Consider the following 224,726-nt stretch of genomic DNA (forward strand, 5'->3'; position numbering starts at 1 on the left):
ACACGCTACGGTGGACCGGCCGACGCGTTCGGCGACTCTCCGCGCGCGTGCGCGCGGCGGCCCGAAGGGCTGAGCACGGCCGCGGTCCCGCCACCGGGTGCGGCGCCCCGAAGGTGAACGAGCCATCAGTACGACGAGGTGGGGGCACGGCAACGCCATGGCACAGGGCACGGTCCAGGTGACGCACACCGGCACATCCCGGTGGCGGCGCCGCACGGGTGAGTACGCATCGCTGGCCGCGGCCCTGGAGGCCGCGGCGGACGGCGACGTCCTCACCGTCGCCCCGGGCACCTACCGCGAGAACCTCGTCGTCCAGCGGCCGGTGACCCTGCGCGGTCCCGAGGGCTCCCCCGGCGCGGTGCGCATCGCGCCCCTGGACGGTGTCCCGTTGACCGTGCGCGCCTCCGCGGTGGTGCAGGACCTGCATGTGGAGGGCCAGGACCCGACCGCGCCCGCGCTGCTGGTGGAGGAGGGCACACCGGAGCTGCGGGACGTGCGGATCGTGACCCGGTCCGCCTCCGGACTGGAGGTGCGCGGCGGTGCCCGGCCCACGGTGCGACGGTGCACGGTGGACAATCCGGCCGGGATCGGCATCGCCGTGCTCGGCCTGGCCGGCGGGGTGTTCGAGGAGTGCGAGGTCGTGGCCGCCGGGCAGTCGGGGGTCGCGGTCCGCGACGGCGCCCGCCCCCGGTTCGAACGCTGCCGGATCCACCACACCTCGGGCCCCGGACTCGCCGTGACCGGCGACAACTCCGCGCTGGAGGCGGTGGGCTGCGAGGTCTACGAGGTCCGCGGCAGCGGCGTGCAGGTCAGCGGGCGCGCCTCCGCGCACCTCACCGACTGCGAGGTGCACCGCACCACCGCCGACGGCGTCACCCTCGACACGGACGCCGTGCTCACCCTCGCCGACTGCCGGCTGCACGACATCCCGGAGAACGCGGTGGACCTCAGGTCGCGCTCCGTGCTGACGCTGACCCGCACCACCGTGCACCGCTTCGGGCGCAACGGCCTGTCGGTGTGGGACCCGGGCACCCGCGTGGACGCCAACCAGTGCGAGATCGCCGACAGTACGGGCGACTACCCGGCCGTATGGGTCAGCGACGGGGCGACCGCGGTCCTGGACTCCTGCCGGGTGCACGACGTGCCGGACGCGCTGTTCGTCCTGGACCGCGGCTCCCGCGCGGACGTCGTCGACAGCGACCTGTCCCAGGTGCGCAACACCGCGGTGTCGGTGAGCGACGGCGCCACCGCGCAGCTCGACGACTGCCGGATCAAGGAGGCGGCCACCGGTGCCTGGTTCCGCGACCACGGCAGCGGCGGCACCCTGAACAACTGCACCGTGGACGCCACCCAGACCGGTGTGATCGTCACCAAGGGCGCCGACCCCACCATCGAGCGCTGCACCGTCGTCTCCCCCGCCGAGGCCGGTTTCTACGTCTCCGCCGGGGGCCGGGGCAGTTTCCACGGCTGCCGGGTGACGGGCAGCGGCGGCTACGGCTTCCATGTGATCGACGGCTGCCGTACGACACTGAAGAAGTGCCGTACGGAACGCTGCGCGCGCGGCGGGTACGAGTTCGCGGACGGCGGGGACCCGGCGGCCGGGGCGGGACCGGTGGTCGAGGACTGCACCAGCGACGAGAGCGCCGGCGTACGCCCGCCCGCGTCCGCGCCCAGGGAGACGGCCGTGCAGACGGCGGACACCTCGTCCGGGCTGCTCGGCGTGATCCCCGGGCAGCGGAGCACCGAGCCTCAGCCCCTGCCGTCCGAGCCGCGGCCCGAGCAGCCCGTGCGCACCGCGAAGGACGTGCTCGGCGCGCTGGACGCGCTGGTGGGCCTGGACAGCGTCAAACGCGAGGTGCGCGCCCTCACCGACATGATCGAGGTGGGCCGGCGGCGGCAGCAGGCCGGTCTGAAGGCCGCCTCCGTCAAACGCCATCTCGTCTTCACCGGCTCCCCCGGCACCGGCAAGACGACGGTCGCCCGCCTGTACGGCGAGATCCTCGCCTCGCTCGGGGTGCTGGAGAAGGGCCACCTGGTGGAGGTGTCCCGCGTCGATCTGGTCGGCGAGCACATCGGCTCCACCGCGATCCGCACCCAGGAGGCGTTCGAACGGGCGCGCGGCGGAGTGCTGTTCATCGACGAGGCGTACGCCCTCTCCCCCGAGGACGCCGGACGCGACTTCGGCAAGGAGGCCATCGACACCCTGGTGAAGCTGATGGAGGACCATCGCGACGCGGTCGTCGTGATCGTCGCCGGGTACACGGCGGAGATGGAGCGCTTCCTGTCGGTCAACCCGGGCGTGGCCTCGCGTTTCTCGCGCACCATCACCTTCGGCGACTACGGCCCCGGGGAGCTGCTGCGGATCGTGGAGCAGCAGGCCGAGGAGCACGAGTACCGGCTCGCGGAGGGGACGGCCGAGGCGCTGCTGAAGTACTTCACGGAGCTTCCCCGGGGCGCGGCGTTCGGCAACGGCCGCACCGCGCGCCAGACGTTCGAGGCGATGGTGGAGCGCCATGCCGGCCGGGTGGCGCAGCTCGACGATCCGGACACCGACGATCTGACGCTGCTCTACGCCGAGGATCTGCCCGAACTGCCCTGAGGCCCGGTGGCGTCCGGGGGCGGTGCCTCGCTCCCGGGTCCGGTGTCCGGAGGCGCGGAGCCCGGATCGGCGGCGTCGCCGGGCGCGGGACGCGGCGCGGGCAGGTCCGGGCGCAGCCGGGCCAGGAGCCGTCGCCGTTCCTCGGCGAAGGCCGGGTCGGCCTGGTAGTCGGAGTGGCCCAGGATCGGGGCGGGCAGCGGGTGCCGTGCCGTACGGCCGTGGACCAGCGGGTCCTTGAGCGGGGCGCGGTCGACGTCCGGTCCGGCGTCGTCGCGCGGCAGCAGGACGGGTCCGCCGATGGGGTCGGTGAGCCGGTACAGGTTGCGCCAGCAGGCGACGTCGCGGTGCAGTCCGGTGAGGGCGTCGGGGCCGAAGTGGGCCGGGAACCAGCGGCCGTACAGGCGGGTCAGCGGGGAGCCGTAGGTGAGCAGGGCGACCCGGGCGCGGACCGCGGGGGTGAGCTGCCAGGCCGCGGCGGCGGCCAGCACGCTGCCCTGCGAGTGCCCGGAGAGGACCAGCCGTCCGCCCGTGGCCCGGGTCCAGGTCGCCATGCGCCAGGTGAGGTCGGGCACGGCGCGCTCGGCGTAGCACGGCGGGGCGAAGGGGTGGGCGGCGCGCGGCCAGAAGGTGCCGACGTCCCAGAGGATGCCGATGGTGCGCCGGGCCGAGGCGTCCTTGTAGGCACGGCGGCCCCAGGTGACGAAGAGGACGAAGCCGAGTCCGACGAGCCAGGAGCCCAGTGCCTGCGCGGTCTGGGCGGCGCCCTGGACGGCGGGGTGGGCTCCGCCGGCGGCCTGGACGGGCGTGCGGCCGGTGCCGAGGGCGCCGACGAGTGCGGCGGTGCCGAGGGCCAGGGTGGCCGCGGAGACGACACCGACGACGAGGGGCCCTTCGTCGGTGAGGGTGGCCATCGCGCGGGTGCGCGCGATCCGGCGGGTGCGCTCGCGGTCGGCGGGCCGGCCTGCGAAGTCGCCGAGCACGCGGGCGCGTTCCGTGCGGGCCAGTCGCCAGGTGCGTGCGGTGAGGCGTCCGGCGAGCGCCAGCAGCAGAAGGAGCACCACAGGGATGACGGACGCCTGCCAGGTGAGCAGGACCGGCGGGCCGGGCAGCCGTCCGCCGGTGCCGTCCAGCCAGTCGGCCACCCGCTGGGCGACGCCGCCGGACATCACTCCGCCGAGCGCGCAGGCCAGCATCGCGACCGCGGGTCCGCCCTGTCCGTGCAGCGCGGCCCCGGGTCCGGGCGGGGTGTCGGTGGGGCTGTGGCCCGCGGGGCGGCTGCGGTGCAGTGTGCGGGCGGTGGCGGCCAGGGCGACGACCAGGAGGCCCTGGGTCAGGGAGAGCGCGCCGAAGGAGGCGTCGCCCGGCAGTCTGCCGGTGGATGTCCAGGACGGGCGCGACCAGCCGGCGTAGAGGACGGCGAGCAGGAGCAGCAGGAGCGCGCCGAGCGGCAGCCGGCGGGCGAGGCGGCGGTCCAGGCGCCGGTCCGGCCGGTGTTCGCTGCGGCCCCGGCGGCAGACGACGGCCACCGCGGCGGCGCCGGTGGTGAGCAGGGCGGCGTGCAGGAGCCAGCCGAGGACGTCCAGGGCGGCGGGGCCGCCGGGCCGCCGGTCGAAGTGCGCGGCCGGGGTGGCGACCGCCGCGGCGACGGTGAGCAGTCCGGCGGCGGTGTGGGCGGCGCGCAGCCGGGCCACCAGGCGGCGGCCGTACCAGAAGCCGGGGCGGGCCAGGGCGCCGCCGCCGGGTTCCCCGGGTCCGTCGCCCGGGGTCGGCGGCTGCTGGGACTCGTAGGCGCTCCAGGTGCGGTGGGAGAGGTAGCACAGCAGGCCGGTGAGGGCGGCGGGGACCAGGGCGGCCAGGGCGAGGCGGCGGCCCGGCTGGCTCCACCAGCCGCCCGACGCGGGTGCCAGGAAGCCCAGCCAGGAGTGGCGCGAGGTGCACGCGCGCGTGCCCGCGCACTGCCAGGCGGCCAGGTCGAGCGCGACCTCGCAGGCGGCGGCGACGAGCAGCACGGTGAGGGTCAGTCCGGCGAGACGGACCAGGAGGCCGTACAGGCGTACGGTGCGCGGGCGCCGGTGGGCGGCGGGGCGCATCCAGTGGGCGAGGTTGACGACCATGAACGGCAGCAGCAACAGCCACAGGGCGCGGCTGCCGTCGCCGGAGGTGAGGTTGCACCAGACGTACGCCTCGGGCACCGGCCGGCCGTCGTGGGCCCGGGGCCGGGTCTCGGCGTCGGCGTCGGCGGCGCGCCGGTAGACGGCCGCGGTGTCGTCGCCGGTGACGCGGACCGTGCGTCCGTCGTCGAGCATCTGCTCGGGTGTGGTGCCGCCGACGCCGTGGACGAGGAGTTCCAGGGCGGGCGGGGCCGGGCCGGCGGCCGGGCCGCCGGGCGTGTCCGCCGGGTCCGGGCGGGTGCCGTCCGGTGCGTCGCCGGGCGCCGGGCGCCGTCGTGTCCGCTCCATCGCCGCACCTCCCCCGTGACGCGCCGTGGTCCTCGCCGGTCCCCACCAGGATCTCGGTCAGCGGCCCGTGGCACAGCCCCTGTCACGGAATCTCCCCGATCCGGGTGACATGCGGGCCGCGGCCGCCGGGCGCGGTGATCCCGGCGTACGCGCTGCGGACGGGCGATGGCACCGGGGCGGGCGGCCCGTGCGAGGATGGGACGCCCGCACCCGGGGGCGGGTCGGGCCTCCTGGTCGGACCGGGTGGGCCGGGGCGGCCGTACGGGCCCGAGGCGAAAGGAACCGGAGCACACGTGAGCGAGAATCAGAACCTCCTCGCGGAGCAGCGGCGCGCTCTGATCCTCGACGAGGTCCGGCGGCGCGGCGGGGTCCGGGTCAACGAACTGACCCGCAAGCTCGGCGTGTCGGACATGACCGTACGGCGTGATCTGGACGCGCTGGCCCGTCAGGGCGTGCTGGAGAAGGTGCACGGCGGCGCGGTGCCGGTCGTGGAGGCCAGTACGCACGAGCCGGGTTTCGAGGCCAAGTCGGGGCTGGAGCTGACGGCCAAGGAGGACATCGCGCGGGCCGCGGCGCGGCTGGTCCCGCCGGGCTCTGCGATCGCCCTGTCGGGCGGTACGACGACGTACGCCCTGGCGCATCATCTGGTGGACGTGCCGGATCTGACGGTGGTCACCAACTCGGTGCGGGTGGCGGACGTGTTCCACACGGCGCAGCGCACCTCGGGCCCGCGGCAGGGGGCGGCGACCGTGGTGCTGACCGGCGGGGTGCGCACGCCGTCCGACTCGCTGGTGGGGCCGGTGGCCGACCAGGCGATCGCGGCGCTCCACTTCGACATGCTGTTCCTCGGGGTGCACGGGATATCGGCGGAGGCCGGTCTTTCGACGCCGAACCTCGCGGAGGCGGAGACCAACCGGCGCCTGGTGCAGTCGGCGCGGCGGGTCGTGGTGGTCGCCGACCACACCAAGTGGGGTGTGGTGGGGCTGAGTTCGTTCGCGACGCTGGAGCAGGTGGACACGCTGGTGACGGACGCCGGGCTGCCGCCCGGGGCACGCGCCGAGATCGCGGAGCACCTGCGGCTGGTCGTGGCGGGCGAGCCCCCGCAGGAGCCCGCCCAGGAGCCCGCGGGGTCCGCGGAGCCCGCGGAGGAGCCCGCCGGCTGAGTTCCGGTCCGGGCGCCCGTGGCGGCGTCAGCGCGGCCAGGCGCCCGTCGTGAGGAAGGTGTCGAGGGTCGCGGTGTACGGCGTGTGGTCCAGGCCCTGTTCCGCCAGCCAGGTGTCCGAGTAGTACTTGTCGAGGTAGCGGTCGCCGGGGTCGCACAGCAGGGTGACCACACTGCCCCGGCGGCCCTGTTCGCGCATCTCGGCGACGATCTTCAGGGCGCTCCACAGACCGGTGCCGGTCGAGCCGCCCGCCTTGCGTCCGATGACCCGCTCCAGGGCGCGTACGGAGGCGACGGCCGCGGCGTCGGGGACCTTCATCATCCGGTCGATGGCGCACGGCACGAAGCTCGGTTCCATCCGGGGGCGGCCGATGCCCTCGATGCGTGAGCCGCGCTCGCAGACCACGTCCGCGTCCCCGGTGGTCCAGCCCTCGAAGAAACAGGAGTTGTCGGGGTCGGCGACGCAGATACGGGTGTCGTACTGCATGTAGTGCACGTAGCGCGCGAGGGTCGCGGAGGTGCCGCCGGTGCCCGCGGTGGCGACGATCCACGCCGGTTCGGGGAACCGCTCCAGCTCCAGCTGGCGGAAGATGGATTCGGCGATGTTGTTGTTGCCCCGCCAGTCCGTGGCCCGCTCGGCGTAGGTGAACTGGTCCATGTAGTGGCCGCCGGTGTCCACCGCGAGCCGGGCGGACGCCTCGTACATGGTGCGCGGGTCGTCCACGAAGTGGCACCGGCCGCCGTGGAACTCGATCAGGCGGCACTTCTCGGCGCTCGTCGTGCGCGGCATCACCGCGATGAAGGGGACGCCGATCAGTTTGGCGAAGTACGCCTCGGAGACGGCCGTCGATCCGCTGGACGCCTCGATGACCGGGCGGTCCGGGCGGATCCAGCCGTTGCACAGGCCGTAGAGGAACAGGGAGCGCGCCAGGCGGTGCTTGAGGCTGCCGGTCGGGTGGGTCGACTCGTCCTTGAGATAGAGGTCGACGCCCCACTCCTCGGGCAGCGGGAAGCGGAGCAGATGGGTGTCGGCCGAGCGGTTGGCGTCCGCCTGGACCTTGCGTACGGCTTCTTTGAGCCAGTCCCGGTAGCCGGGGTCACTGCGGTCGACGTCCTGGGTCTCGCCGGTCCGGCGCTGCTCGGTGGTGCTCACGGCGGGACTCCTCACACTGGGCCGCGACGGCGTGTCGCACGGCCGGACGCTCTCGATGATAGACACCTTCGTCACGCTTCTCACCTGCATAAACGCCACTTTGGGAGGCTCAAAGGCAGCCCTGGGGCGCGGCACGCCAGAGCGCGTCGGCGGCGCATGGCGGGCATGTCCGGGGGCGTGTTCGCGCCAGTGCTCCGGGCGCGGTCCGTCCGGTGTCCCGCGCGCACTGGTGCCCGCTGCCGAAGCGGGGCAGACTGCACCGCGCGGGACGAACAGCCCGCCGGGGCGCACCGGGCCCCGGACGAACCGCGCCGGTCCGCGACCCGGTGGTCCTCAGGGTCCGGCGCGTGCGAGGGGGCGGTCAGGGATGGCGGAGCCGGAGTTCACGGCCACGGGCGTGCGGATCGCCAGGCGACTGCGCTCGCTCACCCGGGCCGGGCGGGTCCGGATCAGCGACGGCCGGCTGGAGCTGCTCACCAGCTACGGCAGCGAGATCGACAGCGCGCCGATCCGGGCGGTGCGCGCCTCCCGGCCCTGGCTGGCGCCGGAGGACCGGGCACTCGCCGACCTCAACGGCCACCGGTACGTGCTCACGCTCGGTACGGGCGACGCCGTGCCCGGGGAGCCGGGACCGCCCGCCGCGCACCGGTTCATCGAGGCCGTGCGCAGAGCGGCGGGGGCGGCCGGAGCTGCGGGGGCGGCGGGAACGGCGGGGCGGGACGGCTGAGCGTCACGGCCCGGCCCGGGGACCGCTCGAAACTGGCGCGAACTTGCGCTCCCGAACCCCTTGCGTCACGCTGGTCTCACGTCACTCTGGGTTTACCGGCGATAACGCTGCGAACCAGCCCGCCGGCCACGACAGCAGGCGGCAGTGTCACGCAGGCGCCCTGCTGCATCCGAAACGTCGTGTTCTTCCGGACCTCAACGTCGGGGAGTCGCAGCCGTGATCAGTCACCCAAGCAGGCACTGCACGGTGGAGCTCCAAGCCCTGCCGTCGCGGATCGGCCAGGTCCGCAGAATCGTATCGGCGCACTTGCGCTACTGGCATCTGGACCCTCTGATAGACCGGGCCGCGCTCGGTGTGACGGAGCTGTTGACCAACGTCCACCAGCACGCCCGGCCCGACAAGTCGTGCACCGTCGAGCTGGAGTTGCTGCTCGACCGGCTCACCGTCTCCGTACGCGATCACGATCCGCGTCTTCCGTCGGCGGAGGACATGGGCGCGATCGCGCCGCTGGCCACCGAGGGCCGGGGGCTGGCGATGGTGGCCGCGATGAGCGAGAGCTGGGGTGCGCGCCCGGACGGCGAACAGGGCAAGGTGGTCTGGTTCACCCTGCCCACGGCGGCCGCACCGGTCACGGCACCCGCGCGGGTGCCACGGCTGGCGGGCGGGGAGCAGCCCGTGCGCCGGTTCACCGAGGTCGAGCCCGTGCTCGACGGCGCGCGCCCCGCGCACGCTCCCGCTCGGTCCGCCGTTCCCGGCTGACCGGGCGGTGACGGCGGCGACCTCGTGACCGTGCCGGAGACGGCGTCCGGTCGCGTGACCTGCCCCGCCGCCCCGCCGGTCCCCCAGCACTCTGGGACCGGCGGGGCGTGGGCACGCCGGACGGCGCGATGCCGGGTGTCGATGCCGGTGTCGGTGGCGGTGTCGGTGTCGGTACCCGCGCCGGTGCGGCGGGGCGTCCGGCGGGTACGGGCCGGGTGGTCACCGGGCCCGGTACGGTCGCGCGAGTACGTCGGCCCCGGGCGCCGCCGTCGAGTTCACACCCGGCCGGAGGGCGGCCGTCCACAGGACGACCGCGCGCGGCGGGCCCGCACCCCCGGGGCGATGACAGCCGTGCCGGTCAGCGGGTCCCGGCCTTGTCGAGGCGGCCGAAGTGCTCCTCCAGCACGGACATCCGGCGCCAGTACTCCTCCTCGTCGATCTCGCCGGAGGCGAAGCGGCGGCCGAGCACGCCCAGCGGCGAGTCGCCCGCGGGCCGGGCGGCCGGCCCGCGCCACGATCCGGCCACCGGTCCGCGCCAGGGCCCGATCCGGCCGCCGAGCCCCGTCCGGCGCAGGACGGTGACCACGCCGACGATCACGGCCGCCCAGATCAGCGGGAAGAGAAGGATCCACGGTCCGGGCCCGCCGCCCCAGTTCGCCATGGCCTGCATATGGGTCTGCATCTGAGTTCATCTCCTTCGGAGGTTCTCCCGTACTGCCTCGACCCTGCCCCCGGAAGGGCCCCGGGTCGTCGTACGCCCAGCGGCAGTGCGCGTACCTCGCGGGGAGTACGGAACGGGGTACGGCGCGAACGCGGGCCGTGTGCACCTGGATCTACCTGGACCTACCTGAGTCCACCTGGATGTACCTGGATGTACCTAGTGGTACATACCCCTCGCGCGCGGGGACCCACACCCCCGGTGAGGCCACTGGGATCCGTCTTGATCTTGGTTTTGTAACTACTAGTATGTACAGTGGCCGCATGAGCACAGAGGAGCGACTGATCCGGTCCACGCGTGAGCTGCTGTGGGAGCGCGGATACGTCGGCACCAGCCCGCGGGCGATCCTGGAACGCGCGGGGGCCGGACAGGGAAGCATGTACCACCATTTCAAGGGCAAGCCCGACCTCGCGCTGGCGGCGATCAGGCGCACCGCGGAGGAACTGCGCGCCGAGGTGGAGGCGGTGCTGACCGGGCCGGGGACGCCGTACGAGCGCATCGAGGGCTATCTGCGGCGCGAGCGGGACGTGCTGCGCGGCTGCCCGGTGGGGCGGCTGACGATGGACCCGGACATCGTCGCCAGCGACGCGTTGCGCGCACCGGTCGACGAGACGCTGGACGCCATCAGGGAACGGCTCGCCGGGATCGTCGAGGAGGGCAAGGAGCAGGGGGAGTTCCCGGCCTCGCTCGACGGGGAGGAGATCGCCGCGGCGATCCTCGCGACCGTGCAGGGCGGATACGTCCTGGCCCGCGCCTCCGGCTCCCCCGGCGCCTTCGACGCGGGGGTCCGCGGACTCCTCGCTCTGCTCGCCCCGCACCGCCCCGCCGAGACGGTCTGAGGAAGGACCTGCACATGCACGCGATGCAGTACGAGATGACCTTGCCCGCCGACTACGGCATGGATGTCATCCGGGACCGGGTGGCTCGGCTCGGGCATCTGCTCGACGACTGGGGCGGGCTCGGCCTCAAGGCGTATCTGATGCGCGAACGCGGCGTGGACGGCTCGCCGGTCAACCAGTACGGGCCGTTCTATCTGTGGCACACCGTCGAGGGGATGAACTCCTTCCTGTTCGGCGGTCCCTTCCAGGGGCTGGTCGGCGACTTCGGCAGGCCGGTGGTGCGGCAGTGGACGGGGCTGGCGTACGAGGAGGGCCGGACCGCGGACACGGCGGCGGCCTTCGCGGTGCGGCGGCGCACGCCGGTGCCCGAGGGGGTGGAACTGGCCGAGTTCGCCGAGGAGACGGTGGACGGGACGCGGCGGCTGGCGGACCAGGACGGAGTGGTCCTCGCAGCGGCCGGGGTGGACACGAGCCGCTGGGAACTGGTGCGCTTCTCCCTCTGGTCGCACCGCGAGGCAGCCCTGTCCGCCGTATCTGGCGAGTCCGGCGGCGACGGCGAGGTGTTCCAGGTCCTGCACCTGTCCCAGCCCGGACGCAAGACACTGGTGCCCGGACGGCAGTGGTGACCGCCGGCCGCACCGCCATCCGCACCGTGCTCGGTGACATCCCACCGGACGGGCTCGGGGTGACCGACGCACACGACCACCTCTTCCTGCGCAGTCCCCTGCTGGCCGGGCAGGAGCTGGACGACGTAGCGGCCGCGCGGGCCGAACTGGGCGCGTTCCGCGCGGCGGGCGGGGAGGCCGTCGTGCAGTGGACGCCGTACGGGATGGGGCGCCGGGCCGCCGAACTGCCGGGTGTCTCCCGGGCGGCGGGCGTGCACGTGGTGTGCGCGACGGGACTGCACCAGGCCGGTCACTACGCCGAGGAGACACTCGCCGCTCTGCGCGGCCGCCTCGCCGAGGTCTTCGTCGCCGAACTGACCGAGGGCATCGGCACCTCGGGCGTCCGGGCCGGTCTCGTCAAGGTCGCCGGGGGCTTCCACGCCCTGGACGCGCACGCCCGCTGGACGATGACCGCCGCGGCCGAGGCCCATCACGCCACGGGCGCGCCGGTCGCCGTCCACCTGGAGCAGGGCACGGCCGCGCCGGACGTCCTGGACCTGCTCTGCGGAACGCTGGAGGTGCCGCCCCACCGGGTGATCCTGGGACACCCCAACCGGTTCCCCGACCCGGTCCTGCACCAGCAGGCGGCGCGCACCGGCTGCTGGCTCGCCTTCGACGGCCCCTCCCGCGCCCAGCACGCCACCGACTGGCACATGCCCGAGGCCGTGCGGGCGCTGGCCGACGCGGGATTCGGCGGACAATTGCTGCTCGGCGGCGACACCGTGACCGCGGGGGCCCGGTCGGTGAACGGCGGTCCCGGGATGCCGTATCTGCTGCGCCGGGTACGTCCGCGTCTGGCGGCCGGTCTCGGCGAGGAGCTGACGGACCGCGTCCTGCGGGAGAACCCCGCCAGGGCGTTCGCCGTCGAGTGGGCCTGACCGCGGGCCCTGCCCAGCACAGCACAGCACAGCCCGACAGAGGCAGCACGACAGAGCGCGCACGACAGAGCACAGGGGGAACACCAGGACACGAGAGGAGTCCCGGCCCCCACGGGGACCACCTGGGAATCCGCCGGGACGAGGGCATCGTCCACGTGGCGATCGCCCTGCGCGCGGGCCGGAGCGACGGGCGCAAGCGGGCGCTGTACGCGCGCATCGCCGCACTCGCCCACGCGTACGCCGGTGCGGAGCCCCGCAACGTCTTCGTCACCCTCACCGAGAACGGCCCGGCCGACTGGTCACCGGGCCATGGTGAGGCGCAGTATCTCGACTCCTGACCGGGTACCGAGGGTGCCGTCGGCCGGTCAGGTGAGGGCCCCGAGCGGGTCGTCCAGGACCGGCTGCCAGGCGAGTTCGGCCGCGCCGACCAGGCTGTTGTGGCTCAGCGTGCAGGGCAGGATGGGCACGCCGCCGCTCTGCCCCCACAGGCTGCGGTCCGCGACGACCGCGCGCAGCCGGCCGGGATCGGCGTCGAGCAGGGCGCGGTGCAGCCCGCCGAGGATGATCCGGTCCGGGTTGAGGATGTTCACCAGGCCCGCGAGGCCGAGGCCGAGCCGGTCGATGAGCGCCTCGGTGGCGGCGCGGACGGCCGGGTCGCCGTAGCGGCCGCGGATCAGGTCCTCGGCCTGCTTCAGCAGGGACACCTCGGGGCCGGGCGCGCGGCCCGCGGCGGTGAGGAAGGCCAGCGGGTCGGCCTCCACGTCCAGACAGCCCCGGCCGCCGCAGTGGCAGGGCCGGCCCTCGGGGTTGACCGTGAGATGGCCGACCTCCAGCGCCAGCCCCGAACTGCCGGTGTGCAGCCGCCCGTCCAGGACCAGCGCGCCGCCCACGCCCCGGTGTCCGGTGGCCACGCACAGCAGGTCACGGGCGCCGCGTCCGGCGCCGTGCCGGTGCTCGGCGAGCGCGGCGAGGTTGACGTCGTTCGCGGCGAAGGCCGGTTCGGTGATCCCGGCCGCGCGCACGCACTCGGCGAAGATCCGCCGCACGGGCGCCCCCGCGGGCCAGGCGAGGTGCAGCGGGTTGAGGGCCAGGCCGTCCGGTTCGGCGACGGCGGAGGGTACGGCGAGACCGGCGCCGACGCAGCGGCGCCCGGTGCTGCGCAGCAGTTCGGCGCCCGCCTCCACGACCGAGCCGAGCACCTTGGCCGGGTCGGCGTCGACGGTCTCGCAGCCCGGCGCGGTCGCCACGATCCGGCCGCCGAGACCGACCAGGGCGGCGCGGAAGCCGTCGGCGTGCACCTGGGCGGCCAGGGCGACGGGACCGTCCTCGGCGACCGCGAGCCGGTGCGAGGGACGGCCCTGCGATCCGGCCGCCGCGCCCGGCCGCGCGTCCACCCTGATCAGGCCCAGCGCCTCCAGTTCGGCGGCCACCGCGCCCGCGGTCGCGCGGGTCACGCCGAGTTCGGCGGTGAGCACGGCGCGGGTGGGGGCGCGTCCGGTGTGCACCAGCTCCAGCGCGGGTCCGAGCGCGCCGCGCCCCCGGTCAAGCCGCGTCCTCGACGTGGTCCCTTCCCCCGCCGCCCGGGGGTCCGCCTTGCCGCTCATGAGGGCGAGTCTCCCATGATCCGTGCGGGCGGCGGCCTGCCGCCCGCACGGGCCCCGGCCAGGCGTCCGGGCGGGCCCCGGCCTACCGCCCGCTCACCCGGAGGGTGATGTTCAGCCGCCCGTCCAGGCCCAACTCGGGCGGCGCGGTGCCCGGGTGGACCCGCGGTACGCCGTGGTACGCGAGCCGGGCCGGGCCGCCGAAGACGAACAGGTCGCCGCTGCGCAGCTCCACGTCCGTGTACGGGCGGGCGCGGGTGGCGGTGTTGCCGAAGCGGAACACACAGGTGTCGCCGAGGCTCAGGGACACGACCGGCGCGGCGGAGTGCTCGTCGCTGTCGCGGTGCATGCCCATACGGGCCTCGGCGTCGTAGAAGTTGATGAGCGCGATGTCGTACGCGGCCCCGGCGGCGGCCTCCGCGCCGAGCGCCCGGGTCACCGCGTCCCGGCCCAGTGCGCCCAGCCAGTCCGGGAACGGTTTGACGGGGGCGCCGTCGCCGTCGACGGCGGTGGGGGCGTAGCCGTACGGGTACCAGTGCAGGCCGAGGCAGACCTGCCGGGCGGTCATGGCGTGGCCGCCGGGGGTGCGCACGGTGCGCAGCCCGGCCGGCGGGCGGGCCCACTCCCGGCAGGCGGTGAGCAGGTCGCGCTGGCGGGCCGCGTCCAGCCAGTCCGGTATGTGCACGGCGCCCGGCGCGATCTCTCTGCGGGAGCGCGGGAACAGCTCGGCGTCCATGGTCCCATCCTGCCTCCGGCGAAGGTGCGCAGCGGAGCGGGCGGGTCCCGGCGCCGCGGGGCGGCCGGACCGGACGGCGATTTGACGGCAGGGCCTAGCCTGGACGGACGATGAACGACCGTATGACGACGCCCTGGGGCGAGCTGACGCTGGCCCGCCACCCCGAGGACCCCCGCGACCGGCTGCGTGCCTGGGACGCCTCCGACGAGTATCTGCTGCGGCACCTCGCCGAGCGGACGCCCGGCCCGTCCGGGACGGTGGTGGTGCTCGGTGACCGGTGGGGCGCGCTGGCCACGGCGCTGGCGGCGCACCGGCCGGTACAGATCACCGACTCGTTCCTCGGGCAGGAGGCGACCCGCCGCAATCTCGCCCGCAACGGTGTGGAGACGGGTGCGGTCCGGCTGCTGACCACCCAGGACGCGCCGCCCGAGCGGATCGACGTCCTGCTGGTGCGGGTGCCCAAGAGCCTCGCCCTGCTGGAGGACCAGCTGCTGCGGCTGGCACCCGCGGTGCACGCGGACACGGTCGTCGTCGGCACCGGCATGGTCAAGGAGATCCACACCTCGACGCTGGCGCTGTTCGAACGGGTCCTCGGCCCCACCCGGACCTCGCTGGCCGAGCGCAAGGCGCGGCTGATCCTGTGCACCCCGGACCCGGCCCTGGAGCGGCCCGCGAACCCGTGGCCGTACGCGTACGCGCTGCCGGAGGGGACGGGCGCGGTGGCGGGGCGGCGGGTCGTCAACCACGCGGGGGTGTTCTGCGCGGACCGGCTGGACATCGGCACCCGCTTCCTCCTGGAGCACCTGCCGGACGGGCGGGGCGCCCAGCGGGTGGTGGACCTCGGCTGCGGCAACGGGGTGGTGGGGACGGCGCTGGCGCTGGCGAACCCGCAGGCGGAGGTGCTGTTCACGGACGAGTCGTTCCAGGCGGTGGCCTCGGCGGAGGCGACGTACCGGGCGAACGGCGTGCCGGGGCACGCCGAGTTCCGGGTCGGGGACGGCCTGGACGGGGTGCCGTCGGGCAGCGTGGACCTGGTGCTGAACAATCCGCCGTTCCACTCGCACCAGGCGACGACGGACGCGACGGCGTGGCGGATGTTCACCGGGGCGCGGCGTGCGCTGCGCCCCGGTGGTGCGCTGTGGGTGGTCGGCAACCGGCACCTGGGCTACCACGTGAAGCTGCGCCGCCTGTTCGGGAACTGCCGGCTGGTGGCCGGCAGCCCGAAGTTCGTGGTGCTGTCCGCCGTCAGGCGGTAGGCGCGGCGGCGGGGGCGCCGATCACGCGGATGAGCCGTTCCACCTCCTGTGCCATCGCCTCGCGGCCGACGCCGAGGTACTTGCGGGAGTCGACCGCCTCGGGGTGCGCGGTGAGGTGGGCGCGGATCGCGTCGGTCATGGCGATGTTCAGGGCGGTGCCGACGTTGACCTTGGCGAGGCCCCCGGCGACGGCCGCCGTCAGTTCGGCGTCGGGCACGCCGGAGGAGCCGTGCAGGACGAGCGGCACGTCCAGCGCGTCGGCCAGCCGCCCGACGAGGTCGTGGTCGAGGGCGGCGGTGCGCTCGGTCATGGCGTGCGAGTTGCCGATGGCCACGGCCAGGGCGTCCACCCCGGAGTCGGCGACGAAGGCATGCGCCTCGCCGGGGTCGGTGCGGGCGCCGGGCGCGTGGGCGTCCAGCGGCGGCTTGCCGTCCTTGCCGCCGACCTGGCCCAGCTCGGCCTCGATCCACAGGCCCCGGGCGTGCGCCCATTCGGCGGCGGCCCGGGTGGCGGCGAGGTTCTCCGCGTAGGGCAGCCGGGCGGCGTCGTACATCACGGAGCTGAAGCCCGCGTCGGCCGCCTGCCGCAGCAGGTCGTCGCTCTGCACATGGTCGAGGTGCAGCGCGACGGGTACGGCGGCCTGTTCGGCGGCGGCGGTGGCGGCGCGGGCGAGCGGCAGCAGCCGCCCGTGGCGGAACCTGACCGCGTTCTCGCTGACCTGGAGGAGGACGGGTGCGCCGGCCGCCTCGGCGCCGGCGACGACGGCCTCGATGTGTTCCAGGGTGATGACGTTGAAGGCGACGACGGCGGAGCGCGCGGCGGCGGCGCTGCCGACCAGCTCACCGGTGGCTGCAAGCGGCACGGCCTGTTCCTTTCGGGGGCGGAGCGGGGGTGGGCCGACCGGTCCGACCCGGTCTGACCTGTTCTGAAGCGGTCGGATCCGGTCGGACCGGAGCGGATGACGAGGCCGGGCCGGATCGCGTGCGGTCGGCCGGATCGGGTGCGGTCAGGCCGGGTCCGGGGCGAGGATCACCGAGCGGGTGAGGTGGCGCGGCTGGTCGGGGTCGAGGCCGCGGGAGGCGGCGACGGCGACCGCGAGGCGCTGGGCGCGGACGAGTTCGGCCAGCGGGTCGAGGGTGCCCTGGATCCACAGCGCGCCGGTGCCGGCCACCTGCTCGGCGAGCCCCTCGGGCGCCTCGTCGAGCGCCCAGGTGGCGGTGCCCGCCGTGGTGACGCTGATCGGGCCGTGGCGGTACTCCATCGCCGGGTACGCCTCGGTCCAGGACAGGGACGCCTCGCGCATCTTGAGGCCCGCCTCGTTGGCGAGGCCCACGCTCCAGCCGCGGCCGAGGAAGGTGAACTGCGTGCAGTCGACGAGTCCTTCGGGCAGCGGCTCGGCGAGCGCGGTGCGGGCGTCGGCGACGACGGCCTCGGTGTGCAGGCCGAAGTGGGCGCGCAGCAGGGTGAGCGCGGTGGTGGCGAACCGGGTCTGCACGACGGAGCGTTCGTCGGCGTAGTCGAGGACGACGACGTCGTCGGCGGCCGTCATCACCGGCGTGGCGGGGTCCGCGGTGATGGCCGTGGTGCGGGTGGTGCCCTTCGACCGGGCCAGCAGGTCGAGCACCTCGGTGGTGGTGCCGGACCGGGTCAGGGCGATGACGCGGTCGTAGGACCGGCCGTGCGGGAACTCGGACGCGGCGAAGGCGTCGGTCTCGCCCTGGCCGGCGCCCTCGCGCAGCGCGGCGGCGGACTGCGCCATGAAGTACGAGGTGCCGCAGCCGACGATCGCGACCCGCTCCCCCGGCGCGGGCAGCGCCCCGCCGTGTCCCGCGGCGTCGGCCGCCGCTCGGGTCCAGCACTCCGGCTGGCTGGTCAGCTCGTCCTCGACATGGCTCATGGCACACCCTCCCGGGGTCATCTGATTGTTCTTGCAAGATACAGCGCAGTTTCGAGCACAATCAAGCATTTGCCGCTGCGCGAAGTGCGCTAGGGTCACGGAGGACGCAGGAGCAGGAACGGAGGCCGCCGATGTCGCGGGACGCCCGCTGGAAGGCGCTGCTGGAGCTGCTCGTGGAGCGCGGCCGGCTGGAGGTCGAGGAGGCGGCGTCCCGGCTGGAGGTGTCGGCCGCGACCATCCGGCGCGACTTCGACCAGCTCGCCGAGCAGCAGATGCTGGTGCGCACCCGGGGCGGCGCCGTCGTGCACGGTGTCTCCTACGAGCTGCCGCTGCGCTACAAGACGGCCCGCCGCGCCTCGGAGAAGCAGCGGATCGCCCAGGCGGTGGCCGCCCTGGTCGCACCCGGCGAGGCGGTCGGCCTGACCGGCGGCACCACGACCACCGAAGTGGCCCGCGCGCTCGCCGTCCGCGGTGACCTGGGCTCGGGCACGCCCGCCCTGACCGTGGTGACCAACGCGCTCAACATCGCCAACGAGCTGGCCGTACGGCCCCAGTTCAAGATCGTGGTCACCGGCGGGGTCGCACGGCCGCAGTCGTACGAGCTGATCGGGCCGCTGGCGGACGGGGTGCTCGGGCAGATCACCCTGGACGTGGCGGTCCTCGGAGTGGTCGCCTTCGACGTCGCGCACGGCGCGGCGGCCCACGACGAGGCGGAGGCCGCCATCAACCGCCTGCTGTGCGAGCGCGCCGAACGCGTCGTCGTCGCGGCGGACTCCAGCAAGCTGGGCCGTCGCGCCTTCGCCCGGATCTGCCCGGCGGAGTCGGTGGACACCCTGGTCACGGACGCGGCGGTGGACGGGGAGACGGTGCGCTGGTTCGAGGAGGCCGGGGTCCGGGTCCTCACGGTCTGAACGGCCCGCCCCGACCGGGACGGTCCACCGGCGGCCCGCGGCCTCCGGGACGACTCCCCTGCCGCCCGCGGCCTGCTGGAAGGCGGCGGCGCCCCGGGGGTCCTGGCCGCCGCGGGGACACGCCGCCTCAGGTGCGCAGGAAGCCCACACCACGGCCGTCGTTGCAGCCCACGGGGACCGGCCGGTCCTCCCCGAGGCCGCCCTGATCGGCCTTGAGCGCGACGCTCATGAGGGACAGGAGGAGATCGACGTCGGCCGAGGCGTCGAGACGGATGGTGACCCAGGAGGAGCCCGGCACCACGCGGACGGCGGCGAAGCGCCTGAGGTCGCGCGAGAGCCGCCGTATGGCCCGGTCGGTCAGCTTGAGGTCGACGTCGCGGTCGGAGTGGAAGTGGGCGATCTCCCCGTGCGCCGAGCTGAGTGCCTGCCCGGTGCCACAGCTCGGTGCCGCTTCCATCAGGTCGGGCCAGGTGGCCAGTTGGGCGAGTGCACGCGTGGCGAGCGTCATGGCCCCATCATGACGCGCTCACCGCACGGCAACCGGTGCGTGAGCAAGCCTTAACCGATCCGTGTCCGAAACCGTCCGGGCTTCACCCGTTCGGCTGAGGTACGGCGAATGGCGCACCGATGGCGTACTGATCGCCGCCCCGGCGTACCACCCTTGTCCCAGGGGGACGCCCGTCCCCCGCCCCGTCGCGAAGGAGTGGTGGACGCATGGAGGACAGCCGGGTGGAGCAGGCGGACCACACCGCGGTGCGGGTCGCCCTGTGGCGGGCGCTGCATCTGCGGGCCGATCCACCGCCGTACGTCTTCGAGGACGAGGTGGGTCTGCGGCTGGCGGCGCCCGGCGACGACTGGCCGCGCCGCCCCGACATGGACCCCGAGGGGACGCGGACCTTCCGGGCGGGCGTCGTGGCCCGCGCCCGCTTCGTCGAGGACCTGGTGACGGCCGAGGCCGCCCGGGGCGTCACGCAGTACGTCGTCCTGGGCGCCGGACTGGACACCTTCGCGCAGCGCCGCCCCGAGGAGGTCGCCGCCGGGCTGCGGGTGTTCGAGGTGGACCGGCCCGGACCGCAGGCGTGGAAGCGGCAGCGCCTGGCGGACCTCGGGCTGGGCGTCCCGGAGGGCCTGCGGCTGGTGCCCGTGGACTTCGAGACGGGCGGATCCTGGTGGAAGGAGCTGGTCGCGGCGGGCTTCGACGCGGGGCGCCCGGCGGTGGTGGCCTGCACCGGCGTGAGCATGTACCTCACCCTGGAGGCGATCACCGCCACCCTGCGCCAGGTGGCGGCGCTCGCGCCCGGTTCCACGCTGGCCATGACGTTCATGCAGCCCGCCGAGCTCCTGGAACCGCGCACGCGCGCCCTGCTGGAGAACACGACGCGCATGGCGCGGGCGTCCGGGACACCGTTCCTCAGCTTCTTCTCCCCGCGCGAGATGCTGGACCTCGCCCGCGAGGCGGGGTTCACGGAGGTCCGCCATGTGTCCGCGGAGGACCTGGCGCGGCGCTACTTCGACGGGCGCGCGGACGGGCTGCGGCCCGAACCGGCGGAGGAACTGCTGGTCGCCTCGGTCTGAGGACGGCCGGGTCCCCTCGCGCGGGAGCCTCCGGCCGCCCGTGGAGGCACACTGGCAGTGAGCCCGTCGGTCTGGCACGAGGGGGTGTCGGCAATGGCACGTCGTGCGGGAATGTGGCTGTGGCGCTGGCAGCGCAATCCGCTCAGGCGGACCAGCGATGTCGTCGAGACGTGGATCCTGGCCGCCGCCTGGGTCCTCGCCGTGGTGGGCGCCCTGGTGGCCGGGCTGCTGACGGCGGGCGTGATGCAGCAGAACGCGCAGCGTGCCCGTGCGCAGAGCCACCCGGTGTCCGCCGTCCTCACCGAGGGCGGGTCCCGCAGCGCCGCCCGGCCGGCCGGAGGCGCGCTGGTGTGGGGGACGGTCCACTGGACCGATCCGGACGGCTCGGTCCACACGGGCCGCACCCGGGTGCCGTCCGGTGTGGCCGCCGGATCCCACCTCACCGTCTGGACGAACGGCCGCGGCGCCCTGACCTCCCCGCCCGCCTCCGCCGCCGACACCGCCTTCCAGGCGGTCCTGGGCGGCCTGTGGGCCGGCACGGCCACCGTGGGGCTCGTCGTCGGCGGCGCCAAGCTCGCGCAGAACCGGCTCGACCACCGCCGCGACGCCCAGTGGGCCGAGGAGTGGGCCCGGATGGACGCCCGCTGGGGCCGTATGACGGGCTGACGGGCGACGGGCGACGGCAAGGCTCCCGCCGCAGCCGCCGTCAACAGCCTGACCTGCGGAGAATCCGGCCATGACGGCCATGAAGCGCGCGCCCCACCCCCTTGCCCCGTTCCCGGCGCCCTTCTAGCCTGGTTTTGTGCCGCTGATAAACAAAGTCCGTCCGCACAACGTCGTGCCGGACCGCCCGCTCGTCCGCCTCCGGATCGCCCTCACCGCCTTCTTCGCCCTCGACGGCTTCGTCTTCGCCGGCTGGGTGGTGCGCATCCCGGCCATCAAGGAGCAGACGCACTCCTCCACCGGAGCCCTCGGGCTCGCGCTCCTCGGGGTCTCCGCCGGAGCCGTCGTCACGATGACCCTCACCGGCCGGCTGTGCCGCCGCTACGGGAGCCACCTGGTCACGGTCGTGTGCGCGGTGCTGCTCTCGCTCAGCGTGGCCCTGCCGCCGCTCACCCACTCCGCCCTCGCGCTGGGCGCCGTCCTGCTGGTGTTCGGCGCCGCCTACGGCGGCATCAACGTCGCCTTCAACAGCGCGGCCGTCGACCTGGTGGCCGCGCTGCGGCGTCCGATCATGCCGACCTTCCACGCCGCCTTCAGCCTCGGCGGCATGGTGGGGGCGGGCCTCGGCGGGCTCGTCGCCGGGCTCCTGTCCCCCACCCGCCATCTGCTGGCGCTCACCGTGACCGGTCTGCTCGTCACGGCCGTCGCCGGACGGACGCTCCTGCGGCTGGACTCCCCCGTGCCCGCGGACGCCCGGCGGGCCCGCCCGGACCGCCGCGACGGGCACCGGCAGGGCGCCCGCACCCGCGGGGTCGTCCTGGTCCTCGGGCTCATCGCCCTGTGCACGGCCTACGGCGAGGGGGCCATGGCCGACTGGGGCGCGCTGCACTTCGCCCAGGACCTGCACGCCTCGCCCGGTGTCGCGGCGGTGGGCTACTCGTGCTTCGCGCTCGCGATGACCGTGGGACGGCTGTCCGGCACCACGCTGCTCGAACGGCTCGGCCGCACCCGTGTCATCGTGGGCGGCGGCTGCGTCGCCGCGGCCGGCATGCTCCTCGGCTGCCTCGCGCCCGCCGTGTGGGTGGCCCTGCTCGGCTTCGCCGTGACCGGCCTGGGGCTCGCCAACCTCTTCCCCGTCGCCGTAGAGCGAGCGGGCACGCTGGCCGGTCCGGACGGCGTCGCGACCGCCTCCACACTCGGGTACGGCGGCATGCTCATGGGACCCCCGGCCATCGGGTTCATGGCCGACTGGCTGTCCCTGCGAGCCGCGCTGGCCAGCGTCGCCGTACTGGCCGCCGTCGCCGCCGCGATCGGGTTCGCGACGCGACGGACGGCGTACGAGTGAACGGCGCTCAGGAGGCTGCTTCCGGGCCCCCCGCCTCCCCCTGCGCCTTCGCCCCGTCCCCCGCGGCCTCGGCCTTCCCGGCGTCCTCGTAGACCTTGGCGTCGGACGGCGCGGGGCGCTCGACCCGGCACACCAGGGCGTCGTTCTCGACGTCGGCGACGATGGTGTCACCGGGGTCGGCCGAGTCGCTCAGCAGCAGGGAGGCGATGCGGTTGTCCAGCTCGGCCTGGAGGGTGCGGCGCAGCGGACGGGCGCCGAACTCGGGCTGGTGGCCGTGGGCGACCAGCAGCTTCTTCGCCGCCTCGGTGACCTCCAGCTCCATGCCCTGGGCGCGGACCCGGCGGCGGCTGTTGTCCAGCAGCAGGTCGACGATCTGGTTCAGCTCCGCCTCGCCCAGGCCGTGGAAGATGATGATGTCGTCGATGCGGTTGAGGAACTCGGGCAGGAACCTGCCGCGCAGGTCCTCCATCAGCTGGTCCTTGATGGCGGCGACGTCGCCGTGGTGCGCGAGGATCCGCTGGGCGCCGATGTTCGAGGTCATGATGACCACGGTGTTGCGGAAGTCGACGGTGCGGCCCTGCGCGTCGGTGAGCCGTCCGTCGTCGAGGACCTGGAGCAGGGTGTTGAAGACGTCCGGGTGGGCCTTCTCGACCTCGTCGAAGAGCAGCACGCTGTAGGGCTGGCGGCGGACCTTCTCGGTGAGCTGGCCCGCCTCCTCGTGGCCGACATAGCCGGGCGGGGCCCCGACGAGCCGGGAGACGGTGTGCTTCTCCTGGAACTCGCTCATGTCGAAGCGGACCATGCGGTTCTCGTCGCCGAACAGCAGCTCGGCGAGCGCCTTGGCCAGTTCGGTCTTGCCGACGCCGGTCGGTCCGAGGAAGAGGAACGAGCCGACGGGCCGGTTGGGGTCGCCCATGCCGGCCCGGCTGCGGCGCACCGCCTGGGCGACGGCGGTGACGGCCTCGTCCTGCCCGACGACGCGCGAGTGCAGGGCGTCCTCCAGCTTCAGCAGCCGTTCCTTCTCGCTCTCGGTGAGCTGGGAGACGGGGATGCCGGTGCGCCGGGACAGGACGTCGGCGATGTCGGCGACGGTCACCTCCAGCACGCCCTCGCGCCGCTCGGCGAGCCCCTCCAGCTCGGTCTCCACGTCGGTGATGCGGTCCTTCAGCTCGGAGGCGCGCTCGAAGTCCTCCGCGGCCACGGCCTGGTCCTTCTCGCGGCGCAGCTTGGCCAGCCGGTCCTCGCGCTCGGCGACCTCGGTGGACCGGCCCATCGAGCGCAGCCGCACCCGCGCGCCGGCCTGGTCGAGCAGGTCGATGGCCTTGTCGGGCAGGAACCGGTCGGTGACGTACCGGTCGGACAGCTCGGCGGCGGCGGCCAGCGCGTCGTCGCTGTAGCGGACCTGGTGGTGGGCCTCGTAGGAGTCGCGCAGGCCCTCCAGGATCTGCACGGTCTCCTCGACGCTGGGCTCGGGCACCATGACCGGCTGGAAGCGGCGCTCCAGGGCGGCGTCCTTCTCGACGTACTTGCGGTACTCGGTGAGGGTGGTGGCGCCGACGACATGCAGCTCACCGCGGGCGAGGGCCGGTTTGAGGATGTTCCCGGCGTCCATCGAGCCCTCGCCGGTGGCGCCCGCGCCGACCACGGTGTGCAGTTCGTCCAGGAACAGGATCGTCGACTCGGAGGCCGCCTTGACCTCGTCGATGACGTTCTTCAGCCGCTCCTCGAACTGGCCCCGGTACTGGGCGCCGGCGACGAGTCCGGTCAGGTCGAGGGCGACGACGCGCTTGTTCTCCAGGGTCTTGGGCACGTCCCCGGCGATGATCCGCTGGGCCAGTCCCTCCACGATCGCGGTCTTGCCGACGCCCGGTTCGCCGATCAGCACGGGGTTGTTCTTCGAGCGGCGGGAGAGGATCTCCACGGTCTGCTCGATCTCCTCCGCCCGGCCCACCACCGGGTCCAGCTTCCCGGCGCGGGCCTCCTCGGTCAGGTCGCGGCCGTACTGGTCGAGGGTCGGCGTGTCGCTCGGCGGCTCGGCGCCGCCGGGCCCGGCCTCGGAGCGGGCGACGCTCTCCGCGCCGCGGCGCAGCTGCTCGGTGTCGATGCCGTGGGCGCCCAGGATCTTGGTCGGTGCCGCGCCCGGGGTGTCCAGCAGGGCGCCGAGGATGTGCTCCGGGCCGATGTAGGAGACACCGGCCGCCCGGGAGTGCTCGTAGGCGCGCAGCAGCACCCGCTTGGCGGCCGGGGTCAGGCCCGGCTCGGCCGAGGGGGTGCCGCTCTCGGCGGGCAGCGCCCGCGCAAGGTCGGCGGCGAGCCGGTCGGGGTCGGCGCCCGCCTGGGCGAGCAGGCCGCGGGCGGGTTCCACCTGGGTGCAGGCCCACAGCAGGTGCTCGGTGTCCAGGTCGGAGCTGCCGTCCTCGGCCGCCTTGCCGGTGGCGCGGTTGATCAGGTCCTGGGCGGACTCGGTGAGCAGCCGTCCGATCGGCACCCGCTGCACCTGGGGCGGCGAGGCGCCCGGGGTCATGCCGAAGAAGCGGTTGAGGATCTCGGAGAACGGGTCCGGGCCGCCGAACGAGGCACCGAAGGGAGACATCGTCATGATCGCCGTCCGCAGCGTGGGGAAATGAGACCCTTCAAGACCAACCCACCATTCGGCCCACCGCAACGCGGCATACGCCGACCCAGTGCCGTAGCGGGGTGCCGAGGGGCCGCCGCGCCCCGCCGCGGGCGGCGGCCGCACCGGGACTCCTGCCGCCCGCACGGTCCCGGGCGGTCCCGGGCGGTCGCCAGGAGCGCACGCCGTGCGGCACACTTCCCGCCATGAAGACCGCCGAGTATCTCGACGCGCTGGACCGCGAGGGCCGGCTGCTGGCCGCCGCCGCCGAGGAGGCCGGGACCGGGGCCGCGGTGCCGACGTGTCCGGACTGGCGGGTGCGGGACCTGCTGCTGCACACCGGGGCGGTGCACCGGTGGGCCGCCGCTCTCGTCGCGGACGCGCACACCGCGCCGCGCCCCCCGGTCGATCCTCCGCCCGGTCTCGACGGCGCCGCGCTGGTGGAGTGGTACCGCGACAGCCACCGCGGCCTCGTGGCGGTGCTGTCCGACGCGCCGGAGGACGTGGAGTGCTGGACGTTCCACCCGGCGCCCCTGGCGGTGCCGTCCGCACTGGCCTTCTGGACCCGGCGGCAGGCGCACGAGACGGCGGTGCACCGCTTCGACGCCGAGGCGGCGCGCGGCAAAGTGCCGTCCCCGGTCGGCGCGGAGTTCGCCGTCGACGGCATCGACGAGCTGCTGCGCGGTTTCCACGCCGGTTCCCGGAGCCGGGTCCGTTCGCCCCGGCCGCGCGTGCTGCGGGTGCGTGCCACGGATCCGGCCGGGTCCGGTGCGGACACCGCGGTGTGGACCGTACGGCTGTCGGAGGGACCGCCGGTCACCGAGCCGGGCGGCGGCGCGGACGCCGAGGCCGAACTCTCCGGGCCCGCGGACCAGTTGTACCTGGCGCTGTGGAACCGGGTGGCCGTGCCGCGGGTGACGGGCGATCCCGCGCTGGCGGCGCTGTGGCGGGAGACCTCGGGGATCGGCTGAGCAGCGGGGCCGGGCGGACGCGGACCGGACCGGGCGGCCCGGCTCAGCCCAGCCAGCCCGGCCGGACCAGTCCCGACTCGTAGGCGAGGACGACGAGTTGGGCGCGGTCGCGGGCGCCGAGCTTCACCATGGCGCGGCTGACGTGGGTCTTGGCGGTGAGCGGGCTGACCACCAGGCGGCGGGCGATCTCCTCGTTGGACAGGCCGATGCCGACCAGGGCCATCACCTCGCGCTCGCGGTCGGTGAGCCGGGCCAGGGCGTCGGCGGCGGCCGGTTCCTTGGAGCGGGCGGCGAACTCGGCGATGAGGCGGCGGGTGACGCCCGGGGACAGCAGGGCGTCACCGTCGACCACCGCCCGTACCGCGCGCAGCAGTTCCTCGGGTTCGGTGTCCTTGACGAGGAAGCCCGAGGCGCCCGAGCGGATCGCCTCGAAGACGTACTCGTCCAGCTCGAAGGTGGTGAGCATGACCACCTTGACGTCCCCGAGTTCCGGGGCCGCGGTGATGCGGCGGGTCGCCGCCAGGCCGTCCAGGACGGGCATGCGGATGTCCATCAGGACGACGTCGGGGCGGGCGTCCCGCGCCAGGCGCAGGGCCTCCTCGCCGTCGGCGGCCTCCCCGGCGACCTCGATGTCCGGCTGGGCGTCGAGCAGCGCCCGGAAACCGGCCCGCACCAGCGACTGGTCGTCGGCGAGCAGTACGCGGATCACCGGTCGTCCTCCTCCGTGGTCGTCAGGGGCAGTTCGGCCAGCACCCGCCAGCCGCCGCCGGGGCGGGGCCCCGCCTCGATGGTGCCACCGAGCGCGGCGGCCCGCTCACGCATCCCGGCCAGCCCGTTGCCGCTGCCGCCCGCCGCCGCGCCGGTCGCCGGTCCGTCGTCGTCGACGCGCAGCCGCAGGGTGCCGCCGCCGTGGGCGAGGCGCACGCGCGCGTGCCGGGAGCCGCTGTGCCGTACGACGTTGGTCAGGGCCTCCTGGACGATCCGGAAGGCGGCGAGAGCGGTGCCGGGCGGCAGCGGGGGCGGGGTGCCCTCGATCTCGACCGTGAGCCCGGCGCGCGCCGCCTGGTCGGCGAGTTCGGGCAGCCGGTCGAGGCCGGGTGCGGGCGCGCGCGGCGCGTCCCCCGGGGTGCGCAGTGTGCCGAGCACCTGGCGGACCTCGCCCAGCGCCTCCTTGCTGGCGGCCTTGATGGTGGTGAGCGCGGTGCGGGCCTGCTCCGGGTCGGTGTCCAGCAGGGCGAGGCCGACGCCCGCCTGGACGTTGATGACGGAGATGCTGTGGGCGAGCACGTCGTGCAGTTCGCGGGCGATGCGCAGCCGTTCCTCGTCGGCGCGGCGCCGGGCGGCCTGGGCGCGTTCCGCGCGTTCGCGCGCCCACTGCTCGTGCCGGACGCGGGCCAGTTCGGAGACGGCGACGACGGCCACCACCCAGGTGGCGACGACCAGTTGCTGTCCCCAGCCGGAGGCGGAGTCGCCGGGCGGCGGCAGCCACCGGTAGAGCCAGAGCGCGATCAGCGCGTGCCCGGCCCACAGCAGTCCCACGGAGGTCCAGGCGGCCCGGCGCCGCCCGGCGACGACGGCGCTGAAGCAGCCGACGGCGACGGTCAGGAACACGGGACCGTAGGGGTATCCGGCGGCGAGGTAGGCCAGGGTGACCGCAGCGGTGGCGTACACGACGAACGCGGGCCGCCGGGTGCGCCACAGCAGCAGCCCGGCCGCCACCACCAGCAGGGCGTACGCGTACGCGTCCAGTGCCTCGCGGTGGCTCTGCCCGCGGGCCGAGAAGCGGGTCCCGGCGAGGACGACGGCCGTGACGAGCGCGGTGGAGGGCCACGGCCAGTGGGTCCCGGGCCGCTCCCGGCCGTCGGCACCGCGCTCTCCGGCGGGACCGTGCCGCCGTCCCCACGGCGGACCGCCCCCGCGTACGCGCTGCTCTTCCATGCCGGTCACGCTAGACGTCGCGGGCCCCCGAGCACGTCACCCCGGCGAGGTGATCACCCGTACTCCCGGGGAAGTACGCCGGTGTCCGAGGCCCGCACCCGCGCTCAGGAACCGTCCGTCTCCCGGGTGTCGGCCGCGTGCTCCGGCTCGGCGCCGGTGTCGGTCTCGGCGGGGGTCGGCGCGGCCGGCTGGCGCCGGTCCATCATGCTCAGGGCGCGCTGGGCCAGGGGGTGGTTGCGGACCAGCTCGCCCAGGGTCGTGGAGCCCTGGGTGATGTCCTTGAACGCCTTCCAGGCCGGGCGGAAGCCGGTCAGGGCGGCGTGGAAGAGGCCGGGGCGGCGCTCGAAGACCGCCAGCATCCGCTTGCCGACGGCCATCTCGACCCCGAGTCCGGCCTTGATGGCGAAGGCGTAGTTCAGGGCCTGGCGGCGCGCGTCCACCGCGTCGTGCGCCTCGGCGATCCGCACCGCCCACTCGCCCGCGAGCCGCCCGGACCTGAGCGCGAAGGAGATGCCCTCGCGCGTCCACGGCTCCAGCATGCCCGCCGCGTCGCCGCAGACCAGCACCCGCCCGCGCGAGAGCGGCGAGTCGTCGGCGCGGCAGCGGGTCAGATGTCCGGAGGAGATGCTCGGCTCGAAACCGGCCAGTCCCAGCCGGGCGACGAAGTCCTCCAGGTACCGCTTGGTCGCGGCGCCCTCGCCGCGCGCCGAGATCACACCGACGGTGAGCGTGTCGCCCTTGGGGAAGACCCAGCCGTAACTGCCGGGCATCGGGCCCCAGTCGATGAGGACCCGGCCGCGCCAGTCGTCGGCGACGGTCTCGGGCACCGGGATCTCCGCCTCCAGGCCCAGGTCGACCTGGTCGAGCTTGACCCCGACATGGGCGCCTATGCGGCTGGCGCTGCCGTCGGCGCCGACCACCGCGCGGGCGAGCACGGTCTCGCCGCCCTGGAGCACCACGGCGACCGTCCGCCGGTCCGGCACGGCCGAGCCGTGCTGCTCCACCCGGGTCACGGTGGCGCCGGTGCGCAGCTCGGCGCCCGCCTTCTGCGCGTGCTCGACGAGCTGCTGGTCGAACTCAGGCCGGTTGATCAGCCCGAACAGCATCTGCCGGGAGCGCCGGGTGCGGGTGAAGCGGCCGTTGTGGGAGAACGTCACGGCGTGCACCCGGTCCTGGAACGGCAGGTCGAACCCGGGCGGCAGCGAGTCGCGCGAGGGACCGATGATCCCGCCGCCGCAGGTTTTGTACCGGGGCAGGTCGGCCTTCTCCAGCAACAGGACGCGCCGCCCCGCGACCGCCGCCGCGTAGGCGGCCGAGGCCCCCGCGGGTCCCGCGCCCACCACGACGACGTCCCACACCTGCTGTACGTCGTCCGCCGAAGAGTTCTCGCTGCTCACGATGGTCTACCGCTCCACATCAACCGACTGCCTCCCCCGGCTCTCGGCTCCGCCCGAGCAGGGGCACCCCATCTGTCCCCCGCATCCTACGGCCGCTTTCCCCCAGGTCCGCTGTGGGAGGATCGGCAGCGGACACGTCCGCCCACTCGGACGCGCCCGCACCGACACGATCATCGAAGACACAGAAGTGCTCACAGAGCGCCCCAGAGGTGCTCACGAGTGCAACGTCGCACCCACAAGGAGCGTGCCCATGTCGTCGCATCCGGTCGCCGAGACCGTCGCCTCCCTGCTGCCCGGGGCCAGGGCGGAACTGGCCGAACTGGTGGCCTTCAAGTCGGTGGCGGACTTCGACCAGTATCCGAGGAGCGAGAGCGAGGGCGCGGCGAACTGGATCGCCGACGCGCTGCGCGCCGAGGGCTTCACGGACGTGGCGCTGCTCGACACCCCGGACGGCACCCAGTCGGTGTACGGCTACCTGCCCGGCCCCGAGGGCGCGAGGACAGTGCTGCTGTACGCCCACTACGACGTGCAGCCGCCGCTGGACGAGGCCGCCTGGACCACGCCCCCCTTCGAGCTGACCGACCGTAACGGCCGCTGGTACGGGCGCGGCGCGGCCGACTGCAAGGGCGGGGTGATCATGCACCTGCTCGCGCTGCGCGCCCTGAAGGCGAACGGCGGCATACCGGTCAACGTCAAGGTGATCGCGGAGGGTTCGGAGGAGCAGGGCACCGGCGGCCTGGAGCGCTACGCCGAGGAGCACCCCGAGCTGCTGGCGGCCGACACCATCGTGATCGGTGACACCGGCAACTTCCGCGTCGGCCTGCCGACCGTGACCAGCACGCTGCGCGGGATGACCCTGGTCCGCGTGCAGGTGGACACCCTGGAGGGCAATCTGCACTCCGGCCAGTTCGGCGGTGCCGCGCCCGACGCGCTCGCCGCGCTGATCCGCGTCCTGGACTCGCTGCGCGCCGAGGACGGTTCGACGACCGTCGACGGTCTCGCCGCCGACGCGGTGTGGGACGGACTGGCGTACGAGGACGAGCAGTTCCGCAAGGACGCCAAGGTGCTGGACGGGGTGGAGCTGATCGGTTCGGGCGCGGTCGCCGACCGTGTCTGGGCCCGCCCGGCCGTCACCGTCCTCGGCATCGACTGCCCGCCCGTCGTCGGCGCCACGCCGTCCGTGCAGGCCGGTGCCCGCGCGCTGGTGAGCCTGCGGGTGCCGCCGGGCGTCGACGCCGCCAAGGCCACCGAGCTGCTCCAGGCCCACCTGGAGGCGCACACCCCGTGGGGCGCCCGGGTGCGCACCGAGCAGATCGGCCAGGGCCAGCCCTTCCGCGCCGACACCACGAGCCCGGCGTACCAGGCGATGGCCGACGCCATGGCCGTCGCCTACCCCGGCGAGGAGCTCCAGTACGCCGGACAGGGCGGCTCGATCCCGCTGTGCAACACCCTGGCCGCGCTCTACCCGCAGGCCGAGATCCTGCTCATCGGCCTGAGCGAGCCCGAGGCGCAGATCCACGCGGTGAACGAGAGCGTCTCGCCCGAGGAGCTGGAGCGGCTGTCGGTCGCCGAGGCGCTGTTCCTGCGCAACTACGCGGGCTGACCCGCACGCACGCCGGGCGGGCCGGTCCGCGCCCGCTCTGCCCGCGGCAGAGAGCCCTCGCCCCTCGGCGGGGGCTTCTCTACGGTCGGGGCATGGACGTAGTGGAGATCCTTCCCCGGCTGCACCTGCTCCGCTTCCCCGTGGGGCAGGCCTACCTGTGGCGCGACGACGACGGGCTGACCCTGGTCGACTCCGGGCCCAAGGGCGCGGGCGCGGCGATCACCGGGGCGATCAGGTCCCTGGGGCACGATCCCGCGGAGCTGCGGCGGATCGTGCTCACCCATTTCCACGAGGACCACGCGGGCGGGGCGGGCGAACTGGCCCGGTCCTGCGGGGCGCAGGTGCTCGCCCACCGCCTCGACGCCCCGTACGTCAGGGGCGAGGCGGCCCCTCCCCCGCCGCGCCACGAGGACGGGGAGCAGGCCCTGCACGCGGCGGCCCTCGCACAGCTCCCCGAGGGCGATCCGGTCCGCCCCCGGCGGCTCACCGAGCTGTCCGACGGCGACGTCCTCGGCTTCGGCGGCGGCGCCCGCGTCGTGCACGCCCCGGGCCACACCGACGGCAGCATCGGTGTCCATCTTCCCCGGTACGGCGTCCTGTTCACCGGGGACACGATCGCCGTCTCCCCGGTCGACGGCTCCGTCGTCCTCGGCGTCTTCAACCTCGACCGCGCCCGCACCCTCGCCGCCTTCCGGCAACTGGCCGCCCTCGACCCGCAGGTGGCCTGCTTCGGCCACGGCGCCCCGCTGACCGAGCGGGCCGGCGAGACACTGCGCCGAGCAGCGGCGGGGTACGCACCGCCCGCGTGACGCGGGCGGTCGGGGCCGGGCATCCCCGTACACGTTCACGTGTGCGGGACCGGCCTTCCGGTCCCGGCTCCGAGATCGTGCGCCCGGCGTCCAGGGGCGGGGCCCGGACAGCCGGCGTACGGCGACAACCGGCAGAGGGTTCACCGGTGCCCAGGGCACCCGCCCACAGGCCCATGTGCCACGTACTGTCCACCGCCACCCGCCCACGGCCCTCTCCGGGCGCCCCGGGCACCCGGACCGCCCATGGGCCGCCCCCGGAGGGATCCCGGTGGGGAGGGCGGCTCAGCCCACCGGTACGCCCGCCTCCAGATAGACCGCCGCGCCGCGTTCGCGGGCGCGCAGCGCCCACCGCAGGCGTTCGTGGCGGACCGGCGGGAGCAGGGTGGCGGCCTCCCGTTCGGTGACGAAGCGGCAGCCGCGCAGTTCGGGGCCGGGCAGCAGCAGCCGGGCGGCCTCGGCGGAGTCGAGGCGGCCGCCGTCGAAGAGCAGGCGCAGCCCGCCGAAGCCGGGGGGCGCGGGGCGTTCCCAGTCCACGACGAGCAGCCGGGGCGGCTCCTCCAGCCGTATGCCGGTCTCCTCGGCGACCTCGCGCATCCCGGCGCGCGCGGGGGCCTCGCCGGGTTCGACGATGCCGCCGGGGAACTCCCAGCCGGGCTTGTAGGTGGGGTCGACGAGCAGCACCCGGTCCCGCTCGTCGAAGAGCAGCACACCGGAGGCGACGGTCTCGGCGGTGGGCTCGGGGGTCTGCACGATGTCGCAGGGGGGTGCGGCGCCGGTGCCGACCGCCTCGGCGACCCGGACGGCCGTCTCGTACGGGGTGAGCGCGCTGTTGTCGACGAGGTGCGCGTCGGCGGTGAGCCAGGAGGCCAGGGCGGCGCGGTAGGGCTCGATGTGGTCGTCGGCCCACTGGTGGGTCCGCAGGTCGCCGTCGGGGAGGCCGGACGGGACGTCGCGGTGTGCTATCCGCTCACGCAGGATCGTTTCGGCCGGGGCGAGGAGCAGATGCCGTACGCCGATGCGGCGGGCGGCGAGGCCGCCGAAGATCTCGTCGCGGTGGTCCTGGCGGAGCAGGGTCATCGGCACCACCAGGGTGCCGCCCAGTTCGGCGAGCATCGCGGCGGCGGTGTCGATCACCAGCCGCCGCCAGATCGGCAGGTCCTGGAGGTCACCGGCCCCGGCGAGGTGCTTGGGCGGCAGGAGGTGCTGGGCGAGCAGGCCGCCGATGACCTCGGGATCGAAGAGCGTGCTGTTCGGGATCAGATCGATCAGTTCCCGTGCGGTGGCGGACTTGCCCGCACCGAACGTGCCGTTGATCCAGACGACGGTCACTGGTCCCCCTCTTCTGTTGGCCCCCTGTGGCTTGCCCGCTCCACCCTGCCACGGAAACCAGGCCCAGTTGAGGACGACACGGAGCGGCGCCGCACCCCGCCGCGCGAAGGGGTGCGGCGCCGCTGCGGTGCGGGCCGCCCGGTGGGGGCGCCCGGTGGGGGCGCCCGGGGCGGCCCGGCCGGTCCGCCTCAGTCGTTCTGCCCCAGGACGTCCTTGTCGACCGGCAGGCCGTCCTGGCCGACGAGATGGTCCACGGCGCCCACGGTGTCCTTCACCCCCAGTTCACCGAGCGCGTCCCGGTCGGCGGCGTGCGAGGGGGAGACGGCGGCCACCACGAAGCCGGTGGCGAGGGAGGCGAGGGCGAGCATGCTGCGCTTCTTCATGCCTGCTCAACGGCGGACGGCGGCTTTGGTCACGCGGTCGGGGGCCGGGGTCGTGACGGCCCATCGAACAACCGTTGAACAAGCGTGGCGTTCCCTTCCGACAGACTCCGACACGTCCTACCGTAAACGCACACGATGACGCGGACATGAAGTCATCCCATCCCTGGGAGTTCGGAGGAACGTTGACGATGCGTCTGCCGCACACGCGCACCTCCCGTCGAAGAGTCGTCGGAGTACTGACGGCATCACTGCTCGCCCTCGGAACCGCGGTCCCCTCGGCCGCCGCGGCCCGGGACCAGGACCGGCAGCAGCCCGAGCGGACCGCCACGTCCGCCCTGCCCGGCGGACTCGCCCTCACCCCGCCGATGGGATTCAACAACTGGAACTCCACCCACTGCGGACCGGAGTTCGACGAGTCCATGGTCAAGGGCATCGCCGACCTCTTCGTGGCGAAGGGCCTGAAGGCCGCCGGCTACCAGTACGTCAATCTGGACGACTGCTGGGCCCTCCCCGCCCGCGACGCGGACGACAAGCTCGTCCCGGACCCGGTCCGCTTCCCGCACGGCATCGGGGCCGTCGCGGACTATGTGCACGCCAAGGGCCTCAAACTGGGCCTGTACACCAGCGCGGGTACCAAGACATGCAGCAGCACCGGCTTCCCGGGTGCGCTCGGACACGAGTACAGCGACGCCCGGCAGTTCGCCGAGTGGGGCATCGACTACCTCAAGTACGACAACTGCAACAACCAGGGCGTGGACGCCCGGCAGCGCTACACGACGATGCGCGACGCCCTGAGGGAGGCCACCGCCGCGACCGAGCGGCCCATCGTCTACAGCATCTGCGAATGGGGCGACAACAAGCCGTGGGAGTGGGCCGCAGGCTTGGGCCAGCTCTGGCGCACCACCCACGACATCCAGGACAAGTGGTCCTCGATGCTGGCGATCCTCAAGCAGAACCTGCCGCTGGCCCCGTACGCCGGACCCGGCCACTGGAACGACCCCGACATGCTGGAGGTCGGCAACGGCGGTATGACGGACACCGAGTACCGCACCCACTTCTCGATGTGGTCGGTGATGGCCGCCCCGCTCCTCATCGGCACCGACCTGCGCAAGGCGTCCCCCGCCACCCTCGGCGTCCTGACCAACGCGGACGTCATCGCCGTCGACCAGGACCCGCTGGGCAAGCAGGGAACCGTCGTCTCCTCCGCGGACGGGCGCTGGGTCGTCGCCAAGCAGATGAAGGACGGCAGCCGCGCGGTCGCCCTGTTCAACGAGACGAACACCCCTCAGCGCATCGCCACCACCGCGCACGCCGTCGGCCTCCCGGACGCCGACGGCTACACCCTGCGTGACCTGTGGCAGCACCGGAACTACAACACCGCGGGCACCGTCGCGGCGACGGTGCCGGCCCACGGCACCGTACTGGTCCGGATCTCCGCCGACCGGCGCTGGAGCGCCAACCCGCCCGCCGCCGAACTCTCCGCCGACGCGCCGCTGGCCGTCGCCGGCCGTCCGGCCGCGCTCACCAGCACGGTGACCGACCTGGGCCGCACCGCGGCCCAGCACCTGTCCGTGTCCCTGACCGGACCGGAGGGCTGGCAGGTGAGCGCCCGCTCGGCCACCTACGTCCGTACCCTGCGCGCCGGGGGCGCGCACCACACCCGGTGGACCGTCACCGCGCCGCCGGGCACCCCCACCGGGACGTACGGGCTGACGCTGACCGCGAGCTACCGCTCCGCCACCGGGGTCCGCGCCTCCGGCACGCTGACGGTCCCGGCGTCGGTGGTGGTCCCGCCGCCGTCCGGGACGTCCTCCCTCGGTGATCTGCCGTGGATGTCCGCCACCAACGGCTACGGACCGGTGGAGCGCAACACCAGCAACGGGGAGAGCGCCGCGGGCGACGGCCGTCCGCTCACCATCGGCGGGGTGGTCTACGCCAAGGGTCTGGGCACCCACGCGCCGAGCGAGATCGCGTACTACACCGGAAAGGCGTGCACGAAGGTCACCGCGGACGTCGGCGTCGACGACGAGAAGGGCGCCAAGGGCACTGTCTCCTTCGAGATCTGGGCGGACGGCACCGAGGCCGCCTCGACCGGTGTCCTCACCAATGCCATGCCCGCCCAGCGGGTGACGGCCGACGTCACCGGTGCCCAGGTGGTCCGGCTGGTCGTCACCAACGGCGGCGACAACACCGACTCCGACCACGGCGACTGGGCGGACGCGCGGCTGACCTGCTGAGCCGGGCCGCCGGGTCCGGCGGGTCCGGCACGAGGAGCGGTGCGGGAAGGGGGGCGGGCCGGTCGGCCCGCCCCCCTTCCGGCTGCCGCGCCCGGCCGCTCAGACCCCGGCCCCCGCCGGATCCGTACGCGCCGTGAGGGCCGCCGCCGCGGCGCCCACCAGACCGGCGTCGGTGCCCATCTGGGCCGGGACGACCGTCAGTTGCCGGACGAAGGAGAGCGTGGCGTAGTCGGTCAGCGCCCTGCGCAGCGGGCCGAACAGCACCTCGCCCGCCTTGCCCACACCGCCGCCGACGACCGCGATGTCGATCTCGACCAGGGTCGCCGTCGCCGCGATGCCCGCGGCCAGGGCGCGTGCGGCGCGCTCGAAGGAGGCCACGGCCACCGGGTCGCCCGCGCGCGCGGCGGCGGCCACGGCGGCGGCCGTGGTGTCGCCGTCGGGCCCCGGCCGCCAGCCGTTCTCCACCGCCCGGCGGGCGATGTTCGGACCGCTGGCGATCCGCTCCACGCAGCCGCGCGAACCGCACGGGCACAGGTCGCCGTCCAGATCGACACTGATGTGACCGATGTGGCCCGCGTTGCCCGTGGGTCCCGGGTGCAGTCGGCCGCCGAGGACCAGACCGCCGCCCACGCCCGTGGAGACCACCATGCACAGCGCGTTGTCGTGGCCGCGGGCCGCGCCCTGCCAGTGCTCGGCCGCCGTGATGGCCACACCGTCGCCGATCAGCTGCACGGGCAGCCCCCCGGCCGCGGCCCGTGCGCGCTCCACCAGTGGATAGCCGCGCCAGCCCGGCACGTTGACCGGACTGACCGTACCGGCGGAGGCGTCCACCGGGCCCGCGCTGCCGATGCCCAGCGCGGTGGCCCGGCCCCACAGCGCGGACGCGCTCAGCTCGCCGAGCACGTCCTCCACGGCCCGCATGACGGTCTCACCGTCCTCCTTCGCGGGCGTGGCGCGCTGCGCGCGCACCAGGATGCTGCCGTGGCCGTCCACCAGCGCTCCGGCGATCTTGGTGCCGCCGATGTCGAGCGCGGCCACGAGGTCGGTGTGCATCAGTGTCAGATCTCCCCGTCAACCATGTAAGGACCTAAGTGGTGAGCGCAGCCCGGCCTCGCGGCGGGAGCGCTGACCGAGTATGCGATGGACAGTCTCTCGTGCGTATGACAACGTTGTCCAGGCTCTATGCTCGACGCCACATCCTCATACGCACCCAGGGACCCGCGCAGAGCCCCTGCGGACGACAAGGAACAGGACGCCGCATCGTGCCAGAGACCGCCCGCCGAGAAGACCGCCCCGCCGACCGTGCTCCGGACCGCGCGTCCGGGACACGGTACGGCAACCGTCCGACCATGAAGGACGTGGCGGCGCGGGCCGGCGTGGGCCTCAAGACCGTCTCCCGCGTGGTGAACGGCGAGCCCGGTGTCACCGCCGACACCGAGCGGCGGGTGCAGGAGGCCATCGAGGCGCTCGGCTTCCGCCGCAACGACAGCGCCCGGGTGCTGCGCAAGGGGCGCACGGCGAGCATCGGACTCGTCCTGGAGGACCTCGCCGACCCGTTCTACGGTCCGCTCAGCCGCGCGGTGGAGGAAGTGGCCCGCGCGCACGGCGCGCTGCTCATCAACGGCTCCAGCGCCGAGGACCCGGACCGCGAGCAGGAGCTGGCGCTGGCGCTGTGCGCGCGGCGGGTGGACGGGCTGGTCATCATCCCGGCCGGCGACGACCACCGGTATCTGGAACCGGAGATCAAGGCGGGTGTCGCCACCGTGTTCGTGGACCGTCCGGCCGGACGGATCGACGCCGACGTGGTCCTCTCGGACAACTTCGGCGGTGCCCGCGACGGCGTCGCCCACCTGATCGCCCACGGGCACCGCAGGATCGGCTTCATCGGCGACATGCCGCGCATCCACACGGCGATCGAGCGGCTGCGCGGCTACCGGGCGGCGATGGAGGACGCGGGCATAGCCGTGGAGGACTCCTGGATGTCGCTGGGCGTCACCGACCCGGAGCGGGTGCGGCGGGCCGCCGAGGAGATGCTGTCGGGTCCGGCCCCGGTCACCGCGGTCTTCACCGGCAACAACCGGGTGACGGTCACCGTGATCCGGGTCCTGGCCGGGCTGCCCCGGCCGGTCGCCCTGGTCGGCTTCGACGACCTCGAACTGGCCGATCTGCTCCAGCCGGGTGTCACCGTCGTGGCCCAGGACGCCGCCGCGCTCGGCCGCACCGCCGCCGAACGGCTCTTCCGGCAGCTCGACGGCACCCATCTGTCCCCCGAGCGGATCGAACTGCCGACCAGGCTCGTCCAGCGCGGCTCGGGCGAGGTGCCGCCGTCGGCCTGACATGACGGCGCCGGGGTGCCCCTCCCGCGCGGGAGGGGCACCCCGGGCCCGGCCGCTACTGGGCGGACGCCGTGAGGTCGCCGCGCCGGGGCGCGGCGAAGCCCTCCAGGTCGGCGCGGGTCAGTCCGGTGAGCCGGGCGACCTCGGCGATGTCGAGGGCGCCGCAGTCCAGGCCGCGCAGCAGATAGCCGCTGAGCGCCTTGGCGGTGGCGGGCTCGTCCATCACATCGCCGCCGGCCCGGTTGGCGTAGCGGGCGAGGCGGGCCGCCGCCTGCTCGAAGCCCTCGCGGTAGAAGGCGAACACGGCCGCGTACCGGGTGGGGATGTGCGCCGGGTGCATGTCCCAGCCCTGGTAGTAGGCGCGGGCCAGGGCGCGGCGGGTGAGCCCGTAGTGCAGGCGCCAGGCGTCGTGGACCTTCTCGGTCGGGCCGACCGGCAGGACGTTGGTGGAGCCGTCCGAGACGCGGACGCCGGTCCCGGCCGCGGCGACCTGCATGACGGCCTTGGCGTGGTCGGCGGCCGGGTGGTCGCTGGCCTGGTAGGCGGCGGAGACGCCGAGACAGGCGCTGTAGTCGAAGGTGCCGTAGTGCAGGCCGGTGGCGCGGCCCTCGGCGGCCTGGATCATCCGGGCGACGGCGGCGGTGCCGTCGGCGGCGAGGATGGACTGGCTGGTCTCGATCTGGATCTCGAAGCCGATCCGGCCGGGTTCGAGGCCGTGGGCCTTCTCGAAGGCCTCCAGCAGCCGCGCCATGGCGGTGACCTGCTCGGGATAGGTCACCTTCGGCAGGGTCAGCACGAGTCCGCCGGGCAGGCCGCCGGCCCGCATCAGTCCGCTGAGGAAGACGTCGAGGGTGCGGATGCCGCGGTCGCGGACGGGTGCCTCCATGCACTTCATCCGGATGCCCATGTACGGCGCGGCGGTGCCCTGCTCGTACGCCTCGGCGACCAGCCGGGCCGCGCGGGCGGCGGCCTCGTCCTCCTCGGCGTCGGGGCGGGGGCCGTAGCCGTCCTCGAAGTCGATGCGGAGGTCCTCGATCGGTTCGCGTTCCAGCTTGGCGCGGACCCGGGAGTAGACGGGTTCCGCGAGGTCGTCGGCCAGGCCCAGGACCGCGGCGAAGGAGGCGGCGTCCGGGGCGTGTTCGTCCAGGGCCGCCAGCGCCCGGTCGCCCCAGGAGCGGAGGGTGTCGGCGGCGAAGGCGTCGCCGGGGACGTAGACGGTGTGGACCGGCTGGCGGGTGCCGGGGTCGCCCGGGTAGCGGCGCTCCAGCTCGGCGTCGACCGGGGCGAGGGAGGCGCTGATCTCCTCGCTGACGGCGCCCGCGAGGCTCGTCGCCACCGTCTCCTGCTGGCCCTGACCCATTCCACACCCTCCTGTTTTCCGTTGTACGGAATCAATAATCCGCACTACGAAGTTATCTGTGGACGTTCCCGCCGGTCAACACCTGTCCGCGGCCTGACCCCCGGCCGGCCCCGGACGGGCCGCGGACGCCGAGGCCCCCGTGACCGGTGCGGTCACGGGGGCCTGGCGCGGGGCGGCCCCGCCGAGGGGCCCGGCGGATCAGCCCTTGCGGGTCTTGATCTCCTCGGTGAGCTGCGGGACGACCTCGAACAGGTCGCCGACGACGCCGTAGTCGACCAGGTCGAAGATCGGGGCCTCGGGGTCCTTGTTGACCGCGACGATGGTCTTCGACGTCTGCATGCCGGCGCGGTGCTGGATCGCGCCGGAGATGCCGTTGGCGATGTACAGCTGCGGCGACACGGACTTGCCGGTCTGGCCGACCTGGTTGGTGTGCGGGTACCAGCCCGCGTCCACCGCGGCGCGCGAGGCGCCCACGGCCGCGCCGAGGGAGTCGGCGAGGGCCTCGATGATGCCGAAGTTCTCCGCGCCGTTCACCCCGCGGCCGCCGGAGACGACGATGGCGGCCTCGGTCAGCTCCGGGCGGCCCGTCGACTCGCGCGGCGTGCGGGCGGTGACCTTGGTGCCGGTGGCCTTCTCGGAGAAGGTGACGTCCAGGGCCTCGACGGTACCGGCGGCCGGGGCGGCCTCCACGGCGGCGCTGTTCGGCTTGACCGTGATGACCGGGATGCCCTTGGAGACACGGGACTTGGTGGTGTACGAGGCGGCGAACACCGACTGGGTGGCCACCGGGCCCTCGTCACCGGCCTCCAGGTCGACGGCGTCGGTGATGATGCCCGAACCGGTGCGCAGCGCCAGGCGGGCGGCGATCTCCTTGCCCTCGGCGGAGGACGGGACCAGCACGGCGGCCGGGGAGACCGCGGCGACGGCGGCCTGGAGCGCGTCGACCTTGGGGACGACCAGGTAGTCGGCGTACTCGGCGGCGTCGTGGGTGAGGACCTTGACCGCGCCGTGCTCGGCGAGGGCGGCGGCGGTGTCGGCGGCGCCGTTGCCCAGCGCGACGGCGACGGGCTCGCCGACGCGGCGGGCCAGGGTCAGCAGCTCGAGGGTGGGCTTGCGGACGGCACCGTCCACGTGGTCGACGTAGACGAGGACTTCAGCCATGGGACTTCTTCTCTCCTGCTTGCGAAGGGTGCGGGACGACGGGGCGGATACGGGCTCAGATGAACTTCTGGCCCGCGAGGAAGGCGGCGAGCTGCTTGCCGCCCTCGCCCTCGTCCTTGACGATCGTGCCCGCCGTACGCGCCGGACGCTCCGCCGCCGACTCCACCACGGTGTAGGCGCTCTCCAGACCGACCTCGTCGGCCTCGATGTCCAGGTCCGACAGGTCCCAGGACTCCACCGGCTTCTTCTTCGCCGCCATGATGCCCTTGAACGACGGGTAGCGCGCCTCGCCCGACTGGTCCGTCACCGAGACCACGGCGGGCAGCGACGCCGCCAGCTGCTCCGAGGCGGTGTCGCCGTCGCGGCGGCCCTTGACCGTGCCGTCCTCGACGGAGACCTCCGACAGCAGCGTCACCTGCGGCACGCCCAGACGCTCGGCCAGCAGCGCGGGGACGACGCCCATGGTGCCGTCGGTGGAGGCCATGCCGGAGATCACCAGGTCGTAACCGGCCTTCTCGACGGCCTTGGCCAGCACCAGCGAGGTGCCGATCGCGTCGGTGCCGTGCAGGTCGTCGTCCTCGACGTGGATCGCCTTGTCCGCGCCCATCGACAGCGCCTTGCGCAGCGCGTCCTTGGCGTCCTCCGGACCCACCGTCAGGACGGTGACCTCGACGTCGTCGTCGGAGTTCTCGGAGATCTGTAGCGCCTGCTCGACCGCGTACTCGTCCAGTTCGGAGAGCAGACCGTCCACGTCGTCACGGTCGACGGTCAGGTCATCGGCGAAGTGCCGGTCGCCAGTGGCGTCGGGCACGTACTTCACAGTGACAACGATCCTCAAGCTCACGCCGGCTCTCCTACTGCATCGTCATTTCCGGGCTGCCTTCTTGCAGGCAGCATAGGCGCCTGAAGCGGCCGATCCCGTTCGGGGCGACCCCGCGCTCCGACCGAAATATTACTCGCCAGTACACCCAGTTCCTGCCCGCTGAGCAAGCGCTTTGAACTGTGACCTTCGCAACGCAGCGTAACCGGAACTCGACCGTTCCGCAGGGGCCTGCGCGGCGCCCGGCTCCGGGTCAGTCGCGCAGGGCGTTGAAGCGGCCCTGGTGGTAGAGGAGAGGGCGGCCGGGGCCCGTGTGGTCGCCGAGGACCAGTTCCGCGACGACGATGCGGTGGTCGCCCGCCGGGACCCGCGCGACCACCCGGCAGACCAGCCGGGCGAGCACGCCGTCCAGCAGCGGCACGCCCTCGGGGCCGTCGTGCCAGGAGGTGGGCGCCGCGAACCGGTCGGCCCCGCTGCGCGCGAAAGTGGCGGCCAGTTCCTCCTGGTGCTCGCCCAGCAGATGGACGCCGAGGTGTCCGGTCCGGGAGAGCGCGGGCCAGCTGGAGGCGCCGGTCCCGATGCCGAAGGAGAGCAGCGGCGGCTCGGCGGAGACGGACGCCAGGGAGGTCGCGGTGAAGCCCACCGGGCCGTGGTCGCCGCGCGCCGTGATCACCGCGACACCCGCGGCGTGCCGCCGGAAGACGGAGCGCAGCAGGCCGGGAGAGGCCGGTTCGAAGGCGGCGGAGGCCGAGGAGCCGGAAGCGGCGGAGGAGGCGGAGAGGTCGGACGGGGCCGTCATGGAGTTGTCCTTCTGCTGGTGGGACGCGCGGGGACCGTGGCTGCTCAACAGCCCGGACAGCGCGCGCTCGCGGCGCCGGCGGACGGCGCCGCTCCCGGACGTGCCCGCCCGGAGAGAAGGAGTTCCCTGGACATACGGTCAGATTGACGAGAGGTGACGGGCGCAGTCAAGTGGGTCCCGGCACATGGGACATGTCTCACGGTCACGGGCCGCCGCCTCACAGCACCTCCCCCAGGGCCGCGACGACGTCGGCCGTACGCGGCTGCCCGGCGGCGCGCCGCACGACGCGTCCGTCCGCGTCCAGGACGAGCACGGTGGGCGTCCTGCGGACGTCCAGCGCGCGGACGAGTCCGAGGCGAGCCTCGGCGTCGATCTCGACGTGGGCGACGCCGGGGACCATGCGCGCCACCTCGCCGAGCACCCTGCGGGTCGCCCGGCAGGGCGCGCAGAAGGCGGTCGAGAACTGCACCAGGGTGGCGCGTTCGCCCAGCGGCTCGCCCAACTCGGCCGCGTCCAGCCGTCCGTCCGCCTCGCCTGTGCGCACCCGTCGTCTCCCGTCCCGCGTTCCGCCGATCGCGCCGGGCCGCTCCGTGCCGCCCGCCCGGCTCTGCCGGGTGCAGCGCGTACGGGCCGCCGAAGATTCCCGTGCGGGGTCCCGGCCGTCCGCGGGGCGGTCCGGCGGCCGGGCGGACGTGACGAGGATCTCGCCGGGGACGGGCACGCGGGCTGGCTCCCCGGCCGTTCTTGGGGCACGATCTGCGACGAGCCGTAAACCTACGGCTGCGTAACTTCCGCCGGGAGTCCCTGGCAGACAGAAGGGTCCGCCCCGCCCATGGCCGAGTTCGTCTACCGTCCCGTGATCGGTTTCGCCCGCACGATGTTCAAGGTGTGGGACCTCAAGATCGACTGCCGGGGCTCGGAGAACATCCCGCGCCAGGGCGGCGCCGTGCTGGTGAGCAATCACATCAGCTATCTGGACTTCATCTTCAACGGTCTCGCCGCGCTGCCGCAGAAGCGCCTGGTGCGGTTCATGGCGAAGGAGTCGGTGTTCCGGCACCGGATCTCCGGTCCGCTGATGCGCGGTATGAAGCACATCCCGGTGGACCGCGCCCAGGGCGAGGCGGCCTACGAGCACGCCCTGGACTCGCTGCGCTCCGGCGAGGTGATCGGCGTGTTCCCGGAGGCCACCATCTCGGAGTCCTTCACCCTCAAGAGCTTCAAGTCGGGTGCCGCCCGGCTGGCGCAGGAGGCCGGGGTGCCGCTGATCCCGATGGCCGTCTGGGGCACGCAGCGCCTGTGGACCAAGGGGCACCCGCGCAACTTCCGGCGCAGCCACACCCCGGTCACGGTCCGGGTGGGCGAGGCCGTCGAGGCGCCGCGCGACCAGTACGCGGGAGCGATCACGCGGCGGCTGCGCGAGCGTGTGCAGGAGCTGCTGGAGGCCGCCCAGCGCGCCTACCCGGTGCGCCCGAAGGGCCCGGAGGACACCTGGTGGATGCCCGCGCACCTGGGCGGCACGGCTCCCACGCCGGAGCAGCTGCGGACGGCCGGGGCGCTCTGAGAGCGCCTGTCCGTCTGTCCCCGTCCCGCGAACTGCCGTAATCTGAGGACCGGTTCACATGCATTCGCCATCCGGTCCGGGCGGACGGCCGCGCCGGGACGGATGCCGGGACGGGGGTTCCATGGCCACGATCTGTCTCATGTTCGGTCTGTTCGCCGCGATCGCCGCGTGGCTGGTCGTGGTGATCCTGCGCCGCCGCAGCAGCACCACGCACAACGCGGACGGTCTTCTCATCGAGCAGGCCAGCCGGGTCCAGGCGCAGCGGGACCGCAGCGCGTACTCCACTCTGTCGATGCACAACACCATGCCGACCATGAGCGACCAGTTCCGCCGCCCCTGAGGCTCAGGCCGCGGACTCCGGTTCCCGTACGGTGACGCGGGCACCCGGGCCGGACTTCTCCAGCAGTTCGGCGAGTTCGCCGGCCGCCCGCACCACGTCGGCGACGGGCATCGGCGCCAGGCTCTCCAGCAGGAAGAGGCCCGAGACGGTGCGCTCGGTGAGCCGGGTGCGCGGGCCCTGGCGCCAGTTCCAGCGGCGGCAGGTGACACCGGCCCCGTCGCACCACACGACCTCGCCGGGCTCGGGGTGCTCGACGGTCTCCTCTCCCCCGGCCACGGTCACGAAGTCCTCCTCGCCCTGGGCGCGCACCAGGCGCATACCACCCTGGATCAGGTCCAGGTCCTCGCCGCCGACCGGGATCAGGTGGGCGACGCTGATGGCGTTGTAGAGGTCGACCAGGGCGTTGATGCGGGGCAGACCGGCGCCGGAGAGGGCGCGCCTGGCCAGGGCCTCGGCGGAGTTGCGGGTGCGCGACGGCTTGGCGCCGAAGGCGGTGTAGGTCTCGCGCCAGGCCGCCATGTGCGGGTCCTCGTGCGGGGCGCGGCCGTCCAGGCGGGCGGCCAGCCGGCGGGCCGCGTCGTCCAGAAGCGCCGAACCGGCCTCGGTGCTGGGGCCGTTCACGAGGCCGTGCGCCTCGACGGCCACATGGGTGAAGCCGGGCGCGAGCGCGCGCACCTCGTCGGACACGGTGAGGGTGAGCGTCATGGTCCGTCCGTCTCGCGGGTCAGAGGTGGGTGGGGAGCGCCGCGGCCAGCGCCGACCGGTCGGGGGCGGCCTTCAGGGCGGCGAGCACCCCCGGGTGTGGTTCAGCGTACAGTACCGGGTAGTCCATCTCATTCGACTTCGAGTCGGGCGCGAAGGCCAGCCGCTCGCCGCCGAGGGAGAACTGCGCGTCGACGCCCGGCTTGTTGCCGCGCGGGTCCTGGCGGTGCCAGGCGCCGTTGAACCGTACGGCGACCAGCCCGTGCAGGACGTGACCGCCGCCGTCGTCCCAGGTCAGCCGCTGGTAGCAGAGGGCGGCGGGAATGTCCTCGGCGCGCAGCAGGGCGGCCAGGGCGTGGGCCTTGGCGTGGCAGATGCCGGTGCGCTGCCGCAGCACGTCGGAGGCCCGCCAGGTGACGCGCGGATCCTGGGAGTCCTGCGAGTGCGGAATGGTGTCACGCACGAACTCGTACGCGGACCGCGCATAGGCATACGAGTCCGCCACCCCCTCGGCCAGCCGGGCCGCGGTCTCGCGGACCACCGGGTGTTCATGGTCGATCGCCTCGTCGGCGGCGAGATAGGCGGACAGGTCGGGGGTGTGCTGGGTCAGCTCCATGCCCGCAGAGCATAGGAATGCGATCACTCGACAGTCAATGACTTTACGAATGATCGCATAACTATGCAGAGTCTGAGCGGTCCTGACCGCCCCTGGTCAGCCGCGCGCCATCTCTTCCTTCAACGCGGCGAGGAACGCGTCCACGTCGTCCTCCGTGGTGTCGAACGAGCACATCCAGCGCACGACACCCTCGGTCTCGTCCCAGAAGTAGAAACGGAACCTCTTCTGGAGCCGCTCGCTCACGTCGTGGGGCAGCTTGGCGAAGACGCCGTTGGCCTGCACCGGGTAGAGGACCTCCACGCCGTGCACCGCGCGCACGCCCTCCGCGAGCCGCTGGGCCATCTCGTTGGCGTGCCGGGCGTTGCGCAGCCACAGGTCCTTGGCGAGCAGGGCCTCCAGCTGCACCGAGACGAAGCGCATCTTCGAAGCGAGCTGCATGCTCATCTTGCGGATGTGCTTCATCCGGCGCACGGCGTCCTGGTTGAGGACGACGACCGCCTCACCGAACATGGCGCCGTTCTTCGTCCCGCCGAGCGAGAGGATGTCGACGCCGACCGCGTTGGTGAAGGTCCGCATCGGGACGTCCAGGGAGGCGGCGGCGTTGGCTATCCGGGAGCCGTCCAGGTGCACGGTCATGCCGTGGGCGTGGGCGTGCTCGCAGATCGCGCGGATCTCCCCGGGCGTGTAGAGCGTGCCCAGCTCCGTGCTCTGGGTGATCGAGACGACCTGCGGCATCGCGCGGTGCTCGTCCTCCCAGCCGTACGCCTGCCGGTCGATCAGCTCGGGGGTGAGCTTGCCGTCCGGGGTGGGCACGGTGAGCAGCTTGAGGCCGCCCATGCGCTCGGGGGCGCCGCCCTCGTCGACGTGGATGTGCGCGCTGTCCGCGCAGATCACCGCGCCCCAGCGGTCGGTGACCGCCTGGAGCGCGACGACGTTGGCGCCGGTCCCGTTGAAGACGGGGAACGCCTCGGCTCCGGCGCCGAAGTGGCCGCGCACGACGCGCTGGAGGTTCTCGGTGTAGTCGTCCTCGCCGTAGGCGACCTGGTGGCCGCCGTTGGCCAGGGCCAGGGCGGCGAGCACCTCCGGGTGCACCCCGGCGTAGTTGTCGCTGGCGAAGCCGCGGACCTCCGGGTCGTGGTGGCGGCGCGCGTCGGTCTTGGCAGGGTTCACGGCTGCTCGGTCAGCCACAGACGTTTTCCGTTCACTTCCGCGGCGGGCCTGCTCCAGACGTCGGTGATGGCCTCGGCCAGGTCCTTGACGTCCGTGAAGCCCGCGAACTTCGCGTTGGGCCGCTCGGCGCGCATCGCGTCGTGCACCAACGCCTTCACCACCAGGATCGCAGCCGCCGAGGTGGGCCCTTCGGCGCCCTCCGCCTTCCCCGCCTTGCGGAAGTAGTCGGCCATGGCCAGCGTCCACGCCTCGGCGGCGGCCTTGGCGGCGGAGTACGCGGCGTTGCCCGCCGTGGGCCTGCTGGCACCGGCGGCGCTGATCAGCAGGTAGCGGCCGCGGTCGCTGCGCTGGAGCGCCTCGTGGAAGGCCAGGGAGGTGTGCTGCACCGTCTTGACGAGCAGCAGCTCCAGGAAGTCCCAGTCGTCCAGGCTGGTCTTGGTGAAGGTCTCGCTGCCGCGCCAGCCGCCGACGAGGTGGACCAGGCCGTCGACGCGGCCGAAGTCCTTCTCGACGTGCGCGGCCCACTCCCGGGTGGACCGCAGGTCGAGCAGGTCGACCGTGTCGCCGGTGACGCTGGCCCCGCCGGAGGCGTAGCGCGCGGCGTCCACGGCCTCGGAGAGCCGCTCGGGGTCGTTGTCCGCCCCGACGACGGTGGCGCCCGCCTCGGCGAGCCTGAGCAGCGCCGCCCGGCCGGCGGGTCCGCCCGCACCGGCCACCGCGATCACCGCACCGCTGAGAGCCCCGTTGCCCGCCATCTTCTTCGCCTCCGTAGCAGCAGTGTTCTGGACGCGGTCGCTCACGCGGCGACCTGCTCGGCGCCGTCCGCCGTGATGCCCTTGGTGGAGGCGATCACATTCTTCAGCTTCTTGGACAGTGCCTCGTAGAACATGCTGAGCGGAAACTCGTCCGGAAGCACGTCATCGACGAGCTTGCGCGGCGGCAGGCTCAGGTCGAGGGCGTCGGGGCCCTTGGCCCACTTGGAGCCGGGGTGCGGGGCGAGGTAGCGGGAGACCAGCTCGTACCCGGCGAACCAGTGCACCAGCTTCGGGCGGTCTATGCCGTCGCGGTAGAGCGTCTCGATCTCGGCGCACAGCTGGTTGGTGACCTGCGGGGCGCGCTCCCAGTCGATGGCGAGCTTGTTGTCGGTCCAGCGGACCACGTCGTGCCGGTGCAGGTAGGCGAAGAGCAGCTGGCCGCCGAGGCCGTCGTAGTTGCGGACGCGCTCGCCGGTGACCGGGAAGCGGAACATCCGGTCGAAGAGCACCGCGTACTGCACGTCGCGGGCCTGGCCGATGCCGTCCTGCTCCAGCTTCACGGCCTCCTTGAAGGCGGTGAGGTCGCAGCGCAGCTCCTCCAGGCCGTACATCCAGAACGGCTGGCGCTGCTTGATCATGAACGGGTCGAAGGGCAGGTCGCCGTGGCTGTGGGTGCGGTCGTGGACCATGTCCCACAGGACGAACGCCTCCTCGCAGCGCTTCTGGTCGTGGACCATGGCGGCGATGTCCTCGGGCAGCCGCAGGCCCAGCAGGTCCACGGCGGCGGCGGTCACGCGGCGGAAGCGGGCGGCCTCCCGGTCGCAGAAGATGCCACCCCAGGAGAATCGTTCCGGCGCCTCGCGCACGGCGATCGTCTCGGGGAAGAGCACGGCGGAGTTGGTGTCGTAGCCCGCGGTGAAGTCCTCGAACGTGATGCCGCAGAAGAGCGGGTTGTCGTACCGGGTGCGCTCCAGCTCGGCCAGCCAGTCCGGCCAGACCATGCGCAGCACGACCGCCTCCAGATTGCGGTCCGGGTTGCCGTTCTGCGTGTACATCGCGAAGACGACGAGGTGCTGGAGTCCGTCCACGCGGTGCGCGGCCGGCTGGAAGGCCAGCAGCGAGTCGAGGAAGTCGGGCACCTCGAAGCCGCCGTCGGCCCAGCGGCGCAGATCGGCGACGAGCGCCCGGTGGTAGTCGGCGTCGTGCGGCAGCAGTCCGGACAGCTCCGTCACGGCGTCGCACACACGCGCCACGGCCGCCTCGGCGTCCTCGCGCGCGGGCGCGCCCTCGGCCTCGAAGTCGATCGATCCGTCCTTCGACTGCCATGGCCGGATCTGCTCCACGGCATCCTTGAGCACGGGCCACGCCGGGTGCTCGATCACCCTGCTCGCCGGAGGAACATGCCCCTCCGGACCCACCTGCACAAGAATTTCCGTCATGACCCACCCTCCACGGGAGAAGCTCGCGTAAGAAGACCGTATACATATGAGCTTTCTTCCAGCAAGGGCACCCTCCGAAAATTATCCTGCGGGCGCACATTCTCACCGCCTATTTTCCTGCCCGACACCCGTATGGCGGCTACTTCCCGTAGGCCGATCGAGTGATGCCACCCCCGGTCGGCGGTACGGCGATTTCCCGCCACGCACGGGCGGTGGTCCCGCCGGGCCTCTCCCCGGTCAACGCGGCCGGGACGCGCCCACGCCCGGGTGACCCGCACCGAGGGGTACGGCCCCGGCGCCGCCCGGCCGTCACCCCACTGCTCCGTGTACGCAGGGGTTCAACCCGACTCCGGACCGTTAGGCTGCGGCACTGCCGCGTGGACGACGAGGTCCCTGAGGTCCGCGGGCGAGCCGAGCCGCCGTCGACGGAAGCGAGTTGAACCTTGAACTTCCTTACCATCGGTCACCGCGGGATCATGGGTGTGGAGCCCGAGAACACCCTCCGTTCGTTCGTCGCCGCCCAGCAGGCCGGCCTCGACGCCATCGAACTCGATCTGCACCTGAGCAAGGACGGCGCCCTCGTCGTCATGCACGACGCCGACGTGGACCGCACCACGGACGGCAGCGGTCCGATCGCCGACAAGACCCTGGCCGAACTGCGCGCGCTGGACGCGGGCCGCGGCGAGCGGATCCCGCTGTTCGAGGAGGTGCTCGACGCCGTTCGGGCGCCGTTGCAGGCCGAGATCAAGGACGCGGCGGCGGCGAAGGCGCTCGCGGAGGTGATGCGCCGCCGCGACCTGGTCGCCCGGGTCGAGGTGCTGTCCTTCCACGACGAGGCCCTCCGCGAGATCACCCGGCTGGTCCCCGGCGTCCGCACCGCGCTGGTCGCCGACCACTACGGCACCGAGGTCGTCGAACGCTCGGTCGCGGCCGGCGCGGGCACCCTCGTGCTGAACATCCGCAGGCTCACCCTGGAGGTCGTCGAGCACGCCCGCGCGGCCGACCTGCGGATCATCGGCTGGGTGGTGAACACCACCGACCACCTCCGCCTGGTCCGCGCCCTGGAGCTGGACGGCGCGACCACCGACTTCCCGGAGATCAAGCGCACCGGCCGCTTCACCGCATAGCGCGCCCGCTACCCGAGCGGCTTGACCAGCAGCTCGAAGCGGAGGTCGTCGCGCTGCGGCACCCCGAAGCGCTCGTCGCCGTACGGGAAGGGGCTCATCCGTCCCGTACGGCGGTAGCCGCGCCGCTCGTACCAGGCGATCAGGTCCTCGCGCACCGAGATCACCGTCATGTGCATCTCCGTGACGCCCCACACCTCGCGGACCTGCCGCTCCGCCTCCGCGATGATCAGCTTGCCGAGGCCCGCGCCCTGGAGGGCCGGACTGACCGCGAACATGCCGAAGTAGGCGTGGTCTCCGCGGTGCTCCAGCTGGCAGCAGGCGACCATGCGGCCGTCCCGCTCCACCGTCAGCAGCCTGCTGTCGGGCGACTCGATCACGTCCAGCACGCCCTGGGGGTCGGTGCGCTGCCCGTGCAGGATGTCGGCCTCGGTGGTCCACCCGGCCCGGCTGGCGTCGCCCCGGTACGCCGACTCGATCAGTGCCACCAGGGCCTCGACGTCGGCGTCGGTGGCGTCGCGGAAGACCGGTGCGGTGGCGGCGGTGTCCATGGAGGGGCCTCTCGGGATCTCGGGCGCGGTGGGGCAGCACCGAGGGTATCTCTGTGGCTAGGGTGCGCCGCATGGTGCATGTACTCAGCAGCCGGGTACTGATCCGGCCCACGGACCCCGAGCGTTCCCGCGTCTTCTACGGCGAGCGGCTGGGCCTCGCCGTCCACCGTGAGTTCGGTACCGGCCCCGAGCGCGGCACCGTGTACTTCCTCGGGGGCGGCTTCCTGGAACTGTCGGGGCGCTCCGACGTGCCGCCGTCCACCGCCGTGCGGCTGTGGCTCCAGGTCGAGGACCTGGCCGCCGCCCACGCCGAACTGCGGGCGGCGGGGGTGGAGATCGTCCGGCCGCCGGTGCGCGAGCCGTGGGGGCTGATCGAGATGTGGATCGCCGATCCGGACGGCGTGCCCGTCGTGCTCGTCGAGGTCCCCGCCGAGCACCCGCTGCGCTACCGGCCGGGCATCTGAGCCGGACACCCGCCCCGGTGCCCCGCGGCGCCCCAGGCCGTCCCCGGCCGTCCCCGGCCGTACGGCTCCCGCTGGCCACCGTCGGTGACCGGGGATAGCGTTCTGGTGGTGGGGGCGAGCCTTCCCGGAGGAGTGCCATGGAGTTCGACAAGCCGGTGATCGGCGGCCCCTGCTGGGCGGAGCTGGGGACCAGCGATCTGGAGGCGGCCAAGCGGTTCTACGGCGAGGTGTTCGGCTGGCACTGCGCCGCGCCGGACCCCCGGCCCGAGCTGCGGGGCTACACCGTCGCGCGCCTGGGGGACGCGGCGGTGGCCGGGATCGGCCCGCTGTTCCGGCCCACCCAGCCGGTCGCCTGGAACGTCTCGTTCGCCGTCGCCGACGACGACGCGGCCACGAACCGGGTGGCGGACGCCGGGGGCACGGTGATCCGGGGCCCGATGGACATCTTCGACGAGGGCCGCCGCACGGTGGCCCTCGACCCGTCCGGCGCCGCCTTCCAGCTCTGGCAGGCCAAGGAGTTCGCCGGTGCCGGAGTGTTCAACCGGCCCGGCGCGCTGGGCTGGGTCGAGCTGGCGACCCGGGACGTCAAGCGGGCCCGGGACTTCTACACCGGTGTGTTCGGCTGGAGCGTCAACGCCTCGGAGTGGTACACGCAGTGGGGCATGCACGGCATGGACTTCGGCGGGGTGACCGCGCTGCACGAGCGCTTCCCCTCCGATGTGCCGCCGCAGTGGCTGCCCTACTTCGCGGCCGAGGACGTCGACGCCACCGCCGAGGTCGCGGCCCGCGCGGGTGCCCGCCTCCTCCAGGAGCCGGTCTCGGTCCCGCACGGGCCCCGCATGGCCGTCCTGTGCGACCCGCAGGGCGCGGCCCTCGGCGTCTACCAGACCGAGGACGGGACCGACGAGGAGACCGGGACCGGGACCGCCTCCGGGGGCTGAGGCGGCGGCAGGCCGCGCACGGCCGGGGCGGTCGCGGGGGCAGCCGGGCGACCGGGGCTGCCGGGCGACCGGGGCTGCCGGGTGCGGGAACGGGTGGGGGGCGGAAGCCGGTGCGGCGGTGTGCGGCGGGCTCAGAAGCGGGCGGCGCCGGGGCGGCCCTCCAGGCGGGTGAGGAGTTCGCACAACAGTGCGGCCAGATCGCCGCGGCCTGCGGTGTCCAGCCCGGCGAGCACGGTCCTCTCGTAGGCCAGCTGGTCCGGCAGCAGGCCGTCCACCAGGTCCCGGCCGGCCTCCGTGAGGCGCAGATGGGCGACGCGGCGGTCACGGGTGTCGCCGCGCCGCTCGACCAGGCCGCGTTCGGTGAGCTGTTTGAGCCGCTTGGTCACGGCCGCCCCCGAGGAGAAGGTCTCGCGGGCCAGCTCGCTCGGGGTCAGTTCGTGGCCGGTCCGGCGCAGCGCGCCCAGCAGGTCGAACTCGGGGCGGCTCAGCCCCGCCCGGCGCAGGGGGGCGTCCTCCGCCTGCTGGAGGAGCGCGGAGCAGCGGTTGATACGGCCGATGATCTCCATCGGGGCCGTGTCCAGCTCGGGGTGGACGGTCCGCCACTGCCGGACGACACCGGCCACGGTGTCGTCTCGGGCGGGTTCGGCAGCGGCGCCAGCGGCGGCTGCCGCGTCCGCCGCTGGAGCGGCAGCCTGATCGGCGGGCGGGACGGCCGGTGGCCCGGCGGACGGCTCCGGGTGCTCCTGCGGCGCCGGGTGCCGCTCCGGCACCGGTGGGTCCGTCCGCCCGGTGGGATCCGCCGGTCCGATGGAGTCCGTCCGTCCGGTGGAGTCCGGGTGCTCCCGGCCGTGGGGCGTGTCCCCGGCCCCCGTCGCCGTGGGTACCGGTCGTCCGTTGCTCGCCGTCATGGCCGTGCGTCCTCCGTCGTCCTGCCCGTGCTCGTCACCGGGGCGTGCAGCCCCAGGCGTCGTACCGTCGCGGCGAGCGTACGGTGTGCGGACTGCTCGGTGAGCACGACCCGCTCCTGGGGCAGCGCGCGCTGCCACCACTCCCCGGCCGCGGCGTCGGCGGTGGCGCGCAGTTCGACCAGCGCGGCGGCCAGGGACCGGCGGGCGGACTCCAGGGCCGCCCGGTCGGGCCGCGATTCGGCGAGCAGGCGCGCGGCCCGCTCACGGGCCCGGTCCACGGCGGTCAGCGCGTCTCCGATCCGGTCCCCCGCCCGGCGGTTGGTGACGGCGACGGCGGCCACGAAGCCGACCAGGGCGCCGACGACGGTGTCCACGGCCCGCTCGGTCATCAGCTCCCCCGCCGGACGCTGTCCGGCGAACTCGGTGACGAGCAGCGCCATGGGGGTCACGCAGATGCTGCCGAGCCAGTAGTTGCGGCCCATCAGCGCCTCGGCGCCGAAGTTGAGGGCCACGCAGACCAGGACGAGGGCCAGGCCGCCCGTGTGGGCGAGCGGGACGAGCGCGGCGAAGACGAGGACGCCGACGAGGTTGCCGACGACCCGCTGCACCCCGCGGCTCCAGGTGAGCGTGACATTGGCCTGGTAGAGGGAGGCGGCGGTGACCAGCGCCCAGTAGGGGCGGCCGATGCCCAGGGCCAGGGAGGCGTATCCGGCGAGCGCGCAGCCGAGCGCGGTCCGCGCGGCGATGGGGGCGAGCGGGCCGAGCCGGCTCCACCAGGGGAGGTGGGGGGCGCCGGCCTCGGCCTGGACACCGAGGAGTTCGTCGGTGGCCGCCGCCGTCTCACCGGCCTGCGGGACCGTACCGCGGCCGCACAGCTCGCGCGCCCAGGTCCGCAGCCGCTCCGGGTCGGCGTCGGCGGGCGCGGCGAGGGCGACCTCGGCCCGGATGACGAGCCGGGCGAGATCCCGCCGGGAGGCGGCCCGCGCCCCGGTGACCGGCAGCGCCTGCCAGGCGGTCTGCACGGCGGCGGCCGCCGCGGCGCGCAGGCGGGCGTGGCCGTCCCCGGTGCCGCGGGTGGCGGCGTACGCGGCGGCGGCGTTCAGCGCCTGCGCGGTGGCCCGGCGCTCCGGGCCGTGCGGGCGCAGCAGGCCGGGCGCCATGCAGACCAGCCAGGCCCAGGCCGCGGCGGCGAGGGCGAGCGCCAGATGGGCGGGGACCTGGCCGAGGGTCTGCGGGGCGAACAGGGACGCGGAGCTGATGAAGGTCAGGACCACATTGCCGGGCGGGCCCACCCGGGTCGCGTCGCACAGGGCCTTCTGCGCGGCGGCCATGAGCGCGCCGACCGCGACCAGGACGACGGGGTCGCGGGTGAGCGACGCGGTGACCAGGGAGAGGGCGAGGCCGCCGACCATGCCGAGCACCACCCAGGCCAGCACCCGGGCGCGGGCGGCGTAGGGGCGGTTGTGGGCGTACAGGGCGCACAGCGATCCGGCCATGGTGTACATGGCCAGGTCGAGCCGGCCGAGCGCGAGCAGCGTGAGATTCGGCGGCGCGACGGAGACGACCGAGCTGAGTGCAGGTTTGAACCAGATGTCGGACGGACGGCCGAGCCGCAGCACGCCGGTGAGCGGGAGCCGCCGGGCGCTCCGGCCCGGGACGGTGGCCGAAGCCGGGGCTGGGGCTGGGGCGGTGGGGGCGGGCGCGGGGGTGCGGTTCGGGTCGGGGGAAGGGTTCGCACTGCTCATGGAGACAATATTAACAGGTGTTTTACCTGTAAAGCATATGACGGGAGGATCGCTCATCCGGCGTGCGCGCTCCCGGACACGCTCCCCCCGTACCTCCTTGCGCTCGTGTGCGCACCGTGTGCCCCGGGCATCGCTTGACCGAGCGGAAGGCCGCCGAACCGCGGTCCGGACCTTCGAGGGGGAGGTGGGCGGGTGCACGCACCGGCTTCGCCCGGCTGGCTGCTGGTCGCGCTGTGCGCGGCGACCGGCGCCTACTGTCTGCTGCGCATGCGCAGCCCCGACCAGGAGCAGCGCCGCTCGGCCGGCGGTGAGGCGGTGATGGGCTTCGGCATGGCCGCCATGGCCGTGCCCGCCGCGGTGTTCACCCCGCCCGCCTGGGCATGGCCGGTCTACGCGGCGGTCTTCGGCGTCGCGGCGCTGCGCGCCCTGTGGGCGGCGCGGACCGGCCCGCAGCACCATCTGCACCACCTGGTGGGGACGTCCGCGATGGTCTACATGTCGCTGGCCATGGCCGCCGCCCCCCAGGGGCACCACCACGCCCACGGCAGCTCCGGCGTCCCCCTCCTCACCGGCGCCCTGCTGCTGTACTTCGCCGGATACGTCCTGCTCGGCGGCGCCCGTCTGGTCCCGGCCGTGGCGGGCCCCCAGGGCACGGGCATACGCACGGGCCCCGGAGCCGTCACCGGCGCAGGCACCGGCCACGGCTCCGGGGCGCCCGGCGGCCCGGGGTGGGGCGACCGTCCCGAACTGGCGCGCGCCTGCCGCCTGTCGATGGGGATGGCGATGGTGGCGATGCTGCTGACGATGTGAGACCGGGGCGCGGAGCACCGACCTGGCGATGTGCGGCCGGGGCGTGGGCACCGGCCGTCCGGCTCCGTGGCCTGCGTCACTTTGCCGCGTGAGCCGCCCCCTGAGCGGCCGCCCGCTCAATAGGGTGCTCGCATGATGGTCCCCGCGGTCCTGTTGCTGATCGGCGCGCTGTTCGCCGTCGCCGCGCCCCGGCTCCTCGCCCGAGCCGACTGGCCGGACCGGGAACCGGTGGTCGCCCTGTGGGTCTGGCAGTGCGTGGTGGCCGCCGTCCTGCTGTGCTGCGCGCTGTCGATGACGCTCAGCGCCGCCGCGGCGTGGCAGCAGGTGCGCGGTCATGTGTTCGCCACGGCGCCCAGCGCGGTGGTGGAGGCGTACGCGCTGGGCGCGGCCGGTGCCTGGGCGCCGACGACCGCGGTGGCCCTCGCCTGCGGTGGGGTGTGGAGCGCCGCGATGCTGGTCCGCGAGATCGTACGGGCCCGGACACGGCGCCGTCACCGGCGGGCCGAACTGCTCGTCCGCGCACCGCTGCTGCCCGGCGAGCAGAGCGGAACGGGCCGGCTCGTCGTCCTGGAGGGCGAGCGGCCGGAGGCCTGGTGGCTGCCCGGCGCGTCACCCCGCCTGGTCGTCACGACCGCCGCGCTGCGCCGTCTGAAGGGGCGGCAGCTGGACGCCGTGCTCGCTCATGAGCAGGGTCATGCGCGGGCCCGTCACGACTGGCTGCTGCACTGTTCGGCGGCGCTGGCGGACGGCTTTCCGCAGGTACCGGTGTTCGCCGCGTTCCGGGACGAGATGCACCGCCTGGTGGAACTCGCCGCCGACGACATGGCCTCGCGCCGCTTCGGCCGGCTGACCACTGCTCTGGCCCTGGTCGAGCTCAACGAGGACCGGGGCGTCTTCGGCCCCTGTCCCGCCCCGCGGGGCCAGGTGCCCCAGCGGGTGCACCGGCTGCTCACTCCGCCGGACCGGCTCACCGCCGCCCACCGGCTGCGCCTGACGGCCGTGGCGGCGCTGGTGCCGGTGGTTCCGGTCCTGGTGACCCTGGTACCGGGGCTGCGTGCCTTGAGCTGACGCCCGCGCGACCAGCGCCCTGCGCCCGCGCCCGGCCCCCACACCCCCAACGGGTCCTACTACACGCAGTACCAGGCGCCCTGCGCCCGCGCCCGGCCCCCACCCTGCCACCGGCCCTGCCGCGCGCGGACTTGCGGCGCATCGGGCGGCCCGGTGTTTCACCGGCCGCCGGGCGGCCAGTATCGCGTCATGCGTCCCACCCCCACCCCCTCCCCTGCCCCCTCGCCACGCTCCCCGCGCCCCCCGCACCCGTCCCGCCGTCCCCCGGCCCGGCGGGCCGCGGCCGTGCGCCTCGCGGCCGTGCTGGGCCTGTGCGGCGCGGTACCGGCGGTGCTGGTCGCCCTGCGGTGGCGGCCCCTGACCGCGTTCGACGGCGCCGTGGCCCGTGCCGCACACCGCCGGGCGGTCGCCGAGCCCGGGATCACCCGCGCCTGCCGCGTCCTCACCGACTGGGTGTGGGACCCGCTCACCCTGCGCCTGCTGTGCGCGGTGGTCGCGGTGTGGCTCGTACGGCGGGCCGCCGCCTGGCGGACGGCGGCGTGGCTGGTGGGCACCTGCGCGCTGGGCACCCTGCTGCAACAGGGCCTGAAGGCGGCCCTGGGCCGGGACCGGCCGGTCTGGCCCGATCCGGTGGACTCCGCCGCGTACACGTCCTTCCCGTCGGGCCACGTGATGACCGCGACCGTGGTCTGCGGGCTGTTCCTCCGGCTGCTTCACCAGTACGGCGCCGGGCGCGGGCCGTGGAGCGCCGCCGTGGCCCTGGCCGTGCTCTCGGTGGCGGGGGTCGGCCTGACGCGCGTCTGGCTGGGCGTCCACTGGCCCTCGGACGTCCTCGGCGGCTGGCTGCTCGGCGCCGCCGTGGTCGCGGCGGCCTGCGCCGTCCCCAACAGGTTTCCCGCGCGCGGGGATTGAGCGAGGATCACCCTCATGACCACTGTGCTGTTCGACTTCTCCGGGACCCTCTTCCGCGCCGAGTCCGCCGAGTCCTGGCTGCGCGCGGTGCTGGCGGAGTCCCGTCAGACCCTCGGCGAGCGGGAGTTGGCCGAGGCCGTCCGCGGCCTGGAGGAGGCGGGCGCGCTGCCGGGCGGCCCGCCGCCCGTCCGGGTCCCGGCGGAACTGGCCGGGCTGTGGGGTGTCAGGGACCGCAGCGCCGCCCAGCACCGGGCCGCCTACACCGCCATGTCCCGCCTGGTGCCCCTGCCCGACCCCGCGCTGCACGACGCCCTGTACGAACGGCACATGACACCGGCCGCCTGGGCTCCGTACCCGGACGCGCGCGAGGTGCTGCGCACCCTGCGCGAGCGCGGCATCGGGGTGGGCGTGGTGAGCAACATCGGCTGGGACCTGCGCCCGGTGTTCCGCGCGCACGGCCTGGACGCCTACATCGGCACGTACGTCCTGTCGTACGAGCACGGCGTCCAGAAGCCGGATCCACGGCTGTTCGCCACGGCCTGCGCCGCGCTCGGCGCGCGGCCGCGGGACGTGCTGATGGTGGGCGACAGCCGCGAGGCCGACGGCGGCGCCGCGGCGCTGGGCTGCGCGGTGCACTTCGTGGACCACCTGCCCGTCGCGGAGCGCCCGGACGCGCTGCTCCCGGTGCTCGGCCTGGTGCCCCGCCGCGCCCCGGCCGATCCGGCCGCCCCGGCGCACGACCGGACGGACTGAGCACGCCGGGGCGGCCGGATCAGGCCGTGCGCGGCAGAGGTGCGGGCCGCGGGCGCACGGGGGCGGCGGCCGGGGCCGGGCCGCCGTACAGGGCCGCCCGCAGGGGCGGGGCGAGGATGCGCCGTACGGCGGCGGCGTCCAGGGCGGCGACGGGTCCCAGCGGGTTCAGATAGCGGGTGAAGATCAGGCCGCCGAGCACCGCCACCGCCGCCGTGGCCCGCTCGGTGGCGTACCGGCCGCCGAGGTGCGCGGCGATCCGGCCGAGCACCTCGCGCTCCAGGAACTCCCGGAACACCCGCATGACGTCCTCGTCGCGCATCGCCACCGGTTCCAGGGCCGCGAATCCGGCGGCGCCGCCCTCGTCCGGTTCCTCCCAGAGCGCCGTCACGGCGTCGACGAGCCGTTCCGCCAGGTGCGCCGGATCGCCCTCCAGGGCGCGGGCGACGGCGGTCGAGCGGCCGCAGTCGATATTCATCGCCTCACCGAACAGGCCCTGCTTCGAACCGAAGTGGTAGCCGATGAGGGCGACGTCGACGTCCGCCGCGGCGGCGACGGCGCGCAGCGTCGTGCCCTGGTAGCCGCGGGCGAGGAAGAGGGCGCGCGCCTCCTCGGCGATCCGGGTCCTGGTGGCGGGCCGGCCGCGCGGGCGGCCACGGGTTTTATTCATCAGCGTTGAATATCGGCCCGCCCGGACGGCACTGTCAAGGCGTCCGGACGCCCTTCGAGCGGCCCGGCGCCCGTCACCCTCACTCACCGAGATCGCTCACCGAGGAGATCCCCATGCGTATCGCCGTCTTCGGAGCCGGCGGCCCCACCGGCCGCGAACTGCTCGCCCAGGCCCTCGCCGCCGGGCACGAGGTCACCGCGGTGACCCGCAGGCCGCGGGCCGTCGCCGCCCGCGAGGGGCTGACCGTGACCGCGGCGGACGCCCGGGACGCGGAGGCCGTCGCCGACGTGGTCGCCGGTCAGGACGCGGTCCTCTCCGCGCTGGGCGTCCCGCCCGGAAAGGGTCCCGTCACCCTCTACTCGACGGCGGCCCGCCATCTGACCGCCGCCGTGGAACGGCACGGGGTCGGACGGCTGCTGGTCGTCAGTTCCAGCGTCCTGGATCCCGGCTGGCGGCCGAGCGGGGCGTTCTTCTTCAACAACGTCCTCGATCCGTACGTCAACCGGGTGATCGCCCGCGCCGCGCACGAGGACATGCGGCGGATGGAGGAGGTGGTGCGCGCGAGCCGCACGGACTGGACGATCGTGCGCCCCTCGGGTCTGTTCGACCATCCCGGGCCCACGCCGTACCTGCTCGCCGAGGACAGTGCGGACGGTGTCTTCACGGCCCGCTCCGACCTGGCCGCGAGCATGCTCGCCCAGGTGTCCGAGGACCGGTTCTCGCGCCGCGCCATGGGGGTGGCGACCACGCGGGTGCGGCCGAGCGTGCCCCGCATGATCTGGCGCGAGATCCGGAAGAACGCCGGTGCCGGGCGGCCGGAGGAGCGGGCCCCGGAAAGTAGCCCCAGGTAACCAATGGGGCGAAGGTGTGCCCGTCTCGGACGATCCCCCGCGTCGCCCGAGACGGGCGGCAGCCCGACCGCACCCCGGGAAGGGGGCGGCGTGCTGGCGTTGAGTATAGTTGGCTGGCAGCCAGTCAACGCAGGAGTTACAGGATGTCCCCGCGCAGCGCCTCGGTCAATGAAGAGTTGCGACGGCGTTCCCGGGAACGGCTCCTCCAGGCGGCCGTGGAACTGGTGGGCGAGCGCGGCTACGACGCGACGACGCTCGGGGACATCGCCGACCGCGCGGGTTCCGCACGCGGTCTGGTCTCGTACTACTTCCCCGGCAAGCGGCAGCTGGTCCAGTCCGCGGTGCACCGCCTGATGCACCGCACACTGGAGGAGGCACTGGAGCGCGAGCCGCGCACCGAGGACGGCGCGGAGCGGATGGCGCGGGCCATCGACGCGATCCTGGGCCTGGCCCGCGACCGGCCCGTCCTCATGCGCCACCACATGGCGGGGATCCTCCAGGCCGAGGGCTTCGTGCAGTGCCCCGAGCAGCAGCGCCTGTCGCACCTGCTGCGGGACACCGTGCTCCGGCACGGCTCGGCGAACGCCGACACCGACTACCCGATGCTGCGCGCACTGCTGATGGGCGCGGTCTACGCGGCGCTGGTGCCCGGCGCGCCCATGCCCGTGCCGCTGCTGCGCGCGGAGCTGTTCGAGCGGTACCGGCTCGACCGGGGCCTCGGTCTGCCCCCGGACGCCTGTGCGACCGGCGGCCCCTGCGGCACGGACGTCTCCCGCTTCTTCGCCACCGGACGGCCCCCGGCGGAGCGGCCGGGGCCGCACCCGGATCAGCCGGAGCCGTACCCGGAAAGGCCGGAGCCCTTCCCGGACCGTCCGGAGTGAGACCGCGCGGACGGCCCGGCTCCGGGCGCCCGGAGCGGCTCCGCAGCGCGCGGAGAGCGCTCAGGCCGAGGTGAGGCGGGCGTCCTGGCGGGCGGCGGCGTCGAGCAGGGTGTCGAGCAGGCCGGGGAACAGGTGGTCGAGGTCGTCGCGGCGCAGGCCGTTCATCTTGGCCGTGCCGCGGTAGATCTGCCGGATGACGCCCGCCTCACGCAGCACCCGGAAGTGGTGCGTGGTGGTCGACTTGGTGACGGGCAGGTCGAAGTGCGAACAGGACAGCTCCTCTCCCTCGGCGGCGAGTTTCCGCACGACCTGTAGCCGCAGGGGCTCGGACAGCGCGTGCAGCACGCCCTCCAGACGGATCTCCGCCCGCTCGGGATGCGGAAGGTCGCGGCTGCCGGCGGCGGGAACGGGGGCGGTGGCGGTCACGTGCGGCTCCACTTCGTACGGGCTGTCCATCCTACGATGCACGTCGTAGTTTGACAGTCGCCGTACTACGAGCGTTACCGTACAAGCCTGCCCCTGTCCCGCGACGAATGGAGTCCGCCGTGAGCGCGCTCTTCGAGCCCTTCACCCTGCGCGAAGTGACGATCCCCAACCGGGTCTGGATGCCTCCGATGTGCCAGTACTCGGCCGCGCCCGAGGGCCCGGCGACCGGCGTGCCGAACGACTGGCACTTCGCCCACTACGCGGCGCGCGCGGCCGGCGGCACGGGACTGATCGTCGTCGAGGCCACCGCCGTCTCGCCCGAGGGCCGGATCTCCCCCTACGACCTCGGCATCTGGAACGACGCCCAGGTCGAGGCGTTCCGCCGGATCACCGGCTTCCTGCGCGACCAGGGCACCGTACCGGCGATCCAGCTCGCGCACAGCGGGCGCAAGGCGTCGACCGAGCGGCCGTGGAAGGGCGGGGCGCCGCTCGGGCCCGAGGCGCACGGCTGGCAGCCGGTCGCGCCCAGCCCGGTGCCCTTCGCCGAAGGGCACCCGGTCCCGGACGAGCTGAGCGTCGGGCAGATCCAGGAGATCGTCGGCCAGTTCGCCGCGGCGGCACGCCGGGCCCTGGCCGCCGGTTTCGAGATCGCCGAGCTGCACGGCGCCCACGGCTACCTGATCCACGAGTTCCTGTCGCCGCACTCCAACCACCGCACCGACGCCTACGGCGGCTCGTACGAGAACCGGGTGCGCTTCGCGCTGGAGGTCGTCGACGCGGTGCGGGCGGTGTGGCCCGAGGACAAGCCGCTGTTCTTCCGCATCTCCGCGACCGACTGGCTGGAGGAGAGCGGCTGGACGGCCGACGAGACGGTCCGCCTCGCCGCCGAGCTGCACGCCCACGGCATCGATCTGCTGGACGTCTCCACCGGCGGCAACGCCTCCGCCGCCCGTATCCCGGTCGGCCCCGGCTACCAGGTGCCGTTCGCGGCCCGGGTGAAGGCCGGGACGCCGATGCCGGTGGCCGCGGTCGGCCTGATCACCGAGGTGGAGCAGGCGGAGAAGATCGTCGCCAACGGCGAGGCGGACGCGGTGCTCCTCGGCCGCGAGCTGCTGCGCAGCCCGTCCTGGGCCCGGCAGGCGGCCCGCGAGCTGGCCGCCCCGGTGCATGTGCCGGACCAGTACCACCGGTCCGTCTGAACGATGGCGCGAGCGGGCCGCCGGGGACTGTCCCGGCGGCCCGCTCGCCGTCCGCGGAGCAGGGCGCGTGGCACACCGCGGGGCACGGCGCGTGGTCAGACGGCCCCGGCCGGCAGCAGGCGGCGCACCGTGTCCTCCAGCCGGGGCAGCGCCCGCTGGCCCGCGAGGGCCAGGGCGATGGCGGCGGCGACCCCGGCCCAGGCGGCCGGGCCCAGCGGGGTGCAGCCGAAGAGATGGCTGACGCCCGGCGTCTGCACCACGGCGACGAGGGCGGCGGCCGAGCCGACGGACGTGAGCCGCACCAGCGGACTGTCCCGGCGGTCCAGCAGGGTCTGGGCGAGCTGGGTACCGACCACCCCGCACAGGGCCATCGTGCCGGAACGGCGGGCGGTGCCCGGGGTGAACCGCCCGATCAGCCAGGCGGTGAGCGCGCCCAGGCAGGTCGTCAGCGCACGGTGGCGGATCTGCCGGACGAGCGGTCCCCCGAGCACCCCGCCGGCCGCGTCCTCGGGCGAGGCGGCCCGCGCCGCCCCGGCGTCGCCCTTCGGGGTCACCGCCACCGCCATCGCCGGGAACAGGTCGGTGAACAGGTTCACCATGAGCATCTGCCGGGTGGACAGGGGCGCACGGCCCGACACCAGCGTGCCGAGGATGCCGAAGCCGACCTCGCCCGCGTTCCCGCCGATCAGGATGGCGATGGCGTCGGCGACGCTGTGCCACAGGGCCCTGCCCTCGCCGATCGCGTGGATCAGGACGGTGAGGTCGTCGGCGGTGAGGACGATGTCGGCGGCGTTGCGCGCGGCGGCCGAGCCCCGGGCGTTGATGCCCACCCCGATGTCGGCGGCCCGGATCGCCGCCGCGTCGTTGGCGCCGTCGCCCACCATGCCCACCACCCGGCCGGCGTCCCGCAGCGCCTCCACCACCTGGAGCTTCTGCTCCGGCGCCACCCGGGCCACCACGCCCGCGTCGCGCAGCATCCGGGCGCGGGCGGAGCGGTCGGCGGCGGCCAGTTCGTCGCCGGTGACCACGACCGTGTCCTGCGGCCAGCCCAGTTCGGTGGCGATGGCGCGGGCGGTCTGCGGATGGTCCCCGGTGAGCATGACCGGGCGTACGCCCTCTTCGTACAGGCCGCTCACCAGGGCGGTGGAGGTCTCGCGCGGCACGTCCGACAGCGCGAGCAGACCGGTGAACTCCAGGTCGCCCGGCGGCCGTTCCAGTACGTCCGTCTCCTGCTCGTCCTCGGCGAGGCGCCGCTGGGCGACCGCGAGCACCCGCAGTCCGTCTCCGGCCAGCGACTGCGCCGCGCCGAAGGCGTGCGCGGGCAGCCCCGCGCAGGCGGGCAGGACCGTCTCCGGGGCGCCCTTGACGACGAGCGTGCGCGGGCCGTCCCCGGTCCGGCCGACGGCCGCCGCGTAGCCGCGCCCGGCCTCGAAGTCGAGCCCTTCGAGCTGGTTCCAGTCCGGGTCGGGTCCGGCCGCGTCGAGGACCGCCTCGTCGGTGGCGTGCACCGGCCGTCCCGAGCCGCCGTTGCCGCGCGGGCAGGCACGGGCCGCCGCGCGCACCGTGGCGGCGCAGGCCGCGTCGCCCACCGGGTGGATCCCGCCGTCCGCGTCACCGACGCGCACCAGCCGCAGGCGGTTCTCGGTGAGCGTGCCCGTCTTGTCGAAGCAGAGGGTGTCCATCCGGCCGAGCGCCTCCAGGGTGCGCGGGGTGCGCACCAGCACGCCGTACCGGCTGAGCCGACGGGCCGCGGCGAGCTGCGCGACGGTGGCCACCAGCGGCAGCCCCTCGGGGACGGCGGCCACGGCCACGGCCACACCGCCGCTGACCGCTTCCCGCACCGGGGTGCCGCGCAGCAGCGCGAGACCGGTCACCGCGGCTCCGCCGGTCAGCGTCAACGGCAGCGCCTCGCGGGTGAGTTCCTGGAGCCGGGCCTGCACACCGGCCGCGGGCGGGGTGCGGGCGGCGAGGTGCACGGCGCGGGCGGCCTCGGTGCGCTCACCGGTGTCCACCACCACCGCGCGGGCCTGGCCCGCCACCACCGTCGTGCCCTCGAAGACCATGCAGAACCGGTCGGAGACGACGGCGTGCGGGGTCGGCGCGAGCTGCTTCTGCACCGGCAGCGACTCACCGGTCAGCGCGGACTCGTCGACCTCCAGGCCCTCTTCCCACAGCAGCCGGGCGTCGGCGGGCACCACGTCGTCCGCCATGAGTTCGATGACGTCGCCCGGCCGCAGCTTGCCCGCCTCGACGGTGCGGGTACCCCCGGCCGGTGCCTCGGCGGGCGGCGGCGCGAGCCGTGCCTTGCGCTTCTGGTCGGCGAGCAGCCCCGACAGGGCCCGTTCGGCGCGCAGCCGCTGGACGCCGCCGACCAGGGCGTTCAGGTCGAGGGCGCCGACGACCAGCAGCGCGTCCATCACAGAGCCGAGGATGGCGGAGGCCGCCGAGCCGACCGCGAGGACGGGGGTGAGCGGGTCGCGCAGCTCGCCGCGTACGGCCCGGCCCAGTGCGAACGTCCAGCGGGCCGGGGCGAGCGCGGGATGCCGTACGGCGCCGCCCGCCGCCCGGCGCACCCCGCCGACGGCCCGTGCCAGCGGGCCCGGTTCGTCCCGCTCCTCGTGCTCCAGCCGCTCCCTGGCCTCGTCCGAGCCCAGTTCGTGCCAGTGCACGCGCGCGCGTGGATGCGGGGCGCGGGCGAACGCCACGCCGAGGGCGGCCCGGGTCCCGGAGAACAGGGCGGCGGCGGCGCTCAGGTCGACCGGCGCGTGCCGCAGACCGGGCAGCACGGACAGCCGCCCCCTGCGGCGGCGCGACTCGCCGACGGCGACGAGGAGACCGGACAGCGCGGCGCCGGAGCGGGCCAGGGTCTGCGCCCGGCGGCCCACCGTGCGCGCGACGGGGACCGCGCTCAGCAGCCGCCAGACGTCGCACAGCCCGTGCAGGGCCAGTACGTCGGCGCCCCAGACGACGGCACCGCCGTGGTCGGTGAGGGCCACGGCGACATCGCTGCCGCCGAGACCGGCCAGGACGTCCTGGTCGTCGGCGGACGCGGCACGGGCGACCGTGACCACCACGCCCGCGTCCTCCTCGGCGCGCAGCCCGTACACCACGTCGTCCAGGGGCCGCCGGGCGTCCACCACCTGGTCCGCGAGCGGGGTGACGTCCTCCAGGGCCGGATCGTCCATGACGATCACCCGGAGTCCGGCGCGGCGGGCGGCGTCCAGCACGGGTTCGGCCCAGGGGTCGGCGTCGCCCCGCGCGGTGCGCAGCGCGCTCGGGTGCAGGACGACGGTGCCCGCCATCTCCAGCGTCCGCAGCCGCTCCGGGTCGCGGACCAGGACACCGGTCCTGGCCAGCGCCGTGCCGAGCACGGCGTGGAAGGCGGCGGGGCCGTACCGCGCGGCCTTGGGGGAACCGGCGAGGAGCGCCTCGGCGGCCTCGGCGCCGTCGTGCTTGACCAGCAGGGTCACGGCCGCGCCCACCAGGCTGCCCGCCGAGGCGTGCCGGGCGTACTCCTGGGCGGGCGACTCCCGCAGCGGGGGGCGGGACGCCGGGTCGAGGGCGGCACCGGCCCGGCCGGGCGAGCACAGCTCGTCGTGCACCGTGTCGAAGGCGGCGGCGCGTGCCACGGTCTCGGTGAGCTGGCAGGCGCGCAGCGCGCCGTCGAGCAGCAGCGCGGTGGGCGTCTGTCCGGCCCCGTGGACGGCGGCGTTCGCGCAGGCCAGCACGAAGTCCGTGCGGGCGGGGCCCAGCCGGGCCCGCAGCCAGGCGCGCGCCCGGGGGTTCTCCCGCAGCAGCGTCACCGCGGCGGTCGCCAGGCGGGGCGAGGGCGGCAGCCGCAGTACGGAGGCGGTGACACCGGCCGCGATGCCGAGCGCGTCGGCGGCCAGTGTCGCGGTGGCGGCCCGTACCCCGGCGGGGTCGGCCGGGTGCGCCGGTTCCTCGGGGTCGCCGCCCTGGAGGACCAGTCCGTGCCGGGCGGCGAGATCGGCCGCCCGGTCCACGACCCGTTGGGCCGCCTCGTCCTCCGTCACGGTGACGACCAGCCGCGCCAGTCCCTGGTCCCAGTACGCGAAGAGCACGTCGGGCCGCTCGGCGAGGGCGGCGGCCACCCGGCGCGCCAGGTGCTCCCTGCCACCCGCCCGGCGCACCTGTTCGGGGTCGGCGGCGCGCAGCGCCAGATGGGCGCGTGCGCCGGAGCGCCAGTGGTCGCGTGCGCCGGGCAGCGCGTTGCGGGCGACGCGCACGACCCGTGCCGCCGAGTCCGCGCCGCGCACGCCCGCGCGCGCGGTTCCGGCCAGTGCCCCGGCGGCCGCGCCGATCGCCGGGGCGGCCGCCCGTGCGGACGCCTGGGCCAGCAGAGCGGGTGCCTTCGGCAGCAGCCGTACGACGGCCGAGGGAGCCGTGAGCAGAGCGAGCATCGTGTGCCTTCGCGCCGTCAGAGGGTGGTGCGGCCGGGCCGCGCCGTCGGACCGAGCCGGCCGGCGGAGGCGGCCTTCCCCTTGGCCTGCTTGCCCGCGGCGGCTTCGGCGGGGGTGGCCTTCGTGGCCTTCGTGGCTCTGGCACTCCTGGCGGCTTCAACCGCCTCGACCGCCTTGACAGCTTTGGCTGCCTTGACCGCCTTCGCTGTCTTGGCGGCCTTCGCTGTCTTGGCGGCCTTCGGGGACCTGACGGCCGCGGGCTCCGCCGCCGGGGCCCCGGAGGCCGTCGCCTTGCGGGCGGCGGTGGTCGCCCTGCGCGTGGCCGTGTTGCCCGCCGAGGACTTGCTCGCGGCGGGCCGGGCCGCGCCCGCCCGGCCGGAGGCGGTGCGGCCCGTGGCAGCCGTGGCCTTCGCGGACTTGGGCGCGGTGGTCTTCGCCGCGGGTGCCTCGGCGGCCGGTGTCGTGGCCGCGGTCGTCCCGGCCTTCACCGTCCTGGCGGCGGGCGTCCCGCTCGCCGGTTTCCCGGCCTTGGCCGCGGGCTTCCCGGCTCCGGTCGCGGGCGCTTCGCCCACCTTCTTGGCGGCCTTCCCGGCGGCAGTCGTCCTGGCGGCGGTCGTCTTGGCCGCGGTCGTCTTGGCCGCGGTCGTCCTGGCCGCGGCTGCCCGGCCGGTGCTCACATTGACGGCGGACGCCGCCGTGGCCGATGCCTTGGCGGTCGTGCTCTTCGCCAGCGCGGACCTGCTCGGACCCCGGCCCCCGGAGACCTCCGGCCGCCCCGAGGACGAGGGGGGCCGGTCGTCGGGGTGCTGCCTGCGCGGTGTGCGGCGGGCCGTGGCGCGGGCGGCCCGCGTGCCGGACGACCCGGCGGCGGCGCGCCGCGCGCCCTTCGCGTGGTCCCCGGCGGTGCCGGCCTGTCCGGTGTGCTCCGGCCGGGGCCGGGTGAGCCAGGCGACCGCGGCACCGGTGACCGCCACCGGCCACTCCACCACCCCGGCGACGCCGAGCACTCCGGCTCCCGTGTAGACCGCGAGCCGCCGTCCCTTCGGCGACACGGCGCCGATCCTGCGCAGCGTGCCCTGCGCGGCCCTGCCCAGGGTCCCGGCGCCGGGCACCTTGCCCAGCAACGAGGTGGCGCCGTGCACGGGCAGCATGAGGACCGACGACTTCTGCTCAGCCATGACTCTCCTCGCCCGCGTGAGATCGCGTCCGTGCCCGCCGGGTGCCCGCGACCGTGCCGGTACCCGCCCTACCCAGGGAACTCCAGGGCCCGCGCACGCGCCACCGGGACCGGGCCACAGGGGTCCTCGGGAAGTCACGGGGGTCCTCAGGAGGGCGACCGGCGGCGAAGAACAGAAGACGGTGCCGGAGGGAGGAAGCGGAGCGGGGGTCACCGCCCGGTGCCGCCCAGCACCTCCTCGGTCAGTTCCCGCTGCCGTCGCGTGTAGGCGGCGCGCAGTTCCGCACCCGGCCAGTGGGCGGGCAGCAGCGCGGCGGGCAGGACGGGATCGTCCAGCAGATGCCGTACGACGGCCGCCAGGGCGGTGAAGCGGTCGGCCGGGCGGTCCGCTTCCGCCACATGGGCGAGCAGCGCGCGGGCGGTGGCCGCCCAGGCGTCGAGCGGCCACAGACCGGCGGCCAGGCCGCGGGCGTCCTCCTCTGGCCGGGCGGTGAAGCGCCGGACCACGCCGTCGAGGGCGCCGGGCCAGGGGCGGCGCAGGTTGGCGGGCCGCAGCCATACGCCCTCGCGCAGTTCGGCGAGGCGGAGGGCGGTCAGCCGGGCACGGAGTTCGGCGCGTTCGGCCGGTCCGCGGCCGGTCGCGGTCACGACGGCCGTCTCCCATGTGCCGTCCCAGGAGCGGGTCAGCGGATGCACGGCCGCGTCCTGGCGCCGCTGGCGTTCCAGCAGCCGGTCGCTGAGACCGTGCACGCCGTCCGCGCGCCGCAGATCACCGGCGGCCACCATGCGGCTGAGCGCGGCGCGCAGAGTCGATCCGCCGACGCCGAAGGGTTCGACGGCCCGCACGAGGTCCTTCACCGGCAGCTCGGGCGGGTGGGTGCCCAGCAGGAGGCTCAGGACGACGGACCGCGCGGAGAGCGGACGCAGGTCGAGCGGGGCGGGCTCCTGGGAGGCGTTCATGGTCACGTACTGTACGGACCGTTCATGTTGCACTATTGCTGCGACTGAACAGATAGTGCAACACTGCGTCATGGCCTCGACACTCGCACACGCATCGAACGCCCGGACGACGCCGCCGACACCCCCGGCATTCCCGATAGATCCGACAGCGCCGACACCCCCGGCCTCCGGCCCGTACGCGACCCACGACGTGACGAACCAGCCCCCTCCCCTGACCCCCTACGACGCGTCGGACGACGTGGCGCTGCTGGAGGGGCTGCACCGGGAGGGCGCCGGATGGGCCGAGGAGGACGTGCGGCGGCTCGGGGCGCGGGCCGGAAGCGACCAGGCGCAGGAGTGGGCGGAGCTCGCCAACCGCCAGGAGCCGGAGCTGCGCACCCACGACCGCTACGGGCACCGGGTCGACGAGGTCGACTTCCACCCGGCCTGGCACCAGCTGATCGGGACCGCGGTCGCCGAGGGCCTGGCGGGCGCGCCCTGGGCGGACGACCGGCCCGGCGCCCATGTGGCGCGCACGGCGGGCGGGCTGGTGTGGGGGCACACCGACGCCGGACACGGCTGCCCGACGTCGATGACGTACGCGGCCGTACCCGCCCTGCGGGCCCAGCCCGAACTGGCCGCGGTCTACGAACCGCTGCTGACCGGCCGGGTCTACGAGCCGGGCCTGCGGGCACCGGCCGGCAAGGCGGGTCTGCTGGCCGGGATGGGCATGACCGAGAAGCAGGGCGGCTCGGACGTGCGTACGAACACGACGACGGCCGCACCGACCGCCGAGCCCGGCGTGTACACGCTGCGCGGGCACAAGTGGTTCACCTCGGCTCCCATGTGCGACCTCTTCCTGGTGCTCGCGCAGGCGCCGGGCGGTCTGACCTGCTTCCTGGTGCCGCGCGTCCTGCCGGACGGCACCCGCAACGCCTTCCGGATCCAGCGGCTCAAGGACAAGCTGGGCAACCGGTCCAACGCCTCGTGCGAACCGGAGTTCGACGGGACGGTGGCCTGGGCGGTCGGCCCCGAGGGGCGGGGCGTCCGGACGATCATCGAGATGGTCAACTGCACCCGTCTGGACTGCGTGATGATGTCGGCGGCCCTGATGCGCAAGACCCTCGTGGAGGCCGGTCACCACACCCGGCACCGCAGGGCCTTCGGCGCGCTGCTCGCCGATCAGCCGCTGATGCGCAATGTGCTGGCCGACCTGGCGCTGGAGTCGGAGGCCGCGACGACGCTCACGCTGCGGCTCGCGGGCGCCGCGGACCGTGCGGTGCGGGGCGGCCCGCGGGCTGCGGAGGAGGCCGCGTTCCGGCGCATCGCCACCGCCGTCGGCAAGTACTGGGTCACCAAGCGGGGCCCGGCCTTCACCGCGGAGGCCCTGGAGTGCCTCGGCGGCAACGGCTACGTCGAGGAGTCCGGCATGCCCCGGCACTACCGGGAGGCGCCGCTGCTCTCGATCTGGGAGGGCTCCGGCAACGTCAACGCGCTCGACGTGCTGCGGGCCCTGGAGCGCGAGCCCGGCGCCGCCGAGGCGCTCTTCGCCGAACTCGCCCTCGCGCGCGGCGCCGACACCCGGCTGGACGCGGCCGTGACCCGGCTCCGGCAGGGGCTGGGCCAGGCGTCCCCGGTGGGCGCGCGCCGGCTGGTGGAGCTGATGGCGCTGACCCTCCAGGCGTCCCTGCTGGTCCGGCACGCCCCGTCCGCGGTGGCCGACGCGTTCTGCGCCACGCGGCTGGGCGGGGACTGGGGCCACTCCTTCGGCACGCTGCCGGACACCGCCGGCCTCGGCGCGATCCTGGGACGGGCGCTGCCGGGCTTCGGGTGAGCCACTGACGGCGGTGCCGCAGTCGCGTGCCGGGCGACTCCGGCACCGCCGCGGCGCGCGCCTGCACCCCGCCCCCCGCCGCACCGGCCCGCCCGCCTCGCCCCGTGGCCGACCAGGCCGGTGTGACCTGGGGTGACGTCGCCGCGAAGGTGACTGTCAGTGGTGGGGTGCAGACTGGCCGGTGCCTGGGACGACGGCGTTTTGGGCCGATGTGTCGCGGAGGTGACCGGCATGACCGAGGTACTGCTCGCGGTGGGCACCCGCAAGGGTCTGTTCATCGGGCGGCGGCGGGGCGGCGTCTGGGAGTTCGGCGACCGCCCCCACTTCAACGCGCAGGCGGTGTACGCGGTCGCCGTCGACACCAGGAGCGCGGTCCCGCGGCTGCTGGCCGCCGGGGACAGCGCGCACTGGGGGCCGTCCGTCTTCCACTCCGACGACCTGGGCCGGGGCTGGACCGAGCCGGCCCGGCCCGCGGTGCGGTTCCCCCGGGACACCGGCGCGTCGCTGGAGCGGGTGTGGCAGCTGCACCCGGCCGCCGCGGAACCGGACGTGGTGTACGCGGGCACGGAACCGGCCGCGCTGTACCGCTCCGAGGACCGCGGCGAGAGCTTCGCGCTGGTCCGGCCGCTGTGGGAGCATCCCACCCGCTCCCGCTGGGTGCCCGGCGGCGGCGGTGAGGGCCTGCACACCGTGGTCACGGACCGGCGCGACCCGAAGGCCGTCACGGTCGCCGTCTCCACCGCCGGGGTGTTCCGCACGGCCGACGGCGGGGCGAGCTGGGCGCCGGCCAACTCCGGGGTGTCCGCCGTGTTCCTGCCGGACCCCGATCCCGAGTTCGGCCAGTGCGTCCACAAGGTCGCCCAGGACCCGGCCGACCCGGACCGGCTCTACCTCCAGAACCACTGGGGCGTGTACCGCAGCGACGACGGCGGCGGCCACTGGACGGACATCGGCGAGGGCCTGCCCTCCACCTTCGGCTTCGCGGCGGCCGCCCACCCGCGCCGCGGCGGCACGGCGTACGTGTTCCCGATCAACGCGGACGCGGACCGGGTGCCCGCCGGACACCGCTGCCGGGTGTTCCGTACGGCGGACGCCGGGCGGAGCTGGGAGCCGCTCTCGGCCGGGCTGCCGCAGCAGGACCACTACGGGACCGTGCTGCGCGACGCGCTGTGCACCGACGACGCCGACCCGGCGGGCGTGTACTTCGGCAACCGCAACGGCGAGGTGTACGCCTCGGCCGACGACGGCGACAGCTGGACGCAACTGGCCTCGCACCTGCCGGACGTGCTGTGCGTCCGCGCGGCGGTGATCGGCTGAGGCGCGGGGGCGGGGCGGGACGAGCGGGACGAGGAACGGGGGTGCGTGGTGCGGGCTCTGTCCGAAGGTGCGGGGGTCCTGTCCCCCGATGCTGCTGACGTGCCGGAGGTGTCTGACTACCCTGCGGGCATGCGCCTATGGGTGACGCCCCGTCAACGCCTCCTTCTGGACACCCTGATCGCGCTCGCGCTGCTGGGGGCCACTCTGGGCTTCGCCGTCGGGTACCGGCCGGCGGGCTGGCCGCCCTTCGACGCCCGCGCGATCGCCCTGACCTCGGCCGTCCATCTGCCGCTCGCGGTGCGCCGGGTGGCTCCGTGGCCGGTGCTGTGCGCCACCTGCGCCGGTCTCGTGCTGTACACGGCGCTCGGCTACCAGCCGTCCGTCAACGTGTGGTCGCCGATGCTGGCGTTCTTCACGATCGCCTCGGCTCAGCCGACCCGCCGCACCGCGCTCTCGGCGGTACCGGTCGTCGCGGTCTGGGTGTACAACGCGCTGGCCTCCCACGCGATGTCCCCCCTGGTGGCCGTGGCGCAGACGCTGGTGGTGCTGCTGCTCGCCTGGGGCTTCGGCATGAACCTGCGCCGACTGGAGAAGCAGAACACCGAGCTGGACCGGCTGACCGCGCGGCTGCGCGCCGAGGAGGGGGCCCGCGCCCGGCACGCGGTGACGGAGGAGCGGCTACGCATCGCCCGCGAACTGCACGACGTGGTCGCCCACCATCTGTCGGTCGTCTCGGTGCAGAGCGGTCTGGCCCGGTACGTCTTCGACACGGACACCGCCAGGGCACGCGCCGCGCTGTGCGTCATCGAGGACACCGCGCGCGAGACGCTGGAGGAGATGCGCGGCCTGCTCCAGGTGCTGCGGGTCGGCCCGGACGGCACCGAGGCCGTGTCCGGGCCGCCCACCGGACCCGACGCGGGCCTCGCCCGGCTGGGCGAGCTGACCGCCCGGACGGCCGCGGCGGGCCTCGTCGTGGAGACCGAGGTCACCGGCACGCCCCGGCCACTCGCTCCGGGAGCCGACCTGTGCGCCTACCGCATCGTCCAGGAGGCCCTGACCAACACGCTCAAGCACGCCGGCGCCCACGCCCGGGTCCGGATATCGCTGGCCTACGAGGCCCAGTTGCTGTCCGTCACGGTGTCCGACGACGGAGGGGACCGGACGCCCGACCCGTCGGCCACGACCGGGGACGACGGCCCGGTCCCGGTCGGTGCCGCCGGACGCGGCGCGGCGGGAACCGCGGGAGCCGACGGCCGTGCGGCCGGTGGGCGCAGGGGACCGGCGGGGCGCGCCGCGCGAGCCGGTCGGCGCAGCCCGGAAACCGCCCGCACCGCGGGGAACACAGCGGGGAGCACCGCGGCGGGCGGGGCGGAGGAGGTCACGGTCAAGGGGACCGGGCACGGGGTGCTCGGCATGCACGAGCGGGTGCGGCTCTACGGCGGGAGTTTCCGCGCCGGACCCGGCCCCGGGGAGGGTTTCGAGGTGGCGTTCACCCTGCCGGTTCCGTACCGCCCGGAGCGGGACGACGGCCCGGACACGGTGCCGTCCCCGCGGGCCGCCGGGCCGGAACGCGTCGGGCAGGCAGGACAGGGCGGACAGGCAGGAGGAAGTGGCGGCGACCGCGCCTGTGCCCGGCGCCGCTGACCTGACCGCCTGCCCTCGGGGGCCGGGCGCGGCGGCCGCGGACGAGCGCGGCGGGACACGGGCGCGTACCGGCCCGGCCCGCCCCGGATCGGGGCGGGCCCCTGACTCAGCAACGGCTCACGGACGGCCCGGCGACGGCTCAGGAACGGCGGCCCCGGTTCAGGGCAGTCGCCAGTCCACCGGCTGCGCGCCCTGCTGCACCAGCAGGTCGTTGGCCCGGCTGAACGGGCGCGAGCCGAAGAACCCCCGGTCCGCCGACTTCGGCGAGGGATGGGCGGACTCGATCGCCGGAAGGTCCCCGAGCAGCGGTCGCAGATTGCGCGCGTCGCGGCCCCAAAGGAGCGACACCAGCGGCTTGCCCCGGGCCGCCAGTGCCCGGATGGCCTGCTCGGTGACCTCTTCCCAGCCCTTGTCCCGGTGCGCGGCGGGTTTGCGCGGCGCGGTCGTCAGCGCCCGGTTGAGCAGCAGCACGCCCTGCCGGGTCCACGGCGTGAGGTCCCCGTTGGACGGCCTGGGCAGGCCCAGGTCGGTGTGCAGTTCCCGGAAGATGTTCTCCAGGCTGCCCGGCAGCGAGCGCACCTCGGGCGAGACCGCGAAGCTCAGCCCGATGGCCATGCCCGGTGTGGGATAGGGGTCCTGGCCGACGATCAGGACGCGGACGTCGTCGAACGGCTGCTGGAAGGCCCGCAGGACGTTCGCTCCGGCGGGCAGATAGGTCCGGCCGGCCGCTATCTCCGCCCGGAGGAAGTTCCCCATGGAGGCGATGCGTTCGGCCGCGGGGTCGAGGGCCTTCGCCCAGCCCGCTTCGACGAGTTCATGCAACGGTCGTGGTGCCACGGCGCGTCACTCTACTGGTACGCGCCGGTGCCCCGCACCGGGACCTCCTGCGGTGCGCGGCCTGCGGCGCTACCCTTCCGTCTCGTCCGTCCCGTCGACATCCGGCGGGGTCCGCGTACGCCCGCCGGGGCCGTGCGGACCCCCGGTGGAGGAGGCACGCCCGATGCGCCCAGTGGTCAGGCCGCGCTGCCCGGTCCGTCCCGTCCGGAGGCGGCGGTGACGGCCCGGGAGGACACCGGCGCGGCCGGCTTCCTCGCCGTGGACTCCGGCGGCTCCGGTCTCCGGGTCACCGTGGGGGTGCCCGGTCGCGGGCCGCTGGCGCAGCGCGAGTCCCGGGAACCCGTGCGCACCGGCGCCGGGGGGATCGATCCCGGGCATCTGCTGGCCCAGCTCACCCCGCTCGCGCGGGACCTGGCGGCAGAGGCCGGACTCGGGCGGCTGGAGACGGCCGTCGTGGGGGCGGCCGGGTTCGCCACGCTGGGGGACGCGCTGCGCGCCGAACTGCCCGGCGCGTTCGCCCGGGACTTCGGCGCGCGCAGGGTCGCGCTCGCGGCCGACGCGGTCACCGCGTACGTCGGCGCGCTGGGGCCGCGGCCCGGTGCCGTCGTCGCCGCCGGTACCGGACTGATCGCGGTCGGGACCGACCTGGGCGGCTGGCGCCGAGCCGACGGCTGGGGCCATCTGCTGGGCGACTGCGGCAGCGGGGCGTGGATCGGCCGGGCCGGTCTCGAGGCCGCGCTGCGCGCCCACGACGGACGGGACGGCGGCTCGGCCGCCCTGCTTGCCCGCGCCGAGGAGAAGTTCGGTCCGCTGCCCCAGTTGCCCGGCCTGCTCTATCCGCGCACCGACCGCGCCGCCGTCCTGGCCTCGTTCGCTCCCGAGGTGGCCGCCTGCGCCCCGGACGATCCGGTCGCGGCCGGGGTGCTGCGGGCGGCGGCACGGCACATGGCCGAGTCGGCCGCCGCGGTCTGCCCGGCCTCGGGTGCCCCGTCGATCGCGCTCACCGGCGGTCTGTTCAAGATGGGCGAACCCCTCCTCGGGCCGCTGGACGAGGAGTTGGCCGCGCGGCTGCCGCACGCGCGACGCGTGGTCGCGGACGGGGATCCGCTGCACGGCGCGGTGCGGATCGCGACCGATCTGGCTCGGGGCACGCTCGCCCTCCCGGCGGACGGGACGATGCTGTACGTCCCTTGAGGACCGCCCCTGAAGCCGGGAACCGATCACCCCGAACCAGCACATGTCCGCCTTGTGCCGGACAAGTACCCGTACGTCCTGGGCGAGTTGTCGTGTCCCGTCCGATTGCACACATCGATCAATTCCGATCGGCTTGTCACTCAAGCGACAAAACCGGACGGAAACCGCTCACCCGCCCCCTCCCCGAACAGGGGGAGCCCGAAAGCCAGTAACATGCGGCGCCATGAGCTCCCCCACTGGGCCCGCGTCCGGCCTGCCTGTACGAATGCCGCGCCCCCGCCAGCCCGGACGGCACCGCCGACCCGAACCGCTGGCGGCTCCCGAGGGCGCGCCCGCGCTCGTCCTCGCGGTGCCGGGCACGCCCGGTGCCGCCACGCGCAGCCTCGCCGAGGAGGTCGTGAGCATCGCCCGCTCCGAGCTTCCCGGCCTGGACGCCCTGATCGGGTTCCTCGACGGGGACGACGGGGAGTTCCCGACGGTCCAGTCCGTGCTCGCGCGCGCGGCCGACGAGCGGACGGCCCGCTACGAGCAGGCGCTCGCCGCCGGTGGGGAGGCCGCCGAGCCCGACGGTCCGGTCGCGGTCGTCGTGCCGCTGCTCGCCGGTCCGGACAACGCGCTGCTGCGGCGGCTGCGCCAGGCCGTCATGGAGAGCCGGGTCGCCGCCGAGCTGACCGACGTGCTCGGCCCGCACCCGCTGCTCGCCGAGGCCCTGCACGTGCGGCTGTCCGAGGCGGGTCTGGCCCGCGCCGACCGTGCCCGGCTGTTCACCGTGGCGACGGCCGCCGACGGCATCATCCTCGCGTCGGTCGGCGGCGAGGAGGCCGTGCAGGCGGCCGGGATCACCGGCATGCTGCTCGCGGCACGGCTCGCCGTGCCGGTGATGGCCGCCGCCCTCGACCAGGAGGGTTCGATCGCGGGCGTCGCCGAGCAGCTGCGTTCCTCCGGCTCCCAGCAGCTCGCGCTGGCGCCGTACCTGGTCGGCCCGGAGATCGACGCCGAGCTGGTCGAGGCCGCCGCCAAGGAGGCCGACTGTCCCGCCGCCGAGGCGCTCGGCGCGTACCCGGCGATCGGCAAGCTCGCCCTGGCCAAGTACACGACGGCGCTGGGCATCGCCCCGCAGCAGGCGCAGGGCACCCCGGTCCGCTGACGTACGCGCCGGCGCACGCCGGTCGTACGACCGCCGCGCACGGGTGCGTGCGCCTGCCGCGGAGGCTGCCGCACGACTGCCGCGGAGGGCCCGCCCCCGGATGTCCGGGAGCGGGCCCTCCGCCGTGTCGCCGCAGGCCCGGGGCGGTGCCGCGGGCGAGTGGTACGAGCGGGTGGTGCGGTCAGCCGAGAACCACGCAGGACGCGGCCGCGACCTTGATGGCACCGGCCCGTTCCGGGCGGCCGGTGAGCGGATCCACGGCGAACCAGGTGACGTCCCCGGAGCGCTCATTGGCGACATACAGGTAACCGTCGGCCCAGGTGAGGGCACGGGGCCAGTGGCCGCCGCACGGGACGGTGCCGACCGGTTCGAGCCGCTCGCCGTCCGCCTCGACGGCGAACACCGACAGGACGTCCTCGCCGCGTGTGGCGGTCCACACGAACCGGCCGTCGGGGGAGACCACGATGCCCGACGGGTAGGCATCGCCCGCGGGGGCGGCGGGCAGCACCGGGGTCTCCGCCAGCGGTTTGAGCGAGCCCGTCTCCGCGTCCCACCGGCAGGCGGTGACGGTCGGGGTCAGCTCGTTGACGACGTAGGCGTGCCGGCCGTCCGGATGGAAGGCCAGGTGGCGGGGGCCGGAGCCGGGGCGGAGCGCGATCTCGCGGTGCAGGGCGAGGCCCCCGTCCGCCAGGGTGCACACCCGCACCGAGTCCGTGCCGAGGTCGACGCTGACGGCCCACCGGCCGCTCGGGTCGGGCTGCACCTGATGGGCGTGCGGGCCGCGCTGGCGGCGCTCGTGCGGTCCGGAACCGGTGTGCGCCAGCACGTCGGACACGCTCGGGGCGAGGCGCCCGTCCGCGCGCACCGGTACGGCGCTGACGCTGCCCGAGTCGTAGTTGGCCGTCAGGACGTGCCCGTCGGCCAGGCTGAGGTGGGTGGGGCCGCTGCCGTCGACGCGGACCGGCGGGCCGAGGAGTTCGACCGTCTCACCCTTCACCCGGTACGCGGCCACCGCGCCCTCGGTGGTCTCGCTGACCGCGTAGAGCGTGCCGCCGTCCGCCGACAGCGCGAGGTAGGAGGGGTCCAGCACGCCGTCCACGCTGCTCAGCGGGGTCAGCGCGCCGCCCTCGGTGACGGCCGCGGTGACCACGCCGGGGCCTCCCGCCGCCGTGAACGACCCGATGAACGCCCGCTGCCGCCTGCCGCCCTCGTCTGCCACCGCTGTCCCCTCTCCGTCGACCCGTTCGGGGTGACGGTAGCAGCCGATCAAGAACGGTCTAGACCATGGTGGCGACGAGTATTCCGATGGCGCCGCGCCCCTGTCCTGACGCGCGTCGCGCGTGCCGGTCGTGCACCGGAGGCGCGAGGGGCGCGCGCAGGTGCGGGAGCGTGCGACGGCGCGGCGCGCCCGTCCCCGGGGCGGTTCGCGTCATCGGGCGCCGACCAGCGGCGAACCGGTGGGCGCGCGCAGCGGGGCGGCCAGTTCGGCGAGGGCCCGCTCCAGTCCGTGCAGGTGGGCGAGCGCGGGTGCTTCCGCGGCCGGGTGGGCGGTGCCGGGGGCGGTGAGGGACGTACCGCCGCCGTCGGTGAGCGCCTCGACGGCGGCCTCCACCCGCCAGCAGGCGGCGGCCAGCCGCGCGTCGTGCGAGGCCACGGGATCGGCGGCCACGGCGACCAGGCCGCGGATCTCGCGGGCGCAGTCGTCCAGCAGGGCGAGCACCCGGCGGGCCCGGAGCTTGCGGCCGAGCATCGGGTTCAGCGGGTGGACGAGCGGGGCGACGGAGAGCCGGACCCGGCCCAGCAGGTGTTCCAGTTCGGCCACCCGGGGCGCCGGGTCGGCGTCCGTGGCGCCCGCGAGCCGGGCGGCGGCCTCGGCGGTGCAGGTGTGCACACAGCGCAGGGCGCGCTGGATCCAGGCGCCGGTGACGGCGTGGGTGCTGACCGGCAGCACGAACAGCACGGCGAGCCAGGCGCCGAGCGCGCCGACCGCCGTCTCCCCCAGCCGCAGGGAGAGCAGCCCGGGGGTGAGGACGCCGAGCAGGCCGTAGAGCGAGGTGGCGAGGAGGGTGACCCAGAGCATCATCCAGGTGTAGGACACGGCGGCGGTGTAGAAGATGCCGAAGACGCTGACGGCGACGAGCGCGGCGGTGGGCAGCGCGGCTCCGTGCAGCGGGGCGACGAGGAAGGCGCACAGGCCGATGCCGAGCACCGTGCCGAGGACCCGGCGGAAGCCGCGGACCAGCGTCTCGCCACGTGAGGCGGTGTTCACGAAAACCCACCAGGTGGCGCCGACCGCCCAGTACCAGCGCTGCCCGGACACCAGCTGGCCGACGACGAGCGCGAATCCGGCGCCGGCGGTCGCCTGGACCGCCTGCCGGGTGGTCACCCGGGCGAGGCCGGTGCCGTCCGGGGGCAGCGGCGGGGCGGCCGGGGAGCTGCGGCGCTCGTAGCACCACAGCCCGAAGCGCACCGCGGCGGCGGTGAGCACGGACAGCACGAGGGCGGCGGACAGCTCGGGCAGCTGCCCGGTCGTGGCGTGCAGGAACTGGGCCACGAAGAAGGTCATGAACGCGAAGACACCCAGGCTGTGGCCGCGCGGCCCCCAGCGGCGCGCGTAGACGCCGGCGCCGACGAGGAGGAGGAAGGTGAGGTCCCGGGCCACCGGGACGCCGTGCAGCGCCGCCGCGGCGGCCAGGACGGGCACGCCGACGACGGGCAGCAGCGCGGTGGTGACCGCCTGGCCGCGGACCGTGGGGTCGGTGACGGTGAACAGGGCGAGCAGCGCGGCGAGCCCGCCGGTCACGGCACCGTGCAGGGAATGTCCGGCCAGCCCGCACACGGCGGTCGCCAGGCCGATCCCGAGGACGGCACGGGACGCGAACCGCAGCCGCACGCGCCCGGGATCCGGAGCCGCGAACACCCTCTTGAGCACTGATGACCGCCCCCTCGGCAGACGTGTGGACCCGGCGCACGAACCGCCCGCCGGGACCGGCATGAAAAAGGCGCCGCGGAGATCCGCAGCGCCATCGACCCGTCCATCAGAGCATCCCCGGGGGCTCTGGCTCAAGTGGCTCCGGAATGACTGGGCCATTGGCACAGCAGGGGCTCGGACAACAGCGCTGGCAGCAGGCCAATGGACGGGCGTGCCTGGCTCACCGGCCTGGGGCGGGAGTGGGCCATTGGTACAGTCAGGCCGAACGACGCCTTCCCGAGGAGACCGGCGCCGCCATGGCCGTGGACGAACTCGACACCCGCATCCTGCGGCTGCTCCTGGAGCAGCCGCGCACCAGCGTGCGCGAGTACGCGCGCGTCCTCGGCATCGCCCGGGGCACGCTCCAGGCCCGGCTGGACCGCCTGGAACGCGACGGTGTGATCACCGGGACGGGTCCGTCCCTCTCCCCCGCCGCGCTCGGCCACCCGGTGCTGGCGTTCGTGCACATCGAGGTCACCCAGGGGCACCTGGACGACGTGGGGGACGCGCTGGCCGGGGTGCCGGAGATCGTGGAGGCGTTCTCCATCACCGGCGGCGGCGATCTGCTCACCCGGGTCGTGGCGCGCGACAACGCCCACCTGGAGGACGTGATCCAGAAGCTGATCAGCCTGCCGGGTGTGGTCCGCACCCGTACCGAGGTGGCCCTGCGCGAGCGCGTCCCGCACCGGCTGCTCCCGTTGGTGGAGTCGATCGGGCGTACGTCCGGCAAGTGAACCGGGCACCTGCCCGCGGCCCTGGAACGGGATCGGGGCCGGGCTCTGGACCCAGACCTGGACCGGGCCTTGGGCCTGGCCCGGGACCTGAACCGGGACTTCGGGAGGCTAGGAGCTGCGGCGCGGCCGGCCCCGCTTGGCGCCCCTGGCTCCGCCCTGGGCGCCCTTGGCGCCGCGCGCGCCGCCGGTGCGGCCGGAGCCGCCTCGGCTCTGGGCCGTCCTGCCGGTGCCGCCCGCGCCCTTGCCCGCCGACCTGCCCGGGGCCTTGCCGGAGCCCTTGCCGGAGGCGGCCTTGCGGCCGGTCCCCGTGTCCTGCGCGCGTCCGGTCCCGGCCTGCGCCTCGGGCCGGGCGCGGCCGCGGGTGCTGTTGGCCGTCCGGCCGCGCACGATCCCGATGAAGTCGTCGACCAGGTCGGTGGTCGCCTCCTCGGGCCACACCAGCGCGACACCCGACTGCGGGGCGTCGGCGACGGTCCGGTAGGTCAGGTCCCTGCGGTGGTGCAGCCGGGCCAGCGACTGCGGCACGATCAGCACGCCCACCCCCGCCGCGACCAGTTCCACGGCGTCCTCGGTGGTCGCGGGGCGCTCGAAGGCGGGCTCGCCGGGGGGCCGCTCCCAGCCGAGGACGTCGTCCTGGGGGTGCAGGACGACCTCGTCGGCGAGGTCGGCGAGGGACACCTCGTCCGCCGCCGTCACCAGGTGGTCCTTGGGGACGACGACCACCGTGGTCTCGGTGTAGAGGGGGATCGCGCTGAAGACCGTATGGTCCACGGGCAGGCGTACGACGCCCGCGTCCGCGCGGCCCTCGCCGAGCACCGCGGGCGCGTCGGCGGCCGGTACCTGGACGAGGGCGAGGGGGACGTCGGGCAGGCGCTCGTTCCAGATCCGCACCCACTTGGCGGGCGTCACCCCGGGGACGTACGCGAGCCGGAACGTGGGGGATGTCTCCGAGCCTGTCACCCGGCCAGGTTACCCGGCCGGGTCACCCGGCGTGGTCGGGACCCGGCCCCGCCGGTGGATAGTCTGGACACCATGAAGTCGCACCAGAGCACCCAGACGATGAAGCCCGCCACCGCGGCGAAGAAGCTGGGTGTGTACCTGCCCGCCACGCCCGCCGAGTTCCAGGAGGGCGTCGTCTCGCGCGCCGAGCTGGAGCAGCTCCAGACCGACCCGCCCGAGTGGCTGCGCGAGCTGCGGCGCGACGGCCCGCACCCCCGTCCGGTGGTCGCGGCCAGGCTGGGTGTCTCCATCGCGGGCCTGGCGCGCGGCGGGATCACCGAGGCGCTCACCACCGAGCAGATCGAGGCCCTGAGGCAGGAGGGGCCCGAGTGGCTGGAGAAGGAGCGCGCCACGCAGGCCGAGGTCCGCAAGGAGGCGGCGCGGCTGAAGAAGCGGAACGCCGAGCGGGCCGGGGAGGGTGACTCCCCGGACGCCTGACGCGGGGGCGGCCCGGCCGCCTCGGTACGTCGCACAGATGGTTCGTCCCACGCTTCCGCGCGCTCCCGTGCGCCCCCCGTGCACAGCGGAGGGCGGACGGCGCACACGTTGAACTGGGCAGGACATGGTTCGAGCGCCAAGCCCTGAAAGACCGCCCCATTTTTGTGTGCCGACTGAGGCAGGTGGTATTCGATGAGCGGTGCGTCAACCGGTGCCCTATCCACGACCGACCGATCCGACCGGTCCTGGACCGTGGGTACTGCGCCGGGCATATTCCCTTTCTTGAGCCACGGTATCGCCTTGTTCCGCCGTCCGCTGGCTTTTCTCAACTCTCTGCCACGGCGCGGGGACATCGTCCGGATCCGGTTGGGCCCGGTGCCCGCCTGGATCGTGTGCCATCCGGAGCTGGTCCACCGGATGCTCGTGGACACCCGGACGTTCGACAAGGGCGGCTCCCAGTACGACCGGCTCCGGACCCTGATGGGGGACGGCCTGGTCACCAGCCGCCAGGAGACCCACCGCAGACAGCGGCGGCGGCTGCAACCGCGGTTCCACGCCACGCGCGTGGCCGCGTACACGGACCTGATGGGCACCGAGACTGCGGCGCTGTGCGACACCTGGCGGCCGGGACAGCACGTCGACGTGAGCGCGGCGACGATGGCCCTGACGACCCGTGTCACCAGCCGGGTCCTGCTCTCGGACACCCTCGACGAGGCCGCGGCCGCCGAGCTGAGGGAGTGTCTGTCCACGGTGGTGCGCGGGCTGTTCGTCCGTACGGTGGTGCCGCTGGACGCGCCCTTCCGGGTGCCCCTGCCCGCGAACCGCCGTTACCGGGACGCCCTCGAACGCCTGCACGGCCTGATCGACGCGGCCGTCGCACGGCGGCGGGCACAGGCTCCACGGGACGATCTGCTGGGCACCCTGCTGGCCGCCGAGCGCGGGCAGGACGGGCCCGCGATCACCGGGCAGGAGGTGCACGACCATCTCATCACCCTGCTGCTCACCGGTGTGGAGACCACCGCTCTCCTGCTGGCCTCCCTCTTCAGCCTGCTGGCCCGGCATCCGGAGGCCGAGCGCCGGGTGCACGAGGAGGTCGACACGGTGCTGGGCGGACGCGCGCCGACCGCCGCCGAACTGCCGCTGCTGGTGCACACCGGCAATGCCGTGACCGAGACGCTGCGGCACTCCCCGCCCGGCTGGCTGTTCACCCGGGTCACCACCGAGGAGACCGAGCTGGGCGGCTGCCGGATCCCCCGGGGCGCCACCGTCCTCTACAGCCCGTATCTGCTGCACCACGATCCCGTGTCGTTCCCCGAGCCGGAGCGGTTCCTGCCGGACCGCTGGCTGCCGGAGCGGGCGGCGGCCGTGCCGCACGGCGCGATGCTGCCGTTCGCGGCGGGCAACCGCAAGTGCATCGGCGACACGCTCGCGGTGGCGGAGGCCACGGTGGCTCTCGCGACGATCGCCGGACGGCTGCGGCTGCGCCATCCGCCGGGGCCGGTGGCGCCCGTGTGTCCGGCCGTGACGCTGGGCCCCCGGTCGCTGGTGATGACCTGCGAGCCGCGGCCGGTCCGCACGAGCCCGGCCCGGCCGGGCGCGCCGCAGCCGGGCGCGGGCCGGATCTGCCCGGCGGCCTCCGGCTCGGCGCCGCTCACACCGGCGCCGCTCGCAGCGGCCTCCGCCGAACCGACGTCCCCCGAACCGGCACCGCCCGGACCGGGCGGGGCCGCGCCGCGCCCGGCCCGCCGGCAGGACCACTCCGACCCGAAGGGCAGGTGACCGAGGTGGCGACGCGGCAAGAGGAACGCGTACCACGACAGGCAGTCCCGGCCGCCGAGGCGCTCTCCGACCCGGCCGCCTCGCTCAACGATCTGATCGACGCCCGCCTCCACATGCCCTACCCCTTCCGCAGCAACCGCCATGAGGCCGAGGCGGTGGCGGCCACGGACGACTGGCTGGACGACCGCGGTCTGACCGCCGACCCGGACGTCGCGGACATGATCGTCCGGACCCGGCCGGCCCAGCTCGCCTCGTACACCACCCCGGACGTCGACGCGGACATCCTGCGGATCGTCGCCCTCCAGATCGCCTACCAGTTCGTCTTCGACGACCGGGCGGAGGAGATCGGTGAGCAGGGACCGGACCGGCTGCTGCCCATGCTGTGCGAGAGCGTCGCGATCCTGCGCGACGGCAGGCCGCCGACGACGCTTCTCGGGGCGGCGCTCTGCGACCTCCACCGGCAGGTCCGGCGGCGCTGCACCCCCGCCCAGGCGGCGCGCTGGGCCTGGTACGGCCAGGAGTACGTGCACGGGCTGATGTACGAGGCGGTGGCCCAGCACGGATCCGCCGCGCCGCGCCTCGGGGTGTGCACGTCGATCCGGTCGCTGACGGCGGGGGTGCAGCCGTTCTACCCCTTGTGCGAGGCCGCCCAGACCGGCGAACTGGCCCCGGGCGAACTCCACCACCCGCTGATGCGGCGGCTGACGGCGCTGTCCTCCGACGCCGCGGTGTGGATACCGGACCTCTACTCGGCGGTGAAGGAGCAGCGTGCCGGCGGACTGATCAATCTGGCCCTCGGCTACCAGCGGGCCCACGACTGCTCGCTGCCGGAGGCGGTGACGTCGGCCATCGGCCGGATCAACGGCACCATCCATGAGTTCGAACGGCTCCGCGCGGAACTGGCCCCTGAGCTCAGCTCCGCCGGTGCCGGCTATGTGGACGGCATGACCGGCTGGATCCGCGGCTGCTACCACTGGTCCCGGACGGTGCCGCGGTACGCGGACTCCGCCCAGGCCCCCACCCGGTAGCGCGACATCCGAGGCGCCGGCGCGCTACCCATCAGGAAGGAGTGCCAAACCTCCGGGCAGGACGATTCACCCTTCCTTGCCTCTTCCATGCCCCATTCGGCCGTCCGGGGACCACGCGGGCGTACGCTCTGGCTTCCTCGGACGGCCGAAGCACAGGAAGCGGTAGGGCACATGGCAGATGAGCCGTGGCAGTCGCACACCGGACACCGGCCCTTGCTGGAACGGCAGCGGGAACTGCGGGTGCTGGACGACGCGCTGGCCTCCCTGGCCGCGTCCGCCGAGGGGTCCCTGCGCGGCGGCGGGCTGCTGGCCTTCACCGGTCCCGCCGGGCTGGGGAAGACGACGCTCATGGCGCAGTTGCGCGCGCGGGCCCTGGCCCAGGGCTGCACGGTCCTGTCGGCCCGGGGCGGCGAGAACGAGCAGGAGCTGGCCTTCCACGTGGTCCGGCAACTGGTGCAGCCCCCGCTGGCGGCGATGCCCGAGGCCGAGCGCCGCGAGTTCCTGGGCAGTTGGTACGACATCGTCGCCACCGCGCTCGGTCTGGAGGCGTCCGACAGCGCCCGGGTGCCGGATCCGGCCGGGGTGCGTGACGGTCTCGACTGGGTGATGACACGTCTCACCGTGGCGCGGGCGCCGGTCGTGCTGCTCCTGGACGACGCGCACTGGTCCGACGCGGAGTCGCTGAGCTGGCTCGCCTCCTTCGCGCCCCGCATCGAGAACCTTCCCCTGCTGATCGTCGTCGCCTACCGTCCCGGCGAACTGCCGCCCGAGGCCACCGCCTTCCGTGCCCTGGTCGAGCACCACGAGAACCGTCCGCACGCGCTGCGGCCGCTCTCCGCCACGGGCGTGGCCCGGATCATCCGGGAACACGTGGGCGAGTCGGCCGAGGACGCGTTCTGCGAGGAGTGCTGCGCGGTCACCGAGGGCCGCCCCTTCGAGGCGGTGGAGCTGGCGATCCAGCTCGCCGAACGGCAGGTGCGCGGGACCGGGGCCGATCTGCCGGTGATGCGCGACGTGGCCTCCGCGATCAAGGGGCCCGGTCTGCTGGACCGCCTGCGCCGGCTCGGCCCCGGTACCGTCATGTTCGCCTCGGCCGCCGCCGTGCTGGGCACCTCCGTGCCGCCGGACCTGGCCGCCGCCGTCGCCGTGGTCGGGGTGGAGCAGGCCGCGCAGGAGACGGCGAAGCTGCGCGCCGCCAGGATCCTCACCGACAGTCCCGGCACCGGCGGCAATCTGGAGTTCACGCATCCGCTGATCGCCACCGCGATCTACCGGTCCATCCCGCCCGGCCTGCGGGTGGGTCTGCACAACGCCGCCGCCGAGGCCGTCCGCGCCGCCGGGCTCGGCCCCACGGCCGCCGCACGGCATCTGCTGGAAGTGCCGTGCGAGGCCAGGCCCGAGGCCGTGGCCTGTCTGCGGGAGGCCGCCCGCGAGTATCTGCGGGCCGGGGCTCCGGAGGCCGCCCGGCGGGCGCTGGCCAGGGCCCTCCAGGAGCCGCCGCCGCCCGAGGACCGGGCCGCGCTGCTGCACGAACTGGCCTGCTCGACCTTCCTCATCGAACCCGCGGCCACCGTCACCCATCTGCGGCAGGCCCTCACCGAACCCGGTCTCTCCCCCGGGCTGCGCGCCTCCATCGTCTACCGGCTGACGCAGGCGCTGGCGCACACCGACCGGATGGCGGAGGCCGCGAGCGTGGCCGCCGAGGAGGCGCACAAGGCCACCGATCCGCGGACCCGGCTGCGCATGCAGGCCGACCACTTCGTGTGGAGCGCCTTCCGCACCGACGAACCCGACTCACCGGCCCGCTCCCGCAAACTCGCCCGCCTGGCCGAACGGCTGACCGGCCGCACCCTGGAGGAGCGCTACATCCTGGGGCTGCGCGCCTGGGACGCCATGGTGCGCGGCGAGGCGCGGCAGACGGTCCTCGACCATGCCGAGCGTGCGCTGCGCGGCGGGATGAGCTGGACCGACGAGAACCGCGGCTTCGAGGTGCCCGCCTCGGTCGCCCTGCTGTTCATGTACTGCGACCAGCCCCGGCGGGCCGAGGAACTGTTCGGCCGGGGCATCGCCGAGTGCAACGCCAAGGGCTGGCGCGGCTCCCATCTGGCCCTGGGCGAGACACTGCTCGGCTACATCCACTACCACCGCGGCGGCCTGGCCGAGGCGGAGAACCACGTCCGCGAGGGGCTGCGGATCGCCGACCGGGTGGAGGGCGCGGTTCCGGCGCAGTGGTTCGCGATCGGTGTGCTCATCCAGACGCTGCTGGCCCGGGGCCGGATCGCGGAGGCCCGGCAGGTCGCCGACGACCACGCCTTCGGCAAGACCGTCCCGAACGCGGTGATCTACCCCGACCCGCGCACCGTGTACGCCGAACTGCTGCTGGCGGAGGGCCGCCACGCGGAGGCGGCACGGCTGCTGTCCGCCGTCGGCGACCGGCAGGACTCCCGGGCCTGGCGCAATCCCGCGTGGTGCCCCTGGCAGCTCGACCTGGCGACGGCGCTGGCCCCGGTCGCACCGGAGCGCGCCGTCTGCCTGGCCGGGGAGGCGGTCCAGCGGGCGCGGGCCTTCGGCGCGGCCTCGGCCACCGGGCAGGCGCTGCGCACGATGGCCGAGGTCACCGGCGGCCCGGCGGCGCTGGAGCTGCACGCCGAGGCGGTCTGCCTGCTGGAGGGATCCCCGGCCGGGTACGAACTGGCCCGCGCGCTGGTCGGGCACGGAGCCGCCCTGGCGCGCAACGGCCGGCTCGCGGACGCGGCCGACCGGCTCTACCGGGGCCTGGAGACCGCGGTCCACTGCGGGGCCGAGCCTCTTGCCGTACGGGCCAGGGCGGAGCTGTCGGCGGCCGGACTGCGCCCGCTGCCGCTGCGGTACGCGCAGACCGACACGCTCACCGCACAGGAACGCAGGGCCGCCGAACAGGCCGCGCAGGGGCATCCGGTGGCGGTGGTCGCCAAGGAACTGCGGCTCACCGAGCAGGGGGTGCGCCAGCTCCTCTCCTCCGTGTACCGCAAGGTGGGCACCGACGCCGCGGGGCTCGCCGCCACGCTGGCGACCTATCCCCGCCCCTGCCCGTGACCTCCTCGCTCTCCTTCCCGGGCCCCGGCCTGTCGCCTACGCGGCCCGGGTGCCGCCCGGACCGCGGTCGTGGTGGATCGGACCTCCGGAGCCGGTCAGCGGGGCGCCCGTCCCGCCGCGCCGGGCGGCGACGATCTCCGCCGCGATCGACAGGGCCGTCTCCTCCGGGGTACGGGCGCCGAGGTCCAGGCCGATCGGGGACCGCAGCCGGTCCAGCTCCTCCTCGCTCACGCCCGCCTCGCGCAGCCGGCGCCTGCGGTCCTCGTGGGTCCGGCGCGAGCCCATGGCGCCGACGAAGGCGACCGGCATCCGCAGGGCGACCGTCAGCAGGGGGATGTCGAACTTGGCGTCATGGGTGAGCACACACAGCACCGTGCGCGGGTCGGCCGGGGTGTCCCGCAGATAGCGGTGCGGCCAGTCCACGACGATGTCGTCGGCCTCCGGGAAGCGGCCCCGGGTGGCGAAGACGGGCCGGGCGTCGCACACCGTCACGTGGTAGCCGAGGAACTTGCCCGCCCTGACCAGTGCCGCCGCGAAGTCGACCGCCCCGAAGACGATCATGCGCGGCGGCGGCACGGTCACCTCGACGAGCAGGGTCAGTCCGCCGGGGCAGTGCGAGCCGTCCTCGGACAGCTCCACGGTCCCCGTGCGGCCGGCCTCCAGCAGCGCCCCGGCCTCGGCCACCGCGGTGCGGGCCGCCTCCGGATGGTCACCGAACCCGCCGTCCTGCGCGCCCTCACCGGTGCCGTCCGCCCGGACCAGGACCGTGGCGCCGAGCAGCCGGTCCGGGCCGCGGACGATCCGGGCGAGGGCCACCGGCTCGTCCCGGACGGCGGCCGCCAGCGCCGCCCCGAGCACCGTGCGCACGGGCGCCCGCACGCCGACCGGGGTGATCATCATGCCGATGGTCCCGCCACAGGTCAGGCCGACCGCGAAGGCGTCCTCGTCGCTGTAGCCGAACTCCTGAAGGACGGTGGTGCCGTCCTGGAGGGCCTGTCGGCACAGGTCGTAGACCGCTCCTTCCACACAGCCGCCGGAGACCGAGCCGATGACGGTGCCCTCGCTGTCGACGGCGAGGGCCGCGCCCGGACCGCGCGGCGCGCTGCCGCCGACGGTGACCACGGTGGCCACGGCGTAGGCCCGGCCCTCCTCGGTCCAGCGGTGCAGCTCCTCGGCGATGTCAAGCATGCGGCTCCCTCGCGGCTGCCTCCAGGACGCGGTCGGGGCGGACGGGCAGGTCGCGGTGGCGGACACCGGTGGCGTGCCACACCGCGTTGGCGATCGCCGCGGCGGCTCCGACGATGCCCACCTCACCGATGCCCTTGATGCCGACCGGGTCGTCCGGGTCCGGGTCGTCGACCCAGTCGGCCTCGATGGACGGGGGGACGTCGGCGTGCGACGTGACGTGGTAACCGGCGAGGTCGGGGCCGTAGAGGCCGCCGTCGGCCCGGTCGCGGGCCGCCGCCTCGTGCAGTGCCATGGAGATGCCCCAGATCATGCCGCCGACGAGCTGGTTGCGGGCGGTGAGCGGGTTGACGATGCGGCCCGCCGCGAAGATGCCGAGCATCCGGCGCACCCGTACCTCGCCGGTGGCGACGTCCACGGCGACCTCGGCGAACTGGGCGCCGAAGGAGTGCCGTTCCTTGCCGGTCAGGGCCCGCACGGCCGCAGTGGTGTCGGACCGTACGGTGATGCCCTCCGGCGGGATGTCGGCGCCCAGCGCCAGCCGCTCGCGCAGCTCCCGGGCCGCGGCCGTGACCGCCCAGGACCAGGAGCGGGTGCCCATGGAACCGCCGGAGATCATCGCCGGTCCGAAGTCGCTGTCCCCGATGCGCACCCGGACCCGGTCCGTCGTGGTCTCCAGGGCGTCGGCGGCGACCAGGAGCAGCGCGGTGCGCGCGCCGGTGCCGACGTCGGCGGCGGCGATCCGCACGGTGAAGGTGCCGTCCGCCTCGGCCGTGACGACCGCGGTGGACGGTCCGGCGTTGGAGGGGAAGGACGCGGCGGCCGTGCCGGTGCCGAGCAGCCAGCGTCCCTCGCGGCGCACGCCGGGGCGCGGGTCGCGGTCGGCCCAGCCGAACCTGCGGGCGCCCTCGCGGAAGCAGGCGGCCAGATTGCGGCTGCTGAAGGGCAATCCGGAGACCGGGCCCCGCTCCGGTTCGTTGCGCAGGCGCAGCTCGATCGGGTCCAGGCCGCACTTCTCGGCGAGTTCGTCGAGCGCCGACTCCAGGGCGAAGGAGCCCGGGGCCTCCCCCGGTGCGCGCATGAACGTCGGGGTCGGCACGTCCAGCCGGACGACGCGGTGGACGGTGTGGTGGGCGTCGGCGTCGTACATCACCCGGGAGGGGGCGGCGCACGACTCGACGAACTCGTGGACGGTGGAGGTCTGGCTGAGCGAGAGGTGCTCCAGCGCGCGCAGGCGGCCGTCCGTGTCCGCGCCGAGCCTGATCCGCTGCGCGGTGGGGCTGCGGTAGCCGGTCAGCGAGAACATCTGGCGGCGTGTCATGACGACGCGCACGGGGCGGTGCAGGACGGTCGCGCCCATCACGGCGGCCACCTGGTGGGCGCGCACACCCTTGCTGCCGAAGCCGCCGCCGACGTGCTCGGAGCGCACGCGCACGGCGGACGGGTCGAGCGAGAAGAGGTTGGCCAGCTCGCCGACGACCCAGGTGGCGCCCTGGTTGGAGTCGACGAGTTCGAGCCGTCCGCCGTCCCACAGGGCGGTCGCCGCGTGCGGCTCCATCATGCTGTGGTGCTCTTCGGGGGTGGTGTACTCCTCGTCGAGGGTGACGGCGGAGGCGGCGAGCTCGGCCGCCAGGTCGCCCTTCTCCGTCACCGCCGGCATATGGCCCTGGAGCTCGTACGCGTCGGTGCGGTCGGCACAGAAGTCGACGTCGTGCGGCTCCTGCTCGTAGTGCACGACGAGGGATTCGGCCGCTTCCCTGGCCTGTTCGGAGGTCTCGGCGACCACCATCGCCACCGGCCAGCCCAGATGCGCCACCCGGTCGTCCTGGAAGAGGGCGCAGGTGGGGTCCGGGGGAACGCCCAGCAGTCCGATGTAGTCGGTGTCCAGGCGTGGCGCGTTCTCGTGGTGGAGGACGGTGAGCACGCCGGGCATGGCGAGCACGGGTGCGGTGTCGAGGGACCGGATGCGGCCGCGGGCCACTGTGGAGAGCACCAGCCAGCCGTGGGCGAGGTCGGCGAAGGGGATCTCACCGGCGTAGCGGGCGGCTCCGGTGACCTTGTCGAGGCCCTCCACGCGGGTGTGCGCGGTCCCGACGGCGCCCTTCCTGGTCGTACGTGTTCCGGTGGCGGTGGTCATCGGGACATCTCCTCGGCGAGTTCGGTCAGCACGGCCACCGTCAGGTTGCGCAGGAGGGCCACCTTGTAGCCGTTGTGCGGCAGCGGGCTCGCGGCGGCCAGTTCGGCTTCCGCCGCGGCGGCGAAGCCGGCGGCGTCGGCCGGGGCACCGGTCAGCAGCCGCTCGGCGGTGCGGGCCCGCCAGGGGCGGGACGCGACCGCGCCGAGGGCGAGGCGCGCCTCGTGCACCACGCCGTCCCGGACGTCGAGGGCGGCGGCCACGGAGCCGAGGGCGAAGGCGTAGGAGGCACGCTCGCGGACCTTGCGGTAGCGCGAGCGGGCCGCGACGGGCGCGGGCGGCAGGACGACGCCGGTGATCAGCGCGCCCGGCGGCAGGGCGGTCTCCCGGTGCGGGGTGTCGCCCACGGGGAGGTAGAGGTCGGTGATCGGCAGGGAGCCCGCTCCGTCGGCGGTCTCGTAGGAGACGACGGCGTCGAAGGCGGTCAGGGCCACACCCATGTCGGAGGGGTGGACGGCCACGCAGTGCTCGGAGGCGCCCAGGATCGCGTGGTTGTGGTGCTCCCCCTCGATCGCGGGGCAGCCGCTGCCGGGGACGCGCTTGTTGCACGGCCGGGTGACATCGGTGAAGTACCCGCAGCGGGTGCGCTGGAGGAGGTTGCCGCCGACGGTCGCCATGTTGCGCAGCTGCCCCGAGGCACCGGCCAGTACCGCCTGGGTCAGCGCCGGGTAGCGGCGGCGCACGTCCGGGTGGGCGGCGAGGTCGCTGTTGGTGACGGTGGCGCCGATGCGCAGACCGCCGTCGTCGGTGGGCTCGATGCCGTCGAGCGGCAGCTCGCGCACGTCGACGAGGCGGGCGGGCCGCTCGACGCCGGTCTTCATCAGGTCGACGAGGTTGGTGCCGCCGCCGAGGAAACGGGCGTCCGGGTCGGCGCCCAGCAGGGCGACGGCACCGGCGACGTCATGGGCCCGTTCGTAGCCGAACTCCCTCATGCCACAGCCTCCTTGCTCGGTGCGGTCTGTGTGCTCGGGGTGCTCGGTGCGCTCTCCACGGCGGACGCGCCGCCGGGCCGCACGGTCGACGCGGCGCGCTCGACCGCCTGGACGATCGACGCGTAGGCGCCGCAGCGGCACAGGTTGCCGCTCATCCGCTCCCTGATCTCGTCGGCGGTCAGCGGGGGCGGCCCGGCCTCGGGGCGCACATCGTCGGTGACCGCGCTCGGCCAGCCCGCCGCGTGCTCCTCGATCACGGCGACGGCCGAACAGATCTGGCCAGGTGTGCAGTAGCCGCACTGGAAGCCGTCGAGATCGAGGAAGGACTGCTGCACGGGATGCAGCCGGTCGCCCTCGGCGACGCCCTCGATGGTGGTGATCTCACGCCCTTCGGCCGCGACCGCCAGTTGCAGGCAGGAGACGGCCCGGCGGCCGTCGAGCAGGACGGTGCAGGCACCGCACTGTCCCTGGTCGCAGCCCTTTTTGGTGCCGGTCAGATCAAGCCGCTCGCGCAGGGCGTCGAGCAGGGTGGTGCGGTGGTCGACGGACAGCGCGTGCTTCTCGCCGTTGATGTTCAAGGTGATCGGGCTGTGCGTCGACGAGGTGGCTGGGTCCATGATCAGCTTCTTTCGCATATGCGGCGGAAACACGTCGAGATGTCGGCCTGACAGACGATGAATCAGGAAAAGTGGCGTCGGGGACGAGGACTCCGGGGATCGGAACAGGGCACCGTGCGTGGCGGAAAAGCACTGCCCACCGCTAGAGTGGACACGAAGCGGACAGTTGTCCGTTATTCGAGAAACTACCGGACAGTTGTCCGCTTAGCAAGGCCGGGTTCGGCGGCGTACCCGAAAGGAGGACGAGTGCAGCAGAAGAAGCACACGCCTCAGCGCTCGGACGCACAACGCAATCGCGAGACCATCCTGGAAGTGGCGGTGGCCGAGCTGACCCGTTGCGCCGACACCCCGCTCAGCGTGATCGCCAGGAAGGCCGGCGTCGGCCAGGGCACGTTCTACCGCAACTTCCCCAACCGCGAGGCGCTGGTCCTGGAGATCTACCGTCACGAGATGCAGCAGGTCTCCGACAGCGCGACCGAGCTGCTGGAGTGCCGCTCCCCGGACCAGGCGCTGCGCGAGTGGATGGACCGGCTCGTCCGGTTCGCCATGACCAAGGCCGGTCTCGCGGACGCGATCCGCCAGGCCACCGCCGCCCCCGGCAGCCCGGCGAAGCCGGGGCACACCCCGCTGGCCTCCGCCGCCGACCTCCTGCTGCGCGCCGCCGAGGAGGCCGGTGCCATCCGGCCCGGCGTCAGCTCCGACGACTTCGTCCTCGCCATCGCCGGGATCTGGCAGCTCGATCCGCACGGCGACTGGCAGTCCCGCGCGAGCCGTCTGCTCGACCTCGTCATGGACGGCCTGCGGGTGGGAGCGCCCGGCCGCGGCTGAGCCCCTCCCCCGTCCGGCCTCCGGGCCTTCCGCATGCCCGCCGCGCGTGCCTCCCCGTGCCCTCGGCGCGCACCTCCCGGTGTCCACCGCTCATGCCTCCCCGTGCCCTTCGCGTGTCCCTCATTTCGTGCCGAGGGGTCCTGGTGCCCCGTGCGTAAACACAAGTGACGCTGCCACGACAGCGACACCGCGGACAGGTCGCCGCCGGCAGCGCCCGAGGACCAAGGAGCAGGGGACGACATGAGATTCCTGGACCGTGAACGCGCGGCCCTCACCAAACTGCTGCCGGGGCTCGACGACAGCCTGCGGGCCGTGCCGTTGATGACCCTGGAGCGGCCCGGCGGCCCCGGGATCGGGCTCTTCCGGGACAGCGGCGGCCCGGGGCTGCTGGCCCCGGCGTCCCTCCAGGGCCGGGGCGCCTGCGCACTCGACGCCGTACGGGTGCAGCGCGCCCTGGGCAGCCGTTCGCCCTCGCTCGCCGTCGCGACGACCATGCACCACTTCTCGATGGCCACCCTGGTGGGGCTCAGCAACTCCGGCGAGGGTCTGGAATGGATGCTCGTCCAGGCCGTCGCCACGGAGAACCAGCTGATGGCCTCGGGCTTCGCCGAGGGGCGCAGCGGCGCCGGCATCCTGTCGCCGTCGATGTCCGCCACCCCGACGCCCGAGGGGCTGCGGATCACCGGGGTGAAGCGCCCGTGCAGCCTGGCCCGTTCCATGGACCTGCTCACCGCGAGCGTGCTCGTGCCCCGGGAGGACGGCGCCGGCCAGGAACTGGCCGTGGCCCTGGTCCCCGCGGCGAGCGAGGGCCTGAGCGTCAGCGGCTTCTGGTCCAGCGGCTTCCTGGCCGGGGCCGAGAGCGACCAGGTGACCCTGGACGGGGTGCTGGTGCCGCCCGACCTCATGGTGCGCACCGCGTGTCCGCCCGGCGCCCGGCTGGACGAGGTGCAGACGATCGGCCTGGTCTGGTTCGAGCTGCTGATGACCGGCAGCTACCTGGGTGCGGCGAGCGCCCTGGTGGAGCGCGTGCTGCTGAACGACCGGGTGCCCGAGAGCGAGCGGGTCGCGCTGCTGGTCGCCGCCGAGAGCGCCGCCGCCTCCGTCGAGGGCCTCGCCCGGCGGGTGGACGAGAGCACCCCCGACGAGTCCACGCTCGCCGAGTCGCTCTTCGTCCGCTACGGCGTGCAGGACGCGCTGTCCCGGATCGTGCCGCGCGCGGTCGAACTGCTCGGCGGCCTGAACTTCATGACCTCCGACGAGGTCGGCTACCTCGCCGCCTGTGCCAACGGCCTGGCCCTGCACCCGCCGTCCCGTTCGCGGATGACCGGTCCGCTGGCCGCCTATCTGGCCGACGCGCCGTTGACCGTGGCCTGAACGTCACAGCACACCAGCGACACAGCTACACCAGCGATACAGCGCCCCAGCACCCCAGCACCCCAGCATTCCGACATCCCGGCACCGCGGCACCACGCCGCCGCCGCATCACCTCACCCGCACCCTGCTCCGCCCCGGCCGCACCGCCCGGCACGCCCGCGTGCCCGCGCGCCCGCCGCATCGAGCCCTCCCTGCCGACCAGCGCCGTCCCGTCTCCGACCGAGGGGATCTTCCGCATGCCTCATCTGCCCCCGCCACCGCCGCGCCGACGCCCGGTGCTCCTGCTCACCGGAGGCTCCGGTGTCCTGGGCCGGGCACTGATCGAGGAGCTTTCGTCCGACTTCCGGATCATCTGCCTGCGTCATCGCACTCCCGTGGACGACCCCAGGGTCGAGGAGATCCCCGCCGATCTGCTGGAACCCGGCCTCGGTCTGTCCCGGGCGCAGTTCACACGGCTCGCCGCCGACGTGGACCTCGTCGTGCACTCCGCGGCGGCCACCAACTGGAAGGCGGAGCCCGCGGCGATCTGGCGGGCCAACCTCGACGGCACCGCCACCATGCTCGCCCTGGCCGCCCGCGCGCAGGCGCCGTTCCATCACATCAGCACCGCCTTCGTGGCCAACCCGCTGGCTGCCGAGGAGCAGCGGCGCTTCCCCGGCGCGGCCGCCTATCTGGCCTCCAAGACCGCGGCGGAGCAGGCGGTGCGCGAGGCGCCGGTGCCGGGGACGATCCTGCGCCCCTCGGTGGTGATGGGCGACTCCGTCACCGGCCGGATCGCCGGGGCCCAGGGGCTGACCCGGGCGCTGGGCGCCATCGTGAAGGGCCAGGTCCCGGTGCTGCCGGGCGAGCCGGGGGCGCGTATCGACATGGTGCCCCAGGACGTCGTCGCACGCGCCGTGGGCGCGCTGCTGCGCGGCGGCGTCACCGAGGGCGAGTACTGGCTGACGGCGGGCGCGCAGGCGCTGCTCCAGAGCGAAGTGGTCGACATCTGCCTGGAGTTCGCGGACCGCTACGGCCCGCGCCCGCACCCGCCGCGCCTGATCCCGCTGGAGTCGGTGCACCGGCTGCTGCTCCCGCTGATCGAGGGCCCGTCCTTCCCCGAGTCGCTGCGCCGCCGCTTCCACACCTACGCCGAACTGCTGCTGGTCTTCCAGCGCGCGCTGCCCTTCGACTCCTCCCTCGGTGCCCCGCAGTGCGGTGCGGCCGTCGCCAAGGACGAGCTGCGCCGGGCGCTGTTCAGCAATCTGGAGGCGTGGGCGGCCGGGTCCGCCGGTCCGCGGCGGCAGCGCCGGACGCGTCCGGCGCTCCAGGGCTCCGCCGCACCCAGGGAACTGGCGTCATGACGGCCCTCCCGGCAACCGAGACGGCGCCCCGCCGGAGCGCGGACGCCCCGGAACCGAACACCCCGGAACCGGACGCCGCGCAACCGGAATCCCCGGAGCCGGATTCCCCGAAGTCGGCCTCCTCTGAGCCGGCCTCCTCGGTGGGCGACGCACACCCGGCAGCCGACGCGCACACCGCGCGCCTGTACCGCGAGCACCTGTCCGCGGGCCGGGCGGTGCTCGGCGAGGTGCTGGGCGGGATGGTGGAGACCAGGTCCGAAGGCGCCTGGGTGCACACCTCCGACGGCCGCGGCTACCTCGACTTCGGCGGGTACGGCGTCTTCATCCTCGGCCACCGGCACCCTGCCGTGACCGCCGCCGTGCACCGGCAGATCGACGCCCATCCGCTGGCCACCCGGGTGTTCCTGGAGCCGGTCGCGGCTCGGGCCGCCGCGGCACTGGCCGCGCACACGCCGGCCGGCCTCGACCGGGTGCACTTCGTCAACTCCGGCGCGGAGGCCACCGAGGCCGGGCTGAAACTGGCCCGCGCGCACGGCCGTACCGCCCTGGTCAGCACCGTGGGCGGCTATCACGGCAAGACCCTCGGCGCGCTCAGCGCGACGGCCAATCCGACGTACCAGGATCCGTTCCGGCCGCTGCTGCCCGACAGCGCGGCGGTGCCGTACGGGGACCCGGAGGCACTGGCGGAGGTGCTCGCCCAGGTCGGGGAGCGGGCCTGTGTCATCGTCGAGCCGGTGCAGGGCGAGGGCGGGGTGCGGATCCCGCCGCCCGGCTATCTGGCGGACGTGGGGCGGCTGTGCCGTACGCACGGCGCCTTCCTGATCGTCGACGAGATCCAGACGGGTCTGGGCCGGCTGGGCTCCTGGTGGGGCCTGGACACCGAACACGTGCGCCCCGATGTGCTGCTCGTCGGCAAGGGGCTGAGCGGAGGCGTGGTGCCGGTCGCCGCGATGGTGGCCACCGACGACGCCTACGCCCCCTTCTCCCGCGATCCCTATCTGCACACCTCCACCTTCGCCGCCTCCCCGCTCGCCTGCGCGGCGGCACTGGCCGCGGTGGAGGCCATGGAGCAGGAGGACGTGCCCGGCCGCGCCCGGACCCTCGGATTCCGGCTGCTGCACGGGGTGCGCACCGCCTGTACGCCGTACACCGGCGGGCTCGTGCGGGAGGTGCGCGGGCGCGGGCTGCTGATCGGTCTGGAGTTCGGCGCCGAGCAGGCCGTGGGCGAGATGATCCTCGAACTGGTCGGCCGCGGCGTCCTGGTGAACCACTCCCTCAACGCGGGCCGGGTCCTGCGCCTGACCCCGCCCGCCGTCGTCACCGACGACGAGCTGCGGCTCTTCCTCACCGCCCTGGCCGAGGCGCTGCACGCCGTGGCGGCCCGGGTCGGCTGACTGGCCGCGCCACCCCTCGTCCTTCCAGGCCCCCGGCCCCCGGCCCCGCCGCTTTCTCCTGTTTCCCGTGTCCCCGTGTCCCCACTTCCCTGATTCCCTGATTCCCCATTTCCCTGATTCCCGACTCCGTGCCCGACGCCGGCCGAACGGCCGAGCCGTCCCACGACTGCGGAAAGGTGCTTCTCATGCGTCAAGTGACCGTACGGGTGAACGCCCAGGACGTGCGTCCCGAGGCCGCCTACGAGCGGATCCGCGACTTCGGCCGCTATCCGGACGTCACCGAGACCGTGCGCGAGGTGGTGGTGCATCCGCCCGGTGCCGACGGCACGGTGGTGTCGGACTGGACCGTCCGGTTCCGCAACGGCCTGATGCGCTGGTCGGAACGCGACTCGTTCCATCCCGAGCGTCTGACGCTCGGCTTCACGCAGTTGCGCGGGGACTTCGAGGTGTTCGAGGGCACCTGGCGGTGCGCACCGGCCGGGGACGGCACCGTCGTGACCTTCGACGCGGCGTTCGACCTGGGCATCCCGACCCTGGCCGAGCTGCTGGACCCGGTCGCGGAGTCCACCTTGCGCACCAACATCGAACTGATCCTCGCCGGGCTGCTCGGCCCCGTCAGCGCGGCGCCCGCCGCCGCCCCGGCCCGGACGGCGGCCCCCGCCCGTGGCTGAACTCGCCCTGGCCCCGCGCAGAACCGGCCCGCCGCGCACCGCGGACTGGGATCCCCTGCGCGACGAACCCGGCCCCGACGCGCTCCGCTGCCTGGGCCTCTACACCAGACTGGCGGCGGGCGTCACGGTGGTCACCGCGCTGGACGCCGGTGGCCGGCCCGCCGGGCTGACGGTCTCGGCCCTGACCTCGGTGTCGGCCCGTCCCCCGCTGCTGCTGGCCTGCCTGCGCGGCGGCTCGCAGACACTGACCGCCGTACGGCAGCACGGTGCCTTTGCCGTCAGCTTCCTGACGGAGCGGCAGCGCTCCGTCGCCGAGCGGTTCGCCGATCCCGCCCTGTCCCCCGCCGCGCGCTTCCGGGGCGTCCCGGTGCGGCACGTGCTCGGCGTGCCGGTCGTCTCCGACGCGCTCGCCTGGGCGGTGTGCGTCGTCGAGGACGTACGCCGCTACGGCGACCACGACGCGGTCGTCGGCCGGGTCCGGGCGGTCGAGGCCGGCGAGGGCCGGCCGCTGCTCTGGCACGGCCGGGCCTTCCACACCCTCACCCCGCTCCCACCACAGACCGAGGGAAGTTGACCGTTCTCCCTCCCCAGGACGCCCGGCCACCAGCCCCAACGGCCGGGCGTCCGCGCATCCGCTCACCGACAGGACCGTTCAAGGAGGTCGTATGTCCCTGCCCCCCGTTCCCGGATCCCCTCCCCCGCCTTCCCCCCGCCCCCGGGCCGTCCCTCCGTTCCCCGGACCTCCGCCCCCCGGAGTCAACGCCGACGACGCCCGGACCGAAGTGACCCGAGCGCCCGAGCGGCTCTCCGGCAACGCCACGGCCGGGGGCCACATGGTCGCCGGCACTTTCGACACCGAGGCCGCCACCGACGACTGGGGCCGCCCGCCGGATCCGCGGCGCCCCTGCCCCGTCGTCCTGGTGCACGGCACGCTGGGCGACCGGCAGTACGTGTGGCGGGAGGCGGCACCGGCGCTCAAGGCCGCCGGACACCGCGTCTTCCGGCTCAACTACGGCGAGCTGCCCACCCTGCCGCGGCTGTACGGACTCGGCGACATCCGGCTCTCCGCGCGGGAGCTGGCCGCGTTCGTCGACCGGGTCCTCGCCGACACCGGCGCCGACAAGGTCGACCTGGTCGGGCACTCCCAGGGCGGGATGATCCCGCACTACTACCTGAAGTTCCTCGGCGGCGCGGACAAGGTGCGCCGGGTCGTCGGCATCGCGCCCAGCAGCCACGGGGTCACCGTGGAGGGCCTGACGGCCCTGGTCCGGCAGGCGATCGGGGTGCGGGACATCGTCGAGGAGGAGCTGCTGTTCCGGGTCAGCCCGGCCTTCGTCCAGCTGCTGCACGACTCGGAGTTCGTGCGGGAGCTGACCTCGACCGGCGACACGGTGCCCGGGGTGCGGTACACCGTGATCTGGTCCACGCGCGACGAGGTGGTCCAGCCGCCCACCTCCCAGCGGCTCACACCGAGCGAGCCGGGCCACGAGGTCACCAACCTGTGCCTCCAGGAACTGTCCCCGGACAGCCGGACGACGCACATGGCCATGCCGTACGACCCCGTCGTGCTGCGCGAGACGATGCGGGCCCTGGACGGCTGACCGGGTCCGCGCACAAGGAGGTGGGGTGAGTCCCTTCTCGGGACTCACCCCACCTCCTTGTGCGCGGCGGATCAGTACGCGGTGCACCGGCCCTTCTCGCCGTTCCAGAAGCAGACCTGGCCGACCACGTCGAAGCCGGCGACCCCGTTCGGGTCGATCTTGTCGAAGCGCGGCACCGGGATCTGGAGGCCGTTGATGCCGTCGCCGGTGAGCGGGCCGCTGGTCACGGTGCGCTCCGGCACCGGACTGCCCTTCTTCAGCTCGCCGTTGAAGTAGAGACTGCCCTCCTCACCGGTGTTCCAGGCACCGGTTCCGGTGCCCTCGACGGAGAACGTCGGCACCGGCAGGGCGCCGAAGCGGCCCGTGCCGAGGACATGGAAGACGATGTCGGTCAGCTCGGGCGCGGCGCCGTCGGGCGAGCGGCAGTCGCGGTAGCCGATGTACCCGGTCACCTGCGCCTGTCGGCTGAGCACACCGAGCGGCGGGCTGAAGTCCACCTCGGCGTCCAGGCGGCAGACGAGGTCGGGCACGGGTCCGGGTGCGGCCGCCGCCGGGGTGGCCGCGGCCGCCGGGGCGAGCAGGCCGGCGCAGGCCAGCAGGACGGCGGACAGCAGCGCCCCGCGCGGCCGGGACCGGCGGCGTACGGGGGACGCGGCGCCGGGGGCGGTGCTGCGGGTGTTCCTCATGAGCGGGTTCCTCTCGGATGTGCCGGGGGTGTGCTGGGGTGCCGGGGGTGCGCGAGGGTCAGGCGGTGACGGTTCCCGAGCGCAGGACCTCGCTCGCCGCACCGAGGTGGCGCGAGAGGTCCCGGTAGGACTCCAGGACGCCGGTCTCGGTGTAGGCGACGCCGCGCTCGGCGCAGAACTCCTTGACGAGGGGGCGGGCGTGCCGGAGCGCGGAGCGCGGCATGCCGGGGAACAGGTGGTGTTCGATCTGGTAGTTGAGGCCGCCGTAGAAGAAGTCGCCGATCAGACCGGTGGGCAGGGTGCGGGAGGTGAGCACCTGGCGTTCCAGCCAGCTCCACTCGCCGCCCGTGCGGGTGGGCAGTCCCTTGTGGTTGACGGCGAAGCCCAGCCCCAGCAGATAGCCCAGCAGAACCTGGTGCACGGCGAGGAACAGCAGCGCGCCCTGCCACGGCAGCAGCCAGAACAGCTCGCCGAAGAACAGCACCGCGTGCAGCGCCATCAGACCGCCCTCCAGCCAGGGCCTGCGCACCGCGCGCCGGCGCAGCGCGATCACGCCGGCGATGCGCAGCACGACGGACTCAAGACCGAGCAGCGGGAAGAAGAGGTAGCGCTGGTTGGCGGCGAGGAAGCGGGCGAACCCGGTGCGCTGCCGGGCCTGTTCAGGGGCGAAGATGGCCACCCGGCGCAGGATGTCCGGGTCCAGCTCCAGGTGGTTGGGGTGGTTGTGGTGCCGGTTGTGGTGCTGGACCCACCAGCCGAAGCAGACACCGAGCATGAGGTTGCCGTGGATCAGGCCGAGGGCCCGGATCGTCTTCTGGGAGCGGCTGATCTGCCGGTGCCCCGCGTCGTGCAGCAGGAAGGCGAGCTGTTCGTGCCAGACGGCCAGCCAGAGCGCGGCGAGGACCACCTGCCACCAGCTGCCGTCGCCCAGGACGAGCGCGGCCCAGCCGACGGCGTTCATCAGCCACACCGTGGTGATGGCGGCGGCGTACTGCCTCTTGCGGGGGTGCATCAGTCCGGCCGCGGTGACGCGCCGGGTCAGTTCGCGGAAGTCCTCCTCCGCGGCGCCCGGTTCACGCGGCGCGGAGTCGACTGCCGGGATGTCGGTCATGGGGGTGCCACCAGCCTTTTCGTTCACGGTGCGGTTCGGGGTGCGGGGCGCCTCACGGCGCGAGCCCCATGTCGGCGAGCCGGGCGCGCTGGGTGTTCTCGGCCCACTGGGCGGCGGTCAGCATCCGCTCCTCGGCGGTGGTGTCGGCGAGCCTGCGGCCCGGCCACACCTCGTAGTCACCGGCGAGGTCGCGGTGCTCCTCCAGGCCCTGCTGGTAGAGCTGTTCGCGGCGCAGGGTCAGCTCGCGCACGGGCAGCCGGGACCACAGTTCGGCACCGCGCGCGATGAGCGCGCCGATCCGCTCGCGCTCCTCGGGGCGCTGTTCCAGGTGGCGCCGGACGATGGTGGTGCCGACCGACAGATGGCGGATCTCGTCGATGCCGGCGGCCCGTTCGATCTGGGCGGCGGCCGGGTCGAAGGGCCACCACTTGCGTTCGCTGAGTTCGGCGGTGGGCGCGAGCACTCCCTCGACCAGCACGGTCAGGGTGATGACGCCGCCGATGTAGTCCCGCTGCTCACGCAGGACGTCGAGGCCGAACTCCTCCAGCGGCGTGAGCACGGCGTCCCGGTCGGCTCCCGCCAGTTCCTCCATGGTGCTCTCCAGGTCGGCCTGTTCGACGCCGAGTTCGAGGAGGTGGCCGCGGAAGGCGTAGGCGTGGCGGGCCTCGTCCATCAGCTGGGTGGTGTAGAAGTCCATGCCGCTGAGGTCGGGGGCTTGTGCGACCAGGTAGGAGATGGCGCGGGCCGCCTTCTCCTCCGCCATGGAGCGGAAGGCCAGTTCCTGCATCACGGCCCGGCGCAGCGGTCCTTCGCTCAGCATGTGCCCGGGGACGGTGACGTCCGGGGTCCGGCCCATCGGGTCGCCCGCGAGGGTGCCCTCGGGCACGGCGCGGAACCAGTAGCCGAGGTCGCAGCCCTCCGGTGTCAGGTCGGTGTGCAGCGCGCCGTCGAGCAGGCTCGGGGCGCGGTGCCGGTCGGCCTCCGCGGGGATCTCGGTGGTGCGGGCCGGGCCGTGGGCGACGGTGGTGGTCATCTCTGCCTTTCTGTTCGCGCTGTTCACGCTGTTCACGCCGGTCGGCGTCGCGGATTCGGGTCTGTTCGTACGGGGCTGCCGTGCGGGTTCGGGTCCGACCCGCACGGGCCGTACGCGTCGTGCAGGCCGTGCGGCGGGGGTCATACGGCCTTGGTCAGCCGCATCAGCCGCCATACGGCGCCGGGGGTGACCCCGCGCTGGAAGGCCAGGTACTCGGGCTCGATGTGCTGCGGGCGCCACTTGAGCTTGAAGGACTCCTGGGTGGCCGCCGGGTAGACGGCCCGTCCCTTGGCCGCGATGAGTTCCACGCAGCGCCGCAGCGCGCCGCTGGTCGGTCCGAACGCGCACGCGTCCGGGCGGAGCTGGACGAACGGGGTGAAGCCCAGGTGGAGCCAGCCGCACTCCTCGTCCTGGAAGCGGCGCAGCGCGGTGGCGAAGACCAGCTCGACCGTGCCGGGCGGCGCGTCCGGGAGCCGCCGGGTCAGGTCGTAGAGCCAGCCGGCGCGTGCGCCGAAGACGGGTGAGTACGACACGTAGGCAACCGTCCGTCCGGCGTGCCGGGCGGTGAACAGCCGTCGGTGGGGCGCGCCGGGGCCGCCGCGCTCGCCGATCAGGAAGTCCAGCTCCTTGACGTGCCGGCCCTTGTCGCGCAGCCAGGCCCGGTCGACGGCGTCGAGGGCCGCGCGGATCTCCGGATCGGCCCGCTCCTCGGCGGTCACCTCGGTGACGGTGACGCCCTCGCGCCGCGCCCGGTTGACCATGTTGCGCACCTTGACCATGCGCTGTCCGCCCAGGCCGTAGCCGTCGAGGTGGATGCTGAAGGAGGCGCCGAACTGGTTGACGGTGAAGCCGTGGCGGGCGTGGAGTTCGGCGGCCGGGCGCGCGAGCTGGACGGCGGTGACCCGGCGGCCCTCGCTCTCGGCCCGTGCCAGCAGCGCGGTGAGCAGCCGGTCCTGGTCGCCGGTGGCGCAGACCGGCCCGCCCAGCGGGAACAGGTGCCGCCGACCGCCCTCCCGGTAGGGGACGAAGCCGTCGACGCCGTCGGTGCGGAAGCGGCGGTTGCCCGCGTTCAGGGCGAGGAAGGCGCTGCTGTGCCCGGCGTGGCGGCCCAGCATGGCGTACGCCTCGTCGTCGGTGAGGGCGTCGGCGCCGCGGGGTGCCGCCGGGGGTCCCTGCGACGGCTGGCGGGCCTGCCGGGTGCTCATCGGGTGGCCGCCTGGTGCCAGGGCACGGAGGCGAAGTCGCGCAGCGCGGACTGGACCGAGGGGTGCGGGAGGGGCTCGAAGGAGACGGTGAAGGACTTGACGAAGTTGCCGAACAGGGCGCGGTCGCCGAAGAGATGGATCGGCAGGACGAGCAGCGCCCACTCCCAGCCGTGGACCAGCACCCAGGCGCCGAGGACGGCACCCTGGACGCTGAGGCTGTGCATGCTGTTGTACAGCACGTAGTAGACGCGGGAGATGCGCCGGTCGGGGCTGCGGTGGTACGCGACGGCACCGGGCAGATAGCCGATCAGGTCGACGTAGAGGAAGAGCACGGCGGCGGCCCACCAGCGGACCTCGGCGAGGTGCGCGAGGAAGAACCCGGCGGCGACGAGCAGCCCGAACAGGTACTCCAGGCGCAGCAGCCGGTAGGTGGTCGGAGTCTGGCAGAGGTTGTGGCCGTCCATCGCGCTCACCGCCCCGCGGCGGGCCGGGCGGCGGTCACCAGGAGCATGCTCTGCTTCTCCAGGCCGGGGTGGGCGGCGAGGTGGGGGGCGAAGCGCTCGACGGCGTACGGCAGGGCGAGCAGATCGGCCACCTCGGCGTCCCAGCCGCGCTCGCCGAACCAGTGCTCGGCGTCGGCGAGGTGCCACACCCAGGGGGTGCCCGAGCCGGAGAGGGCTTCGAGCCAGGGGCGGACGAAGGGCGAGTCGGCGGCGTCGGCGTTCAGGCACTCGGCGCCGAGCGTGCTGCCGGGCGCCGACAGGTCGCCCACGGCGGCGACGAGGCGGTCCACCGCCTCGGGCGCCAGGTAGAACAGGAGCCCCTCGCACAGCCAGGCGGTGGGCCGGCCCGGGTCGAACCCGGCGCCGAGCAGGGCCCCGGACCAGTCGGCGAGGAGGTCGGCGGCGACCGGGACACGGCGGGCGACGGCCGGCGGGTGCCCGGCCAGGATGCGTTCCTTGAAGGCGTGCACGGCCGGCAGGTCGACCTCGAAGAGGTCGATCCCGGCGGGCCAGTCCAGCCGGTGGGCGCGGGTGTCGAGCCCGGCGCCCAGCAGCACCACTTGCGGGCAGCCGTTGCGGGCGGCGGCCAGCAGGTGGTCGTCGAAGAACCGGGTCCGCACGGCCAGCCAGTCGGGCAGCACCTGCTGGAGCGGACCGCTGCCGGGCGGGGTGCCGGCCTCGCGGGAGCGGGTCAGGAACTCGGCGGCCAGCGGGTCGTCGAAGAGCGCGTCGGCGCGGGCGGACTCCTGGGCCCGCATCCGTACGGTCCACAGGGCCGTTCCCGAGACACCGTCCAGCGCGGCGGACGCCGGGTCCGTCTCGTGGTGGATGTCGTCGTGCGGCAGGAACATGGGCATCGGTCGGGATTCCTTCGTCGGAGGTGTCGGAGACGGCGCGCACGCCGGGCGGCGGAGCGCGGCCGGGTGCGGAGCGGAAACAGGTGAGGAGCGGAAGCAGGGTGCGGAACGGAAGAGGTGGGGAGCGGAGCCGGACGGGACCGGGCGGGGCCGCGGGGCGGCGGACCCGGTGCGGTGTACGCGTCGACACATCGACACGGGGCCGCGTGGTGTACGAGGTCAGCGCGGGGCGCGGCGCCGGTCGAGGAACAGGGCCGCGGCGCCCAGGGCCATCAGCGCGCGGGAGGGAGCCCAGGGGCGCTGCCCGCCCATGGAGGAAGGGGTGTACGGCTCGTTGACCTGGAGCGCGAAGCGGCGGTTGGCGGCGTCGGCGAGCACCCCGCGCCACTGCTCGGGCCCGGAGGTCACCGCGGTGAGCAGGTCCATGGTGTTGCGGGCGACCTGGTCGAGGGAGAAGTACTCGCGCAGCAGGGCGACGATGATGCCGCGCACCTCGGACTTGAAGACCTCGGCGAGGGCGATGTCCGGCGCCAGGCAGCGCACCGATCCTTCGAGGTTGGCGAAGGACTTGCCGAGCAGCGAGATGGCCGGCGCGGAGCCGATGCCCCGCCGGGTGGCCTTCTCCAGCACGGTGGTCAGCGACACTCCGAAGTTGATGTCCTCCAGGGAGGCCGTGGCGACCTTGGGTACCAGCGCGGCCATGTCGGAGGCGAAGGCGGGCAGGTTGGACCAGGCCGTGACGCGGCCCATGTCGGCCCAGGCCCAGGCCAGGCCGTGGCCGTCGTTCTGGGCGATGGACATGAGCAGCGGCAGCAGGCGCAGGCTGGTGCGCCGGTCGAGCCGGCCGACCATGCCCCAGTCGATGAGGGTGGCCGGGCCGCCCGGCTGGGCGAAGACGTTGCCCGCGTGCGGGTCGGCGTGGAACATCCGGTCGACGAAGTAGCCCCGGTACATGAAGCGGAGCAGGTCCTTGCCGATGTCCATGCGTTCCCGGTCGCTGAAGGCGCCCCGGTCCGCGTGGCGTACGGAGGTGCCGGGAGCGAGCGACTGCACCAGCACCTTGGGGGTGGCGTGCACCACGCGGGGTACGGCGAGATTGGGGTAGCGGCGGATGTGCTCCCGGGCCTCGTCCATGTTGCGGGCCTCGCCGGTGAAGTCCAGCTCGGGCTCCATGGCGTCGAAGATGGAGTCGAGCATCGCCTCGACGTCGATGACCTCGTTGAAGCGGGGTGCGGTGCGGGCCAGGATGCGGGACGCCTTGCGCATCAGGGCCATGTCGGCGCGGACGGTGTCGCGGATCCCGGGACGCTGGACCTTGACCACGGCGGGCCGTCCGCCGGGCAGTTGCACGCGGTACACCTGGGCCAGTGAGGCGGCGCCGAGCGGACGGGTGGTGTCGACGTCGTCGAAGCAGAGCTTCCAGTCCGGCCCCAGTTCCTCCCGGAGGACGGGTTCGAAGACGGAGAACGGCTGGACGTCGACCTGGTCGTGGAGGTTCTGAAGTTCCGCGATCATGGCGGGCGGCACCATGTCGGGCCGGGTGGACAGGATCTGCCCGAGTTTGACGTAGAACGGGCCGAGGCTCTCCAGCGCCCGGCGGACCGCTCGTGCGCGGCGGGCGCCCTCTCCCGCCGAGGGGGCGTCCTGCGACGGGGAGCCCCGGCCGAACTGCTTCCTGGTCCGGGCCAGTTGGCCGACCTCGTCGGTGACCAGGCTTCCCAGCACCTTCACCACCAGCCGGAGCCGGCTGCCGAGCGGGGCACTCATGTGCCACTTCCTCCTGATGTCGCGTGTCTGCGTGTCCGCGTGACGGGGTGAGTCCGCAGGGCACGCCGGATCGCATGTGCCGCATGTGTCACGTGCGCCGCATGTGTCACATGCACGGTTGTGCCACGTGCACGGTTGTGCACGGTTGTGCCGTTTGCGCCGCATGCTGCGCACGGCGCCGCATGTCCGCGTGCCACCGTCCCGCGATGTCCCGGCCGGTCCGCCTTACGGTGTCCCGGCTGGTCCGTCCTTCGGTGTCCTGACCGGTCCGCCCGGGGGCTCCGAGCGGACCGGCGGGCCCGGGGAACGGCCACCGGGCGGGGCCTCGCGGAGCGGCGGAAGAGCCGCCCCGCCCGGTGGTGGACGCCGTTTGGTGCCGGTGGCGCGGGTGGGCGCCGGTGGCCGCGGGTGCGGTGCGGGCTCAGGTGGCCTTGCGGGCGACGGGCGTGGTCGCTCCGGCGAGGGGGCCGGCCACCTTCTGCACACTCTCCAGGACGCTTGCCAGATTGGCGACGAGCTCGGTGAGCTGGGAGAGCTGGCCGGGCAGCGCGGCCAGCCCCTCCGCCATGCCCGCGGCACCGGACACGGCGGAGGCCGCACCGCCCGCGACCTGGCCGAGCGCGCTGAGCGGATTGCCGGCGCCGGTGAGGGCGCCGAGGGGGTTGACCGCGCCCGCCGCGCCGGTCAGGGCCGCCAGCGGGTTCGCGGCCGCCGCCGGGCCGAGCGCCGCCAGCGGGTTGCCCGCGGCGCCGGTCAGCGCGGCCAGCGGATGGGGGGTGCCGCCGGTCGCGGCGTTGGCGGCCTGGGCCAGCGCCGCGACGGGATTGGCGACACCGCCGAGCGCGGACAGCGCGCTGACCGTCCGGAGCACGTCGCCGGGCAGCCCGCTCAGCGCCTGGTACGGGTTGACCGGGCCGAACCAGTCGCGGCAGTCCCGGTCGTCGTCCTTCCGGTCGAGGATCTCGTCGAAGGCCTTCTTCGTGCTGTCGGCGATGTCGCCGATCAGATCCTTGATGGTGTCCTGCGTGTTGTTCTTCCCCACGGTCACTTCCCTTTCACTCGCCTCCCGGACCGGAAGATCTACCTCTCACGATCCGGGGGTGCTTCTTTCCGACATCCAGGATTTCTCTCCTGGAATCCGAACGGACGCTTCGCGCACATTCCGCGAATTGTTCACAAGGAATTCATGAACATGGCCGTCTCGCCTTTCATGGTCCGGTACGCCCGGCGCACGCCGATTTCCCGATTCAGGCCGCCGCACCGTCCAACGCGCGAGCGCACACCAGACGCAACCGGGCCCGCCCACGGGTGAAAGCACCCTCCGCCGCCTTGACGGAGATCTGGTGCATACGCGCGAATTCCAGCGTGGAGATGCCCTGGGCGCGGGCGAGCACCACCTGGCGCTCCCGGCCGCGCAGCAGATCCGCCTGGCGCAGGAGCCAGCGTCCGAAGTCCTGGTCGCACACGCCTTCGTCCGGCAGTTCGGGGGTGCGCGCATCGGCCGCGCGCCGCAGCAGCCGACGACGTCTTTCCTGCTCACGATAGTGATCAACACACAGACGCAGGGCGACCGAAGTCAGGAACGGCCCGATCCGCTCGCGGTCCAGGTTGCCGTGCGCGGCGGCCCGGAGCATCGCCTCCTGCACACAGTCCTCGGCGTCCTGGGCATTCGGCAGCCGACGGCGCACCAGGCGCATCAGCCGTTCGCGGTGGCCGGCGATGACATCCCAGAAGAATTCCCGCTGGAACTCTTTTGCGCGATTTAACTCTTCAGAACAGTCCACGAAATCCCTCCGCCCGTCACCCCGGAAAGTGTCCTTCCCGGAACATCAGCAAACGGGCGATCTGGACGTCCACTCATCTGCGTGAAGGTCGCAAGACGCGCGGTACCCCGGGTTCCGCTTCGTGCTAGCCTGCGGCGGGGAAAGAAGACGGGGGGCCGTTTTCCAAAAAGTTAATCAAACGGTGAATCAACTCAGAAAAAACGTATCGCTGGGCGCGGAAACGTATCAGCGCTGGGGAAAGCCTGACGGAATCCCGGGGCGGCTTTGCGGCGGCCCGCGCCCCCTGTGTCCCGCGCCCGCCCCGGCCCCGCGCCCGCGCCGCCCGCGCGCGCTCGGCTGGCGCGCTCGCGCCGCGCCGGGCAGCGTTGAGGTGAGGCCCGCGGACTCCGGGGCCGCCCGCAGCAGGACAGCGACGTTCGAGTGAGGTGGCCATGCAGCCCTCTGGACCGCGACCTCGGGTGGTCGTCGGTGTCGACGGTTCGCCGTCGTCCTACGCGGCGCTGTGCTGGGCCGTGCGGTACGCGGAACTGGTGGACGGCGTCGTGGAGGCCATCCACGCCTGGGACACCCCGTCGGACGCGGGCTGGACCGGACCCGCGATCGACCCGACGTTCGACCTGGAGCAGGCCAAGGACCGCTTCGCCGAGGCGCTCCGCGCCGTCTTCGCCGACGGACGGCCGGACGGGATGCGCGAGTACCTCGTCGAGGGCAACCCGTCGGAGGTCCTCGTCCGCGCCTCGCAGGGCGCGGAGATCCTGGTCGTGGGCAGCCGCGGCCGCGGCGGCTTCGCGCGCGCGATGCTGGGCTCGGTCAGCCAGCGCTGCGCCCAGCACGCGGCCTGCCCGGTGGTGACCGTACGGCAGGAGAAGGACCCGGCACACTGAGAGCGCGCCAGGCAGCCCCGGGCCAGGACGTCTCAGGCCGGACGTCTCTGGCCGGAGGTCTCAGGCCAGGAAGCTCAACCGGACCTGGCGGTTCGGGTTGTCGACGTTGGTGTCGACCAGGCAGACCGACTGCCAGGTGCCCAGTTCCAGGCGGCCGCCGACGACCGGCAGGGTGGCGTGCGGCGGGACGAGGGCGGGCAGGACGTGGTCGCGGCCGTGGCCGGGGCTGCCGTGGCGGTGCTGCCAGCGGTTGTCGGCGGGCAGCAGGGTGTGCAGGGCCGCCAGCAGGTCGTCGTCGCTGCCCGCGCCGGTCTCGATGACGGCGATACCGGCGGTGGCGTGCGGCACGAACAGGTTGAGCAGACCGTCACGGCCGTCGGAGGTCTCCCGCAGGAACTCCTCGCAGTCACGGGTGAGGTCCACGACCCGCTCCCGCGAGCCGGAGGCGACGTTCAGCACTCGGGTGGTGAAGGCATGTGACATGCGCCCATCCTCCTCGATCCCGGGGAAGATCCGTGCCCGCGGCGCGGTTGCTCCTGGCGTGGACAGCACTCGTGAGGCCGACGTGGTCGTCGTCGGGGCCGGTCAGGCGGGCCTGGCCGCCGCCCATCATCTGCGGCGCGGCGGCTTCGCGCCGGACAGCGGATTCGTGGTGCTCGACCACTCCCCCGGCCCCGGCGGCGCCTGGCAGTTCCGCTGGCCGTCGCTGACGTACGGCAAGGTGCACGGCATGCACGCGCTGCCGGGCATGGAACTGACCGGCGCCGACCCCGCCCGCCCCTCCTCGGAGGTCATCGGCGCGTACTTCGCCGAGTACGAGCACGTGTTCGACCTGCGGGTACGGCGACCGGTGGACGTCCGCGCCGTGCGCGAGGGCGAGGGCGGGCGGCTGCTGGTGGAGACCTCGCGGGGCGACTGGTCGGCACGGGCGCTGATCAACGCGACCGGCACCTGGGACCGGCCCTTCTGGCCGCGCTACCCGGGGCAGGAGACCTTCCGCGGACGGCAGTTGCACACCGCGCAGTACGCCGGGCCCGAGGAGTTCGCCGGACAGCGGGTGATCGTGGTCGGCGGCGGCGCGTCCGGGACCCAGCACCTGCTGGAACTGGCGCCGTACGCGGCAGCCACCACCTGGGTGACACGCCGTCCGCCGGTCTTCCGCGAGGGGCCCTTCGACGAGGACGCGGGCCGCGCCGCGGTCGCGCTCGTCGAGGAACGGGTCCGGCAGGGCCTGCCGCCCAGGAGCGTCGTCTCGGTGACGGGTCTCCCGCTGAACGACGCCGTACGGCAGGGACTGCGCGACGGCGTCCTGGACCGCCGGCCCATGTTCGCCCGGATCACCCCCGAGGGAGTGGAGTGGCCGGACGGGCAGCGGCTGGCGGCGGACGTCATCCTGTGGGCGACGGGCTTCCGGGCCGCGCTCGACCATCTGGCGCCGCTGCGGCTGCGCGGGGCGGGCGGCGGCATCCGCCTCGACGGGACGCGGGTCGCCGCCGATCCCCGCGTCCATCTCGTCGGCTACGGTCCCTCGGCGAGCACCGTGGGCGCCAACCGGGCCGGACGCGCCGCCGTCCGCGACATCCGGCGACTGCTGGCCGGGGATCCGGCCGTCGCCGCCTGAGGTCTCCGGACGCCGTCCCCGGTCACTTCGGCGCCGGCTGCGGGCTGTGGGTGCCCTGCTCCGGCTGCCCCTGCTGCTGCCGCTGCCCGGTGCGCTGCCGCGCGAGGCTCTGTCGACGGGCGTTGAACTCGTCCACGTTGCGCTGGTGCTGGGTGTAGTCCGCGGTGAAACGGGTGTCGCCCGGCTTGACGGTGACGAAGTACAGCCAGTCGCCCGGTGTCGGGTTGTACACCGCGCGCAGCGCGTCCTCGCCCGGGCTGTCGATGGGGGTCGGCGGCAGCCCCATCCGCTGGTAGGAGTTGTACGGGCTGTCGATCCGCGTGTCCTCGGCGGTGGTGCGCACGGTGGTGCGGCCCAGGCCGTAGGTGAGGGTGGAGTCCATCTGGAGGGGCATGCCCTGTTCCAGCCGGTTGAAGATCACCCGGGCCACCTTGCCCATGTCGGCCTTGGTGGCGGACTCCGCCTGGACGATGCTCGCGATGGTGACCGCCTGGTGGAGGTTCATCGTGGTGCGCTGCGGGCCCGCGCCCGGCGGCGCCGCGGTGAACTTCTTGGCCGCGGCGCCGATCATCGCGGAGAGCAGCGACCGCGGGGTCGAGCGGTCGTCGATCCGGTAGGTCGCCGGGAACAGATAGCCCTCGGGGTTGCCCTCGGCCACCTCCGGAAGCGCGAGGCCGCCCTGGGCGGCCGTCTGCCGGGTGCTGCCGGACGGCAGGGCGAGCGCCCGGTCGACGGCGGCGTACACCTGGGCGGCCCGCCAGCCCTCCGGGATCACCAGCGCGTGCGGGCGCACCGGTCCGTCCTCGCGCAGGGTCAGCAGCGGCACCGCCACGGCGGTGCCCGCCAGGACGGCCCCGGACACGACGAGGGCCAGCCGTCCCCGGCGCGTCAGCGTGACGGTCTTCCGTGACGGAGTGTTCGTCTGCATGCGGGAACGGTAACGCTCCGGAGTTCACAAACCCGGCATATCTTCAGTTTGTCGGCTCAGGTCGGGGTGTCACAGCGTCGACTCAGGTCGGGTGTCACGTCGTGGGTTGCAGGCGGGCGTCACGGCGGACCAGTGCCGCATAACGCCCGTCCTGTTCCAGCAGTTCCTCGTGCGTACCGCGTTCGGCCACGCGGCCGGAGTCGAGGACGAGGATCTGGTCCGCGTCACGGACGGTGGAGAGGCGGTGGGCGATGGTGAGCGTGGTCCGGTCGGCCGACAGCGCGTCGATGGCTTCCTGGACGGCCGCCTCGGTACGGGTGTCCAGCGCGCTGGTGGCCTCGTCGAGGATGAGCACCGGAGGGTCGCGCAGGATGGTCCGGGCGATGGCCAGGCGCTGTTTCTCGCCGCCGGAGAAGCGGTGGCCGCGCTCGCCGACGACGGTGTCGTAGCCGTCGGGCAGGGCCGCGATGTGGTCGTGGATCTGGGCCGCCTCCGCCGCCGCGCGCAGCTCCTCGTCGGTGGCGTCGGGTTTGGCGAAGCGCAGGTTGTCCGCGACGGAGGCGTGGAAGAGGTACGTCTCCTGGGAGACCACGCCCACCGCGCGGGCGAGCGTGTCGAAGTCCAGGTCGCGTACGTCGACGCCGTCCAGGGTGACGCGCCCCGCGCTCACGTCGTACAGCCGGGGAACCAGGTAGCCCAGCGTGGACTTGCCCGCGCCCGTGGGGCCGACGACCGCGAGGCTGCTGCCCGCCGGGACCGTGACGTCGATGCCGTCGAGGATCGGGGTGCCCTGGCCGTCGTAGCGGAAGGTCACGTCCTCGAAACGGACCTCGCCCTTGACCTGGCCGAGGCGGACCGGGCGCTCGCGCTCGGTGATGTCGATCGGCAGGTCGAGATACTCGAAGATGCGCTGGAACAGGGCGAGCGAGGTCTGTATCTGCACTCCGGTCGACAGCAGACTCACGGTCGGCCGGAACAGGCCCTGTTGCAGCGAGACGAAGGCGACGATCGTGCCGATGGAGACCTCGGGGCCGTCGAACCTGAGGGCCATGCCCGCGGTCCAGTAGATGATGGCCGGCATGGCGGCCATGACGATGGTGATGACGGCCATGCGCCACCGTCCGGCCATGTTGGACCTGACCTCAAGGTCGACCAGGCCCTCGGACTCCTCGGCGAAGGACCTGGTCAGCGAGTCGGAACGGCCCATGGTGCGGCCGAGCAGGATCCCGCTGACGGACAGCGACTCGGTGACGGTGGCGGCCATCGCGGCCATCTGCTTCTGCCGCTTGGTGGTGATCTTCTTGCGCTCGTTGCCCACACGGCGGCTGATCCACACGAACACCGGGAGCAGCAGCAGCGAGACCACGGTCAGCCGCCAGTCCAGGGCGGCCATCGCGACGATCGTGGCGACCACGCTGGTGAGGTTGGAGACCAGCGAGGTGGCGGTGGAGGTGACGGTGGCCTGCATGCCGCCGATGTCGTTGGCGATGCGCGACTGCACCTCGCCGGTGCGGGTGCGGGTGAAGAAGGCCAGGGACATGCGCTGGAGACGTCCGTAGACGGCGGTGCGCAGATCATGCATCACCCGCTGGCCGACGGTCGTGGAGATCAGGGTCTGCAACACGCCGAAGACGCTGGTGAGCACGGCGCTGACGATCATGCCCGCGGCGAGCAGGCTGAGCAGACCGGTGCGGCCCTGCGGGATCGCGACGTCCAGGATCTCCTTCAGCAGGAAGGGCGTGGCGACGGAGACCAGGGACGCGGCGCCGACCAGCAGGCCGACGACCGCGAGGCGGCCGCGATAGGGGCGGAACAGTCCGAGGATGCGGCGGACCTGCCGGGGCTGTTCCTGCGCGTCGGTGGACGGGGTCCAGGAGGGATGACGGTCGGGGTGCATGGGCTCCTACGGGATGGGTGCGACGTACGGCTCGGCCGGACCCGCGGTCTGCGGTCCGCGCGGTTTGCGGTCCGCGCGGTTTGCGGTCCGCGCGGTCGGCTGGCTGCGCGGTCTGCGGTCACGACGGTCGGCAGTTCGCGCGGACTGCGGTCATGGATGGCGGTCCACGGCCGGCTGCGGGCCTTTCGGATGCTAGCTCATTGTTACCTATGCTCATAATGAGCGGCATCCTGATATTGTTCCCGCATGACCATGCCCGACCCCGACGGCCTCCTCGCCGAGCAGTTGCTCCGGCTCACCCGCCGGGTGCACCGCATCCAGAAACGCCACCTGGAGGACCACGCCCTCGGCATCACACCGGCGCAGTCCCGGCTGCTGCGCACGCTGGCGCACTTCGGCGAGCCGCCCCGGATGGCGGATCTCGCCCAGTCCCTGGAGGTCGTGCCGCGCGCGGTGACCACCCTGGTGGACGGGCTGGAGGCGAACGGGAAGGTGCGCCGGGTCCCCGACCCGGCCAACCGCAGGGTGACCCGTATCGAGCTGACCGACGACGGGCGCACCGCCCTGCGCGAGCTGCGCGGTGCGCGCCGGTCCGCCGCCGAGGAGATCCTGGCCCCCCTCACCGCGGAGCAGCGCGCGGTCCTCGGCGACCTGCTGGACACCCTCGTGGGCCCGGTGCCCGCACGCGGGCACCGCTGCTGAGTCCGCCGGCCGCCCCCGCCGCGGGCGGCTACGCCTTCAGGTCGTCCTTGTCCCCCATCACCACGACGGGCCTGTCCTTCGGGTCCAGCGTGCGCAGCAGGTACTCCATGGCGGACTCCGGGAGGCTGACGCATCCCAGCGTGCCGTCGCCGTGGTCCAGGTGCAGCCAGATGCCGCCGCCCTTGCGCTGGCCGAGCGGACGGGTCGGGTCGTCGGGCCGGGTGCCCGTCCGGCGGTTGTAGTCGATGGCGATCACGTAGTCGAAGTCGTGCCAGTGGGCCTCGTCCCAGTAGTAGGGGGACGCGAACGCGTCCTCGTCCTGGGTGTACGGGAACCTGGTGCCCGGGTCGTCGAGGAGGCCACCGGCGTCGGAGAGCGTGAACACGCCCACCGGGCTGCGCTCGTCGCCCTCGCGGTGGTCCGTGCTCCACCCCTGCTTGCCGTTGTGCGTCGGCCAGCTGTCGACCCGTCGCCACGCGTTCCCGTGCTTCTCGTACAGCACGGCGGTGCCGTCCGGGGAGTTCTTGCCGTCCCCGTACACCGTCAGGATCTGGCGGGTGCCTGCCGGGACCCGCTGCCACATCCGCTCACCGACGCCGGGGACCCGGGCCGGTTTCACGGTCGGAGTGGGCCGGGCGGACCCCGAAGGGCCACCCGGCCTCGGGACGTCTCCGTGGCGGACCTCGGTCCGCTCGCCGCCGCACGCGGCCAGAGTCGTCAGAAAGAATCCACAGGCCGTCATAGCGACCATCGCACGTCTTACACCGCCTCTTCGCATGAACCCATGCTGGACACGCCGGACCTGACGATCCACTCGACATTGGTCCAAATAGCCTTATTCGCTTCTCTTTGGAGCGTGTCGGGCGCGTGGGACGGGCCCGGAGAGGGGGTCGAGAAGGTACTGGATGCGGCCCCGCGCGAGACCCGGACGCCGAGACCGCGCGCGAGCGGGCCGCCCCGTCGTCCCACTGGCTTCCCGTCACCTCTCACGTCGTCAATCCCGTTGCCCGGCCGGTACGGCGGCGGAAAACCGGTTGCCGTCGGCTGCTCCGCGCGGCGAACCTGTCACGACTCCCGCCGCCGCCACCGCGGCGCTGTGCCCTTGACCCGAACCACTGGGACATCATGCAGATTCAAGACCTTCCGTATCCCGACCCGGGTGTGCCGGACGCACGCTCGGGTCCTCGATTCCTGTGGTGGCTGGGACGCAACCAGCTCGGCGGGCAGCTGAGGGCACTCGCCTGGGGACTGCTGCACTTCTGCTCCGTCTCCGCGCTGCCGTTCTGCGTCGGTGTCGCCGTGCAGGCCGTCGTCGACCGCTCCGGCACCCGGCTGGCCCTCAGCGGCGGCCTCCTGGTCCTGGTCTGCGCGGGCAACGCGCTCGGCGACACCTTCCTGCACCGCGCCGCGGTGACCAACTGGATCACCGCCGCGGCCCGGGTCCAGCAGCTCCTGGCACGCAAGACCGCCCAGTTGGGCTCGGCGCTGACCCGGCGCGTCGCCGCCGGAGAGGTGGTGGCCGTCTCCACCGGCGACGTCGAGAAGATCGGCTGGTTCGTGGAGGCCGTCTCCCGGTTCACCGCGGCGGCGGTCACCGTCGTGCTGGTCTGCGTCGCCCTTCTGGTCTACCAACCGGCGCTCGGCGTGGTGGTCGCGGTGGGCCTGCCCGCGCTGGCACTCGCGGTGCTGCCGCTGCTGCCGCGCGCGACCCGGCGGGCCGACGTGCAGCGCGAGAAGGCGGGCCGCGCCACCGAGCTGGCCTCCGACACCGTGGCCGGTCTGCGGGTGCTGCGCGGCATCGGCGGCGAGGAACTGTTCCTCGACCGCTACCGCCGCGCCTCCCAGGAGGTCCGGCAGGCGGCCGTGCACAGTGCCCGCATGTGGTCGCTGATCTCGGCCGTCCAGGTCCTGCTGCCGGGTCTGCTGCTGATCGCCGTCGTCTGGTACGGGGTCCACCTGGCCCGCGAGGGCCGCATCACCGTGGGCGAACTCGTCACCGTCTACAGCTCCGTCATGGTCCTCACCTACCCCCTGCGCCACTTCGAGGAGATCGCCATGGCGTACTCCTTCTCCCGCCCGTCCGCCAAACGCGCGGCACGGGTGCTCTCACTGGAGCGGACCGCGCCCCGGGGCGAGCCGCGGCGGGCGGAGGACGACGCTCCGGCGCCGGACCTCCCCGGTCCCGTGGACCGGCGGGCCGCCGCGTCCCTTCCCTCCGGGGACCTGTACGACCCGGCCACCGGGCTCCTGGTGCCCGCCGGGGTCCTGACCGCCGTGGTGTGCGGGGACCCCGACGCGGCGGGCCGCCTCGCGGAGCGCCTGGGCGGCCACCCCGAAGAGCCCGGCCCCTCGGTGCTCCTGGGCGGCGCGCCGCTGGACGAGCTGCCGCTCGGCCGGGCCCGCACGGTCGTCCTGGTGCAGGACAAGGACCCGGTGCTGCTCTCCGGTTCGCTGCGCGAACTGCTCGACGTGCCCGCCTCGGGCGACGTCACCGCCGACGCGGCGCTCGCGGCGGCCCGGTGCGGTGACGTCCTGACGGCTCTGGCCCAGGCGTCGTCGGCCGCCGAGGACCCGATGGACGTCCGCATCACGGAACGCGGCCGGTCCCTCTCCGGCGGCCAGCGCCAGCGCCTGGCCCTGGCCCGCTCCCTCGTCACCGACCCGGAGGTGCTGGTCCTGGACGAGCCGACCTCCGCCGTCGACTCCCACACGGAGGCCCGGATCGCGGAGGGGCTCAAGGGCCTGCGGTCCGGGCGCACCACCGTGGTCCTCACCTCCTCACCGCTGCTCCTGGACCGCGCCGACCGCGTGGTCCTCGTCCACGAGGGCGCGGTCGCCGCCGTCGGCACCCACCGCGAGCTGGTGCGCGCCGAGCCCCGGTACCGGTCGGTGGTGACCCGCGAGACGGACCAGGAGCGGGCCACGGCGGCCGGGACGCCCGTGGAGAACGGCGAGGGCTCTCTGCGGGACGCGCTCGGACAACTAGAGATCGAGGAGACCGCATGATCGGCCTGGCCCCTCCGGCGTACGACCCGGCGGCCCCGACGACGGCCGACACCCTGCCCGTCGGCGCCCCGTCGACCGTCCGCGCCTACGTGAGCGAGCTGCTGCGCCGTCACCGGCGGGCCTTCGTGCTGCTCGTCACCGTCAACACCGTCTCGGTCCTCGCCTCCATGGCGGGCCCGTGGCTGCTGGGCGATCTGGTCGAACGGGTCTCGGACGAAACGCGGGAACTGCGTCTCGGGACGACCGTCACCCTGTTCGTGCTCGCGCTGGCCGTCCAGGCGGTGTTCGTGCGCGAGGTGCGGCTGCGCGGCGCGATGCTCGGCGAACGGATGCTGGCCGACCTGCGCGAGGACTTCCTCGTCCGGTCGGTGGGCCTGCCGCCCGGCGTGCTGGAACGGGCGGGCACCGGCGACCTGCTGTCCCGGATCACCACGGACATCGACCGCCTCGCCAACGCGATGCGCGAGGCGGTGCCCCAGCTCGCCATCGGTGTGGTGTGGGTGGTGCTGCTGCTGGGCGGACTGGTCGTCACCGCTCCGCCGCTGGGGGCGGCCGTGCTGCTGGCCCTGCCGCTGCTGGTGGTCGGCTGCCGCTGGTACTTCCGGCGGGCGCCGTCCGCCTACCGCTCGGAGGCCGCGGGATACGCCGCGGTGGCCGCCGCGCTCGCCGAGACGGTCGACGCCGGCCGCACCGTGGAGGCGCACCGGCTGGGCGAACGCCGCATCGCCCTGTCGGAGCGGCGCATCAAGGAGTGGACGGCCTGGGAGCGCTACACGCTCTGGCTCCGGTCGGTGCTGTTCCCGGTCGTCAACATCACCCATGTGACGGTGCTCGCCTCCGTACTGATGGTCGGCGGCGTCTTCGTGCTCCAGGGCTGGATGGGGGTCGGACAGCTCACGACGGGCGCCCTCATCGCGCAGATGCTCGTCGATCCGGTGGGGCTGATCCTGCGCTGGTACGACGAGTTGCAGGTGGCCCAGGTGTCGATCGCCCGGCTGGTCGGCGTCCGCGACATCGAGCCGGACGCCGGGGACGCCTCGCTGGCTCCCGACGGACGGAGGGTGCACGCGGACCGGGTGCACTTCGGCTACCGCGAGGGCGTCGACGTGCTGCGCAAGGTCTCCCTGGAGGTCGAACCGGGCACCCGGCTGGCCCTGGTCGGGCCCTCGGGCGCCGGCAAGTCCACGCTGGGCAGGCTCCTCGCCGGTATCTACGCCCCCCGGGACGGCCGGATCACCCTCGGTGGCGCCGAACTGTCCCGGATGCCCGCCGAGGACGTCCGCTCCCACGTCGCCCTGGTCAACCAGGAGCACCACGTCTTCGTGGGCTCGCTGCGCGACAACCTGCTGCTGGCGCGCACCGACGCCGCGGACGCCGAGCTGTGGGCGGCGCTGGGCGCCGTCGACGCGGACGGCTGGGCCCGCGCGCTCGGCGACGGCCTGGACACCGAGGTCGGCTCCGGCGGATTCGCGCTGACACCGGCCCAGGCTCAGCAGGTCGCGCTGGCCCGCCTGGTCCTGGCCGATCCGCACACCCTGGTCCTGGACGAGGCGACCTCGCTCCTCGACCCGCGCGCGGCCCGGCATCTGGAACGGTCCCTGGCCCGTGTCCTGGACGGGCGCACCGTCGTGGCCATCGCCCACCGGCTCCACACCGCCCATGATGCGGACGTGATCGCCGTGGTCGAGGACGGCCGGGTCAGTGAGCTGGGAAGTCACGACGAGCTGGTCGCGGCGGACGGCGCCTACGCGGCGCTGTGGCGCTCCTGGCACGGCTGAGGCCTCCGGGGTGCCGCGCGCGGTCCCGCCGTCGTGACGGCGGCCACCGCGTGCGGCATGTGCGGCGCGGGGCGCGGTGTCGGCGGTGTGCGCGTCGGCATCGGCGGTGGCGACGGGCGCGTGGTCCGGGAGCGCCGGGGAGACCTGGACGGTCCCGGCGGGCGCACGGCCGGGGCGGGGCGGCCGTGCCGTTGCGCGGTGCCGAACAGGGGTGGAAGTCTGGGAGGTGGAAGCGGCTCGGGGAGCGCCCGGGGACCGTCCGGTTCGAGCCGGGCGGAGCGAGAACGGGCCCGTCCCCAGCACCTGGAGGTACCCGTGGACAGCGCCGACGGATGGGGAGACGACGTCTACCAGCCCGATGACAGCTCCGAGGTCCGGGAGGACACGGGAGTCCTCGACTCGGAGGACACGCTGGTGAACGACGGTGTCGAGGACCCCCTGGACCGCGGTTGGTCCCCTCCCGAGCGGCCGTGGGCCGTGGAGCACACCGGTGTGACCGCGGCCGAGCGCGTCCAGGGCGAGACCCTGGACCAGCGGCTCTCGGAGGAGCTGCCCGATCTCGCCGCGCCGGACGGCGACGGCATCGGTGACTGCGACGGCTCCGACGGGGAACTCCTGGACAACGAGGTCGGTGCCGGCCGCTCCGGCCGGCTCGTCGCGCCCGACGAGGGTGTGCACGAGGACGAGGAGAGCGCGCTGGTCGCCACGGACGTGGGTATCGACGGGGCGGCCGCCTCCGCCGAGGAGGCCGCGATGCACGTCGTCGACGAGGACTCCCTGTAGGACAGGACCCGCCGCTCGCACCCCGTCGCCGCCGCTCTCCGGGCCACCGCCGCACGACGAGGAGCATCCATGCAGCAGGACAAGCACCCCGACTACCACTCCGTGGTCTTCCGCGACCGGGCCGCCGGCTACGCCTTCCTCACCCGGTCGACCGCGTCCAGTGACGAGACCATCGACTGGGACGACGGGGAGACGTACCCGGTGGTGGACGTGGAGATCTCCTCGGAGAGCCACCCCTTCTACACCGGCAAGGCCCGCACGGTCGACTCCGAGGGCCGGGTCGCCCGGTTCGAACGCCGCTACGGCGGCGGTTCCGGCCAGGGCTGAGGCCCCGGAGGAGAGCGGAGCCGGGGACTGGGCGGAGAACGCGGCCGACAGGACTCGTGACGGGCCGACCCGCCGTCCGCGCGGGGGCCGGGCACGGGAGGCCGGGCCCGGCAAACAGCTCAGATGACGTTCAGCGCCGCCGCGCAGCCCACTCCGCCGAGCACCATGAACACCGGCATCAGCACCTTGAGCTCGACCCAGCTGCCCGCCCGGAACCGCATCGCCTTGGGCGGCCCGATCGGGTACCAGCGCCTGCGGCCCACCGGTATCGGCCACAGGATCGGGCATCCGGAGACGGTCAGCGCGTCCCCGATGTCGTGCACCAGCGCGCCCAGCACGATCGGCAGCCCCAGCCACAGGTACTCCTGGCCCGGCGCCGTGAACAGCCAGTCGGAGCCGTTGCCCGGCTTGTCCAGGATCCCGGCGAGGATCCAGGCGCTCGTCCCGGCCAGCAGCCACACCAGGACGTCGCTGCTGGAGCCGCGGGCCGCCCGCCACAGCAGCCCCTCGATGGCCAGGACCATGTGGGCGAAGAGGATCGCGAGGACCGCCCAGCGCCCGCCGGTGATCGCCGCGACGGAGGCACCGCCACCGATCAGCACCGCCCAGAGCCAGGTGTGCGTGAGCGTGCGGTGACCGCCGGAACGGCGCGGGTCGCCCTTCTTGCGCGTCGCCTTGTAGGCGGCGTAGGAGAGCTTGTCCACGATCTCGCAGAGCCAGCGCGACAGCGGACCGAAGGCGTGCGAGATGGTGGCGGCCTTGTGGTCCAGGTCGGGGGCGAGAGCCGCCCCGGCACAGATCAGCGCGCCGACCAGCACGACCGGCCAGGGCATCGGGTGGTCCATCGCCGCGGCCGCCGCCCCGACGCCCAGCCAGGCTGCGGCGCCCGACAGTGAGTGTGCTGGTCCCATCATGGCCGTTCCCCGCCCCGTTCGTCGTGTGCCGTCGTCCAGTCGGACCGGTGTGCTGACACCGCGTCGGCGACACAGCGTAGCGGTCGTGATCTTCGCTCGGGCAGCCGATTCCCGTTGGGGCCGGGCGGCCAGGCAAGATGGGTGCGTGACCCTCATCGATCAGCTGCCGCCGACCGCCGACCCCGACGCCCTCTACGAAGCCTTCGAGTCGTGGGCCCAGGAGCGGGGTCTCACGCTCTACCCGCACCAGGAGGAGGCGCTGATCGAGGCGGTCTCCGGGGCGAACGTGATCGTTTCCACGCCCACCGGGTCCGGCAAGAGCATGATCGCCGCCGGTGCACACTTCGCCGCCCTGGCCCGGGACGAGGTCACCTTCTACACCGCTCCGATCAAGGCGCTGGTGTCGGAGAAGTTCTTCGAGCTGTGCAAGCTGTTCGGCACCGAGAACGTCGGCATGCTCACCGGCGACGCCTCCGTGAACGCGGACGCGCCCGTCATCTGCTGCACCGCCGAGGTGCTGGCGTCCATCGCGCTGCGCGACGGCAAGGACGCCGACGTCGGCCAGGTCGTCATGGACGAGTTCCACTTCTACGCGGAACCGGACCGCGGCTGGGCCTGGCAGATCCCGCTGCTGGAACTGCCGCAGGCCCAGTTCGTCCTGATGTCGGCGACACTCGGCGACGTCTCCTTCTTCGAGAAGGACCTCGCCCGCCGCACCGGCCGCCCCACGGCCGTGGTCCGCTCGGCGACCCGCCCGGTGCCCCTGTCGTACGAGTACCGGCGCACTCCGCTCACCGAGACACTCACGGAGCTGTTGCAGGCGCGGCAGGCGCCCGTGTACATCGTGCATTTCACCCAGGCCCAGGCGGTGGAGCGGGCCCAGGCGCTGATGAGCATCAACATGTGCTCGCGCGAGGAGAAGGAGCAGATCGCCGAGCTGATCGGCAACTTCCGTTTCACCACCAAGTTCGGCCGCAACCTCTCCCGGTACGTCCGGCACGGCATCGGGGTCCACCACGCCGGCATGCTGCCCAAGTACCGGCGGCTGGTGGAGAAGCTGGCCCAGGCCGGTCTGCTGAAGGTGATCTGCGGTACGGACACCCTCGGTGTGGGGGTCAACGTCCCGATCCGCACCGTGCTGTTCACGGCGCTCACCAAGTACGACGGCAGCCGGGTGCGGACCCTGCGGGCCCGTGAGTTCCACCAGATCGCGGGCCGTGCCGGACGCGCGGGCTTCGACACGGAGGGCTTCGTCGTCGCACAGGCCCCCGAGCACGTCATCGAGAACGAGAAGGCCCTCTCCAAGGCGGGCGACGACCCGAAGAAGCGCCGCAAGGTCGTCCGCAAGAAGGCCCCGGAGGGGTTCGTCGCCTGGTCGGACACCACCTTCGACAAGCTCATCGCCTCCGAGCCGGAGCCCCTGACGTCCCGTTTCCGGGTGACGCACACCATGCTGCTGTCGGTGATCGCGCGGCCCGGCAACGCCTTCGAGGCGATGCGGCATCTGCTGGAGGACAACCACGAGCCGCGCAAGCAGCAGTTGCGGCACATCCGGCGGGCCATCGCCATCTACCGCTCGCTGCTGGACGGCGGCATCGTCGAGAAGCTCGACCGGCCGGACGCCGAGGGCCGGATCGTCCGCCTCACGGTCGACCTCCAGCAGGACTTCGCGCTGAACCAGCCGCTGTCCACCTTCGCCCTGGCCGCCTTCGAACTGCTGGACCCCGAGTCGCCGTCCTACGCGCTGGACATGGTGTCCGTCGTGGAGTCCACGCTGGACGACCCGCGGCAGATCCTGGCCGCCCAGCAGAACAAGGCGCGCGGCGAGGCCGTGGCCGCGATGAAGGCGGACGGCGTCGAGTACGAGGAGCGGATGGAGCGCCTCCAGGACGTCAGCTACCCCAAGCCGCTGGAGGAACTGCTCTTCCACGCCTACGACACCTACCGCAAGAGCCACCCGTGGGTCGGTGACCATCCGCTGTCGCCCAAGTCCGTGGTCCGGGACATGTACGAGCGGGCACTGTCCTTCACCGAGCTGGTCTCCCTCTACGAGCTGGCGCGGACCGAGGGCATCGTGCTCCGCTACCTGGCCAGCGCCTACAAGGCCCTGGAGCACACCGTCCCGGACGACCTGAAGTCCGAGGACCTCCAGGACCTGATCGCCTGGCTGGGCGAGATGGTGCGCCAGGTCGACTCCAGCCTGCTGGACGAGTGGGAGCAGCTGGCCAACCCGGCGGAGATGACCGCGGAGGAGGCGCAGGAGAAGGCCGACCAGGTCAAGCCGGTCACCTCCAACGCGCGCGCCTTCCGCGTCCTGGTCCGCAACGCGCTGTTCCGCCGGGTGGAACTCGCCGCCCTCGACCAGGTCGCGGAACTGGGCGAGATGGACGCCGAGTCCGGGTGGGACGAGGAGGCGTGGGGCGAGGCCATGGACCGCTACTGGGACGAGTACGAGGACCTGGGTACCGGTCCGGACGCCCGCGGCCCGAAGCTGCTGGTGATCAAGGAGGAGCCGGAGCACGGGCTGTGGCGGGTGCGGCAGATCTTCGACGACCCGAACGGCGATCACGACTGGGGCATCAGCGCGGAGATCGACCTGGCCGCTTCGGACGCCGAGGGCCGTGCGATCGTGCGGGTGACCGCCGTCGGACAGCTGTGAACCGGCTCCGGTCCCCGGGAAGCACCCGCCCCGCAGCCGTGAACACAGGAGAATCGAGCCCATGACGAACCCGGCCGAGAGGCTTGTCGATCTGCTCGACCTGGAGCAGATCGAGGTCAACATCTTCCGCGGCCGCAGCCCGCAGGAGTCCCTGCAACGGGTCTTCGGCGGGCAGGTGGCCGGGCAGGCTCTGGTGGCCGCCGGGCGCACCACGGACAGCGACCGCCCGGTGCACTCCCTGCACGCGTACTTCCTGCGGCCCGGCCGCCCGGGGGTGCCGATCGTGTACCAGGTGGAGCGGGTGCGGGACGGGCGGTCCTTCACGACGCGCCGGGTCACCGCGGTGCAGCAGGGCCGCACGATCTTCAATCTGACCGCCTCCTTCCACCAGCCCGAACAGGGCAGTTTCGATCATCAGTTGCCGCCGGCCCGCAAGGTGCCGTCGCCGGAGTCCCTGCCGACGGTCGCCGACGAGGTCCGCGAGCACCTGGGCGCGCTGCCGGAGCAGTTCGAGCGCATGGCACGCCGCCAGCCCTTCGACATCCGGTATGTGGACCGGTTGCGCTGGACCGCCGAGGAGGTCGAGGACGCCGAACCGCGGAGCGCGGTGTGGATGCGCGCGGTCGGTCCGCTCGGCGACGATCCGCTCGTGCACACCTGTGCGCTGACGTACGCCAGTGACATGACGCTGCTGGACGCCGTGCGCCTGCCGATCGAGCCGCTCTGGGGTCCGCGCGGTTTCGACATGGCGTCGCTGGACCACGCCATGTGGTTCCACCGGCCATTCCGGGCGGACGAGTGGTTCCTGTACGACCAGGAGTCACCGATCGCGACGGGCGGGCGGGGGCTGGCCCGCGGGCGCATCTACGACACCGAGGGGCGTCTGCTGGTGTCCGTCGTCCAGGAGGGTCTGTTCCGCCCGGTGTGACCCTCGCGCGCCGACGGGCCGCCGGGCCTCCGGTGTGGCGCGGGCCGCGGACGCGTCACGGCTCGCGGGTCAGGCCCCTCTGCGGAACAGCCGTCCGAGCAGTCCGGGCGAGCGTCGTGCGGGCCGCTGCCCAGGGTGGTGTCCGGACCGCTTCCCGGCGGGCTCGGGCGGACGGCGTCGCTCCGGAGCGTGCCGTCGGCTGTCGAGGGCGGGACGCCGGTCGGCGGCTCGCCGCCGGTCTCCGAGCGGACGTCGCCCGGAGCCCGGCCCCGGGACAAGGTGACGGGATGCCGGATCGGCGTGGTGCGGCGCCGGGCGCGGTGCGGGCCGCTGGGCGCGGGCTTCCCGCATCGATTGCGCCAAATCGGCCCGGAGCCACGCGATCTCGTCGGCGTCCTGCGCCGTGGAGAGGTGCTCGACCAGGTCGGCGGCGGGCGAACCAGGCGCGCCGTGCGGCTGCGGCCTGGTCCGGTGGCGGTTCAGATGGGCGCGTTCATAGGGATCGGGGACGATCTCCGAGATCTGGAGCGGGTCGAGCAGTGACGCCGGGGCCGCCGCCTGCGCCCAGGGGTCGTCGGCGGCCTGCCGGAGCAGGAAGCCCAGATGCCGTCCGCGCCAGTTGCGCGGGCGCAGGTCCACGCCCGCGTCCAACTGGTCCCGCAGCGTCTCGGCCAGCGGCCGGGTCAGCAGCGAGGTGTTCTTCTCGTCGGCCGCGAACTGCCGCAGTTCGTCGGCAAGATACAGCCAGACGACGGCCCGGTACCGATTGAGGTAGAAAGCGACGGGCACGAGCAGGCCCAGCCGGGCCAGGCGGGTGAACCGGACCGTGGTCATCCGCATGATCTCCGCGGCCTGCCTGGTGCCCACCGCCTCCACCCGATCGCGCAGCGCCTGCGGAAAGCCCTCCCGTGCCCGGAGCCGCTCGATCTCGGCTCGCTCCACGCGGCAGCCGCCTCCGCCGTCGTCGGCGAGCGTCCGGATGTGGCCGAGGCCCACGGCGAGTTCGAACTCGCGGCGCTTCAGTCCCAGTTCACTGGCGGCTCGGCTCCGGCCGACGGACGCGCCGGGATTCCCGGAGGCCGGCTGGAGGGCGGATGCGGACTCGTGCGTGATGGTGGTGCCGGACATGTGTCCCCCGTGAGTGAGTTGCTCGCGCCTGCCGCGCTCGCACACCAAAAACCGTAGCCGGAACCGCGCATTTCGGCGCAAGCCTGTGGATAACTCACGGGTGACCTGCGGACACGCTGGTCAGAGGTCGGTGGTGGGGGGACGCTCGGGTTGGCGAGTGGCGACGTCGAGATGCTCGCCGACCCTGTTCACCAGCCGGGTCATCTCGTAGGCGATCAGGCCGATGTCGGCCTCGGCGCTGCTGAGGACGCACAGGCAGCTGCCCGCGCCGGCGGCGGTCACGAACAGCACCGCGTCGTCGAACTCGACCATCGTCTGCCGTACCGTCCCCGCGCCGAAATGGCGTCCGGACCCTTTGGCGAGGCTGTGCAGGCCGGACGCGACGGCGGCCAGGTGCTCCGCGTCCTCGCGGCGCAGGCCCGTGCTGGCTCCGGTGACCAGTCCGTCGGTGGACAGGACCAGGGCATGCCGGACGTCCCCCACCCGCTCGGTCAGGTCGTCCAGCAGCCAACCGAGTGTGCGGTTGTGCTCCATGATCTGTTCGCCCCCCACGCATCGTCTCCTCCAGATCGGAGGATCTCCCGCCAGCCTTCCCCACTGTTCCTGCCCCGGCAAGCAGGATGGGGGCATGGCACAGAAGATGACCGACGAGGAATGGCGGGCGTTCGTCTCGCACGGCACCCGCACCGGCAAGCTGTCGACCGTCCGGGCCGACGGAAGCCCGCATGTTGCGCCGATCTGGTTCCTGCTCGACGGGGACGACGTGGTCTTCAACACCGGGAAGGAGACGGTGAAGGGGCGCAATCTGGTGCGGGACGGCCGGTTCGCGCTCTGTGTGGACGACGACCGGCCGCCGTTCACCTTCGTGGTGGTGCAGGGCCGGGCCCGGCTGTCCGAGGACCTGGACGAGGTCCGGCACTGGGCGGCCCGGATCGGCGCCCGCTACATGGGCGAGGAGCGCGCCGAGGAGTTCGGGGAACGCAACGGCGTACCAGGAGAGCTTCTGGTCCGGGCCGCGATCGACAAGGTCGTGGCGGTGCGGGACCTCGCCGACTGATTCCGGCCGGTGCCGGGCGATCCCCGATACCGGCCGGTGCCCGGTGATCCCCCGATTCCGGCCGATACCAGGTGGTCCTGATTCCGGCTGAGGCCGTGATTCCGGCTGATCCGCGCGGACCCCGGCTCGGACCGGGGCACCTCCGCCCGTCGGCCGCGTCGGCCGTTCCCGGCACGCCTGCGGGGTGGTGCGGGATCATGCCGTGCATGAGTGACGACATCACGCACGTCCAGGAGTTCTTCACCGCCCGCGCCGCGGACTGGGACAGCAGGTTTCCCGACGACGGCCCCGCCTATGCCGCCGCCGTCGCCGAGCTGGGACTCGGCGACGGCGACCGCGTGCTCGACGCGGGGTGCGGGACCGGGCGCGCGCTGCCGCCGCTGCGCGCCGCCGTGGGAGTGTCGGGTGTGGTCGTGGGCGCCGATGTCACACCGGCGATGCTGGAGGCCGCGGTACGGGCCGACCGTGACCGTGAGGGGCGGCTGCTGCTGGCCGATGTCGGCGCGCTGCCGTTCAGGACGGAGTCGTTCGACGCCGTCTTCGCGGCCGGTCTCGTCGCGCATCTGCCGCGTCCCGCCGAGAACCTGCGGGAGTTGCGGCGCGTGGTGCGGCCCGGTGGCACGCTGGCGTTGTTCCATCCGATCGGCCGGGCGGCGCTCGCGGCGCGTCAGGGGCGCCGGATCACACCGGACGACCTGCGCGCGGAAGACCGTCTCCGCCCGCTGCTGGCCGGATCGGGGTGGCGCATGACGTCGTACGTCGACGAGGACGCCCGCTTCCTGGCGCTGGCCGTCCGGGAGGGCTGACCCGCCGTCCTGCGCCCCGGGCGGTGTGCGCCGTACCGGCCACCGGCCGGGCCCCGCTCACAGCGTTCCGGCGACGGCTGCGGCGAACACGCCGGGGTTGTCGAACATGATGTTGTGGCCCGCGTCCGGCACGGTCACCACGCGTACGCCCGCCTTCTCCAGACCGCTCCTGCCCGGCAGTTCGCCGCTCAGCTCCCCCTGGAGGCAGAGGCGGTCCACGGGGAGGCGCACAAGCATGTCGCGCATCGTGGGCCGGGTGCCGCGGCGGAGCGCCACCGCACTGCGGTGCAGTGCGCGCGGGTCGGTGAGCCGCAGGGTCGCCAGCCACACGGGACCCGCCTGGAGCAGCACGCGCGCGTGGCCGCCGTCGACGAACGCCTCCTCGTCGAAGGAGCCGATGATGCTGCTGCCCGCGCTCGCCGGTGGGAGCGGATCCAGATTGGGCTCGGCGAGGACCAGCCGGGAGACGAGGTCGGGCCTGCGGTGGGCGAGCACGATCGCGACGGCCCCGCCCATACTGTGCGCCACCATTTCGGCGCCGGTCAGTTCCGCCTCGTCCAGTGCGCGGGCCACGGCGTCCGCGTGCTCCTCCAGGGTGTAGCCGAAATCGGCGGGCCGGTCGCTGATGCCGTGTCCGGGCAGGTCGACGAAGAGGCTGCGCCGCCCGCCGACTCCGGGGCGGGCCGCGATGTGCGCGTGGTAGACGGACGAGACCGAGCCGAGTCCGTGCACGTACACGCGCGCGGGCTCGGCGCCCGGTGCCTCGGTCCAGCGGATCATGCTGCCCGCACCGTCGAACTCGGCCTGTCTCATGTCACCCTCCGCGCATCGCGACACCGGCACGTCCGGCACCCCTCAAGGAGCATACATCGGGAACGAGGTATTATATGGGCGATGTATATAGGGAGCGTTGTACAGCCGATGTGCCGTACCAGGAGTGCGATGTACCACGGATGTGCGCGACAATGCGGGGATGCTGGAGCTGGCCATCCTCGGATTTCTTCACGACGCCCCCCTGCACGGCTATGAGCTGCGCAAACGCATCACCGCGCTGACGGGTCACGTACGGCCCGTCGCCGAGAGCACGCTCTATCCCGCGATCAAGCGGCTGGAGAAGGCCGGCCTGCTCGAACGGGCCACCGAGCCGGGGGCCGTGGCGGCACCGCGCCACGTCCTCACGCTCACCGACGAGGGCAGGCGCGAACTGCGCCGCCGCCTCGCCGAACCGGTCCAGCAGGACATCACGGACGAGAACCGCTGGTTCACCGTCCTGGCCTTCCTCAGGCACCTGGACGATCCGGGCGACCAGGCGGCCGTCCTGCGGCGCAGACTGAGCTTCCTGGAGACCCCTTCGAGCTTCTTCTACGAGGGCGACCGGCCGCTGCGGGCCGAAGAACTCGGCGACCCCTTCCGGCGTGGCATCCTCACCGTCGCACGGGCCACCAGCCAGGCGGAACTGGCCTGGCTGCGCACCACGATCGGCTCACTGGACGACTCCGTCGGCTGAGTCGCCGGCGTGCCGCACCGGACAGCCCCGCAGGCCGGGGACGGGACGGGTGCCGAGGTCGGCCACCCGGTAGCCGTCCGGGTAGCTCTTGATCTCCCGGTTCTGCCGCGCGAAGTGCGGCGCGCTGCGCGGCGGCAGCAGTCTGACGGCCCGGCCCCGGGCGCGCACCGCGCCACGTACGAGGCGGCGGGTCATGGCGGTCGGCGGGTCGTAGCGGAACGCCTCCAGCAGCGGCTCGTCGAGCAGGGCCAGGGTGGCACGGCGCAGCAGCGGAGCGAGGGGGCGCGGGTACCAGGAGGCCATCAGACCGAGTGTGGCGTCGGAGACCGTCCGCGCCCGCTCGTCCCAGCCGAAATGGGCCTTCTCGTAGGCGTCGAGGTGCGCCTCGAACTCATCGTACGACTCGGGGATGTCCTTGATGCCCATGTGCCGGCCGAGCGTGCGGTAGTGGACGGCGGCGGCCACGGTCTCGTGCCGGGACAGTCTGCGCCAGCCGTAGGCGTCGATCCACCGCTTGGGCATCACGACGAACGTGCACAGCACATAGCGCATGTCGTCGTTGCCGATGTCGTAACTGCGGTGCATCTGGTTGATGCGCCGGATGGCGGTGCGGCCCGGTTCACCGGCGAATCCGTGCTCGATGACGGTGTCGAGGAGCAGCGCCGTGTCATCGTACCGCTTCTGGGAGCGCTCCGTGAGTTCGGCCGTCTCGGCGAGCAGCCGGCCGATGCTCGGGACGGCGTACGTCCGGTAGAGGGCCAGTTCCAGGGCACGGGTGAAGTCCCAGGGGAACTCGTACACCGCGGTCAGCCGGTGGATCTCCGTCGCCTCGGTCACCGGATCCATCCGACGGATCTGCTCGAGCCGGTCGAACCGCTTCGCCACTGCGCACCCCTCCTGCCGTCCGTACCCCAACTCTACTGTGCGTAGCCACAGATGGACCATCCGTGTCGGCACCATGCGCCCGGTGCGGCACCCGAGGGGCACCGGGGCGGCCGTTTCGTCCCTTACGGGGTGGAAAACCGCAGGTCCGTGCGGTGACTGGACTCGTGACAACCTCCTGGCCCGCCCACTAGGGTGCGCGCCGTTGGACGAACCGATGGGGAGGCTGGGATGGCCGGGACGGACGAGGAAGCCGTCGCCGCCGCGGACGACGCGCTCTATGTGCTGACGGCGGTGCTGCTGACGCCCGCGCAGTTCCCGAGCGTGCTGGGCGACGACTATCCGGAAGCCTGTGCGGCGCTCGGCCTGGCCCCGCTGGTGGACGGGTACGGGCTGGTGCTCGGTCAGGACGGCGCCGGGGCGCGGTGGACCGTGGTCGTCGACGACGTGTCACTGGTGGCGGTGGCCATCGCGTCCTGGGACTGCGGCATGGAGTACGACCTGTCGCCCGGGGAGCGCACGGTGGTCGCCGCCCTGCCGGGCTGGCCGCTCGACGTGGCCGTCGCGGCACCCGGCGTGCCCGCGCCGCACGATCCCGCCCGCGACGCGGGGGACGGCCCCTTGCTGACGCCGCCGGACACCAGCGTCTGGGGGCCCGCCCAGCGCCGTCTGGGCGCCGATGAGATCGCCCTGCGCTGGACGGCGTGGCGGGAGCAGATCGACGACGCCACGTACTTCGCCCCGGCCGGGGGAAGCCGACCAAAGGGGGGCGAACCCGAGGAGACCGCCCAGGGGCGGGGCTCCGGTCTGGGCCGCGACCCCGGGGACGGATTGGCGTCCGAGCGGGACCCGGAGACGGGCCAAGGGGCCGAGGACGGGGGCGGGGGCGGGGGCGGCGAAAGCGTGGCGGACGGGACCGGGCAGGACGCCCCCACGGGGCATCGCGGTGTCCGGCGTGCCCTGGCGGAGGCCCACGCGTACGTGGACTCTCCGCCGCCGCTGGGCCGGGTCAGGTCGTCCTTCGCTCCGGGTGAGGCGCGGACCCTGCGTGCGGACGGACCGGGCTGGTCGATGGTGGCCCGGACCGACGACATCGCCTTCGTACTCCTCGACGAGGAGCCCGGCGAGGTGCTGCCGGTGGGCCGGGGAACGGAGTTGCCCCGTCTGCTGGAGGCCCTCGACCGGCTGGCGGTACGCCCCAGCTGACCCGCTCGCGAGACCAGGCTCGCACCCCGGGGGCGCCATCACCCATGACGCCCCCCCCCCCGCAGACCTCCCCGGACGCGCGTATCGCGAGCATTCCGTGGTGGCTCGTCCACCGACGTATGTCTTGAATCACCACAGCGAACCCGCTCTGGCATATGGCGCCGACCCATGGAGTTGGCGGGAGCGGACCCCGCACGATGGGGCGGCTCCGGGCCCGCACCTCCTCGTGCGCCGGCCCGAGCACCGCCTTTGTTCCCGTCCCCTTCGGAGGTCGTCGTGCGTCTGTCCCGTGGAGTCCCGCTCGCCGCCGCCGCGCTGCTGACCGGCATCGCCGCCTGGCCCGCCCCGGTGGCCGCCGCGACCGGTCCCGACGGCCACTGCGGGCACGGGAACCGGCTGCGGGTGCCGGGCGCGGCCTTCGCGCAGACGGCGTGTCTGCCCGATCTGACCACCACGGGACTCGCCGGAACCTCCTTCACGGACATGGCCGACCAGGCCGGGCTGACCGCCCGGGACACGCGTGTACCTTCCGGGGTGCCCGGTGTGCAGATCGACGGCTATTTCCCGGACTCCTCGCACTTCAACACCACGCACGGGTGGCGGCACGACGCGCAGTTCGTGATCCGGCTGCCGGACCACTGGAACGGCGGTCTGGTGGTCACCGGAGCGCCGGGCACACGCAAGCAGTACGCCACGGACAAGGCCATCTCGGACCAGGTGCTGGCTCAGGGCTACGCCTACGCGGCCACGGACAAGGGCAACAGCTCGGCCGACTTCTACCGCGACGGAGTCCGGCCCGGCGACGCGGTCGCCGAGTGGAACACGCGCACCACCCAGCTCACGCGCGCGGCACGCGGTGTGCTCACCGAACGGTACGGCCGCGCACCGCGCCGGACGTACATGACCGGCATGTCCAACGGCGGATACCTCACGCGCTGGCAACTGGAGCACCATCCGGAGCTGTACGACGGCGGGGTGGACTGGGAGGGCGCCCTGTGGACGGCGGGCGGTCCGAACCTGCTCACCTCGCTGCCCGCCACCGTGGCCCGGTCCCTGGGGTCGGCCGGTGACTCGGCGCTGTACGCCGTGGGATTCGCGCGCGGGTCGGAGTTCCTGTGGCCCTACCACGAGCAGGCGTACTGGGGGGTGACGCAGAAGATCTACCGGGCCGAGTTCGACCCCGGCTACGACCCGGCCTGCCCAGGAACGTCGGCCGGGAGCACGCCGGAGCAGATCCTGGCGCCGTGCCCCTCCGACGCCGCCTACGACTACGCCGCACGTCCCGCCTCGGTGCACCGGGCGGTGGCCCGGGTCGCACTCACCGGACGGATCGGCAGGCCGCTGATCACCCTGCACGGTGACCTGGACTCGCTGCTTCCCCGGGCCGCGGACTCCGACGTGTACGCGCGCATGGTCGACGCCAGCGGCCGGGGCGCTCTGCACCGGTACTACACGATCGAGGGCGGCACACACGTCGACGGGCTGTACGACACCTATCCGGACCGGCTGCGGCCGGTCCTGCCCTGTTACCGGTCCGCTTTCGACGCTCTGGCGGCGTGGGTGGAGCACGGTGTGCGGCCGCCCGCGGACCGGACCGTCGGCAGGCCCGCGAGCGGTGATGTGGTCGACTCCTGCACCCTGGACGGAAGGGCGCCCGGACATTAGGACCTCGGCCGGCGGATCAGCGGTCGAGTTCCTTGCGGGTGACGCGGCGCAGCCGACGACGCTGGGAGGGGTCCAGCGCGAGGTAGGCGGCGGCCGGGACACCCAGGACGATCAGGAGCACGGCCCAGAAGGGCAGCCAGATCCACAGGATCAGGCCGACCGCCACGCTACCCGCGGCGATCTTCGCTTTCTTCGACATCTGTCGCCTCCTTCGCGGCCACTGCCGCTCTCTGTCGTGAAAACGGCTCCGCCGCTCCGGCGGTTCCGGTCCGCGACCCCGAGAAGTCCCTGAGTCATCCCTGAGCCGCGCCCCTACGGGTCGCCTCGGGCCGGCCCTGGGTTCCCCGTCGTCACCCCATACTGCCTGCGCGGTCCGTGCGATGCTGCCTGCGCAGTCCGTGCGCCCGTGCGGTCCGGCCGGTGGCGCCCCGAGAGCCTGTGTACCGGCCCCGCCTACTCCACCCTCAGAGGCTCCCCCACCTCGTACAGATGACGCAGGGCCTGGCGGTAGGAGTCGACGAGGCCGGTCTCCGTGTAGGGGATGCCGAGGTCCTGGCAGTGGGCGCGGACCAGGGGCTGGGCGAGCCGCAGGTGCGGGCGCGGCATGCTGGGGAACAGATGGTGCTCGATCTGGTAGTTGAGGCCGCCGAGGAACCAGTCCGTCAGGACACCGCCCCGGATGTTGCGCGAGGTGAGCACCTGGCGGCGCAAGTGCCCCCAGCGGTCGCCGTCCGAATCCGGCATCTCCATGCCCTTGTGGTTGGGCGCGAAGGACAGTCCCAGGTGCAGGCCGAACAGCGCCTGGTGCACGGCGGCGAACGCCAGGGCCTTCCCCGGGGACAGCACGGTGAGCAGCAGCGCCGCGTACCCCACGACATGGGCCACGAGGAGCGCGCCCTCCACGAGGCGTTCCCGGGGCGACTGGCGGCGCAGGTCCTTGAAGCCGTGCACCTTGAGGGCCACGCCTTCGAGGAGGGTGAGCGGGAAGAACAGCCAGGCCTGGTTCCGGGTGAGCCAGCGGCGGAAGCCCTGCCGGACACCGGCCTGTTCGCCGGTGAAGACCAGTACGTCGGCGGCGACGTCCGGGTCCTTGTCACGGTGGTTGGGGTTGGCGTGGTGGCGGTTGTGCTTGGCGTTCCACCACGAGTAGCTCAGGCCGAGCAGCAGGTTGCCGTGCACCAGGCCGATCACCCGGCTGACCGCCTTGTCGCCGCTGATCTGCGCGTGTCCGGCGTCGTGGCCGATGAACGCGGTGCGGGCGAAGAGCACGGCGAACGGCACCGCCAGGAGCAGCGCCCACCAGGAGTCGCCCACGAGGAAGAGTCCCGCGACGACCGCCGCGAGGGCCAGCGCGTTGCCGGCGACGACGCGCGCGTACCACCCGTGCCGCCGCCCCAGCAGTCCCCGGTCCTTGACGGTGCGCAGCAGGGGGGCGAACTCGCTGCCGGCGGCGGACCCGCCGGCCCTCTCCTCGATGCCGTCCACGACGGCTGCGGCGGGCTGGGGCATGGCGGGGTCTCCGGTCTCTCGGCAACAGCCTGACCTGAGAAAACGTAGGGATCGAAGCGCTGTCCCGACCATGGCGCCAACACCCCGGCCCGCAGGGGGGCCGCCTCCCCGCGGCCCGGGGGAACACCCCCGCAGGTGCCGGGGGGCCAGCGACACCACGGCAGGCCATGTCCACGTCACCGACGCCTTGGTCCCGGTCGGCCGCCGACGTGCTGTACCCTCGGCGGCCGACCCCCAGTAGTCAAATTTGAGGAATCGCCATCACCGTGCAGCGGACTTCCCCGGCGACACCGTCCGACCTCTCCGAACTCGCCCGTTGCTGCGCCGTGTTCCTGCCCGCGGACCCCGCGCGCTCCGGCCGGGTCGCCTTCTGGCGTCCCGACGGCTCGACTCCCCCGGCTCCCGCCCAGACATCCGTGACCGAGCTGACGGTCGTCGTCCCCCGCGAGGGCGGGGTCGCTCCGGTGACCGTACCCGCCGTCGTCCTTCCCCTGCGCTCGGCGCTGCCGGTGCTCACGCACGCGCGTGCCGGTGGCCCGGGGCACCGCGCCGCCGCCTTCTGGGGCGCGGCGGCCGTACTGGGCCTGCACTTCACGGCGCGCGGCCTGCTGCTGCCGGGACTGTCGGAGGCCGACCACGATGCCTGGCGCGCGGCGCCCCTCCTGGGCGAGGACGCGGAGCGGGTCGGCGCACTGGCCGCCGCGATGCCGCCCGAGGCGCACGCCGTACCGCTCGACGTGCCCGGACCGCCGCGGCTGCCCGATCCCCGGCGTCTGCTGCGCGCCTTCCTGGACGCGGTCGCCGACACGCTGCCCCGCTCGCCCGCCGCGTCCCTGGCCACGGGCGGACCGGCCTACGCGGCACAGGAACCGCAGCACCTCCCGGAGCAGCGGGCATGGGCCGCCGAGGTCGCCGCGGGCCACGACGCGGGCCTGCGGATCTCCTTGCGGGTCGAGGTGAGGGGGCTGGAGGCCGCCGACGACGACGGCCCGGCCCCCCGGTTCCGCGCGGTGCTACAGGTGCACAGTGTGAGCGGTCCCGACCGGGTGTCCGACGCCGCGGAGGTCTGGGCCGGACCGGGCGGCCCCGCCGAGACGTTCGGACCCCGCGCGCGGACGGACGTCCTGCTCGCGCTGCGCCGGGCGGCCCGGTCCTGGCCCGCGCTGACACCACTGCTGTCGGCGGCCGTGCCGGACGCCGTCGAACTCGCCGACGAGGAGATCGCCGAACTGCTCGGGGAGGGCACCCGTGCGCTCGCCGTCGCCGGGGTCGAGGTGCACTGGCCGGCGGCGACGGCCCGCGGGCTGACCTCCGGGGCGACCCTCGGACCACCGGACGGCGCGGGCGGCACGCCGGGTCCCGTGCCGGGCCCCGGCGCGGCGCTGTCCGCCGACGCACTGCTCGCCTTCGACTGGTGGTTCGCGCTGGGCGGTCAGCGGCTCACCCGCGCGGAGCTGGACCGTCTGGCGGAGGCGAACCGGCCCCTGGTGCGGTTGCGCGGCCAGTGGGTGCTGGTCAACCCCGACGAGGTGCGCCGCGCCCGGGGACGGCAGGACCGGAAGGTCACCGCCGTGCAGGCGCTGGGCGCCGCCCTGACGGGCTCCGCCGAGGTCGACGGCCACCGGGTCGAGGTGCGGCCCACGGGATGGCTGGCGGCCCTGCGGGACCGGCTCACGGGCCCGCAGGCGCAGGACCCGGTGGAGCAGCCGGCCGCGCTCGCCGCCCGGCTGCGCGAGTACCAGGCGCGCGGTCTGGGCTGGCTGGTGCGGATGACGTCGTCGGGGCTCGGCTGCTGTCTGGCCGACGACATGGGACTCGGCAAGACGATCACCCTGATCGCGCTGCACCTGCACCGGCAGCAGGATCCGGCCACCGGCGGTCCCACCCTGGTGATCTGCCCGACGTCGCTCATGGGCAACTGGCAGCGGGAGATCGAGAGGTTCGCGCCCGGTACGCCGGTGCGCCGCTTCCACGGTGCGCGGCGCGACCTGACCGGCCTCGCCGACGGCGAGATCGTGCTGACCACGTACGGCACGATGCGCCTGGACGCGCCGCGGCTGTCCGAGGTGGCCTGGGACATGGTCGTGGCGGACGAGGCGCAGCATGTGAAGAACCCGTACTCGGCCACGGCCCGGCAGTTGCGGACCATCGGGGCACGCGCGCGCGTGGCGCTCACCGGCACTCCCGTGGAGAACAACCTTTCCGAGCTGTGGGCGATCCTCGACTGGGCGACCCCGGGCCTGCTGGGCGGCCTCGGCGCCTTCCGCACGCGCTACGCGCAGGCTGTAGAGAGCGGCCGGGACCCGGCCGCCGCCGAGCGTCTCGCGCGGCTCGTCGGGCCGTTCCTGCTGCGGCGCCGCAAGTCCGACCCGGGGATCGCGCCCGAGCTGCCGCCCAAGACGGAGACCGATCACGCCGTCTCCCTCACCGCGGAGCAGACCGGGCTCTACGAGGCCCTGGTGCGCGAGACGCTCGCCGGGATCTCCGCCGCGGACGGCATGGCGCGGCGCGGGCTGGTCGTGAAGCTGCTGACCGGCCTGAAGCAGATCTGCAACCATCCGGCACAGTTCCTCAAGGAGGACCGGCCGAGGATCCCCGGACGGTCCGGGAAGCTCGAACTGCTGGACGAACTGCTCGACACCGTCCTCGCGGAGGACGCGGCGGTGCTGGTCTTCACCCAGTACGTGCGGATGGGACGGCTGATCGAGCGGCATCTCGCGGCCCGCGGGGTGCGGTCGCAGTTCCTGCACGGCGGCACCCCTGTCGCGGAGCGTGAGGCGCAGGTCCGCCGCTTCCAGGACGGTGAGGTGCCGGTGTTCCTGCTGTCGTTGAAGGCCGCGGGCACCGGACTGAACCTCACGCGCGCGGAGCACGTCGTGCACTACGACCGCTGGTGGAACCCCGCGGTGGAGGCGCAGGCCACCGACCGGGCGTACCGCATCGGCCAGAGCCGGCCCGTGCAGGTGCACCGGCTGATCGCCGAGGGCACGGTCGAGGACCGTATCGCCGCGCTGCTGCACCGCAAGCGTGATCTCGCCGACGCGGTCCTCGGGTCGGGCGAGGCCGCGTTCACCGAACTGACCGACGCCGAACTGGCCGCGCTGGTCGAGCTGCGAGGAGAGGTCCGATGAACGAGCACGCGAGCGACACGGAGCGGATCTTCGCGGCGCTGCCCCCGGCCCAGGGGCGGGGTTTCGCCCGGACGTGGTGGGGCCACGCCTGGCTGAAGGCGCTGGAGGACACCGCGCTGGAAGCCCAGCAGGTGCGTGCGGGTCGGCGTCTGGCCCGCGCGGGAGCGGTGGGCGCCGTGTCGGTGCGTCCGGGCCGGATCACGGCGGTGGTGCACGACCGGGACCGCACGGCTCACCGGGCGGACGTCCTGCTGGAGCCGCTGTCCGACGACGGATGGGCTCGCTTCCTCGATGTGGCCGTGGAGCGCTCGGGGCACCTGGCGGCCCTGCTCGACCGCGATCTGCCGCCCGAACTGGTCGAGGACGCCGCGGCCGCCGGCATCGAACTCCTGCCGGGCATCGGTGACCTGGAGCCCCGGTGCGACTGCGGGGCGTGGGACCACTGCGGGCACACGGCGGCACTGTGCCACCTGGTGGCGCGGCTGCTGGACGAGGACCCCCTCGTGCTGCTGCTGATGCGCGGCCGGGACGAGCGGACCCTGTTCGGTGAACTGCACGCCCGGGACGCGGCGGCGGCCGACGGACAGGCACCGCCGGACGGTGTGGACGCGGCGGAGGCGTACGCCCGCGGGTCCGCCCTGCCGCCGCTGCCGCCGCCGCCCGGACCGCCGGCGGGGCCGGGTCTGCCGCCGTCGCTCGGCACCGAGACGGTTCCGGCGCCCGGGGTCGATCCGGCGGCACTGGAGTTCCTGGCCGCGCGCACCGCCGCCAGGGCCCACAGGTGGCTCACCGGGGCGGGCGACGGCATCTCCCGGGGATGGGCGGACGAGTTCGGCCCGACCGTCGGGCAGGACGCCGTACGCCTCGCCGCGGGCGCCTCCGAAGGCACCGCCGACGCGGGCGGTCCCGGTGATCGCGCCCTGCTGGACCGGCTGGCCAAGGGCTCGGGGCGCAGCAGAGCACAACTCGCGCGTGCCGTGCGGGCGTGGCGGACGGGCGGCGCCGCCGGTGTGGCCGTGCTGGAGGAGGAGTGGGCCGTGGACGGCGAGGCACAGGCACGCGCGCGTGCCGCCCTGGCGGCGGCCTGGGAGGAGGACCGGCCGTCCCTGCGGGCCACGGGAAACCGCTGGACCGTCGTCGGCACGGGCCACCAGATCCGGCTGGGGCGGGACGGCCGTTGGTGGCCCTTCCGCAAGGAGCACGGTCACTGGACACCGGCGGGCGGTCCCGCCCAGGATCCCGCGACCGCGCTCGCCACGGCGGAGGGCCCGGACGGCGCGGAGGGCGCCGCAGTGGGCGCCGCGGGGACCTGCCCGGGGCACGAGGGCGTCTGAGGCTCCCGGACATGCCTCGGCCTGCTGGGGCGCGCCTGGGAACGCCGGGGCAGGCGCGTGCCCGGACCAGGCGGCGGAGCGTCTGCCGGAGCGGCCGCTCCCGGTCGGTCAGCCGCAAGGCGCCACCCGCGCATCCGACACGCCGACCACACCAAGAAAGTCCCAGGTCGACGGCCTGCCGACGCCTCCCGTTCACGCCTCCTTAGCCCTCCGTTGCGCGGGGCGTCCAACCCTGACCGCTGTCAGCACACTTGGCTCTCAGGAGGCCCGATGTCCTCGCACGTCCCCGGTCGGCGCCGTGTCCGGCGCACTCTCGCAGCGGGGCTTCCGCTCGCCCTGCTCGCCGGGCTGGCGGCAGCCGGTTCGGCCACGGCCGCCGACGGCCACGACCGGGGCGGGCGGGCCCCTTCCCGTGACGCGCGCGTCGTCGGCACGGCCACGCTCGGGGACATACCGCTCGGCGCGTTCAGCAACCGGCTGCTGCCGGGCACCGTGGACGACGACCGGGGCGTGAACCTGGGCGGCATCGGCAGCGACATCTACCCGGCGGGCCGCAAGGGCGAGTTCTGGACGGTCACCGACCGCGGGCCGAACGGCCAGATCAAGGTGTCCGGCAAGAAGCGCCGTACGTTCCCGGTGCCCGGCTTCGACCCGGCGATCGTGAAGATCAAGGTGTCGGGCGGCGCGGTGCGGGTGCTGGACGCCATCCCTCTGACCACCTCCTCCGGCAAGCCCGTCACCGGCCTGTCCAACCAGGAGGGACGCGACGAGGCCCCGTACTCCTACGACGCGCGGACCCCGCTGCCGTACAACCCGAACGGGCTGGACACCGAGGGCATCGTCCGGGCGGCGGACGGCTCCTTCTGGCTCGTCGACGAGTACGGTCCTTCGCTGGTCCATGTCTCCGCGCGCGGGAAGGTGCTCACCCGGTACGTGCCCAAGGGGCTGCGGCTCAGCGGCGCCGACTACCGTGTGGTGGAGGCGCTGCCGTCCGTGCTGCTGCACCGGAAGGGCAACCGCGGGTTCGAGGGGCTCGCGCTGCTGCCGGGCGGTGACCTGGTGATGGCGGTGCAGAGCCCGCTGTCGCTGCCCGACGCCGCCTCCGGGGACGCCTCGCGCACCACCCGGCTGCTGCGCTTCTCGCCCCGCAAGCAGGCGGTCACCGCCGAGTACGCGTACCGCTTCGACCCGGTGGGCGTCGTCGACCCCGGCGAGGACGACACCTCCGAGCTGAAGATCTCCTCGGTGGTCGCGGTGGGCCGTGACCGGCTGCTGGTGGAGGAGCGCACCGACAGGGCGGCACGGCTGCACCTGGTGCGGCTGGACCGCCGGGCGGACATCCTCGGCGGCCGGTGGGACGACGACACCACCTCGCCGTCGCTGGAGCAGCTCGACGATCCCGCGGCGGCCGGTGTGCCGGTGCTCGCCAAGCGGCTCGTGGTCGACCTGGGCAAGGTCGCCGGGGTGCCGGGGAAGATCGAGGGCGTCGCGCGCGTGGACGACCGGACGCTCGCCCTGATCAACGACAACGACTTCGGGATGACGGACGGCCCGGACGCGTTCGACGCGCAGGGGCGGCTGGTGGACAGCGGCATCAAGACCACGGTGACCTACGTGCGGCTGCCGCACCGCATCTGACACGGCGTCATCGAAAGGGGCGGCACGCGCGCGTGCCGCCCCTTTCCCGCGCCCCCGGCTCAGCCTCGGGCGCCGAGCAGGTGGTCCATGGCGAGCTGGTCGAGGTGTTCGAAGGCCATGCCGCGGGCCGCGGCGGCGTCGGTGTCGAACTCCTCGTAGGCCGAGCGGTCGGCCAGCAGCGCCTGGAGGCCGTCGGCCGCGGTGGGCCGCGTGAGCTGGTCGAGGCGCGCGGCGCGCAGGGCCTCCTGGACGTCGGGATCGGCGCGGAAGGCGGCGGCGCGCTCCTTGAGGATGAGGTAGTTGCGCATACAGCCGGCCGCGGAGGCCCACACGCCGTCCAGGTCCTCGGTGCGCGGCGGCTTGAAGTCGAAGTGGCGCGGACCGTCGTACCCGGCGCTCTCCAGCAGGTCGACGAGCCAGAACGCGGCGCGCAGATCACCGGCGCCGAAGCGCAGGTCCTGGTCGTACTTGATGCCGGACTGGCCGTTGAGGTCGATGTGGAAGAGCTTGCCCGCCCACAGGGCCTGCGCGATGCCGTGCGGGAAGTTCAGTCCGGCCATCTGCTCGTGGCCGACCTCGGGGTTCACGCCGTACAGCTCGGGGCGCTCCAGGCGCTCGATGAAGGCGAGGGCGTGGCCGACGGTGGGCAGCAGGATGTCGCCGCGCGGCTCGTTCGGCTTGGGCTCGATCGCGAAGCGCAGGTCGTAGCCCTGGTCGGTGACGTACTCGCCGAGCAGGTCGAATGCCTCCTTCATGCGGTCCAGGGCGGCCCGTACGTCCTTCGCGGCGCCCGACTCGGCGCCTTCCCGGCCGCCCCAGGCGACGTAGGTGCGTGCGCCCAGTTCCGCCGCGAGGTCGATGTTGCGGATGGTCTTGCGCAGCGCGTAGCGGCGCACGTCGCGGTCGTTGGCGGTGAAGGCGCCGTCCTTGAAGACGGGGTGCGTGAAGAGGTTGGTGGTGGCCATCGGGACCGTCATGCCGGTCGCGTCCAGTGCCTGGCGGAACCGCTTGACGTGGGTGTCGCGCTCGGCGTCGGAGGAGCCGAAGGGGATCAGGTCGTCGTCGTGGAAGGTCACGCCGTGGGCGCCGAGTCCGGCCAGGCGCCGGACCGTCTCGGCGGGGTCGAGGGCGCGGCGGGTGGCGTCGCCGAACGGGTCCCGTCCCTGCCAGCCGACGGTCCACAGCCCGAACGTGAACCGGTCCTCGGGGGTGGGCTGGTAGTTCATGCCGCGGCTCCTTGCTCGCTTGCGACTATTTCGTCATGGCGATTTACAAATTAGTATGCCGACGCGTCCCTGGGAAGGGACGAGGGGGCGCCGACCGGTGCGAAGCCCGGGTCACGCACCCCGGCGCTCCAGGAGAACCGCACGTCACAGCCCCGTGAACCGCGAGGAAGAGGAGAGCCGATGTCAGCAGCCGAGGGTCCGCTCGTCGTCGGTGTGGACTCGTCCACCCAGTCCACCAAGGTGCTCGTCGTCGACGCGGCCACCGGCCGGGTCGTGGCGGACGGGCAGGCCCCGCACACCGTCTCCACCGGCGAGGGCCGGGAGAGCGACCCCCGCCAGTGGTGGGACGCGCTGCGCACGGCACTGCACCGGTGCGGGGACGCGGCGCGCGAGGCGTCCGCCGTGTCGGTGGGCGGCCAGCAGCACGGGCTCGTCACGCTGGACGCGCACGGCGATCCCGTACGGCCGGCCCTGCTGTGGAACGACGTGCGCTCGGCGCCGCAGGCCCGCCGTCTCGTGGCGGAGCTGGGCGGGCCCGAGGCGTGGGCGCGGCGCACGGGCAGCGTGCCGGGCGCGTCCTTCACGGTCACCAAGTGGGCCTGGCTCGCCGAGCACGAGCCGGAGGCGGCCCGTTCGGTGGCGTCGGTGCGCCTGCCGCACGACTATCTGACCGAACGTCTGACCGGCGAGGGCACCACCGACCGGGGCGACGCCTCGGGCACCGGCTGGTGGGCGTCCGCCACCGAGGCGTACGACGAGGAGGTCCTCGGCCGGATCGGTCTCGACCCGGCGCTGCTGCCCCGGGTGGTGCGGCCCGGCGAGGTGGCCGGGACGGTCCGCGACATCCACGACCTGCCGTTCTCCAAAGGCACCCTGGTGGCGCCCGGCACCGGCGACAACGCCGCCGCGGCGCTCGGCCTCGGGCTGCTTCCGGGCACCCCGGTGCTCAGCCTCGGCACGTCGGGCACGGTGTACGCGGTCTCCGAGCACCGCCCGGCCGACCCGTCCGGCACGGTGGCGGGCTTCGCCGACGCGCGCGGCGACTGGCTGCCGCTGGCCTGCACCCTCAACTGCACGCTCGCCGTCGACCGGATCGCCGCACTCCTCGGTGTCGACCGGGAGGCCGTCGAACCGGGCACCGGCGTCACGCTGCTCCCCTACCTCGACGGCGAGCGCACTCCGGACCTGCCGAACGCCTCCGGGCTGCTGCACGGACTGCGTCACGACACGACCGCGGGACAACTCCTCCAGGCCGCGTACGACGGCGCCGTGCACGCCCTGCTCGGCGCGCTCGACCTGGTCCTCGACCAGGACGCCGACCGTACCGCTCCCCTGGTGCTGATCGGCGGCGGGGCCCGCGGCACTGCCTGGCAGCAGACCGTGCGGCGGCTGTCGGGGCGGCCGGTGCGGATCCCCGAGGCCGGGGAACTGGTCGCGCTGGGCGCCGCCGCGCAGGCCGCGGGGCTGCTGACCGGCGAGGACCCGGCCGCGGTCGCCCGCCGCTGGCGGACGGCCGACGGGCCCGTGCTCGATCCGGTGGAGCGGGACGAGACGACGCTGACCAGGATCTCCGGGGTACTCTCCGACGCGGCCCCGCTGCTGGAGCGGGGCGCGCGGGAGCACTGACGAGACCGGCGCGGCCCACCGGACACCGACCGGCGGCCCACCACCGCAGGACACCGACCGAGGACGACGCAGGCATGACCGCACCGCTGAACGAGCCCCGCCCGACCGGTCCGGGCCGCCCGCAGCCCGACACCCAGCAGGGCATGCGCCGCCGCAACCTCGCCCGCGTCCTGCACACCGTCAGCGCCGAGGGCCCACTGTCGCGGGCGGCGGTCGCCTCGCGCATCGGACTCACCCGGGCAGCGGTGTCGACGCTGGTCGACGAACTCGTCCGCTCCGGACTCCTGGAGGAACTGGGGCCCGAGCGGCCGGGCCGGGTGGGCCGGCCGGGGTCGGCACTCGCGGTCAGCGGCCGGGGCCCGGCCGGGATCGGCGCCGAGGTGGGCGTCGACCACCTCGCTGCCTGCGCGGTCGACCTGCGCGGCACGGTCCGGGCGCGGGCGGTGCGGCACGGCACGAACCGCGGCCGGGCCCCGGAACCGGTGGCGGCGGAGCTCGGCGCGCTGATATCCGAGGTCGTCGCCGGGGCGCGGGACCAGGGGCTCTGGCCGGCCGGGCTCGCCGTCGCCGTGCCCGGCCTGGTCGCCCGCGACGGCCGTACGGTCGTCCGAGCCCCCAACCTCGACTGGCACGACACCGACCTGGGCGCCCTGCTGCCCGGCACGTACCCCCTGACCGTGGACAACGAGGCGAACTTCGGTGCCCTGGCCGAGCTCTGGCTCGGCCAGGACACACCGCCGGACTTCCTGCACGTGTCCGCGGAGATCGGCATCGGCGCCGCCGTGGTGGTCGACGGCCGCCTGCTGCGCGGCACCCGCGGTTTCGCGGGCGAGCTGGGGCATGTCCCGGTCGAGCCGGAGGGTCCCGCCTGCCCGTGCGGCGGACGCGGCTGCCTGGAGCAGTACGCCGGTGAGGAGGCCGTGCTGCGGGCCGCCGGGCTGGAGGGGGGCGAGGGCCGGGTCGGACTGCTCGCGACCCGTGCCGCCGCCGGGGACGCGCGGGTGCGGGGGGCGCTGCGGGACGCCGGCCGGGCGCTGGGCGTCGCGCTGACCGGCGCGGTCAATCTGCTCGACCCCGAGACCGTCGTGCTCGGCGGCGCGCTGTCCGGGCTCGCGCCCTGGCTGCTGCCCTCGCTGGAGGCCGAGCTGGACCGGCGCACCGCGGGGCCCGCCTGTCCGGTGTCCGTCTCGTCCCTCGGACCCGAGGGGCCGCTGCTGGGGGCCGCGCACTCGGTGGTGCGTGCCGTCCTCGACGACCCGTCAGCCGTGGCCGAACACGTCTGAAACCCGCCGTACTTCACTCGTCCGGGTGGTCGAGTTCTCCACAACGTGCCGCGCGTCCACGGATCCCTGCCGCGCCCTTCTGTCCAACCCGGCCGCGCCGTACCGTAATTCACGCGAGACGCCGTCCGCGGACCCTGCGGCCCACGACGGCGGCCCGCGCCCACCCGGTCGATCCCCGCACCGCCGGGGCGGGCGACACCGACCGGACACGCCGCCCGGCTCCGCACCCAGCGACCGGCCGTGCGCGAGACTCACCGCCACCGACACCCGTCCCCGCCCTCACCCCCGGCCCCACATCTACGCGCATCCACACCGCCGACATCCACGCGCATCCCGCCGACAGACACTCGCGCCACCGGCACGCACCCCCGCCACCGACACGCCGCCCCACCTCGCATCCCCCACGAGAAGCGAGATCCCCCCACACGAGCCACACACACGAGAAAGGTCGTCGCCCATGGACCGGGCCGGATCCCAGCCCAGCCGACGGCGCATCCTGCGGGGCGCCGCAGCGCTCGCCGCCGTCCCCACCGCCTTACTGCTCCCCGCCTCCCCCGCGGCCGCGCGCCCCCGTCCGCTGAGCGCCGGGTATCCGCCCACCGAGTGGCTGCCGGCCTCCTCCTCCAACTACACGGCGTCCGACCGGCCCACCAGCTACTCCCTCGACCGGGTGATCATCCACGTCACACAGGAGACGTACGCCAACACCCTCGCCATCTTCCAGAACCCGCAGAAGAAGGTGTCCGCGCACTATCTCGTCCGCTCCTCCGACGGGCATGTGGCGCAGTGCGTCCGCGAGGCGGACATCGCCTGGCACGCGGGCAACTGGGACTACAACACGCACAGCATCGGCATCGAGCACGAAGGGTGGGTGGACCAGCCCGCGTACTTCACCGACGCACTGTACGAACAGTCGGCCCGGCTCACCGCGGCCATCTGCGACCGGCACCAGATCCCCAAGGACCGCTCGCACATCATCGGGCACTACGAGGTGCCGGGCACGGACCACACCGATCCGGGACCGCACTGGGACTGGGTCCGCTATCTGAGAATGGTCAACTTCATGTGACGGCGGTGGGGCGCCCCATCGGGCGCCCGCCACGCATCGCCCGTGCCACACCCGCCTCACGCCGTGCACCGCCACCACCCGCCCAACCGGCAAACCGCCCACCCGCCGGTCTCACGCCGCGCAGCGCGCGCTGCGCGTGCGGCGGGCTCCCGGGCGGAGCACGCTGGAAGCCCGCACCGCGGGCACGGGGCCGGTGCGCGGCGGGAGCGGACGGACCGGCCGGCCGAAGGAGGTCCCAGTGGCGTACGGCGATCCCGGACGGCCCGCGGACGAGATCTCGGCCGCCATGCTGGAGGCGCTCTTCACCCGCTCACCGGTCGCACTGCATCTGCTGGACCCGGATCTGCGCGTGGTGCGGCTGAGCACCGCGGCGACCGGGATGCGGGAGACCTCTCCGGACGACCTGGTGGGCAGGCCGGTCCGCGACGTCTACCGCATGGTCGAGGACAACGACCTGGAGACCGCGCTGCGCGAGGTGGTGGAGACCGGTGAGCCCCTGTGGCAGCGGCTCGTACGGGCGTGCGTCCGCGCGGAGCCGCCCGAGGAGCGCTGTTTCGAGGCCACCGCCATGCGGCTGGAGGGCGGCGACGGGCAGGTGCTGGGCCTCGCGGTGACCGCGCTGGACGTCACCGAGCGGGAGCGGGGGCGCGCCCGCGCCAGGGTCCTCGACGCGGTACGGCGACGGGTGGGGCGCACCCTCGACCCGGTGGTGACCGGTGAGGAACTGGTGGAAGCCCTGGTTCCGGAGTTCGCGGACATCGCGGTGGTGGAGGTGGTGGACTCGGTGGTCCGCGGCGACGAGCCACCGCCGGCTCCGCTGCCGCCGGGCACACCCTTGATGCGCACCGCGTTCCGCAGCGGCCGCACGCATCCGCCGCAGGCACACCCGGTCGGTGACGTGCGGCGGCTGCCGGGGCCCACGCCGTTCACCCAGGCGCTGACCGATCTGCGTCCCCGGGTGGTGCCGCTGCGTCCGCGGGCGCCGTGGATGCCCGCAGACCCGCCGCGTGCGGACGCCATGCACTCCTCGGACTCCCACACGCTGCTGGTGGTGCCGCTGGCGCTGCGCGACGCGGCGCTCGGGCTGGTCAGTCTGTACCGCACGGACGAGTCGCCGCCGTTCGACGCGGGCGACCGGCGGCTCGCGGTCGAACTGGCGGCGCACGCGGCCCTGTGCATCGACAACGCGCGGCGCTTCATCCGGGAGCACACCGTCGCCGCGACGGTGCACCGCCAGTTGCTCCCCCGCCGCCCCGAGTCCCACGCGTCACTGGAGACCGCCTATCTGTCGCTCACCGGCGCCGACCCCGGCGCCTGGTACGACACGATCGCCCTGTCCGGCGGGCGGACCGCGCTGGTCGTCGGGGACGTGTCCGGGTGGGGTCTGAACGCGGCGGCCACCATGGGCCAGCTGCGCACGGTCCTCAGGTCCTTGTCGGCATTCGACCTGTCCGCCGACGAGCTGCTGGCCCGCCTGCACGACACGGCGGCGCAGCTCGCGTTCGAGCGGGCGAGCCTGCCGCTGGGCGATCCGCTGCGCCGGGAGGCGCTGACCGCCGACTGCGTGTACGCCGTCCACGACCCGCTGACCGGGACCTGCGTGGCGGCGGCGGCCGGTGATCTGGCCCCGGTGGTGATCCGTCCCGACCACACCGTGGACGTCCCCGATGTACCCGCCGGGCCACCGCTGGGCATGGCCGAGGACGCGCCGTTCGCGACCGTCGAGTTCGAGGTGCCCGCCGGAAGCGTGCTGGTGTTCACCAGCGATCCGCGGGTCACCGCCTACCTCGCGGACTCCTCCCGGGCGCTGCGCTCGGCGCCGGACTACGCGGACCGGCCGCTCCAGGAGCTGTGCGACGCCGTCGTCTACGCGCTGCCGAAAGACCTGGCGGCGGGCGACGCGGCGGTGATCGTGGCACGCACCCGGTCCCTGCCGCCCGACGCCTTCGCCTGCTGGCGGCTCGACGACGACAGCGCGGCGGTGGGAACGGCCCGCGCCCTCGCGGGTGAGCAGCTCGGCGCGTGGGGCGTGGACGACGAGACCGCCCACAACACCCAGCTCATCGTGAGCGAACTCGTCACCAACGCCGTGCTGTACGGAGAGCCGCCCCTCGAACTCCGCCTGATCCACGACCGTACGCTCACCTGCGAGGTGAGCGACGCCGGCCGGGCCGCCCCGCATCTGCGGCACGCGCGCTCCGCCGACGAGGGCGGGCGCGGGCTGTTCATCGCCGCCCGGCTCGCCCAGGCATGGGGCGTCCGCTATACGGCGACGGGCAAGACGGTGTGGACCGAGCAGTCCGTGACGGACGCTCCCTGACGCCGACTTGCCCCCTCCTTTCCCCCCCCGGACCCGGCCGAAGCCCAACCGACGCCCGGCCCAACCCTGACCGAGCCCGGCCCGGGAAAGGTCAGGGAACGGACCAGGTACGGACTAGGTACGGACCGAGGCCGGTCCAACTCGGTTTTCCCCCGGGCCGCTTCGCTAGGCTGGCCGTACCTGTCACCCGTCCGCGTACGGCGCCTCCCGCGTCCGCGGAGACCAGCGATCACCGGAGCCGCCCGATGCAGGTCCGCCGTGTCGTCCCCAACGTCCGTTCCGAAGCCCTGGAGGAGAGCGCGGACTTCTACGGCCTCCTCGGCTTCGAGCAGGTCATGGACCACGGGTGGATCCGGACCCTGGCCTCCACCGTGAACCCGGCCGCGCAGATCAGCTTCATGGGCGAGGACCGGACGGCGCCGGTCGTTCCCGATCTGAGCGTGGAGGTCGACGACGTCGACGCCGCCTACGCCGTGCTGCGCGAACGCGGCGCGGAGATCGTGCATCCGCTCACCGACGAGGAGTGGGGCGTGCGCCGCTTCTTCGTCCGCGATCCCAACGGCCGGGTCGTCAACGTCCTCGGGCACCGCTGAGGGCGGCAGCTCCCCGCGCACCCGCCCGCGCACAACCGGCCGGAGACGCAAGGCTGAAGACGTAGGGCCGGAGACGTACGGCCGAAGACACCCGAAGGAGTGCGTTTTCCCCTCTGTTCCCGCGTCGTCGGCGTCCGGGCAGCTCCTGGGACACCGGATTCTGCTGCACTGCCCTGTGTCCGCACCGAGTTGACGAGACATCAGGGGGCACGGTGGGCACAGCGGGATCAGTGGCGGCGCGTCGCACAGGCCGGTTCACCACGGCACTGGCCGTTCTCCTCGCCGGGGGCGCGCTGGCGGGCACGGCCCTGGTGGGAGCGGCGGCGCCGGCCAGCGGAGCGCCCGGCGCCGAGCGGATCGCACCGGGAGTGGAGTACCGCGAGTTCGACCTCGCCGCGGCGCACGGCACGGTCCGGGTGCATGTGATCGGCGTCGATCTGGACGACAAGGACGTGCGTGTCGGCCTGTTGCACCCGGACGCCGTGGCGGCCAGGGGCACCGTGTCCCGGCTGGCCACCGCACAGGGGGCGCTCGCCGGGGTCAACGGGGACTTCTTCGACATCACCGAGACCCAGCACCCCGGCGTCGCGGCGACCGGTGCCTCGGTCGGTCCGGAGATCGCGGACGGGCGCGCGCTCAAGGCCGCCGTACCGCGCGGCCAGCGCTTCGGCCCGGCTCTGCCGCCCGGCACGACCACCGAGGACGTGCTCGGCGTGGGCACCGATCGCAGGGCGCGCCTCGACCGGCTGACCCTGTCCGGGACGGTGACCACGCCCGAGGGGCAGGTGAAGCTCGGCGGCTTCAACCAGTACGCGCTGCCGGTCGGTTCGGTCGGTGCCTACACCTCCGACTGGGGCTCCGTCTCCCGGGCCCGGACGGTGTGCGGCACGGACACCGAACGCGGCGCGCCGTGCAGCAAGGACACCTACGAGGTGACGGTCCGGGACGGCAGGGTGACCCGGACGGCCGGCGCGCCCGGCAGCGGCGCCGTCCCGGACGGCACGACGGTGCTGGTGGGCCGGGAGGCGGGCGCGCAGCGACTGCGCGCGCTCTCCGTGGGCGAGGCGGTACGGGTCGAGCACCGGGTGGCGGCGGCCTCCGGGGTGCCGTACGCCTTCGCGGTGGGCGGTTTCCCGGTGCTGCGCGGCGGCGCGGCAGTGGCCGGGCTCGACGGGGCGACGGCGGCCGTGCGCACCGCCGTGGGCATCGCGGACGGCGGGCACCGGCTGCTGCTCGTGGCCCTGGACGGGGCGTCCGCGTACCGGAGCGGGCTGACCCTCGCCGAGGTGGCCGCCGCGCTGCGTGACCTGGGGGCGAGCGACGGCTTCAATCTGGACGGCGGCGGCTCCAGCACGCTGGTCGCCCGGGAGCCCGGCGGCACGAAGGTGATGGTGCGCAACCATCCGAGCGACGGCGCCGAACGGGCGGTCGCCAACGGGGTCGGGGTGTTCTCCGGCGCGTGACCCGTCCTCCGGGCAGGCCGCGCGGGGCGCGGGCCCCCACCGTGTCAGGGCCGCAGGCTGCTGACGATCTCGGCGGTGGCCGCCAGCCCCTCGTGGATGGTGGGCGCCATGCTGGAGCCGGCCAGGAAGAAGCCGAGCATGCCGCAGACCAGGGCATGGGAGCACTTCAGGGCGCCGTTGCGCACGAAGATGATCGCCAGGATCGCGAGCAGCAGCACCACCGAGATGGAAATGGCCATCGTCAACCTCCTCCGCCACGCCCACTTCGCGGCTTTCGGCCGCAAGTGTGGCGTAGCGGAGGGTTCGTCCGGGCGGCTGACGTGTCCGCCGAACGTGTGGTTCTGCCGGTGGCCGCGCGAGCGGTCCTACGGCCTGGCCGGGCGGCCGCCGCGGCCCTCGTGGGCGTCGAGGAAGGCTTCGAGACCGGCGAGGTCGTCGGTGTTGAGATGGTCGACGCCCGCGGCGAGCAGCTCGCTCCACAGGGCGTCGCGGGCCGGTCCGGGGGCGTCCGGGGTGGCCCAGAACCGCACCCGCTGCCCGTGGGCGTGGGCACGGGCGACGATGCCGCGCAGCGTGCGGCGCTCGGCGGCCGGGAAGGGGCCGGTGCCCTGCCAGGTGAAGAGCGACGTCCAGTCCTCGCTGATCAGCGGGGCGAAGGAGGCGGGTGCGGGACCGCCGAGATCGGTGAGCCGGCCGTCGTAGAAGGCCCGGCGCATGCTCTGGGCCTCCATCGGGCCGCGGGCCGCGCGGTCGCCGGAGATCACGGCGGTGACCGGGCCGGGGCGGATGTGTCCGTGGGCGCAGCTGGTGAACAGGTGCCGGTAGCGGGTCAGGCGGCGGTCGAGTTCCCGGTAGGTGGCGGCGCCCTCCGTCTTGATGTCGACGAGGAGCTGGAGCGACCGGGCGGGTGCGCCCGGGTAGACGGAGCCGTGGTGGGCGCGGACGCGGGCGTCCAGCGGGTCGAGGTAGAGGGCTTCGAGGGTGCGCCGGGGGTCGAGGCCGGCCGGGTCGTGGGCGACCAGGAGCTGTCCGCCGACGAGGTAGATGTCGGCCTCGACGCTGCCGAAGCGGTGGTCGAGGGCGTCCAGGAGGGGGCGCGGGTGCTCGTAGTCGTTGTGCGCGTGGGCGTGCCACAGCGGGCGCGGGCCGGGCCGCCGGTCACCGGCGGCGGCGCGCGCGGCGGGCAGGGCGACGGTGCCCGCGAGGGCGGCGCCGAGGGTGGTGAGGGCTCTGCGACGGGTGGTGAGGGCCATGCTCTGCCTCCCTGGAGGGGCGTACGGGACCTCAGGGGAGTATGCGTGGCGCGCGGGCTCGACGGGCTTCGCGGCGAGGGGTGTTGGCCGGATGGTCCGCCCCTGTTCACCGGCGGCGGGACCGGTGGACGGGACGGACCCGGCTCGGACGACGAGTCGGACGGGGGATCAGACGCCGGTGCGGACTGCGGGCACGGGCGCGGGCGGTGGTGCCGGGAGGTCGGCCAGCGCGGCCAGCGCCTCCCGGTGGGCACCCGCGGTGCCGTACGCGAGCGCGTCGGACTTGGCCCGTTTCAGGTACAGGTGCACCGGGTGCTCCCAGGTCATGCCGATGCCGCCGTGCAACTGCACCGCCTCCTCGGCGGCGTGCACGGCGACGGCGGCCGCGTAGGCCTGGGCGACGGCGACCGCCACGTCGGCGTCCTCGTCGCGGGCGAGCGCGTCGGCGGCGTTGCGTGCGGCGGCGCGAAGGTGGACGGTCTCCAGCCACAGCTGGGCGAGCCGGTGCTTGAGCGCCTGGAAGCCGCCGACCGGCCGGTTGAACTGCTTGCGCTCCTTCAGGTGGGCCACGGTCTGCCTCAACGTCCACTCGGCCAGGCCCAGTTGCTCGGAGGCGAGCAGTCCCGCCCCGGCACGCAGGGCGCGGCGCACGGCGGGTTCCGCGTCACCGAGGCGACGGCCTGCGGCGCCGTCCAGGCGCACGCGGGCGAGCGGCCGGGTCAGGTCCAGGGGCACCTGCGGGACGACGACCGCGGCGGCGGCGTCGACCGCGTACAGGCCGCCGTCGTCGGCGGGTACGAGCAGGACGTCGGCGACCGCCGCGTCGGCGACGGCGGTCAGCTCGCCGTGCAGGGTGCCGTTCTCGTGGCGTACGACGGCGTGGGGTGCGCCGGGGGCGGTGTGCAGGGCGACGGCCAGCACTCCGGTCGAGGCGGCCGTGGCCAGCGCGGTGACGAGGTCGTCCGCCCCGCAGGCCAGCAGCGCCTCGGTGGCGACCACCGCGCTGGTCAGGTAGGGCACGGGCGCGACCGCGCGGCCCAGTTCCTCCAGGACGACGGCGGCCTCGCGGTGCGTGGCGCCCTGGCCGCCGAGTTCCTCGGGCACCAGCAGCCCGGCCAGGCCCATGCCTGCGGCCAGGGTCTGCCACAGCGGTACGTCGTGCGGGGTGTCCGACTCCGTGCGCGCGAGCACGTCCGGCGCGGCGCAGTGGTCGGTGAGCAGGTCACGGACGGCGGCCCGCAGCGCCTCTTCCTCCTCGGAGTACAGGAGGTCCGGCCCGGCGTGCGGGCGGGCCGCTCCGGCGGACAGGGGGTCCGGCTGGGTGCTCATCGGGCCAGGTCCTTCCAGGCGACGTCCTTGTCGGTACGCGGTTCGGCGGGCAGGCCGAGGACGCGCTCGGCGACGATGTTCAGCAGGATCTCGCTGGTCCCGCCCTCGATGCTGTTGCCCTTGGCGCGCAGATAGCGGTATCCGGCGTCCCGGCCGGTGAAGTCGACGAGTTCGGGGCGGCGCATGGTCCAGTCGTCGTACAGGAGCCCTTCCTCGCCGCGCAGTTCGACCTCCAGGCCGCTGATGCGCTGGTTGAGGCCGGCGAAGGCGAGCTTCATGCCGGAGCCCTCGGGACCGGGCTGTCCGGCGGCGAGCTGCTGGCGCAGCCGCTCGCCGGTGAGCCGGGCGACCTCGGCCTCCACCCACAGGGTCAGCAGCCGCTGGTGCAGGTCGTGGGTGCGCAGCCCGGGGCGTTCGCGCCAGGTCCTGGCGACCGGGCCGATCATGCCGCCCTCGCGGGGCAGCCGCATGCCGCCGATGGAGACGCGCTCGTTCATCAGGGTGGTCCGCGCGACCCGCCAGCCGTCGCCGACCGCGCCGAGCCGGTGGGTGTCGGGGATGCGGACGCCGGTCAGGAAGACCTCGTTGAACTCGGCCTCGCCGGTGAGCTGGCGCAGCGGCCTGACCTCGACCCCGGGGTCGGTCATGTCGCACAGGAAGTAGGTGATGCCCTGGTGCTTGGGCAGCGCGGGGTCGGTGCGGGCGATGAGGATGGCCCAGCGGGCGAGGTGGGCGCTGGAGGTCCACACCTTCTGGCCGTCGACGATCCAGTCCTCGCCGTCCCGGACGGCGCGGGTGCCGAGGGCGGCGAGGTCGGACCCGGCGCCCGGCTCGCTGAACAGCTGGCACCAGACCTCCTGTCCGGTCCACAGGGGCCGCAGGAAGCGCCGTTTCTGCTCGTCGGTGCCGTGGCGCAGGAGGGTCGGGGCGGCCATGCCGAGGCCGATGCCGATGCGGCGCGGGTCGTTGTCGGGGGCGGCCGCGACCTCCAGTTCGGCGTCGACGACGGCCTGGAGGGTGCGGGGGGCGCCGAGTCCGCCGAGTCCTTCGGGGAAGTGCACCCAGGCCAGTCCGGCGTCGAAGCGTGCCTGGAGGAAGGCGAGCCGGTCCGTCGTGGCGGGCGGGTGGGCGGCGAGCAGTTCGCGGGCGCGGCGGCGCAGTCCGGCCGCGTCCAGGGCGACGGCGGTCATACGGCGGCCCCCTCGCCCCGCGCGGGCAGCACGGAGACGCGGCCGGTGGTGACACCGTCGGCGACCCGCTGCACCGCGTCCGCCGCGCCGCCCAGCGGCACCCGCTCGCTCACCAGCGGCTTGACCGCGCCGCGGGCGGCCAGTTCGGTGAGCTGCTCGTGGCAGTGCCGCACGAGCTGCGGGTTCTTCGTGTTGTACAGGCCCCAGTGCAGGCCGAGGATCGAGTAGTTCTTGACGAGGGCGTGGTTGAGCGCCGGGGCGGGGACGGTCCCGCCGGCGAAGCCGACGACCACGATCCGGCCCTCGAAGGCGACGGTCTTGGCGGACTGGGTGTACGCCTCGCCGCCGACCGGGTCGTAGACCACGTCGGCGCCCCGGCCGCCGGTGGCCTCCTTGACGGCGGCCACGACGTCCTCGGCGTGCCGGTCGACGACGACGTCGCAGCCCAGTTCCCGGGCCACGGCCGCCTTGTCGGGGCCGCCGACGACGCCGATGACGGTCGCACCGGCCGCCTTGCCGAGCTGTACGGCGGCGCTGCCGACGCCGCCGGCCGCGGCGTGCACGAGCAGGGTCTCCCCCGCTTCGAGGCGTGCCCGGCGGTGCAGGCCGAACCAGCCCGTCTGGTAGCCGATGTGCAGGGCGGCGGCCTCGGCGTCGTCCAGCGCCTCGGGCGCGGGCAGCAGGGCGGCGGCGTCCGCGACGGCGTACTCGGCGAAACCGCCGTGGGGCAGGGCCGGGTTGGCGATGACCCTGCGGCCGTCCTCGGTCTCGCCGCAGATCTCCACTCCGGGAGTGAAGGGCAGCGGCGGCCGCACCTGGTACTGGCCGCGGCACAGCAGGGCGTCCGGGAAGTTGACGTTGGCGGCGCGCACCGCGAGGAGGACCTGACCGGCGCCGGGCACGGGCCGTTCGGTCTCCTCCAGACGCATCACCTTGCTCGGTTCGCCGTTCTCGTGCACTCGCCATGCCTGCATGCGCCCGCCTCCGCGAAACTGCGTCGTCCGATCGGTGACGGCATACTAAGCGGTCGCTTGCCGCGAGGGGAACTCCAGGGAGCACTCGCTCCGAGGGGAACTCCGGAGTACCCGGAGTTCCCGCAGCACAGGCAGCCTCAGTCGCCCTCCTCGCCCCCGCCGCGCCGCGTGGCCCGCGTGGGCCGCGCCCGTACGTGCATCCGCTCGCCCTGCGGTCCGAACAGGCTCAGGAACTCCACCGGCCCCTCCCCCGTCGATCCGAACCAGTGCGGCACGCGCGTGTCGAACTCCGCGGCCTCGCCCGCCGAGAGCACCACGTCGTGCTCGCCCAGCACGATCCGCAGCTTCCCGGAGAGCACGTACAGCCACTCGTAGCCCTCGTGGGTGCGCGGGTCCGGGTCCTGCTTGCGCCGCGGTTCGAGCACCTTGTACGCCTGGAGCCCGCCGGTCTGCCGGGTGAGCGGCCAGTGGGTGCGGCCGCCGCGCACGATGGGTCTGGCCCGCACCCGGGGATCGCCGACCGGCGGGGCGCCGACCAACTCGTCGAGCGGCACCTGATGGGCCTGCGCGATCGGCAGCAGCAGCTCCAGGCTGGGCTTGCGCAGCCCTGACTCCAGCCGCGAGAGGGTGCTGACGGAGATGCCGGTGGTCTCCGACAGGCCCGCGAGGGTCACCTCCCGCTCCTTGCGGATCCGCCGCAGCCTCGGTCCCACACCCGCCAGTACGTCGTCCGTCGCGCCCGTACCGCCTGTCGCGTCCGTCGTGTCCCTCGCCATACCCGCCATTGCAGAATCAGCAAAGCCATTTGTCAATCCCGCACGCTTGGAGCGACTGTCGCGAGGAAAGGCGCGACGAGAGGGAGATGGTCACCATGACCGAGCCGGAGCAGACGACCGGAGCCGAGCCGCGCGGCGGGCACGACGGACCCGACGGGCGGGACGAGCGCGAGGGGCACGAGGGGCACGAGGGACCCGACCGGTACGAGGTGGTCGTCGTCGGCGGCGGCGCGGCCGGGCTCTCCGCCGCGCTGGTCCTCGGCCGGGCCCGGCGCCGTACGCTCGTCGTCGACGCGGGCGAGCCGCGCAACGCGCCCGCCGCCCATATGCAGGGCTACCTGTCACGGGACGGCATGCCGCCCGCCGAGTTCCTGGCCGCCGGCCGCGAGGAGATCGCGCGGTACGGGGTCGGGCTGGTCCGGGACCGGGCGGTGCGCGCCGTACGGGACACCGCAGGCGAGTTCGACGTGACCCTGGCGGGCGGACGCACCGTCCACGCCCGGCACCTGGTCGTCGCCACCGGGCTGAAGGACGTGCTGCCCGAGGTCCCCGGGCTCGCCGAGCGGTTCGGCGACGACGTGCTGCACTGCCCGTACTGCCACGGCTGGGAGGTGCGCGACCGGGCCTTCGGCGTGCTCGCGACGACCCCGCTGAGCGTGCACCAGGCGCTCATGGTCGGCCAGTGGTCCGGGGACGTGACGCTGTTCCTGCACCGGGTCGGCGAGGACGAGCTGTCCGACACCGACCTGCGCCGACTGGCGGCGGCCGGGGTGCGCGTCGTGCCGGGCGAGGTGGCGGGGCTCGTCACCGAGGGCGGCCGGCTGAGCGGTGTCCGGCTCGCCGACGGGAGCGTCCACGCCCGTGAGGTCCTCTTCGTCGCCCCGCGCGCGGTGCCCGGCAACGATCTCCTGCGCCAACTGGGCGCCGAGCTGGGCGACACACCGTTCGGCGCCTACCCCGTGACCGACGAGCGGGGGCTGACGACCGTCCCGGGCCTGTGGGCCGCGGGCAACGCGAGCGGCTTCGCCGAGCAGGTGGTCAACGCGGCGAGCCGGGGCTACCGCGCCGGTGCGGCCATCAACGGCGACCTGCTCTTCGCCGACCTGGACGCGGCGCTCGCGGCCCAGCCGGAGCGGGAGTCGGAACCGGCGTAGCCCGCGCGACCCCGGCCGTCCGGGCGCGCAGGTGTGGAGCGGCCCCCTCCGGTGCACCATGACTGCATGTTGCTCGCCCGGCTGGCTCAGGTGTCGCGGGAGGTGGCCGCCGCCTCGGCGCGGTCGCGCAAGACCGCTCTGCTCGCGGAGCTGTTCCGGGAGGCGGCGGCCGAGGACGTGCCGGTCGTCATCCCGTATCTGGCGGGCAGACTGCCGCAGGGGCGGCTGGGCGTCGGCTGGAAGGTGCTCGGCCGTCCGGTGCCCCCGGCCGCCGAGCCCTCCCTGACCGTGCGCGAGGTGGACGCCCGGCTGACCGGACTGGGCGAGGTCTCCGGCCCGGGTGCGCAGGCCGAGCGGGCCCGGATCGTCGGCGCGCTGCTGGCCGCGGCGACCGAGGACGAGCAGCGCTTCCTGCTGGGGCTGCTGACCGGCGAGGTCCGTCAGGGCGCGCTGGACGCGGTCGCGGTCGAGGGGCTCGCCGCGGCGACCGGCGCCCCGGCGGCGGACGTGCGGCGCGCGGTGATGCTGGCCGGTTCCCTCCGGACGGTGGCCGCCGCCCTGCTCGCCGACGGCCCGCCCGCGCTGGAGCGCTTCCGGCTCACCGTGGGCCGTCCGGTGCTGCCGATGCTGGCGCACAGCGCCTCCTCGGTGGCGGAGGCGGTGGCGAAGCTGGGCGCGTGCGCCGTGGAGGAGAAGCTGGACGGCATCCGGGTCCAGGTGCACCGGGACGGCCGGACCGTACGGATCCACACCCGCACCCTGGACGACATCACCGACCGGCTGCCCGAGGTGCACGCGGCGGCGCTGGCGCTGCCGGGCGAGCGGTTCGTGCTGGACGGCGAGGTGATCTCCTTCACCGCCGAGGGCCGGCCGCGCTCCTTCCAGGAGACGGCCGGACGTGTCGGCTCCCGGCTGGACGTGGCCACCGCCGCCGCCACGGTCCCCGTCGCACCGGTCTTCTTCGACGCGCTGTCGGTCGGCGACCGCGACCTGCTCGACCTGCCGTTCGCCGAGCGGCACGCCGAGCTGGCCCGGCTGGTACCGGAGCCGATGCGGGTCAGGCGCACCCTCGTCGCGGGCGAGGAGGACGTGCCGCGGGCCGAGGAGTTCCTGGCGCGGACCCTGGAGCGCGGTCACGAGGGCGTGGTCGTCAAGGGGCTCGACGCGCCCTACAGCGCGGGCCGGCGCGGCGCGTCCTGGCTGAAGGTGAAGCCGGTGCACACGCTGGACCTGGTGGTGCTGGGCGCCGAGTGGGGCCACGGCCGCCGCACCGGGCGGCTGTCCAACCTGCATCTGGGCGCGCGGGGCGACGACGGCGGCTTCGTGATGCTGGGCAAGACCTTCAAGGGCCTGACCGACGCGCTGCTGGCCTGGCAGACCGAGCGGCTGCGCGAGCTGGCCGTGGAGGAGAAGAGCTGGGGCGTGCTGGTCCGCCCGGAACTGGTCGTGGAGATCGCCTACGACGGGCTCCAGCGGTCCACGCGCTATCCGGCGGGCGTCACCCTGCGCTTCGCCCGGGTGGTGCGCTACCGCGAGGACAAGCGCCCCGAGGAGGCCGACACCGTCGGGACGCTGCTGGCCGCGCACCCGCAGGTGCGGCCGTGAGCGGCGGCCCGCAGCGGCGCTCCAGGCGCAGTGCCGGGCTTCTGCTGTTCCGGCGCCCCGGGTCCGGCGGCCTCGAAGTGCTGCTCGGCCACATGGGCGGCCCGTTCTGGTCGCGGCGCGAGAAGGGCGCCTGGACCGTGCCCAAGGGCGAGTACCAGGAGGACGAACCCGCCTGGCGGGCCGCCCGCCGTGAGTTCCGCGAGGAACTGGGGCTCGCGCCGCCGGACGGCGAGGCGCTGCCGCTCGGCGAGGTGCGCCAGGCGGGCGGCAAGACGGTGACCGTGTGGGCCGTCGAGGGCGACCTCGACCCGGCGGCGATCGTCCCGGGCACCTTCGTGACCGAGTGGCCGCCGCGCTCCGGGCGGACCCAGGAGTTCCCGGAGCTGGACCGGGTGGCCTGGTTCGGGCTCGACGCGGCCCGTGCGGTGATCGTCACCGCCCAGGCCGCGTTTCTCGACCGGCTGGCCGAGCACTCGCTCTGACGAGGGGCCCACGCGTTGCGGCGGGCGGCGCGGCGGGCGAAGGTCGAAGCACAGCCCGCTCCCGAGGGAGGTCAGCCATGTCCATCGCCACGGTGAACCCGGCCACCGGCGAGACGCTCAAGACGTACCAGGCCATGGGCGAGGAGGAGATCGAGCGCCGGCTCCAGCTGGCCGAGGCCACCTTCCGCACGTACCGGACGACGTCCTTCGCCGAGCGGGCCCGCCTGCTGGAGCGGGCCGCCGATCTGCTGGACGGGGACCGGGACGAGCTCGCCCTGACCATGACGACGGAGATGGGCAAGCCGGTCACGCAGGCGCGCGCGGAAGCCGCCAAGTGCGCCAGGGCGATGCGCTGGTACGCCGAGCACGCCGAGGAACTGCTCGCCGACGAGGAACCGGCCGCAGCCGACGTGAAGGACTCCGGCGGCTCGCGGGCCCTGGTGCGCTACCGGCCGCTGGGTCCGGTGCTCGCGGTGATGCCGTGGAACTTCCCGCTGTGGCAGGTGGTGCGCTTCGCCGCGCCCGCGCTGATGGCCGGGAACGTCGGCCTGCTCAAGCACGCCTCCAACGTGCCGGGGACCGCCCTGTACCTGGAGGACCTGTTCCACCGGGCGGGCTTCACCGAGGGCTGCTTCCAGACCCTGCTGATCGGCTCCGGCGCGGTCGACGACATCCTGCGCGACGACCGGGTGAAGGCGGCCACGCTCACCGGCAGCGAACCGGCAGGGCGGGCGGTGGCGTCCACCGCCGGAGAGATGATCAAGAAGACGGTGCTGGAGCTGGGCGGCAGCGATCCGTTCGTGGTGATGCCGTCGGCCGACGTGCGGCGGGCCGCCGAGGTCGCGGTGACGGCGCGGGTGCAGAACAACGGGCAGTCGTGCATCGCCGCGAAGCGGTTCATCGTGCACCGGGACGTCTACGACGCCTTCACGGAGCGGTTCGTGGCCGGGATGCGGGCCCTGAAGATGGGCGATCCGACGCAGGAGGACACCGAGGTGGGGCCGCTGGCCAGCGAGCGGGGCCGGGCCGATCTGGAGGAGCTGGTCGACGACGCCCGGCGCAGCGGCGCCGAGGTGCTGTGCGGTGGCGAACGCCCCGCGTGGCCCGGCTGGTACTACCCGCCGACCGTGCTGGCCGGTGTCACCCGGGAGATGCGCGTGCACCGCGAGGAGACCTTCGGGCCGGTCGCCACGCTGTACCGCGCCGCCGACCTGGACGAGGCCGTGCTGATCGCCAACGACTCACCGTTCGGGCTCAGTTCGAACGTGTGGACCCGGGACGAGGCCGAGGTGGACCGGTTCGTACGGGACCTGGAGGCCGGCGGGGTGTATGTGAACGGCATGACCGCCTCGCACCCGGCGTTCCCGTTCGGCGGGATCAAGCGGTCGGGGTACGGGCGTGAGCTGTCCGGGCACGGAATCCGCGAGTTCTGCAACATCACCACGGTGTGGCACGGAGCGTGAGGCTTCCGCGGCTACGATCGCTGGTGTGAACCGCGAAGTGACACTCCCTCTGATCGTCGACGACCGCGGTACCTTGCAGGTGTCCGCCGCCGATGTGAGCAAGCTGCTGCGGACGGTGGGCGGCCGGTGGCTGCGGCTGGTGGAGACCGGGCAGGAGAGGCTCGACGAGGACACCGTGGCCGCGCTGACCATCGAACTGGCCAAGCTGGCCGACCGGATCGACGTCGCGTGCATCGCGCACAGCAGCGGAGCCGCTTCCGGCTGAGCGCCGCGCGCCCGCCCGGCCCGTGTGCCCTCGCCGCCCCGCGCCGCGGCCGGGCGTCCGCCCCTCCCCCGCGCTCCCCGTCCCGGGTTCCCGGGCGCGCTCCCTTTCCCGGGTTCCCGGGTTCCCGGGCGGGCCGCCGGTGCGCCGTCCGCACGCACCGCGTTCACCCCTCCCGCCGTACGGCCCGCGCCCGCCGCCCGCGCACCGCGCGCGGGACCCCGCCCGCCGTGCCGTCACCGCGCGCCGCGCGGGCCGACTCCGCGCGCACCGCCCCGGCCCGGCGGACGACGCCTCTGACCAGCACCTTTGCCGTCGTACGGAGCGCAGCGGCCGACCCTTCGGCGCCCCCGCGGGGGCCGGGCGGCCCCGGCCCTCCGTCCCCGGATTGGAGTAGTCCGGCGCGAGATCGTCGCTCTCCCGGGTGATCGTGGGTGGACCACCCTTCTGGGTGCACCACCCTCTGACCGGGGGGCTACCGGCCTTCCGGAAGGCGAAAGCAGGCACGGATCATGGCGACTTTGTGCAGGCCCTCGGTGTCCGTTCCAGAGCACGTGATCACCATGGAGGAAACGCTGGACCTCGCGCGCTCCCGGCACGCGGACCACCCGCAACTCGCGCTGGCCCTCCGGCTGATCGAGAACACCGGCGTGCGTACCCGGCACATCGTGCAGCCCATCGAGGAGACCCTGAAGCACCCGGGCTTCCAGGAGCGCAACAAGCTCTACGAGCACGAGGCCAAGGCCCGGGTCCCCGCGGTCATCCAGCGGGCGCTCGACGACGCGGAACTCCTGACCACCGACATCGACGTGATCATCTACGTCTCGTGCACGGGCTTCATGATGCCCTCGCTCACGGCGTGGCTGATCAACGAGATGGCCTTCGACTCCACGACCCGTCAGATACCCATAGCGCAGCTCGGCTGCGCGGCGGGCGGCGCCGCGATCAACCGCGCGCACGACTTCTGCACGGCCTACCCGGACGCCAACGCGCTCATCGTGGCCTGCGAGTTCTGCTCGCTGTGCTACCAGCCCACCGACATCGGCGTCGGCTCGCTGCTGTCCAACGGGCTGTTCGGCGACGGCATCGCCGCCGCCGTGGTCCGCGGCACCGGCGGCACCGGCGTGCGCCTGGCGCGCAACGGCTCGTACCTGATCCCCAAGACCGAGGACTGGATCGCGTACGACGTCCGGGAGACCGGCTTCCACTTCCTGCTGGACAAGCGGGTGCCCACCACCATGGAGCCGCTCGCCCCGGCGCTCCAGGACCTGGCCGGGCTGCACGGCTGGGACGCCTCCGACCTCGACTTCTACGTCATCCACGCGGGCGGCCCGCGCATCCTCGACGACCTCACCAAGTTCCTGAAGGTGGAGCCGCACGCGTTCCGCTTCAGCCGGTCCACGCTCACCGAGTACGGCAACATCGCCAGCGCCGTCGTGCTGGACGCGCTGCGGCGGCTGTTCGACGAGGGCGGCGTCCAGGACGGTGCGCGCGGGCTGCTCGCCGGGTTCGGTCCCGGCATCACCGCCGAGATGTCGCTCGGCAACTGGCAGATCGGGGACCAGTCATGAGCGAGAAGACGCTCACCGAACCGGATCCGGCCGCGGGTGAGCAGTGCCCGGTGCGGCACTGGCCGGCGCTCGACCTGACCGGGGTCGACTTCGACCCGGTCCTGGCCGACCTGATGGAGGAGGGTCCGGTCACCCGGATCCAACTGCCCAACGGCGAGGGCTGGGCCTGGCTGGTGACCCGCATGGACGATGTGCGGCTGGTCGCCAACGACCCCCGGTTCAGCCGGGAGGCCGTCATGGACCGGCAGGTCACCAGGCTGGCCCCGCACTTCATCCCGTCCCGGGGCGCGGTCGGCTTCCTGGACCCGCCCGACCACAACCGGCTGCGCCGGTCGGTGGCGCCCGCGTTCACGGCGCGCGGCGTGGAGCGGGTGCGCGACAGCGCCCGGCGGATGCTGGCCGAGCTGGTCGACGAGCTCGTGGCCGCCGGGCCGCCCGCCGACCTGACGGCGGCGGTGCTCAGCCCCTTCCCGATCGCGGTGATCTGCGAGCTGATGGGTGTCCCGGCCGCCGACCGGCACGCGATGCACACCTGGACCCAGTACATCCTGTCCTCCTCGCACGGCGCCGACGTCAGCGAGCAGGCCAAGGAGGAGATGGGCGCGTACTTCACGGAACTGATCGACGCGCGCGCGGACAGCACCGACGAGGACGTCGCCTCGCTGCTCGGTGCCGCCGTGGGACGGCGCGAGATCACCCTGGAGGAGGCCGTGGGTCTCGCGGTGCTCCTCCAGATCGGCGGCGAGGCGGTCACCAACAACAGCGGGCAGATGTTCTACCTGCTGCTGACCCGGCCCGAACTGGCGGACCGGCTGCGCGCCGACCCCTCGGTCCGGCCGCAGGCCATCGACGAGCTGCTGCGCTACATCCCGCACCGCAACGCGGTCGGTCTGTCCCGGATCGCCCTGGAGGACGTGGAGATCAAGGGGGTGCGGATCCGGGCGGGCGACGCGATCTACGTGTCCTACCTGTCGGCCAACCGCGACCCGGAGGTCTTCCCCGACCCGGAGCGGATCGACTTCACGCGCAGTCCCAACCCGCATGTGGCGTTCGGGTTCGGCCCGCACTACTGTCCGGGCGGCCAGCTGGCCCGGATGGAGTCCGAACTGCTGGTGGACGCCCTCCTCGACCGGCTGCCGGGGCTGCGGCTCGCGGTGGCACCGGAGCAGGTGCCGTTCCGCAAGGGCGCGTTGATCCGCGGTCCCGAGGCCCTGCCCGTGGCGTGGTGAGCGCCGATGACGACGATCGAGCCGCCGCTTCCCGCGATCGAGGATCCCGAACTCGCCGCGGTGGACGGGCTGCTCGTGCCACCGGGCCACGGCCGGGTGGTCGAGACGGCCGCCCAGCGGGTGACGTTCAAGGTGACCGGTTCGCACTCGCGCACCTCCTCCACCTTCGAGGTGGAGGTCCCGCCGGGCTTCGACGTGGGCGCCCATGTGCACACGCGCAGCGAAGAGTTGTTCTACGTGCTGGAGGGCGAGCTGGACGTGCTCGCGTTCGAGCCGCGGGTGCGGACGCCCGACCGCTGGCAGAAGTGGGAGTCCCGGTCCGGCAACCGCGTGGTGCGGGCCACCCCGGGCACGGTCATCGCCGTGCCCCCGGGCTGCCCGCACGCGTTCGCCAACCCCACGGACAGCCCGGCGAAGATGTTCTTCCAGGCGTCCCCGCCGCCGGACCATGAGCGGTACTTCGAGGAGCTGCTGGAGATCCTCAGGAGCGGCGGGCCGCCCGACCACGCGGCGATCGAGGCGCTGCGGCGGCGCTACGACATCGAGCAGCTGACCCCGCTCAGGCACCGCTGACGGCCCCGCCCCGGCGCCTCGGCCGCGCCCCGGTGACCGCCGGCGGACCCGTCGTCCGCCGGCGGGCCGCCGTCACCGGAGCGTCCCGGCCGGTGGGCGGATCAGCGGATCGGCAGGCCGGAGACCGTACGGGAGATGACCAGCCGCTGGATCTCGCTGGTGCCCTCGAAGATCGTGTAGATCGCCGCGTCCCGGTGCATCCGCTCCACCGGGTACTCGCGGGTGTAGCCGTTGCCGCCCAGGATCTGGATGGCCTGGCCGGTGACCTTCTTCGCGGTCTCGCTGGCGAACAGCTTGGACATCGAGCCCTCGGCGGCGGTGAACGGCTTGCCGTTGATCGCCATCCAGGAGGCGCGCCACACCATCAGGCGGGCCGCGTCGACGGAGGTGGCCATGTCGGCGAGCTGGAAGGCCACGCCCTGGTTGTCGATGATCGGCCGGCCGAACTGCTCGCGGGTCTTCGCGTAGTCGAGGGCGACCTCGTAGGCGGCGCGCGCGGTGCCGACCGCCATGGCGCCGACGGCGGGGCGGGACGCCTCGAAGGTGGCCATCGCCGCGTTCTTCACCCGCTCGCCGCCCGCCCTGGCCTTCTCGCGGGCGCGGGCGAGGCGCTCGTCCAGCTTCTCCTTGCCGCCGAGCAGACAGGAGCCGGGGACGCGCACGTCGTCGAGGACGACCTCGGCGGTGTGCGAGGCGCGGATGCCGTGCTTCTTGAACTTCTGGCCCTGGGACAGGCCCGGGGTGCCGGGCGGGACGATGAAGGAGGCGTGCCCCTTGGAGCCGAGTCCGGGGTCGACGGAGGCCACGACGACATGGACGTTGGCTATGCCGCCGTTGGTCGCCCAGGTCTTGGTGCCGTTGAGCACCCACTCGTCCTTGGCCTCGTCGTAGACGGCGCGGGTGCGCAGGGAGGCGACGTCGGAGCCGGCGTCGGGCTCGGAGGAGCAGAAGGCGGCCACCTTGACGTCGCTGGGGTCGCCGTACATCTGCGGGATCCAGGTGCCGATCTGCTCCTCGGTGCCGTTGGCGAGGACGCCGACGGCGGCGAGGCCGGTGCCGACGATCGACAGGGCGATGCCCGCGTCGCCCCAGAACAGCTCCTCCATGGCCATCGGGATGCCGAGGCCGGTGGCGTCGAAGTACTGCTGGGCGTAGAAGTCCAGGGAGTAGATGCCGACCTTGGCGGCCTCCTGGATGACCGGCCAGGGAGTCTCCTCACGCTCGTCCCATTCGGCGGCGGCGGGGCGGATCACATCGGCGGCGAAGCCGTGCAGCCAGTCCCGCACCTCCTTCTGTTCGTCGTTGAGCTCCATGGTGAACTCGGCCATGTCCCCTCCAGCGGCACACTGTGGTGTTACTTGCGGTAACCGTACTGTGTTACCGACCAGTAGGAGAAGTCAAGTGCCGCTGTCGCCTCGGCAGCCCGTTCGATGCCGGGAGCCCGGTCAGTGTTAGTTTGCGCAGGCGTCACCGAATCAGCACGGGTGGGGAGAGATCATGGACACCACGCAGCGGACCGATCAGCAGCGGTCCGCCGACCGCCGACGGCGCGAGCTGCTGGAGGCCGCCGACCGGGTGGTGCTGCGCGACGGTCCGCACGCGTCGATGAACGCCATCGCCGCCGAGGCGGGCATCACCAAGCCGATCCTCTACCGCCACTTCGGCGACAAGGGCGGCCTGTACGCCGCCCTCGCCAAGCGGCACACCGACGCCCTGCTCGACTCGCTGCGGGCCGCCCTCGACGCCCCCGCCGAACGGCGCGCCCGCGTCGAGGCCACGCTCGACACCTATCTCGCCGCCATAGAGGCCAGGCCCCAGGTGTACCGCTTCCTGATGCACCCGGCGGAGGGCGGCCAGGGCGGCGACCAGGGCTTCGACGTCGGCAAGCACTCCGCGCCGCTGCTGCGCCGGATGGGCGAGGAGCTGGCCCAGGTCATCGGGGAGCGCCTCGACCTCGGACCGGGCGGCCAGCAGCTGGCCCGGGTGTGGGGACACGGCATCGTCGGCATGATGCACGCGGCCGGCGACTGGTGGCTGGGCGAGCGCCCCTGCTCGCGCGCGGAACTGGTGCGCAGCCTCGCCGACCTGCTGTGGGGCCGGCTCGCGGGCGCCGGGGACAAGGCCGGAGGCCCCGGCTTCTAGGGCCTGCCGTCAAATTCCCGCCTGCCTCGCGACGCCATGCACGCACTCTCGCCGCACCGGGCCCAGACCCGAGTACGTCCAGTACGCGGGCCAGGGCCCGGCACGCCGAGAGCACGCACCTGACGCCGCGAGGCCCGCCCTCCGGGCGGACGACGGGAATTTGACGGCAGGCCCTAGCACCCACCCGGCCGCGGACAGCCACCCGGATCCGCGACCGTCACCCCCGGCGGGCCCAGGGTGCCCTGGCCGCCTGCCGCAGCACTCTGCGCCGGCGCAGGCCCGTGACATGATCCACATACAGACGGCCGTCCAGATGGTCGCACTCGTGCTGGAGGCAGCGGGCGAAGAATCCCGTCCCCTCGACGGTCACCGGCTCCCCCGTCACTGTGAATCCCGCCACGACCGCGTGGTCGTGGCGCTCGGTCCCCGCCTCCAGGCCCGGCAGCGAGAGACAGCCCTCCGGACCGCGCAGCACGATGCCGTCCGCCGCCACCAGACGGGGATTCACCACATGCCCCAGATGCCGCACGTCCTCGTCGTCGGGGCAGTCGTAGACGAACACCCGCAGCTCCTCGCCCACCTGGTTCGCGGCCAGTCCGACCCCCCGTGCGGCGTACATCGTGGCGAACAAGTCCTCCACGAGCGAGGCCAGTTCGGGACCGAAGGCGGTGACCTCCCGGCAGGGTGTGCGCAGCGCCTCGTCGCCGAGGAGGGTGAGGGGCCGTACGCGCCCGCGGGCGCCGGGGATCGAGCCGTGTCGCATGGCGGCAAGGGTACGGTCCTTCTGCACGCGCGAACGGCGCGCGAGCGCCGCACGGGTGCCGGAATTCGGGTGCGTGAACGGATCTCGATAGGCTGAGGTCCACACCACGTTGCCGGATGGCTCAGGCGCGGCGCGTACGCAAGGAGGATCGAGAACTGATGGCAGGCAACTCGGACCCGCTCACGCCGCGGGCCAAGCTGGCCGTGACCGCGGGCAAGGCGGTCGCGGCGGCATCGCGCGCCGCGGGGCGCGGCAGCGGTTCGGTGATCGGCGGCCGGGTGGCGCTCAAACTCGACCCCGACCTGCTGGCCCGGCTCGCCCAGAACCTGGACGTCATCCTGGTGTCGGCGACCAACGGCAAGACCACCACCACCCGGCTCATCGCCGAGGCGCTGCGGGCCGCGGGCCCCGTGGTCTCCAACGCGCTCGGCGCCAACATGCCGGCGGGCATCACCTCGGCGCTGGCGGGCGGCTCGGAGGCCAAGTTCGGTGTGATCGAGGTCGACGAGAAGTACCTCGCGGGCGTCGCCCGGGACACCGACCCCAAGTGCATCGCGCTGCTCAACCTCTCCCGCGACCAGCTGGACCGGGCCGCCGAGACCCGGATGCTCGCCGAGAACTGGCGCGAGGGGCTCGCCGGTTCCAAGGCCGTGGTCGTCGCCAACTGCGACGACCCGCTGGTGGTGTGGGCCGCCTCCTCCTCGCCCAATGTGATCTGGGTGGCCGCCGGGCAGATGTGGAAGGACGACGCCTGGTCCTGCCCGTCCTGCGGCGGTGTGATGCAGCGTCCGGGCGACGACTGGTTCTGCGCCGAGTGCGGTTTCCGCCGCCCCACGCCCAGCTGGGCCCTGTCCGGCGACCACGTCCTGGACCCGCACGGCTCGGCCTGGCCGATCCACCTCCAGCTCCCGGGCCGCGCCAACAAGGCCAACGCCGCCTCCTCGGCGGCCGTCGCCGCCGTCTTCGGGGTGCCGCCGCAGGTCGCGCTGGAGCGGATGTACCAGGTGCAGGCGGTCGCGGGACGCTACGACGTCGTGCAGTTCCAGGGCCGCGACCTGCGCCTGCTGCTGGCCAAGAACCCGGCCGGCTGGCTGGAGACCTTCTCGCTGATCGACCCGCCGCCGACCCCGGTCATCCTCTCGGTGAACGCGCGCGGCGCCGACGGCACCGACACCTCCTGGCTGTGGGACGTCGACTACACCCGTCTCACCGGCCACCCGCTCCTCGTGATCGGCGACCGGAAGCTGGACCTCGCGGTGCGTCTGGAGGTGGCCAACCAGCACTTCCAGGTCTGCGAGAACCTCGACCAGGCCGTGCAGCAGGCGCCGCCCGGCCGGATCGAGGTCATCGCCAACTACACCGCGTTCCAGGACCTGCGCCGCCGCGTCGGCAACTGATCACGAAGGACGAGCACTTCATGAGCGACAACCAACTGCGGCTGGTGTGGATCTACCCGGACCTGCTGAGCACCTACGGCGACCAGGGCAACGCGCTCGTCGTGGAGCGCCGGGCCCGGCAGCGCGGCCTGGACGTGGCCCGCCTGGACGTACGCAGCGACCAGCCGATCCCGACCTCCGGCGACATCTACCTGATCGGCGGCGGCGAGGACCGCCCGCAGCGGCTGGCGGCGGAGCGGCTGCGCCGCGACGGCCACCTCTACCAGGCGGTGCAGAACGGCGCCATCGTCTTCTCGGTCTGCGCCGGCTACCAGATCCTCGGCCACGAGTTCGTCAACGACCTCGGCCAGCGCGAGCCGGGTCTCGGCCTGCTCGACGTGGTCTCCGTGCGCGGTGAGGGCGAGCGGTGCGTCGGCGACGTGCTCGGCGACGTCGACCCGCGCCTCGGGCTGCCCCCGCTGACCGGTTTCGAGAACCACCAGGGCGTCACCCACCTCGGCCCGGCCGCCCGGCCGCTCGCCCAGGTCCGCGTCGGCCGGGGCAACGGCACCGGCGACGGCACGGAGGGCGCGTACAACGACACGGTCTTCGGCACCTACATGCACGGTCCCGTGCTGGCCCGCAACCCGCAGATCGCGGACCTGCTGCTGAAGCTCGCCCTCGACGTCAACGCGCTGCCGCCGGTCGACGACCGCTGGTACGAGGCCCTGCGCACCGAGCGCATCGCCGCCGCCGAGCAGCCCGCCTGAGCGCGGACGGCACGGCACGGCGGCCCGCGGGCGCGCCCGGGAACCCTCCCGGGCGCGCCCGCGGTGTCTCCCGGCGGCCGCGGTGACCGCGGCGGCGGTGTCTGCGTTTCCGGCGGTGTCTGCGTCTCCGGCGCTTCGGCCGGGTGTCGGCTCTCCTCAAGCCCCTCGCAAGCTCCCCGCAAGGTGCGCGCGGGACGCTCGTCACCGGGCCCGGCTGACGGCGCGTCCGCTCACCTGTGCACCCGCGTCCACCAGCCGGACGGCCCTTACGGCACCACCCCCTCACGCCGGTAGGGTGGCCGGGATCGAGCCGGACAGCGCGGTCCGGTCCCGGCCCACGTGGAGAAGGTTGTTCGGGCTATGCGCATTGGTGTCCTCACGTCCGGCGGCGACTGCCCCGGCCTGAACGCCGTCATCCGGTCCGTCGTGCACCGTGCCGTCGCCGACCACGGCGACGAGGTCATCGGATTCCGGGACGGCTGGAAGGGCCTCCTGGAGTGTGACTACCTCAAGCTCGACCTGGACGCGGTCGGCGGCATCCTCGCCCTCGGCGGCACCATCCTCGGCTCCTCCCGGGTGCGCCCCGAGCAGCTGCGCGACGGGGTCGAGCGGGCCCGCGGCCATGTCCAGGAACTGGGGCTCGACGCGATCATCCCGATCGGCGGCGAGGGCACCCTCAAGGCGGCCCGGCTGCTCTCGGACAACGGCCTGCCCATCGTCGGCGTGCCCAAGACCATCGACAACGACATCGCGGTCACCGACGTCACCTTCGGCTTCGACACCGCCGTGACGGTGGCCACCGAGGCGCTCGACCGGCTGAAGACCACCGCCGAGTCCCACCAGCGGGTGCTGATCGTGGAGGTCATGGGCCGCCACACCGGCTGGATCGCGCTCCAGTCCGGCATGGCCGCCGGCGCGCACGCCGTGGTCGTCCCCGAGCGGCCCTTCGACATCGAGGAGCTGGCGAAGAAGGTCGGCGAGCGGTTCGCGGCGGGCAAGCGGTTCGCGATCGTGGTCGCGGCCGAGGGCGCCAAGCCGCTGCCCGGCACGATGGACTTCGACGAGGGCGGCAAGGACGTCTACGGCCACGAGCGGTTCGCGGGCATCGCCCGGCAGCTCTCCCTGGAACTGGAGGAGCGCCTGGGCAAGGAGGCGCGGCCGGTCATCCTCGGGCACGTCCAGCGCGGCGGCACGCCGACGGCGTACGACCGGGTGCTGGCCACCCGGTTCGGCTGGCACGCCGTGGAGGCCGTGCACCGCGGGGAGTTCGGCCGGATGACCGCGCTGCGCGGCACCGACATCGTGATGGTGTCGCTCGCGCAGGCCGTGGAGACCCTGAAGACGGTGCCCGCCGACCGGTACGCCGAGGCGGAGTGCGTGCTGTAGGACACGCCCGCGCGTCAGCCGCCCCCGGTCGCGAGAGCGGCCGGGGGCGGTTCTAGTCTGGGTGCCGACAGACAGCTGGGGACAGACGGTCACGGACGCCCACAGCTGGGGTCGGACAGCGCACACCCCCACGAATCAGGAGCCGGCGGATGGATCACAGCGGGCACGGCATGATGATGGATCTGCCGCCGTTCACGCTGGGACGCGGCCTCGCGTGGTCCGCGGACCCGTTCTTCCTCGTCTCCTGCCTGCTCGGTCTCGCGCTCTACGGCTGGGGCGTGGTGCGGCTGCGGCGGCGCGGCGACTCCTGGCCGGTGGGCCGCACGGTGGCGTACGTCGTCGGGGTGCTGACGGTGGCGCTGATGATGTGCACCAAGCTGAACGACTACGGCATGGTCATGTTCAGCGTGCACATGGTCCAGCACATGGTGATCAGCATGCTCTCGCCGATCCTGATCCTGCTCGGCGCCCCGATCACCCTGGCGCTGCGCGCGCTGCCGGTGGCGGGCCGGGGCCGCAAGGGTCCGCGCGAACTGCTGCTGGCGCTGCTGCACAGCCGCTACGTCCAGATCATCACGCACCCCGCGTTCACCATCCCGCTGTTCGTCGCCAGCCTGTACGCGCTGTACTTCACCCCGCTCTTCGACTTCCTGATGGGCTCGCGGGCCGGGCACATCGCGATGATGGTGCACTTCCTCGCGGTCGGGGTGGCGTTCTTCTGGCCGATCATGGGCATCGACCCGGGCCCGCACCGGCCGGGCTATCTGATGCGGATGCTGGAGCTGTTCGCCGGGATGCCCTTCCACGCGTTCTTCGGCATCGCGCTGATGATGGGCTCCACGCCCCTGGTGGACACCTTCCGCGACCCGCCCGCCTCGCTCGGCATCGACGCGCTGTCCGACCAGACGGCGGCCGGCGGCATCGCCTGGGCGTTCAGCGAGGTGCCCTCGGTGCTGGTGCTGCTGGCGCTGCTGTTCCAGTGGTACCGCTCGGAGCAGCGGCAGGCCAAGCGCAAGGACCGGGCCGCCGAGCGGGACGGCGACAAGGAGCTGGCCGCCTACAACGCCTATCTGGCCTCGCTCAACGCCCGCGGCAACTGACTTCCTCGCCCCGCCGGGCCCCGCCCGTCCCCCGTCACTTCCGTACGGTGCGTGCACCGGAGCCTCCCAGGAGGCGGATTCCGGGGCACCATGGGAGGAAGGCCGACCAGGAGGAGGGTGCCGCGATGCCCGGTTCGACGGACGGTGCCACGAGAGCGATGGGGGTGCTCACCGTGGGCGCCCTGGTCGCGGTGACCGCGTACACGGTGGCGCTCGGCGGCAACGGCTGGCTGTGGTTCGGCTGGGTGGTGCTGGGTCTGGCGACCCTGGGTGTGGTGGTGACCCACCACACCTGAGCCCCTCCCGGCTCCGTTCCGCGCCGCTCAGTTCGCGGGGCCGCCGCCGAGGCGGGCCGAGGAGTGCACGCCCGGCTGGTACTTGGGCAGCCGCACGGTGATCTTCATCCCGGCGCCGGGCGCGGTCTCGATCACCAGGCCGTGGTCGTCGCCGTAGACCTGGCGCAGCCGGTCGTCGACGTTGGACAGGCCGATGCCGCCGGAGGGGCTGTCCTCCCCGGCGAGGATGCGGCGCAGCAGCCCGGGGTCCATCCCGGCGCCGTCGTCCTCGATGACGACCAGCGCCTCCGCGCCCGCGTCCCGGGCGGTGAGGCGGATGCGGCAGGTCCCGGCCTTGCCCTCCAGGCCGTGTTTGACGGCGTTCTCCACGAGCGGTTGCAGACACAGGAAGGGCAGCGCGACGGGCAGCACCTCGGGGGCGATCTGGAGGGTGACGGCGAGGCGGTCGCCGAAGCGGGCCCGGACCAGCGAGAGGTAGTGCTCGATGGCGTGGAGTTCGTCGGCGAGCGTGGTGAAGTCGCCGTGGCGGCGGAACGAGTAGCGGGTGAAGTCGGCGAACTCCAGCAGCAGCTCGCGGGCGCGCTCGGGGTCGGTGCGCACGAACGAGGCGATCACCGCCAGCGAGTTGAACACGAAGTGCGGGGAGATCTGGGCGCGCAGGGCCTTGATCTCGGCCTCGACGATCCGGGTGCGGGAGCGGTCGAGGTCGGCCAGTTCGAGCTGGACAGAGACGAAGCGGGCCACCTCGGCGGCGGCGCGGACCAGGACGGCCGACTCGCGGGGCGCGCAGGCGACCAGGGCGCCGTGCACCCGGTCGTCCACGGTGAGCGGGGCGACCACCGCCCAGCGCACCGGGCAGTCCGGTGCCGTGCAGCCGAGCCGGAAGGCCTCACCGCGCCCGGTCTCCAGGGGGCCGGTGAGCCGTTCCATGATCTCGGCGCGGTGGTGGGCGCCGACGCCGTCCCAGGCCAGTACGCGCGTGTCGTCGGTGAGGCAGAGCGCGTCGGTGCCGAGCAGGGACCGCAGCCGCCGGGCCGATCTGCGGGCGGTCTCCTCGGTGAGCCCGGCGCGCAGCGGGGGCGCGGCGAGGGAGGCGGTGTGCAGGGTCCGGAAGGTGGCGTGCTCGACGGGCGTGCCGAGACCGCCCGGACGCGGGGTCCTGGCGGTGCGCCGGCCCAGCCAGAACCCGGCGGCCAGCAGCGGCAGGACGGCGACGCACAGCCCGGCGAGGAAGCCGCTCACGCCTTGGCCTCCGTGCCGGGCGGCTCGGGCAGGTGGAAGCGGGCGAGCACGGCCGCGGTGCCGGGCGGCACCCGGCCGGGGGTGGCCAGGGAGACCAGAACCATGGTGAGGAAGCCCAGCGGCACCGACCACAGGGCGGGCCAGGCGAGCAGCGCGTGCGGCGGCCCGGTGCCCGGGAGCCCGGCCATGGTGACGGCGACGGCGACGAACGCGGCCCCGCCGCCGGCCAGCATCCCGGCCGCCGCGCCGGGCGGGGTGAGCCGCCGCCACCAGATGCCGAGGACGAGCAGCGGGCAGAAGGAGGACGCGGACACGGCGAAGGCGAGTCCGACGGCGTCGGCCACCGGCAGTCCCCCGGCCAGGACGCTCACCGCGAGCGGTACGGCCATGGCGAGCACGGTGCCGAGCCGGAAGTGCCGTACGCCTCGGGCGGGCAGCGGGCCGCGCGAGGGCAGCACGTCCTGGGTGAGCACCCCGGCGACCGCCATGGTCAGTCCGGAGGCGGTGGACAGGAAGGCGGCGAAGGCGCCGCCCGCGACCAGCGCCCCGAGCAGGTCGCCGCCGAGGCCGCCGATCATCCGGTCGGGCAGCAGCAGGACGGCGGCGTCCGCGTCGCCGGTGAGGGTCAGTTCGGGGGCGTAGAGGCGGCCGAGGGCGCCGTAGAGGGGCGGCAGCAGGTAGAAGGCGCCGATGAGGCCGAGCACGGCGACCGTCGCGCGGCGGGCCGCGACCCCGTGCGGGCTGGTGTAGTAGCGGACCACGACGTGCGGCAGTCCCATGGTGCCGAGGAAGGTGGCGAGGATGAGGCCGTACGTGGCGTACAGGGGGCGTTCCTCGCGGCCCGCGGCGAGCGAGGTCGACATGCCTCCGGTGCGGGCCCGGCCGGCGGCGGGCACCGGGTCGCCGGACCGGAAGGTGAGGCGGGTGCCGCCGCCGAGGCGATGGGTTCCGGCGGCCAGGCGCACGGGCTCGCCGGGGTGCGGGCGGCCGTCGACGGTGCCGTGCACGGTGACGGTGAGGGGGCGGTCCAGCCGCAGGTCGAGGGTGCTGCCGACGCGGACGGTGCGCGGCTCGCGGAAGGTCGCGGGTTCGTCGAAGGCGTGGCGGGGGGCGCCGTCGCTCTGCCAGGCGAGTAGCAGGAAGAGGGCGGGGACGAGCAGGGCGGTCAGTTTCAGCCAGTACTGGAAGGCCTGCACGAAGGTGATGCTGCGCATGCCGCCGGCGGCGACGATGGCCACCACGACGACGGCGACGATCACTCCGCCGAGAGTGCCGGGCGCACCGGTGAGCACCGCGAGCGTGAGACCGGCCCCCTGGAGCTGGGGCAGCAGGTACAGCCAGCCGATGCCGACGACGAAGGCGCCCGCCAGCCGCCGCACGCCCTGGGAGGCGAGCCGGGCCTCGGCGAAGTCGGGCAGCGTGTAGGCGCCGGAGCGGCGCAGCGGGGCGGCGACGAACAGCAGCAGGACGAGGTATCCGGCCGTGTAGCCGACCGGGTACCACAGCATGTCGGGGCCCTGGACGAGGACCAGTCCGGCGATGCCGAGGAAGGAGGCGGCGGAGAGGTACTCGCCGCTGATCGCGGCGGCGTTCAGGCGCGGGCCCACGGTGCGGGAGGCGACGTAGAAGTCGGAGGTGGTCCGGGATATGCGCAGTCCGAAGGCGCCGACGAGGACGGTGGCGACGACGACGAGGGCGACGGCGGGGACGGTGTAGGCGGAGTTCACCGGGGCGCGGTCCTAGCGGTCCTCGGTGAGACGGGCGAAGTCGCGTTCGTTGCGTTCGGCGCGGCGCACGTACCAGCGGGCGAGCAGGACGAGCGGGAGGTAGAGGCCGAAGCCGAGGACGGCCCACTTCAGGCGGCGGGCGTCGGGCGCGGCGGCGAACACCAGCGGCAGCGGGCCGACGAGCAGGACGAGCACGCCGGACACGGTGAGCGCGGTGCGCAGTTGGGTGCGCATCAGGGAGCGGACGTAGGTGTGGCCGAGCGTGGTCTGCTCGTCGATCTCGGTGCGCGGGCGGTAGTGGCCGGTGGCGCGGCGGGTGCGCCGGGGCGGTCCGGTGACGACGACGCGGCGCTCGGCGGGGTCCTGCGGCATGGTGTGCGCCCCCTCTAGCGTCCGGTCCGGCGCATCAGCAGATCCCGCAGTTCGCGGGCGTGCCGACGGCTGACCTGGAGTTCCTCGGTGCCGATCAGGACACTCACCGAGCCCGCGTCCAGGCGGAGTTCACCGATGTGGCGCAGCGCGACGAGATGGCGGCGGTGGATGCGGACGAAGCCACGGGCGCGCCAGCGCTCCTCCAGGGTGGACAGCGGGATGCGGACGAGGTGGCTGCCCCGGGCGGTGTGCAGCCGGGCGTAGTCGCCCCGGGCCTCGACGTGGGTGATGTCGTCGACGGCGACGAACCGGGTGACGCCGCCGAGTTCGACGGGCAGCTGGTCGGGGTCGGGTTCGCTCACCGGGATCCGTACGGCCGTCCCGCGCAGCGCGGCGGCGCGGCGGACGGCCTCCGCGAGCCGTTCCCGGCGGACGGGTTTGAGGACGTAGTCGACGGCCTTGAGGTCGAACGCCTGCACGGCGAAGTCCTCGTGGGCGGTGACGAACACGATCAGCGGCGGTGCGGCGAACCCGGTCAGCAGCCTGGCCAGGTCGAGGCCGTCGAGGCCGGGCATGTGGATGTCGAGGAAGACGACGTCGATCGCGTCGGGCCCGCCCGGTCCGGACTCCAGCGCCCGGTTGATGCGGCGCAGCGCCTCGGTGGCGTCCGAGGCGCCCTCGACGCCCTCGACGCGGGGGTCGGCGCTCAGCAGGTAGAGCAGCTCCTCCAGCGAGGGGCGTTCGTCGTCGACGGCGAGGGCGCGCAGCATGAACGTGGAGTGTAGGGGCGAACGGCGGCGCTGGACATGTGCCGGGCTCGGCCGGGGGCGCTGGATACAGTGCGGGCATGAACAGCAGGCCCACGCCGTTCGACGATCTCGACCGGAAGATCCTCACCGCTCTCATGGCGAACGCCCGTACGAGTTTCGCGGAGATCGGCGCGGCCGTCGGGCTCTCCTCCACCGCCGTCAAACGGAGGGTGGACCGGCTGCGCGACTCGGGGGTGATCACCGGGTTCACGGCCACGGTGAAGCCCGCGGCGCTGGGCTGGCGCACGGAGGCGTACGTCGAGGTGTACTGCGAGGGCGCGGCGCCGCCGAGGCGGCTGGCCGAGGTGGTGCGCAACCATCCGGAGATCACGGCGGCGATGACGGTGACCGGGGGCGCGGACGCGCTGCTGCACGTGCGGGCGCGGGACGTGGAGCACTTCGAGGAGGTGCTGGAGCGGATCCGGGTGGAGCCGTTCATCCGCAAGACGATCAGCGTGATGGTGCTCTCCCATCTGCTGCCGGACAGCCCGGAGGCGGGCGCCAGCCAGCCCGCTCCCGAGGACGCAGCAGACCTGCGCTGAATCCCCTGAAGACGCAGCATCACTGCGTGAACGCGCAGGTTTCGTTCCTTGTCGGCCGTATCGCCCGCTTCCTACCGTGGTGTCAACCCTCAGTCGACACCCCAGGAAGCGGAGGAACCCCTCTGTGCCCGGATCCCGTGTGCCGCGCCGGCGGCGCTTTCTCGTCTGCGAACCCAGACACTTCGCCGTGCAGTACGCGATCAACCCCTGGATGCATCCGGACCGTCCCGTCGACACCGGACGCGCCCAGGCCCAGTGGCAGGCGCTGACCGACGCCTACCGCGCCCACGGTCATACCGTCGAGACCGTGGAACCCGTCCCCTCGCTGCCGGACATGGTCTTCGCCGCCAACGCCGCGGTCGTCGTCGGCGGCCGTGTCTTCGGCTCCCTGTTCAAGGCGCCCGAGCGGCGCCCGGAGTCCCTGCCCTACGACACCTGGTTCAAGTCGGCCGGGTTCGACGTGTACCGGCCCGAGTCGGTGTGCGAGGGCGAGGGCGACCTCGTCCCGGCCGGGCGCTGGCTGCTGGCCGGCACCGGCTTCCGCACCACCCGGGAGGCCCACCGCGAGGCCCAGGAGTTCCTGGGCGTCCCGGTGATCGGGCTGACCCTGGTGGACCCGTACTTCTACCATCTGGACACGGCGCTGTTCGTCCTCGACGAGGAGAACATCGCGTACTACCCCGAGGCGTTCTCCCCGGGCAGCCGCGAGGTGCTCGCCCGGCTGTACCCGGAGGCGGTGACCGCCACCCGGAAGGACGCGGAGGCCTTCGGGCTCAACTCCGTCTCGGACGGCCTGCACGTGTTCATGTCGCCCGGCGCGACGGACCTCGCCGACCGCCTCACCGACCTCGGCTATCTGCCCGTCCCCGTCGACCTGTCGGAGTTCCGCAAGGCCGGCGGCGGGATCAAGTGCTGCACCCAGGAGATCCGCTCATGACCGCACCCGCAGACACCCGTACCACCTCCGACGAGCTGATCCGGGCGGAGGAGCCGGTGCTCGCGCACAACTACCACCCGCTGCCGGTGGTCGTGGCGCGGGCCGAGGGCGCCTGGGTCGAGGACGTCGAGGGCCGCCGCTACCTCGACATGCTGGCCGGGTACTCCGCCCTGAACTTCGGCCACCGCCACCCCGCGCTGATCGAGGCGGCCCGCGACCAGCTCGACCGGCTCACCCTCACCTCGCGGGCCTTCCACAACGACCGGCTGGCCGGTTTCGCGACGCGCCTGGCGGCGCTGACCGGGCAGGAGATGGTGCTGCCCATGAACACGGGCGCCGAGGCGGTGGAGAGCGGCATCAAGGTCGCCCGCAAGTGGGCCTACGAGGTCAAGGGCGTCCCCGCCGACCGGGCCACGATCGTGGTGGCCGCCGAGAACTTCCACGGCCGGACGACGACGATCGTCGGCTTCTCCACGGACGAGACGGCACGGGCCGGGTTCGGGCCGTTCACGCCCGGCTTCCGCATCGTCCCCTACAACGACCTGGCGGCCCTGGAGGCGGCGGTCGACGACACCACGGCCGCCGTGCTGATCGAGCCGATCCAGGGCGAGGCGGGCGTGATCGTGCCCGACGACGGCTATCTCGCCGGGGTGCGCGAGCTGACCCGCCGGGCGGGCTGCCTGTTCGTCGCGGACGAGATCCAGTCGGGTCTGGGCCGCACCGGGCACACCCTCGCCGTGGAGCACGAGGGCGTGGTGCCGGATCTCGTGCTGCTCGGCAAGGCGCTGGGCGGCGGCATCGTGCCGGTGTCGGCGGTGGTCGGCAGCCGCGAGGTGCTGGGCGTGCTGCGGCCGGGCGAGCACGGGTCGACGTTCGGCGGCAACCCGCTGGCCGCGGCGGTCGGCACGGCGGTGGTGGAGCTGCTGGAGACCGGCGAGTTCCAACGCAGGGCCGCCGGACTGGGCGTCGTCCTGCGCGAGGGCCTCACCGCGCTGACCGGCAGGGGCGTGGTCGGCTTCCGCTCGCGCGGGCTGTGGGCGGGCGTCGACGTGGATCCGGCCATCGGCACCGGCCGGGAGATCAGCGAGCGGCTGATGCGGGAGGGGATCCTGGTCAAGGACACCCACGGCTCGACGATCCGTCTCGCGCCGCCGCTGACCGTCACCGAGACCGAACTGCGCTCCGCGCTGGGTTCGCTGGAGCGGGTGCTGACCGGCTGAGCCCGCCGGACCGCCCGGTCCTGCGCAGTACGGCATGTGCCGGGGGCGCTCCCGCTGGGGGCGCCCCCGGTACGCGCGTTCCGAGGCGCCTGCCCGCCCGGCCGCGCCACTGCCCCGGCCCTTCGTTGGCGCCCGGGGGATACGGGTACCCGAGCGGATGACGGCACTCCCTGAGGGACTTCCTGAGGAGATGACTCCCATGCTGCTCATCGGCCTGCTGCTCCTCGCGGCCACGGGCGCCTTCACCGGTCTGGCCATCGCCGGCAACCTGTCCGGCGGACCCCAGTACACGGTGTCGATCCTCGGCAACGACATCGTCACGCTGAACACCCTCGCGATCTTCAGCGCGGGGCTCGCGCTCGCCCTGCTCTTCTGCCTCGGCCTGTCCATGCTGGCCGGCGCCGCGACGCACCACCGGCACCACCGGGTGGCGCGGTACGGCGGGACGGACACCCGCCCGACGGGCGGCGGGACGACCCAGCCGGACGACCGCCGCTACCCTTGACCTCCGCCGCCCCGGCCCGCGGACGGACCGGCCCCGCGCGGCCGGTCAGTGGTAGGCGTGCACGACGGCGTGCCCCTTGCCCCGGCCGATCATCCACCGGTTGACGGGAGTGGTCAGCAGGAACGCCAGGGCGAGGGAGAGCACCAGCGAGACCCAGAACAGCGCGTCGGCGAGCCCCGCGTCCATGGCGCCGGGCACGCCCACCATGACGGTGTTGTCGATCAGCTCCATGACCGCGATGGACAGGGTGTCGGCGGCCAGGGCGACCTTGAGCGCCCGCCGCAGCGGCAGCCCGGCCCGCAGGATGCCGCGCATCGTCAGGGCGTAACCGAAGACGAAGGCCAGCGCGACGGAGACGAGGACCGTGGCGGCGTTGTGCAGCCCGGCGGCGGTGCCGACGACCATGCCGAGCACCTCCCCGACGGCGCAGCCGGTCAGGCAGTGCAGCGTGGCCTGCGCGGCCGTGCGCCAGGAGGTGCCTTCGGGGGCGCCGTGGTGGTGCTCGTGCGCGTGCCCGTGGTCCACGTGTTCCATCGTCGCTCCTTTGTCGATGTGTGAGGTGGCCGTGCACACCGGGGAACCACATACCCCCCAGGGGTATTCCGAAGCGCGTCCGGAAGTCGTTCCGGGAGTCTTTCCCGGAATCGTTCCGGGACGGCGGACGCGCGTCGCCGTCCCGGAACGGAGGCGGGCCTACCGGCCGCCGAGCAGCTTCCTCATCCGGTCGATCTCGGCCGACTGCGAGGTGGTGACCGACTTCGCCAGGGCGACGGCGGCCCGGTCGGCACCCTCGGCCTGCTCCGTGCGGGCCATGGCGACGGCGCCCTCGTGGTGACCGATCATCATGCGCAGGAACGCCCGGTCGAAGGCGTCACCGGACAGCTCGGTCAGCTCGTCCATGTCGGTGTCCGTCATCATGCCGGGCATCGGGGAGGCGGAGTGCCCGGAACCGGGGTGCCCGGAGGCGGACCCGGAAGCCGAGTGGTCCATGCCGGGCATGCCCGGCATGCCGGAAGGACCGGCGGACGGGACACCGGCGCCCCATGCCTTCAGCCAGCCGGTCATGGTCTCGATCTCCGGGTCCTGGGCCTGCCTGATCTGCGCGGCGAGGTCCCTGACCTGCGGGGACCGGGCCCGGCTCGGTGCCAGGGCGGCCATCTCCACGGCCTGCCGGTGGTGCGGGATCATCTCCTGCGCGAACGTGACGTCCTGCGCGTTGTGCTTCCCCGGTCCGGCCGGGGAGGTGGCCGAGGGGCGGCCGGTGGACCCGTTGCCGTGGGCGGAGTGACCCGCCGACGAGATGTCACCGCTGCCGCCGCCGCAGGCGGTGAGCGCCAGCGCGGCGACGAGGACCGCGCCCGGCAGGGCGGCGTGACGGAGACGGAAGGTACGGAGGGCAGGGAAGGTAGGGAGGGCAGGGAAGGTACGGCCGGTGCGCGGGACGCGTCGGCCGGTGTGGCGGATCGCCATGAAGGTCATGAAGGTACAGCTCCTCGGAAAAGCCCGCGCGCGGGCGCGCGGAACCGGCGGATCGGGTCGGGACCGGAGCACGGCGCACCGGACGCGGTGAGGTCCGGATACCGTGCGGGTGCCTCTAGATCCGCAGGAGCTGGAGTTCGGCGAGATCGGGCGGGGCCCGGCCGTCGGCAGAGGGGGTGACCGGCCCCGCGGGGAGCGTCACCGGGGGCGCGACGGCGGAGAACGGCGCGGGCGGCGGGGCGGACGGCGCGTAGCCCGTCGCCGTACCGGCGGCGGCGCAGGTGCCGTCCGCGTGCTGCATGGGCATGCCGTCCGAGTCCGGGTCGGAGAGATGACGGCAGGAGTCCCCGGCCCGGTGCACGGGCGCGGCGGGTTCGTGGGCGGCCGGTCTCCCGGGCGCCGCCGTCGTCCCGTGGTGGCCCGGCGCGGGCGTCCCGGCAAAGGCGAAGCCGTGCATCGCGAGCACCCCGCCCAGTACGGCCAGGACCAGCAGCGCCCGGCGGGCACGGCGCACCGCCGAGCGGGTGCGGGCGCGGGTGCCGGACGTCATGGTCACATCGTACGGAGCGGTCGGCCGCGCGGTACGCCGCCCCCGCCGCCGGACGTCAGCGACACCGGGCGCCCGGCCCCGGGTACGCCGCGCGCCCCTCACTCCGCCTCCGGCTTCCCCCGTTCCGCGCGGCGGCGCAGCAGATGCCGGACGACCAGCGCGGCGACGAGGACGGCGACGGCCACCAGCACCCAGACCTCGTACCGCTTGATCGTGGCGTAGACGGTGTCGATGTGCGCGCCCGCGAAGTAGGCGACGGACACCCACAGGCCCACCCACAGCGCCGCGCCGAGCGCGTTGAAGGCCAGGAAGCGCAGCCAGTGCATCCCGGTGGTGCCGGCGATGATGCCGTTGGCCTGGCGCAGTCCCTCGACGAAGCGCGCCACCGTGACGATCTTGCCGCCGTGCCGGGTGAAGAACCGCTCGGCGGTCTCGAACCGCTTGGGCGTCAGGAAGATGTACTTGCCCCACCGGTGGACGAAGGCCCGCCCCCCGAAATGTCCGATCAGATAGCCGATGTTGTCCCCGATCACCGCGGCGGCGAACGCGATGAGGCCGACGGCCAGGACGTTCAGCTCGCCCGCCCCGGCGTACACACCGGCCGCGAGCAGGATCGTCTCGCCGGGGGCGGGCACCCCGAAGTCCTCCACGAGGACGACACCGCCCACGGCCAGATATCCGTACTGGCTGAGCAGCGGGGCCAGATGCTCCAGCGGACCGGGCAGCGGAGGAGCCATACCGTCCACCGTACGTCGCCCGGCGCGCGGAGCCCGGCAGACACCGCGTCCGGCCCGTACGCCGATCCGCGCGTCCGCGAGGGGCGCCTGACTGACCGTGTGTCAGTAAAGTCGAGAGGCCGGGACGACTCCGGCCGGACGCGGTCCGGGGCACCCGCGGCCGCGCGTGGGACCTGCGAGTGAGGGGCGAGCCGTGTTCTACCAGCTGCTCAAGTACGTCCTGCTGGGCCCGCTGCTGAGACTGGCCTTCCGGCCGCGCATCGAGGGTCTCGATCAGGTGCCGGAGACCGGTGCGGCCATCGTCGCGGGCAACCATCTGTCGTTCTCGGACCACTTCCTGATGCCCGCGATCCTCAAGCGGCGCATCACCTTCCTGGCCAAGGCCGAGTACTTCACCGGCCCCGGGCTGAGGGGCCGGCTGACCGCCGCCTTCTTCCGCAGCGCCGGGCAGATCCCGGTGGACCGGTCGGGCAAGGAGGCGGGCCGGGCCGCCATCCGCGAGGGCCTCGGGGTGCTCGGCAGGGGCGAGCTCCTCGGCATCTATCCGGAGGGCACCCGCTCGCACGACGGCCGCCTCTACAAGGGCAAGGTGGGCGTCGCGGTGATGGCGCTCGAAGCGGGCGTGCCGGTGATCCCCTGCGCGATGATCGGCACCTTCGAGGCCCAGCCCCCGGGCCGGCTGGTCCCCCGGCCGCGCCGCGTCGTGATCCGCTTCGGCCGTCCCCTGGACTTCTCCCGCTATGCCGGGATGGAGGAGGAGAAGGCGGTCCTGCGGGCCGTCACCGACGAGATCATGTACGCCATCCTGTCGCTGTCCGGGCAGGAGTACGTCGACCAGTACGCGGCCGTGGCCAAGGCCGGGCAGTCCGCGGCGCCCGCGTCCGCGCGGGACGGGTCACGGGCCCGCGGGGAGCGCAGGTTCCCCCGCTCCCCGCTCACCTGAGAGCGCGGCGGGGCTCCCTCCGGCTCCCGGGCACGGCGAAGGGGCGGCCGGGGATCCCGGCCGCCCCTCACCGCGTACGGCCGGGTGCTACGGCTTCGGCGTGGCGTGCGGACCGCAGGTCACGTCCGCCCGGTCCACCTTGCCGGTGAGCAGGTAGGTGTCCACCCGCTCGTTGATGCACGGGTTGACCAGACCGGTGACACCGTGGGAGCCCGCGTCCTTCTCGGTGATCAGACGGGAGCCCTTGAAGCGCTGGTGCAGGTCGACGGCGCCGGGGTACGGCGTGGCGGCGTCCCGCGTGGACTGGACGATCAGGACCGGCGGCAGCCCCTTGCCGGTCTTGACGTTCACCGGGGTCTGCTGCTTGACCGGCCAGGTGGCGCACGGCAGGTTCATCCATGCGTTGGACCAGGTCAGGAACGGGTACTGGGCGTTGAGCCGGGTGTTGTCCCGGTCCCACTTGTGCCAGCTGGTCGGCCACTTGGCGTCGGTGCACTCGACGGCCGTGTAGACGGCGTTGCCGTTCTCCGTGGAGATGTTGCCCGCGATGTCGGACATGTCGGGAGCGGCGGCGTCGATCAGCGGCTGGGGGTCACCGGCGAAGTACTTGCTGAACGCCGTCGCCACCGGCACCCAGGAGGAGTCGTAGTACGGCGCGGACTGGAAGAAGCCGAGCAGCTCGGACGGGCCGACGACGCCGCCGAGGGGGTGCTCCTTGGCGGTGGCGCGCAGCTGGAGCCACTTGGCCTGGACGGCGGCGCGGGTGGTGCCGAGGTGGAAGCTGGCGTCGTTCTTCGCGACCCAGTCCTGCCAGTCCTTCCAGCGGCCCTCGAAGGCGATGTCCTGGTTGAGGTTGGCCTCGTACCAGATGTTGTCGCGCGACGGGTCGACGACGCTGTCGACGACGATCCGGCGCACATGGCCCGGGAACAGCGTGCCGTAGACGGCGCCGAGGTAGGTGCCGTAGGAGACGCCCAGGTAGTTGATCTTCTTCTCGCCGAGCGCGGCGCGGATGACGTCGAGGTCGCGCGCGGTGTTCGGCGTGGTCATCTGCTGGAGCATGGCGCGGCCGGTGCGCTCGAGGCAGCCCTCGGCGTACTCGCGGGCCAGCTTGCGCTGGGCGCGCTTGTCGGCCTCGGAGCCGGGCACCGGGTCGGCCTTGGGAGCCTTGACGTACTCCTGCGGGTCGGCGCAGGAGATCGGCGTGGAGTGGCCGACGCCGCGCGGGTCGAAGCCGACGAAGTCGTACGCCTTCGCCACGTTCGCCCAGACGGGGTTCTTGGCGGTGACCCGGGTCGGGAAGCGCAGGCCGGAACCGCCCGGTCCGCCCGGGTTGTAGATGAGGGCGCCCTGGCGGTCCTGCCGGGTGCCGGTGTTGCCGATGCGGTCGACGGCGAGCTTGATCTGCTTGCCGTACGGGTGCGCGTAGTCGAGCGGCACCGAGACGTACCCGCACTGGATGGGCTTGGCCAGCCCCCAGTCGGCGGGGCAGTCCTGCCACTGGATACCGGCGTGGGCGGCACGGTCGGCGGCGATCGCCGCGCCGATGGCCTCGCGGTCCTGGCCGTGGCGGCTGTCCGCGCTGGCCGCGGGTGCCGCCACGGCGCCGGCTATCAGGGTCGCCGTGACGAGCGCGCCGGCCGAACCGAGCGCCACCGCCCGGTTCTTCGGTCTGATGACCCTCAAGTGGGACCTCCCCGTACATCGTTGCGAATCGAGTACGGGGGATCCTTCCGGCTGTGAGGCGCCTGAGGACAGGGGTCGTTGACCTTCTTTGCCAATCCGATAACCGGCGTCGGATGTTCCGCTCAGCGGAGACGCGCCCGAGCGCCCGCGCGGACAGGGCGCGGGCGCCGCCTCAGGAGTCGCAGCGGTCCGGGGCGCGGCGCGCGGCGTGCCGGCCGAGCGCCCGCCGCAGCTCCTCCAGCTCGGTGTCGGACAGGGCGCCGCCCTGGGCGAACTTCAGGATGTGCTCGGCGACCGTGCGCACCTTCGTGTTCGTCCGCTGGGAGACCTCGCGCAGCACCCGCCAGGCGCTGTCCGGAGGGATGCGGCCCACGGCCACCAGGGCTCCGATGGCCTGGTCGATGACGGCGTGCGAGGTCAGGCCGCGCTGGAGCTGGGCGATCTCCTCGTGCAGCCGCTCGTGCTCCGCCACCAGGTCGGTGACGGACAGCGGCTGGAGCGGATGCCACCTGGACATCGCGAAGAACGCCATGGAGATCCCCTGGGTCGTCGAACGGCCGGAGTCCTCCTCCAGCTTGCTCCCTGCGGGTCGCGCGCACGACCGGAGCCGGGCGGCGACGGACCTCCGTGGCGGGCGGCCGGGCAGACGGGCGGCGTCTTCGACACGGCGCCCGCGCGGGATCGGATCGGACCGAAACGGACCGAACGGGGTACCGCCTTTCGGCGTAGGCACACCACTTTTTTCCAGGGCCGTTCGGGTTGCGGCGCGTGTCCGCCCGGATGGCGGAACGATTTCTTCCGCTCCTGGTCCGGGGCTCGGCCGGGCGGGAGAAAGCGGTTCGAACGGAACGGCATCCACTCGAACGGACGAGTGGTGAGTAACAACACAAAGCACAGGTTCCGTTGGGATTTTCGGACAGCCGTAGGTGAAGATCCCTGTCTGACGACAAGCCCCCGCCGCAGCGGCGGGGCGGTCCGGGCGGACGCCGAGTCCTGCCACCGCCCGGATGCCCGGTCGACGGAAGTGGATCGGCAGGAGTGGAGGACCCGAGCAAGACGGGTCGCCGGAACGGCCGCGCCACGGCCGGGCCGAGCAGCCCTTGGGGTGAAGCCGCCAGCAGGCGGCCGGGCAACTTCGCCAGCCCGAATCCGACAGGTCATCCTTCACAGGCGGCTGACGAAGGGTTGCGCATGACTGCGCTCAATCGTGTCCCGTCGCTCATGGTCCGGGCCGGAACCGCCTCGGCCCTGACGCTCGCCGCCGTCGGCGGCTCGATCGTGGTGCCCGGTGTCGCCTCCGACGCCTCGGCCGCCACCATGGCGACGAAGGCCCTGAACATCGCGGCGTCCAAGAAGGGCGCCCCCTACCAGTGGGGAGCGACGGGGCCGAGGAGGTTCGACTGCTCCGGGCTCACGCTGTACTCCTTCAAGAAGGCCGGCAAGAACCTGCCGCGTACGGCCGCACAGCAGTACAACAAGTCGCACCACATCTCCTCGAAGAGCCGTCGCGCCGGTGACCTGGTGTTCTTCCACTCCGGTTCGTACGTCTACCACGTCGGGATCTACGCCGGCTCGGGCAAGATCTGGCACGCCCCGAAGACCGGGGACGTGGTGAAACTGGAGAAGATCTGGACCAGGAACGTCTGGTACGGCCGCATCGGCTGACCCGCCCGGGTCGCGGCGCGACGGGACGGCGGACCGGTGCGCCCGCGGACCGGCGGACCGGCGGACCGGCGGACCGACGACGGTCCGTCGGCTACGGCTCGTCCCGGTCCGTGGCCGACGCGGCGCGGAGCGGCCACGGCAGTTCCACGCTCACCGTCTTGCCGCCTTCCCGGGTGGGCCGCACGCGCACCCTGCCGCCGTACTCCGCGCTGAGCCACCGGATGATCACCATGCCCCGGCCGTTGTCCTGCTGGACGGCGGCCGGGAGCCGTCTGGGGAAGCGCGGGTGGCTGTCGGTGACGCCGATGCGCACCTGCTCGTCGTGGTCGAGGGCGAGGTGCACGGTGAAGGTGGGCGACCGGCCGAGGGTGTGCTCCACGGCGTTGGTGGCGAGTTCGGAGACGATGAGCCGTACGGTGTCGGCGGCGTCCGCGTCCGCGGGCAGGCCCCACTCCGTCAGCGTGCCGACCGCGTAGGCACGGGCGGCCGCGACCGAGGCGGGATCGCTCGGCAGCGTGACGGATGCTTCCAGATGGTCTGCCATGACGACGTCGTCCCTTTCCCACGGGGCCGCGGTCCGACAGGAGCGGAGGGTTTCGAGTACGGTCCCGGACTGGTGCTTCGCCGTCAGGTTGCCACCACCGGACCGGTCACGGGTGGCGATCCACCAAGATATGCATATATCTGTCGCTCGAAGCGGTGAACTCTGCGACGGGCGACCGTATGCGCCGTCGGTCCCGGGAGAAGTCAGGAGCGCGTCCCATGCAGCACGGTCCCGCGGTGCGCCGCCGCAAGCTCGGTGCGGAACTGCGCGCGCTGCGCACCGGCGTGGGGCTCACCAGCGGCGAGGCGGCCCGGCTCGTGGGCTGGCACCAGTCGAAGGTGAGCCGGATCGAGACGGGCGCCAGCGGGGTGAAACCGGCCGATGTGCGCACGCTGCTCGACGCGTACGCGGTCCAGGACGCCCAACTGCGCGAGCTGCTCCTGATGCTGTCGGGCGCCGACGACGGCCAGGACCGGCCGCACTGGTGGCACGCCTACCGCGGGGTACTGCCGCCGACGTACCGCGACTTCATCAGCCTGGAGTCCCAGGCCAGCGCGATGCGCACCCTGGAGACCTCGGTGGTCCCCGGGCTGCTCCAGACCCCCGCGTACGCCCGCGCGGTGACCCGGGCCGCGGTGGACGGGCTCGACGACGAGCGGCTGGACGCGCTGGTGGAGGTGCGGCTGGCCCGGCAGGGCGTGCTGCGGGCGGTGCCGCCACCGGCCCTGAAGGTGGTGCTGGACGAGGCGGTTCTGCGCCGGGAGGTCGGCGGCCCGGAGGTCATGGCGCAGCAGCTGGAGCGGCTGGCCGAGGCGGCGCGGCTGCCCCAGGTGTCCTTGCAGGTCCTGCCGTTCACGGCCGGTGCGCACATCGGCATCACCGGCCCTTTCGTTATCTTCTCTTTTTCGAACACTTCTGATCTGGATGTGGTCGTTCTCGACAACTTGACGAGTAGCCTCCACCTCGAACGGAAAGAAGACCTGGAGGCCTACTCCGAGGCCTTCGACACGCTTCGGTCCCACGCGCTTTCGACCGAGGACTCATTGGACTTCATCGCCGGGATCGCCGGGATACACCAGGACAGGTGACGGCGGGCGACCGCATCAAGGAGGCACCATGTCTGCTCCCCCTCGGAACTTATCTTCCACGACCGATCTGCACGGTGTGCGCTGGCTGCGCAGCAGCTACAGCACGGGGGCGAACAACTGCGTCGAGACGGCCCGTCCGGCCGCGCAGCCCTACGCCGGACTCCTCGCCGTGCGCGACTCCAAGGCTCCGGCCGGGCCCGCGCTGCTCTTCTCCCGCACGAGCTGGGCGCGGTTCACGGCAGCGGCACACCGGATCTGAGCACCGCCGGGGCACCCTCCGGGCCGGCCCCGGACCCTCCCGTCCACCGGCGACTCACGGCCGCGTCCGCCGGCTCATGGCCGCGTCTCGCCGATCACTCGTACAGCGCGTTCGATCTGCGCCCCGGACAGGTCCGCGCGGGCGGTCAGCCTGAGCCGTGAGATGCCGTCGGGCACGGAAGGAGGCCGGAAACACCCCACGGCCAGGCCCGCCGCACGGCAGTCCGCCGCCCAGCGCACAGCCTGCTCCGGGGACGGCGCGCACACCGAGACGACCGCCGCGTCCGGGCGCACCGCGCGCAGTCCCGCCCCGCTCAGGCGGGCGTGCAGTTCCGCCGCCACGGCCCGCGCCCGCGCCGCGCGCTCCGGCTCGCGGCGCAGCAGTCTCAGCGCGGCCAGGGCCGCCCCCGCCGCCGCGGGGGCGAGCCCGGTGTCGAAGATGAACGTCCGGGCGGTGTTGACCAGGTGATCGATGACCCGGGCGGGCCCGAGCACCGCTCCGCCCTGGCTGCCCAGCGACTTGGACAGGGTGACGGTCACGACCACGTCGTCGGCGCCCGCGAGGCCCGCCGCGTGCGGGGCGCCGCGCCCGCCGTCCCCGAGGACGCCCAGACCGTGGGCGTCGTCGAGGACGAGCCCCGCGCCGTGTTCCCGGCAGACCTCCGCGTGCCGGGCGAGCGGTGCCGCGTCGCCGTCGACGGAGAAGACCGTGTCGGAGACGAGGACGGCCTGCCCGCCGTGCGTGCCGAGCGCCTTGCGCACCGCGTCCGGGTCCGCGTGGGCGACGACCTGGGTGGCGGCGCGGGCCAGCCGGCAGCCGTCGATGAGCGAGGCGTGGTTGCCCGCGTCCGAGACGAGCAGCGAGCCGTGCGGGGCGAGCGCGGTGACCGCGGCGAGGTTGGCCGCGTAGCCGGAGGAGAGGACGAGGGCCGCCTCGAAGCCGCAGAACCGGGCGAGTTCCTCCTCCAGTTCACGGTGGAGCGCGGTGGTGCCCGTGACCAGCCGGGAGCCGGTGGCTCCTCCGCCCCAGGTGCGGGCCGCCGCCGCCGCGCCCTCGGTGACCTCCGGGTGGCGGGCCAGGCCCAGGTAGTCGTTGCTCGCCAGGTCGAGCAGGGGCGAGTCGGCCGGGCGGGGCCGCAGCGTCCGGACGAGTCCGGCGCGGCGGCGTGCGTCCGCCTGCTCGTCGATCCAGCCGAACGCCATGGCTCCTCCGGGACTTTTGTAGGCAGTGGACAGACACTAGCCGCACGACACGTCACGCACGGTGTGGGGATACCCACACGTGCGACGGCCTCTGTTGTGCACAGTCTCCTTGGCCCCGGGCGGCCCCGTAGGACAGGATCGGCTCTCATGGACCTGCTGAACACGCTGGTGGACAAGGGGCTTCGGCGCGAGACGCCGACCCGCGGGGAAGCTCTGGCCGTGCTGGCCACCTCCGACGACGATCTGCTCGATGTGGTGGCGGCCGCGGGGAAGGTGCGGCGTCACTGGTTCGGCCGACGGGTGAAACTCAACTATCTCGTCAACCTCAAGTCCGGCCTGTGCCCCGAGGACTGCTCGTACTGCTCGCAGCGGCTCGGCTCGAAGGCGGACATCCTCAAGTACACCTGGCTCAAGCCCGGTGACGCGTCCCGGGCCGCGGCGGCCGGGCTGGCCGGCGGGGCCAAGCGGGTCTGCCTGGTGGCCAGCGGGCGCGGCCCGACCGACCGCGACGTGGACCGGGTCTCGGAGACCATCAGAGCGATCAAGGACGAGAACGAGGGCGTCGAGGTGTGCGCCTGCCTCGGGCTGCTCTCCGACGGCCAGGCCGAGCGGCTGCGCGCGGCCGGCGCCGACGCGTACAACCACAACCTCAACACCTCCGAGTCGACGTACGGCGAGATCACCACGACGCACACGTACGCCGACCGGGTGGACACGGTGAACAAGGCGCACGCGGCGGGGCTGTCCGCGTGCTCGGGGCTCATCGCGGGCATGGGCGAGAGCGACGAGGACCTGGTCGACGTGGTCCACGCGCTGCGCGCGCTGGACCCGGACTCGGTGCCGGTCAACTTCCTGATCCCGGTCGAGGGCACCCCGCTGGCCAAGGAGTGGAACCTCACCCCGCAGCGGTGCCTGCGGATCCTCGCGATGGTCCGGTTCGTCTGCCCGGACATCGAGGTGCGCATCGCCGGCGGCCGCGAGGTCCATCTGCGGACCATGCAGCCACTCGCCCTGCACCTGGCCAACTCGATCTTCCTCGGTGACTATCTGACCACCGAGGGCCAGGCGGGCAAGGCCGACCTGGAGATGATCGCGGACGCGGGCTTCGAGGTGGAGGGCACCGGCCAGGTGACCCTGCCGGAGCACCGGCGCGCGGGCGGGTCCGAGGGCGGCTGCGGCTCGCACGAGGGCGCGGGCTGCGGCTCCCACGAGGGCGGCGGGTGCGGTGCGGCCGAGGAGTCCGGCCGCGGGCCGCACGCGGGAGCGGGGTGCGGGTCGCACGAGGGCGGCGGGGGCTGCGGCACGGCGGCTCCGGTCGCCCCGGCGGCGTCGGCGGCCCCGGCCGAGCCGCGCACCGACCTGGTCGCGCTGCGCCACCGCGGCGCCGGTACGGATCTCGCGCCCAATGCCTGATCTGTCCGGACCGGACGTCTCCGCGCTGCTCGCTCTCGACCGGCGGCACGTGTGGCACCCGTACGGACCGATGCCCGGCCGTCAGGAACCGCTCGTCGTGGAGTCGGCGAGCGGGGTGCGGCTGCGGCTCGCCGACGGCTCGGGCGAGCTGGTCGACGGGATGTCCTCGTGGTGGGCGGCGATCCACGGCTACGGCCACCCGGTGCTCGACGAGGCCGTGCGCGGGCAGGTGGCGCGGATGAGCCATGTGATGTTCGGCGGGCTCACGCACGAGCCCGCCGTCCGGCTGGCGAAACTCCTTGTCGACATGTCGCCCGAGGGTCTGGAGCACGTCTTCCTGGCCGACTCGGGCTCCGTGTCGGTCGAGGTCGCCGTCAAGATGTGCCTCCAGTACTGGCGTTCGCTCGGCCGCCCCGAGAAGCGGCGGCTGATGACCTGGCGGGGCGGCTACCACGGGGACACCTGGCAGCCGATGTCCGTGTGCGACCCCGAGGGCGGGATGCACGAGCTGTGGGCCGGTGTGCTGCCGCGCCAGCTCTTCGCCGACCCGCCTCCGGCCGCCTACGAGGAGGCGTACGCCGCGCGGCTGCGCGAGATGATCGAGCGGCACGCCGGGGAACTGGCCGCCGTGATCGTCGAGCCGGTGGTGCAGGGCGCGGGCGGGATGCGGTTCCACTCCCCCGCCTATCTGCGGGTGCTGCGCGAGGCGTGCGACGCGCACGGGGTGCTGCTGGTGTTCGACGAGATCGCGACCGGGTTCGGCCGCACCGGCGCGCTCTTCGCGGCGGAGCACGCGGCGGTGACCCCGGACGTGATGTGCGTGGGCAAGGCACTCACCGGCGGCTATCTGACGATGGCCGCGACGCTGTGCACCGCGCGGGTGGCCGACGGGATCTCGCGGGGCGAGGTCCCGGTGCTGGCGCACGGGCCGACGTTCATGGGCAATCCGCTGGCCGCCGCCGTGGCGTGCGCCTCGATCGAGCTGCTGCTCGGCCAGGACTGGCGCGCCGGGGTCAAGCGGATCGAGGCGGGGCTGCGCGACGGTCTCGCACCGGCCGCGGAGCTCCCGGGCGTGCGGGACGTGCGTGTCCTGGGCGCGATCGGGGTCGTCCAGCTCGACCACCCGGTGGACATGGCGGCGGCGACCCGGGCCGCGGTGCGCGAGGGCGTGTGGCTGCGGCCGTTCCGGGACCTGGTGTACACGATGCCGCCGTACGTCACGGACGACGCGGACCTGGCACGGATCGGCCGCGCGGTGTGCGCGGCGGCGCGGGAGGGATGAGATGCCGGTACTGGTGATCACGGGCACGGGCACGGAGGTCGGCAAGACGGTCACCACGGCGGCCGTCGCGGCGGCGGCGCTGGCGGCCGGCCGGTCGGTGGCCGTGCTGAAGGCCGCGCAGACGGGGGTGACCCCGGACGAGCGCGGGGACGCCGACGAGGTCGTCCGGCTCGCCGGTGCGGTGACGGCGCGCGAGGTGGCCCGCTATCCGGAGCCGCTGGCTCCCGGGACCGCCGCGCTGCGGGCCGGGCGGGCGCCGGTGCGGCCCGAGGAGGTGGCCGAGGCCGCCGCCAAGCTGGCGACCGAGCACGACCTGGTGCTGGTGGAGGGGGCCGGCGGCCTGCTCGTACGGTTCGACGCCGCGGGCGGGACCCTCGCGGACGCCGCCGGGCTGCTGCGTGCTCCGGTCCTGCTCGTCGCCTCCGCGGGGCTCGGCACGCTCAACACCACGGAGCTGACCGCCCGTGAACTGCGCCGGCGCGGGCTCGATCTGCTCGGCGTGGTGATCGGCAGCTGGCCCGCGCGCCCCGATCTCGCCTCCCGCTGCAACGTCGCCGACCTGCCCGAGGTGGCCGGCGCGCCGCTGCTCGGCGCCCTGCCCGAGGGTGCCGGGGCGCTCGCCCCCGCCGATTTCCGCACGGGTGCGCCGCACTGGCTCGCCCCCCGGCTCCTCGGCCGGTGGGAGGCGGCGGCGTTCGGCGCGCGGGAGGCACCGGCGCCGCTCGGGTAGTACGGCCGCGGCCACCGCGCCGGTGCGCGGCTCCGTGGGCCCGGTGGTCGTCCGCGGCCGCCGGGTCTGCCGGTCTGCGGGTCCGCCCACGGTTCCCGGTCAGCGGGTAAGGGGGTAGTGGGTCGCGCGGGCGGTGGGTCACACGCTCCACCGGCGCAGTTCCCGCGCTATCTCCTGCACCGACGCGTCACCGCTCTTGACCAGCCGGGCCAGGTCGCGCACCTGTTCGGGAGAGGTGGCGACCTTCAGACCGCTGGCGACCAGGTAGGCGTACGCCACGGCGGAGGCGAACAGGGCGTTGGAGCGCTCCAGCGCGGGCACGTGGACGAGGAGTTGCAGCAGCGCGGCGGCCCGCGCCTGCGGCGAGTCGTAGACGGGGACGTCGAAGATCTCGGCACGGTGCCGTGCCACCGCGGCGACGAGGGCGCCCCAGTCGGTGACCTGCGGATCGCCCGGTGTCATGCGTTCGGCGAGCATGAGCAGCCAGGCGAGGTCGACGGTGATGCCGCTCAAGGGCTCAGCGCCGGTCTTCGCCGGTCGTCGCCCGGGACGGCGAGCCCGCCCCGTCGGACTCCTCGGCGAAGACGGCCTCGTAACTCTTCATGAAGTCGGCGGCGGCCTCCACGAAGGTGCGGCCCACCTCTCCCGTGTCCTGGCGGACCAGTTCCTCGATGTAGCGGTTGACGCTCATCCCGCGGGCGAGGGCGCGTTCGCGGGCGGCGCGGGCCGTGCCCTCGTCCACCCGCACGTTCAGCTGGGTCTTCGCCATACCTCGACGCTAGCGCCGAACCGCTAGCAGCGGCAAGCGCTGTCACAGGTCCGTGCCCGTCGGCACAAGCCGCTGGCGGCGGGCGCGTACGGATGATGGAATCGCGGCGGGCGTACGCCGCCCCGTCCGGTCCCTCTCGCTTCATCTCACGCCCGGCTCATGTCCCGTCCAGCTGAGGAGAGTTCATGCCGCGTCCGTTCCGCTTCGGGGTCAACCTGCTCGATCCGGCGTCCGCCGGTGAGTGGCGCGCCAAGTGCCGCAGGGCCGAAGAACTCGGGTACGACGTGATCCTCGTCCCGGACCATCTCGGCTGGGTCGCGCCGTTCCCGGCGCTGGTGGCGGCGGCCGAGGCGACCGAGCGGCCCCGGCTCGGCACCTTCGTGCTCAACGCGGGCTTCTCCAACCCCGCGCTGCTGGCCCGCGAGGTGGCCACGACGGACGCGCTCACGGACGGCCGGCTCGAACTCGGGCTCGGCACGGGATACGTGCGCGAGGAGCACGAGCGGGCCGGGCTGCCCTGGGGCACACCCGGCGAGCGCGTCGCCCACCTGCGGCACACCGTCGAGGAGCTGGACCGGCTGCTCGGCTCCCCGGACCACCGGCCGCGAGCGGTGCAGCGGCCCCGGGTCCCGCTGCTGATCGGCGCCAACGGCGACCGGATGCTGCGGCTGGCCGCCGAGCACGCCGACATCGCGGCGTTCACGGGCGCCCGGCCGTCCACGGACGGCGACAGGCTGACCCCGCTGACCGCCGAGGAGCTTGACGAGCGGGTGGCGCTGTACCGCACCCACGCGGCGGGGCGCGCGGAACCGGCCGAGCTGAACCTGCTCATCCAGCTCGTCGCCGTCACCGACGACCCCGGGCCGGTCCTCGCGCCGCTGCTGGGGCGGCAGCCGCAGTTGACCCGGGACGGAGCCCTGGCGCTGCCGATCGTGCTGGTGGGCACGCTGGACGAGATCGTCGCGCGGGTGCACGCGCAGCGCGAGCGGTTCGGGTTCTCCTATCTGACGGTGCTCGAACCGCACATGGAGGCGTTCGCGCCGGTGCTGGAGGCGCTGCGGGGGCAGTGAGGGCGCGGGATGTCGGGGCGCAGGGCGCGGGGTGCGGGGCGGGGCCGCTCGGGCAGGGCTGTGCGGGCAGGGCTGTGATGTGATCACGCCATGAACGAGCTGCGCATACGCCCCGCGACCGCCGACGATCTCTCCGCCGTCCTGGACTTCTGGCGGACGGCCGCCGAGGGCACCAGCATCAGCGACGACCGGGACGGCGTGGCCCGGCTGATCGGCCGCGACCCCGGGGCGCTGCTGCTGGCGGAGGACTCCGGCGAGCTGGTCGGCACCGTGATCGCGGGCTTCGACGGCTGGCGCTGCCATCTGTACCGGCTCGCGGTGCGTCCCGACCGGCGGCGCCGGGGCATCGGCTCGGCGCTGCTCGCCGCCGCCGAGGAGCGGTTCGCCCGGCTCGGCGGTCGGCGCGCCGACGCGATGGTGCTCACCGGCAACGAGCGCGCGCACCACGCCTGGCGTGCGGCCGGCTACGCGCCGGAGGAGCACTGGCGGCGCTGGGTGAAGCCGCTCGACGGTCACGAAAAGTGATACGACCGGCACGGAGAAGGTATTTTTGCCCGTCCTTTACCATGGAGGGACACTCGTTCCTCCATGAAAGGTTGTGAGCGTCCGTCCATGGGCGAGCCTCCCAGTAGCATCGCGCACCACCGAGCGGTCCCCCGCGCCCTGTCCGACCATGGGAGGGGGGTGACCCGATGACCGAAGTGCTGCTTCTGCTCGTGGCGGTCCTGCTGTCCCTGGCCTGCGGCGCCTTCGTCGCCGCCGAGTTCTCGCTCACCACCGTCGAGCGCGGCGCGCTGGAGCGGGCGGCGGAGCGCGGTGAGCGCGGCGCCGCCAGTGCCCTCAAGGCCGTACGGAACCTGACCTTCCAGCTGTCCGGCGCCCAGCTCGGCATCACCGTCACCAACCTGGTGGTCGGCATGCTCGCCGAGCCGTCGATCGCCGCACTGCTGGCCGGTCCGTTCCAGTCGCTCGGCGTGTCGCGGTCGGTGGCGACCTCGGTGGCGCTGGTCGTGGGCACCGCGCTGTCCACGGTGTTCCTGATGGTCGTCGGGGAGCTGGTGCCCAAGAACTGGGCGATCTCCGCGCCGCTCACCGTGGCCCGGCACGTCGCGACCCCGCAGCGCTGGTTCAGCGCCGCCTTCCGCCCGTTCATCACCCACCTCAACAACACGGCCAACCGCGTGGTGCGCCGGTTCGGGGTGGAGCCCGCCGAGGAGCTGGCCTCCGCGCGCGGCCCGCAGGAACTGGCGGCGCTGGCCCGGCACTCGGCCAAGGAGGGCGCCCTGGAGGCGGACACCGCCGAGCTGTTCGTCCGCACCCTCAACCTCGCCGACCTCACCGCGGAGAACGTGATGACACCGCGCGTCCAGGTCGTCGCCCTGGAGTCCCGGGCCACCTGCGAGGACGTGGCGAACGCGACCCGGGCCACCGGCCTGTCCCGCTTCCCCGTCTACCGCGGCACCCTCGACTCCGTGGTGGGCACGGCCCACGTCAAGGACGTCCTCGCGGTGCCCGCCGAGCGGCGGACCCGCGTACGGGTCTCCGAGATCATGCGCGAGCCGCTGCTCGTCCCTGAGTCGCTGACCGTGGACCGGCTGCTGGACCGGCTGTCGGGGCGGCGGACGATGGCGGTCGTCATCGACGAGTACGGCGGCACGGCGGGCGTGGCCACGCTGGAGGACATCGTCGAGGAGGTCGTCGGCGAGGTGCGCGACGAGCACGACCCGCACGAGACGCCCGACCTCGCCCCCGCCGGGGCCGACGAGGAGGGCCGCGCCCTGTACTCGGCCGACGGCTCCGCGCGCGTGGACCAGCTGGCCCGCGTCGGCTGGCGCGCGCCCGACGGGCCCTACGAGACCCTCGCCGGTCTCGTTGCCGCGGAACTGGGCCGGATACCGGAGACCGGTGACGTCCTGGAGGTCGCCGGGTGGCGGCTGGAGGTGACGGACGCGAGCGGGCGGCGGGCGGCCCGGGTGCTGCTGCACGCGCCGCTCGACGACGCGGACCTCGACACGGTCCCGGAGCGCGCCGGGCGCCGGGGCGTCCGGCGCGGCGACGGGCCGGACACGAGGAGCGCGCGGGACGCACAGGACGTGCAGGACAGGCAGGACGAGCAGGACGGGAAGAGGGCCGGCCGGTGACCGCCGTACAGATTCTGATCGGTCTGGCGACCCTCGTCGTCAACGCCTTCTTCGTGGGCGCCGAGTTCGCGCTGATCTCGGTGCGCCGCAGCCAGGTCGAGCCGTACGCCGAGCAGGGCGACCGGCGTGCCAGGAGCGTGCTGTGGGGCCTGGAGCACGTGTCCGCGCTGCTCGCGGCGGCCCAGCTCGGCATCACCCTGTGCACGCTGGTCCTCGGTGTGGTCGCCGAGCCCGCCATCGCGCATCTGCTGGAGCCCGTGTTCCACGCGGTGGGTGTACCGGCCGGCGCGGGACACGCCGTGTCCTTCGTGATCGCGCTGGCGCTGGCCACCTATTTGCACATGCTGCTCGGCGAGATGGTGCCGAAGAACGTCGCCCTCGCGGAGCCGGTGCGCAGCGCGCTGCTGCTCGGCCCGCCGCTGGTCGCGCTGTCCCGCGCGCTGCGCCCGGTGATCTTCACCGTGAACACGTTCGCCAACGTCCTGCTCAAGCTGTTGCGGGTGGAGGCCAAGAACGAGGTCTCGGCGACCTTCACGGACGCGGAGCTGGCCCAGATCGTCAAGGACGCCGGGCAGGCCGGTCTCATCGACGACCGGGCGCAGGAGCGGCTGCACGACGCGCTGGAGCTGGGCAGCCGGCCGGTGCGCGACGTCGTGCTGCCGCTGGAGCAGGTCGTCTACGCGCGCGTGGGGGTCACCCCGGAGCAGTTGGAGCGGCTGACGGCGGAGTCCGGGTTCTCGCGTTTCCCGGTGGTCGACGAGGGCCGCCGGATCATCGGTTATCTGCATGTGAAGGACGCGCTGGACGCCTCGCCGCGCTCCGAGCCGTTCCGGCCGGGTGACATGCGGCCCATCGCCCGGGTCAGGGAGAGCACCCCGCTGGACGACGTGCTCACGGCGATGCGCGGCAGCCGGACACATCTGGCTGCCGTGCTCGGCTCGGACGGGCGGCTGGCCGGTCTGGTGACGATGGAGGACGTGCTGCGGGAACTGTTCGGGCAGCCTGCCTGAGCCGCCGCCCCGTCCGGCCCGGCGGCGGACGGCCATTGCCCGGGTCCGCGGGGAGGTCACGGCCGGGGGGTGCCGGGGTCGGACCGACCGCTTGGTATGCGGCCGGTCCGGCGGGATACCATCGCTGACGCCATGCAGACGAATCCCACGTACTCCAGTCTGGTCGCGGTCGGCGACTCCTTCACCGAGGGCATGTCGGACCTGCTGCCCGACGGTTCCTACCGGGGCTGGGCCGACCTCCTGGCGGCCCGGCTGGCGGCCCGCACCCCCGGCTTCCGGTACGCCAACCTCGCCGTGCGGGGCAAGCTCATCGGGCAGATCGTCGACGAGCAGGTCGAGGTGGCCGCCGCCATGCGGGCGGACGTGGTCACCCTGGTCGGCGGGCTCAACGACACCCTGCGGCCCAAGTGCGACATGGGCCGGGTGCGGGGCCTGCTCACGGAGGCGGTGGAGCGGCTGGCGCCGTCGTGCGAGCGGCTGGTGCTGATGCGCAGCCCCGGCCGCCGGGGTCCCGTCCTGGAGCGGTTCCGGCCGCGCATGGAGGAGCTGTACGCCTGCGTCGACGAGCTGGCGGCGCGGCACGGCGCGGTCGTCGTCGACCTGTACAGCGCCGCCTCCCTGGCCGATCCGCGGCTGTGGGGCGTGGACCGGCTGCACCTGACCGGCGAGGGGCATCGCCGGGTCGCGGAGGCCGTGTGGCAGGCGCTCGGCCACGAACCGGAGGACCCCGAGTGGCACACGCCGCCACCGGCGACCGCGCCGCCGCGCTGGCTGGACCGCCGGATCACGGACGCCCGTTTCACCCGGGAGCACCTGCTGCCCTGGATAGGCAGGCGGCTGACCGGCCGCTCCTCCGGTGACGGCCGCCCGGCCAAGCGCCCCGAGCTGCTGCCCTGGCCGGAGCTCGACCCGGCCCGGCCCCCGGCGGACGCGTAGCCGGCGGACGGCCGCGCCGCTCCCGGCCCGCCTGGTACCGTCCCGCACCGTGTTTCATGCTTTCGTAGGTTCCGACGAACACCCCTGTGGCGCTGGCCTGCATGAACCGCCAGTAGAATCTGTACACGTGACTTCCGCTCCCGCCAAGCCCCGCATCCCGAACGTCCTCGCCGGACGTTACGCCTCCGCCGAGCTCGCCACGCTCTGGTCGCCCGAGCAGAAGGTGAGGCTGGAGCGGCAGCTCTGGCTCGCCGTGCTGCGCGCCCAGAAGGATCTCGGCATCGAGGTGCCGGACGCGGCCGTCGCCGACTACGAGCGCGTCCTGGACCAGGTCGACCTGGCGTCGATCGCCGAGCGCGAGAAGGTCACCCGGCACGACGTGAAGGCCCGCATCGAGGAGTTCAACGACCTCGCCGGGCACGAGCACGTCCACAAGGGCATGACCTCCCGCGACCTCACGGAGAACGTGGAGCAGCTACAGATCCGGCTCTCCCTCGAACTGGTGCGCGACCGTACGGTGGCGGTGCTCGCGCGGCTGGGCAAGCTGGCGGCCGAGTACGGGGAGCTGGTCATGGCCGGCCGCTCGCACAATGTCGCCGCGCAGGCCACCACCCTCGGCAAGCGGTTCGCCACCGCGGCCGACGAGCTGCTGGTGGCGCACGGACGGATCGAGGAACTGCTCGGCCGCTACCCGCTGCGCGGCATCAAGGGCCCGGTGGGCACCGCCCAGGACATGCTCGACCTGCTCGGCGGCGACGCCTCGAAGCTGGCGGAGCTGGAGCAGCGGATCGCCGCCCACCTGGGCTTCGGCCGGGCCTTCACCTCGGTCGGCCAGGTCTACCCGCGCTCCCTGGACTACGAGGTCGTCACCGCGCTGGTGCAGCTCGCGGCGGCGCCGTCCTCGCTGGCGAAGACGATCCGGCTGATGGCCGGGCACGAACTGGTCACCGAGGGCTTCAAGCCCGGCCAGGTCGGCTCCTCGGCGATGCCGCACAAGATGAACACCCGCTCCTGCGAGCGCGTCAACGGCCTCATGGTCATCCTGCGCGGCTACGCGTCGATGACCGGCGAGCTGGCGGGCGACCAGTGGAACGAGGGCGACGTCTCCTGCTCCGTGGTGCGCCGGGTCGCGCTGCCGGACGCGTTCTTCGCGCTGGACGGGCTGCTGGAGACCTTCCTGACGGTGCTCGACGAGTTCGGCGCCTTCCCCGCGGTGGTCGCCCGGGAGCTGGACCGCTACCTGCCGTTCCTGGCCACCACCAAGGTGCTGATGGGCGCGGTGCGGGCCGGTGTCGGCCGCGAGGTCGCCCACGAGGCCATCAAGGAGAACGCCGTCGCCACCGCGCTCGCCATGCGCGAACAGGGCGCCGAACGCAACGACCTGCTCGACAAGCTGGCCGCCGACGAGCGCCTGCCGCTGGACCGCGCCCGGCTCGACGAGCTGATGGCGGACAAGCTGTCCTTCACCGGTGCCGCCGCCGACCAGGTCGGCGCGGTCGTCGCCCGGATCGGGGAGATCGTCGAGAAGCACCCGGAGGCCGCCGCCTACGCCCCGGGGGCGATCCTCTGACCCGCCCCACCCCGGCCCAGCTGGAGGCCGCCCGCGACCGCCTCGTACCGGACGTGGTCGCGGACGGCCTCAGTGTGCTCTTCTGCGGCATCAACCCCGGCCTCACCACCGCCGTCACGGGGCACCACTTCGCCCGCCCCGGCAACCGGTTCTGGCCGGTGCTGCACCGCTCCGGTTTCACCCCGCGGCTGCTGGCCCCCGCCGAGCAGGCCGAGCTGCTCACGTACCGGCTCGGCATCACCAACGTGGTCGCCCGGCCCACGGCGCGGGCGGACGAGCTGACCGCCGAGGAGTACCGCGAGGGCGGACGGCTGCTGGAGCGGAAGGTGACCCGGCTGCGGCCCCGCTGGCTGGCCGTGGTCGGCGTCACCGCGTACCGCGCGGCCTTCGCCGACCGGGGCGCGCGCATCGGGCCGCAGGAGCGGACGATCGGCTCCTCGCGTGTCTGGGTGCTGCCCAATCCCAGCGGTCTGAACGCGCACTGGACGGCGGAGACGATGGCCGAGGAGTACGCCAGGCTGCGGGAGGCCGCCGAGAGCTCCGAGGCCGCGGGGACCGCCTGACGGATCACGACGGATCCCGGTCGGTGACGACCGCGAGCAGCTGGAACGGCAGTTCGCGGTCCCACTGGGACACGCCGAGCGCTATCCACCGGCCGGCCTCGGGCGACCGCCACAGCCGGACGTCCGGCACATGTCCGCTGAGCGAGGCCCACGGCTCCCCCGGCGCCTCGCCCCGCACGGTCCGCTCGAAGACACCGTAGAGGCTGAACTCCTGCGGGGCGCCCCACCGCTCGGTCAGCCGCTCCCCCAGCCCGTCCAGCTCGCACGCGAACTGCCCCGCCGTCTCCTCCCAGCGGGTGCCGTCGTCCTCCCAGAAGTCGTCGCTCGTCTCCAACTCGGCCGTCAGGAAGCCGGGTCCGGCCGGACCGGCGTCCGTCCGGCCGGACCCGGCGGGGAACTCCCCGGAGCACAGCCGGTCGATCACGGCGAGAGCCTTCGCGATGTCCATGCGTTCCAGTAAAGCGGGCACCACTGACAATTGGCGGGGCGTCAGGGTGACGTCGGCCGCGGGACGGGCGTCGACGGCCCGTGAGGAGGGACGGGACGGCGGCGGGGCAGCGGTCGGCGCCGCGGTGCGAGTGGCGGGTGGGGCGTCGCGGGTAGCGGGTGACGGGACCGTGGTCCGGGTGGCGGCCGGCGGGTGTCGGGGGCGTCGCGGGCGGGGACGCGGTCGGGATCTTTGGGGGCCGGAGGCGGGTTCCGGGGCGGCACGGGCAGGCCGTCCGGCCGGGCGCAGCGCGCCCGTCGTCCCCGGCACTCGCTGCCCCGGCCCGCGCCGAGTACGATCCGCCCAACACGCGCACGAGCTGGGAGGAAGGACGTTGGGGCGGCTGACCGGCGGGGATCCCTCGCTGCTGCGAAGGATCAATTCCGCGGTGGTGCTGCACGCGCTGCGTGCCGCGGACTGCGCGACGCTCACGGAGATCACCCGGATGACCGGGCTGTCCCGGCCCACGGTCGAAGGCGTCGTCGAGGACCTCATGGCGGCGGGACTCGTCGCCGAGAAGGCCGCCGAGGAGGGCGCCGCACGCCGTCAGGGACGGCCCGCGCGGCGCTACCGGTTCCGTGCCGAGGCGGGGCATCTGCTCGGCCTGGAGATCGGCCCCCACCGCGTGGCGGCGCTCCTGTCCGACCTCGACGGGCGGGTGCTCGGCGCCCAGGCCAAGGAGGTCGGCGAGACGGCGGACGCGGACGAGCGCCTGGAGCGGCTGCGCACCGCGGTCGCCGAGCTGCTGCGCCGGGCCGGTGTCCCGCGCAGCTCCCTGCGGGCCGTGGGGGTGGGCACGCCCGGGATCGTCGAGGCGGGCGGCATCGTCCGGCTGGGCACCGCGCTGCCCGGCTGGACGGGGCTGAACCTGGGCGAGCGGCTCAGCCGCTCCTTCCGGTGCCCGGTGCTGGTCGAGAACGACGCCAACGCCGCGGCGGTCGCCGAGCACTGGAAGGGCGCCGCCACCGACTCCGACGACGTGGTGTTCGTGCTGGCCGGGCTGAGTCCGGGCGCCGGTTCGCTGATCGGCGGCCGACTGCACCGCGGGTTCGGCGGCGCGGCCGGCGAGATCGGCGCGCTGCACCTGCTGGGCCGGGGCGTCACGCCCGAGACACTGCTGTCGACCACGGACCAGCCGCTGCACCCCCTGGACGAGCAGGCGGTGGCGGCGGTGTTCGCCCAGGCCCGCAAGGGCGACCGGCAGGCGGTGGCGGCCATGGACCGCTTCATCCAGCGGCTGGTCCACGACGTGGCGGCGCTGGTGCTGGCGCTGGACCCGGAGCTGGTGGTCGTCGGCGGCTGGGCGGCCGGCCTGGACGGTGTGCTGGAGCCGCTGCGCGGCGAGCTGGCCCGCTACTGCCTGCGTACGCCGCAGGTGACTCTGTCGATGCTCGGTGAGGCGGCCGTGGCGACGGGCGCCCTGCGGCTGGCCCTCGACCATGTCGAGGAGGAGCTGTTCGCGGTGGAGAGCAAGGTGGCGGCGGCCCGGCACTGAGGACGGACGCGGGGCGGCGACCGCCGCCCCGCGCACCACGATTCGGCCCGGCGGGGCCGGGGCAGGCCCGTGCCCGCGGATCTGTCGGCCGGCGCCGGGCCGGCCGGGGTCAGGAGGCCTGGCGCTCGGGCCTGTGGTGGATCTCCACACCGCCGGAGTCCCCGAAGGTGAGGCGGCAGGTGTCAGCCCGGTAGGTGGCCACGGAGAGCGCGGCGGTGCGGCCCTCGGCGATGAAACGCGTGGTGACGACGAGCACCGGGGCGCCGGGCAGCCGGTCCAGCTCCTTGGCGTCGTCGGCGCGGGCGGAGCCCAGCTCGACGGCCTGCTCCTGGCCCTCCAGCTCCAGGTGCTGGAGCTCGCGCAGCACCGCACGCGCGCGTGCCGCCCCGGAGGGCGCGTCGATCGCGGTCAGGCCGGGCATCGAGGACGCCGGGATGTACAGCAGCTCGGCGGCGACCGGCTGGCCCTGGCTCACCCGGGACCGGCGCACCGTGTGCACGGGCTGGTCGCGGTCGCTCTCCAGGGCGTCGGCGACGGCCGCGGGCGGTGCCGCCTGGACGCAGTCCACGGGGTGCCAGGCGTCGTCCGCCGCGCCGGGCCAGGCGTGCTGCTCGGTGCCCACGGCCACGCCCACGCGGGGCGGCGCGACGGTGGTGCCGACACCGCGGCGGCGCTGGAGCCTGCCTTCCAGCTCCAGCTGTTCCAGAGCCTGGCGCAGGGTCGCGCGGGCCACGCCGAAACGGGCTGCCAGCTCCCGTTCGTTGGGCAGGATCTCGCCGACCGAGAACTCGGAGTCCAGTGCCTCACTGAGGACGGTCCTCAGGTGCCAGTACTTCGGCTCCGGCACCGATTCCAGCTGCGTGGTCCCCACCCTGTCCTCCGCAATCGCCGTGGTCCGGCGGCGTTTTAGCGCCCTTGTTTATTAAAGGTTGTTGTACTTCTCTGCGACCATAGGGCTGCCGCCGATCCTTGGTCAAGACCAATCATCGGCCGCTTATGGAGAAGACGACTGTCACGCGGTAAGCGTTCATGTGACGTTCGCACAAGCCGTCATTCGTGACATGACGGCAAAACCCCCGTCGCAGGGACGGGGGTCACCAGGGGCATGCGGCACAGGGCTCTTCACAGGGGCGTCGCCGCCGAGGGGCGCCGTCGGCGCGGTGACCAGGAACCGCACACCAGGGGCTACCCGCCGGTAGTAATTGCTGACAAGCTGTCTACCCAGCGTCCGCCGGCGATTGCCGAGATTCCCGACGAGGAGCACCCCATGTCCGCCACCGTCTCCTTCCCGGTCCCCTCCCCGCACGGCCCGCGGACCGTGACCCTGTCCTACGCGCGCGTGGGCGACGGTGAGCCGCTGCTCCTGCTGCACGGCATAGGCCACCACCGCCAGGCGTGGGACCCGGTGATCCACCTGCTGGCGGGCGAGCGGGACGTCGTCTCCGTGGACCTGCCCGGCTTCGGCGCCTCGCCCGCCCTGCCGGACGGGCTGCGGCACGACCTGCCGACGATGAACGCCGCCCTCGGCGCCCTGTGCGAGACCCTGGAGATCGACCGGCCCCATGTGGCGGGCAACTCCCTGGGCGGTCTGCTCGCCCTGGAGATGGGCCGCGAGAAGCTCGCGCGGTCCGTCACGGCCCTGTCGCCCGCCGGGTTCTGGACCGAGGCCGAGCGCCGCTACGCCTTCGGCGTCCTCCAGGGGATGCGGGCCGTCGCACGGCGCACACCGCTGCCGCTGGTCGAACGGCTCTCCCGCACCGCGGCCGGACGCACCGTCCTGACGAGCACCATCTACGCCCGTCCGGGGCGCCGGTCACCCGAGTCGGTGGTCGCCGAGACGCTGGCCCTGGCGCGGGCCACCGGGTTCGAGGAGACCCTCCGTGCGGGCATCGGGGTCCGCTTCGCGGACGACATCCCGGACATCCCCGTCACCGTGGCCTGGGGCAGCAAGGACCGCCTGCTGATCCCCCGGCAGGGCGTGCGCGCCAAGCAGACCGTCACGCGGGCCCGGCTGGTGCGGCTGCCCGGCTGCGGGCACGTCCCGATGAACGACGACCCGGCGCTCGTCGCGCGCGTGCTGCTCGACGGCAGCCGCTGAGCGCCGCCCGGCCCGTCGCAGCGCCCCGGACCCCATGGCGACCCCCGCGCCCACCAGGGCGCTGCCCGCCGCCTGGGCCGCCCCGTAGGAACCGGTGCCGACGAGGGGCGCGGAGCAGGCGGCAGCGACCGGGATGAGCCCGGAGAAGAGGGTGGCGCGCTCGGCGCCGAGCCGCTGCATGCCCATGTACCAGCACACGAAGCCGACGACCGTCACGACCGCCGCCTGCCACAGCAGCGCGGCGGTCTCGCCCGCGTCCGGGCGCCGCAGCCACGCCGTGCCGTCGAGCACCACCCCCACAGCGGCCGCCTCCACGGCGGCGACGCCGCACACCACGGCCGACAGCAGCCGCGGCCCGAGCGGAGCCAGCACCGGCACGGCGAGGACCGCGAAGCCCACCTCCCCGGCCAGTGCCCCGGCGGAGAAGGCGATCCCGGCGCCGTCGGTCCGCCCCCAGCCCTGCACCGTCAGGGCCCCGGCGGCCACCAGCGACGCCCCGTACAGCACGGCCCGCTGCGGACGGCGGCCCTCCAGGAGCGGGACGAGGACGGCGACGACCACCGGGGCGCAGCCCACGAGGACACCGGGCACCGCCGGTTCAGCGGTGCGCTCGGCGGCGATGACGGCCAGGTTGAAGCCGACCATGCCCACCGCGGCGAGCAGCGCCAGCCGGGCCCACTGCCGCGGCGCGAGCGCCCGCAGCCGCGCCCGCGCGCCGCGTCCGGCGAGCGGCAGGAGCAGCAGGCAGGCCAGGCCGTAACGCAGGAACTGGCCGCCCGCGTAGGGGTAGTGGCCGAGGACGCTGTTGGCGGTGAAGGATCCTCCGACGAGGACGCAGGCGAGCGCGGCGAGCAGGGCACCGCGCGAGGTGGTGGCGTTCATGACGGCGACGCTAGGCAGCGCGGCGGTCCGGTTTAAGGTCCACTTCCATGACGTCATCGGGGACCAATCCGGCTACGGCGGCCGGTACCGCCGCCTGGGAACTGCTGCTGCCCGCCGCGTCGGCGCCGGCCCGCGCGCGCGGCCGCACGCTCCAGGCCGCGCTGCGCGAGGCCGTCCGTTCCGGCCGGCTCTCCCCGGGTACGCGGCTGCCCTCCAGCCGCGACCTCGCGGCGGACCTCGGCGTGTCCCGCGGGCTGGTGACCGAGGCGTACGAGCAGTTGACGGCGGAGGGGTACCTGCGCAGCGGGCGCGGCGCGGGTACCTGGGTGGGCGGCTCGGTCCGGGCGGCCCGCACGCGCGCCCGTGACCTCGCTCCGGGTACGCCCGGGACCCGCGCCGACTTCGTGGCGGGCACCCCCGACCTGTCGCTGTTCCCGCGTGCCGCGTGGGCGGCCGCGCACCGCGCGGTGCTGGCGGACCTCCCCCACCAGGCCCTCGGCTATCCCGATCCGCGCGGCCTGCCCCACCTGCGCGCGGCCCTGGCCGAACTCCTCGCCCGCCGCCGCGGCGTCGTCGCCGACCCCGAGCGCCTCGTGGTCGTCTCGGGCGTGGCGCAGGCCACCTGTCTGCTCGGATCCGTGCTGCACGCGCGCGGGACGCGGGCGGTCGGCGTCGAGGACCCGGGCAGCCCGCAGCACACCTCCCTGTACGCCTCTGTCGGTGTCGGCACCGTCCCGCTGCCCCTGGACGGGGAGGGTCCGGCCCTCGGCCCGCTGCACGAGTCGGGGGTGCGGGCCGTGGTGACGACTCCGTCCCACCAGTTCCCCACCGGGATCGCGTGCTCCGCCCGGCGCCGCGCCGGACTGCTGGACTGGGCGCGGTCGGTGGACGGCATCGTCTTCGAGGACGACTACGACGGCGACTTCCGCTACGACCGTGCCCCGGTGGGTGCCCTCCAGGGCCTGGACCCCGAACGCGTCGTCTACGCGGGCTCGGTCAGCAAGTCCCTGGCACCGGGGCTGCGGCTGGGCTGGCTGCTGGTGCCCGACTCGCTCGCCGACGAGGTCGTCGAGCGCAAGCGGACCATGGACCTCGGGCACCCGACCGTCGACCAGGCACTGTTCGCCCGCTTCGTCGAGCGGGGCGACTACGACCGCCAGCTGCGCCGCTGCCAGCGCGCCTACCGGGAGCGCCGGGACACGCTCGTCGCCGCCCTGGAGGAGTGCTTCCCCGGCGTACGGCTGTCGGGGATCGCGGCCGGGCTGCACCTGATCGCCGCCCTGCCGCGGCGGTACGGGCCCGAGGAGCGGTTCCTCGCGCGCGTGGGCGGCGCCGGTGTCGCGGTCCGCTCCCTGGCGTCGTACGCGCACGCGCGTGCCGGTGCGGTGCCGGGCACCGGGGAGCTTCCCGCGCTCGGGGGCGGGCCGGACGAAGGCGGTGGCGGTGGCGGCGCGGACGGCGGGAGTACGGACGACGGCGCACGGGCCTCGCGGGCATCGGGGGCCGAGGGTGACGCGGGTGTGCGTCTCGTCCTCGGGTACGCGCATCTGCCGCCCGCGCGAATCCGAGCCGGGGTGCGGCTGATGGCGGAGGCGGCCGGCGTACAGACCGGTCGGCGCGTAGGCCCGCGAGCCCGTAGGTCCGTAGGTCCGTAGGTCCGTAGGTGGCAACCGTCACACCGGTGCGGCGCGCGGGGGGCGCCACCCGGGCGGCCCGCACGCGGGTGGCTGTTCACCCGCGGTTTCCGTCTTCGCCTCACTGCACCAGTAGGTGTGGCTGCGAACACTGGCCGGATCTCGTCCCTGGAGGCGTCCGCATGTCCCCTCGTCCGCTCCCCGGCCGTCGCAGCGTGCTGCGCGGCTCACTGGCCGCGTCGGCGGCCCTGACCCTGCCCGGCGCGCTCGGCGCGGCACCGGCGCTCGCCCTGTCCGGCCGCCCCCGGGCGGGCTGGGGCGTGCAGGCGGGCGACGTGACCGCCGACTCGGGCCTGGTCTGGGTGCGCTCCGACCGCCCGGCCCGGATGATCGTCGAGACATCCGCCACCGAGTCCTTCCGCAACCCCCGCAGATGGCACGGCCCGCTGCTCGGCCCCGGCTCCGACTTCACCGGAACGGCCCGGCTGCACGGGCTGCCGTCCGGCGAGCAGATCCACTACCGCGTACTGCTCGCCGACCCGCACGACCCGCGCCGCACCGGCGAGCCGGTCCACGGCACCTTCCGCACCGCTCCCGCGCGGCGCCGCCAGGGTGTGCGGTTCGTGTGGTCGGGCGACATCGCCGGGCAGGGCTGGGGCATCAACGAGTCGATCGGCGGCTACCGCATCTTCGACGCCATGGCCGAGCTGGACCCGGACTTCTTCCTGTGCAGCGGCGACAACATCTACGCCGACGGCCCGATCGAGGCCACCGCCGCGCTTCCGGACGGCAGCGTCTACCGGAACGTCACCACCGAGGAGAAGTCGCACGTCGCCGTCTCCCTGGCCGACTACCGGGGCAACTTCCGCTACAACCTGCTGGACGGGGCGCTGCGCCGGTTCAACGCCCAGGTGCCCGGCATCATCCAGTGGGACGACCACGAGGTGCGCAACAACTGGTACCCGGGCGAGGTCATCGGCGGCGGCACGCCCTACCCGGCCGGCACCCGGCTGGACGACCTGGCGGTACGGGCGCGGCGGGCCTTCTCCGAGTACTTCCCGATCTCCACGGTCAGCGGCCGTCCGGACGGCCGGATCTACCGCGTCCACCACCACGGCCCGCTGCTCGACGTGTTCGTGCTGGACATGCGGACCTACCGCAACGCCAACTCGCCCGACGACCAGAGGCACGACCCGCAGGGCATCCTCGGCGAGGAGCAGCTGCGGTGGCTCAAGCGGGAGCTGTCCCGGTCCCGGGCGGTGTGGAAGGTGATCGCCGCGGACATGCCGCTGGGTCTCGTCGTGCCGGACGGGGTCGAGGGCAAGCCGAACTTCGAGGCGGTCGCGCAGGGCGACCCGGGCGCGCCGCTCGGCCGCGAACTACAGATCGCCGAGCTGCTGCGGTTCGTCAAGCACCGGCGGATCACCGGCACGGTGTGGCTGACCGCCGACGTCCACCACACCTCGGCGCAGCACTACGACCCGTCGCGGGCGGCGTTCAAGGACTTCGCGCCGTTCTGGGAGTTCGTCTCCGGTCCGCTCAACGCGGGCGCCTTCCCGGCCAATGAGCTGGACGGCACGTTCGGCCCCGACCGGGTGTTCGTCAAGGCGCCCGCCGTCGCCAACGTCTCGCCCGCCGAGGGCTACCAGTTCTTCGGCGAGGTCGACATCGACGGCGGCAGCGGGGAGCTGACGGTCCGGCTGCGGGAGCAGGACGGCAGTGTGCTGTTCACCAAGGTGCTCCAGCCGGGCCGGGTCGGGCAGTAACCGGCCCCGGACGTCCTCGGCCGGTTCACGGACGTCCTTCCCCACCGCCGCGCACCGGCCGGGATCCGCTGGGGCGCGGCGGTGTCCCCACCCGGCTCCAACTGGCCTTGCGAGTGGGCGTCTTCGCAGGTCAGGACCGATTGTCAGTGGTCGCCTCTACGGTTTTCCCATGACGCGATCTTTGCAGAACGTGACCTATCGGCGACCCTCGGTACTGGAGTCCGCCGAGGGCGGCCGGCGCCTGGGACTGGAGACCTCCCGGGGCGCCACCCCGGCGGGCGCCGAGGACCATCCGCGCTTCTTCGCGGGCTTCCTGACGCGGCCGCAGACGGCGGCGGCGGGGCTGCTGGCGGTGGCGGACGTGGCCGCCGCGCGCTACTACCAGCCGCAGTTGCGTGCCTCCCTCGATCCGGTGGTGACGGGCAACGGCGACCGGCTGCGCTTCGAGTCCTTCTCCGGCTGCTGCGGGGTGTACGCGCGTCTGGACGTCCTGCGCTCCGGTCTCGACGGCGGCGACGTCGGGCACGGCACGACCAATGTCGACGTCAACAACCCGCTGCGCGAGGCGCTGTCCCGGATCGGCGCTGACGATCCGCTGCATCTGCGGGTCGGCCCGGAGGAGCTGGCGGTGACCACGCTGGACGGGCCGGTGGTGGAGAAGAAGGTCCCGCTGCCCGACCGGTGGCTGCGCGGCTTCGCCGAGGCCCAGGTCATAGCGTCCGCCTTCGATCTGCGGGCCGAGCTGACCGCGGCCGAGGCGGTGCGCTTCCTGCGGTCGCTGCCGCGCGGCAGCCGCGGCGGCGGCCCGCGCTGGGTGGTGCCCGCGGGGCGCTCGCTGCGGCCCACGACGCGGCCGGTGCCCGGCGCGGTGTGCCTGCCGGGACCGGAGCGGCTGGCCTCGCTCCAGCGGGTGCTGCGCCATGCGACGGCCCTGCGGATCTACGGCCCGGCGGTGGGCGGCGACGCCGCGGCGGCCGGCGCCTGGGAGGCCGTCCTGCCCGGTATGCGGCTGACGCTGACCCTGTCCCCGAACGCCTCGCGCGGCTTCTCCGGCGAGGGCGGTGTCCTGGAGGCGCTGGCCGGTGAGGAGGCCGCCGAGGACGCCGAGCTGATCTCGGTGCTGCTGGCCTGGGAGCCCCGCGTCGACATCGCCGACCTGGCCGCCTCCTCCGGGCTGACCCCGGAGCGCGTGCGCGCCGCGCTGGTGCGGCTCGGCACCTCGGGCCGCGTCGGCTACGACACGGCCGAGGCCGCGTACTTCCACCGGGAGCTGCCCTACGACGCCGGGCGCGCCGAGCGGCACAACCCGCGGCTGCGGGCCGCGCGGGCACTGGTCGACGCGGGCGCGGTGGCGCTGGACGGCGCCCTGGCGACGGTCACGGCCGAGGACGGGCACAGCCACCGGGTGCGTGGCGAGAGCGGGGCGCTCAGTTGCAGTTGCCTGTGGTGGGCGAAGTACCGGGGCGGACGCGGACCGTGCAAGCACGCGCTCGCGGTGAGCATGGTGCGGCGCGGCCGTACCGGTGGGACACAGGACGGGACGCGCGGTGGCGCGGCGGTCGACGGGGGTGCGCGATGAGCGGGCTGATGGACGCGGTACGGGCCGGACGGACGGCCGAGACGGTCGCCCTGCTCGACGGGATGACCGACGCGGAGCGGCGGGCGGAGTTCCCCGCGCTGAAGGAGCTGCGCAAGGAGCTGCGGGCCGCGCGGTGGGGTGCGGAGTCCCGCCGCGCCTACCCGGCGCTGCACGCGGCGGGCGCGGCCTGCCAGACCGGCGCGGCGGGCGTGGCGACCTGGATCGCGGCCGCCGACATGCGCTGGCCGGGGGCCGCCCCCGCGGTCTTCCTCCATCTGCTGGGCGACCGGGATCCGGCCTGGCTGGCCGATGTGGTGCACCGGCTCGCGCAGCGGCCCGCCTCCTCGGGGGTGCGGTTCGAGCTGATGGCCGGACTGGTGCGGCTGGCCGGCTGCCCGGTGCCGACGAGCGACGCCTATGTGCGGGGCTGGGCGCAGCACATGGCCGGGCTGTGGCAGCGCGGTGGCCATCTGACGGACCGGCTGCGCGGCGAGCCGCAGCTGAGGGAGCTGGTGCGGGCGCTCTTCACGACGGACGACATCGGCGGAGTGCTCGGCTGGGGCTCGGAGGAGGGCCCGCACAGCTGGCACGGCGCGCTGGCCCTGCTCACCGCGGACGGCAGGCTCGACCGCGCGGAGACGGTCGACGCCTGCGTGGCCCGGCTGCTGCGCGGCGGCTCCACCGGCGACCACCGGGCGTTCCTGCGGGTGCTGAAGGCACTGGAGTTGACCCGTGAGGAGGAGCGGGCGCGGGTGGCCGACTGGGTGGCGATGGCCTCCGACGCGGCGTCCCCGGTGGCCGCCCACGCGCAGGCGCTGCTCGGCGCCCTGGCCCTGGACGGCGCACTGCCCCACCGTTCGCTGGCGCAGCTGTCCGCCGCGGTCCTGTTCCGTCCGGAACGCAAGCTGGTGCGGACGCAGCTGGTGCTGCTGGGCAAGGTGCTCGGCCGGGACGCCGGTGCCGCCGACGCGCTGCTGCCCGCTGTCGCCGAGGCCTTCGGGCACGAGGACGCGGATGTGCAGGAGCGGGCGCTCAAGCTCGTGGAGCGGCATCTGAAGAAGCTGCGGTCCGCCGGGGCGCGGGCGTCCGTCGTCGCGGCGGCCGAGCAGCTCGGACCCGCGCTGCGCGCCCGCGCGACCGGTTCCCTGGGCGCTGCGCCGCAGGACGCGTCCGCGCTGGTGCACGAGGAGGTCCTGCCGCCGGTGCCGCGCCCGGCGCGGCTGGCCCCGGCCCCGTCCTCGGCCTCCGAGCTGGCCGAGGAGGTGGGGGCCGCCCTGGCGGCGGAGAGCGACTGCGCCACCTTCGAGCGGACCCTGGACGGGCTGGTGCGCCACGCGTTCCGCGACGCGGCGGCGCTGCGGGAGGCGCTGGAGCCGGTGGTCGCCCGTCGCTGGTGGGCGGAGACCGAGGAGCACACCGCCGTGCGCGTCGAGAGCCGCTTCCACCGGCACTACCGGGGCCTGGTGGGCACCTCGGACGCCCTCGAACTGCTGCTGGTCGCGCTGCACGAGAAGCTGAGCGTCACCAGGCTCCACTCCGGCACGCAGGCCAAGGTGTCCAGGAACCTCTGCGGGCACGGCGCGCTGTCGCACGCCTTCGACAGCCGCATGTGGGAAGCGGCGTACCGGATACGGACTCAGCCGCTGCCCTTCCTGCTCGCGACGCCCACCTGGAGCACGGGCCTGCTGGAGCCCGATGAGCTGGTGACGCGCCTGGAGGAGTACGGGCGGCTGGGGGCGCGGGTGGCGGAGGCCGACTTCGCGCAGGCCCTCCTGCGAGTGCGGCGCGAGGACCGCGCGGCGGCCGGGGCGGCGGCCCGGCGGGCGGCGGCCCTCGGCACGGCGGAGGGGGCCAGGCTCGCCCGCTGGCTGACCGAGGAGCGGCCCGAGCTGCCGGTGGTCCGGCGGATTACGTCGGGTCCGGCGGTCCTGACCGAGTTCGGCGAACTGCTCGAACTCCAGCAGGACTTCCCGCCCGCCTTCCGGGCGCTGGGCAGGCCGGTGAGCGCGGCGCAGGAGGGGCGCGACTGCTACCACTGGTACGACTCGCTGAAGGCGCAGTGGCCGGCCGTGCTGCCCGAGCGGCGTGAGCTGGTGGCGGTGCGGATGCTGCGCGACCTGTCCCACCTCGCCCTGCACGACGTACGGGGCATGTCCCATGTGCTGCCGCTGCTGGCCGAGTCCGGCGGGGAGGCGGGCGAGACGACGCATCTGGCCGTGGCGTACGGGCTGGGGGCGCGGCATCCGGAGGACCGGCTCGCCGCCGTCGACGCGCTGCTGGTGCTGGCGGCGCGCGGGCAACTGGACGCGCCCCGGCTCGGCGCGGACCTGGGGCAGCTGATACGGCGCGGCGCCGTGAAGCCGCTCCGCCTCGTGGACTCGCTGCGGACGGCCGCCGCCACCGGGGCGCACACCACGGTGTGGAACCTGCTGGGGCACACCCTGCCCGTGCTGCTCGCCGATCTGGCCACCGACGGTCCGGCCGCGCCGGTGCGCGGGCTCGGGGAGCTGCTGGCGGTCGCCGCCGAGTGCGCCGAACGGTCGGGGGCACGGGGCGAGCTGCCCCATCTGGCCGGGGCTGCGGAGCGGCGCGGCTCGTCCCGGGTGGTCACGGAGGCCCGTCGGCTGCGCGGCACGCTGACGGCGGGGCTGGCCGCCTGACGCGGCACGGCGCCCGCCCGGGGCGGCGGACCGGCCGGCGGACAGCGGCCGAAGGGAGCCCACCGAAGAGCACCGGCCGACACGAAAGGCGGTAAAACACGCAGAACCGCGCTTTACCAGTACGTCACAGAGCGTTCGTGATCAGGCAACACGGTTCCTCCACAGTGACGGCATGAGAAGAGAAATGTCTGATGTGACACGGATCACGCGGCACGGGCGTCCGGTGCACCACTGGCGCCGGGACATGGTCGAGCTGGCCGCGCTGTTCACGGCCGTCGCGGTGGCCGACGCGGTGGCGAACCTGATCGGGCACGGTCCGGACGGGCCCGCCCTGCTGGTCGCCTCGGCGCTGGTGCTGCTCGCGACGGCGGGCTTCCACACCTGGTGGGCACGGCGCCACGGTCACGCACCTCCCCCGGCGGAGGATACCGGCGCCCGGCCGCTCGCCGCCGGGGGACGGCAGGCCGGGACCGCGCCCGAGTCCGCACCGGCGGCCGGGGACCGCGCCACGGCGGCGAGCACGCTGTGGCGGATGCGGACGACGGTGCGGGACGAACCGGGGTCGCTGGCCGTGCTCTGCGCGGCCCTGGCCGAACGGGGTGTCGACATCCTCAGCCTCCAGACGCATCCGCTGGCGGAGGGCACGGTGGACGAGTTCCTGCTGCGCGCCCCGGGCGGCATCGAGGCGTCGGAGCTGACCCGGTCGGCGCGGTCGGCCGGTGGCACGGACACCTGGATCGAGCGGGCCGACGCCCACGACCTGGTGGACGCGCCGACGCGGGTCCTCGGCCTGGCGGCCCGCACCGCGCTGGACACCGCGGAACTCCCGCTGGCGCTGCGCCAGTTGCTGGGCAGGTGCACCATCCGTTCGCTGCCGGGGCGCCCGGCGGGCGGCGCCGGTGCCGACGCGGAGGTGCCGGCCGAGGGCGTACTGGAGGACACGGTGCTGAGGCTGCGGGCGCCCGAGGGCGGGGTCATCACCGTGGAGCGGCCGTATCTGCCGTTCACGCCCACGGAGTTCGCGCGGGCCCGCGCGCTGGTGGAACTGGACACGCGGCTCGGTCCGCGGGTGCCGCGCGGCCAGGACGTGCTGACGCTGCCCGAGGGCGAGGCGATCACCGTGCGCCGCGCCGACACCGGCGACCTCGCGGCGGCCCGGCGGATGCACGAGCGCTGCTCGGCGCGCACCCTCGGCCTGCGGTACCACGGGCCGGTGAAGGACGCCGACCGTTATCTGAACCACCTCCTCAGTCCGCGCTTCGGCCGGACCCTCGCCGCGCAGACCGCGTCCGGCCGGATCATCGGCCTCGGCCATCTGCTCTGGGACGGCGACGAGACGGAGGTGGCCCTGCTCGTCGAGGACGCCTGGCAGCGGCGCGGTGTCGGCGCCGAACTGCTGGGCCGGCTCGTGGCCCTGGCCGTCGAGGCGGGCTGCGGGAGCGTGTACGCCGTCACCCAGGCCGCGAACACCGGCATGGTCAGCGCCATGCGGGGCCTCGGCCTGCCGCTGGACTACCAGATCGAGGAGGGCACCTTGGTGATCACGGCCCGGCTGGACGCGGGGCCGGTCTCCGGCCGCCCGGCGGCGTACGACGGCCGCCGCGAGGAGTACGACGGGCCGGGCCGCCTGCGCGGCTGACCGCGGACGGCCTGCGCGGACGGCCACGGACGAGCAGCACCGGTCCGCGGCCCGCCGCGCGCACGCCCCCGCGCCCCCTCCGCCGCGTCCCGCTGCCTGCCGCCGTGCCCAGGGCCGCGCCACACATCACCGGCCCGCTCACCGACAGCCGCCCTCCCCGGATCCCCCGACGGGACTTCCGGAGAGGGCGGCCTGCCCGGCGGCGGCGCTCAGCCCACCGCCGGATGCAGTCCCCGCGCCCCCGGGCGCTCCCGGTCCTGCGGCTGCCGGTCCCCCAGGGCGGCGTCCAGGTCGGCCCACAGGTCGTCGACGTCCTCCAGGCCCACCGACATCCGCAGCAAGCGGTCGCTGACCCCGGCGCCACGCCGGTCCTCGGCGTCCACGATGCGATGGCTGATGGAGGCGGGGTGCTGGATCAGCGTGTCCACGCTGCCCAGACTCACGGCGGGCGTGATCAGCCGCACCCGGCCGATGACCTCGTGCGGGTCGCCGTGCACCTCGAAGGCGACCATCGCGCCGCCGATGCGCGGGTAGTGCACGCGGGCGATCCGGGGGTCGGCCGCCAGCCGCGCGGCCAGTTCGGCGGCGGTGGCCGAGGCGGCGCGTACCCGCACCGGCAGCGTGGACAGACCGCGCAGCAGCAGGTATCCGGCGAGCGGGTGCAGGACACCGCCGGTGGCGAAGCGCACCTGGCGCAGGCGCCCGGCGAGTTCCTCGTCGCAGGCGACGACACCGGCCATCACATCGCCGTGCCCGCCCAGGTACTTGGTGGCGCTGTGCAGCACCAGCCGGGCGCCCTGCCCGGCCGGGCGTTGCAGCGCGGGGGTGGCGAAGGTGTTGTCGGCCAGCAGCGGTACGGAGCCGCAGGCGTGGGCGACGGCCCGCAGGTCCACCTCGGCCAGCGTCGGGTTGGCCGGGGACTCCACCATCACCAGGCCGGTGTCCGGGCGCAGCGCGTCGGCGATGCCCGCCGGGTCGGTCCAGGTCACCTCGGAGCCGAGGAGTCCGGCGGTCAGCAGATGGTCGCTGCATCCGTACAGCGGGCGTACCGCCACCACGTGCCGCAGGCCCAGCGCAGACCGGGTGAGCAGGACCGCGCTGAGCGCGGCCATCCCGCTGGCGAAGGCGACCGCGGCCTCGGTTCCCTCCAGCCGGGCGAGGGCGGTCTCGAAGCGGGACACCGTCGGGTTGCCGAGGCGCCCGTAGACGGGCGGCCCCTCGAACTCGGCGCCGTCGGCGGCGAAGGCGTCGATGCGGGCGGCCTCGGCCCGGCTGTCGTAGGACGGGTAGGTGGTGGACAGGTCGATCGGCGGGGCGTGCAGTCCCTGCCGGGCGAGATCCTCGCGCCCGGCGTGCACGGCCTCGGTGGCCAGGGCGCGGGGTGCGGGTGCGGGACGCGGGTCGTCGTACGCGGGCGTGCGCGCGGAGTCCATGGGCGTGTCCATGACGGAAGGGTGAACACCGGCCGGGGTCACCGGGCAAGTGGCCGTGCTACGTTCGGCACATGGCCGCCTCAGTCGTACTGGATCCGGTGGATCTCCATCTGCTGCGACTGCTACAGAACGACGCCCGGACCACCTACCGGGATCTCGCCGCGCGGATCGGGGTCGCTCCCTCGACCTGTCTCGACCGCGTGACCCGGCTGCGCCGCTCGGGCGTGATCCTCGGCCACCAGCTGCGGCTGGACCCCGCCAAGCTGGGCCGTGGTCTCCAGGCGCTGCTGTCGGTGCAGGTCAGGCCGCATCGCCGGGAGCTGGTGGGGCCGTTCGTCGACCGGATCAGAGCGCTGCCGGAGTCGCTGACGGTGTTCCATCTGACCGGGCCCGACGACTACCTGGTGCATGTGGCGGTGGCGGACATGGCGGATCTTCAGCGTCTGGTGCTGGACGAGTTCACGGCACGGCGCGAGGTGGCCCGGGTGGAGACCCGGTTGATCTTCCAGCAGTGGGACTGCGGGCCGCTGCTGCCGCCGGGCGAGCGGCCGGCGACGCTCTGAGCGAAATCGGACCGGTAACCGGCGGTTCCGGGCCGCTCGCGCGGACAACCGGGCTGACGCGGACCACGTCCTCGTACGAGGATGGGCCGCATGTCAGACACCAAGAGCCCGCTGCCCCGTCAGGTCGCCGACGCCTACGTCGACGAACTCATCGCCCTCGACCCGATCACCGGTACCTACCTCGGCGTGAAGGAGAGTTCGGGCAAGCTGCCCGACACCTCGCCCGCGGGTCAGGAGGCGGTCGCGGAGCTGGCGCGCACCACGCTGGCGCGGCTGGCCGAGGCGGAGCGCCGCCCCGGCGCGGACTCCGAGGCCGAGCGCCGGTGCGCGCGCCTGCTGCGCGAGCGGCTGACCGCGGAGATCGCGGTGCACGAGGCCGACGAGGGCCTGCGCGCGGTGAGCAACATCCACAGCCCGGTGCACTCGGTGCGCGAGGCGTTCACCATCACCCCCACCGACACCGACGAGGACTGGGCGGCGGTCGCCGAGCGGCTGCGCGCGGTCCCGGCCGCGCTGGAGGGCTACCGGGAGTCCCTGACCCTGGGTCTGGAGCGCAAGCTGTACGCAGCTCCGCGGCCCACGGAGACCTTCATCGGCCAGCTCACCGAGTGGTCGGACACGGACGGCTCGGGCCGCGGCTGGTTCGAGGACTTCGCCACCGCGGGCCCCGACTCCCTGCGCGGCGAGCTGGACGAGGCCGCGCGGGCGGCCACCGCCTCCGTCGTGTCGCTGCGGGACTGGATGCGGGACGTCTACGCACCCGCCGTCGAGGGCACGCCGAACACGGTCGGCCGCGAACGCTACGCGCGTTTCTCCCGCTACTACAACGGCACGGACCTGAATCTCGACGAGGCCTACGCCTACGGCTGGTCGGAGTTCCACCGGCTGCTCGGCGAGATGAAGAAGGAGGCCGAGAAGGTCCTGCCGGGCGCCGAGAGCCCCTGGACGGCGCTCGCGCACCTCGACGAGCACGGCACGCACATCGAGGGCGTCGACGAGGTCCGCGACTGGCTCCAGGCCCTGATGGACGAGGCGATCGAGGCGCTCGACGGCACCCACTTCGAACTCGCCGAGCGGGTACGGCGCGTGGAGTCCCGCATCGCGCCGCCCGGCGGTGCCGCGGCCCCGTACTACACGGCGCCGTCCGCCGACTTCTCCCGGCCGGGGCGGACCTGGCTGCCCACCATGGGGCAGACCCGCTTCCCGGTCTATGACCTGGTCTCGACCTGGTACCACGAGGGGGTGCCGGGCCACCACCTCCAGCTCGCGCAGTGGGCGCACGTGGCGGACAGCCTCTCGCGCTACCAGGCGACCGTGGGCATCGTCAGTGCCAACGCCGAGGGCTGGGCGTTGTACGCGGAGCGGCTGATGGACGAACTCGGTTTCCTCACCGACCCGGAGCGGCGGCTCGGCTATCTGGACGCGCAGATGATGCGCGCCGTCCGCGTCATCATCGACATCGGCATGCACCTGGAGCTGGAGATCCCGGCGGACTCGCCGTTCCACCCGGGCGAGCGCTGGACGCCGGAGCTGGCCCTGGAGTTCTTCGGCGCGCACAGCAGCCGTCCGCGGGACTTCGTGGCGAGCGAGCTGATCCGCTATCTGTCGATGCCCGGCCAGGCCATCGGCTACAAGCTGGGCGAGCGTGCCTGGCTGCTGGGCCGGGAGAACGCCCGGAAGCGGCACGGCGACGCGTTCGACGCCAAGACCTGGCACATGGCGGCGCTCTCGCAGGGCTCGCTGGGCCTGGACGACCTGCTGGACGAGCTGTCCCAGCTGTGACCCGTCCCTGAGACGGAGAAAAGAAGGGGGTGGGGGCGGCCGGATTCCAGCCGCCCCCACCCCCGCCCGCGTTCCTGCTCCCCCACTGTGGCCGTGCCGCCGCTCAGCAGCCGCAGTCGTCCCCCGCGACCGGCGCGGTGAGCGGGTCGGGGTTCCGGCGCTCGCCGCCCCGCCAGGTCTCGTAGGCGAAGCCCTCGCGCACCCAGTACTCGAAGCCGCCGAGCATCTCCTTGACCGCGTAGCCGAGTTCGGCGAGGGCGAGGGCGGCGCGGGCCCCGCCGTTGCAGCCGGGGCCCCAGCAGTAGGTGACGACCGGGACGGCCGGGTCGAGCAGCGCCGGGGCCTGCCCGGGGATCAGCGCCGTGGGCAGGTGCACCGCGCCGGGGACATGGCCCTGGTCCCAGGACTCGGTGGAACGGGAGTCGACCACCACGAACCCCGGGTCGCCACCGGCCGAGAGCGCGGCGGCGACGTCCGAGACGTCGGCATGGAGGGCGAGGCTCGCCCGGAAGTGCGCGGCGGCCTCGGCGGGGGCCGCCGGGGGCACCCGCAGGACGGGATTCGGCGCCCCGTGGGCGGTGGTGACGGTCATCGTCTGTTCCTTCCGCAGATCACTCCGACGACCGGAAATCTACGGTCGCGGGCCGCCCGCCTGAAGTGGCGATCGCCGGTGCTCCCCTTGATCCGCCGGGGATCCACCTGCTATCCACCCCTCATGACCGTGTTTTCCCCGGATGCCACCGACTGGCGCATCCTCGATGCCCTCCAGCGCGACGGACGGGCCAGTTTCGCCGAGCTGGCCCGAGCCGTCTCCATGTCCCCGAGCGCCGTCACCGAACGGGTGCGGCGGCTGGAGGAGGCGGGCGTCATCCAGGGCTACGCGGCCGTGGTCGACCCGGAGCGCCTGGGCCTGCCGATCCTCGCCTTCGTCCGGCTGCGCTACCCCCACGGCAACTACAAGCCCTTCCACGACCTGGTCGCCGCCACCCCCGAGATCCTGGAGGCGCACCATGTGACCGGCGACGACTGCTTCGTCATCAAGGTCACCGCCCGCTCCATGCGCCACCTGGAGGAGACCACCGGCCGCATCGGCGCCCTGGGCTCGGTGACCACGAGCGTCGTGTACTCCTCGCCGCTGCCGCGCCGCCCGGTGGGCCGCTGAGGAGCTGAGCCGGACAGGCTCAGGCGAGGCCGGTCTGCCGCACGGACGACCCCGACCGCCCCTTGACGACCTCCAGTTGCGCGTGGACGCGACGGCGCAGGTCCGCGACATGGCTGACGATGCCGACGCTGCGGTCGCGCTCGCGCAGGGAGTCGAGGACGTCGAGGACCTCGTCGAGGGTCTGGTCGTCCAGGCTGCCGAAGCCCTCGTCGACGAAGAGGGTGTCCAGCCGGACCCCGCCCGCCTCGTCGGTGACGACGTCGGCGAGGCCGAGGGCGAGGGCGAGGGACGCGAAGAACGTCTCGCCGCCGGACAGGGTGGCCGTGTCCCGCTCGCGGCCGGTCCAGGCGTCCACGACGTGCAGCCCGAGGCCGCTGCGCCCGCGTCCGGCCCGGTCGTCGGAGTGGACCAGGGTGTAGCGGCCGGAGGACATGCGCCCCAGTCGCGCGGTGGCGGCGGCGGCCACCTGTTCCAGGCGGGCGGCGAGGACGTAGGACTCCAGCCGCATCCGGCGTTCGTTGTCGGCGGAGGTGCCCGCCGTGAGCGCGGCGAGCCGGGCCACCCGGTCGTACTGGGTGCGCAGCGGTGCGAGCCGGCGTACGCCGGTGGCCGCCCGTGCGGAGAGCCGGTCGAGTTCGGCGCAGCGGCGGGCCGCGGCGTCCCGCGCGGAGGCGGCCTCGCGCAACCGCCGCCCGGCCGTCTCCGCGGTGGCCTCCGCTGCGGGGACGTCGGCGGCGGGCTGTCCGGCGGCGGCCACCGTGTCGGCCTCGGCGAGCACGGCGCGGACGGCCGCCTCCTCGGCGTGCCAGGCGTCCAGGCGGTGCTGGAGGTCGCGGTGGGCGGCGTCGTCGAGGAGGGCGTCGGACGCGGCACGCGGGGTCTCGAAGCCCGCCCGGAAGGCGGCCTCGGCGAGCCGCCCGTCGGCGTCCTTGAGGCGTTCGGCGCTCTCCTCGGCGGCGCGCGCCGCGTCGGCGGCGTCGGCGAGGCGGGCGGCGTGCCGCTCCAGTTCGGCGGCGCGGGCGGCGACGCTGCCCGCGCCGCCCCGGGCCTCGGCGAGTTCCGCTTCGAGGGTGGCGCGTTCGCGGTCCAGGTTCTCCCTGCGGGTCTGCCGGGCGGCGGCGCGGACCTCGGCCTGCCGCAGCACGGCCAGGCGCCGGGCGTGCTCCTCCTCGGCCGTACGCAGCTCCACCTGCGCGGCGTGCAGCGCGGACGCCTCGCCCCGCGCACGCGTGAACAGCCGCTCCAGTTCGGCGGCCTCCCCGGCGAGCCGGGCGGCGGGCGCGTCACCCGCCTCGGCGGTGGCGGCGGCCAGCGCCTCGCGTACGGCGGCGAGGCGGCGCTCGTCCCGCGCGCGCTGTTCCTCGGCGTCCTGGTGGGCGGCCTGGGCGCGCTCCTCGGCCGCCCGGTCGACGTGCCCGGCGACCTTGCGCGCGGGCGCGGGGTGCTCGGTGGCGCCGCACACGGCGCAGGGCGCGCCGTCGGTGAGCCCGGCGGCCAGTTCGGCGGCGATGCCGTTCAGCCGCTGTTCCTTCAGGTCGAGCCAGCGGTCCCGGGACCGTACGGCGCGCTCGGCGGAGTCCAGGGCGGACCGCTGCGCCTGTGCGGCCTCTTCGGTCAGCCGGTCGCGGGTGCGGGCGGCCTCCAGCCGGGTCCGCGTGGACTCCCGGCGCACGGCGAGCTGTTCGGCCCGGCCGGCCGCCTCCTGCGCGGACTCGATACGGGCCTGGAGGGCGGCGCGGGCCGTCTCCCATCCGGCGAGCCAGCCCTCGGCGTCGTGCAACTGGTCCTCGTCGGCGCGGGCCTGGCGGTCCACCTCGGCCCGTTCGGCGGCGAGGTGGGTCAGGCGGCGCTCGGCGCGGCGGGCCGACTCCAGGCCGCCCAGTTCCTCGGCGGCGCGGCGCGCGGCGGCGGCGAGCCCGGCCGGACCGGCCTGCGCGCTGTCCTCGGGCAGCAGGGCACGCGCGCGTGCGTCGGCGGCGGTCGCCCGGCGGTGTTCGGCGTCGGCCGCCTCGCGCAGCGCCAGGGCGGGCGCCACGGTCTCCGCCTTGCGTCCCCGCTCCATCCGCTCCTGCGCCGCGCGGTGGGCACCGGCCCGCTCGTCCAGCCGTTCGGCGCGCTGCCGGGCCTCGGCGAACCTGCGTTGCAGCCGGGCCCGTTCGCGTACGTCGTCCAGGGTGCGCGCGGCGGCGGCGCGCACGGTCTCGGCGGCCGTGAGCCGGCAGTGGGCGACGGTGGCCTGCTCCCGGGCGGTGCTGCGGGCGACGGCCGCGGCGCTCAGCACGGCCTCGGCCAGGCCCGGGTCGCCGGGTGCCAGGGCGGGCAGTTCCATGGCGTCGCCGGCCGCCTGCTGCATGCGGTGCGCGTCCGCGAGCAGCGCGGCGTCGCCCTCGCGGACCTGGGCCTCGGTGGCGCGCCTGCGGTCGGCGAGGCGCCGTTCCACGTCGGCGAACCGCTGGGTGTCGAACAGGCGGCCGAGCAGCTTGCCGCGGGCCTCGGCGTCGGCGCGCAGGAACCGCGCGAACTCGCCCTGCGGCAGCAGCACGACCTGGCAGAACTGCTCGCGGCTCATGCCGAGCAGCTGGGTGATCTCCTCGCCGATCTCCTGGTGGGAGCGGCTGAGGTCCTTCCAGGCGCCCGCCGTCGCGTCGTACTCGCGCAGCCAGGTCTGCGCCTTGTCCACGGTGGTGCCGGTGCCGCGCTTCTTCGGGCGCTCCCAGGGCGGCAGGCGGGTGATCTCCAGGCGCCGCCCGGCGACGCTGACGTCCAGGGTGACCTGGGTGCGGGTGCCCGCGGCCGCGTGGTCGCTGCGCAGGGTGGCGCCCTGGGCGCTCTGCCGGGCTCCGGGCACGGATCCGTACAGCGCGTAGCAGACGGCGTCCAGGACGGAGGTCTTCCCGGCGCCGGTGGGGCCGTGCAGCAGGAACAGTCCGGCGGCGGACAGGGCGTCGAAGTCGACGCTCTGGGTGCCGCCGAAGGGGCCGAAGGCGGTGATGTCGAGCCGGTGCAGCCTCATCGGGCCCCCTCCGGTCCGGCGGGGCGCCCCGGGGCGCGGCGGGGGCTCACCGTGCCACCTCGCGTTCGCGTCCGGCGTCGTCGGCGCGCACGGCGTCGAACGCGTCGCGCAGCACCGCCTGTTCGTGCGCGTCGGGGCCCGCTCCGCGCACATGGGCGACGAAGTCCCGCGCGATCTGCTCGTCGCTGCGGCCCGCCAGGCGGCGGGCGTAGGACACGTCCGGGTCGTCGGGGGCCCGCTCGGGGGCGAAGACCAGGCTGAGGGTGTGCGGGAAGCGCGCGGCGAGGCGGGCCATCGGGTCGGCCGGGCGGACGGTGTCGGTCAGGGTGGCCTCGACCCAGGAGTCCTCGTGGCGGGCGAGGTCCGGGTCGGCGAGCAGGTCCTCCAGCGGCCCCCGGATCCGGGCCAGCGGGCGGGGGACGGGGCAGTCGACGCGCTCGGCGGTGACGGTCCCGGCCGCGTCCAGGTCGACGAGCCACATGCTCTTGCGGTGCGCCGCCTCCGAGAAGGAGTACGGCAGGGGGGAGCCGGAGTAGCGCACCCGCTCGGAGATGGCCTGACTGCCGTGCAGGTGCCCGAGGGCCGCGTAGTCGACGCCGTCGAAGACGCCCGCGGGGACGGCGGCGACGCCGCCCACGGTGATGTCCCGTTCGCTGTCGCTGGCCTCGCCGCCGGTGACGAAGGCGTGCGCGAGGACGACGGAGCGGGTGCCGGGCGCGCGGCCCGCGAGGTCGGCGCGCACCCGCTCCATGGCGGCGGCGAGGACAGCCTCGTGACTCGGCCTCGCGACCCCGAACTCGTCCTTGACCAGGGCGGGTTCCAGATACGGCAGCCCGTAGAAGGCGACGTCGCCGTGGGCGTCCCGCAGTACCACGGGGGTGCCGCAGGCGGCGGGCTCGGTGCGCAGGTGGATGCCCGCGCGGCCGATCAGTCCGGCGCCCACACCGAGTCTGCGGGCGGAGTCGTGGTTGCCGCTGATCATCACGGTGGGCACGCCGAGGGCGGCGAGGCGGTGCAGGACGTCGTCGAACAGCTCGACGGCGGCGAGCGGCGGCACCGCGCGGTCGTAGACGTCTCCCGACACGACCACCGCGTCGACCTCGCGCTCGCGCACGGTCGCCACGAGGTGGCCGACGAAGGCGGCCTGGGCTTCGAGCATGTTCACACGGTGGAACGCCCGGCCCAGGTGCCAGTCGGAAGTGTGCAGGAACCTCATGATCCTCGAAGACTAGCCGCCGGGTCCGACAGCACGGGTGCTCACGCCCGTATCGGCCCGCCACGCCTGGTACCGTTCGTCCCGTTTTATCCGCACATGCCCGCCGTGTCGCGTGAGCTTTCACGCGTCGCCGTAGGCCTCGCCGCCCAGGTCGAACCCGGCGGTCCCGGCCGTGGCGTCCGCCAGCCAGGCACGGAAGGCGTCCACGTCGGCGTCCGGCAGACCGATCTCGATGGTGACGGCCTCGCCGTAGCGCACGTCGCGCACCGCGCGCCCGGTGGCCCGCAGGTCGTTCTGCACCTTGCCGGCCCGCTGGTGGTCGACGGTGACCGTGGCCAGCCGGAAGCGGCGGCGCGTCACGGTGCCCAGGGTGTCCAGCGCCTCCCCCACCGCGCCGCCGTAGGCCCGGATGAGACCGCCCGCGCCGAGCTTCACTCCCCCGTAGTAGCGGGTGACCACGGCGACGACGTACCGCATGTCGCGGCGCAGCAGCATCTGGAGCATGGGCACGCCCGCGGTGCCGCCCGGTTCGCCGTCGTCGCTGGCCCGCTGGGTGCCGG

Annotated in this window: 203 protein-coding genes, 2 pseudogenes and 1 riboswitch (1 of these 206 cut by a window edge); of the genes and pseudogenes, 112 read left to right on the forward strand and 93 right to left on the reverse strand. The window is 74.0% G+C overall.

What is annotated here, in order from left to right; all coding sequences use genetic code 11:
- Positions 1-157: 157 nt before the first annotated feature.
- On the forward strand, positions 158-2,599 hold the full coding sequence (locus B086_RS0134180; protein WP_018570938.1) for a right-handed parallel beta-helix repeat-containing protein: 2,442 nt from the start codon (positions 158-160) through the stop codon (positions 2,597-2,599).
- Here the strand turns inward: B086_RS0134180 and B086_RS0134185 are convergent.
- A complete protein-coding gene (locus tag B086_RS0134185; RefSeq protein ID WP_018570939.1) occupies positions 2,569-5,058 on the reverse strand; it encodes a hypothetical protein in 2,490 nt (829 codons plus the stop codon). The genes B086_RS0134180 and B086_RS0134185 overlap by 31 nt on opposite strands.
- Before the next feature lie 293 nt (positions 5,059-5,351).
- On the opposite strand from B086_RS0134185, the gene B086_RS0134190 reads away from it, so the two are divergent.
- Positions 5,352-6,221 (forward strand): DeoR/GlpR family DNA-binding transcription regulator, encoded by an 870-nt coding sequence (locus B086_RS0134190; RefSeq protein WP_018570940.1) that lies wholly within the window; start codon positions 5,352-5,354, stop codon positions 6,219-6,221.
- 27 nt (positions 6,222-6,248) lie between these two features.
- Here the strand turns inward: B086_RS0134190 and B086_RS0134195 are convergent, their stop codons facing one another.
- Complete coding sequence (locus B086_RS0134195) at positions 6,249-7,373, reverse strand: PLP-dependent cysteine synthase family protein (protein WP_018570941.1); 1,125 nt, start codon at positions 7,371-7,373, stop codon at positions 6,249-6,251.
- 367 nt (positions 7,374-7,740) lie between these two features.
- On the opposite strand from B086_RS0134195, the gene B086_RS0134200 reads away from it, so the two are divergent.
- Entirely contained in the window at positions 7,741-8,100 is a 360-nt protein-coding gene (locus B086_RS0134200) for a hypothetical protein (RefSeq protein ID WP_018570942.1), read from the forward strand.
- 216 nt (positions 8,101-8,316) lie between these two features.
- Complete coding sequence (locus B086_RS0134205) at positions 8,317-8,859, forward strand: ATP-binding protein (protein WP_078510121.1); 543 nt, start codon at positions 8,317-8,319, stop codon at positions 8,857-8,859.
- Positions 8,860-9,217: 358 nt separating this feature from the next.
- Here B086_RS0134205 and B086_RS0134210 read toward each other — a convergent pair whose 3' ends face one another.
- Positions 9,218-9,529 carry an SHOCT domain-containing protein gene (locus tag B086_RS0134210; protein WP_018570944.1) on the reverse strand — a complete coding sequence of 104 codons (312 nt, stop codon included), beginning with the start codon at positions 9,527-9,529 and terminating at the stop codon, positions 9,218-9,220.
- A 296-nt stretch (positions 9,530-9,825) separates the two neighbouring features.
- On the opposite strand from B086_RS0134210, the gene B086_RS0134215 reads away from it, so the two are divergent.
- Genes B086_RS0134215 through B086_RS43415 form a run of 4 tightly spaced genes read left to right on the forward strand, consistent with a single transcriptional unit; the run spans position 9,826 to position 12,297 of the window.
- A complete protein-coding gene (locus B086_RS0134215) occupies positions 9,826-10,416 on the forward strand; it encodes a TetR/AcrR family transcriptional regulator (protein WP_026253064.1) in 591 nt (196 codons plus the stop codon).
- Positions 10,417-10,430: 14 nt separating this feature from the next.
- On the forward strand, positions 10,431-11,042 hold the full coding sequence (locus B086_RS0134220) for a DUF4865 family protein (RefSeq protein WP_018570946.1): 612 nt from the start codon (positions 10,431-10,433) through the stop codon (positions 11,040-11,042).
- A complete protein-coding gene (locus B086_RS0134225) occupies positions 11,039-11,959 on the forward strand; it encodes a phosphotriesterase family protein (RefSeq protein ID WP_018570947.1) in 921 nt (306 codons plus the stop codon). Before B086_RS0134220 ends, B086_RS0134225 begins: the two co-directional genes overlap by 4 nt.
- On the forward strand, positions 11,950-12,297 hold the full coding sequence (locus B086_RS43415) for a tautomerase family protein (protein ID WP_078531277.1): 348 nt from the start codon (positions 11,950-11,952) through the stop codon (positions 12,295-12,297). Before B086_RS0134225 ends, B086_RS43415 begins: the two co-directional genes overlap by 10 nt.
- 27 nt (positions 12,298-12,324) lie before the next feature.
- Here the strand turns inward: B086_RS43415 and B086_RS0134235 are convergent, their stop codons facing one another.
- Positions 12,325-13,563, reverse strand: coding sequence for an ROK family protein (locus tag B086_RS0134235; RefSeq protein WP_018570949.1), 1,239 nt, complete (start codon positions 13,561-13,563; stop codon positions 12,325-12,327).
- Positions 13,564-13,645: 82 nt separating this feature from the next.
- The gene (locus B086_RS0134240; RefSeq protein WP_018570950.1) at positions 13,646-14,296 is read right to left on the reverse strand and encodes an alpha-ketoglutarate-dependent dioxygenase AlkB family protein; all 651 of its coding nucleotides are present in this window, start codon (positions 14,294-14,296) and stop codon (positions 13,646-13,648) included.
- Positions 14,297-14,418: 122 nt separating this feature from the next.
- Between B086_RS0134240 and B086_RS0134245 the strand changes: the two genes are divergently transcribed.
- Entirely contained in the window at positions 14,419-15,552 is a 1,134-nt protein-coding gene (locus B086_RS0134245; RefSeq protein WP_018570951.1) for a methyltransferase, read from the forward strand.
- On the opposite strand, the gene B086_RS0134250 is transcribed toward B086_RS0134245, so the two are convergent.
- Positions 15,542-16,414, reverse strand: a complete 873-nt coding sequence (locus B086_RS0134250; RefSeq protein ID WP_018570952.1) for a class II fructose-bisphosphate aldolase — start codon at positions 16,412-16,414, stop codon at positions 15,542-15,544. The two genes, B086_RS0134245 and B086_RS0134250, sit on opposite strands and share 11 nt — an antisense overlap.
- A 144-nt stretch (positions 16,415-16,558) precedes the next feature.
- Positions 16,559-17,449: an SIS domain-containing protein gene (locus B086_RS0134255; protein WP_018570953.1), complete on the reverse strand. Its 891-nt coding sequence runs from the start codon at positions 17,447-17,449 to the stop codon at positions 16,559-16,561.
- Between the two features lie 131 nt (positions 17,450-17,580).
- Between B086_RS0134255 and B086_RS0134260 the strand changes: the two genes are divergently transcribed.
- Complete coding sequence (locus B086_RS0134260; protein WP_018570954.1) at positions 17,581-18,360, forward strand: DeoR/GlpR family DNA-binding transcription regulator; 780 nt, start codon at positions 17,581-17,583, stop codon at positions 18,358-18,360.
- A gap of 127 nt (positions 18,361-18,487) precedes the next feature.
- Here B086_RS0134260 and B086_RS0134265 read toward each other — a convergent pair whose 3' ends face one another.
- Entirely contained in the window at positions 18,488-18,868 is a 381-nt protein-coding gene (locus B086_RS0134265) for a luciferase family protein (protein WP_018570955.1), read from the reverse strand.
- 206 nt (positions 18,869-19,074) lie between these two features.
- On the opposite strand from B086_RS0134265, the gene B086_RS0134270 reads away from it, so the two are divergent.
- The 3 genes from B086_RS0134270 (at position 19,075) to B086_RS0134280 (ending at position 21,943) form a co-directional block, all read left to right on the forward strand.
- Entirely contained in the window at positions 19,075-19,935 is an 861-nt protein-coding gene (locus tag B086_RS0134270; RefSeq protein WP_018570956.1) for a class I SAM-dependent methyltransferase, read from the forward strand.
- A 93-nt stretch (positions 19,936-20,028) separates the two neighbouring features.
- Positions 20,029-20,601: a hypothetical protein gene (locus B086_RS0134275; protein WP_234029424.1), complete on the forward strand. Its 573-nt coding sequence runs from the start codon at positions 20,029-20,031 to the stop codon at positions 20,599-20,601.
- A gap of 172 nt (positions 20,602-20,773) precedes the next feature.
- Positions 20,774-21,943: an MFS transporter gene (locus tag B086_RS0134280; protein ID WP_018570958.1), complete on the forward strand. Its 1,170-nt coding sequence runs from the start codon at positions 20,774-20,776 to the stop codon at positions 21,941-21,943.
- Positions 21,944-21,950: 7 nt separating this feature from the next.
- Here B086_RS0134280 and B086_RS0134285 read toward each other — a convergent pair whose 3' ends face one another.
- Positions 21,951-24,542, reverse strand: a complete 2,592-nt coding sequence (locus tag B086_RS0134285) for an ATP-dependent Clp protease ATP-binding subunit (RefSeq protein WP_018570959.1) — start codon at positions 24,540-24,542, stop codon at positions 21,951-21,953.
- A 221-nt stretch (positions 24,543-24,763) separates the two neighbouring features.
- Between B086_RS0134285 and B086_RS0134290 the strand changes: the two genes are divergently transcribed.
- Complete coding sequence (locus B086_RS0134290; protein ID WP_018570960.1) at positions 24,764-25,528, forward strand: maleylpyruvate isomerase family mycothiol-dependent enzyme; 765 nt, start codon at positions 24,764-24,766, stop codon at positions 25,526-25,528.
- A 43-nt stretch (positions 25,529-25,571) separates the two neighbouring features.
- Here the strand turns inward: B086_RS0134290 and B086_RS0134295 are convergent, their stop codons facing one another.
- From B086_RS0134295 to B086_RS0134305, 3 genes are all read right to left on the reverse strand, one after another.
- Complete coding sequence (locus B086_RS0134295) at positions 25,572-26,237, reverse strand: response regulator transcription factor (protein ID WP_018570961.1); 666 nt, start codon at positions 26,235-26,237, stop codon at positions 25,572-25,574.
- Positions 26,234-27,466, reverse strand: coding sequence for a sensor histidine kinase (locus B086_RS0134300; RefSeq protein ID WP_026253065.1), 1,233 nt, complete (start codon positions 27,464-27,466; stop codon positions 26,234-26,236). Before B086_RS0134300 ends, B086_RS0134295 begins: the two co-directional genes overlap by 4 nt.
- Positions 27,467-27,570: 104 nt before the next feature.
- Entirely contained in the window at positions 27,571-28,863 is a 1,293-nt protein-coding gene (locus tag B086_RS0134305) for a geranylgeranyl reductase family protein (RefSeq protein WP_018570963.1), read from the reverse strand.
- A 250-nt stretch (positions 28,864-29,113) separates the two neighbouring features.
- Here B086_RS0134305 and B086_RS0134310 point away from each other — a divergent pair, with 250 nt between their 5' ends.
- Positions 29,114-30,466, forward strand: coding sequence for a dipeptidase (locus B086_RS0134310; RefSeq protein WP_018570964.1), 1,353 nt, complete (start codon positions 29,114-29,116; stop codon positions 30,464-30,466).
- A 92-nt stretch (positions 30,467-30,558) separates the two neighbouring features.
- Positions 30,559-31,275, forward strand: coding sequence for an MBL fold metallo-hydrolase (locus tag B086_RS0134315; protein ID WP_026253066.1), 717 nt, complete (start codon positions 30,559-30,561; stop codon positions 31,273-31,275).
- Between the two features lie 282 nt (positions 31,276-31,557).
- Here the strand turns inward: B086_RS0134315 and B086_RS0134320 are convergent, their stop codons facing one another.
- Complete coding sequence (locus B086_RS0134320; RefSeq protein ID WP_018570966.1) at positions 31,558-32,604, reverse strand: NUDIX hydrolase; 1,047 nt, start codon at positions 32,602-32,604, stop codon at positions 31,558-31,560.
- Positions 32,605-32,792: 188 nt separating this feature from the next.
- Positions 32,793-32,987 (reverse strand): hypothetical protein, encoded by a 195-nt coding sequence (locus tag B086_RS0134325; protein WP_018570967.1) that lies wholly within the window; start codon positions 32,985-32,987, stop codon positions 32,793-32,795.
- 188 nt (positions 32,988-33,175) lie between these two features.
- Here B086_RS0134325 and B086_RS0134330 point away from each other — a divergent pair, with 188 nt between their 5' ends.
- Positions 33,176-35,224 carry an NPCBM/NEW2 domain-containing protein gene (locus B086_RS0134330; protein WP_018570968.1) on the forward strand — a complete coding sequence of 683 codons (2,049 nt, stop codon included), beginning with the start codon at positions 33,176-33,178 and terminating at the stop codon, positions 35,222-35,224.
- Positions 35,225-35,323: 99 nt separating this feature from the next.
- On the opposite strand, the gene B086_RS0134335 is transcribed toward B086_RS0134330, so the two are convergent.
- Positions 35,324-36,277, reverse strand: coding sequence for an ROK family protein (locus B086_RS0134335; RefSeq protein ID WP_018570969.1), 954 nt, complete (start codon positions 36,275-36,277; stop codon positions 35,324-35,326).
- Between the two features lie 209 nt (positions 36,278-36,486).
- Here B086_RS0134335 and B086_RS0134340 point away from each other — a divergent pair, with 209 nt between their 5' ends.
- The gene (locus B086_RS0134340; RefSeq protein WP_026253068.1) at positions 36,487-37,560 is read left to right on the forward strand and encodes a LacI family DNA-binding transcriptional regulator; all 1,074 of its coding nucleotides are present in this window, start codon (positions 36,487-36,489) and stop codon (positions 37,558-37,560) included.
- Positions 37,561-37,615: 55 nt separating this feature from the next.
- On the opposite strand, the gene B086_RS0134345 is transcribed toward B086_RS0134340, so the two are convergent.
- From B086_RS0134345 to B086_RS0134365, 5 genes are all read right to left on the reverse strand, one after another.
- Positions 37,616-38,920 carry a DUF6986 family protein gene (locus tag B086_RS0134345; RefSeq protein ID WP_018570971.1) on the reverse strand — a complete coding sequence of 435 codons (1,305 nt, stop codon included), beginning with the start codon at positions 38,918-38,920 and terminating at the stop codon, positions 37,616-37,618.
- Between the two features lie 198 nt (positions 38,921-39,118).
- Positions 39,119-40,081 (reverse strand): electron transfer flavoprotein subunit alpha/FixB family protein, encoded by a 963-nt coding sequence (locus B086_RS0134350; protein ID WP_018570972.1) that lies wholly within the window; start codon positions 40,079-40,081, stop codon positions 39,119-39,121.
- A 55-nt stretch (positions 40,082-40,136) separates the two neighbouring features.
- The gene (locus B086_RS0134355) at positions 40,137-40,925 is read right to left on the reverse strand and encodes an electron transfer flavoprotein subunit beta/FixA family protein (protein ID WP_026253069.1); all 789 of its coding nucleotides are present in this window, start codon (positions 40,923-40,925) and stop codon (positions 40,137-40,139) included.
- A gap of 229 nt (positions 40,926-41,154) precedes the next feature.
- Complete coding sequence (locus tag B086_RS0134360) at positions 41,155-41,700, reverse strand: flavin reductase family protein (protein ID WP_018570974.1); 546 nt, start codon at positions 41,698-41,700, stop codon at positions 41,155-41,157.
- 217 nt (positions 41,701-41,917) lie between these two features.
- The gene (locus B086_RS0134365) at positions 41,918-42,274 is read right to left on the reverse strand and encodes a TlpA family protein disulfide reductase (protein ID WP_026253070.1); all 357 of its coding nucleotides are present in this window, start codon (positions 42,272-42,274) and stop codon (positions 41,918-41,920) included.
- A 258-nt stretch (positions 42,275-42,532) separates the two neighbouring features.
- Between B086_RS0134365 and B086_RS0134370 the strand changes: the two genes are divergently transcribed.
- Positions 42,533-43,261 (forward strand): lysophospholipid acyltransferase family protein, encoded by a 729-nt coding sequence (locus tag B086_RS0134370; protein WP_018570976.1) that lies wholly within the window; start codon positions 42,533-42,535, stop codon positions 43,259-43,261.
- 121 nt (positions 43,262-43,382) lie between these two features.
- Positions 43,383-43,601, forward strand: a complete 219-nt coding sequence (locus tag B086_RS41490) for a hypothetical protein (RefSeq protein WP_018570977.1) — start codon at positions 43,383-43,385, stop codon at positions 43,599-43,601.
- 3 nt (positions 43,602-43,604) lie between these two features.
- Here B086_RS41490 and B086_RS0134380 read toward each other — a convergent pair whose 3' ends face one another.
- The 5 genes from B086_RS0134380 to B086_RS0134400 all read right to left on the reverse strand — a co-directional run bounded on the left by B086_RS0134380 (position 43,605) and on the right by B086_RS0134400 (position 48,283).
- Positions 43,605-44,306, reverse strand: coding sequence for a B3/4 domain-containing protein (locus B086_RS0134380; RefSeq protein ID WP_018570978.1), 702 nt, complete (start codon positions 44,304-44,306; stop codon positions 43,605-43,607).
- A gap of 19 nt (positions 44,307-44,325) precedes the next feature.
- Positions 44,326-44,919, reverse strand: coding sequence for a transglutaminase-like domain-containing protein (locus B086_RS0134385; RefSeq protein ID WP_018570979.1), 594 nt, complete (start codon positions 44,917-44,919; stop codon positions 44,326-44,328).
- A 96-nt stretch (positions 44,920-45,015) separates the two neighbouring features.
- Positions 45,016-46,089: a threonine aldolase family protein gene (locus tag B086_RS0134390; protein WP_018570980.1), complete on the reverse strand. Its 1,074-nt coding sequence runs from the start codon at positions 46,087-46,089 to the stop codon at positions 45,016-45,018.
- On the reverse strand, positions 46,086-46,844 hold the full coding sequence (locus B086_RS0134395) for an SDR family NAD(P)-dependent oxidoreductase (RefSeq protein WP_018570981.1): 759 nt from the start codon (positions 46,842-46,844) through the stop codon (positions 46,086-46,088). The genes B086_RS0134390 and B086_RS0134395 overlap by 4 nt, the downstream gene beginning before the upstream one ends.
- Before the next feature lie 41 nt (positions 46,845-46,885).
- Positions 46,886-48,283, reverse strand: a complete 1,398-nt coding sequence (locus B086_RS0134400; protein ID WP_026253071.1) for a DUF6421 family protein — start codon at positions 48,281-48,283, stop codon at positions 46,886-46,888.
- Positions 48,284-48,726: 443 nt separating this feature from the next.
- Here B086_RS0134400 and B086_RS0134405 point away from each other — a divergent pair, with 443 nt between their 5' ends.
- Positions 48,727-49,410, forward strand: a complete 684-nt coding sequence (locus B086_RS0134405) for a glycerophosphodiester phosphodiesterase (RefSeq protein WP_026253072.1) — start codon at positions 48,727-48,729, stop codon at positions 49,408-49,410.
- An 8-nt stretch (positions 49,411-49,418) separates the two neighbouring features.
- Here the strand turns inward: B086_RS0134405 and B086_RS0134410 are convergent, their stop codons facing one another.
- Positions 49,419-49,958, reverse strand: a complete 540-nt coding sequence (locus B086_RS0134410) for a GNAT family N-acetyltransferase (RefSeq protein WP_018570984.1) — start codon at positions 49,956-49,958, stop codon at positions 49,419-49,421.
- 71 nt (positions 49,959-50,029) lie between these two features.
- Here B086_RS0134410 and B086_RS0134415 point away from each other — a divergent pair, with 71 nt between their 5' ends.
- Complete coding sequence (locus tag B086_RS0134415; RefSeq protein ID WP_018570985.1) at positions 50,030-50,422, forward strand: VOC family protein; 393 nt, start codon at positions 50,030-50,032, stop codon at positions 50,420-50,422.
- Between the two features lie 137 nt (positions 50,423-50,559).
- Complete coding sequence (locus B086_RS0134420) at positions 50,560-51,363, forward strand: VOC family protein (protein WP_018570986.1); 804 nt, start codon at positions 50,560-50,562, stop codon at positions 51,361-51,363.
- Positions 51,364-51,494: 131 nt separating this feature from the next.
- On the opposite strand, the gene B086_RS0134425 is transcribed toward B086_RS0134420, so the two are convergent.
- Both B086_RS0134425 and B086_RS0134430 read right to left on the reverse strand, forming a co-directional pair.
- Positions 51,495-51,986 (reverse strand): MarR family winged helix-turn-helix transcriptional regulator, encoded by a 492-nt coding sequence (locus tag B086_RS0134425; protein WP_234029430.1) that lies wholly within the window; start codon positions 51,984-51,986, stop codon positions 51,495-51,497.
- A gap of 281 nt (positions 51,987-52,267) precedes the next feature.
- Positions 52,268-53,890: an FUSC family protein gene (locus B086_RS0134430; RefSeq protein WP_018570988.1), complete on the reverse strand. Its 1,623-nt coding sequence runs from the start codon at positions 53,888-53,890 to the stop codon at positions 52,268-52,270.
- Positions 53,891-54,208: 318 nt separating this feature from the next.
- Here B086_RS0134430 and B086_RS0134435 point away from each other — a divergent pair, with 318 nt between their 5' ends.
- The 4 genes from B086_RS0134435 (at position 54,209) to B086_RS0134450 (ending at position 57,559) form a co-directional block, all read left to right on the forward strand.
- The gene (locus B086_RS0134435; protein WP_018570989.1) at positions 54,209-54,826 is read left to right on the forward strand and encodes a DUF5134 domain-containing protein; all 618 of its coding nucleotides are present in this window, start codon (positions 54,209-54,211) and stop codon (positions 54,824-54,826) included.
- A 132-nt stretch (positions 54,827-54,958) separates the two neighbouring features.
- Positions 54,959-55,894, forward strand: a complete 936-nt coding sequence (locus B086_RS0134440; RefSeq protein ID WP_018570990.1) for a M56 family metallopeptidase — start codon at positions 54,959-54,961, stop codon at positions 55,892-55,894.
- A 189-nt stretch (positions 55,895-56,083) separates the two neighbouring features.
- Positions 56,084-56,806 (forward strand): phosphatase PAP2 family protein, encoded by a 723-nt coding sequence (locus B086_RS41495; RefSeq protein ID WP_078531279.1) that lies wholly within the window; start codon positions 56,084-56,086, stop codon positions 56,804-56,806.
- Between the two features lie 15 nt (positions 56,807-56,821).
- Entirely contained in the window at positions 56,822-57,559 is a 738-nt protein-coding gene (locus tag B086_RS0134450) for an HAD family hydrolase (protein ID WP_018570992.1), read from the forward strand.
- 19 nt (positions 57,560-57,578) lie between these two features.
- Here the strand turns inward: B086_RS0134450 and B086_RS0134455 are convergent, their stop codons facing one another.
- Positions 57,579-58,226, reverse strand: a complete 648-nt coding sequence (locus B086_RS0134455; RefSeq protein ID WP_018570993.1) for a TetR family transcriptional regulator — start codon at positions 58,224-58,226, stop codon at positions 57,579-57,581.
- 113 nt (positions 58,227-58,339) lie between these two features.
- On the opposite strand from B086_RS0134455, the gene B086_RS0134460 reads away from it, so the two are divergent.
- Together B086_RS0134460 and B086_RS41500 are read left to right on the forward strand one after the other, a co-directional pair.
- Entirely contained in the window at positions 58,340-59,077 is a 738-nt protein-coding gene (locus tag B086_RS0134460; protein WP_018570994.1) for an NAD(P)-dependent oxidoreductase, read from the forward strand.
- 143 nt (positions 59,078-59,220) lie between these two features.
- Positions 59,221-59,958, forward strand: a complete 738-nt coding sequence (locus tag B086_RS41500) for a TetR/AcrR family transcriptional regulator (protein WP_018570995.1) — start codon at positions 59,221-59,223, stop codon at positions 59,956-59,958.
- 60 nt (positions 59,959-60,018) lie between these two features.
- Here B086_RS41500 and B086_RS0134470 read toward each other — a convergent pair whose 3' ends face one another.
- Entirely contained in the window at positions 60,019-60,414 is a 396-nt protein-coding gene (locus B086_RS0134470; protein WP_018570996.1) for an ArsR/SmtB family transcription factor, read from the reverse strand.
- 89 nt (positions 60,415-60,503) lie between these two features.
- On the opposite strand from B086_RS0134470, the gene B086_RS0134475 reads away from it, so the two are divergent.
- A complete protein-coding gene (locus B086_RS0134475) occupies positions 60,504-61,583 on the forward strand; it encodes an NADH:flavin oxidoreductase/NADH oxidase (protein WP_018570997.1) in 1,080 nt (359 codons plus the stop codon).
- Between the two features lie 95 nt (positions 61,584-61,678).
- On the opposite strand, the gene B086_RS0134480 is transcribed toward B086_RS0134475, so the two are convergent.
- From B086_RS0134480 to B086_RS0134495, 3 genes are all read right to left on the reverse strand, one after another.
- Complete coding sequence (locus B086_RS0134480) at positions 61,679-66,004, reverse strand: cation-translocating P-type ATPase (protein WP_018570998.1); 4,326 nt, start codon at positions 66,002-66,004, stop codon at positions 61,679-61,681.
- Between the two features lie 17 nt (positions 66,005-66,021).
- Complete coding sequence (locus tag B086_RS45800; RefSeq protein ID WP_018570999.1) at positions 66,022-67,182, reverse strand: hypothetical protein; 1,161 nt, start codon at positions 67,180-67,182, stop codon at positions 66,022-66,024.
- Positions 67,183-67,391: 209 nt separating this feature from the next.
- Positions 67,392-68,141, reverse strand: a complete 750-nt coding sequence (locus B086_RS0134495) for a PaaX family transcriptional regulator C-terminal domain-containing protein (protein WP_018571000.1) — start codon at positions 68,139-68,141, stop codon at positions 67,392-67,394.
- 70 nt (positions 68,142-68,211) lie between these two features.
- Between B086_RS0134495 and B086_RS0134500 the strand changes: the two genes are divergently transcribed.
- The 3 genes from B086_RS0134500 to B086_RS45805 all read left to right on the forward strand — a co-directional run bounded on the left by B086_RS0134500 (position 68,212) and on the right by B086_RS45805 (position 72,915).
- A complete protein-coding gene (locus tag B086_RS0134500; RefSeq protein WP_078531280.1) occupies positions 68,212-69,954 on the forward strand; it encodes an acyl-CoA dehydrogenase family protein in 1,743 nt (580 codons plus the stop codon).
- A gap of 159 nt (positions 69,955-70,113) precedes the next feature.
- A complete protein-coding gene (locus B086_RS0134505) occupies positions 70,114-71,271 on the forward strand; it encodes a WD40/YVTN/BNR-like repeat-containing protein (protein WP_078531281.1) in 1,158 nt (385 codons plus the stop codon).
- 129 nt (positions 71,272-71,400) lie between these two features.
- Positions 71,401-72,915, forward strand: a complete 1,515-nt coding sequence (locus B086_RS45805; protein WP_078531282.1) for a sensor histidine kinase — start codon at positions 71,401-71,403, stop codon at positions 72,913-72,915.
- 159 nt (positions 72,916-73,074) lie between these two features.
- Here B086_RS45805 and B086_RS0134515 read toward each other — a convergent pair whose 3' ends face one another.
- Complete coding sequence (locus B086_RS0134515; RefSeq protein WP_026253076.1) at positions 73,075-73,752, reverse strand: uracil-DNA glycosylase; 678 nt, start codon at positions 73,750-73,752, stop codon at positions 73,075-73,077.
- Between the two features lie 216 nt (positions 73,753-73,968).
- On the opposite strand from B086_RS0134515, the gene B086_RS0134520 reads away from it, so the two are divergent.
- A complete protein-coding gene (locus tag B086_RS0134520) occupies positions 73,969-74,946 on the forward strand; it encodes an N-acetylglucosamine kinase (RefSeq protein WP_018571005.1) in 978 nt (325 codons plus the stop codon).
- Positions 74,947-75,169: 223 nt separating this feature from the next.
- On the forward strand, positions 75,170-76,093 hold the full coding sequence (locus tag B086_RS0134525) for a sirohydrochlorin chelatase (protein WP_086024362.1): 924 nt from the start codon (positions 75,170-75,172) through the stop codon (positions 76,091-76,093).
- Between the two features lie 181 nt (positions 76,094-76,274).
- Here the strand turns inward: B086_RS0134525 and B086_RS0134530 are convergent, their stop codons facing one another.
- Entirely contained in the window at positions 76,275-77,312 is a 1,038-nt protein-coding gene (locus B086_RS0134530; RefSeq protein ID WP_018571007.1) for a lactonase family protein, read from the reverse strand.
- A gap of 210 nt (positions 77,313-77,522) precedes the next feature.
- The gene (locus B086_RS0134535; RefSeq protein ID WP_026253077.1) at positions 77,523-79,025 is read right to left on the reverse strand and encodes an FUSC family protein; all 1,503 of its coding nucleotides are present in this window, start codon (positions 79,023-79,025) and stop codon (positions 77,523-77,525) included.
- Positions 79,026-79,321: 296 nt separating this feature from the next.
- Here B086_RS0134535 and B086_RS0134540 point away from each other — a divergent pair, with 296 nt between their 5' ends.
- Positions 79,322-79,798, forward strand: coding sequence for an Lrp/AsnC family transcriptional regulator (locus B086_RS0134540; protein WP_018571009.1), 477 nt, complete (start codon positions 79,322-79,324; stop codon positions 79,796-79,798).
- 108 nt (positions 79,799-79,906) lie between these two features.
- Here the strand turns inward: B086_RS0134540 and B086_RS0134545 are convergent, their stop codons facing one another.
- Positions 79,907-80,758, reverse strand: coding sequence for a LysR family substrate-binding domain-containing protein (locus B086_RS0134545; protein ID WP_018571010.1), 852 nt, complete (start codon positions 80,756-80,758; stop codon positions 79,907-79,909).
- Between the two features lie 72 nt (positions 80,759-80,830).
- On the opposite strand from B086_RS0134545, the gene B086_RS0134550 reads away from it, so the two are divergent.
- From B086_RS0134550 to B086_RS0134565, 4 genes are all read left to right on the forward strand, one after another.
- Positions 80,831-81,235: a DUF5997 family protein gene (locus B086_RS0134550; protein WP_018571011.1), complete on the forward strand. Its 405-nt coding sequence runs from the start codon at positions 80,831-80,833 to the stop codon at positions 81,233-81,235.
- Positions 81,236-81,610: 375 nt separating this feature from the next.
- The gene (locus B086_RS41520) at positions 81,611-83,014 is read left to right on the forward strand and encodes a cytochrome P450 (RefSeq protein ID WP_018571012.1); all 1,404 of its coding nucleotides are present in this window, start codon (positions 81,611-81,613) and stop codon (positions 83,012-83,014) included.
- A gap of 5 nt (positions 83,015-83,019) precedes the next feature.
- Complete coding sequence (locus B086_RS0134560) at positions 83,020-84,042, forward strand: (-)-alpha-amorphene synthase (protein WP_234029426.1); 1,023 nt, start codon at positions 83,020-83,022, stop codon at positions 84,040-84,042.
- A gap of 171 nt (positions 84,043-84,213) precedes the next feature.
- Positions 84,214-87,117 (forward strand): ATP-binding protein, encoded by a 2,904-nt coding sequence (locus B086_RS0134565; protein ID WP_018571014.1) that lies wholly within the window; start codon positions 84,214-84,216, stop codon positions 87,115-87,117.
- A gap of 36 nt (positions 87,118-87,153) precedes the next feature.
- Here the strand turns inward: B086_RS0134565 and B086_RS0134570 are convergent, their stop codons facing one another.
- From B086_RS0134570 to B086_RS0134585, 4 genes are read right to left on the reverse strand one after another with little or no spacing between them, the layout of a single operon-like run.
- Positions 87,154-88,305 (reverse strand): XdhC family protein, encoded by a 1,152-nt coding sequence (locus B086_RS0134570; protein ID WP_018571015.1) that lies wholly within the window; start codon positions 88,303-88,305, stop codon positions 87,154-87,156.
- A complete protein-coding gene (locus tag B086_RS0134575) occupies positions 88,298-90,439 on the reverse strand; it encodes a xanthine dehydrogenase family protein molybdopterin-binding subunit (protein ID WP_018571016.1) in 2,142 nt (713 codons plus the stop codon). Before B086_RS0134575 ends, B086_RS0134570 begins: the two co-directional genes overlap by 8 nt.
- Complete coding sequence (locus B086_RS0134580) at positions 90,436-91,428, reverse strand: FAD binding domain-containing protein (RefSeq protein ID WP_018571017.1); 993 nt, start codon at positions 91,426-91,428, stop codon at positions 90,436-90,438. The genes B086_RS0134575 and B086_RS0134580 overlap by 4 nt, the downstream gene beginning before the upstream one ends.
- A complete protein-coding gene (locus B086_RS0134585) occupies positions 91,425-92,045 on the reverse strand; it encodes a (2Fe-2S)-binding protein (RefSeq protein ID WP_018571018.1) in 621 nt (206 codons plus the stop codon). Before B086_RS0134585 ends, B086_RS0134580 begins: the two co-directional genes overlap by 4 nt.
- 246 nt (positions 92,046-92,291) lie before the next feature.
- Here B086_RS0134585 and B086_RS0134590 point away from each other — a divergent pair, with 246 nt between their 5' ends.
- The 7 genes from B086_RS0134590 (at position 92,292) to B086_RS41525 (ending at position 99,256) form a co-directional block, all read left to right on the forward strand.
- Positions 92,292-92,873, forward strand: a complete 582-nt coding sequence (locus B086_RS0134590) for a TetR/AcrR family transcriptional regulator (protein WP_018571019.1) — start codon at positions 92,292-92,294, stop codon at positions 92,871-92,873.
- A 240-nt stretch (positions 92,874-93,113) separates the two neighbouring features.
- Positions 93,114-94,247, forward strand: a complete 1,134-nt coding sequence (locus B086_RS0134595; protein WP_018571020.1) for an acyl-CoA dehydrogenase family protein — start codon at positions 93,114-93,116, stop codon at positions 94,245-94,247.
- Positions 94,248-94,483: 236 nt separating this feature from the next.
- Positions 94,484-95,590 (forward strand): SDR family oxidoreductase, encoded by a 1,107-nt coding sequence (locus tag B086_RS0134600; RefSeq protein ID WP_026253078.1) that lies wholly within the window; start codon positions 94,484-94,486, stop codon positions 95,588-95,590.
- The gene (locus B086_RS0134605) at positions 95,587-96,984 is read left to right on the forward strand and encodes an aspartate aminotransferase family protein (protein ID WP_018571022.1); all 1,398 of its coding nucleotides are present in this window, start codon (positions 95,587-95,589) and stop codon (positions 96,982-96,984) included. Before B086_RS0134600 ends, B086_RS0134605 begins: the two co-directional genes overlap by 4 nt.
- 185 nt (positions 96,985-97,169) lie before the next feature.
- Complete coding sequence (locus B086_RS0134610) at positions 97,170-97,655, forward strand: SRPBCC family protein (protein WP_026253079.1); 486 nt, start codon at positions 97,170-97,172, stop codon at positions 97,653-97,655.
- A complete protein-coding gene (locus tag B086_RS0134615; RefSeq protein WP_018571024.1) occupies positions 97,648-98,229 on the forward strand; it encodes a flavin reductase family protein in 582 nt (193 codons plus the stop codon). The genes B086_RS0134610 and B086_RS0134615 overlap by 8 nt, the downstream gene beginning before the upstream one ends.
- A 208-nt stretch (positions 98,230-98,437) precedes the next feature.
- Positions 98,438-99,256, forward strand: a complete 819-nt coding sequence (locus B086_RS41525; protein ID WP_018571025.1) for an esterase/lipase family protein — start codon at positions 98,438-98,440, stop codon at positions 99,254-99,256.
- A gap of 71 nt (positions 99,257-99,327) precedes the next feature.
- Here B086_RS41525 and B086_RS0134625 read toward each other — a convergent pair whose 3' ends face one another.
- From B086_RS0134625 to B086_RS0134665, 9 genes are all read right to left on the reverse strand, one after another.
- Positions 99,328-99,942 carry a hypothetical protein gene (locus B086_RS0134625; RefSeq protein ID WP_018571026.1) on the reverse strand — a complete coding sequence of 205 codons (615 nt, stop codon included), beginning with the start codon at positions 99,940-99,942 and terminating at the stop codon, positions 99,328-99,330.
- Between the two features lie 58 nt (positions 99,943-100,000).
- Positions 100,001-101,053 (reverse strand): fatty acid desaturase family protein, encoded by a 1,053-nt coding sequence (locus B086_RS0134630; RefSeq protein WP_018571027.1) that lies wholly within the window; start codon positions 101,051-101,053, stop codon positions 100,001-100,003.
- A gap of 52 nt (positions 101,054-101,105) precedes the next feature.
- Positions 101,106-102,086 (reverse strand): hypothetical protein, encoded by a 981-nt coding sequence (locus tag B086_RS0134635; protein WP_018571028.1) that lies wholly within the window; start codon positions 102,084-102,086, stop codon positions 101,106-101,108.
- 140 nt (positions 102,087-102,226) lie between these two features.
- Entirely contained in the window at positions 102,227-103,291 is a 1,065-nt protein-coding gene (locus B086_RS0134640) for a DUF2156 domain-containing protein (RefSeq protein ID WP_018571029.1), read from the reverse strand.
- Entirely contained in the window at positions 103,288-103,755 is a 468-nt protein-coding gene (locus tag B086_RS0134645; RefSeq protein WP_018571030.1) for a hypothetical protein, read from the reverse strand. Before B086_RS0134645 ends, B086_RS0134640 begins: the two co-directional genes overlap by 4 nt.
- A gap of 5 nt (positions 103,756-103,760) precedes the next feature.
- The gene (locus B086_RS0134650) at positions 103,761-104,651 is read right to left on the reverse strand and encodes an SAM-dependent methyltransferase (protein WP_018571031.1); all 891 of its coding nucleotides are present in this window, start codon (positions 104,649-104,651) and stop codon (positions 103,761-103,763) included.
- 219 nt (positions 104,652-104,870) lie between these two features.
- The gene (locus B086_RS0134655; protein ID WP_018571032.1) at positions 104,871-106,418 is read right to left on the reverse strand and encodes an ABC1 kinase family protein; all 1,548 of its coding nucleotides are present in this window, start codon (positions 106,416-106,418) and stop codon (positions 104,871-104,873) included.
- Positions 106,419-106,839: 421 nt separating this feature from the next.
- The gene (locus B086_RS41530; RefSeq protein WP_018571033.1) at positions 106,840-107,460 is read right to left on the reverse strand and encodes a hypothetical protein; all 621 of its coding nucleotides are present in this window, start codon (positions 107,458-107,460) and stop codon (positions 106,840-106,842) included.
- Between the two features lie 205 nt (positions 107,461-107,665).
- Entirely contained in the window at positions 107,666-108,202 is a 537-nt protein-coding gene (locus B086_RS0134665) for an RNA polymerase sigma factor (protein ID WP_078510117.1), read from the reverse strand.
- Between the two features lie 431 nt (positions 108,203-108,633).
- On the opposite strand from B086_RS0134665, the gene B086_RS0134675 reads away from it, so the two are divergent.
- On the forward strand, positions 108,634-109,086 hold the full coding sequence (locus tag B086_RS0134675; RefSeq protein WP_037874376.1) for a universal stress protein: 453 nt from the start codon (positions 108,634-108,636) through the stop codon (positions 109,084-109,086).
- A gap of 60 nt (positions 109,087-109,146) precedes the next feature.
- Here B086_RS0134675 and B086_RS0134680 read toward each other — a convergent pair whose 3' ends face one another.
- Positions 109,147-109,569, reverse strand: a complete 423-nt coding sequence (locus B086_RS0134680; protein WP_026253084.1) for a secondary thiamine-phosphate synthase enzyme YjbQ — start codon at positions 109,567-109,569, stop codon at positions 109,147-109,149.
- Positions 109,570-109,627: 58 nt separating this feature from the next.
- On the opposite strand from B086_RS0134680, the gene B086_RS0134685 reads away from it, so the two are divergent.
- Complete coding sequence (locus B086_RS0134685; RefSeq protein ID WP_018571038.1) at positions 109,628-110,707, forward strand: NAD(P)-binding domain-containing protein; 1,080 nt, start codon at positions 109,628-109,630, stop codon at positions 110,705-110,707.
- A gap of 22 nt (positions 110,708-110,729) precedes the next feature.
- On the opposite strand, the gene mltG is transcribed toward B086_RS0134685, so the two are convergent.
- Complete coding sequence (gene mltG / locus B086_RS0134690; RefSeq protein WP_018571039.1) at positions 110,730-111,635, reverse strand: endolytic transglycosylase MltG; 906 nt, start codon at positions 111,633-111,635, stop codon at positions 110,730-110,732.
- A gap of 94 nt (positions 111,636-111,729) precedes the next feature.
- Entirely contained in the window at positions 111,730-113,532 is a 1,803-nt protein-coding gene (locus B086_RS0134695; protein WP_018571040.1) for an ABC transporter ATP-binding protein, read from the reverse strand.
- 246 nt (positions 113,533-113,778) lie between these two features.
- Here B086_RS0134695 and B086_RS0134700 point away from each other — a divergent pair, with 246 nt between their 5' ends.
- Positions 113,779-114,234: a MarR family winged helix-turn-helix transcriptional regulator gene (locus tag B086_RS0134700; protein ID WP_018571041.1), complete on the forward strand. Its 456-nt coding sequence runs from the start codon at positions 113,779-113,781 to the stop codon at positions 114,232-114,234.
- A gap of 28 nt (positions 114,235-114,262) precedes the next feature.
- Here the strand turns inward: B086_RS0134700 and B086_RS0134705 are convergent, their stop codons facing one another.
- A complete protein-coding gene (locus B086_RS0134705; RefSeq protein WP_018571042.1) occupies positions 114,263-114,853 on the reverse strand; it encodes a L,D-transpeptidase family protein in 591 nt (196 codons plus the stop codon).
- A 506-nt stretch (positions 114,854-115,359) separates the two neighbouring features.
- On the opposite strand from B086_RS0134705, the gene B086_RS0134710 reads away from it, so the two are divergent.
- The 4 genes from B086_RS0134710 to B086_RS0134725 all read left to right on the forward strand — a co-directional run bounded on the left by B086_RS0134710 (position 115,360) and on the right by B086_RS0134725 (position 120,128).
- A complete protein-coding gene (locus B086_RS0134710; protein ID WP_026253086.1) occupies positions 115,360-117,240 on the forward strand; it encodes an ABC transporter transmembrane domain-containing protein in 1,881 nt (626 codons plus the stop codon).
- The gene (locus tag B086_RS0134715; protein ID WP_018571044.1) at positions 117,237-119,018 is read left to right on the forward strand and encodes an ABC transporter ATP-binding protein; all 1,782 of its coding nucleotides are present in this window, start codon (positions 117,237-117,239) and stop codon (positions 119,016-119,018) included. The genes B086_RS0134710 and B086_RS0134715 overlap by 4 nt, the downstream gene beginning before the upstream one ends.
- Positions 119,019-119,333: 315 nt before the next feature.
- A complete protein-coding gene (locus B086_RS0134720; protein ID WP_018571045.1) occupies positions 119,334-119,801 on the forward strand; it encodes a DUF5709 domain-containing protein in 468 nt (155 codons plus the stop codon).
- A gap of 69 nt (positions 119,802-119,870) precedes the next feature.
- Positions 119,871-120,128 (forward strand): type B 50S ribosomal protein L31, encoded by a 258-nt coding sequence (locus tag B086_RS0134725; RefSeq protein ID WP_018571046.1) that lies wholly within the window; start codon positions 119,871-119,873, stop codon positions 120,126-120,128.
- A 119-nt stretch (positions 120,129-120,247) separates the two neighbouring features.
- Here B086_RS0134725 and B086_RS0134730 read toward each other — a convergent pair whose 3' ends face one another.
- Positions 120,248-121,042 (reverse strand): metal-dependent hydrolase, encoded by a 795-nt coding sequence (locus tag B086_RS0134730; RefSeq protein WP_018571047.1) that lies wholly within the window; start codon positions 121,040-121,042, stop codon positions 120,248-120,250.
- Between the two features lie 145 nt (positions 121,043-121,187).
- On the opposite strand from B086_RS0134730, the gene B086_RS0134735 reads away from it, so the two are divergent.
- Positions 121,188-123,701: a DEAD/DEAH box helicase gene (locus B086_RS0134735; protein ID WP_018571048.1), complete on the forward strand. Its 2,514-nt coding sequence runs from the start codon at positions 121,188-121,190 to the stop codon at positions 123,699-123,701.
- A gap of 61 nt (positions 123,702-123,762) precedes the next feature.
- A complete protein-coding gene (locus B086_RS0134740) occupies positions 123,763-124,629 on the forward strand; it encodes an acyl-CoA thioesterase (RefSeq protein WP_018571049.1) in 867 nt (288 codons plus the stop codon).
- 69 nt (positions 124,630-124,698) lie between these two features.
- Here B086_RS0134740 and B086_RS0134745 read toward each other — a convergent pair whose 3' ends face one another.
- Both B086_RS0134745 and B086_RS0134750 read right to left on the reverse strand, forming a co-directional pair.
- Entirely contained in the window at positions 124,699-125,757 is a 1,059-nt protein-coding gene (locus tag B086_RS0134745) for a DUF6397 family protein (RefSeq protein ID WP_018571050.1), read from the reverse strand.
- Between the two features lie 120 nt (positions 125,758-125,877).
- Positions 125,878-126,291, reverse strand: a complete 414-nt coding sequence (locus B086_RS0134750) for a roadblock/LC7 domain-containing protein (RefSeq protein WP_026253087.1) — start codon at positions 126,289-126,291, stop codon at positions 125,878-125,880.
- A 94-nt stretch (positions 126,292-126,385) separates the two neighbouring features.
- On the opposite strand from B086_RS0134750, the gene B086_RS0134755 reads away from it, so the two are divergent.
- A complete protein-coding gene (locus B086_RS0134755) occupies positions 126,386-126,814 on the forward strand; it encodes a PPOX class F420-dependent oxidoreductase (protein WP_018571052.1) in 429 nt (142 codons plus the stop codon).
- A gap of 206 nt (positions 126,815-127,020) precedes the next feature.
- On the forward strand, positions 127,021-127,620 hold the full coding sequence (locus B086_RS0134760; protein WP_018571053.1) for a class I SAM-dependent methyltransferase: 600 nt from the start codon (positions 127,021-127,023) through the stop codon (positions 127,618-127,620).
- Positions 127,621-127,677: 57 nt separating this feature from the next.
- Here B086_RS0134760 and B086_RS0134765 read toward each other — a convergent pair whose 3' ends face one another.
- Positions 127,678-128,433 carry an alpha/beta fold hydrolase gene (locus B086_RS0134765; RefSeq protein ID WP_018571054.1) on the reverse strand — a complete coding sequence of 252 codons (756 nt, stop codon included), beginning with the start codon at positions 128,431-128,433 and terminating at the stop codon, positions 127,678-127,680.
- Between the two features lie 160 nt (positions 128,434-128,593).
- On the opposite strand from B086_RS0134765, the gene B086_RS0134770 reads away from it, so the two are divergent.
- On the forward strand, positions 128,594-129,127 hold the full coding sequence (locus tag B086_RS0134770) for a PadR family transcriptional regulator (protein ID WP_026253088.1): 534 nt from the start codon (positions 128,594-128,596) through the stop codon (positions 129,125-129,127).
- Here the strand turns inward: B086_RS0134770 and B086_RS0134775 are convergent.
- On the reverse strand, positions 129,104-130,012 hold the full coding sequence (locus B086_RS0134775) for an oxygenase MpaB family protein (protein WP_018571056.1): 909 nt from the start codon (positions 130,010-130,012) through the stop codon (positions 129,104-129,106). The two genes, B086_RS0134770 and B086_RS0134775, sit on opposite strands and share 24 nt — an antisense overlap.
- 228 nt (positions 130,013-130,240) lie before the next feature.
- On the opposite strand from B086_RS0134775, the gene B086_RS0134780 reads away from it, so the two are divergent.
- Together B086_RS0134780 and B086_RS0134785 are read left to right on the forward strand one after the other, a co-directional pair.
- Positions 130,241-131,215 carry a hypothetical protein gene (locus B086_RS0134780; RefSeq protein WP_018571057.1) on the forward strand — a complete coding sequence of 325 codons (975 nt, stop codon included), beginning with the start codon at positions 130,241-130,243 and terminating at the stop codon, positions 131,213-131,215.
- A gap of 276 nt (positions 131,216-131,491) precedes the next feature.
- Positions 131,492-132,880, forward strand: a complete 1,389-nt coding sequence (locus B086_RS0134785; RefSeq protein WP_018571058.1) for a tannase/feruloyl esterase family alpha/beta hydrolase — start codon at positions 131,492-131,494, stop codon at positions 132,878-132,880.
- 16 nt (positions 132,881-132,896) lie between these two features.
- Here the strand turns inward: B086_RS0134785 and B086_RS0134790 are convergent, their stop codons facing one another.
- Together B086_RS0134790 and B086_RS0134795 are read right to left on the reverse strand one after the other, a co-directional pair.
- Positions 132,897-133,079, reverse strand: a complete 183-nt coding sequence (locus B086_RS0134790) for a hypothetical protein (protein ID WP_018571059.1) — start codon at positions 133,077-133,079, stop codon at positions 132,897-132,899.
- A gap of 254 nt (positions 133,080-133,333) precedes the next feature.
- Positions 133,334-134,389: a fatty acid desaturase family protein gene (locus B086_RS0134795; protein ID WP_018571060.1), complete on the reverse strand. Its 1,056-nt coding sequence runs from the start codon at positions 134,387-134,389 to the stop codon at positions 133,334-133,336.
- 266 nt (positions 134,390-134,655) lie between these two features.
- On the opposite strand from B086_RS0134795, the gene B086_RS0134800 reads away from it, so the two are divergent.
- The 3 genes from B086_RS0134800 (at position 134,656) to B086_RS0134810 (ending at position 140,492) form a co-directional block, all read left to right on the forward strand.
- Complete coding sequence (locus tag B086_RS0134800) at positions 134,656-137,520, forward strand: DEAD/DEAH box helicase (RefSeq protein ID WP_018571061.1); 2,865 nt, start codon at positions 134,656-134,658, stop codon at positions 137,518-137,520.
- Positions 137,517-138,854, forward strand: a complete 1,338-nt coding sequence (locus B086_RS0134805) for a hypothetical protein (RefSeq protein ID WP_018571062.1) — start codon at positions 137,517-137,519, stop codon at positions 138,852-138,854. Before B086_RS0134800 ends, B086_RS0134805 begins: the two co-directional genes overlap by 4 nt.
- 270 nt (positions 138,855-139,124) lie before the next feature.
- On the forward strand, positions 139,125-140,492 hold the full coding sequence (locus B086_RS0134810; protein WP_018571063.1) for an esterase-like activity of phytase family protein: 1,368 nt from the start codon (positions 139,125-139,127) through the stop codon (positions 140,490-140,492).
- Positions 140,493-140,551: 59 nt separating this feature from the next.
- On the opposite strand, the gene xylA is transcribed toward B086_RS0134810, so the two are convergent.
- Positions 140,552-141,718 carry a xylose isomerase gene (gene xylA / locus B086_RS0134815; RefSeq protein ID WP_018571064.1) on the reverse strand — a complete coding sequence of 389 codons (1,167 nt, stop codon included), beginning with the start codon at positions 141,716-141,718 and terminating at the stop codon, positions 140,552-140,554.
- A 180-nt stretch (positions 141,719-141,898) separates the two neighbouring features.
- Between xylA and xylB the strand changes: the two genes are divergently transcribed.
- From xylB to B086_RS0134845, 6 genes are all read left to right on the forward strand, one after another.
- Positions 141,899-143,344, forward strand: coding sequence for a xylulokinase (gene xylB / locus B086_RS0134820; protein WP_018571065.1), 1,446 nt, complete (start codon positions 141,899-141,901; stop codon positions 143,342-143,344).
- A 74-nt stretch (positions 143,345-143,418) separates the two neighbouring features.
- Positions 143,419-144,627 (forward strand): ROK family transcriptional regulator, encoded by a 1,209-nt coding sequence (locus B086_RS0134825; protein ID WP_018571066.1) that lies wholly within the window; start codon positions 143,419-143,421, stop codon positions 144,625-144,627.
- A gap of 457 nt (positions 144,628-145,084) precedes the next feature.
- Complete coding sequence (locus B086_RS0134830; RefSeq protein ID WP_018571067.1) at positions 145,085-145,696, forward strand: N-acetylmuramoyl-L-alanine amidase; 612 nt, start codon at positions 145,085-145,087, stop codon at positions 145,694-145,696.
- A gap of 238 nt (positions 145,697-145,934) precedes the next feature.
- Entirely contained in the window at positions 145,935-148,016 is a 2,082-nt protein-coding gene (locus tag B086_RS0134835; RefSeq protein ID WP_018571068.1) for a SpoIIE family protein phosphatase, read from the forward strand.
- A 245-nt stretch (positions 148,017-148,261) separates the two neighbouring features.
- A complete protein-coding gene (locus B086_RS0134840) occupies positions 148,262-148,609 on the forward strand; it encodes a VOC family protein (RefSeq protein ID WP_018571069.1) in 348 nt (115 codons plus the stop codon).
- A gap of 230 nt (positions 148,610-148,839) precedes the next feature.
- Complete coding sequence (locus tag B086_RS0134845; protein ID WP_018571070.1) at positions 148,840-150,072, forward strand: phosphodiester glycosidase family protein; 1,233 nt, start codon at positions 148,840-148,842, stop codon at positions 150,070-150,072.
- A gap of 44 nt (positions 150,073-150,116) precedes the next feature.
- On the opposite strand, the gene B086_RS0134850 is transcribed toward B086_RS0134845, so the two are convergent.
- The 6 genes from B086_RS0134850 to B086_RS0134875 form a co-directional block, all read right to left on the reverse strand.
- Complete coding sequence (locus B086_RS0134850) at positions 150,117-150,311, reverse strand: hypothetical protein (RefSeq protein ID WP_018571071.1); 195 nt, start codon at positions 150,309-150,311, stop codon at positions 150,117-150,119.
- A gap of 126 nt (positions 150,312-150,437) precedes the next feature.
- A complete protein-coding gene (locus B086_RS0134855; protein ID WP_018571072.1) occupies positions 150,438-151,325 on the reverse strand; it encodes a phosphatidylinositol-specific phospholipase C/glycerophosphodiester phosphodiesterase family protein in 888 nt (295 codons plus the stop codon).
- A 168-nt stretch (positions 151,326-151,493) separates the two neighbouring features.
- Complete coding sequence (locus B086_RS41535) at positions 151,494-152,654, reverse strand: acyl-CoA dehydrogenase family protein (protein ID WP_018571073.1); 1,161 nt, start codon at positions 152,652-152,654, stop codon at positions 151,494-151,496.
- Positions 152,651-153,844 (reverse strand): acyl-CoA dehydrogenase family protein, encoded by a 1,194-nt coding sequence (locus B086_RS0134865; RefSeq protein ID WP_018571074.1) that lies wholly within the window; start codon positions 153,842-153,844, stop codon positions 152,651-152,653. Before B086_RS0134865 ends, B086_RS41535 begins: the two co-directional genes overlap by 4 nt.
- Positions 153,841-154,818 (reverse strand): NADPH:quinone oxidoreductase family protein, encoded by a 978-nt coding sequence (locus B086_RS0134870; RefSeq protein ID WP_037874380.1) that lies wholly within the window; start codon positions 154,816-154,818, stop codon positions 153,841-153,843. The genes B086_RS0134865 and B086_RS0134870 overlap by 4 nt, the downstream gene beginning before the upstream one ends.
- Positions 154,819-154,955: 137 nt before the next feature.
- On the reverse strand, positions 154,956-155,594 hold the full coding sequence (locus B086_RS0134875; RefSeq protein ID WP_018571076.1) for a helix-turn-helix domain-containing protein: 639 nt from the start codon (positions 155,592-155,594) through the stop codon (positions 154,956-154,958).
- Positions 155,595-155,680: 86 nt separating this feature from the next.
- Between B086_RS0134875 and B086_RS41540 the strand changes: the two genes are divergently transcribed.
- The 5 genes from B086_RS41540 to B086_RS0134900 all read left to right on the forward strand — a co-directional run bounded on the left by B086_RS41540 (position 155,681) and on the right by B086_RS0134900 (position 160,563).
- The gene (locus B086_RS41540) at positions 155,681-156,748 is read left to right on the forward strand and encodes an NAD(P)/FAD-dependent oxidoreductase (RefSeq protein WP_018571077.1); all 1,068 of its coding nucleotides are present in this window, start codon (positions 155,681-155,683) and stop codon (positions 156,746-156,748) included.
- A gap of 66 nt (positions 156,749-156,814) precedes the next feature.
- The gene (locus B086_RS0134885) at positions 156,815-158,353 is read left to right on the forward strand and encodes an ATP-dependent DNA ligase (RefSeq protein ID WP_018571078.1); all 1,539 of its coding nucleotides are present in this window, start codon (positions 156,815-156,817) and stop codon (positions 158,351-158,353) included.
- On the forward strand, positions 158,350-158,835 hold the full coding sequence (locus tag B086_RS0134890) for an NUDIX domain-containing protein (protein ID WP_018571079.1): 486 nt from the start codon (positions 158,350-158,352) through the stop codon (positions 158,833-158,835). Before B086_RS0134885 ends, B086_RS0134890 begins: the two co-directional genes overlap by 4 nt.
- 77 nt (positions 158,836-158,912) lie before the next feature.
- Positions 158,913-160,298, forward strand: a complete 1,386-nt coding sequence (locus B086_RS0134895; RefSeq protein WP_018571080.1) for an NADP-dependent succinic semialdehyde dehydrogenase — start codon at positions 158,913-158,915, stop codon at positions 160,296-160,298.
- Between the two features lie 25 nt (positions 160,299-160,323).
- Positions 160,324-160,563 (forward strand): DUF6213 family protein, encoded by a 240-nt coding sequence (locus B086_RS0134900; protein WP_018571081.1) that lies wholly within the window; start codon positions 160,324-160,326, stop codon positions 160,561-160,563.
- 163 nt (positions 160,564-160,726) lie between these two features.
- Here the strand turns inward: B086_RS0134900 and B086_RS44855 are convergent, their stop codons facing one another.
- Entirely contained in the window at positions 160,727-160,867 is a 141-nt protein-coding gene (locus B086_RS44855; protein ID WP_158690449.1) for a hypothetical protein, read from the reverse strand.
- Between the two features lie 196 nt (positions 160,868-161,063).
- On the opposite strand from B086_RS44855, the pseudogene B086_RS0134905 reads away from it, so the two are divergent.
- The 3 genes and pseudogenes from B086_RS0134905 to B086_RS0134915 form a co-directional block, all read left to right on the forward strand.
- Positions 161,064-162,131 (forward strand): annotated as a pseudogene (locus tag B086_RS0134905) (type III polyketide synthase); the annotation flags it as partial.
- Entirely contained in the window at positions 162,128-163,360 is a 1,233-nt protein-coding gene (locus B086_RS0134910) for a cytochrome P450 (protein ID WP_018571083.1), read from the forward strand. The pseudogene B086_RS0134905 and the gene B086_RS0134910, both read left to right, overlap by 4 nt.
- Positions 163,361-163,366: 6 nt before the next feature.
- Positions 163,367-163,933 (forward strand): cupin domain-containing protein, encoded by a 567-nt coding sequence (locus B086_RS0134915; RefSeq protein ID WP_018571084.1) that lies wholly within the window; start codon positions 163,367-163,369, stop codon positions 163,931-163,933.
- 101 nt (positions 163,934-164,034) lie between these two features.
- On the opposite strand, the gene B086_RS0134920 is transcribed toward B086_RS0134915, so the two are convergent.
- Positions 164,035-165,261 (reverse strand): acyl-CoA dehydrogenase family protein, encoded by a 1,227-nt coding sequence (locus tag B086_RS0134920; RefSeq protein WP_018571085.1) that lies wholly within the window; start codon positions 165,259-165,261, stop codon positions 164,035-164,037.
- A gap of 169 nt (positions 165,262-165,430) precedes the next feature.
- Between B086_RS0134920 and B086_RS0134925 the strand changes: the two genes are divergently transcribed.
- Entirely contained in the window at positions 165,431-166,075 is a 645-nt protein-coding gene (locus B086_RS0134925; RefSeq protein ID WP_018571086.1) for a TetR family transcriptional regulator, read from the forward strand.
- Positions 166,076-166,292: 217 nt separating this feature from the next.
- On the opposite strand, the gene def is transcribed toward B086_RS0134925, so the two are convergent.
- Entirely contained in the window at positions 166,293-166,838 is a 546-nt protein-coding gene (gene def / locus B086_RS0134930; protein ID WP_018571087.1) for a peptide deformylase, read from the reverse strand.
- Between the two features lie 158 nt (positions 166,839-166,996).
- Here def and B086_RS0134935 point away from each other — a divergent pair, with 158 nt between their 5' ends.
- The 5 genes from B086_RS0134935 (at position 166,997) to B086_RS44370 (ending at position 171,766) form a co-directional block, all read left to right on the forward strand.
- On the forward strand, positions 166,997-168,235 hold the full coding sequence (locus B086_RS0134935; protein ID WP_018571088.1) for a MurT ligase domain-containing protein: 1,239 nt from the start codon (positions 166,997-166,999) through the stop codon (positions 168,233-168,235).
- Positions 168,236-168,255: 20 nt separating this feature from the next.
- Complete coding sequence (locus B086_RS0134940) at positions 168,256-168,984, forward strand: type 1 glutamine amidotransferase (protein WP_018571089.1); 729 nt, start codon at positions 168,256-168,258, stop codon at positions 168,982-168,984.
- A gap of 360 nt (positions 168,985-169,344) precedes the next feature.
- On the forward strand, positions 169,345-170,370 hold the full coding sequence (locus B086_RS0134945) for a 6-phosphofructokinase (protein WP_018571090.1): 1,026 nt from the start codon (positions 169,345-169,347) through the stop codon (positions 170,368-170,370).
- Between the two features lie 149 nt (positions 170,371-170,519).
- Positions 170,520-171,470: a cytochrome c oxidase assembly protein gene (locus B086_RS0134950; RefSeq protein ID WP_018571091.1), complete on the forward strand. Its 951-nt coding sequence runs from the start codon at positions 170,520-170,522 to the stop codon at positions 171,468-171,470.
- A 125-nt stretch (positions 171,471-171,595) separates the two neighbouring features.
- Positions 171,596-171,766 (forward strand): hypothetical protein, encoded by a 171-nt coding sequence (locus B086_RS44370; protein ID WP_026253092.1) that lies wholly within the window; start codon positions 171,596-171,598, stop codon positions 171,764-171,766.
- Positions 171,767-171,793: 27 nt separating this feature from the next.
- On the opposite strand, the gene B086_RS0134960 is transcribed toward B086_RS44370, so the two are convergent.
- From B086_RS0134960 to B086_RS0134975, 4 genes are read right to left on the reverse strand one after another with little or no spacing between them, the layout of a single operon-like run.
- Positions 171,794-173,008 carry a sensor histidine kinase gene (locus B086_RS0134960; protein ID WP_018571093.1) on the reverse strand — a complete coding sequence of 405 codons (1,215 nt, stop codon included), beginning with the start codon at positions 173,006-173,008 and terminating at the stop codon, positions 171,794-171,796.
- Positions 173,005-174,735, reverse strand: a complete 1,731-nt coding sequence (locus B086_RS0134965) for a cation acetate symporter (protein ID WP_018571094.1) — start codon at positions 174,733-174,735, stop codon at positions 173,005-173,007. The genes B086_RS0134960 and B086_RS0134965 overlap by 4 nt, the downstream gene beginning before the upstream one ends.
- A gap of 12 nt (positions 174,736-174,747) precedes the next feature.
- On the reverse strand, positions 174,748-175,107 hold the full coding sequence (locus B086_RS0134970) for a hypothetical protein (RefSeq protein WP_018571095.1): 360 nt from the start codon (positions 175,105-175,107) through the stop codon (positions 174,748-174,750).
- A gap of 14 nt (positions 175,108-175,121) precedes the next feature.
- Positions 175,122-175,877, reverse strand: a complete 756-nt coding sequence (locus B086_RS0134975) for a LytR/AlgR family response regulator transcription factor (RefSeq protein ID WP_018571096.1) — start codon at positions 175,875-175,877, stop codon at positions 175,122-175,124.
- A 77-nt stretch (positions 175,878-175,954) separates the two neighbouring features.
- On the opposite strand from B086_RS0134975, the gene B086_RS0134980 reads away from it, so the two are divergent.
- The 4 genes from B086_RS0134980 (at position 175,955) to B086_RS41545 (ending at position 179,120) form a co-directional block, all read left to right on the forward strand.
- The gene (locus B086_RS0134980; protein ID WP_018571097.1) at positions 175,955-176,458 is read left to right on the forward strand and encodes an Lrp/AsnC family transcriptional regulator; all 504 of its coding nucleotides are present in this window, start codon (positions 175,955-175,957) and stop codon (positions 176,456-176,458) included.
- Positions 176,459-176,582: 124 nt separating this feature from the next.
- The gene (gene ddaH, locus B086_RS0134985; protein ID WP_026253093.1) at positions 176,583-177,395 is read left to right on the forward strand and encodes a dimethylargininase; all 813 of its coding nucleotides are present in this window, start codon (positions 176,583-176,585) and stop codon (positions 177,393-177,395) included.
- On the forward strand, positions 177,392-178,615 hold the full coding sequence (gene rocD, locus B086_RS0134990; protein WP_018571099.1) for an ornithine--oxo-acid transaminase: 1,224 nt from the start codon (positions 177,392-177,394) through the stop codon (positions 178,613-178,615). Before ddaH ends, rocD begins: the two co-directional genes overlap by 4 nt.
- A 199-nt stretch (positions 178,616-178,814) precedes the next feature.
- Positions 178,815-179,120 carry a hypothetical protein gene (locus tag B086_RS41545; protein ID WP_018571100.1) on the forward strand — a complete coding sequence of 102 codons (306 nt, stop codon included), beginning with the start codon at positions 178,815-178,817 and terminating at the stop codon, positions 179,118-179,120.
- Positions 179,121-179,165: 45 nt separating this feature from the next.
- Here B086_RS41545 and B086_RS0135000 read toward each other — a convergent pair whose 3' ends face one another.
- From B086_RS0135000 to B086_RS0135015, 4 genes are all read right to left on the reverse strand, one after another.
- Positions 179,166-179,654, reverse strand: coding sequence for a DUF4396 domain-containing protein (locus tag B086_RS0135000; RefSeq protein WP_018571101.1), 489 nt, complete (start codon positions 179,652-179,654; stop codon positions 179,166-179,168).
- A 159-nt stretch (positions 179,655-179,813) separates the two neighbouring features.
- Positions 179,814-180,599, reverse strand: coding sequence for a DUF305 domain-containing protein (locus B086_RS0135005; protein WP_018571102.1), 786 nt, complete (start codon positions 180,597-180,599; stop codon positions 179,814-179,816).
- 115 nt (positions 180,600-180,714) lie between these two features.
- The gene (locus B086_RS0135010; protein WP_018571103.1) at positions 180,715-181,149 is read right to left on the reverse strand and encodes a DUF6153 family protein; all 435 of its coding nucleotides are present in this window, start codon (positions 181,147-181,149) and stop codon (positions 180,715-180,717) included.
- 98 nt (positions 181,150-181,247) lie between these two features.
- Positions 181,248-181,886 carry a DedA family protein gene (locus tag B086_RS0135015; protein ID WP_018571104.1) on the reverse strand — a complete coding sequence of 213 codons (639 nt, stop codon included), beginning with the start codon at positions 181,884-181,886 and terminating at the stop codon, positions 181,248-181,250.
- Positions 181,887-182,079: 193 nt separating this feature from the next.
- Between B086_RS0135015 and B086_RS0135020 the strand changes: the two genes are divergently transcribed.
- Positions 182,080-182,829 carry a lysophospholipid acyltransferase family protein gene (locus B086_RS0135020; protein ID WP_018571105.1) on the forward strand — a complete coding sequence of 250 codons (750 nt, stop codon included), beginning with the start codon at positions 182,080-182,082 and terminating at the stop codon, positions 182,827-182,829.
- An 87-nt stretch (positions 182,830-182,916) separates the two neighbouring features.
- On the opposite strand, the gene B086_RS0135025 is transcribed toward B086_RS0135020, so the two are convergent.
- Positions 182,917-184,515 carry an alpha/beta hydrolase gene (locus tag B086_RS0135025; RefSeq protein WP_026253095.1) on the reverse strand — a complete coding sequence of 533 codons (1,599 nt, stop codon included), beginning with the start codon at positions 184,513-184,515 and terminating at the stop codon, positions 182,917-182,919.
- Between the two features lie 172 nt (positions 184,516-184,687).
- Positions 184,688-185,047 (reverse strand): ANTAR domain-containing protein, encoded by a 360-nt coding sequence (locus B086_RS0135030; protein ID WP_018571107.1) that lies wholly within the window; start codon positions 185,045-185,047, stop codon positions 184,688-184,690.
- A gap of 442 nt (positions 185,048-185,489) precedes the next feature.
- Positions 185,490-185,703, forward strand: a riboswitch (cyclic di-AMP (ydaO/yuaA leader).
- Positions 185,704-185,706: 3 nt separating this feature from the next.
- On the opposite strand from B086_RS0135030, the gene B086_RS0135035 reads away from it, so the two are divergent.
- Entirely contained in the window at positions 185,707-186,180 is a 474-nt protein-coding gene (locus tag B086_RS0135035) for a C40 family peptidase (protein ID WP_026253096.1), read from the forward strand.
- A 91-nt stretch (positions 186,181-186,271) separates the two neighbouring features.
- Here B086_RS0135035 and B086_RS0135040 read toward each other — a convergent pair whose 3' ends face one another.
- Complete coding sequence (locus B086_RS0135040; RefSeq protein WP_018571109.1) at positions 186,272-186,724, reverse strand: ATP-binding protein; 453 nt, start codon at positions 186,722-186,724, stop codon at positions 186,272-186,274.
- A 218-nt stretch (positions 186,725-186,942) separates the two neighbouring features.
- On the opposite strand from B086_RS0135040, the gene B086_RS0135045 reads away from it, so the two are divergent.
- On the forward strand, positions 186,943-187,812 hold the full coding sequence (locus B086_RS0135045) for a helix-turn-helix domain-containing protein (RefSeq protein ID WP_018571110.1): 870 nt from the start codon (positions 186,943-186,945) through the stop codon (positions 187,810-187,812).
- A 28-nt stretch (positions 187,813-187,840) separates the two neighbouring features.
- The gene (locus tag B086_RS0135050) at positions 187,841-188,071 is read left to right on the forward strand and encodes a DUF397 domain-containing protein (RefSeq protein ID WP_026253097.1); all 231 of its coding nucleotides are present in this window, start codon (positions 187,841-187,843) and stop codon (positions 188,069-188,071) included.
- Between the two features lie 74 nt (positions 188,072-188,145).
- Here the strand turns inward: B086_RS0135050 and B086_RS0135055 are convergent, their stop codons facing one another.
- A complete protein-coding gene (locus B086_RS0135055; protein ID WP_018571112.1) occupies positions 188,146-189,273 on the reverse strand; it encodes an 8-amino-7-oxononanoate synthase in 1,128 nt (375 codons plus the stop codon).
- A gap of 147 nt (positions 189,274-189,420) precedes the next feature.
- Between B086_RS0135055 and bioB the strand changes: the two genes are divergently transcribed.
- From bioB to bioD, 3 genes are read left to right on the forward strand one after another with little or no spacing between them, the layout of a single operon-like run.
- Positions 189,421-190,686, forward strand: coding sequence for a biotin synthase BioB (gene bioB, locus B086_RS0135060; protein ID WP_018571113.1), 1,266 nt, complete (start codon positions 189,421-189,423; stop codon positions 190,684-190,686).
- Complete coding sequence (locus tag B086_RS0135065) at positions 190,679-191,968, forward strand: adenosylmethionine--8-amino-7-oxononanoate transaminase (protein WP_018571114.1); 1,290 nt, start codon at positions 190,679-190,681, stop codon at positions 191,966-191,968. The genes bioB and B086_RS0135065 overlap by 8 nt, the downstream gene beginning before the upstream one ends.
- 1 nt (position 191,969) lies before the next feature.
- Complete coding sequence (gene bioD, locus B086_RS0135070) at positions 191,970-192,698, forward strand: dethiobiotin synthase (protein WP_018571115.1); 729 nt, start codon at positions 191,970-191,972, stop codon at positions 192,696-192,698.
- Between the two features lie 138 nt (positions 192,699-192,836).
- On the opposite strand, the gene B086_RS0135075 is transcribed toward bioD, so the two are convergent.
- Positions 192,837-193,175: a fic family toxin-antitoxin system, toxin component gene (locus B086_RS0135075; RefSeq protein ID WP_381740553.1), complete on the reverse strand. Its 339-nt coding sequence runs from the start codon at positions 193,173-193,175 to the stop codon at positions 192,837-192,839.
- A gap of 40 nt (positions 193,176-193,215) precedes the next feature.
- Positions 193,216-193,467: a hypothetical protein gene (locus B086_RS0135080; RefSeq protein WP_018571117.1), complete on the reverse strand. Its 252-nt coding sequence runs from the start codon at positions 193,465-193,467 to the stop codon at positions 193,216-193,218.
- Between the two features lie 185 nt (positions 193,468-193,652).
- Here B086_RS0135080 and B086_RS0135085 point away from each other — a divergent pair, with 185 nt between their 5' ends.
- The 7 genes from B086_RS0135085 (at position 193,653) to mug (ending at position 200,757) form a co-directional block, all read left to right on the forward strand.
- Complete coding sequence (locus tag B086_RS0135085) at positions 193,653-194,537, forward strand: LLM class F420-dependent oxidoreductase (RefSeq protein ID WP_018571118.1); 885 nt, start codon at positions 193,653-193,655, stop codon at positions 194,535-194,537.
- Between the two features lie 90 nt (positions 194,538-194,627).
- The gene (locus tag B086_RS0135090) at positions 194,628-195,062 is read left to right on the forward strand and encodes a GNAT family N-acetyltransferase (RefSeq protein WP_018571119.1); all 435 of its coding nucleotides are present in this window, start codon (positions 194,628-194,630) and stop codon (positions 195,060-195,062) included.
- A 167-nt stretch (positions 195,063-195,229) separates the two neighbouring features.
- A complete protein-coding gene (locus tag B086_RS0135095; protein ID WP_018571120.1) occupies positions 195,230-196,678 on the forward strand; it encodes a hemolysin family protein in 1,449 nt (482 codons plus the stop codon).
- A complete protein-coding gene (locus B086_RS0135100; RefSeq protein WP_018571121.1) occupies positions 196,675-197,688 on the forward strand; it encodes a hemolysin family protein in 1,014 nt (337 codons plus the stop codon). Before B086_RS0135095 ends, B086_RS0135100 begins: the two co-directional genes overlap by 4 nt.
- Before the next feature lie 132 nt (positions 197,689-197,820).
- Positions 197,821-198,624: an SGNH/GDSL hydrolase family protein gene (locus B086_RS0135105; protein ID WP_018571122.1), complete on the forward strand. Its 804-nt coding sequence runs from the start codon at positions 197,821-197,823 to the stop codon at positions 198,622-198,624.
- Positions 198,625-198,751: 127 nt separating this feature from the next.
- A complete protein-coding gene (purB, locus tag B086_RS0135110) occupies positions 198,752-200,194 on the forward strand; it encodes an adenylosuccinate lyase (RefSeq protein WP_018571123.1) in 1,443 nt (480 codons plus the stop codon).
- The gene (mug, locus tag B086_RS0135115; RefSeq protein ID WP_078531296.1) at positions 200,191-200,757 is read left to right on the forward strand and encodes a G/U mismatch-specific DNA glycosylase; all 567 of its coding nucleotides are present in this window, start codon (positions 200,191-200,193) and stop codon (positions 200,755-200,757) included. The genes purB and mug overlap by 4 nt, the downstream gene beginning before the upstream one ends.
- Before the next feature lie 4 nt (positions 200,758-200,761).
- Here mug and B086_RS0135120 read toward each other — a convergent pair whose 3' ends face one another.
- On the reverse strand, positions 200,762-201,205 hold the full coding sequence (locus B086_RS0135120; protein ID WP_018571125.1) for a hypothetical protein: 444 nt from the start codon (positions 201,203-201,205) through the stop codon (positions 200,762-200,764).
- Between the two features lie 373 nt (positions 201,206-201,578).
- Here B086_RS0135120 and B086_RS0135125 point away from each other — a divergent pair, with 373 nt between their 5' ends.
- Positions 201,579-202,739, forward strand: a complete 1,161-nt coding sequence (locus B086_RS0135125; RefSeq protein ID WP_026253098.1) for an ROK family transcriptional regulator — start codon at positions 201,579-201,581, stop codon at positions 202,737-202,739.
- A gap of 109 nt (positions 202,740-202,848) precedes the next feature.
- Here the strand turns inward: B086_RS0135125 and B086_RS0135130 are convergent, their stop codons facing one another.
- Complete coding sequence (locus tag B086_RS0135130) at positions 202,849-203,610, reverse strand: GntR family transcriptional regulator (protein ID WP_018571127.1); 762 nt, start codon at positions 203,608-203,610, stop codon at positions 202,849-202,851.
- A gap of 396 nt (positions 203,611-204,006) precedes the next feature.
- Between B086_RS0135130 and B086_RS0135135 the strand changes: the two genes are divergently transcribed.
- Positions 204,007-204,837, forward strand: a complete 831-nt coding sequence (locus B086_RS0135135; protein WP_018571128.1) for an alpha/beta fold hydrolase — start codon at positions 204,007-204,009, stop codon at positions 204,835-204,837.
- A 93-nt stretch (positions 204,838-204,930) separates the two neighbouring features.
- Here B086_RS0135135 and B086_RS43430 read toward each other — a convergent pair.
- Positions 204,931-205,776: pseudogene (locus B086_RS43430) on the reverse strand (EamA family transporter); the annotation flags it as partial.
- On the opposite strand from B086_RS43430, the gene B086_RS0135145 reads away from it, so the two are divergent.
- From B086_RS0135145 to B086_RS41555, 5 genes are all read left to right on the forward strand, one after another.
- Complete coding sequence (locus tag B086_RS0135145) at positions 205,767-207,374, forward strand: PLP-dependent aminotransferase family protein (RefSeq protein ID WP_018571130.1); 1,608 nt, start codon at positions 205,767-205,769, stop codon at positions 207,372-207,374. The pseudogene B086_RS43430 and the gene B086_RS0135145 sit on opposite strands and share 10 nt — an antisense overlap.
- A gap of 161 nt (positions 207,375-207,535) precedes the next feature.
- Positions 207,536-209,119: an alkaline phosphatase D family protein gene (locus B086_RS0135150; RefSeq protein WP_026253099.1), complete on the forward strand. Its 1,584-nt coding sequence runs from the start codon at positions 207,536-207,538 to the stop codon at positions 209,117-209,119.
- Between the two features lie 169 nt (positions 209,120-209,288).
- A complete protein-coding gene (locus B086_RS0135155; protein ID WP_026253100.1) occupies positions 209,289-210,698 on the forward strand; it encodes an SWIM zinc finger family protein in 1,410 nt (469 codons plus the stop codon).
- Positions 210,695-213,358: a DUF6493 family protein gene (locus tag B086_RS0135160; protein ID WP_026253101.1), complete on the forward strand. Its 2,664-nt coding sequence runs from the start codon at positions 210,695-210,697 to the stop codon at positions 213,356-213,358. Before B086_RS0135155 ends, B086_RS0135160 begins: the two co-directional genes overlap by 4 nt.
- A gap of 184 nt (positions 213,359-213,542) precedes the next feature.
- Positions 213,543-214,997, forward strand: coding sequence for a GNAT family N-acetyltransferase (locus tag B086_RS41555; RefSeq protein ID WP_234029427.1), 1,455 nt, complete (start codon positions 213,543-213,545; stop codon positions 214,995-214,997).
- A gap of 209 nt (positions 214,998-215,206) precedes the next feature.
- On the opposite strand, the gene B086_RS0135170 is transcribed toward B086_RS41555, so the two are convergent.
- Positions 215,207-216,430 (reverse strand): trans-sulfuration enzyme family protein, encoded by a 1,224-nt coding sequence (locus tag B086_RS0135170; RefSeq protein WP_018571135.1) that lies wholly within the window; start codon positions 216,428-216,430, stop codon positions 215,207-215,209.
- 71 nt (positions 216,431-216,501) lie between these two features.
- Between B086_RS0135170 and B086_RS0135175 the strand changes: the two genes are divergently transcribed.
- Together B086_RS0135175 and B086_RS0135180 are read left to right on the forward strand one after the other, a co-directional pair.
- A complete protein-coding gene (locus tag B086_RS0135175; protein ID WP_018571136.1) occupies positions 216,502-216,993 on the forward strand; it encodes an Lrp/AsnC family transcriptional regulator in 492 nt (163 codons plus the stop codon).
- A gap of 90 nt (positions 216,994-217,083) precedes the next feature.
- Positions 217,084-218,775 carry a DUF885 domain-containing protein gene (locus tag B086_RS0135180; RefSeq protein ID WP_018571137.1) on the forward strand — a complete coding sequence of 564 codons (1,692 nt, stop codon included), beginning with the start codon at positions 217,084-217,086 and terminating at the stop codon, positions 218,773-218,775.
- 103 nt (positions 218,776-218,878) lie between these two features.
- On the opposite strand, the gene B086_RS0135185 is transcribed toward B086_RS0135180, so the two are convergent.
- Complete coding sequence (locus B086_RS0135185) at positions 218,879-219,367, reverse strand: rhodanese-like domain-containing protein (RefSeq protein WP_018571138.1); 489 nt, start codon at positions 219,365-219,367, stop codon at positions 218,879-218,881.
- 123 nt (positions 219,368-219,490) lie between these two features.
- Between B086_RS0135185 and B086_RS0135190 the strand changes: the two genes are divergently transcribed.
- The gene (locus B086_RS0135190; RefSeq protein WP_018571139.1) at positions 219,491-219,937 is read left to right on the forward strand and encodes an Lrp/AsnC family transcriptional regulator; all 447 of its coding nucleotides are present in this window, start codon (positions 219,491-219,493) and stop codon (positions 219,935-219,937) included.
- 19 nt (positions 219,938-219,956) lie between these two features.
- Here the strand turns inward: B086_RS0135190 and B086_RS0135195 are convergent, their stop codons facing one another.
- The 3 genes from B086_RS0135195 to B086_RS0135205 form a co-directional block, all read right to left on the reverse strand.
- Positions 219,957-222,950, reverse strand: a complete 2,994-nt coding sequence (locus B086_RS0135195) for an AAA family ATPase (RefSeq protein WP_018571140.1) — start codon at positions 222,948-222,950, stop codon at positions 219,957-219,959.
- Positions 222,951-222,996: 46 nt separating this feature from the next.
- Positions 222,997-224,166, reverse strand: coding sequence for an exonuclease SbcCD subunit D (locus B086_RS0135200; RefSeq protein WP_018571141.1), 1,170 nt, complete (start codon positions 224,164-224,166; stop codon positions 222,997-222,999).
- Positions 224,167-224,286: 120 nt separating this feature from the next.
- Positions 224,287-224,726, reverse strand: partial view of a YigZ family protein gene (locus B086_RS0135205; RefSeq protein ID WP_018571142.1) — the 3' portion only. The gene runs 187 nt beyond the window's last position; 440 of the gene's 627 nt are visible here — the last part of the coding sequence; the start codon falls outside the window, past its right edge — the gene reads right to left on this strand; the stop codon is at positions 224,287-224,289.

The organism is Streptomyces sp. PsTaAH-124, from assembly GCF_000373685.1.
Classification (GTDB): Bacteria; Actinomycetota; Actinomycetes; order Streptomycetales; family Streptomycetaceae; genus Streptomyces; species Streptomyces andamanensis.

Excerpts from the sequence above, each read along its gene's own strand:
- B086_RS0134180 (WP_018570938.1), top strand. The coding sequence starts at position 158 with ATGGCACAGGGCACGGTCCAGGTGACGCACACCGGCACATCCCGGTGG.
- B086_RS0134185 (WP_018570939.1), bottom strand. The coding sequence starts at position 5,058 with ATGGAGCGGACACGACGGCGCCCGGCGCCCGGCGACGCACCGGACGGC.
- B086_RS0134200 (WP_018570942.1), top strand. The coding sequence starts at position 7,741 with ATGGCGGAGCCGGAGTTCACGGCCACGGGCGTGCGGATCGCCAGGCGA.
- B086_RS0134210 (WP_018570944.1), bottom strand. The coding sequence starts at position 9,529 with ATGCAGGCCATGGCGAACTGGGGCGGCGGGCCCGGACCGTGGATCCTT.
- B086_RS0134215 (WP_026253064.1), top strand. The coding sequence starts at position 9,826 with ATGTACAGTGGCCGCATGAGCACAGAGGAGCGACTGATCCGGTCCACG.
- B086_RS0134220 (WP_018570946.1), top strand. The coding sequence starts at position 10,431 with ATGCACGCGATGCAGTACGAGATGACCTTGCCCGCCGACTACGGCATG.
- B086_RS0134235 (WP_018570949.1), bottom strand. The coding sequence starts at position 13,563 with ATGAGCGGCAAGGCGGACCCCCGGGCGGCGGGGGAAGGGACCACGTCG.
- B086_RS0134240 (WP_018570950.1), bottom strand. The coding sequence starts at position 14,296 with ATGGACGCCGAGCTGTTCCCGCGCTCCCGCAGAGAGATCGCGCCGGGC.
- B086_RS0134245 (WP_018570951.1), top strand. The coding sequence starts at position 14,419 with ATGACGACGCCCTGGGGCGAGCTGACGCTGGCCCGCCACCCCGAGGAC.
- B086_RS0134255 (WP_018570953.1), bottom strand. The coding sequence starts at position 17,449 with ATGAGCCATGTCGAGGACGAGCTGACCAGCCAGCCGGAGTGCTGGACC.
- B086_RS0134260 (WP_018570954.1), top strand. The coding sequence starts at position 17,581 with ATGTCGCGGGACGCCCGCTGGAAGGCGCTGCTGGAGCTGCTCGTGGAG.
- B086_RS0134265 (WP_018570955.1), bottom strand. The coding sequence starts at position 18,868 with ATGACGCTCGCCACGCGTGCACTCGCCCAACTGGCCACCTGGCCCGAC.
- B086_RS0134270 (WP_018570956.1), top strand. The coding sequence starts at position 19,075 with ATGGAGGACAGCCGGGTGGAGCAGGCGGACCACACCGCGGTGCGGGTC.
- B086_RS0134275 (WP_234029424.1), top strand. The coding sequence starts at position 20,029 with ATGGCACGTCGTGCGGGAATGTGGCTGTGGCGCTGGCAGCGCAATCCG.
- B086_RS0134285 (WP_018570959.1), bottom strand. The coding sequence starts at position 24,542 with ATGACGATGTCTCCCTTCGGTGCCTCGTTCGGCGGCCCGGACCCGTTC.
- B086_RS0134290 (WP_018570960.1), top strand. The coding sequence starts at position 24,764 with ATGAAGACCGCCGAGTATCTCGACGCGCTGGACCGCGAGGGCCGGCTG.
- B086_RS0134300 (WP_026253065.1), bottom strand. The coding sequence starts at position 27,466 with ATGGAAGAGCAGCGCGTACGCGGGGGCGGTCCGCCGTGGGGACGGCGG.
- B086_RS0134310 (WP_018570964.1), top strand. The coding sequence starts at position 29,114 with ATGTCGTCGCATCCGGTCGCCGAGACCGTCGCCTCCCTGCTGCCCGGG.
- B086_RS0134315 (WP_026253066.1), top strand. The coding sequence starts at position 30,559 with ATGGACGTAGTGGAGATCCTTCCCCGGCTGCACCTGCTCCGCTTCCCC.
- B086_RS0134325 (WP_018570967.1), bottom strand. The coding sequence starts at position 32,987 with ATGAAGAAGCGCAGCATGCTCGCCCTCGCCTCCCTCGCCACCGGCTTC.
- B086_RS0134330 (WP_018570968.1), top strand. The coding sequence starts at position 33,176 with ATGCGTCTGCCGCACACGCGCACCTCCCGTCGAAGAGTCGTCGGAGTA.
- B086_RS0134335 (WP_018570969.1), bottom strand. The coding sequence starts at position 36,277 with ATGCACACCGACCTCGTGGCCGCGCTCGACATCGGCGGCACCAAGATC.
- B086_RS0134345 (WP_018570971.1), bottom strand. The coding sequence starts at position 38,920 with ATGGGTCAGGGCCAGCAGGAGACGGTGGCGACGAGCCTCGCGGGCGCC.
- B086_RS0134350 (WP_018570972.1), bottom strand. The coding sequence starts at position 40,081 with ATGGCTGAAGTCCTCGTCTACGTCGACCACGTGGACGGTGCCGTCCGC.
- B086_RS0134360 (WP_018570974.1), bottom strand. The coding sequence starts at position 41,700 with ATGACGGCCCCGTCCGACCTCTCCGCCTCCTCCGCCGCTTCCGGCTCC.
- B086_RS0134370 (WP_018570976.1), top strand. The coding sequence starts at position 42,533 with ATGGCCGAGTTCGTCTACCGTCCCGTGATCGGTTTCGCCCGCACGATG.
- B086_RS41490 (WP_018570977.1), top strand. The coding sequence starts at position 43,383 with ATGGCCACGATCTGTCTCATGTTCGGTCTGTTCGCCGCGATCGCCGCG.
- B086_RS0134380 (WP_018570978.1), bottom strand. The coding sequence starts at position 44,306 with ATGACGCTCACCCTCACCGTGTCCGACGAGGTGCGCGCGCTCGCGCCC.
- B086_RS0134385 (WP_018570979.1), bottom strand. The coding sequence starts at position 44,919 with ATGGAGCTGACCCAGCACACCCCCGACCTGTCCGCCTATCTCGCCGCC.
- B086_RS0134395 (WP_018570981.1), bottom strand. The coding sequence starts at position 46,844 with ATGGCGGGCAACGGGGCTCTCAGCGGTGCGGTGATCGCGGTGGCCGGT.
- B086_RS0134400 (WP_026253071.1), bottom strand. The coding sequence starts at position 48,283 with ATGACGGAAATTCTTGTGCAGGTGGGTCCGGAGGGGCATGTTCCTCCG.
- B086_RS0134410 (WP_018570984.1), bottom strand. The coding sequence starts at position 49,958 with ATGGACACCGCCGCCACCGCACCGGTCTTCCGCGACGCCACCGACGCC.
- B086_RS0134415 (WP_018570985.1), top strand. The coding sequence starts at position 50,030 with ATGGTGCATGTACTCAGCAGCCGGGTACTGATCCGGCCCACGGACCCC.
- B086_RS0134420 (WP_018570986.1), top strand. The coding sequence starts at position 50,560 with ATGGAGTTCGACAAGCCGGTGATCGGCGGCCCCTGCTGGGCGGAGCTG.
- B086_RS0134440 (WP_018570990.1), top strand. The coding sequence starts at position 54,959 with ATGATGGTCCCCGCGGTCCTGTTGCTGATCGGCGCGCTGTTCGCCGTC.
- B086_RS41495 (WP_078531279.1), top strand. The coding sequence starts at position 56,084 with ATGCGTCCCACCCCCACCCCCTCCCCTGCCCCCTCGCCACGCTCCCCG.
- B086_RS0134450 (WP_018570992.1), top strand. The coding sequence starts at position 56,822 with ATGACCACTGTGCTGTTCGACTTCTCCGGGACCCTCTTCCGCGCCGAG.
- B086_RS0134455 (WP_018570993.1), bottom strand. The coding sequence starts at position 58,226 with ATGAATAAAACCCGTGGCCGCCCGCGCGGCCGGCCCGCCACCAGGACC.
- B086_RS0134460 (WP_018570994.1), top strand. The coding sequence starts at position 58,340 with ATGCGTATCGCCGTCTTCGGAGCCGGCGGCCCCACCGGCCGCGAACTG.
- B086_RS41500 (WP_018570995.1), top strand. The coding sequence starts at position 59,221 with ATGTCCCCGCGCAGCGCCTCGGTCAATGAAGAGTTGCGACGGCGTTCC.
- B086_RS0134470 (WP_018570996.1), bottom strand. The coding sequence starts at position 60,414 with ATGGACAGCCCGTACGAAGTGGAGCCGCACGTGACCGCCACCGCCCCC.
- B086_RS0134480 (WP_018570998.1), bottom strand. The coding sequence starts at position 66,004 with ATGCTCGCTCTGCTCACGGCTCCCTCGGCCGTCGTACGGCTGCTGCCG.
- B086_RS45800 (WP_018570999.1), bottom strand. The coding sequence starts at position 67,182 with ATGGCTGAGCAGAAGTCGTCGGTCCTCATGCTGCCCGTGCACGGCGCC.
- B086_RS0134495 (WP_018571000.1), bottom strand. The coding sequence starts at position 68,141 with ATGAACGCCTCCCAGGAGCCCGCCCCGCTCGACCTGCGTCCGCTCTCC.
- B086_RS0134500 (WP_078531280.1), top strand. The coding sequence starts at position 68,212 with ATGGCCTCGACACTCGCACACGCATCGAACGCCCGGACGACGCCGCCG.
- B086_RS45805 (WP_078531282.1), top strand. The coding sequence starts at position 71,401 with ATGCGCCTATGGGTGACGCCCCGTCAACGCCTCCTTCTGGACACCCTG.
- B086_RS0134525 (WP_086024362.1), top strand. The coding sequence starts at position 75,170 with ATGAGCTCCCCCACTGGGCCCGCGTCCGGCCTGCCTGTACGAATGCCG.
- B086_RS0134540 (WP_018571009.1), top strand. The coding sequence starts at position 79,322 with ATGGCCGTGGACGAACTCGACACCCGCATCCTGCGGCTGCTCCTGGAG.
- B086_RS0134550 (WP_018571011.1), top strand. The coding sequence starts at position 80,831 with ATGAAGTCGCACCAGAGCACCCAGACGATGAAGCCCGCCACCGCGGCG.
- B086_RS0134565 (WP_018571014.1), top strand. The coding sequence starts at position 84,214 with ATGGCAGATGAGCCGTGGCAGTCGCACACCGGACACCGGCCCTTGCTG.
- B086_RS0134570 (WP_018571015.1), bottom strand. The coding sequence starts at position 88,305 with ATGCTTGACATCGCCGAGGAGCTGCACCGCTGGACCGAGGAGGGCCGG.
- B086_RS0134575 (WP_018571016.1), bottom strand. The coding sequence starts at position 90,439 with ATGACCACCGCCACCGGAACACGTACGACCAGGAAGGGCGCCGTCGGG.
- B086_RS0134580 (WP_018571017.1), bottom strand. The coding sequence starts at position 91,428 with ATGAGGGAGTTCGGCTACGAACGGGCCCATGACGTCGCCGGTGCCGTC.
- B086_RS0134585 (WP_018571018.1), bottom strand. The coding sequence starts at position 92,045 with ATGGACCCAGCCACCTCGTCGACGCACAGCCCGATCACCTTGAACATC.
- B086_RS0134595 (WP_018571020.1), top strand. The coding sequence starts at position 93,114 with ATGAGATTCCTGGACCGTGAACGCGCGGCCCTCACCAAACTGCTGCCG.
- B086_RS0134600 (WP_026253078.1), top strand. The coding sequence starts at position 94,484 with ATGCCTCATCTGCCCCCGCCACCGCCGCGCCGACGCCCGGTGCTCCTG.
- B086_RS0134605 (WP_018571022.1), top strand. The coding sequence starts at position 95,587 with ATGACGGCCCTCCCGGCAACCGAGACGGCGCCCCGCCGGAGCGCGGAC.
- B086_RS0134610 (WP_026253079.1), top strand. The coding sequence starts at position 97,170 with ATGCGTCAAGTGACCGTACGGGTGAACGCCCAGGACGTGCGTCCCGAG.
- B086_RS0134625 (WP_018571026.1), bottom strand. The coding sequence starts at position 99,942 with ATGAGGAACACCCGCAGCACCGCCCCCGGCGCCGCGTCCCCCGTACGC.
- B086_RS0134630 (WP_018571027.1), bottom strand. The coding sequence starts at position 101,053 with ATGACCGACATCCCGGCAGTCGACTCCGCGCCGCGTGAACCGGGCGCC.
- B086_RS0134635 (WP_018571028.1), bottom strand. The coding sequence starts at position 102,086 with ATGACCACCACCGTCGCCCACGGCCCGGCCCGCACCACCGAGATCCCC.
- B086_RS0134640 (WP_018571029.1), bottom strand. The coding sequence starts at position 103,291 with ATGAGCACCCGGCAGGCCCGCCAGCCGTCGCAGGGACCCCCGGCGGCA.
- B086_RS0134645 (WP_018571030.1), bottom strand. The coding sequence starts at position 103,755 with ATGGACGGCCACAACCTCTGCCAGACTCCGACCACCTACCGGCTGCTG.
- B086_RS0134650 (WP_018571031.1), bottom strand. The coding sequence starts at position 104,651 with ATGCCCATGTTCCTGCCGCACGACGACATCCACCACGAGACGGACCCG.
- B086_RS0134655 (WP_018571032.1), bottom strand. The coding sequence starts at position 106,418 with ATGAGTGCCCCGCTCGGCAGCCGGCTCCGGCTGGTGGTGAAGGTGCTG.
- B086_RS0134675 (WP_037874376.1), top strand. The coding sequence starts at position 108,634 with ATGCAGCCCTCTGGACCGCGACCTCGGGTGGTCGTCGGTGTCGACGGT.
- B086_RS0134680 (WP_026253084.1), bottom strand. The coding sequence starts at position 109,569 with ATGTCACATGCCTTCACCACCCGAGTGCTGAACGTCGCCTCCGGCTCG.
- mltG (WP_018571039.1), bottom strand. The coding sequence starts at position 111,635 with ATGCAGACGAACACTCCGTCACGGAAGACCGTCACGCTGACGCGCCGG.
- B086_RS0134695 (WP_018571040.1), bottom strand. The coding sequence starts at position 113,532 with ATGCACCCCGACCGTCATCCCTCCTGGACCCCGTCCACCGACGCGCAG.
- B086_RS0134700 (WP_018571041.1), top strand. The coding sequence starts at position 113,779 with ATGACCATGCCCGACCCCGACGGCCTCCTCGCCGAGCAGTTGCTCCGG.
- B086_RS0134710 (WP_026253086.1), top strand. The coding sequence starts at position 115,360 with ATGCAGATTCAAGACCTTCCGTATCCCGACCCGGGTGTGCCGGACGCA.
- B086_RS0134715 (WP_018571044.1), top strand. The coding sequence starts at position 117,237 with ATGATCGGCCTGGCCCCTCCGGCGTACGACCCGGCGGCCCCGACGACG.
- B086_RS0134725 (WP_018571046.1), top strand. The coding sequence starts at position 119,871 with ATGCAGCAGGACAAGCACCCCGACTACCACTCCGTGGTCTTCCGCGAC.
- B086_RS0134730 (WP_018571047.1), bottom strand. The coding sequence starts at position 121,042 with ATGATGGGACCAGCACACTCACTGTCGGGCGCCGCAGCCTGGCTGGGC.
- B086_RS0134740 (WP_018571049.1), top strand. The coding sequence starts at position 123,763 with ATGACGAACCCGGCCGAGAGGCTTGTCGATCTGCTCGACCTGGAGCAG.
- B086_RS0134745 (WP_018571050.1), bottom strand. The coding sequence starts at position 125,757 with ATGTCCGGCACCACCATCACGCACGAGTCCGCATCCGCCCTCCAGCCG.
- B086_RS0134750 (WP_026253087.1), bottom strand. The coding sequence starts at position 126,291 with ATGGAGCACAACCGCACACTCGGTTGGCTGCTGGACGACCTGACCGAG.
- B086_RS0134755 (WP_018571052.1), top strand. The coding sequence starts at position 126,386 with ATGGCACAGAAGATGACCGACGAGGAATGGCGGGCGTTCGTCTCGCAC.
- B086_RS0134760 (WP_018571053.1), top strand. The coding sequence starts at position 127,021 with ATGAGTGACGACATCACGCACGTCCAGGAGTTCTTCACCGCCCGCGCC.
- B086_RS0134765 (WP_018571054.1), bottom strand. The coding sequence starts at position 128,433 with ATGAGACAGGCCGAGTTCGACGGTGCGGGCAGCATGATCCGCTGGACC.
- B086_RS0134770 (WP_026253088.1), top strand. The coding sequence starts at position 128,594 with ATGCTGGAGCTGGCCATCCTCGGATTTCTTCACGACGCCCCCCTGCAC.
- B086_RS0134780 (WP_018571057.1), top strand. The coding sequence starts at position 130,241 with ATGGCCGGGACGGACGAGGAAGCCGTCGCCGCCGCGGACGACGCGCTC.
- B086_RS0134790 (WP_018571059.1), bottom strand. The coding sequence starts at position 133,079 with ATGTCGAAGAAAGCGAAGATCGCCGCGGGTAGCGTGGCGGTCGGCCTG.
- B086_RS0134795 (WP_018571060.1), bottom strand. The coding sequence starts at position 134,389 with ATGCCCCAGCCCGCCGCAGCCGTCGTGGACGGCATCGAGGAGAGGGCC.
- B086_RS0134805 (WP_018571062.1), top strand. The coding sequence starts at position 137,517 with ATGAACGAGCACGCGAGCGACACGGAGCGGATCTTCGCGGCGCTGCCC.
- B086_RS0134810 (WP_018571063.1), top strand. The coding sequence starts at position 139,125 with ATGTCCTCGCACGTCCCCGGTCGGCGCCGTGTCCGGCGCACTCTCGCA.
- xylA (WP_018571064.1), bottom strand. The coding sequence starts at position 141,718 with ATGAACTACCAGCCCACCCCCGAGGACCGGTTCACGTTCGGGCTGTGG.
- xylB (WP_018571065.1), top strand. The coding sequence starts at position 141,899 with ATGTCAGCAGCCGAGGGTCCGCTCGTCGTCGGTGTGGACTCGTCCACC.
- B086_RS0134825 (WP_018571066.1), top strand. The coding sequence starts at position 143,419 with ATGACCGCACCGCTGAACGAGCCCCGCCCGACCGGTCCGGGCCGCCCG.
- B086_RS0134830 (WP_018571067.1), top strand. The coding sequence starts at position 145,085 with ATGGACCGGGCCGGATCCCAGCCCAGCCGACGGCGCATCCTGCGGGGC.
- B086_RS0134840 (WP_018571069.1), top strand. The coding sequence starts at position 148,262 with ATGCAGGTCCGCCGTGTCGTCCCCAACGTCCGTTCCGAAGCCCTGGAG.
- B086_RS0134850 (WP_018571071.1), bottom strand. The coding sequence starts at position 150,311 with ATGGCCATTTCCATCTCGGTGGTGCTGCTGCTCGCGATCCTGGCGATC.
- B086_RS0134855 (WP_018571072.1), bottom strand. The coding sequence starts at position 151,325 with ATGGCCCTCACCACCCGTCGCAGAGCCCTCACCACCCTCGGCGCCGCC.
- B086_RS41535 (WP_018571073.1), bottom strand. The coding sequence starts at position 152,654 with ATGAGCACCCAGCCGGACCCCCTGTCCGCCGGAGCGGCCCGCCCGCAC.
- B086_RS0134865 (WP_018571074.1), bottom strand. The coding sequence starts at position 153,844 with ATGACCGCCGTCGCCCTGGACGCGGCCGGACTGCGCCGCCGCGCCCGC.
- B086_RS0134870 (WP_037874380.1), bottom strand. The coding sequence starts at position 154,818 with ATGCAGGCATGGCGAGTGCACGAGAACGGCGAACCGAGCAAGGTGATG.
- B086_RS0134875 (WP_018571076.1), bottom strand. The coding sequence starts at position 155,594 with ATGGCGAGGGACACGACGGACGCGACAGGCGGTACGGGCGCGACGGAC.
- B086_RS41540 (WP_018571077.1), top strand. The coding sequence starts at position 155,681 with ATGGTCACCATGACCGAGCCGGAGCAGACGACCGGAGCCGAGCCGCGC.
- B086_RS0134885 (WP_018571078.1), top strand. The coding sequence starts at position 156,815 with ATGTTGCTCGCCCGGCTGGCTCAGGTGTCGCGGGAGGTGGCCGCCGCC.
- B086_RS0134895 (WP_018571080.1), top strand. The coding sequence starts at position 158,913 with ATGTCCATCGCCACGGTGAACCCGGCCACCGGCGAGACGCTCAAGACG.
- B086_RS0134910 (WP_018571083.1), top strand. The coding sequence starts at position 162,128 with ATGAGCGAGAAGACGCTCACCGAACCGGATCCGGCCGCGGGTGAGCAG.
- B086_RS0134915 (WP_018571084.1), top strand. The coding sequence starts at position 163,367 with ATGACGACGATCGAGCCGCCGCTTCCCGCGATCGAGGATCCCGAACTC.
- B086_RS0134920 (WP_018571085.1), bottom strand. The coding sequence starts at position 165,261 with ATGGCCGAGTTCACCATGGAGCTCAACGACGAACAGAAGGAGGTGCGG.
- B086_RS0134925 (WP_018571086.1), top strand. The coding sequence starts at position 165,431 with ATGGACACCACGCAGCGGACCGATCAGCAGCGGTCCGCCGACCGCCGA.
- def (WP_018571087.1), bottom strand. The coding sequence starts at position 166,838 with ATGCGACACGGCTCGATCCCCGGCGCCCGCGGGCGCGTACGGCCCCTC.
- B086_RS0134935 (WP_018571088.1), top strand. The coding sequence starts at position 166,997 with ATGGCAGGCAACTCGGACCCGCTCACGCCGCGGGCCAAGCTGGCCGTG.
- B086_RS0134940 (WP_018571089.1), top strand. The coding sequence starts at position 168,256 with ATGAGCGACAACCAACTGCGGCTGGTGTGGATCTACCCGGACCTGCTG.
- B086_RS0134945 (WP_018571090.1), top strand. The coding sequence starts at position 169,345 with ATGCGCATTGGTGTCCTCACGTCCGGCGGCGACTGCCCCGGCCTGAAC.
- B086_RS0134950 (WP_018571091.1), top strand. The coding sequence starts at position 170,520 with ATGGATCACAGCGGGCACGGCATGATGATGGATCTGCCGCCGTTCACG.
- B086_RS44370 (WP_026253092.1), top strand. The coding sequence starts at position 171,596 with ATGCCCGGTTCGACGGACGGTGCCACGAGAGCGATGGGGGTGCTCACC.
- B086_RS0134970 (WP_018571095.1), bottom strand. The coding sequence starts at position 175,107 with ATGCCGCAGGACCCCGCCGAGCGCCGCGTCGTCGTCACCGGACCGCCC.
- B086_RS0134975 (WP_018571096.1), bottom strand. The coding sequence starts at position 175,877 with ATGCTGCGCGCCCTCGCCGTCGACGACGAACGCCCCTCGCTGGAGGAG.
- B086_RS0134980 (WP_018571097.1), top strand. The coding sequence starts at position 175,955 with ATGAACAGCAGGCCCACGCCGTTCGACGATCTCGACCGGAAGATCCTC.
- rocD (WP_018571099.1), top strand. The coding sequence starts at position 177,392 with ATGACCGCACCCGCAGACACCCGTACCACCTCCGACGAGCTGATCCGG.
- B086_RS41545 (WP_018571100.1), top strand. The coding sequence starts at position 178,815 with ATGCTGCTCATCGGCCTGCTGCTCCTCGCGGCCACGGGCGCCTTCACC.
- B086_RS0135000 (WP_018571101.1), bottom strand. The coding sequence starts at position 179,654 with ATGGAACACGTGGACCACGGGCACGCGCACGAGCACCACCACGGCGCC.
- B086_RS0135005 (WP_018571102.1), bottom strand. The coding sequence starts at position 180,599 with ATGACCTTCATGGCGATCCGCCACACCGGCCGACGCGTCCCGCGCACC.
- B086_RS0135010 (WP_018571103.1), bottom strand. The coding sequence starts at position 181,149 with ATGACGTCCGGCACCCGCGCCCGCACCCGCTCGGCGGTGCGCCGTGCC.
- B086_RS0135015 (WP_018571104.1), bottom strand. The coding sequence starts at position 181,886 with ATGGCTCCTCCGCTGCCCGGTCCGCTGGAGCATCTGGCCCCGCTGCTC.
- B086_RS0135030 (WP_018571107.1), bottom strand. The coding sequence starts at position 185,047 with ATGGCGTTCTTCGCGATGTCCAGGTGGCATCCGCTCCAGCCGCTGTCC.
- B086_RS0135035 (WP_026253096.1), top strand. The coding sequence starts at position 185,707 with ATGACTGCGCTCAATCGTGTCCCGTCGCTCATGGTCCGGGCCGGAACC.
- B086_RS0135040 (WP_018571109.1), bottom strand. The coding sequence starts at position 186,724 with ATGGCAGACCATCTGGAAGCATCCGTCACGCTGCCGAGCGATCCCGCC.
- B086_RS0135045 (WP_018571110.1), top strand. The coding sequence starts at position 186,943 with ATGCAGCACGGTCCCGCGGTGCGCCGCCGCAAGCTCGGTGCGGAACTG.
- B086_RS0135050 (WP_026253097.1), top strand. The coding sequence starts at position 187,841 with ATGTCTGCTCCCCCTCGGAACTTATCTTCCACGACCGATCTGCACGGT.
- B086_RS0135055 (WP_018571112.1), bottom strand. The coding sequence starts at position 189,273 with ATGGCGTTCGGCTGGATCGACGAGCAGGCGGACGCACGCCGCCGCGCC.
- bioB (WP_018571113.1), top strand. The coding sequence starts at position 189,421 with ATGGACCTGCTGAACACGCTGGTGGACAAGGGGCTTCGGCGCGAGACG.
- B086_RS0135065 (WP_018571114.1), top strand. The coding sequence starts at position 190,679 with ATGCCTGATCTGTCCGGACCGGACGTCTCCGCGCTGCTCGCTCTCGAC.
- bioD (WP_018571115.1), top strand. The coding sequence starts at position 191,970 with ATGCCGGTACTGGTGATCACGGGCACGGGCACGGAGGTCGGCAAGACG.
- B086_RS0135075 (WP_381740553.1), bottom strand. The coding sequence starts at position 193,175 with ATGCTCGCCGAACGCATGACACCGGGCGATCCGCAGGTCACCGACTGG.
- B086_RS0135080 (WP_018571117.1), bottom strand. The coding sequence starts at position 193,467 with ATGGCGAAGACCCAGCTGAACGTGCGGGTGGACGAGGGCACGGCCCGC.
- B086_RS0135085 (WP_018571118.1), top strand. The coding sequence starts at position 193,653 with ATGCCGCGTCCGTTCCGCTTCGGGGTCAACCTGCTCGATCCGGCGTCC.
- B086_RS0135090 (WP_018571119.1), top strand. The coding sequence starts at position 194,628 with ATGAACGAGCTGCGCATACGCCCCGCGACCGCCGACGATCTCTCCGCC.
- B086_RS0135095 (WP_018571120.1), top strand. The coding sequence starts at position 195,230 with ATGACCGAAGTGCTGCTTCTGCTCGTGGCGGTCCTGCTGTCCCTGGCC.
- B086_RS0135105 (WP_018571122.1), top strand. The coding sequence starts at position 197,821 with ATGCAGACGAATCCCACGTACTCCAGTCTGGTCGCGGTCGGCGACTCC.
- B086_RS0135120 (WP_018571125.1), bottom strand. The coding sequence starts at position 201,205 with ATGGACATCGCGAAGGCTCTCGCCGTGATCGACCGGCTGTGCTCCGGG.
- B086_RS0135135 (WP_018571128.1), top strand. The coding sequence starts at position 204,007 with ATGTCCGCCACCGTCTCCTTCCCGGTCCCCTCCCCGCACGGCCCGCGG.
- B086_RS0135145 (WP_018571130.1), top strand. The coding sequence starts at position 205,767 with ATGACGTCATCGGGGACCAATCCGGCTACGGCGGCCGGTACCGCCGCC.
- B086_RS0135150 (WP_026253099.1), top strand. The coding sequence starts at position 207,536 with ATGTCCCCTCGTCCGCTCCCCGGCCGTCGCAGCGTGCTGCGCGGCTCA.
- B086_RS0135155 (WP_026253100.1), top strand. The coding sequence starts at position 209,289 with ATGACGCGATCTTTGCAGAACGTGACCTATCGGCGACCCTCGGTACTG.
- B086_RS0135160 (WP_026253101.1), top strand. The coding sequence starts at position 210,695 with ATGAGCGGGCTGATGGACGCGGTACGGGCCGGACGGACGGCCGAGACG.
- B086_RS41555 (WP_234029427.1), top strand. The coding sequence starts at position 213,543 with ATGTCTGATGTGACACGGATCACGCGGCACGGGCGTCCGGTGCACCAC.
- B086_RS0135170 (WP_018571135.1), bottom strand. The coding sequence starts at position 216,430 with ATGGACTCCGCGCGCACGCCCGCGTACGACGACCCGCGTCCCGCACCC.
- B086_RS0135175 (WP_018571136.1), top strand. The coding sequence starts at position 216,502 with ATGGCCGCCTCAGTCGTACTGGATCCGGTGGATCTCCATCTGCTGCGA.
- B086_RS0135180 (WP_018571137.1), top strand. The coding sequence starts at position 217,084 with ATGTCAGACACCAAGAGCCCGCTGCCCCGTCAGGTCGCCGACGCCTAC.
- B086_RS0135185 (WP_018571138.1), bottom strand. The coding sequence starts at position 219,367 with ATGACCGTCACCACCGCCCACGGGGCGCCGAATCCCGTCCTGCGGGTG.
- B086_RS0135190 (WP_018571139.1), top strand. The coding sequence starts at position 219,491 with ATGACCGTGTTTTCCCCGGATGCCACCGACTGGCGCATCCTCGATGCC.
- B086_RS0135195 (WP_018571140.1), bottom strand. The coding sequence starts at position 222,950 with ATGAGGCTGCACCGGCTCGACATCACCGCCTTCGGCCCCTTCGGCGGC.
- B086_RS0135200 (WP_018571141.1), bottom strand. The coding sequence starts at position 224,166 with ATGAGGTTCCTGCACACTTCCGACTGGCACCTGGGCCGGGCGTTCCAC.